Annotated in this window: 216 protein-coding genes and 1 pseudogene (1 of these 217 only partly in view); 84 read left to right on the top strand and 133 right to left on the bottom strand. The window is 42.5% G+C overall.

All coding sequences use genetic code 11. The annotated features are described in order from the left end of the window. Positions 1–146: the 5' end (the start) of a glutamate 5-kinase gene (gene proB, locus AAFF35_RS11135; RefSeq protein ID WP_342332548.1), read on the bottom strand. It extends 889 nt beyond the left edge of the window; the window shows 146 of its 1,035 coding nt (coding positions 1–146); its start codon is at positions 144–146; its stop codon lies beyond the left edge, outside the window. Positions 147–613: 467 nt separating this feature from the next. Next, on the bottom strand, positions 614–1,024 hold the full coding sequence (locus AAFF35_RS11130; protein WP_074612491.1) for an OsmC family protein: 411 nt from the start codon (positions 1,022–1,024) through the stop codon (positions 614–616). Positions 1,025–1,224: 200 nt separating this feature from the next. Between AAFF35_RS11130 and AAFF35_RS11125 the strand changes: the two genes are divergently transcribed. Further along, positions 1,225–1,752 carry a GNAT family N-acetyltransferase gene (locus AAFF35_RS11125; protein ID WP_342332547.1) on the top strand — a complete coding sequence of 176 codons (528 nt, stop codon included), beginning with the start codon at positions 1,225–1,227 and terminating at the stop codon, positions 1,750–1,752. A gap of 57 nt (positions 1,753–1,809) precedes the next feature. Here the strand turns inward: AAFF35_RS11125 and AAFF35_RS11120 are convergent, their stop codons facing one another. From AAFF35_RS11120 to AAFF35_RS11095, 6 genes are all read right to left on the bottom strand, one after another. Continuing rightward, positions 1,810–2,277, bottom strand: a complete 468-nt coding sequence (locus AAFF35_RS11120) for a Rieske 2Fe-2S domain-containing protein (RefSeq protein ID WP_342332546.1) — start codon at positions 2,275–2,277, stop codon at positions 1,810–1,812. A 16-nt stretch (positions 2,278–2,293) separates the two neighbouring features. After that, complete coding sequence (locus AAFF35_RS11115) at positions 2,294–3,232, bottom strand: DUF5777 family beta-barrel protein (RefSeq protein WP_342332545.1); 939 nt, start codon at positions 3,230–3,232, stop codon at positions 2,294–2,296. 8 nt (positions 3,233–3,240) lie between these two features. Beyond that, on the bottom strand, positions 3,241–3,801 hold the full coding sequence (locus tag AAFF35_RS11110) for a YceI family protein (RefSeq protein WP_342332544.1): 561 nt from the start codon (positions 3,799–3,801) through the stop codon (positions 3,241–3,243). Further along, positions 3,785–5,014 carry a hypothetical protein gene (locus tag AAFF35_RS11105; RefSeq protein ID WP_342332543.1) on the bottom strand — a complete coding sequence of 410 codons (1,230 nt, stop codon included), beginning with the start codon at positions 5,012–5,014 and terminating at the stop codon, positions 3,785–3,787. The genes AAFF35_RS11110 and AAFF35_RS11105 overlap by 17 nt, the downstream gene beginning before the upstream one ends. Before the next feature lie 47 nt (positions 5,015–5,061). Further along, positions 5,062–5,592 carry an RNA polymerase sigma factor gene (locus AAFF35_RS11100; protein WP_342332542.1) on the bottom strand — a complete coding sequence of 177 codons (531 nt, stop codon included), beginning with the start codon at positions 5,590–5,592 and terminating at the stop codon, positions 5,062–5,064. A gap of 119 nt (positions 5,593–5,711) precedes the next feature. Then, the gene (locus tag AAFF35_RS11095; RefSeq protein WP_342332540.1) at positions 5,712–8,153 is read right to left on the bottom strand and encodes an AsmA family protein; all 2,442 of its coding nucleotides are present in this window, start codon (positions 8,151–8,153) and stop codon (positions 5,712–5,714) included. Positions 8,154–8,303: 150 nt separating this feature from the next. Here AAFF35_RS11095 and AAFF35_RS11090 point away from each other — a divergent pair, with 150 nt between their 5' ends. Together AAFF35_RS11090 and AAFF35_RS11085 are read left to right on the top strand one after the other, a co-directional pair. Further along, complete coding sequence (locus tag AAFF35_RS11090) at positions 8,304–9,170, top strand: ABC transporter ATP-binding protein (protein WP_342332539.1); 867 nt, start codon at positions 8,304–8,306, stop codon at positions 9,168–9,170. A 10-nt stretch (positions 9,171–9,180) separates the two neighbouring features. Next, complete coding sequence (locus AAFF35_RS11085; RefSeq protein ID WP_342332538.1) at positions 9,181–10,755, top strand: hypothetical protein; 1,575 nt, start codon at positions 9,181–9,183, stop codon at positions 10,753–10,755. A gap of 60 nt (positions 10,756–10,815) precedes the next feature. Here AAFF35_RS11085 and AAFF35_RS11080 read toward each other — a convergent pair whose 3' ends face one another. The 10 genes from AAFF35_RS11080 to AAFF35_RS11035 form a co-directional block, all read right to left on the bottom strand. Next, entirely contained in the window at positions 10,816–11,379 is a 564-nt protein-coding gene (locus tag AAFF35_RS11080; RefSeq protein ID WP_342332537.1) for a hypothetical protein, read from the bottom strand. 99 nt (positions 11,380–11,478) lie between these two features. Continuing rightward, positions 11,479–12,525 carry an NAD(P)-dependent alcohol dehydrogenase gene (locus tag AAFF35_RS11075; RefSeq protein WP_342332536.1) on the bottom strand — a complete coding sequence of 349 codons (1,047 nt, stop codon included), beginning with the start codon at positions 12,523–12,525 and terminating at the stop codon, positions 11,479–11,481. 120 nt (positions 12,526–12,645) lie between these two features. Continuing rightward, positions 12,646–12,999 (bottom strand): hypothetical protein, encoded by a 354-nt coding sequence (locus tag AAFF35_RS11070; RefSeq protein WP_342332535.1) that lies wholly within the window; start codon positions 12,997–12,999, stop codon positions 12,646–12,648. Positions 13,000–13,353: 354 nt separating this feature from the next. Continuing rightward, positions 13,354–13,578, bottom strand: coding sequence for a hypothetical protein (locus AAFF35_RS11065; RefSeq protein ID WP_342332534.1), 225 nt, complete (start codon positions 13,576–13,578; stop codon positions 13,354–13,356). 95 nt (positions 13,579–13,673) lie between these two features. Continuing rightward, on the bottom strand, positions 13,674–14,084 hold the full coding sequence (locus AAFF35_RS11060; protein WP_342332533.1) for a hypothetical protein: 411 nt from the start codon (positions 14,082–14,084) through the stop codon (positions 13,674–13,676). A gap of 15 nt (positions 14,085–14,099) precedes the next feature. Continuing rightward, positions 14,100–14,387 carry a hypothetical protein gene (locus tag AAFF35_RS11055; RefSeq protein WP_342332532.1) on the bottom strand — a complete coding sequence of 96 codons (288 nt, stop codon included), beginning with the start codon at positions 14,385–14,387 and terminating at the stop codon, positions 14,100–14,102. 143 nt (positions 14,388–14,530) lie between these two features. After that, positions 14,531–15,241, bottom strand: coding sequence for a DUF4262 domain-containing protein (locus AAFF35_RS11050; protein ID WP_342332531.1), 711 nt, complete (start codon positions 15,239–15,241; stop codon positions 14,531–14,533). Positions 15,242–15,818: 577 nt separating this feature from the next. After that, positions 15,819–16,154, bottom strand: a complete 336-nt coding sequence (locus AAFF35_RS11045; protein ID WP_342332529.1) for a hypothetical protein — start codon at positions 16,152–16,154, stop codon at positions 15,819–15,821. 17 nt (positions 16,155–16,171) lie between these two features. After that, on the bottom strand, positions 16,172–16,708 hold the full coding sequence (locus tag AAFF35_RS11040; protein WP_342332528.1) for a hypothetical protein: 537 nt from the start codon (positions 16,706–16,708) through the stop codon (positions 16,172–16,174). A gap of 229 nt (positions 16,709–16,937) precedes the next feature. After that, on the bottom strand, positions 16,938–18,443 hold the full coding sequence (locus AAFF35_RS11035; protein ID WP_342332527.1) for a malate:quinone oxidoreductase: 1,506 nt from the start codon (positions 18,441–18,443) through the stop codon (positions 16,938–16,940). Positions 18,444–18,968: 525 nt separating this feature from the next. On the opposite strand from AAFF35_RS11035, the gene AAFF35_RS11030 reads away from it, so the two are divergent. The 4 genes from AAFF35_RS11030 to AAFF35_RS11015 all read left to right on the top strand — a co-directional run bounded on the left by AAFF35_RS11030 (position 18,969) and on the right by AAFF35_RS11015 (position 22,453). Further along, positions 18,969–19,799 carry a DUF6266 family protein gene (locus tag AAFF35_RS11030; protein ID WP_342332526.1) on the top strand — a complete coding sequence of 277 codons (831 nt, stop codon included), beginning with the start codon at positions 18,969–18,971 and terminating at the stop codon, positions 19,797–19,799. Positions 19,800–19,934: 135 nt separating this feature from the next. Next, positions 19,935–20,402, top strand: coding sequence for a DinB family protein (locus tag AAFF35_RS11025; RefSeq protein ID WP_342332525.1), 468 nt, complete (start codon positions 19,935–19,937; stop codon positions 20,400–20,402). A 9-nt stretch (positions 20,403–20,411) separates the two neighbouring features. Next, a complete protein-coding gene (locus AAFF35_RS11020) occupies positions 20,412–21,047 on the top strand; it encodes a peptidoglycan DD-metalloendopeptidase family protein (protein ID WP_342332524.1) in 636 nt (211 codons plus the stop codon). A gap of 32 nt (positions 21,048–21,079) precedes the next feature. Beyond that, the gene (locus AAFF35_RS11015; protein WP_342332522.1) at positions 21,080–22,453 is read left to right on the top strand and encodes an NAD-dependent succinate-semialdehyde dehydrogenase; all 1,374 of its coding nucleotides are present in this window, start codon (positions 21,080–21,082) and stop codon (positions 22,451–22,453) included. A gap of 8 nt (positions 22,454–22,461) precedes the next feature. On the opposite strand, the gene AAFF35_RS11010 is transcribed toward AAFF35_RS11015, so the two are convergent. Together AAFF35_RS11010 and AAFF35_RS11005 are read right to left on the bottom strand one after the other, a co-directional pair. Next, positions 22,462–22,893: a hypothetical protein gene (locus tag AAFF35_RS11010; protein ID WP_342332521.1), complete on the bottom strand. Its 432-nt coding sequence runs from the start codon at positions 22,891–22,893 to the stop codon at positions 22,462–22,464. Between the two features lie 130 nt (positions 22,894–23,023). Continuing rightward, positions 23,024–23,422: a hypothetical protein gene (locus tag AAFF35_RS11005; protein WP_342332520.1), complete on the bottom strand. Its 399-nt coding sequence runs from the start codon at positions 23,420–23,422 to the stop codon at positions 23,024–23,026. Positions 23,423–23,913: 491 nt separating this feature from the next. Between AAFF35_RS11005 and AAFF35_RS11000 the strand changes: the two genes are divergently transcribed. From AAFF35_RS11000 to AAFF35_RS10875, 26 genes are all read left to right on the top strand, one after another. Beyond that, complete coding sequence (locus AAFF35_RS11000; protein WP_342332519.1) at positions 23,914–24,672, top strand: polysaccharide biosynthesis/export family protein; 759 nt, start codon at positions 23,914–23,916, stop codon at positions 24,670–24,672. A gap of 32 nt (positions 24,673–24,704) precedes the next feature. Then, on the top strand, positions 24,705–27,014 hold the full coding sequence (locus AAFF35_RS10995; protein ID WP_342332518.1) for a polysaccharide biosynthesis tyrosine autokinase: 2,310 nt from the start codon (positions 24,705–24,707) through the stop codon (positions 27,012–27,014). 92 nt (positions 27,015–27,106) lie between these two features. Continuing rightward, a complete protein-coding gene (locus AAFF35_RS10990) occupies positions 27,107–27,646 on the top strand; it encodes a UpxY family transcription antiterminator (protein WP_342332517.1) in 540 nt (179 codons plus the stop codon). An 11-nt stretch (positions 27,647–27,657) separates the two neighbouring features. Beyond that, positions 27,658–28,644, top strand: coding sequence for an acyltransferase (locus tag AAFF35_RS10985; RefSeq protein WP_342332515.1), 987 nt, complete (start codon positions 27,658–27,660; stop codon positions 28,642–28,644). Next, the gene (locus AAFF35_RS10980; RefSeq protein ID WP_342332514.1) at positions 28,635–30,077 is read left to right on the top strand and encodes a lipopolysaccharide biosynthesis protein; all 1,443 of its coding nucleotides are present in this window, start codon (positions 28,635–28,637) and stop codon (positions 30,075–30,077) included. Before AAFF35_RS10985 ends, AAFF35_RS10980 begins: the two co-directional genes overlap by 10 nt. Further along, positions 30,074–31,237 carry a DegT/DnrJ/EryC1/StrS family aminotransferase gene (locus AAFF35_RS10975; protein WP_342332513.1) on the top strand — a complete coding sequence of 388 codons (1,164 nt, stop codon included), beginning with the start codon at positions 30,074–30,076 and terminating at the stop codon, positions 31,235–31,237. Before AAFF35_RS10980 ends, AAFF35_RS10975 begins: the two co-directional genes overlap by 4 nt. 11 nt (positions 31,238–31,248) lie before the next feature. Next, positions 31,249–32,106 carry a glycosyltransferase gene (locus AAFF35_RS10970; protein WP_342332512.1) on the top strand — a complete coding sequence of 286 codons (858 nt, stop codon included), beginning with the start codon at positions 31,249–31,251 and terminating at the stop codon, positions 32,104–32,106. Then, positions 32,100–33,212, top strand: coding sequence for a glycosyltransferase family 4 protein (locus AAFF35_RS10965; protein WP_342332511.1), 1,113 nt, complete (start codon positions 32,100–32,102; stop codon positions 33,210–33,212). Before AAFF35_RS10970 ends, AAFF35_RS10965 begins: the two co-directional genes overlap by 7 nt. A gap of 20 nt (positions 33,213–33,232) precedes the next feature. Then, positions 33,233–34,471: a DegT/DnrJ/EryC1/StrS family aminotransferase gene (locus AAFF35_RS10960; RefSeq protein ID WP_342332510.1), complete on the top strand. Its 1,239-nt coding sequence runs from the start codon at positions 33,233–33,235 to the stop codon at positions 34,469–34,471. Between the two features lie 11 nt (positions 34,472–34,482). Then, positions 34,483–35,085, top strand: coding sequence for a sugar transferase (locus tag AAFF35_RS10955; protein WP_342332509.1), 603 nt, complete (start codon positions 34,483–34,485; stop codon positions 35,083–35,085). Between the two features lie 30 nt (positions 35,086–35,115). Further along, positions 35,116–36,198, top strand: coding sequence for a glycosyltransferase (locus AAFF35_RS10950; protein ID WP_342332508.1), 1,083 nt, complete (start codon positions 35,116–35,118; stop codon positions 36,196–36,198). Between the two features lie 6 nt (positions 36,199–36,204). Then, on the top strand, positions 36,205–37,464 hold the full coding sequence (locus AAFF35_RS10945; protein ID WP_342332507.1) for a hypothetical protein: 1,260 nt from the start codon (positions 36,205–36,207) through the stop codon (positions 37,462–37,464). A 3-nt stretch (positions 37,465–37,467) separates the two neighbouring features. After that, positions 37,468–38,643 (top strand): glycosyltransferase family 4 protein, encoded by a 1,176-nt coding sequence (locus tag AAFF35_RS10940; protein ID WP_342332506.1) that lies wholly within the window; start codon positions 37,468–37,470, stop codon positions 38,641–38,643. Beyond that, positions 38,630–39,697: a glycosyltransferase gene (locus AAFF35_RS10935; RefSeq protein WP_342332505.1), complete on the top strand. Its 1,068-nt coding sequence runs from the start codon at positions 38,630–38,632 to the stop codon at positions 39,695–39,697. Before AAFF35_RS10940 ends, AAFF35_RS10935 begins: the two co-directional genes overlap by 14 nt. 21 nt (positions 39,698–39,718) lie before the next feature. Continuing rightward, positions 39,719–41,575: an asparagine synthase (glutamine-hydrolyzing) gene (gene asnB, locus AAFF35_RS10930; RefSeq protein ID WP_342332504.1), complete on the top strand. Its 1,857-nt coding sequence runs from the start codon at positions 39,719–39,721 to the stop codon at positions 41,573–41,575. Beyond that, positions 41,572–42,627, top strand: a complete 1,056-nt coding sequence (locus tag AAFF35_RS10925) for an NAD-dependent epimerase/dehydratase family protein (protein ID WP_342332503.1) — start codon at positions 41,572–41,574, stop codon at positions 42,625–42,627. The genes asnB and AAFF35_RS10925 overlap by 4 nt, the downstream gene beginning before the upstream one ends. Positions 42,628–42,633: 6 nt before the next feature. Beyond that, a complete protein-coding gene (locus AAFF35_RS10920; RefSeq protein WP_342332502.1) occupies positions 42,634–43,599 on the top strand; it encodes a hypothetical protein in 966 nt (321 codons plus the stop codon). Next, positions 43,584–44,732 carry a glycosyltransferase family 4 protein gene (locus AAFF35_RS10915; protein ID WP_342332501.1) on the top strand — a complete coding sequence of 383 codons (1,149 nt, stop codon included), beginning with the start codon at positions 43,584–43,586 and terminating at the stop codon, positions 44,730–44,732. Before AAFF35_RS10920 ends, AAFF35_RS10915 begins: the two co-directional genes overlap by 16 nt. A 26-nt stretch (positions 44,733–44,758) precedes the next feature. Further along, a complete protein-coding gene (locus AAFF35_RS10910; RefSeq protein ID WP_342332499.1) occupies positions 44,759–45,787 on the top strand; it encodes a GNAT family N-acetyltransferase in 1,029 nt (342 codons plus the stop codon). An 18-nt stretch (positions 45,788–45,805) separates the two neighbouring features. Further along, positions 45,806–46,609 carry a phytanoyl-CoA dioxygenase family protein gene (locus tag AAFF35_RS10905; protein ID WP_342332498.1) on the top strand — a complete coding sequence of 268 codons (804 nt, stop codon included), beginning with the start codon at positions 45,806–45,808 and terminating at the stop codon, positions 46,607–46,609. Further along, positions 46,606–47,568 (top strand): hypothetical protein, encoded by a 963-nt coding sequence (locus tag AAFF35_RS10900; RefSeq protein ID WP_342332497.1) that lies wholly within the window; start codon positions 46,606–46,608, stop codon positions 47,566–47,568. The genes AAFF35_RS10905 and AAFF35_RS10900 overlap by 4 nt, the downstream gene beginning before the upstream one ends. Then, the gene (locus AAFF35_RS10895; RefSeq protein WP_342332496.1) at positions 47,565–48,065 is read left to right on the top strand and encodes a GNAT family N-acetyltransferase; all 501 of its coding nucleotides are present in this window, start codon (positions 47,565–47,567) and stop codon (positions 48,063–48,065) included. The genes AAFF35_RS10900 and AAFF35_RS10895 overlap by 4 nt, the downstream gene beginning before the upstream one ends. A gap of 11 nt (positions 48,066–48,076) precedes the next feature. Beyond that, positions 48,077–49,114, top strand: a complete 1,038-nt coding sequence (locus AAFF35_RS10890) for a GNAT family N-acetyltransferase (protein WP_342332495.1) — start codon at positions 48,077–48,079, stop codon at positions 49,112–49,114. Between the two features lie 11 nt (positions 49,115–49,125). Then, positions 49,126–50,166 carry a GNAT family N-acetyltransferase gene (locus AAFF35_RS10885; RefSeq protein WP_342332494.1) on the top strand — a complete coding sequence of 347 codons (1,041 nt, stop codon included), beginning with the start codon at positions 49,126–49,128 and terminating at the stop codon, positions 50,164–50,166. A 4-nt stretch (positions 50,167–50,170) separates the two neighbouring features. Next, positions 50,171–52,078, top strand: coding sequence for a nucleoside-diphosphate sugar epimerase/dehydratase (locus AAFF35_RS10880; protein WP_342332493.1), 1,908 nt, complete (start codon positions 50,171–50,173; stop codon positions 52,076–52,078). Between the two features lie 131 nt (positions 52,079–52,209). After that, positions 52,210–52,641 carry a hypothetical protein gene (locus AAFF35_RS10875; protein ID WP_342332492.1) on the top strand — a complete coding sequence of 144 codons (432 nt, stop codon included), beginning with the start codon at positions 52,210–52,212 and terminating at the stop codon, positions 52,639–52,641. 26 nt (positions 52,642–52,667) lie between these two features. On the opposite strand, the gene AAFF35_RS10870 is transcribed toward AAFF35_RS10875, so the two are convergent. The 6 genes from AAFF35_RS10870 to AAFF35_RS10845 form a co-directional block, all read right to left on the bottom strand. Continuing rightward, the gene (locus tag AAFF35_RS10870) at positions 52,668–53,666 is read right to left on the bottom strand and encodes a type IX secretion system membrane protein PorP/SprF (protein WP_342332491.1); all 999 of its coding nucleotides are present in this window, start codon (positions 53,664–53,666) and stop codon (positions 52,668–52,670) included. A 5-nt stretch (positions 53,667–53,671) separates the two neighbouring features. Next, positions 53,672–70,009 carry a gliding motility-associated C-terminal domain-containing protein gene (locus tag AAFF35_RS10865; protein ID WP_342332490.1) on the bottom strand — a complete coding sequence of 5,446 codons (16,338 nt, stop codon included), beginning with the start codon at positions 70,007–70,009 and terminating at the stop codon, positions 53,672–53,674. A 741-nt stretch (positions 70,010–70,750) separates the two neighbouring features. Then, entirely contained in the window at positions 70,751–70,957 is a 207-nt protein-coding gene (locus tag AAFF35_RS10860) for a hypothetical protein (protein ID WP_342332489.1), read from the bottom strand. A gap of 122 nt (positions 70,958–71,079) precedes the next feature. Then, complete coding sequence (locus tag AAFF35_RS10855) at positions 71,080–71,916, bottom strand: siderophore-interacting protein (protein WP_342332488.1); 837 nt, start codon at positions 71,914–71,916, stop codon at positions 71,080–71,082. A 248-nt stretch (positions 71,917–72,164) separates the two neighbouring features. Then, complete coding sequence (locus AAFF35_RS10850; protein ID WP_342332487.1) at positions 72,165–72,923, bottom strand: phosphatase PAP2 family protein; 759 nt, start codon at positions 72,921–72,923, stop codon at positions 72,165–72,167. 89 nt (positions 72,924–73,012) lie between these two features. Next, complete coding sequence (locus AAFF35_RS10845; protein WP_342332485.1) at positions 73,013–73,699, bottom strand: phosphatase PAP2 family protein; 687 nt, start codon at positions 73,697–73,699, stop codon at positions 73,013–73,015. 350 nt (positions 73,700–74,049) lie between these two features. Here AAFF35_RS10845 and AAFF35_RS10840 point away from each other — a divergent pair, with 350 nt between their 5' ends. Then, positions 74,050–74,898, top strand: a complete 849-nt coding sequence (locus AAFF35_RS10840; protein ID WP_342332484.1) for a mechanosensitive ion channel domain-containing protein — start codon at positions 74,050–74,052, stop codon at positions 74,896–74,898. 72 nt (positions 74,899–74,970) lie between these two features. Here AAFF35_RS10840 and AAFF35_RS10835 read toward each other — a convergent pair whose 3' ends face one another. Both AAFF35_RS10835 and AAFF35_RS10830 read right to left on the bottom strand, forming a co-directional pair. Beyond that, a complete protein-coding gene (locus AAFF35_RS10835) occupies positions 74,971–77,349 on the bottom strand; it encodes an outer membrane beta-barrel protein (protein ID WP_342332483.1) in 2,379 nt (792 codons plus the stop codon). A gap of 134 nt (positions 77,350–77,483) precedes the next feature. Continuing rightward, the gene (locus AAFF35_RS10830) at positions 77,484–77,816 is read right to left on the bottom strand and encodes a DUF6249 domain-containing protein (protein ID WP_342332482.1); all 333 of its coding nucleotides are present in this window, start codon (positions 77,814–77,816) and stop codon (positions 77,484–77,486) included. Between the two features lie 82 nt (positions 77,817–77,898). Here AAFF35_RS10830 and AAFF35_RS10825 point away from each other — a divergent pair, with 82 nt between their 5' ends. Beyond that, complete coding sequence (locus AAFF35_RS10825) at positions 77,899–78,498, top strand: sigma-70 family RNA polymerase sigma factor (protein ID WP_342332481.1); 600 nt, start codon at positions 77,899–77,901, stop codon at positions 78,496–78,498. Between the two features lie 18 nt (positions 78,499–78,516). Continuing rightward, positions 78,517–79,023, top strand: a complete 507-nt coding sequence (locus tag AAFF35_RS10820) for a hypothetical protein (RefSeq protein WP_342332480.1) — start codon at positions 78,517–78,519, stop codon at positions 79,021–79,023. On the opposite strand, the gene AAFF35_RS10815 is transcribed toward AAFF35_RS10820, so the two are convergent. Further along, on the bottom strand, positions 78,956–79,852 hold the full coding sequence (locus AAFF35_RS10815; protein ID WP_342332479.1) for an AraC family transcriptional regulator: 897 nt from the start codon (positions 79,850–79,852) through the stop codon (positions 78,956–78,958). The two genes, AAFF35_RS10820 and AAFF35_RS10815, sit on opposite strands and share 68 nt — an antisense overlap. 90 nt (positions 79,853–79,942) lie before the next feature. Here AAFF35_RS10815 and AAFF35_RS10810 point away from each other — a divergent pair, with 90 nt between their 5' ends. After that, positions 79,943–80,878 (top strand): NADP-dependent oxidoreductase, encoded by a 936-nt coding sequence (locus tag AAFF35_RS10810; RefSeq protein ID WP_342332478.1) that lies wholly within the window; start codon positions 79,943–79,945, stop codon positions 80,876–80,878. A gap of 73 nt (positions 80,879–80,951) precedes the next feature. Here AAFF35_RS10810 and fabF read toward each other — a convergent pair whose 3' ends face one another. From fabF to AAFF35_RS10790, 4 genes are all read right to left on the bottom strand, one after another. Then, complete coding sequence (fabF, locus tag AAFF35_RS10805) at positions 80,952–82,202, bottom strand: beta-ketoacyl-ACP synthase II (RefSeq protein ID WP_342332477.1); 1,251 nt, start codon at positions 82,200–82,202, stop codon at positions 80,952–80,954. A 57-nt stretch (positions 82,203–82,259) separates the two neighbouring features. Beyond that, entirely contained in the window at positions 82,260–82,694 is a 435-nt protein-coding gene (locus AAFF35_RS10800) for a PaaI family thioesterase (protein ID WP_342332476.1), read from the bottom strand. Between the two features lie 8 nt (positions 82,695–82,702). Then, on the bottom strand, positions 82,703–83,314 hold the full coding sequence (locus AAFF35_RS10795; protein ID WP_342332475.1) for a TetR/AcrR family transcriptional regulator: 612 nt from the start codon (positions 83,312–83,314) through the stop codon (positions 82,703–82,705). Positions 83,315–83,377: 63 nt separating this feature from the next. Next, positions 83,378–83,812 carry a hypothetical protein gene (locus AAFF35_RS10790; protein WP_342332474.1) on the bottom strand — a complete coding sequence of 145 codons (435 nt, stop codon included), beginning with the start codon at positions 83,810–83,812 and terminating at the stop codon, positions 83,378–83,380. 66 nt (positions 83,813–83,878) lie between these two features. Here AAFF35_RS10790 and AAFF35_RS10785 point away from each other — a divergent pair, with 66 nt between their 5' ends. From AAFF35_RS10785 to AAFF35_RS10775, 3 genes are all read left to right on the top strand, one after another. Beyond that, on the top strand, positions 83,879–84,772 hold the full coding sequence (locus AAFF35_RS10785; protein ID WP_342332473.1) for a DUF4198 domain-containing protein: 894 nt from the start codon (positions 83,879–83,881) through the stop codon (positions 84,770–84,772). Positions 84,773–84,877: 105 nt separating this feature from the next. Next, positions 84,878–87,157 carry a GAF domain-containing protein gene (locus tag AAFF35_RS10780; RefSeq protein WP_342332472.1) on the top strand — a complete coding sequence of 760 codons (2,280 nt, stop codon included), beginning with the start codon at positions 84,878–84,880 and terminating at the stop codon, positions 87,155–87,157. Between the two features lie 56 nt (positions 87,158–87,213). Next, a complete protein-coding gene (locus AAFF35_RS10775; RefSeq protein WP_342332471.1) occupies positions 87,214–87,834 on the top strand; it encodes an HAD family phosphatase in 621 nt (206 codons plus the stop codon). Between the two features lie 6 nt (positions 87,835–87,840). On the opposite strand, the gene AAFF35_RS10770 is transcribed toward AAFF35_RS10775, so the two are convergent. Further along, complete coding sequence (locus AAFF35_RS10770; RefSeq protein WP_342332470.1) at positions 87,841–88,599, bottom strand: ankyrin repeat domain-containing protein; 759 nt, start codon at positions 88,597–88,599, stop codon at positions 87,841–87,843. 104 nt (positions 88,600–88,703) lie between these two features. Between AAFF35_RS10770 and AAFF35_RS10765 the strand changes: the two genes are divergently transcribed. Both AAFF35_RS10765 and AAFF35_RS10760 read left to right on the top strand, forming a co-directional pair. Then, on the top strand, positions 88,704–89,183 hold the full coding sequence (locus tag AAFF35_RS10765; RefSeq protein ID WP_342332469.1) for a MarR family transcriptional regulator: 480 nt from the start codon (positions 88,704–88,706) through the stop codon (positions 89,181–89,183). Then, positions 89,183–89,893, top strand: a complete 711-nt coding sequence (locus AAFF35_RS10760; RefSeq protein ID WP_342332468.1) for a GNAT family N-acetyltransferase — start codon at positions 89,183–89,185, stop codon at positions 89,891–89,893. The genes AAFF35_RS10765 and AAFF35_RS10760 overlap by 1 nt, the downstream gene beginning before the upstream one ends. A gap of 95 nt (positions 89,894–89,988) precedes the next feature. On the opposite strand, the gene AAFF35_RS10755 is transcribed toward AAFF35_RS10760, so the two are convergent. The 7 genes from AAFF35_RS10755 to AAFF35_RS10725 all read right to left on the bottom strand — a co-directional run bounded on the left by AAFF35_RS10755 (position 89,989) and on the right by AAFF35_RS10725 (position 98,511). Next, the gene (locus AAFF35_RS10755) at positions 89,989–90,351 is read right to left on the bottom strand and encodes a DHCW motif cupin fold protein (protein WP_342332467.1); all 363 of its coding nucleotides are present in this window, start codon (positions 90,349–90,351) and stop codon (positions 89,989–89,991) included. A gap of 2 nt (positions 90,352–90,353) precedes the next feature. Continuing rightward, positions 90,354–91,139, bottom strand: coding sequence for a GNAT family N-acetyltransferase (locus tag AAFF35_RS10750; protein WP_342332466.1), 786 nt, complete (start codon positions 91,137–91,139; stop codon positions 90,354–90,356). Positions 91,140–91,161: 22 nt separating this feature from the next. After that, positions 91,162–92,160, bottom strand: coding sequence for a phosphotransferase (locus AAFF35_RS10745; RefSeq protein WP_342332465.1), 999 nt, complete (start codon positions 92,158–92,160; stop codon positions 91,162–91,164). A 104-nt stretch (positions 92,161–92,264) separates the two neighbouring features. Next, positions 92,265–95,333, bottom strand: a complete 3,069-nt coding sequence (locus AAFF35_RS10740; protein WP_342332464.1) for an efflux RND transporter permease subunit — start codon at positions 95,331–95,333, stop codon at positions 92,265–92,267. Then, the gene (locus tag AAFF35_RS10735; protein ID WP_342332463.1) at positions 95,330–96,403 is read right to left on the bottom strand and encodes an efflux RND transporter periplasmic adaptor subunit; all 1,074 of its coding nucleotides are present in this window, start codon (positions 96,401–96,403) and stop codon (positions 95,330–95,332) included. The genes AAFF35_RS10740 and AAFF35_RS10735 overlap by 4 nt, the downstream gene beginning before the upstream one ends. Before the next feature lie 11 nt (positions 96,404–96,414). Further along, entirely contained in the window at positions 96,415–97,788 is a 1,374-nt protein-coding gene (locus AAFF35_RS10730; RefSeq protein ID WP_342332462.1) for a TolC family protein, read from the bottom strand. A gap of 111 nt (positions 97,789–97,899) precedes the next feature. Next, on the bottom strand, positions 97,900–98,511 hold the full coding sequence (locus AAFF35_RS10725) for a TetR/AcrR family transcriptional regulator (RefSeq protein ID WP_342332461.1): 612 nt from the start codon (positions 98,509–98,511) through the stop codon (positions 97,900–97,902). 161 nt (positions 98,512–98,672) lie between these two features. Between AAFF35_RS10725 and AAFF35_RS10720 the strand changes: the two genes are divergently transcribed. The 5 genes from AAFF35_RS10720 (at position 98,673) to AAFF35_RS10700 (ending at position 101,922) form a co-directional block, all read left to right on the top strand. Further along, positions 98,673–99,119, top strand: coding sequence for a hypothetical protein (locus AAFF35_RS10720; protein WP_342332460.1), 447 nt, complete (start codon positions 98,673–98,675; stop codon positions 99,117–99,119). 149 nt (positions 99,120–99,268) lie between these two features. After that, entirely contained in the window at positions 99,269–99,832 is a 564-nt protein-coding gene (locus AAFF35_RS10715; RefSeq protein ID WP_342332459.1) for a hypothetical protein, read from the top strand. After that, positions 99,829–100,497 carry a hypothetical protein gene (locus tag AAFF35_RS10710; RefSeq protein WP_342332458.1) on the top strand — a complete coding sequence of 223 codons (669 nt, stop codon included), beginning with the start codon at positions 99,829–99,831 and terminating at the stop codon, positions 100,495–100,497. The genes AAFF35_RS10715 and AAFF35_RS10710 overlap by 4 nt, the downstream gene beginning before the upstream one ends. Next, positions 100,455–101,240 (top strand): sensor histidine kinase, encoded by a 786-nt coding sequence (locus tag AAFF35_RS10705; RefSeq protein ID WP_342332456.1) that lies wholly within the window; start codon positions 100,455–100,457, stop codon positions 101,238–101,240. Before AAFF35_RS10710 ends, AAFF35_RS10705 begins: the two co-directional genes overlap by 43 nt. Before the next feature lie 19 nt (positions 101,241–101,259). After that, positions 101,260–101,922, top strand: coding sequence for a response regulator transcription factor (locus tag AAFF35_RS10700; RefSeq protein WP_342332455.1), 663 nt, complete (start codon positions 101,260–101,262; stop codon positions 101,920–101,922). Positions 101,923–101,932: 10 nt separating this feature from the next. Here AAFF35_RS10700 and AAFF35_RS10695 read toward each other — a convergent pair whose 3' ends face one another. The 17 genes from AAFF35_RS10695 to AAFF35_RS10615 all read right to left on the bottom strand — a co-directional run bounded on the left by AAFF35_RS10695 (position 101,933) and on the right by AAFF35_RS10615 (position 118,691). Next, positions 101,933–102,817 carry a heparin lyase I family protein gene (locus AAFF35_RS10695; RefSeq protein ID WP_342332454.1) on the bottom strand — a complete coding sequence of 295 codons (885 nt, stop codon included), beginning with the start codon at positions 102,815–102,817 and terminating at the stop codon, positions 101,933–101,935. A 462-nt stretch (positions 102,818–103,279) separates the two neighbouring features. Continuing rightward, entirely contained in the window at positions 103,280–103,675 is a 396-nt protein-coding gene (locus AAFF35_RS10690; protein ID WP_342332453.1) for a hypothetical protein, read from the bottom strand. Positions 103,676–103,795: 120 nt separating this feature from the next. After that, positions 103,796–104,368: a DUF4833 domain-containing protein gene (locus AAFF35_RS10685; RefSeq protein ID WP_342332452.1), complete on the bottom strand. Its 573-nt coding sequence runs from the start codon at positions 104,366–104,368 to the stop codon at positions 103,796–103,798. A gap of 77 nt (positions 104,369–104,445) precedes the next feature. Beyond that, on the bottom strand, positions 104,446–105,564 hold the full coding sequence (locus AAFF35_RS10680; protein WP_342332451.1) for an ABC transporter permease: 1,119 nt from the start codon (positions 105,562–105,564) through the stop codon (positions 104,446–104,448). After that, a complete protein-coding gene (locus AAFF35_RS10675; RefSeq protein WP_342332450.1) occupies positions 105,561–106,667 on the bottom strand; it encodes an ABC transporter permease in 1,107 nt (368 codons plus the stop codon). Before AAFF35_RS10675 ends, AAFF35_RS10680 begins: the two co-directional genes overlap by 4 nt. A 12-nt stretch (positions 106,668–106,679) precedes the next feature. Further along, positions 106,680–107,420, bottom strand: a complete 741-nt coding sequence (locus AAFF35_RS10670; RefSeq protein WP_342332449.1) for an ABC transporter ATP-binding protein — start codon at positions 107,418–107,420, stop codon at positions 106,680–106,682. 4 nt (positions 107,421–107,424) lie between these two features. After that, positions 107,425–108,345, bottom strand: coding sequence for an ABC transporter ATP-binding protein (locus AAFF35_RS10665; protein ID WP_342332448.1), 921 nt, complete (start codon positions 108,343–108,345; stop codon positions 107,425–107,427). Positions 108,346–108,353: 8 nt separating this feature from the next. Continuing rightward, on the bottom strand, positions 108,354–109,244 hold the full coding sequence (locus AAFF35_RS10660) for an HlyD family efflux transporter periplasmic adaptor subunit (protein ID WP_342332447.1): 891 nt from the start codon (positions 109,242–109,244) through the stop codon (positions 108,354–108,356). 18 nt (positions 109,245–109,262) lie between these two features. Further along, positions 109,263–110,525, bottom strand: coding sequence for a TolC family protein (locus AAFF35_RS10655; protein ID WP_342332445.1), 1,263 nt, complete (start codon positions 110,523–110,525; stop codon positions 109,263–109,265). Positions 110,526–110,580: 55 nt separating this feature from the next. Further along, entirely contained in the window at positions 110,581–111,201 is a 621-nt protein-coding gene (locus tag AAFF35_RS10650) for a TetR/AcrR family transcriptional regulator (RefSeq protein ID WP_342332444.1), read from the bottom strand. A 160-nt stretch (positions 111,202–111,361) separates the two neighbouring features. Continuing rightward, positions 111,362–112,093 (bottom strand): hypothetical protein, encoded by a 732-nt coding sequence (locus AAFF35_RS10645; RefSeq protein ID WP_342332442.1) that lies wholly within the window; start codon positions 112,091–112,093, stop codon positions 111,362–111,364. Next, positions 112,080–112,760 (bottom strand): hypothetical protein, encoded by a 681-nt coding sequence (locus AAFF35_RS10640; protein ID WP_342332441.1) that lies wholly within the window; start codon positions 112,758–112,760, stop codon positions 112,080–112,082. Before AAFF35_RS10640 ends, AAFF35_RS10645 begins: the two co-directional genes overlap by 14 nt. A gap of 200 nt (positions 112,761–112,960) precedes the next feature. Next, the gene (locus tag AAFF35_RS10635) at positions 112,961–115,528 is read right to left on the bottom strand and encodes a DUF5686 family protein (RefSeq protein WP_342332440.1); all 2,568 of its coding nucleotides are present in this window, start codon (positions 115,526–115,528) and stop codon (positions 112,961–112,963) included. Positions 115,529–115,814: 286 nt separating this feature from the next. Continuing rightward, positions 115,815–117,068 carry a peptidoglycan DD-metalloendopeptidase family protein gene (locus tag AAFF35_RS10630; RefSeq protein WP_342332439.1) on the bottom strand — a complete coding sequence of 418 codons (1,254 nt, stop codon included), beginning with the start codon at positions 117,066–117,068 and terminating at the stop codon, positions 115,815–115,817. A 266-nt stretch (positions 117,069–117,334) separates the two neighbouring features. Continuing rightward, positions 117,335–117,520 (bottom strand): sigma factor, encoded by a 186-nt coding sequence (locus tag AAFF35_RS10625; RefSeq protein WP_342332438.1) that lies wholly within the window; start codon positions 117,518–117,520, stop codon positions 117,335–117,337. A 93-nt stretch (positions 117,521–117,613) separates the two neighbouring features. Continuing rightward, positions 117,614–118,090: an SRPBCC family protein gene (locus tag AAFF35_RS10620; RefSeq protein ID WP_342332436.1), complete on the bottom strand. Its 477-nt coding sequence runs from the start codon at positions 118,088–118,090 to the stop codon at positions 117,614–117,616. Then, a complete protein-coding gene (locus AAFF35_RS10615) occupies positions 118,083–118,691 on the bottom strand; it encodes a GNAT family N-acetyltransferase (protein WP_342332435.1) in 609 nt (202 codons plus the stop codon). The genes AAFF35_RS10620 and AAFF35_RS10615 overlap by 8 nt, the downstream gene beginning before the upstream one ends. 96 nt (positions 118,692–118,787) lie before the next feature. Between AAFF35_RS10615 and metN the strand changes: the two genes are divergently transcribed. Genes metN through metQ form a run of 3 tightly spaced genes read left to right on the top strand, consistent with a single transcriptional unit; the run spans position 118,788 to position 121,312 of the window. Further along, entirely contained in the window at positions 118,788–119,819 is a 1,032-nt protein-coding gene (gene metN / locus AAFF35_RS10610; protein ID WP_342332434.1) for a methionine ABC transporter ATP-binding protein MetN, read from the top strand. Continuing rightward, the gene (locus AAFF35_RS10605; RefSeq protein WP_074610130.1) at positions 119,812–120,465 is read left to right on the top strand and encodes a methionine ABC transporter permease MetI; all 654 of its coding nucleotides are present in this window, start codon (positions 119,812–119,814) and stop codon (positions 120,463–120,465) included. Before metN ends, AAFF35_RS10605 begins: the two co-directional genes overlap by 8 nt. A gap of 25 nt (positions 120,466–120,490) precedes the next feature. Continuing rightward, positions 120,491–121,312 (top strand): methionine ABC transporter substrate-binding lipoprotein MetQ, encoded by an 822-nt coding sequence (gene metQ, locus AAFF35_RS10600; RefSeq protein ID WP_342332433.1) that lies wholly within the window; start codon positions 120,491–120,493, stop codon positions 121,310–121,312. A gap of 100 nt (positions 121,313–121,412) precedes the next feature. On the opposite strand, the gene AAFF35_RS10595 is transcribed toward metQ, so the two are convergent. Further along, positions 121,413–121,958 carry an SMI1/KNR4 family protein gene (locus tag AAFF35_RS10595; protein WP_342332432.1) on the bottom strand — a complete coding sequence of 182 codons (546 nt, stop codon included), beginning with the start codon at positions 121,956–121,958 and terminating at the stop codon, positions 121,413–121,415. 315 nt (positions 121,959–122,273) lie between these two features. Here AAFF35_RS10595 and AAFF35_RS10590 point away from each other — a divergent pair, with 315 nt between their 5' ends. Next, positions 122,274–123,161 (top strand): alkaline phosphatase, encoded by an 888-nt coding sequence (locus AAFF35_RS10590; RefSeq protein ID WP_342332431.1) that lies wholly within the window; start codon positions 122,274–122,276, stop codon positions 123,159–123,161. A 34-nt stretch (positions 123,162–123,195) separates the two neighbouring features. On the opposite strand, the gene AAFF35_RS10585 is transcribed toward AAFF35_RS10590, so the two are convergent. Beyond that, complete coding sequence (locus AAFF35_RS10585; RefSeq protein ID WP_342332430.1) at positions 123,196–123,588, bottom strand: DoxX family membrane protein; 393 nt, start codon at positions 123,586–123,588, stop codon at positions 123,196–123,198. A 97-nt stretch (positions 123,589–123,685) separates the two neighbouring features. Between AAFF35_RS10585 and AAFF35_RS10580 the strand changes: the two genes are divergently transcribed. Then, positions 123,686–124,537, top strand: coding sequence for an AraC family transcriptional regulator (locus AAFF35_RS10580; RefSeq protein WP_342332429.1), 852 nt, complete (start codon positions 123,686–123,688; stop codon positions 124,535–124,537). A gap of 13 nt (positions 124,538–124,550) precedes the next feature. On the opposite strand, the gene AAFF35_RS10575 is transcribed toward AAFF35_RS10580, so the two are convergent. The 8 genes from AAFF35_RS10575 to AAFF35_RS10540 form a co-directional block, all read right to left on the bottom strand. After that, positions 124,551–125,315: a metallophosphoesterase family protein gene (locus AAFF35_RS10575; protein ID WP_342332428.1), complete on the bottom strand. Its 765-nt coding sequence runs from the start codon at positions 125,313–125,315 to the stop codon at positions 124,551–124,553. Next, complete coding sequence (locus AAFF35_RS10570; protein ID WP_342332427.1) at positions 125,312–125,950, bottom strand: PAS domain S-box protein; 639 nt, start codon at positions 125,948–125,950, stop codon at positions 125,312–125,314. The genes AAFF35_RS10575 and AAFF35_RS10570 overlap by 4 nt, the downstream gene beginning before the upstream one ends. A gap of 142 nt (positions 125,951–126,092) precedes the next feature. Continuing rightward, on the bottom strand, positions 126,093–126,971 hold the full coding sequence (locus tag AAFF35_RS10565; protein WP_342332426.1) for a universal stress protein: 879 nt from the start codon (positions 126,969–126,971) through the stop codon (positions 126,093–126,095). Between the two features lie 168 nt (positions 126,972–127,139). After that, a complete protein-coding gene (gene nrdF, locus AAFF35_RS10560) occupies positions 127,140–128,123 on the bottom strand; it encodes a class 1b ribonucleoside-diphosphate reductase subunit beta (protein WP_342332425.1) in 984 nt (327 codons plus the stop codon). Between the two features lie 36 nt (positions 128,124–128,159). Further along, a complete protein-coding gene (nrdE, locus tag AAFF35_RS10555; RefSeq protein WP_342332424.1) occupies positions 128,160–130,250 on the bottom strand; it encodes a class 1b ribonucleoside-diphosphate reductase subunit alpha in 2,091 nt (696 codons plus the stop codon). A gap of 4 nt (positions 130,251–130,254) precedes the next feature. After that, positions 130,255–130,617, bottom strand: coding sequence for a class Ib ribonucleoside-diphosphate reductase assembly flavoprotein NrdI (gene nrdI / locus AAFF35_RS10550; RefSeq protein ID WP_342332423.1), 363 nt, complete (start codon positions 130,615–130,617; stop codon positions 130,255–130,257). Positions 130,618–130,639: 22 nt separating this feature from the next. Further along, positions 130,640–130,882, bottom strand: coding sequence for a thioredoxin family protein (locus AAFF35_RS10545; protein WP_342332422.1), 243 nt, complete (start codon positions 130,880–130,882; stop codon positions 130,640–130,642). A 262-nt stretch (positions 130,883–131,144) separates the two neighbouring features. Continuing rightward, positions 131,145–131,411, bottom strand: coding sequence for a hypothetical protein (locus AAFF35_RS10540; protein ID WP_342332421.1), 267 nt, complete (start codon positions 131,409–131,411; stop codon positions 131,145–131,147). 94 nt (positions 131,412–131,505) lie between these two features. On the opposite strand from AAFF35_RS10540, the gene AAFF35_RS10535 reads away from it, so the two are divergent. Further along, positions 131,506–132,129, top strand: a complete 624-nt coding sequence (locus tag AAFF35_RS10535) for a GyrI-like domain-containing protein (RefSeq protein WP_342332420.1) — start codon at positions 131,506–131,508, stop codon at positions 132,127–132,129. A gap of 16 nt (positions 132,130–132,145) precedes the next feature. Here AAFF35_RS10535 and AAFF35_RS10530 read toward each other — a convergent pair whose 3' ends face one another. Further along, a complete protein-coding gene (locus AAFF35_RS10530) occupies positions 132,146–133,228 on the bottom strand; it encodes an ionic transporter y4hA (RefSeq protein WP_342332419.1) in 1,083 nt (360 codons plus the stop codon). Between the two features lie 156 nt (positions 133,229–133,384). Between AAFF35_RS10530 and AAFF35_RS10525 the strand changes: the two genes are divergently transcribed. Next, a complete protein-coding gene (locus AAFF35_RS10525; protein ID WP_342332418.1) occupies positions 133,385–133,816 on the top strand; it encodes a hypothetical protein in 432 nt (143 codons plus the stop codon). 333 nt (positions 133,817–134,149) lie between these two features. Continuing rightward, complete coding sequence (locus AAFF35_RS10520; protein WP_342332417.1) at positions 134,150–136,135, top strand: ATP-binding protein; 1,986 nt, start codon at positions 134,150–134,152, stop codon at positions 136,133–136,135. Positions 136,136–136,167: 32 nt separating this feature from the next. On the opposite strand, the gene AAFF35_RS10515 is transcribed toward AAFF35_RS10520, so the two are convergent. The 7 genes from AAFF35_RS10515 to AAFF35_RS10485 form a co-directional block, all read right to left on the bottom strand. Beyond that, entirely contained in the window at positions 136,168–136,698 is a 531-nt protein-coding gene (locus tag AAFF35_RS10515) for an OmpA family protein (protein ID WP_342332416.1), read from the bottom strand. A 330-nt stretch (positions 136,699–137,028) separates the two neighbouring features. Further along, positions 137,029–138,309, bottom strand: a complete 1,281-nt coding sequence (locus tag AAFF35_RS10510) for a metallophosphoesterase family protein (RefSeq protein ID WP_342332414.1) — start codon at positions 138,307–138,309, stop codon at positions 137,029–137,031. Between the two features lie 30 nt (positions 138,310–138,339). Next, positions 138,340–139,830, bottom strand: coding sequence for a SusD/RagB family nutrient-binding outer membrane lipoprotein (locus AAFF35_RS10505; RefSeq protein WP_342332413.1), 1,491 nt, complete (start codon positions 139,828–139,830; stop codon positions 138,340–138,342). Between the two features lie 8 nt (positions 139,831–139,838). Further along, the gene (locus AAFF35_RS10500) at positions 139,839–143,288 is read right to left on the bottom strand and encodes a SusC/RagA family TonB-linked outer membrane protein (RefSeq protein WP_342332412.1); all 3,450 of its coding nucleotides are present in this window, start codon (positions 143,286–143,288) and stop codon (positions 139,839–139,841) included. 96 nt (positions 143,289–143,384) lie between these two features. Then, on the bottom strand, positions 143,385–144,392 hold the full coding sequence (locus AAFF35_RS10495) for a FecR domain-containing protein (RefSeq protein ID WP_342332411.1): 1,008 nt from the start codon (positions 144,390–144,392) through the stop codon (positions 143,385–143,387). A gap of 80 nt (positions 144,393–144,472) precedes the next feature. Beyond that, complete coding sequence (locus tag AAFF35_RS10490; protein WP_342332410.1) at positions 144,473–145,024, bottom strand: sigma-70 family RNA polymerase sigma factor; 552 nt, start codon at positions 145,022–145,024, stop codon at positions 144,473–144,475. Positions 145,025–145,122: 98 nt separating this feature from the next. Further along, complete coding sequence (locus AAFF35_RS10485) at positions 145,123–145,434, bottom strand: hypothetical protein (RefSeq protein WP_342332409.1); 312 nt, start codon at positions 145,432–145,434, stop codon at positions 145,123–145,125. Positions 145,435–145,738: 304 nt separating this feature from the next. On the opposite strand from AAFF35_RS10485, the gene AAFF35_RS10480 reads away from it, so the two are divergent. Then, complete coding sequence (locus tag AAFF35_RS10480) at positions 145,739–146,521, top strand: M48 family metalloprotease (RefSeq protein ID WP_342332408.1); 783 nt, start codon at positions 145,739–145,741, stop codon at positions 146,519–146,521. 70 nt (positions 146,522–146,591) lie between these two features. Here AAFF35_RS10480 and AAFF35_RS10475 read toward each other — a convergent pair whose 3' ends face one another. After that, on the bottom strand, positions 146,592–147,209 hold the full coding sequence (locus AAFF35_RS10475; RefSeq protein ID WP_342332407.1) for a phosphatase PAP2 family protein: 618 nt from the start codon (positions 147,207–147,209) through the stop codon (positions 146,592–146,594). 54 nt (positions 147,210–147,263) lie between these two features. On the opposite strand from AAFF35_RS10475, the gene AAFF35_RS10470 reads away from it, so the two are divergent. Further along, positions 147,264–148,448: a DegT/DnrJ/EryC1/StrS family aminotransferase gene (locus AAFF35_RS10470; RefSeq protein WP_342332406.1), complete on the top strand. Its 1,185-nt coding sequence runs from the start codon at positions 147,264–147,266 to the stop codon at positions 148,446–148,448. 6 nt (positions 148,449–148,454) lie between these two features. Here the strand turns inward: AAFF35_RS10470 and AAFF35_RS10465 are convergent, their stop codons facing one another. Beyond that, positions 148,455–149,162 carry a DUF2490 domain-containing protein gene (locus tag AAFF35_RS10465; protein ID WP_342332405.1) on the bottom strand — a complete coding sequence of 236 codons (708 nt, stop codon included), beginning with the start codon at positions 149,160–149,162 and terminating at the stop codon, positions 148,455–148,457. Between the two features lie 141 nt (positions 149,163–149,303). Here AAFF35_RS10465 and AAFF35_RS10460 point away from each other — a divergent pair, with 141 nt between their 5' ends. Beyond that, positions 149,304–149,558 (top strand): hypothetical protein, encoded by a 255-nt coding sequence (locus tag AAFF35_RS10460; protein WP_342332404.1) that lies wholly within the window; start codon positions 149,304–149,306, stop codon positions 149,556–149,558. Between the two features lie 54 nt (positions 149,559–149,612). On the opposite strand, the gene AAFF35_RS10455 is transcribed toward AAFF35_RS10460, so the two are convergent. Together AAFF35_RS10455 and AAFF35_RS10450 are read right to left on the bottom strand one after the other, a co-directional pair. Beyond that, positions 149,613–150,719, bottom strand: coding sequence for an NADH:flavin oxidoreductase (locus tag AAFF35_RS10455; RefSeq protein WP_342332403.1), 1,107 nt, complete (start codon positions 150,717–150,719; stop codon positions 149,613–149,615). 11 nt (positions 150,720–150,730) lie between these two features. Next, a complete protein-coding gene (locus AAFF35_RS10450) occupies positions 150,731–151,033 on the bottom strand; it encodes a metalloregulator ArsR/SmtB family transcription factor (RefSeq protein WP_342332402.1) in 303 nt (100 codons plus the stop codon). A gap of 161 nt (positions 151,034–151,194) precedes the next feature. Between AAFF35_RS10450 and AAFF35_RS10445 the strand changes: the two genes are divergently transcribed. After that, complete coding sequence (locus AAFF35_RS10445; protein ID WP_342332401.1) at positions 151,195–152,874, top strand: M28 family metallopeptidase; 1,680 nt, start codon at positions 151,195–151,197, stop codon at positions 152,872–152,874. 78 nt (positions 152,875–152,952) lie between these two features. Next, on the top strand, positions 152,953–154,233 hold the full coding sequence (locus AAFF35_RS10440; protein ID WP_342332400.1) for a hypothetical protein: 1,281 nt from the start codon (positions 152,953–152,955) through the stop codon (positions 154,231–154,233). A gap of 125 nt (positions 154,234–154,358) precedes the next feature. Here AAFF35_RS10440 and AAFF35_RS10435 read toward each other — a convergent pair whose 3' ends face one another. Then, positions 154,359–155,009 carry an HD domain-containing protein gene (locus AAFF35_RS10435; protein WP_342332399.1) on the bottom strand — a complete coding sequence of 217 codons (651 nt, stop codon included), beginning with the start codon at positions 155,007–155,009 and terminating at the stop codon, positions 154,359–154,361. Positions 155,010–155,075: 66 nt separating this feature from the next. Beyond that, a complete protein-coding gene (locus AAFF35_RS10430; RefSeq protein ID WP_342332398.1) occupies positions 155,076–155,945 on the bottom strand; it encodes a helix-turn-helix transcriptional regulator in 870 nt (289 codons plus the stop codon). 162 nt (positions 155,946–156,107) lie between these two features. On the opposite strand from AAFF35_RS10430, the gene AAFF35_RS10425 reads away from it, so the two are divergent. Continuing rightward, a complete protein-coding gene (locus tag AAFF35_RS10425; RefSeq protein ID WP_342332397.1) occupies positions 156,108–157,745 on the top strand; it encodes a glycosyltransferase family 39 protein in 1,638 nt (545 codons plus the stop codon). A gap of 39 nt (positions 157,746–157,784) precedes the next feature. Here AAFF35_RS10425 and AAFF35_RS10420 read toward each other — a convergent pair whose 3' ends face one another. Next, complete coding sequence (locus AAFF35_RS10420; protein WP_342332396.1) at positions 157,785–158,678, bottom strand: NAD(P)-dependent oxidoreductase; 894 nt, start codon at positions 158,676–158,678, stop codon at positions 157,785–157,787. 181 nt (positions 158,679–158,859) lie between these two features. Here AAFF35_RS10420 and AAFF35_RS10415 point away from each other — a divergent pair. The 10 genes and pseudogenes from AAFF35_RS10415 to AAFF35_RS10370 all read left to right on the top strand — a co-directional run bounded on the left by AAFF35_RS10415 (position 158,860) and on the right by AAFF35_RS10370 (position 170,937). Continuing rightward, a pseudogene (locus AAFF35_RS10415) lies at positions 158,860–159,606 on the top strand (hypothetical protein). 54 nt (positions 159,607–159,660) lie between these two features. Further along, complete coding sequence (locus tag AAFF35_RS10410; protein ID WP_342332395.1) at positions 159,661–160,440, top strand: DUF1080 domain-containing protein; 780 nt, start codon at positions 159,661–159,663, stop codon at positions 160,438–160,440. A 255-nt stretch (positions 160,441–160,695) separates the two neighbouring features. Beyond that, positions 160,696–161,247 carry a sigma-70 family RNA polymerase sigma factor gene (locus AAFF35_RS10405; protein ID WP_342332394.1) on the top strand — a complete coding sequence of 184 codons (552 nt, stop codon included), beginning with the start codon at positions 160,696–160,698 and terminating at the stop codon, positions 161,245–161,247. Next, complete coding sequence (locus AAFF35_RS10400) at positions 161,244–162,425, top strand: hypothetical protein (RefSeq protein ID WP_342332393.1); 1,182 nt, start codon at positions 161,244–161,246, stop codon at positions 162,423–162,425. Before AAFF35_RS10405 ends, AAFF35_RS10400 begins: the two co-directional genes overlap by 4 nt. A 105-nt stretch (positions 162,426–162,530) precedes the next feature. Continuing rightward, on the top strand, positions 162,531–163,226 hold the full coding sequence (locus tag AAFF35_RS10395) for a hypothetical protein (protein WP_342332392.1): 696 nt from the start codon (positions 162,531–162,533) through the stop codon (positions 163,224–163,226). An 89-nt stretch (positions 163,227–163,315) separates the two neighbouring features. After that, positions 163,316–165,679: a TonB-dependent receptor gene (locus AAFF35_RS10390; protein WP_342332391.1), complete on the top strand. Its 2,364-nt coding sequence runs from the start codon at positions 163,316–163,318 to the stop codon at positions 165,677–165,679. A 37-nt stretch (positions 165,680–165,716) separates the two neighbouring features. After that, on the top strand, positions 165,717–166,931 hold the full coding sequence (locus AAFF35_RS10385; protein ID WP_342332390.1) for a hypothetical protein: 1,215 nt from the start codon (positions 165,717–165,719) through the stop codon (positions 166,929–166,931). Positions 166,932–166,997: 66 nt separating this feature from the next. Continuing rightward, entirely contained in the window at positions 166,998–168,149 is a 1,152-nt protein-coding gene (locus AAFF35_RS10380) for a PepSY-associated TM helix domain-containing protein (RefSeq protein ID WP_342332389.1), read from the top strand. Between the two features lie 108 nt (positions 168,150–168,257). Next, positions 168,258–168,563, top strand: a complete 306-nt coding sequence (locus AAFF35_RS10375; protein WP_342332388.1) for a hypothetical protein — start codon at positions 168,258–168,260, stop codon at positions 168,561–168,563. Positions 168,564–168,702: 139 nt separating this feature from the next. Beyond that, positions 168,703–170,937: a DPP IV N-terminal domain-containing protein gene (locus AAFF35_RS10370; RefSeq protein WP_342332387.1), complete on the top strand. Its 2,235-nt coding sequence runs from the start codon at positions 168,703–168,705 to the stop codon at positions 170,935–170,937. A gap of 36 nt (positions 170,938–170,973) precedes the next feature. On the opposite strand, the gene AAFF35_RS10365 is transcribed toward AAFF35_RS10370, so the two are convergent. Both AAFF35_RS10365 and AAFF35_RS10360 read right to left on the bottom strand, forming a co-directional pair. Beyond that, the gene (locus AAFF35_RS10365) at positions 170,974–171,510 is read right to left on the bottom strand and encodes a pyridoxamine 5'-phosphate oxidase family protein (protein WP_342332386.1); all 537 of its coding nucleotides are present in this window, start codon (positions 171,508–171,510) and stop codon (positions 170,974–170,976) included. Positions 171,511–171,707: 197 nt separating this feature from the next. Next, complete coding sequence (locus AAFF35_RS10360) at positions 171,708–171,977, bottom strand: hypothetical protein (protein ID WP_342332385.1); 270 nt, start codon at positions 171,975–171,977, stop codon at positions 171,708–171,710. Positions 171,978–172,026: 49 nt separating this feature from the next. Between AAFF35_RS10360 and AAFF35_RS10355 the strand changes: the two genes are divergently transcribed. Beyond that, entirely contained in the window at positions 172,027–172,536 is a 510-nt protein-coding gene (locus AAFF35_RS10355; protein WP_342332384.1) for a hypothetical protein, read from the top strand. A gap of 71 nt (positions 172,537–172,607) precedes the next feature. Here the strand turns inward: AAFF35_RS10355 and AAFF35_RS10350 are convergent, their stop codons facing one another. Next, positions 172,608–173,000 carry a DUF1801 domain-containing protein gene (locus AAFF35_RS10350; protein ID WP_342332383.1) on the bottom strand — a complete coding sequence of 131 codons (393 nt, stop codon included), beginning with the start codon at positions 172,998–173,000 and terminating at the stop codon, positions 172,608–172,610. Between the two features lie 80 nt (positions 173,001–173,080). Here AAFF35_RS10350 and AAFF35_RS10345 point away from each other — a divergent pair, with 80 nt between their 5' ends. Then, positions 173,081–173,608: a hypothetical protein gene (locus AAFF35_RS10345; protein WP_342332382.1), complete on the top strand. Its 528-nt coding sequence runs from the start codon at positions 173,081–173,083 to the stop codon at positions 173,606–173,608. 120 nt (positions 173,609–173,728) lie between these two features. Beyond that, on the top strand, positions 173,729–174,100 hold the full coding sequence (locus AAFF35_RS10340; protein WP_342332381.1) for a response regulator transcription factor: 372 nt from the start codon (positions 173,729–173,731) through the stop codon (positions 174,098–174,100). A gap of 75 nt (positions 174,101–174,175) precedes the next feature. Here AAFF35_RS10340 and AAFF35_RS10335 read toward each other — a convergent pair whose 3' ends face one another. Both AAFF35_RS10335 and AAFF35_RS10330 read right to left on the bottom strand, forming a co-directional pair. Then, on the bottom strand, positions 174,176–174,550 hold the full coding sequence (locus AAFF35_RS10335) for a hypothetical protein (protein ID WP_342332380.1): 375 nt from the start codon (positions 174,548–174,550) through the stop codon (positions 174,176–174,178). Between the two features lie 108 nt (positions 174,551–174,658). Then, positions 174,659–175,738, bottom strand: a complete 1,080-nt coding sequence (locus AAFF35_RS10330) for a universal stress protein (protein WP_342332379.1) — start codon at positions 175,736–175,738, stop codon at positions 174,659–174,661. Positions 175,739–175,969: 231 nt separating this feature from the next. Here AAFF35_RS10330 and AAFF35_RS10325 point away from each other — a divergent pair, with 231 nt between their 5' ends. Further along, positions 175,970–177,118 (top strand): YncE family protein, encoded by a 1,149-nt coding sequence (locus tag AAFF35_RS10325; protein WP_342332378.1) that lies wholly within the window; start codon positions 175,970–175,972, stop codon positions 177,116–177,118. 30 nt (positions 177,119–177,148) lie between these two features. Here AAFF35_RS10325 and AAFF35_RS10320 read toward each other — a convergent pair whose 3' ends face one another. From AAFF35_RS10320 to AAFF35_RS10285, 8 genes are all read right to left on the bottom strand, one after another. Beyond that, entirely contained in the window at positions 177,149–177,334 is a 186-nt protein-coding gene (locus AAFF35_RS10320) for a hypothetical protein (RefSeq protein ID WP_342332377.1), read from the bottom strand. Positions 177,335–177,432: 98 nt separating this feature from the next. Beyond that, the gene (locus AAFF35_RS10315) at positions 177,433–178,617 is read right to left on the bottom strand and encodes an amylo-alpha-1,6-glucosidase (RefSeq protein ID WP_342332375.1); all 1,185 of its coding nucleotides are present in this window, start codon (positions 178,615–178,617) and stop codon (positions 177,433–177,435) included. Between the two features lies 1 nt (position 178,618). After that, on the bottom strand, positions 178,619–179,761 hold the full coding sequence (locus tag AAFF35_RS10310; protein ID WP_342332374.1) for a glycosyltransferase family 4 protein: 1,143 nt from the start codon (positions 179,759–179,761) through the stop codon (positions 178,619–178,621). Then, a complete protein-coding gene (locus tag AAFF35_RS10305) occupies positions 179,758–180,417 on the bottom strand; it encodes a PIG-L family deacetylase (protein WP_342332373.1) in 660 nt (219 codons plus the stop codon). Before AAFF35_RS10305 ends, AAFF35_RS10310 begins: the two co-directional genes overlap by 4 nt. Further along, complete coding sequence (locus AAFF35_RS10300; RefSeq protein WP_342332372.1) at positions 180,417–180,818, bottom strand: hypothetical protein; 402 nt, start codon at positions 180,816–180,818, stop codon at positions 180,417–180,419. The genes AAFF35_RS10305 and AAFF35_RS10300 overlap by 1 nt, the downstream gene beginning before the upstream one ends. A 31-nt stretch (positions 180,819–180,849) precedes the next feature. After that, the gene (locus AAFF35_RS10295; protein WP_342332371.1) at positions 180,850–181,431 is read right to left on the bottom strand and encodes a DUF4142 domain-containing protein; all 582 of its coding nucleotides are present in this window, start codon (positions 181,429–181,431) and stop codon (positions 180,850–180,852) included. A gap of 12 nt (positions 181,432–181,443) precedes the next feature. Beyond that, a complete protein-coding gene (locus tag AAFF35_RS10290) occupies positions 181,444–182,286 on the bottom strand; it encodes a universal stress protein (protein WP_342332370.1) in 843 nt (280 codons plus the stop codon). Further along, on the bottom strand, positions 182,283–182,951 hold the full coding sequence (locus AAFF35_RS10285) for a sterol desaturase family protein (RefSeq protein ID WP_342332369.1): 669 nt from the start codon (positions 182,949–182,951) through the stop codon (positions 182,283–182,285). The genes AAFF35_RS10290 and AAFF35_RS10285 overlap by 4 nt, the downstream gene beginning before the upstream one ends. Before the next feature lie 192 nt (positions 182,952–183,143). Between AAFF35_RS10285 and AAFF35_RS10280 the strand changes: the two genes are divergently transcribed. Together AAFF35_RS10280 and AAFF35_RS10275 are read left to right on the top strand one after the other, a co-directional pair. Beyond that, positions 183,144–183,584 carry an Hsp20/alpha crystallin family protein gene (locus AAFF35_RS10280; protein WP_342332368.1) on the top strand — a complete coding sequence of 147 codons (441 nt, stop codon included), beginning with the start codon at positions 183,144–183,146 and terminating at the stop codon, positions 183,582–183,584. Positions 183,585–183,794: 210 nt separating this feature from the next. Beyond that, positions 183,795–184,583 (top strand): M57 family metalloprotease, encoded by a 789-nt coding sequence (locus AAFF35_RS10275; protein ID WP_342332367.1) that lies wholly within the window; start codon positions 183,795–183,797, stop codon positions 184,581–184,583. Positions 184,584–184,830: 247 nt separating this feature from the next. Here AAFF35_RS10275 and AAFF35_RS10270 read toward each other — a convergent pair whose 3' ends face one another. From AAFF35_RS10270 to AAFF35_RS10250, 5 genes are read right to left on the bottom strand one after another with little or no spacing between them, the layout of a single operon-like run. Further along, positions 184,831–185,925 carry an ankyrin repeat domain-containing protein gene (locus AAFF35_RS10270; protein ID WP_342332366.1) on the bottom strand — a complete coding sequence of 365 codons (1,095 nt, stop codon included), beginning with the start codon at positions 185,923–185,925 and terminating at the stop codon, positions 184,831–184,833. 18 nt (positions 185,926–185,943) lie between these two features. After that, positions 185,944–190,104, bottom strand: a complete 4,161-nt coding sequence (locus AAFF35_RS10265) for an RHS repeat-associated core domain-containing protein (RefSeq protein ID WP_342332365.1) — start codon at positions 190,102–190,104, stop codon at positions 185,944–185,946. Between the two features lie 24 nt (positions 190,105–190,128). Then, positions 190,129–190,467 carry a hypothetical protein gene (locus AAFF35_RS10260; protein ID WP_342332364.1) on the bottom strand — a complete coding sequence of 113 codons (339 nt, stop codon included), beginning with the start codon at positions 190,465–190,467 and terminating at the stop codon, positions 190,129–190,131. A gap of 1 nt (position 190,468) precedes the next feature. After that, positions 190,469–191,809, bottom strand: a complete 1,341-nt coding sequence (locus AAFF35_RS10255; RefSeq protein WP_342332362.1) for a hypothetical protein — start codon at positions 191,807–191,809, stop codon at positions 190,469–190,471. A gap of 4 nt (positions 191,810–191,813) precedes the next feature. Beyond that, complete coding sequence (locus tag AAFF35_RS10250; protein ID WP_342332361.1) at positions 191,814–193,637, bottom strand: phage baseplate assembly protein V; 1,824 nt, start codon at positions 193,635–193,637, stop codon at positions 191,814–191,816. A gap of 291 nt (positions 193,638–193,928) precedes the next feature. Between AAFF35_RS10250 and AAFF35_RS10245 the strand changes: the two genes are divergently transcribed. Continuing rightward, complete coding sequence (locus AAFF35_RS10245; protein ID WP_342332360.1) at positions 193,929–194,336, top strand: Dabb family protein; 408 nt, start codon at positions 193,929–193,931, stop codon at positions 194,334–194,336. A gap of 222 nt (positions 194,337–194,558) precedes the next feature. Then, positions 194,559–194,909: a helix-turn-helix transcriptional regulator gene (locus tag AAFF35_RS10240; protein ID WP_342332359.1), complete on the top strand. Its 351-nt coding sequence runs from the start codon at positions 194,559–194,561 to the stop codon at positions 194,907–194,909. A gap of 64 nt (positions 194,910–194,973) precedes the next feature. Here the strand turns inward: AAFF35_RS10240 and AAFF35_RS10235 are convergent, their stop codons facing one another. The 15 genes from AAFF35_RS10235 to AAFF35_RS10165 all read right to left on the bottom strand — a co-directional run bounded on the left by AAFF35_RS10235 (position 194,974) and on the right by AAFF35_RS10165 (position 211,150). Then, positions 194,974–195,357, bottom strand: a complete 384-nt coding sequence (locus tag AAFF35_RS10235; protein ID WP_342332358.1) for a DUF2750 domain-containing protein — start codon at positions 195,355–195,357, stop codon at positions 194,974–194,976. A 5-nt stretch (positions 195,358–195,362) separates the two neighbouring features. Further along, positions 195,363–195,662: a polymorphic toxin type 8 domain-containing protein gene (locus AAFF35_RS10230; protein ID WP_342332357.1), complete on the bottom strand. Its 300-nt coding sequence runs from the start codon at positions 195,660–195,662 to the stop codon at positions 195,363–195,365. Next, positions 195,649–195,987, bottom strand: a complete 339-nt coding sequence (locus AAFF35_RS10225) for a hypothetical protein (RefSeq protein WP_342332356.1) — start codon at positions 195,985–195,987, stop codon at positions 195,649–195,651. The genes AAFF35_RS10230 and AAFF35_RS10225 overlap by 14 nt, the downstream gene beginning before the upstream one ends. Before the next feature lie 859 nt (positions 195,988–196,846). Continuing rightward, complete coding sequence (locus tag AAFF35_RS10220) at positions 196,847–197,707, bottom strand: site-specific integrase (protein WP_342332355.1); 861 nt, start codon at positions 197,705–197,707, stop codon at positions 196,847–196,849. 154 nt (positions 197,708–197,861) lie between these two features. Continuing rightward, positions 197,862–198,587 carry a tyrosine-type recombinase/integrase gene (locus AAFF35_RS10215; RefSeq protein ID WP_342332354.1) on the bottom strand — a complete coding sequence of 242 codons (726 nt, stop codon included), beginning with the start codon at positions 198,585–198,587 and terminating at the stop codon, positions 197,862–197,864. Positions 198,588–198,590: 3 nt separating this feature from the next. Beyond that, complete coding sequence (locus AAFF35_RS10210; protein ID WP_342332353.1) at positions 198,591–199,133, bottom strand: hypothetical protein; 543 nt, start codon at positions 199,131–199,133, stop codon at positions 198,591–198,593. 84 nt (positions 199,134–199,217) lie between these two features. After that, a complete protein-coding gene (locus AAFF35_RS10205) occupies positions 199,218–199,676 on the bottom strand; it encodes a hypothetical protein (RefSeq protein WP_342332351.1) in 459 nt (152 codons plus the stop codon). A gap of 172 nt (positions 199,677–199,848) precedes the next feature. After that, positions 199,849–200,274, bottom strand: coding sequence for a hypothetical protein (locus tag AAFF35_RS10200; protein WP_342332350.1), 426 nt, complete (start codon positions 200,272–200,274; stop codon positions 199,849–199,851). A 13-nt stretch (positions 200,275–200,287) separates the two neighbouring features. After that, a complete protein-coding gene (locus AAFF35_RS10195; protein ID WP_342333360.1) occupies positions 200,288–200,995 on the bottom strand; it encodes a hypothetical protein in 708 nt (235 codons plus the stop codon). Between the two features lie 63 nt (positions 200,996–201,058). After that, positions 201,059–201,898 (bottom strand): hypothetical protein, encoded by an 840-nt coding sequence (locus AAFF35_RS10190; RefSeq protein WP_342332349.1) that lies wholly within the window; start codon positions 201,896–201,898, stop codon positions 201,059–201,061. A 1-nt stretch (position 201,899) separates the two neighbouring features. Continuing rightward, entirely contained in the window at positions 201,900–205,346 is a 3,447-nt protein-coding gene (locus AAFF35_RS10185; protein ID WP_342332348.1) for a DUF6443 domain-containing protein, read from the bottom strand. A 147-nt stretch (positions 205,347–205,493) separates the two neighbouring features. Next, complete coding sequence (locus AAFF35_RS10180; RefSeq protein ID WP_342332347.1) at positions 205,494–208,034, bottom strand: hypothetical protein; 2,541 nt, start codon at positions 208,032–208,034, stop codon at positions 205,494–205,496. Between the two features lie 67 nt (positions 208,035–208,101). Then, complete coding sequence (locus tag AAFF35_RS10175; protein WP_342332346.1) at positions 208,102–209,298, bottom strand: hypothetical protein; 1,197 nt, start codon at positions 209,296–209,298, stop codon at positions 208,102–208,104. Between the two features lie 508 nt (positions 209,299–209,806). After that, on the bottom strand, positions 209,807–210,649 hold the full coding sequence (locus AAFF35_RS10170; RefSeq protein WP_342332345.1) for a DUF6266 family protein: 843 nt from the start codon (positions 210,647–210,649) through the stop codon (positions 209,807–209,809). A 285-nt stretch (positions 210,650–210,934) separates the two neighbouring features. Beyond that, complete coding sequence (locus tag AAFF35_RS10165; RefSeq protein WP_342332344.1) at positions 210,935–211,150, bottom strand: hypothetical protein; 216 nt, start codon at positions 211,148–211,150, stop codon at positions 210,935–210,937. Positions 211,151–211,424: 274 nt separating this feature from the next. Between AAFF35_RS10165 and AAFF35_RS10160 the strand changes: the two genes are divergently transcribed. Both AAFF35_RS10160 and AAFF35_RS10155 read left to right on the top strand, forming a co-directional pair. Next, a complete protein-coding gene (locus tag AAFF35_RS10160; RefSeq protein ID WP_342332343.1) occupies positions 211,425–212,888 on the top strand; it encodes a hypothetical protein in 1,464 nt (487 codons plus the stop codon). 544 nt (positions 212,889–213,432) lie between these two features. Beyond that, positions 213,433–214,281, top strand: coding sequence for an HNH endonuclease signature motif containing protein (locus AAFF35_RS10155; RefSeq protein ID WP_342332342.1), 849 nt, complete (start codon positions 213,433–213,435; stop codon positions 214,279–214,281). A 13-nt stretch (positions 214,282–214,294) separates the two neighbouring features. Here the strand turns inward: AAFF35_RS10155 and AAFF35_RS10150 are convergent, their stop codons facing one another. The 6 genes from AAFF35_RS10150 to AAFF35_RS10125 all read right to left on the bottom strand — a co-directional run bounded on the left by AAFF35_RS10150 (position 214,295) and on the right by AAFF35_RS10125 (position 219,890). Then, positions 214,295–215,248, bottom strand: a complete 954-nt coding sequence (locus AAFF35_RS10150) for a YihY/virulence factor BrkB family protein (RefSeq protein ID WP_342332341.1) — start codon at positions 215,246–215,248, stop codon at positions 214,295–214,297. Then, positions 215,235–215,612, bottom strand: coding sequence for a hypothetical protein (locus AAFF35_RS10145; protein WP_342332340.1), 378 nt, complete (start codon positions 215,610–215,612; stop codon positions 215,235–215,237). The genes AAFF35_RS10150 and AAFF35_RS10145 overlap by 14 nt, the downstream gene beginning before the upstream one ends. Before the next feature lie 96 nt (positions 215,613–215,708). After that, positions 215,709–216,899, bottom strand: coding sequence for an ABC transporter permease (locus AAFF35_RS10140; RefSeq protein WP_342332339.1), 1,191 nt, complete (start codon positions 216,897–216,899; stop codon positions 215,709–215,711). A 4-nt stretch (positions 216,900–216,903) separates the two neighbouring features. Next, positions 216,904–217,854, bottom strand: coding sequence for a biotin/lipoyl-binding protein (locus AAFF35_RS10135; RefSeq protein WP_342332338.1), 951 nt, complete (start codon positions 217,852–217,854; stop codon positions 216,904–216,906). Positions 217,855–217,863: 9 nt separating this feature from the next. Beyond that, a complete protein-coding gene (locus AAFF35_RS10130) occupies positions 217,864–219,252 on the bottom strand; it encodes a TolC family protein (RefSeq protein ID WP_342332337.1) in 1,389 nt (462 codons plus the stop codon). Between the two features lie 38 nt (positions 219,253–219,290). Continuing rightward, positions 219,291–219,890, bottom strand: coding sequence for a Crp/Fnr family transcriptional regulator (locus AAFF35_RS10125; RefSeq protein WP_342332336.1), 600 nt, complete (start codon positions 219,888–219,890; stop codon positions 219,291–219,293). Positions 219,891–220,050: 160 nt separating this feature from the next. Between AAFF35_RS10125 and AAFF35_RS10120 the strand changes: the two genes are divergently transcribed. Next, complete coding sequence (locus AAFF35_RS10120; protein ID WP_342332335.1) at positions 220,051–220,296, top strand: hypothetical protein; 246 nt, start codon at positions 220,051–220,053, stop codon at positions 220,294–220,296. A 143-nt stretch (positions 220,297–220,439) separates the two neighbouring features. Continuing rightward, complete coding sequence (locus tag AAFF35_RS10115) at positions 220,440–221,186, top strand: metallophosphoesterase (protein WP_342332334.1); 747 nt, start codon at positions 220,440–220,442, stop codon at positions 221,184–221,186. 21 nt (positions 221,187–221,207) lie between these two features. Here the strand turns inward: AAFF35_RS10115 and AAFF35_RS10110 are convergent, their stop codons facing one another. The 5 genes from AAFF35_RS10110 to AAFF35_RS10090 form a co-directional block, all read right to left on the bottom strand. Beyond that, on the bottom strand, positions 221,208–221,666 hold the full coding sequence (locus AAFF35_RS10110; RefSeq protein ID WP_342332333.1) for an NUDIX domain-containing protein: 459 nt from the start codon (positions 221,664–221,666) through the stop codon (positions 221,208–221,210). Between the two features lie 121 nt (positions 221,667–221,787). Continuing rightward, positions 221,788–222,204 carry a response regulator gene (locus AAFF35_RS10105; RefSeq protein WP_342332332.1) on the bottom strand — a complete coding sequence of 139 codons (417 nt, stop codon included), beginning with the start codon at positions 222,202–222,204 and terminating at the stop codon, positions 221,788–221,790. 221 nt (positions 222,205–222,425) lie between these two features. Beyond that, positions 222,426–223,877: a nicotinate phosphoribosyltransferase gene (locus tag AAFF35_RS10100; RefSeq protein WP_342332331.1), complete on the bottom strand. Its 1,452-nt coding sequence runs from the start codon at positions 223,875–223,877 to the stop codon at positions 222,426–222,428. Between the two features lie 26 nt (positions 223,878–223,903). After that, positions 223,904–224,743 carry a ribose-phosphate diphosphokinase gene (prs, locus tag AAFF35_RS10095; protein WP_342332330.1) on the bottom strand — a complete coding sequence of 280 codons (840 nt, stop codon included), beginning with the start codon at positions 224,741–224,743 and terminating at the stop codon, positions 223,904–223,906. Positions 224,744–224,851: 108 nt separating this feature from the next. After that, entirely contained in the window at positions 224,852–225,559 is a 708-nt protein-coding gene (locus AAFF35_RS10090; protein WP_342332328.1) for an NUDIX domain-containing protein, read from the bottom strand. 142 nt (positions 225,560–225,701) lie between these two features. Here AAFF35_RS10090 and AAFF35_RS10085 point away from each other — a divergent pair, with 142 nt between their 5' ends. Beyond that, a complete protein-coding gene (locus AAFF35_RS10085) occupies positions 225,702–225,884 on the top strand; it encodes a hypothetical protein (RefSeq protein WP_342332327.1) in 183 nt (60 codons plus the stop codon). A 66-nt stretch (positions 225,885–225,950) separates the two neighbouring features. Here AAFF35_RS10085 and AAFF35_RS10080 read toward each other — a convergent pair whose 3' ends face one another. The 6 genes from AAFF35_RS10080 to AAFF35_RS10055 form a co-directional block, all read right to left on the bottom strand. Continuing rightward, the gene (locus AAFF35_RS10080; protein ID WP_342332326.1) at positions 225,951–226,187 is read right to left on the bottom strand and encodes a hypothetical protein; all 237 of its coding nucleotides are present in this window, start codon (positions 226,185–226,187) and stop codon (positions 225,951–225,953) included. A gap of 177 nt (positions 226,188–226,364) precedes the next feature. Then, a complete protein-coding gene (locus AAFF35_RS10075; RefSeq protein ID WP_342332325.1) occupies positions 226,365–227,933 on the bottom strand; it encodes an SPFH domain-containing protein in 1,569 nt (522 codons plus the stop codon). 1 nt (position 227,934) lies between these two features. Beyond that, positions 227,935–228,501, bottom strand: a complete 567-nt coding sequence (locus AAFF35_RS10070; protein WP_342332323.1) for a hypothetical protein — start codon at positions 228,499–228,501, stop codon at positions 227,935–227,937. Positions 228,502–228,558: 57 nt separating this feature from the next. Beyond that, positions 228,559–228,864: a hypothetical protein gene (locus AAFF35_RS10065; protein ID WP_342332322.1), complete on the bottom strand. Its 306-nt coding sequence runs from the start codon at positions 228,862–228,864 to the stop codon at positions 228,559–228,561. Positions 228,865–229,146: 282 nt separating this feature from the next. After that, positions 229,147–229,632 carry a DUF4112 domain-containing protein gene (locus AAFF35_RS10060; RefSeq protein WP_342332321.1) on the bottom strand — a complete coding sequence of 162 codons (486 nt, stop codon included), beginning with the start codon at positions 229,630–229,632 and terminating at the stop codon, positions 229,147–229,149. Positions 229,633–229,780: 148 nt separating this feature from the next. Further along, entirely contained in the window at positions 229,781–230,575 is a 795-nt protein-coding gene (locus AAFF35_RS10055) for an alpha/beta hydrolase (RefSeq protein ID WP_342332320.1), read from the bottom strand. Positions 230,576–230,686 lie beyond the last annotated feature (111 nt).

The raw sequence follows: 230,686 nt of genomic DNA, 5'->3' as shown, positions 1-230,686 counted from the left end.
CCCGAAGAAACCAGAATTAACCGGTAATCTTTGGCCAGCTTTGCCACCTGTGCAGCAACATCGGCAATTACCCCCTCATCAAGCTCCCCTTTTGGAGTCGTAATGGAGGCTGTACCTAATTTCAAAACAAGTATCGGCTTATTCATTGGTTTGTGGTTGAGATTTTTATGGTTGAAAACCCGAAAATAGAAAATTTACCTCGGTTTTCTAGCAATTCATTCAGTTTCAACCAGGTCATTTGGCACAATTCGTTTGCAATGACAAAAAAATGAGAATATAATACCTGAAAAAGAAGCATTACTATTCAAAGGCTGGAATGTTTGCCCTGAAGGGGGGGCAAATCTTCCTATGCCTTTTCACAGAAAGCATCTTTTTCCTGGAAGGCCCCTCATAGTTTTCATAGAGATTGTTTAACTTTTTTGGAGGTTAAAGGTTTAAGTACCAAATACTGCATGGAATCATTCAGCAATATTTGGTCAATAATTTAGATTAAAAAATATCCCTGCTCAGAAAAGACATAGGAATCTTTGCCCCCTTCAGGGCAAAGATTCCAGTCTTTGAAGAGTCAGGGATATTTTTTAAACAGAAGTTTTAATTCATTTTTTGCTGTTGCTTAAACTAAAGCAGCATCCAGGGTAATCTCCATATTGTAAGCTTTACTTACAGGACAGTTTGCCTTTGCACCTGCGGTGATCTCCTGGAATTGATCTTCCGTGATTCCGGGAATACTGGCTTTCAGCACCAGGTGTGAGCTTGTGATCACGCCATTATCTAAAGAGATCGTGGCTTTAGTTTCTAAAGTTCCAGGCGTAAAACCAGCTTCCGTCAGGTCCAGACTTAACTTCATGGTAAAACAACCGGCATGTGCAGCGGCCATTAATTCTTCCGGATTTGTACCTATTCCATCCGCAAAACGGCTGTTAAAAGAGTATTGCGTCTGGTCTAAGACTTTACTATCCGTACTCAGGTGACCTGCACCTTCTTTAATCGTGCCATTCCAAACGGCTGTTGCATTACGTTTCATAATTGTTCTTTTTTAGGGTGGTCTTTCTACTCAAATTTATTATTTTACAGGAATTTACAGGCACAAATACGCCGAAATATCTCTGAAAACCGGAATATCTCTAAAGAAATAAGCAACTGTACTCATAAAATCAATCAGATTTGTACCTGTCCTGCTCCAGATAAATTTACAACTTTTGCCATTAATTCAATTTAAGCAACATGTTAAAAAATATGCAGGTAGTTCCCTCTACTTTAGACGATATAGAAAGGATCTTCGAATTGTACGACGATGCCATTGCCTACCAAAAAACGGTTTTCAATAAACACTGGCAGGGTTTCGAACGTAGCCTGATTGAAAGGGAATTAAATGAACAACGGCAGTGGAAAATCCTCATCGACGGGCAGGTAGCCTGTATTTTCGCAATAGACTTTAATGATCCACTGATCTGGAAAGAGAAAGACGCAGATCCCTCCATTTATCTTCACCGCATTGTGACCAATCCGGAATTCAGAGGGGCAAACTTCGTTAATGAGATCGTTTCCTGGGCGCATATTTTTGCGGCAGAGAAAGGAAAAGAATACATCCGGATGGATACCTGGGGAGACAATCCCAGACTGATCGCTTATTATGAGAAATGTGGGTTCAAGTACCTCGGAAATATCATTCCTGAAGCTTCAAACATACTTCCCAAGCATTATGAGAACATTGAACTCGCGCTTTTTGAAATTCCTGTGAACAAAAAATAACACATAAAGGAAAAAAAAGGAGGAGACCCAGGGTCTCCTCCTTTTTTTTCCGCAGCACTAAGCGATAGTTGCTGTTAGTGTTCCATTATTAACGGCGGTACTGTATATTTTTAAAGTTCGGGTATTGCCGGTCGTATTTTGTGGTCCTTGAAGTACGGCACCATTTGTTGCATATTCTGAAAAATGCAACTGGCATTGAATCTTATTTAAAGCTTGTTTCCAGACCAATGCCCCTTGTTGGTGCGGACAAACCGCCTCAGTGGCTACAAATGAACTGCTGGTATCTCCAGTGGCAATTCTAAAAAACAATACCCCATTTGCGGTTGCCTGATCTCCCACTGCCAGCAGTTGAGAGCCCAGATTAACAGAAGCTGTACTTCCACCGCCCCCACCTCCTCCGGGAGGGTTCGGATTGGGTTCCGGCGTACCGGTGTTGCCTTTTCCACCACATGCCTGAAAACAGGATCCTGTGCATACCAGTGCCAGCCCAAATCCTAATGATTTGATAAATTCGTCGCGTTCCATAATTTTTCGTTTTAGTTTAGTAGATATCTGACCGTTTTTCCGGGTCTTTATTTTTAGATTTAAACAGTGTAAAATTCCTGGAGATCGTAAAGCCAAATCTGACCCCACCCTTGGTCCATGATTTCTTCGTATTGGCAATAAAATTATTCTCCAGTATATATTCGGAATTCATAAAGTTGAGAGAAAATACGTGTCCGCCGGTTTCAATTTCCAGCCCCAGGCCTAAAGGATTGTAGTACGCCTGACTCAGATCTGTAGGTCTTGATAAGCCGTTAACCAAGGTGTAATCGGCCACAAAAGAGAACCTTTTAGTAAGTTTCATTCTTCCGGCAAAACCTACCGAAAACAGGGTTTCCGGATCGCGGGTATCGGATACGTTCTTTCTGACCGTTAGTCCCGGCATCACCTGCAAAGAAAATCTGGAAGAGATCTTCCGGGAGATGATCGATTGAAAAACCCAGGAAAAACGATCGGTATATTTTGAAAATTCACTGTTGCTGAAAGGCTCCCGGGCAATCCAGCCCATCTGCGCAAACAAGGTCAGGTTTATGGGCATCGTCTCATTTACTTTTTGTTGCAGGAGTTTATATTTTCCCGAGAAGTTATACATTTCATCCTGTTTGCTTCTCCCAACACCTACCGTAAAGCGGTCAGACACCCCATAATCCAGGCCGATGAAAAGATCCGAAGCCACATCAAGGCCATATAAAGTATGAGCGCTTCCAAACTTGCCCCCGATATCTCCGAAATGATGGCGAATCCGCAGGTCCAGGTCATGTTTCTTTTCTGTTTCAGAAGAATGAGACAGCACCACATGAGTTGATTTGAAGGTCGCAGCAACGGTTTCACTTTTATCTGCAGTGCTCAAAGTCTTCAACAATGAATCTGCATTTTGAGCATGGGCTGCGCTAGCCATGAGTAAAATGGCGACTGGTAATAGTCTGAACTTATTCATGATTTCTCCTATTTTAACTGATTAAATTTCCCCGATACTTTGATATTTATCTGCTCTGCAATTTTCGTAAACATCAGCTTTGGAATCTTAATCCCATGATCTACACAAGCGACCTTAAACTCCGTGCTGACCTCTGCCTGTCCATTACTGATGCTGATCTTTCCGGGAATCGTCCTCTTTTTATCTACCCCATGAACCGTCAATATTCCCGTCACTGTCACATTGTATACCCCATCTTTATTCCAATCTATCTGCTGATCCAGGACCCCTTTAAATTTCGCATAAGGGTATCGGTCACTTTCCATGTAATTTTCGTTAAAATGCTCCTGCATCAATTTACGGTCGAACTCAAAACTCTTTATAGCGACCTGAAAAGCGATCTCCTTGCGCTCCCTGATGATCACACCAGTACATTTATCCGTCGCTGCCCGGATGTCTTCCAGAGGAGTTGACGAATATAGCGCCAGCCTGATGTTCTTGCTGGCATAGGTCTGTGCCACCGCATTCAGCTGAATGGCGAAAAAGATTCCTGCAAGGAGGAGTCTTTTGAGGTTACTTGTCCAGGTCATAACGTATTTTTAAAGAGATCCCGCTTGATTTCAGGTTCACTCTACCTTCACCAACTCCCGTTAAGGGTATTTTAACAAAGGGTTCAACCCCTATTTTAAACTTCTCGGTCTTAAGCTTTATAAAGTAAGTCGCGGAAAGATCAACGACGCTCAGCAAGTGCTGATTGGCATTGTTTTTCTCTATCAGACGGTTCGAAATCCCCGATGCAGGGGTATATTTGAAGGTATAATCCTCTTTTAACATCAGGTAACTGGACAATCCGAGGTTCAGGTCTACACTTCGCTTTCTGTCCTCCATCACCGTATAAGAGGCAATCACAGGAATTTCCAGCACCGCACAGGAAGCATCAATCCCGGAAATGATTCCCTGAATTTTAGGATTTCTGATCCGGTAAGCATAGCTGTCGGTGGTATAATCTTTAGCACTATATTTCAGTCCGGTTTGAAGTTTGAAATTCTTTGCAATGCCCACACTAAAGGTTAATCCTGCACTAAAACCACCTTTCCCTCCAATCAATGCGGCAGCAGAATTGAATTCAGGTCCTGCACTCAGGGCCAGACTCATGGGCACACGTTTTTTAAAATTCACGTTCTTTTGAGGCAGTACCGTATTTTCTACTCCCGGAGTATTTTGTACTACAGGAGTACTTTCTACACCCGGAGTTCCGGGCTTCCCAAAATCCGGCTTTAGGGAAAGAGATCCCTCCCCAGGCTCCCCTTTCCCATTTGCAAGATTAAAATCCTGTTTTTGCAAATCAGCCAGATGACGATTTGCAGGCTTATTGCCGGCAGCTAACACTTCATTTCCACCAGGCAGCCCTTTCGAAGATATTATTCCCTTATCATTTCCAACACCTGCAACCCGCTCTTCTGTTCCGGAACTGCTCTTTTGATCTTTAAAAGAATCATTTTTTCCACCCGCAGCAGTATCAATTTTGGGCGAATCATGATCAGATCCTTCCACACCTTTTCCTGTTTCTGCCAACTCAGGCTTCGCTTTATTTTCTGTCTTTTTATCAAATGAATAATAACCGATCAACCCGATTAAAAGTAACAACGACAACACCACAGTCCCCTTCCTGAAGAGCACAATACGTTCCCTTCTTTTGAGCTTGCCCTCCATTTTGTCCCATGCTGCTTCCTCAAACTGAGGATCAGCATCAAACACCCTTTTTCTAAAGGCGGCATCAAACTCGTTATCGTCTAATTCCATAATGGTGTTTTAAAACGTTTATATTATATTTTATGCTCAAAATCCGATCAGGTTGTTTTAAGCATCTTTTTCAATTGTTCTCTTGCTTTAAAGAGGTTCGACTTCGACGTTCCTACGGAAATAGAGAGCATAGAAGAAATCTCTTCATGAGAATAACCATCTATCGCAAACAGGTTAAAGACAGTCCTGTAAGCAACGGAAAGCTTTTGTACCAGTATGATCAGTTCTTCATAATGTATGTGACTAAGGATACTTTCCTGATCCTCTAACTCATGTTTTGCATTTAACTCTTCCATTTCCATTCGCCTTATTTGCTTTCTATAATGATCTATTGAGGTGTTGATCATGATGGTACTTAGCCAGGGCTTAAACGGTTTTGTCTTATCATATCGGTGAATATTGATAAATACCCTCAAGAAACCATCATTAACGAGTTCAATAGCTTCATCCTTATCTTTCGCGTAACGAATACACATCCTCATGGCATAGCTGTAATAGCCCTGGTAAAGTCCTTTCTGACTTTTCCGGTCTTTTCGCTTACAGCCATCGATTAATTCCTGAATGATTGATTCGTCCACGTAAAAAATTTAAATCATCTATATCCACAAGTACGCAGGCAACCTGATTTAGGTTGCCTGCATATTGAAATTTAATGAAATATTTTCTGGAATGGGGAGGAAGCTGCAGAAATGCCTTATTACTTCCCCTTATTGCGGTTGCGGTTGAGCTTAATTTTAATCTTTCCGTCTTCGCCATCGGTTGCCAGCAAATGAAGTACGATTCCATTCATCCTGCGCGCCTGAATTTCTCTTTTGTCGGTCAGGTCATCATCCTTTTTAGGGTTTCTAAGTGGCACATCGAGTGCGATGTTCGTGCCCGTTGACATGGAATAGACCCCAGCAACATCCATATTCAGGATGCTGGAATTGATCTGCATCGGGTTAATGGTGATTCTTTGTCCGCGGATATCAAAGTGACCGTTCAGGTTTTCAAAAGTAATGTTGTCAAGGTCACGAAAAGGGAAAGCAAATTTCCCCACGTTTTTAATCGGATCGAATCTCAGTAAAGCTCCTTTTTTGACATCAAATACAACCTTCCCATTCAGGGAGTTCGTCACTAATTTCCCCTGATCGGTAATTGTACCACCGATTTTTGTTTTGGAATAGAGAAATCCTTTCAGGTTCTTTGAAGTCAGGCTTGTCATTCCGAAATTATTAAAAGAATAAAAGAAATTCTTAATGTCTACATTGCTCAGCGTCGTATTGATAGAGAAATGATTTAAGCTGCCTTTCTGAGAGATATTTCCATCTAATTTCAGGGAGCCTCCCCCATGTTTAACACTTATATTTTTCAATCCGATGCCCGCCTCGGAGAGGAAGAGGTCTGCGGTAGCATCAGTAGCTACAAATTTATTATAATATACTTTTGCGACCCTTAAATGCATATCCACCATGCTTTTTTCGAAGAGATCGTTCATATCTTCAGAAAAACTACTGTGTTTAGCATGTCGTTTTGTTTTCTTTGCAGGCTTACGGCTCCCCAGGAAGCCAAGGAATTCGCCAAGGTGCAACTCCGGACTTTTAATCTGCCAGTTCAACAAAATCTTTTCCGGTGCCGTATAGTAGAGGTTTAGAAAATTACGGACACTTCCATCCATCGTGATCACACTTTTACCACTTTGCAAACGGATATTTTTGATAAAAAGATCTGTACTCGTAAAATTCAGGGAGATTGCCGTATTCGTAAAATTGAGCTTCCTGGGCACATAGCTGACATCGGCATTGCGAATGTCAACTACCCCCGTAACAATAGGCTTCGACAACTTAAAATCCACAATATCCGCTTTATAGGCCAGTTTCACATTTGCCGTTCCCTTGGTAAAATGCAGCGTTTCTTCTCCAATCGCCTTATTCAGCTTCGCGATCTCAAATTTCGATTTGAAGACACCCGTAGCGATGGGTTTATCCAGATTATGAATAAACATTGTATCAATAGAAAAAGGCATTTCTGAATAGCTCCCTTTAAACTGGTAAAGTTTGATGGCCGAATTTGCATCTGTAAAACCTTGTCCGTTCAGGTAATTATTGGTAAAGACCCCTCTGAAATTACAGCTGTCGATCACTGCACCAGGGGTGGTCAGCACGTTGTCTTTGACCAGTGCCGTGACATTAATCGCAGGATCACCACCAGGGCCCATATTTCCCGCCAGTGTACAAGTCACATCTATTGGTACTTTCAGGTCGAACATATTCAGCTTAGCGCTGATATTGGGTGCCAGTAAGGCCGCCGCATCCCTCCACAGGATTCCGGGTGCCTTAATATTGATGGAAAAATCAGTATTTTCTTTGGAAGTATCAAATTTAGCACCGATCAGGAAAGGATCTTTTCCGATGTTCAATTGATTTTCTGCCACGTCAATGATTCCGGTATCCTCATTGTAATTGATCTTAAAAGGTCCTTCCAGCATTTTATCCTTGATAAAGCTCCCTCTTCTTGTGTTAAAAGCCAGACTTCGGGCCATAGTCTTTAGCTTCAGCTTTGCTTCCCATCCCGAAAAGGAATAGTCCATCTCTCCGTTCAGCGTTTCTACATCAAACTGAAAAAGTTTGTGCCCTTTTTTATTGTCGACCACAAAACTGACTTGTCTTAAGCTAAATTTTCTGAGCCTCGCATCTGAGCTGCTTTCTGTTTCCGGCTTTTTCTTTTTGTCTTTCTTTCTGAAGATTGCCGTATTGCTATAGCCGTTGCTGTCCGTAAACAGGTAGATCTTCGCATTGCTGATGCCAATCTTTTTGATCTCAATTGTCCCCGTAAGCAGGGCCATGGTATTTACTGCCACATCAAAATCGTTTGCTTCGAGCAAAGTATGCTGGTGTGTTTTCCAAAGACTATCCTTCATGACCACATTTTTGAGACTAATGGAAACTCCGGGAAAACCTTTAAAGAAAGTAGGCTCCATATTTCCGATGGTCAATGTCCCGTTAAGGTTCTTATTCAGCTGTTTGGTAATCGTCTCCAGCAGACTTTTCTTATTGGCATTGACATACAATCCAATAGCAGTGAAAATGAGGAAGACTAAGGCGACAAGGCCTCCGAATATTTTGAGCGTAATTTTAGACCAGCGAGGCATTTTTTCCATGTAGATAGCTAACGTTTTAGGGTAGTAAATTGTTTTTAACCAGGATAAACGCAGAGTAGTATCAATAATACAAAAAATATGCCTTAATTAACCAGCATCCTGTAACCTTATTGTCTCTCCCCATGTCCTACCTCTATAAATACGAAATCCATGATCTTAGAGATTAAAAACCTAACCAAAAAATACAACAAACAAAAAACAGGATTATCCAATTTTTCCATGACCATGGAGAAGGGCGTATTGGGGCTGCTCGGACCAAACGGTGCGGGAAAATCAACCCTGATGAAAATTATTGCGACCATTAGCAAACCAACGCTGGGAACGATATTTCTGAATGGAGAAGACATTGTCAAAAACCCGGATGCCATTCGAAAAATACTGGGCTATCTACCTCAGGACTTCGGTGTTTATCCCAATCTGAATGCCTATGAATTTCTGGAATATATTGCAGCGATGAAAGGTGTCGGAGGACCCGGTCTGCGGAAACGAATCGACATGTTGCTCGATGGCGTGAACCTGACCGCAGATGCAAAACGACCTATAGGTAGCTACTCAGGAGGAATGAAACAGCGGATCGGAATCGCTCAGACCCTGCTCAATGATCCAAAAATATTGATCTTTGATGAGCCTACTGTGGGGCTCGACCCGGAAGAAAGGGTTCGCTTTCGTCAATTGATCTCGGAGATGGCCAGTGATGCCATTATCATTCTTTCCTCACACATTGTCTCCGATATTGAGACGCTTGCCGATGAAGTAGCCATCATGAAAAGCGGCACATTGATTGGCAAAGCCATTCCTTCAGAGATCATCAAAAGAATTGACAAAAGGGTCTTTGAAACGGTCATTGCAAATGCAGACCTCGCTGCCTTTAAAGCAAAACACCTCGTGATCAATACCAGCAGACAAGCGGATAAAACTCAACTGCGTTACATCTCCAGCTTTCAGGAAGTAGAACCGGGCGCCAGAAATGTAAATGCGGGTTTAGAAGATGCCTATTTATTTTTAACTCAAAACTAGCATTAAGGCCTTGAATTATCTATATCCCATCATTAAAGCAGACTACCTGCAACGCAGCCGCAGTTATGCCTTTCTAATTACACTGGCGGTCACCATTTATGCCGCCTGGTCTTTCGTCCCCCCTCCCGAAGCAAATTATACCACCTTGACGATGTTAGGGTATAAAGGCGTTTACAACTCCGCCTGGGTAGGTCATGTGACTGCTTTGATGAGCACACTCATCCTCTCCCTATGTGGCTTTTTTCTCGTGATTGGCGGCATAAAAAAAGACGTCGACACGGAAGTTGGATTGATCATTGCCACCACGCCCATTTCGAATTTTGGCTACCTTCTCAGCAAACTTTTTAGTAACTTTTTGATCCTGTTGACCATTTCAGGTCTGGCCTTTCTGGTCGGAATACTGATGTTTTTTGTCAGAAGTTCGGGTTATCCTTTTCATATCGGCGACTTTATCCTCCCCTACTTATTTATGGTTCTTCCGGCAATGTTTTTAGTCTCCGGACTGGCGATATTGGCAGAGGTATTTCTGGGTCGGAAAAGTATCCTGCAGTACCTGCTCTTCTTCTTTCTTTTCGGGGCTTTGATGAGTAATGTCAATAGCAACAGCAAAAATCTTATGGTGCCGGTTACCGATGCACTTGGGATAAGGACAGTCTTCAACGGTGTGAAAGACAAGGTCAACATCGAGTTTAATGAAAACATTGACAAAGTATCTCTTGGTTATGTCATTCACAAAAACCGAACGTTTAAAACTTTTGTATGGGAAGGTGTTTCCTGGAGCGGACTATTCCTGCTCAGCAGGGCCTTATGGATCAGCCTGATGGTCGGATTGGTCTATTTATCCTCGTTTTTCTTCCACCGTTTTGACTTTAAACAAGCAGTCAAAAAGGAAAAGAAAAAAACCTGGGAAGATTTATTGGAAAAACCAGCAGTACCTTACGCCGGATTTCAAAAATCACTACTCCCTTCGATCACTGCGGCCTACGGCATCATTCCATTCATCAGGACGGAATTACTGCTCATGGTCAGGAAAGATTCCAAATGGCTTTGGGCGCTGAATATCGGTCTTTGGGTGGCAACATTGTTTGTTCCTTTATCCTTTGCCTATTCCTTTCTATTGCCGGTTCTCCTCTTTCTGCAAGTCAGCAGAATATCAGAGCTGGCCACAAAAGAGAAAACAAACCGGGTTCATTATTTCACTTATGCTTCGTATAAGCCATTGCAAAGGATGCTTCCGGCACAGATCATTGCTGCTTTCTGCCTGCTCATTGTATTGGCTTTGCCAGTCATGGCTCGTTTGCTGATGGCCTCAAATCTGATGGCCGTGCTTCAGGTCATGAATGGGGCAATGTTAATCGTATTGCTCAGCGTTTGCCTGGGTATCCTTACGGGAAGCAAAAAGTTATTTGAAATTCTGTTTTTCGCATTGACTTATATGGTTTTTCAGCGCATACCTCAGGCACATTACCTTGGCGCAATGGTTTTTGAAAACTATGGAGGAATGATGGTTATCATTTTTATGATCAACATCTTATTATTGACTGGCAGCTTTGCAGTAAGAAATTACCAGACCAGAAATCTCTAGAAAGGCCAATATTGTATAGTAAAGGCGGATGAAGATTCATCCGCCTTTACTATTTATAAACTAGACAACTATTATCTGCGTATAAAAAACATCGTACAATCTTTTTATTAAATGGCCCGTTGCTTCATCTGTAACAGGTTCCATCACCATACCTTCTTCCTTTTTCCAGAAATGATCATTATAGATAAAATCCTTTAAACCGACCATTACAGGATCATCAAAAAACGACAGAAGTAAGCGATCCTTAGTTTGAATTGAAAAATCCTGAATCAGATTCAGGCAGTTTAAAACCTCTAAAGCTGAGAATTTATCATTCAATAACTCTAAATTAAAGTCGGACAACAGCTTCAGTTCATTGGTATTATAGCACTGATCTAATTCCTCCTCTACTGCCCATTTTTCAAAATTTGCGACATCCAGAAAAGGATGTTCAATATTGCTCAGCTTCTGTTTAACTTCATTCAGCTGCTTAAAGCAAAGCAGTTTATCTCCTTTTACCAGGAGCTTATCCTCTTCCTCATCCAGCATATCAGTTCCCCAAACGGTATACACATTGACCTCATTAAACTGAAGTGCTATGAGGTATTTTCTATATTTTTCAGAGGCGCTAAAATCTTCTATCATTTTTTAACAGTCTATTTCAAACAAAAAAAGAACTGGCCATTGACTTTTATTCCATCACAGAAACAGGTCAATGGCCAGTTAATATACAATCGTTTTTTCTTAATCTATGGAAGCCATATCAATCACGAAGCGATAATGAACATCACCTTTTAAAGTTCTTTCATAAGCTTCATTGATCTGGTCCATCCGGATCATTTCTACATCAGAAGTGATGTTATGTTCGGCACAATAGTCCAGCATTTCCTGAGTTTCTTTGATCCCTCCTACCAATGATCCGACAAGACTTCTACGTCCCATAATCAAATGAAATGCCTGCACATCGGATGGAGTTGGCGGAACGCCAAGCAGGACCATCACGCCGTTGGTACCCAGCAGAGCCAGATATTCATTATAATCATGTTCAGCAGAAACGGTATCTATGATGAAATCGAAGCTATTCGCCAACTCCTTCATTTTTTCTTTATCTGTAGTCAGGGCAAAATGATGTGCCCCTAGTTCCTCTGCATCCTTTGCTTTCCCTGGTGACCGGCTCAACATGGTTACCTCAGCCCCCATCGAAGAAGCAATTTTCACCGCCATATGCCCTAAACCACCCAATCCTACAACCGCCAGTTTATCGCCCTTTTTCACGCCCCAATATTTCAATGGAGAATAAGTTGTAATTCCTGCACACAACAAAGGTGCAACTTTTTCTAAAGGGAGCTTATCCGAGATATTCAGCACAAAACCTTGCGTCACCACAATGTGGGTAGAATAACCACCGTAGGTAATTGTTTTTTTATCCTGTTCCAATGAGTTGTAGGTCTGGGTATGCCCGTTTTCACAGTACTGTTCCTGGTGGTCTTTACAATTGTTGCAATGACCGCAGGAGTCTACAAAGCAGCCTACACCAACAGTATCTCCAACTTTAAACCGCGTCACATTGCCACCAACACGACTTACTTTTCCGACGATTTCATGTCCGGGAACCGTGGGATACATCGTACCTCCCCATTCATTCCTCGCAGTATGAATATCCGAATGGCATACACCACAGTATAAAATTTTGATCTCCACATCGTCGGCACCGGGCTCACGACGGGTTAACTGATAAGGTTCAAGTGGTTTATCTGCCTTCTGAGCGGCATATGCTTTTACTAGGGTCATATTATGTTTTGATTAGTTAGGATAATTATAATACCTAAAATAGGAAAAATGTTTGCGGTATTTTCATTCATTGTTAAGCTCCCCGCCTTTTTATAAATTTCGGTTGCCTAATCATCCTTTCTAAAATTCTTTCTGATGTCCTGAATATAAATTAACAATCAGGGCACGGATTTCCTGCCAATTTTTATCATTCAAAAAGCCCTGGACATTCCATTGATCATTTTCTATTTGATCGATCTTAGACCTTATATTTTTTATTGTAATGAAATCCGCATCAGCAATCATTCCCGCTTTACGCAACTCGGAAACCAAGTCTTCATGTAGAAAGGTATAGTAATCACCTTCTAACTCATCTAAACAGTACTGAACTGTATCCAAATAAGAGACGCCGATCTCCAGAACAGGAACAAGTACCATATTTAAAGTAGCAATAAGCAGCTCATATTTCTCTTTTATATTGAGATCATCTTGCATAATCTTCAGTTATATCTTTAAGTAATCTCATTTTTGCATTATTTATATCCAAGTTTTCCATTTGAATTCTTTTAGATCCACCAATTGAGTTTCTGATTTACAAAACCTTACCTAAGGTTCATATATAAATAAAACGTTTATTTTTTTTCAAGCTTCGCCTGTTATCTATAAAAGTCACAATTTCGAGCGTTCTTTTTCCTGGCTTTACACGATAGACGACAGAAATATGAGGTATGATTACACCGATATAAGTGTATTTTGTTTTATTTGTTTTACGAACAATAAAAGGTTCTTTGCTTAGATCTACATTTTTCTGGAAAGTATCGCCAGCTTTTTTTGACCAAATGATGGTCGTTATTTATAGCCAAATCTTTTTCCAGCCTCTTCATGGCTAAAGACCTCCCCAGCATCAAGTTGCGCTATCCCTTCCGTCACATCACTCTTTTTCGTTTTACTCAATCCGTCAAACCAATCCATATCCCTACTGCTTATTAACGATTTAATATCCTTAATAAGATTGGCATCATCAGAATTGATGATTTGTTGCAATATGCCTAATTTCTCCGCCTGTATATTCATAATAGTAAATTTACTGAATTCTTGTTAAAAATATAAAGTATCATATGGTAGATAGTCACTGTTCTTGATCTATAATTCTTTTTCGCACATCCATTCTATTTCAACAGCGCTATATCGGTTACATGACTTATAGAACCGCTAAAATTGTCCATATGGCCATTGTTTGTCTTGTCAAAAATGCCTTCCAGCAGAACATACTGTTCATCAAAACCAGTTAATTTTTTGAACTCGTCCTTTGAAAGATCAATAGAGATACCATTCTTATACAGCCCATGTTCAAAATCTTCCTTACTCAAGTAAATCACACAGTCCTCAAAGTCAATATTCACAAATCCTTTAACCTGAACTGTTTTTTTATGGTATAGATCCGGCGCTGCAATAAGTCTGACTATGGAGACTTTCTTTTCATCAGGATTATAGATTTCTTGTTTCAATTCTTTTTCCCTGCATTGCGTAAGCAGGACGATGATCGATACACCTAAGTATAATTTAAAAGCTTTTTTCATGATATTTCTGAGCTATTAAAAACCGGGATTTTCAATACTTAAAACTCTGAGAATCTTTGATAGTCTTTCCAGATCATAAGCAATAAGGGTATCTGATTTAACATTGTTCTTTATGGTTTCCCAATCATCCGTTAATTGTCCTATCGAAAAATCTACTGGCTTTTTGCTAAAATCAAACATTTCATCCGAACAGAAATCCCAGTAATAATCTTCTTTCAATTCAACTCCATCACCTCGGTAATCCTTAAGTCTTAAGAGCAAGGTGGTCAATGCTTCTTGTAATTCGTCTACATTTATTTTCATTATTAAAAAACTAAGCTATCATCCATTGTTTGGTATTCCATTTTCCAATCAGGAGATTATAGAACCTTGTACAGTAGTCTACTTCTGACACTTCATAGTCCTCAGCAAAAATACTAAAGCACATGCAACACCAGCGGTGAGATTTACCAATCTTGCCAGCTTGAATATTTATTATCTCGCCATAAACCCTGACCAACAGTCAATTTTGTAATTACTTCTAACGTAGAATCAATTCCCAAGATTGTTCCTAATGGAACTGTCCTAATGTCATTTTCGCTTACATCTGGCCCTGCTCCCGAAAACATTTCCCATACATGTTCCTCCCATCGTGTAAGTTCGATAATGGTTTTGCCTTTTAGTGAGTCTATATCAGTTATTACATAAGAATTCTTAGGTGCATCTAGATCCCAATTTATATCCAGCCATTTCCAGATAGGATCTTTAGGAATCATCGGTTCCGACATTAACAGTGTATCCATTGTTCTATCTTCCGGAATAATTTGATAAGCTATGATTTCGTTTACATTATAGTAGTCATAAACACCTAACATTAGCTTTTTAATCCAAGACGAATCTACCTTGGTTAAATAATAACTATCGTTATTTGGCAAGAAAAATTCAGAATCAACCAGGTGTCCAGATTTCAATTTATTAAATATACCATTGAATACCGATTCGTTTTCCTCTATTGAAATGAATCCTCCTCCTGCAATAATCAATTCAAAACCTAATTTTTCGGTCAATCCAATAGAATAGGAAAAATCGGGATGTTGTCCACCATTAACAAGTGTAAGATGGTAGCCAATTTCATCAATATTTGTTCTGATGATATGTAAAAACTCTTTATTTGTCATTATTAGTTATTTCTTTGTCCTGTGATATATATGGAAGTCTTTACAGACAGGAAGAGTTTTGATTCCTCCATCTATAGGCCTCATTGGATAATGATGTGACCTTGTATCTTTTGGTTTTGTTTATTACCGAGATTTGTGTATTTATTGTTTCATACTGGCACTTATATATCATCCTTTAGTAGGCAATTTCTTTAGACAGAAAAAAACTATAAACAAAGAAATTAAAAAGAAAAATAGCAGATCTAATACCAAATAAAATAAATTAAACCATTTTATGTCTTGGCAATCAATGCACTTCCCCCCAGTATCCTGCATAAAAACAATTGGAAAACCTACTCGAGTAAATCCATCACTCATACCACTAAAATCACTTAAAAATATAGTCAGAACAGCAAATGTGCTCACAAACAGAATTATTATCCACTTTATATTTTTTTCAATAACTGACATCATAAATGGAATCTATTACATTAAAACGACCTAAAACACCATCATAAAACCTCTCCCGTAATCTCACACATCAGGAGAAGATTTAAAATCTCGCTGCCACAGATCGACAGCCATAAAATTTGCTTGCTTAACTAATTAGATATAACGATTTTGGCCTATATTCTGGAAAGTAATTTGCTATATTAACATCATTAAGGAGTACTTTACAAGAAATTTTTGCCTGTGTATTCTCATCATCTGGCATTAAAACAGGATTCTTAAGAACTACTTTTTTGTTTAGAAGTAGTATTGTTAGCTTTTCCATAGTGTACTCAGCTTCAAATTCTTCTTTAGTGGATGCCGTATAGTCCAATATTTTTATCGTTTGTCCGGAAATTTCAACGCCATTTGCTACCACTGTCCAATCAGGCGACAACCTAATCACATCAACATCTACAATCTCAATTACTTTAAATTCAGTCATTTCATTACAAGTTTAAATTATTTAAAATCTACATTATTAACATTTCTATATTTATTTTCTATCTCAATGAAGCACTTAACTTCTACAATTTTGCAAAAAATTTGCCATAATACCATGATTACATAAAATAACAAACCGAAACTTAAGAATAATGAAAGGTGATCAATCCTTATAAAGGCAAGGACTTTTAGGTCTTCTTCATTGATGTAATAATAAACTATTAATAGAACCGTAGACAACAACAATGGCATAAAAATCCTCCTTACTTGTCGTTTTGGACTTAATAAGTTATGATCTCTTTCCATTCCCTTTTTTATCAGATCTAAGTTTTTAATTCTATCCTTAATAAGACCAATTTTTTTATCATTACTGATACCAGGAAGATTACCGGGATTTGTTACCAAGTCTTCTGATTGTTTTAAAAAATCTTCGTTCTTTTTTCTATACACCGTTATTCCTGTTCCAAAAAGGCCTATTAACAATGTCATAGAAGGAGCGATAAAGCTAAAAACAGCAATCAAAAGTTTCCCATAAATGTCTATAGCAGATTCCAATAAAACACAGCTTAAAGTTTACTATCAAAAAAAATAATTAATCAAATATAGATAATAATTTCCCAATAAAACAAACTTATAATTACATTATTAAATATAATATTATCTAAAACTTAAATCAAACAAACGATAAATAGCAGTGACAGCCATTCTAAAAAACTGCACCTACTAAAAAAGGCCTTTGGTTTTACACCAAAGGCCTTCTTTATATATTTAGATCAACTAATCCTTAACCTGCAGCCTGCAAGTTTAAAGTCTCCGTCGTATTTGACCTGATTTCTTTCGTCATTTCTACATTATTGCTTAGCAACTGTCCATAGGAAGGGATCATTTGTTTCAGCTTAGCTTGCCATTCCGGGCTTTTCACTTTGTCGCCGAAGCAACGTTCCATTAAAGTAATCATGATGGATACTGCAGTAGATGCACCTGGAGAAGCGCCCAATAGTGCTGCAATAGATCCATCAGCAGCCGTAACCACTTCTGTTCCAAACTCCAGAATTCCACCATGTTCTTCATCTTTCTTGATCACCTGAACACGCTGACCAGCAGTTTCCAGTTCCCAATCTTCCATTTTAGCGGTTGGCAGATATTCTCTTAAGGCCTCCATCCTATCTTCCGGAGATTGACGCACCTGATTGATCAGGTATTTTGTCAACGGCAGGTTATCCAGTCCGGCAGAAATCATCGGACGGATATTGTTTACTTTAATAGATAGCGGAAGGTCCATCAAAGAACCATGTTTTAAAAATCTGGTAGAGAAACCGGCGTAAGGACCAAAAAGCAAAGCTCTTTTCCCATCGATCATTCTGGTGTCCAAATGTGGAACAGACATCGGTGGCGCGCCTACCGAAGCTTTACCATATACCTTTGCATCATGCTCAGCGATGACATCAGGATTGATACATTTCAGCCATTGTCCGCTTACCGGGAAACCACCAAAACCTTTTCCTTCAGGAATGTCAGACTTCTCCAATAAAGGAAGAGATCCGCCACCCGCTCCGATAAATACAAATTTTGCTTTTACGACTCTTTTATCTCCGGTTGCTTCGTCCTTTACTTTGACTTCCCAAAGTCCGTTTTTCTGTTTTAGCTTTTTAACCTCATGGTGGAAATGCATGTTTACATTTTCCTTTTTCTGCAGGTGGTTAAACATCATTCTCGTTAAAGCACCAAAATTCACATCTGTTCCCAGTGTCATTCTTGTTGCGGCGACCTTTTCGGCAGGATCACGCTGATCCATCACCAATGGCATCCACTCTTTTAACTGCTTAGGATCTTCAGAATAGCTCATCCCCTGAAAAAGAAGGCTCTCCTGAAGCTTCGCATAACGTTCCTTCAAAAATTCCACATTCTTTTCTCCCCACACAAAACTGATATGAGGAATGCTCTTAATAAATGTTTCCGGTGATCCTACAAGGTTATTTTCAACCAGGAAGGACCAAAACTGTTTGGATACTTCAAAAGATTCTGCAATAGCTACTGCCTTTGCGGTTTCTACTGAACCATCAGCCAATTGTGGGGTATAATTTAATTCACAAAAAGCAGAATGTCCTGTTCCTGCATTATTCCAGGCATCAGAACTCTCTGCCGCAGCAACGTCCAGTCTTTCAAAAATTTCTATGGTGATATCCGGCTGCAATTCTTTGAGTAACATCCCTAGTGTTGCGCTCATTATCCCTGCTCCAATCAATACAACATCCGCAGTTTTTTCCGAATTACTATTCTTACGAGTCATTTATTTGAATTTTTGTGCAAAAATACAATACATAATCAAATAATACTTCAAAAAATCAGATATTTCCCTAATTATTCCTCTCTTTTTTGAACAGACCCAAAAAGACGAGATAGATTTAAGGTAAAATTTCATTGCATCTAATTTTATTGCGTATATTGACACCCTTCTTTCCTGCTATCTCGTAATATTCACAAAAAGAATAGAAAAGCACCTTTCTTCCCCCCTTGTTCATCCCTTTGTCATTTTTAATTTAAGCTCCCGCTGAGATGAGCCGGATTTGCGCTCGTACCGTGCTTTCTCTTTTATGGGCATTGACACTGCCTTTACTGGGAGTTGCTAGGGCCTTCACCCGGTTAATTGCCCTATCAAGCCTGTTTCTGCACTTATTCTACTTCTTCTATTGGCTCCAAAGAAAGAAAGCGCTATACGACCACAATAAGATAACATTATAAATAATCTTCGTTTAACCATTGTAACTATATGGAATTTAGTGTAACTTAGGTTAAATCAATTAATCCAATCATTATGGCATTATCACCATACGGACCTCACGGCCCACTAATAGGCAAAGTAGGGAATCTTGTTTCCTATATCTTAAATGGCCAGGCCGTGACGCGGACCATAGGCCACAAACGGACCAGACACAGTAAAGATCAGCTGGCCAATTATCAGTCAATGGCAGTAACCATGAGGCTTTTAAAGAATATGACCACTTTCATCAATTCCAGTTTCGAAATTGAGGCAAGGGGAACGGTTAAAAATCAGCACAACCTGGCCACCTCCTACAACAAAAAACAGGCTTTACAAGGCGAATATCCTAACATCAGTGTAGATTATAGCAAAGTGGTGCTGAGTTATGGTGATCTGGAAATTGCCCAAAACCTGAAAATGGTAAAAACGGATACCGGCCTGCAGATCAGCTGGGACACTCAGGACGGACTGGCACATGACATGGTGATGATTCTGGTTCACCATCCTGTAGATGGGCAGTCCCGTAATTATATCAATGCCTGTCGCAGGGACGCCGGAAGTCATTTTATCCCTTTTGTGGAGGAAGAAAAGCTACATGAACAGATGGAAGTCTATATCTGCTTCAAATCGGCCGATGGAAAACGAATTTCCAATAGCGTATACCTTGGAAACCTGAACGGAGCGCAGGAAACGGAGGAGGAAAAACAAGAAAAAAGAAAATATGATGCTTTAAAAGCCAGATTTGAACAGGTTTCTGCAAACTATTTATGGATGCAGCAGCTGGACCGGGGCCTGCATACGAGTACCAAAGCCTTCCGAACGCTCGAAAAAGAATACGAGGTACTGAAGAATAGACTGGATAGGCTCCCCGGGAAACCGATCTAACACCGACAACAAGAGATGATAAAACTTAAGCAGGAGATTATTTTCCGGAATAGAGGTCTGAAATTAGAAAATAACTATCTTTCAAAATAATTATAGTTGCCATTTTTTTGATTTTAAACCCTATACCCTATCCTCATGCCCAACGAAAGTTTCCCTCAGGTAACTACCCTTAAAAAATTAAGGTTTGCCGTATTAAAGACTGTGGAACATTTGACCACGGAACAGTTAAATAAAATCCCCGATGGTTTCAACAACAACGTCATCTGGAACATTGCACATTTAATTGCCAGTCAGCAGAACCTTTGTTATGTAAAAGCAGGACAGGAAGCCTTGGTGCCCGAATCATTCATTCAAGCTTACAAACCGGGTACAAAGCCGGAAAAAGAAGTCTCAGCGGAAGAAATTGAAGACATAAAAGCCCTCTTGCTCAGCACAACGACACAACTGGAAACCGACCTTAAAGCACATCATTTCGATCACTATAACCCCTGGGTAAACAGTATGGGACTGGAATTAAACAACATCAACGACATCATTAGTTACCTGCCGCTTCATGAAAGCATGCATTTAGGATATATCCTTGCATTGAAGCGTCTTATTTAATCAAAGAATATGAAATTATTACTATTCCCTATGTTACTGCTATGGCTGGCGCCAGATCAGCCCATGACCATTGAACGCGATAAAGATAGATGGAAACCTTATTACATCGCTACTGCGCCCACAGCAGTAGCCAACACCTGGTATCTTCCTTTTGATGTGGCCAACCGCAAAGACTCCAAACAAATTAAAGTGGTCAGCATTTTCGGAGATCATCGCGACAGCTACCTGAAGGGACATGTACATACCGCAATAGACATCAATCCTTTAAAACCCAAAAGCAAACTGGTTACCGTTTATCCAATGGCAAAGGGTATTGTTTGCTCCGTACACCTGGGCGAAAACCAGAGAACGGTAGTCCTGAAGCATAAATTACCCGATGGGAAATTCATATTTACCTCTTACAAGCACCTAAAAGAAGTATATGTGAGCCAGGGACAACAGGTAGATGAAAATGTAAAGATCGCCCGCTTGTTTACCCCTGCGGAGTCAAAGAAATATGGCGGTGATTACCATCATTTACACCTGGAAATCCGGAAAAGCTTTGATGATTATGGATGTGCCAGCTGGTTAACCATGAATAAAAAACAACTGGACCTCCGCTTTTTCAACCCACTGGTTTTTATTAAAGAAAACCTGAAGCCATAATAACTGTTATCTAATGATCAATAACATTTAAAATGAGTATTCATTCCATCAATCCTACCAACGGTAAATTAATCAAGTCCTATAAAGAAGATTCCGAAAAACAAATTTCCGGAAAGATCGAAAAAGCACATCACGCCTGGTTGAAATGGAGGGACACCTCCTTTTCAACCCGTGCAGATTTGTTAAAAAATGCCGCTGCACTCCTGTTAACAAGAAAATTGGAACTCGCCACATTGATGGCTAAAGAAATGGGGAAACCCATTCCTGCCGGAATTGCGGAGATCGAGAAATGCGCAGCAGTATGTGATTATTACGCCGCAAACGGAGCAGCGTTTTTAAAAGACGAAGAGATAAAAACGGAAGCCTCCAAAAGCTATGTCAGCTTCCAGCCCTTGGGTGTGGTACTGGCGGTAATGCCCTGGAATTTCCCTTTCTGGCAGCTTTTCCGCTTTCTGGCCCCGGCATTAATGGCCGGCAATGGCGGATTGCTAAAACACGCCTCCAATGTAACGGGATGTGCACTGGCCATTGAAGAAATCATTAGCGCGGCAGGTTTTCCTAAAGACATCTTCCGGGTTCTGGTCATCAGCAGTAAATTTGTAAAACAAGTGATTGCCCATCCTTTGATAAAAGCCGTTACCCTGACCGGAAGCACGGAAGCGGGCAAACAGGTGGCCCAACAGGCAGGATATTATTTAAAAAAGACGGTCCTGGAATTGGGCGGAAGTGACCCATATCTGGTATTGGCTGATGCCGATCTGGAACAGGCGGCCGAAATCTGTATGCAAAGCAGACTGATCAATAACGGTCAAAGCTGTATTGCTGCAAAAAGATTTATCCTCGTAAAGGAAATTGAAAAAGAGTTTACCCGGATCTTTCTGGAAAAAATGCAATCGAAGGTGACAGGTGATCCTTTTGATGCGCAGACCGACCTCGGCCCGATGGCAAGAGTAGACCTGAGAGATGAACTCCACCAACAGGTAAAGGCTAATATCGAAGCCGGAGCAAAATGTATTCTTGGTGGAGAAATTCCAGCTTTTAAGGGCAAACATGCATACTATACACCTACAATATTGTCGGGAATCAGGAAGGGCATGCCGGGCTATGAAGAAGAAATATTTGGTCCTGTAGCCTTGATTTTCTCTGCAAAAAATGAAGAAGAAGCGATCAGAATTGCTAATGACAGTCCCTTTGGGCTGGGTGCGGCAGTATTCACAGCCAATGTGAAACGCGGAGAAGAAATCGCTGCCAAAAGGTTAAACGCCGGATCCTGTTTCGTAAACTCACTGGTAAAGTCGGATCCAAGATTGCCATTTGGAGGGATCAACCAAAGCGGCTATGGAAGAGAACTCAGCGCATTTGGCATCAGGGAATTTGTAAACATCAAAACGGTTTATGTAAAATAATCCTGCTTTTACGCCCGGTTCCAACGCGGAAGATGTCCGTAGATTCCCATATAGATCTGAAGGATCTTTGACTTAATGGTAGCAGGTAAATCGTGGTTTTTCTCATCAGAAGTCACGTACCAATGGACATGCAGTGCTTCAATATCTTCAATCATCAATTGAACGGGCCAGGAATTCTTACGCTCAATTTCTCCAAACTGATAGCCGTTTAAGAGGTTTTCCCGGAGGTCATCCGCAATATCTCTGGGGTCTTTTATTGCACCTTTTTTTTCCGGTGGACCTGATTTATTAATGTAAACCAACTCCACCCTTCCCTTGCTTAATGCATAAACAAGGTACAGTCCATACTTGTTTTTAGGGACATTACAGACCTCTACCAAACTGTCCGTCGGCTGGAAAAAGAAACTTCCCTGTTTATATTTGCTGAGTTGGTCGAACATAAATTCAAAAGTTTAGAAAAAGGATCAGTTTTTAGTGTAATCCTAATATAAAAATTTTGAGCTCATATTACAAATTAAGATCAATGCAGAAGTTTTACCCGGTTCCTAAAATTTATAGGATGATAATGTTTTAAGCTTTATAAACCAAGCCTTCCGCTTCGATAGCATCCATATCCTGAATCAATTGCCGAAATTCTGCGATCTTTGTATGGATAAGTGGTTTATTCGCCTCGATGACCCTGAAAAGGGTCGTTAATTGCAGGAATGACTTGAAAGTCTGTTCCGAATCACGTGGCTTATCTCTTAACAACAATAAAAATGCACTTTCTATATTTTCATAGAAATTCAGAAAAGCACCGACATCACTCAATTCTTCAAACAATTCGATCAGGCTTAGGTATTCCACATGTAAATCGCCATAATTTTGCTCTTTTTGAGTCGAAATAAACCGGATGCTATTAGAATAAGCCTGTTCCTTCAAAGCATCAATCAATAAACGTCTTTCCTGACTTAATGTGATCGGATTCATAAGCTGTTAGGTTTATAAAAAAATAAATACCACACTAAGCTAAATAGCAATCAGGAGTTAAACAAATTTCCTATAAACAAATTTTTATTCAAAAGATCAAATTACTGTTTAAATAAATGACATGACATCCATTCCATAAAAATATTTTCAATTTAAATGATACGCGCCTCAGTACTGCGTTTTCCCAACCACTTCTAATCACAACTTTACAGGTTCAGTTCATAAAAAGCGGAACGACAAATTTTCCGACAGAAAAAACTGAAAAAACAGAACATTACCTCCCCTGTATAAAATCTTCTTTCTGTAAATCCTCCTGTAAATCGCTGTAAATCGCTTGCACAGCTGCCCTTGAATTCTGTAAAATCCCCTGACCATATTTAACAGTTTAGCGGCAACATGATGACATCAGATTCTTCTGATTTATAAATACATAACTTTAATTCACCTTATAGAAAGGATATTATTTATTAAAGAATAACCGCCGTATCATCATGAAAAAACTACAACGCTCACTGGTCCTATTCGCATTGGCATTATGCGCATGCACACCACAAAGAAACCTGGTTTATTTCAGCAACCTGTCTGAACTTTCCAAAAGTCAAATCCGGACGTATGAATCAGAACTCAAGATTCAGAAGAATGATTTGTTGAGCATCTCTGTGAACAGCTTAAACACAGAATCCAATATATTATTTGCCAGCAGTACCGGAGCAGCAGAGGCCGATGGCAGCAATAAAAGATCAGGCTTCAAAGTAAACAATAGTGGCATGGTGACGCTCCCTGTAGTAGGAAATCTGAAAGTAGAAGGCTTACGCATTGAGGAAGCTCAAAAGCTGATCACCCAGGAGCTGAACAAGTTCGTCAAATCTCCCGTTGTAGATGTACAACTCCTTAATTTCAAGATCACGGTGATTGGGGAAGTCAACAAACCTGCTTCCTTTACTGTTCCCGGCGAACAGATCAATTTGCTCGAAGCTTTGGGAATGGCCGGCGATATGACCGTCTATGGCAAGCGCGAAAACGTACTCGTGATCCGTGAAATCAACGGAGAACGCAATATGGTTCGGTTAAACCTCAACAAACAGGAAGTCTTCCAATCGCCATATTTTCATTTGAAACAGAATGATGTCATTTATGTGGAACCGGACAAATCGAAAGAAAAAGAATTCAGTCCGAATAACCGCGCACTGCCAATTGTCACCGCCTGCATCTCTGCAGTCGCTGTCCTCGTTACCGCGCTCATCAGGTAAACCAGATCTCCAACAACGTAAAAATAATCACCATGACCACCAACCATAGAATGACGGGCCTGTCGGAAGACATGAAGGAATCGGTAATGAAATACCTGAAATACTGGTATGCTTTTCTGATCGCTATTGTAATCAGTATGGCCGCAGCCTTCTTTTACCTGAGTACCGTTACCCCCAAATATAAAATCAGCAGTACCTTATTAATGCAGGACGATAAAAAAGGCGATGGGGAACTCAAAGGAACCGCTTTTAGCGACCTGAACATGTTCCATACCGACAAAAAAGTAGACAATGAAATGGAAGTCCTGCGTTCCAGGGAACTGATTTACAAAGTAATCAAAAGCCTCTCTTTAGAAACCTCCTACTTTCGGAAAGAAGGTTTAAAAGACAAAGAGCTCTACGCAAATACATTGCCCTTCAAGGTAACCGTCATTGCACTCAGTCCACTGGCCTACACCAAGTCATTAACCCTGCAGCCGATCAACCAAAACTCCTTTATGCTCAGCGACAAAGACGAGCATTGGGTGTATGATTATGGAGAAGAAATCAGGAAACCAGGATATGCATTTCTTGTTCAGAAAGGACCTGCGCCCCGCAGGCAAAACAGTTCTGTCCGCATTAAATTCAACAACATGTACACCATGACGGAAGCCTACAGCCAAACCAGGCTCAGCGTACTTCCCATCATAAAAGACGCCAACACCGTGGTGGTGAGCCTTGAGGACCCCGTTCCTCAGCGTGGAATCGACATTCTCAGCACCCTGATCAAAACCTATAACGATGAGAATGTGACCAAGAAAAACATCATTGCCGTCAACACCATCAACTTTATTGACAAACGGCTGGCCTACCTGAGCAGGGATTTATCGAATGTAGAACAGGATGTAGAAAGCTACAAACAGGACAACATGGTGACCGATGTGGGTGCCGATGCGCAGATCAATATGGTTAAATCCGGAGAATACCGTCAAATGCTGTCGACTGCCGAGGTGCAGCTCCGCGTGATCGAATCTCTGGAAAGATACCTCGGACAAAACAACAATCAATTTCAAATGGTGCCCAGTTCCCTCAACATCAATAACATTACCTTAAACGAACTGACCAGCAAATTCAACGCCCTGCAACAGGAACGGAACAGAATGCTGCGCACCTCGAATGCCAATAATCCTTTGGTCCTGAACCTGACTGATCAGCTCATTACCCTGAAATCCAATATCGAGGAAAACCTGCACAACATCAAACAAGGTATTTTGATCGAACGGAACAACCTGCGCGCCATGGCCTCCCAATTCAATAGTAAAATCCATTCTGCACCAGCAGTGGAAAGGGGTTTACTGGAAAGAAGTCGTGAACAAGCGGTAAAGATGAGCCTATACCGGTACCTCCTTCAAAAAAGAGAAGAAACCACACTTTCTCTTTCCGGAACGGTGCCCACCTCACAGGTCATTGATAAACCGGCCTACCATTCCATTCCGGTATCACCCAAAAAGCAATTGATCTACCTCTTTGCCATTATTTTTGGATGTCTCGTCCCGGCAGGCACCATTTATGGGAAACAGCTCCTCAATAATAAGGTAAAAGATCCTAAAGACATTGAACTGTTAACCGGCGTCAGGCTCCTCGGTGTGCTCAGCCATCTCGATAAAAATGAGAACAAAGTGATGGAAAGCAACAGCCGTTCTACTATGTCGGAATTGTTCAGATACATCCGGAGCAACCTTCATTTTATGAACTCAGGCATGCCCAATCAAGTATTACTTGTCACCTCCTGCATGAAATCAGAGGGAAAAACCTTTTTCAGCCTGAACCTCGGCATGACCCTCGCCTCCGTCAACAAGCGGGTGGTGATTCTGGAATTTGATTTACGGAAGCCCGACCTCCTTGAAAAAATGAAAATGAAAAAAGGCATTGGGATCACCGACTACCTCGAGCAGAAAGACCTGGAAATAGAGGACATTATTCAGCAGTCTGAACTCTCCCCTAACCTTTCCGTGATCGATTGTGGTGAAATACCTGAAAATCCTGCAGAGACCATGATGCATCCCAGGATAGGCAAGATGATCGAGGCCCTGAAGGCAAAATTTGACTATGTCATCATCGATACTGCCCCCGTCGGACTCGTCGCAGATGCCTTTAGTCTCGCCCCTTATACCGATGCCAGTATTTACCTCGTCAGGTACAATTATACAGACAAACTTCAGCTGAATATCCTGAGGGATATCTATGATCATAAAAAGTTAAACAACCCTATGGTGGTGCTTAACGATACAAAAAACGAGAACAAACGCAATTATGGCTACGCCGGATACGGTTACGGCTACGGATTACAACTAAACAACTAATACCCAAACGTTACCCCTTCCAGCCCAACAAAACCCACTCATGTGACTGAGGTAGCGAAGCTGTACCCTTTTCTCAACAAAACGCCTTCATTATGAAACAACAATGGTTAGTGATTTATACCCGTCCGAGATGGGAGAAAAAAGTAGACCGTCTTTTGCAAATGCAGGGAATTGAATCCTACTGTCCGGTTAAAAAAGTGATCAGTCAATGGACAGACCGGAAAAAGGCCGTCGAGCTTCCCCTTTTCAGCTCCTATGTGTTTGTCCGCATTGATGAACGCGAAGAATATAAAGTCCGACAGACCTTGGGAGTGCTCAACTTCGTCTACTATATGGCGAAGCCTGCCGTGATCCGTGACCAGGTGATCGAAAAGATCAAGCATTATACCCGACACTGCAGCGATGCAGAAGTGGTCAGTTTACGGGAAATCAGTACCGGCGACAGGATTCGGGTAAAAAACGGTCTTTTTTACAATCAGGAAGGAACCGTCATCAAGGTTCAGGGGAAAAACGTCATCATGGTCTTTGATCACCTGGATTGCGCACTGCTGAGCAATATCCCGGTCAGCGATGTGATCTTAAGCGGTAACGCCTCCGCTCCTCTTGCTGCAAACAGATTTATCCGCCATTAACCTGAATTCCGATGAAACACCTTAGGCTAAGAATCACAGAATTAGACGGATTGAGAGGTATTGCCGCGCTCGCTGTAGTGCTGTATCATTATACCACCCGCTTTGGGCAGAAGTTCGACAGCAACCTCACTACAAGCGTCTGGGAATTTGAATATGGCCGTTATGGCGTAGATCTGTTCTTTATCATCAGTGGTTTTGTCATCTTCATGACGATAGAAAAAGTGAAACATCCCGGAGAATTCATCTACAAACGCTTTATCCGGCTCTATCCCACTTTCTGGTTCTGCATGCTCCTTACGTTTTTCCTCATGAAATACTTTGGTCCCGCGCTGTTGAAGCGGACAACAGAAGAGTTGCTCATCAACATCAGTATGGTTCCTGCCTTATTCGGAACCCGGGCAATTGATGGCGTCTATTGGTCTTTACTGATTGAATTGTGTTTTTACGGCTTTATGCTGTTGTTGCTCCTGCTTCGGCTGATTCCGAAAATAAAACATGTTGGCTTTGTTTTCCTGCTTTTCTACTTTGGAGTTTGCCTCTGGAATAAACACCATCCTGAACTGTATTACGGCAGTTTATTCCTGATGGGGATCAGCTTTTATAAGATCTGGAAGGGCGACAAAAGCTGGTTCTGGCACTTTCAAATCGTCATTTGTGCCCTGCTGAGCTTGTTTTCGCCACAGCGCATTGATTTTATCGTTACCGCGCTGCTTTGTGCCCTGTTTTACCTCTTTGTGTACCGGCAGGCTGGTTTCCTCCGCTTCCGTCCACTGGTCTTTATCGGAGAGATCTCTTATGCGCTGTACCTGATTCACCAGCATATCGGTCATACCATACAATTATGGCTCATCCGGGAAGGAATTACGAATGAGTACCTGCTGTTGCTCTGGCCCATTTTTATCATGATCCTGACCGCCTACCTGATCACCACCTGGTTTGAAAAACCGGTGATTGCCTACCTCAGCAACGTTGGAAAAAAAACGTCTTTATGGAATTAAAGAGAAAGACCATTTCCGGTGTATTCTGGTCGCTGGGACAACAGTTCAGCATTAAGATTGTGGGCTTTGTCATCACCATCCTGCTGGCCAGAATCCTGGCACCTGCAGAATTCGGACTGATTGCCATGCTGTCTGTCTTTATATCAGTAGGCCATGTACTGATGGACAGCGGTTTAACCTCTTCCCTCATCAGGAGCAGGGAGGCAGATCAGAAAGACTATTCGACGGTATTTTTTGTAAACCTCTGCGGAAGTATCCTCATCTATTTCCTCCTGTTCTTGCTGGCGCCCCTGGTGGCGCAGTTTTACCGGCAGGAAGTACTCCGTGCAGTGCTGAGGGTTTATGGACTGATCATTATATTAAACGCCTTTTTCGCGGTTCAGAACACCATTCTGACCAAGGAGATGAACTTCAGGAAGCAAACCAATATCCAGATTCCTTCGGCCATTGCAGGGGGGCTTCTGGGGCTGATCCTGGCAAAGATGGGATATGGCGTATGGAGCCTGGTCTGGATGAACCTTTTTACCGCCATCTGCTCTACGATGATGCATTGGATCACTTCTCCCTGGCGGCCATCATGGCGCATTGACCGGGAGAAGTTAAAGTATCATTTTGGTTTCGGCTATAAAGTGGCCCTTTCCAGCATCATTGACAGCATCCATCAGAACATTTATGTGCTGATTATCGGAAAGTTTTATTCCGTTACCGCATTGGGCTATTACTCCAGGGCGGAGGCCATCAGCCAGCTGCCGATCTCCAACATCTCTTATGCCATCAATAAGGTGACTTATCCCATGTTTTCCGAGATCGCAGAACACAATGGCCAGCTGAAGACCGTCTATAGAAAAATCATGCAGCAAGTGATTTTCTGGAATGCCCCGGCTCTGATTTTCCTGAGCATCATTGCCGAACCTTTGTTTCGCTTTTTGCTCACCGAGAAATGGCTTCCTGCGGTTCCTTACTTTCAGATTCTTTGTATCGCCGGGATCATGTACCCCTTGCATGCCTACAACCTGAACATTCTGAAAGTAAAAGGAAGAAGTGACCTCCTGCTGAAGCTGGAAATCATCAAGAAAACCATCAGCCTCATCGGGATCCTCAGTGTCATCCGCTTTGGGATTTACGGCTTATTATACTTCCAGCTGCTGTTTAACTTTTTAGGGTATTATATCAATTCCCATTACAGCGGCAAACTCATCAATTATCCGACCATGGAACAGGTAGCAGACCTGTTGCCCATCCTCGGAATGGCCGCCATCACTGGATTGTGCTGCTATTTCCTGGATGCTTACCTCGCCGGATCCTTACACCTGAAGGATTGGTCAAGGATGCTTGTAAGCGGTTTTTTTTACGCCCTTACCTACCTCTTTATGAGCAACCTCTTCCGGCTGACTGCAATAACAGATTTCAAACAATTAATCGCTAAAAAATGATTCCGGTAACCAAACCATTTCTTCCAAAGGCAGAAGATTTTAAACGCTATATAGATAGCATCTGGGAACGCCAGTGGCTGACCAACAATGGGCCCCTCCTGAACGAACTGGAGCTGAAACTTCAGGAATATCTGGGCATCAAACACTTGTTATATGTATCCAATGGCACGATTGCCATTCAACTTGCCATCAAAGCACTTGGCATTCAGGGTGAAGTCATCACTACTCCCTTCTCGTATGTCGCCACTACGAGCAGTATCGTCTGGGAAGGTTGTACGCCTGTATATGTAGACATCGATCCGGAAACTTTCAATATCGATCCTGCTAAAATTGAAGCCGCTATTACCCCCGAAACAACGGCCATCCTCGCCACACATGTCTATGGAAACCCATGCGATATCGATGCCATACAAGCCATTGCCGACAAGCATCAGCTGAAAGTGATCTATGATGCCGCCCATTGTTTTGGAACGACCTATAAAAACAAATCTGTATTTGCCTATGGCGACATCAGTACTGTCAGTTTTCATGCCACCAAGCTCTTTCATACCATTGAGGGCGGTGCCGTATTCACCAAAAATGCTAAACTGCTAAAAATCATGGCCGGCATGCGGAATTTCGGTCATAATGGCCCTGAAACCTTCTCCGGACCAGGCATCAATGCTAAAAACTGCGAATTCCGCGCAGCAATGGGGCTTTGCAACCTGAAGCACATTGAAGAGATTCTGGAAACCAGGAGAAAACTCTCCTACCATTATTACAAAAGATTAAAAAACATCAAAGGAAAATTCCCTAAGCTCAATGCAGATATGGACTATAATTTCGCCTATTTCCCTATTCTTTTCGATAGTGAAATACTCATGCAGCAATGCATGAAAAAGCTGGAAGGCGCCAATATCTATTGCCGGAGGTATTTCTACCCTTCTCTCTCCAGTCTGCCTTATGTAAATCAGACCCCGATGCCGGTCTGTGATGATGTTGTGAAACGGATTCTTTGTCTGCCGCTCTACCATACCCTGACCACCGCAGACCTCGACCTCATCTGCAGGTTGATCATGAGGGTGCAGAACTACCAGGAGCCGGTCCTGCTAAAGAGAAAGGAAATCAAGACTAACCCATCCGACAACAACCTTCAACAAATCAATGGTCATACTTTTTAATCCGAACCGAAATGGAACCTCAATCAGAAATTATGGTCAGCATTTGCTGCATCACCTATAATCATGAAAAATACATTGCCCAAACCATAGACAGCTTTTTAATGCAGGATTGCAATTTCAAGTTTGAAATCATTATTGGCGAAGACCATTCTACCGACAATACCAGGAACATCCTGGAATATTACCAGCGCAAGCATCCGGACATCATCCATATGGTGACTTCCGATGGGAATGTTGGCTCTATAAAAAACCAGTTGCGAACCATGAATATGGCCCGTGGAAAATACATCGCCATGTGTGACGGGGATGATTTCTGGACCGATGCCTTCAAGCTGCAAAAGCAGGTAGACTTTTTGGAAAGTCATCCGGAATACATCATCTGTTGTCACTATACCCGGGTGATCAATGATTACGACCAGACGGTCTATATGCACCCGACTCCGGTGAGCATGGAATTCAGCTACGAAGACCTGTTACTCGGCAAAAGGGACGAAACGAGAATCTGCTCCCTGATGGTTCGAAACAGCAAGGAAGTGCGGGAAATCGGATTGAAGAAATGGTATTACCAGACTTACGGTTCCGACACCCTGTTCAAATTACACGCGATCAGTACCGGGAAGAAAATTTACGTCATCCCGCAGGTCATGGCTTGTTACCGCCTCCATACCGGGGGGATCTGGAGCATGATCGATCCTAAAATCAGGAAATCGAGAATGGTCAGCGATTTCAACCTCATGATCCGGAATTTCAAATGCTCTTCCCTTCAAAAAAGAGCATTGCTGAAAATCTACCTGCGTCAATATTTTCTTTTTGACCTCCGCTATTTCAAGTTTAACAAAGCCATCAAAACCATTACCGCGTTATGGTAACCGAATCTCCTGAAAAACTACTTTTCGCCATTAGCTCCCTTCATGGCGGTGGTGCGGAAAGGGTCATTTCCAACCTCGCCAATTACTATGATGCGGCAGGATTTCAGGTGAGCATCGTTTGCCTGAATGCCTCAAAGCCAGCCTATTTTTTATCGGAAGGCATCAAGGTCATCCCGCTGGTCAACACGCCAAGAAGAACCGGTCTTTTCTTTCGGATCTGGTATGCGCTGCTCAGTTTTTTCCGGCTCCGGGCCTTTTTAAAAAAGGAAAGACCCAAATGCGCCATCGCCTTTATGACCTCAGCAAATATCTGGATCGGACTGACCTGCCTGTCTTTAAAAATACCCTATCTCGTTTCCGAGCGCATTACGCCGGACTATACCCTGAACCAATTTAACCCGGTATTGAAATGGCTTTCTTTCGCTGTTTACAAACGGGCAAAGGCGGTTGTGCTTCCTTCAAAGGGTATGATTGAGGGGTTCAGGAAGATCAGTCCCTTTAAGAAGCTTGACAATTTCGAGGTGATCAACAACCCGATAAACGAATTTCCCATCCCGACCAAGGAACCTGTCTATCCGGGCAGGTTTATCCTTGCCGCCGGCAGGTTGAGTCCGCAAAAAGGATTTGACCTGCTCATTGCGGCTTTCAGAAGAGTGGAAGAAAAAAGTGTCCACCTGCTGATTTCCGGTGAAGGGGAACAAAGGGCGATGTTGGAAGAACAAATCAGCTCGCTCGGGTTAAGTCAGCGGGTAAAACTCATTGGCTTCCGGGAAAACATGCAGGATTATTACCGTCAGGCTGAGCTGTTCATCCTCTCTTCCAGGAATGAAGGTTATCCCAATGCCCTGCTGGAGGCCATGAGCATGGGTACCGCCTGTATCGCCACCGATTGCGAATACGGTCCTTCAGACATTCTGGAAAGCGGAAAAAACGGCCTCCTGATCAGAACAGGCAATATCTATCAAATGGCCTCTGCTATAAAAATGGTCCTCGACGACCCGATTCTGCGCGCCAAGATCGCCCTCAATGCCAAACGAATTAACGAAACCAACTCCCTCGCCAACACCTCAGCCAAATGGCTCGAACTGATCCGCAGGGTTTCTTAAAAATCTAAACCTATAAAGCTATGAACATCTCATTCTCACCTCCGTTTATTGACCAAAATGTAATTGATGAAGTGCTGGACACCCTGGAATCAAGATGGATTACCTCAGGTCCCAAAGTGAAAGCTCTGGAAGCAGAAATGATGGAACTGACCGGGTCTAAAGCCACTGTATGTGTAAACTCATGGACTTCAGGGGCCATCATGATGCTAAAATGGTTTGGCATTAAAGAAGGTGATGAAGTCATTATACCCGCCTATTCGTATTGTGCCACTGCCTTATGCGTTTTACATTGCGGTGCAACACCAGTGATGGTAGACATTTCCGACGACCTGACCATTGACCCGGTCGAGATCAGGAAAGCCATCAACCAGAAAACAAAAGCCATCATTACCGTAGATATTGCCGGCTTACCCTGCGATTACCAGGCCATCAATGCCCTTCTCAAAGAAGCGGAGGTTATGGAACAATTTATTCCTGCTACAGAAAAACAACGTGCTTTAGGAAGGATTTTACTCATCGCAGATGCCGCCCATTCCATAGGCGCATGTTATGGCGGTAAATCCGCCGCATTGGCCAGCGACATCACCATCTACTCCTTCCATGCCGTAAAGAACATCACCACCGCTGAAGGCGGCTGTATTTGCCTGAACCTGCCCGAACAGTTTAACCACGAGGCAGAATACGGCTTTTTAAAAGTCTTTGCCCTGAACGGACAAAACAAAGATGCCTACGCGAAATCCAGGGGCGCCAACTGGAAATACGACATCCTTTACCAGGGTTTAAAAATCAATATGCCCGACATATGTGCCGCTATAGGTCTTGCGCAGATCAGGCAATACAAAGACCTGCTCCTGCCTTCCAGGAAGCACATTGCACTGAAGTATTGTCACCATTTCAATGCCTACAGCTGGTTTACCGCCCCTACTTTAAAAGACCATTCCAGGGAATCTTCCTACCATATTTTCCCGCTCAGGATAAAAGGTATTTCTGAAGAACAGCGGGATCAGATTATTGACCAGCTTGTTGCACTCGGAATCGTGGTCAATGTTCATTTCATTCCCATGCCCATGCTGACCTATTTTAAACATACCGGATATAAGATTGAAGACTATCCCAACAGCTATAAACAATATGCCTGCGAGATCTCCCTGCCCATCTATCCGCAGCTGAGCATTGAAGAAGTCGATTACATCATCGAATCTGTGATCAATACCGTACAGCTTCAGCTCAGCATTTCTCCTTTGAAAACAACCGCTTAAACCGATGTATCATGGACCCTAAACGAATTTTCGACCTGCTGCTTTCCTTAGCGGCCCTGCTCCTGCTGAGCCCCCTGTTTATCCTCATCTCCATTTGGGTAAAACTCGATTCCAAAGGCAGTATTTTTTACCGTCAAACCCGTGTGGGAAGGAAAAAGGTTTGCTTTAAGCTCATCAAGTTCAGAACGATGTATGGTGGTGCCGACCGGCAAGGCCTGCTTACTGTTGGCGACCATGACTGCCGCATTACCAGGGCCGGATACTGGCTGAGGAAATATAAGCTAGATGAACTTCCGCAGCTGCTGAACATTCTCAGGGGCGAGATGAGCTTCGTTGGCCCCAGGCCGGAAGTGAGCAAGTACGTAGCCCTGTACAACCCTGTACAGCAAAGGGTCCTCAGCGTAAGGCCGGGAATTACAGACTGGGCCTCCATTGAATACATTGATGAAAGTGAGCTCCTCGCCAGGGCCAGTGATCCTGAGCATTTTTACCGGACGGATATTATTCCGAAGAAACTACAGCAAGGACTGAAATACATTGACCATAAAAGCCTCTGGACCGACCTGCACATCATCTTCATGACCTTGAAATGCATTGTCCTGAAACACCATTAAATCTTCCATCCCCTCCATCTACAGACCATCATGAAGACATTAAAAATCCTGGACTGGCCTTCTCAAAGGTTTTTTTCAGAAACACATCCTTTCCATAAATGGCGACAGGAACTGAGAGAAAGCGGGATACAACTTGAATTCCATACCGACCATACCAGCCCTAAACTCAGGAATGCAGATTTCCTGCTCCTCCATTCCAGATACTTTATGAATGGCTGGCAGGACATCTATAAGCGAACTCCTGAAAATGAATACGAACTGCTCTTATTGTTATCAGAATTAAAGAAAACGGTGGGCAAACTCATCTGGTTTGACACCGCTGATTCCAGTGGTTCCAGCGACTTCCCCATCATCGACTTTGTAGATGTCTTCCTGAAGAAACAAGTGTTAAAAGACAAGCGCTATTACACCGACAAAAACACGCAGAACGACCTCCGGATCTGGTTAAATGACAGAAAGTTAAAAACGGAAATTACCGAATTCAAACCCTGTCCGAAAGACCAGCTGCACAAGGTAAAACTGGGTTGGAATATCGGGTTGAACGACTACCGTTACTTCGGTTACAAGATGTCAAGACTGAGCAATTACCTCAGTTATTACCTCTATCCGACCAGGTTTAGCAAAGTAGAAAAGGAACGGCCTTTTGACCTGACCTTCCGGGGAAGCATCCATCACGGAAAGGACCTTAAAAATGCCATTTCCTATCAGCGGAACAGGGTTCTTGAGCTCTTTGACTCCATGAACCTGAACATCGCCCGCGGCCCTGCCATCTCTAAATTCCGCTACTGGCAGGAGATGAGAAAGGCAAAGCTGAGCATCAGTCCTTTTGGCTGGGGAGAGATCTGCTACCGGGATTTTGAAACCTTTATTGCAGGCGCAATCCTGATCAAACCTTCGATGGAACACCTGGACACCTACCCTCAGTTATTTATTCCGCAGGAGACCTATGTCCCCATTCGCTGGGATATGGAAGACCTGGAAGAAAAGCTGGATTTCGTGATTACCCGGTACCCCTATTATAAACAAATCGCAGAAAACGGACAGGAGCGCTACCGGACTGCGATCAATGATGGCGACGCCTTTATTCATTCCATCCTCCAAATACTCAATTAAGGAAACATGAAATATCTGATCTTTTTATTTGTTGCACTCTACCTCTATTCCGTTTCCTATGGCATTTTCTTAACGGAAATGATCAGGATTCCTGCGCCATTGTTGTTTTGTCTGCCGCTCATCACTTTGTTTAAAGAAGACCGGATCAGCTTCCTTTACGGACGGGAACTGCTGGTTATTCTGCTGGCCACCTTCTTATACGACGTAGTGGGATTGTCAGACCACAAAGTATTCCTCTCCAATCTCATTAACATCAGCATGTGTGCACTTTTCTTTAACTATTTTTCAGGTACAAACAGGACGCGGTTTAAGGTATCCATCTATGTATTTTATGGCCTGCTGCTCTTTTCCGCATTCGTGCTCGTGCTCAATCCTTTCTATCCCGAAAAGATCAATGCGCTCCGGTCATTGCTCATGGGCGAACAGGTGATTCAGAGCCCTTCCGGCATTGCCATTTACCAGTTTAACTTTGGTTATCAGCTGGCGGCACTTGTTCCTTTTCTCTTCATTTACAGCTATGTCTATAAAAAGCATTTGCTGATCAAAGCTGCTATTTTGCTGAGCTGCCTTATTTTTATTTACCTCGGCATGCAGCGTTCCGTATTTATCGGCTTTATATGCGCTTCATTTCTATTTTTATGGGCTTATTACAGATACAAGGCAGTGTTGATTGTGGTGCTTGCGGTCGTTGCAGGGACCATCCTCTACACCTTTGTGCTTAAAGACAATTTCGACAGCTACAACAATATTCTCAGCAAAAACGAGCAAAGCGCTTCGGAGTACGACCGAACCACCCTGACTGCAGAAAACCTGAGGATCTGTGCAGAATACCCCTATGGCTTGATCTTTTACGGAAAAACCTGGGGAGATGTCATTTACCGGAACCAGGTATTTTCTTCGGGAATTACCTCCCATAACGCCTACCTCATGTTCCTCACTTACCTCGGGCCCATCCTCGGGATTGCGCTGCTCATCGCCCTGTATTACAAGGTACTGCGCATCGCCATCAAGGCATTGCGGGAGGTCCGGAAAAAAGAAAATGCAATGATGGTTTGTCTTTGCGGGGCTTTCCTTGCAGTTTCCATCAATTCCCTATCCCATAACTCCTGGCTGCTCAGTGGAAACGGGCCTACCTTTTTCCTCTATTTCGCCATTCTTCACCTCCATTTTTTAAACGGCAAGGAAGGGCCGGTTGTGGAAGAAGAATTTGCAGCAGCACCACAAACCGCATACTCAGGTCGCTACATCGCGCTTCAACACCCATAAAAAATGGCATCAAAAATTAAAGTAATGCACCTGATTGGTTCTTTAACCAAGGGTGGCGCGGAGCGCTTTGTAGTTGACCTCTGTAACGAACTCGCGAAGGATGAGCGATACGAAGTGACCCTGGTCTCTCTTCGCAGCAATGACCTGGAAAAGGGTTTCAGAAAAGAAATCCATGACAAGGTCAGGTATATCTCCTTCGAAAAAGGGCCCGGTATCAATTTCCTCGTCATGTTCCGGCTTACCGCCTGGCTAAACACAGAAAAGCCCGACTTTCTGCACACCCATTTAAACGGGTTCGAATACCTCGCTTTGTATTTTTTAGGGAATTCCAAGACCCGTTTTTTTCATACCCTGCATAACATTTCCCCAAAGGAATGTCCCAGTTACATCGCCAGGATTTTTCGGAAGACTTATTACAAAAAGAACAAAGTACAGGCCATTACGATCTCCGAAGATGTAAAACAGACCTTTCAGGAATGCTATGGTCTTGGCAACGACATTTTAATTCCCAATGGCCGTCCGGATCTCGTTCAGAGCCCTGCCTATAAGGAAGTATTTAAAGAACACCGCTTAGGCTCCGACACTTTCCTGCTCGTCCATGTGGCCAGGATTGCCGCGCAGAAGAACCAGGAATTACTGATCAAAGCCGTTCAGCAGTTCAATACCACCGAAATTAAGAAATGCAGCCTGCTGATCATCGGGGAAGCTAAAAATGAGCAATTGCACCAAAAGCTCCGGCAGATGGCCTCCGGAGATCCTCACATTCGCTTTCTGGGCGGTAAATACAATGTCGTCGACTATTTATCCCTGGCAGATGCTTTTTGTCTGTCCAGCTTTTATGAAGGCATGCCGATTTCCATTATTGAGGCATTTTCTGTCGGCTGTATTCCGGTATGTACCCCTGTTAGCGGCATTAAGAACATGATCAGGCATGGTCATAATGGTTTTCTGAGTAAAGACAATAGCGTAGACAGTTACTCCGACGCCATTAAAGAAGCCTTATATCATCCCTATAAAGAGATGATCCGCTACAAAGGCAAACAGAGCTTCAGGCTGAACTACCACATTTCCATCACCGCCAGAAATTACAGCAAGACCTACCAGCAACATGTCCCTGAACTACAGGCCTTGCATCATTTAACCACCCCTTTTTTAAAGCATCCATATGAACAATCCTAAGAAGCGCGTGCTCTTCCTCAGTCCTTCTTTGAGCAAAGGAGGTGCAGAGACACAAATGCTCAAAATAGCCAAATTCCTGAAGGCCAATGACTATGAAGTGATGATCATTTCCTTAAAGCCGATTAATGAGTTCGATACGGACTTTACAAAAATGGGGATCAGGGTAGAATACCTGAAAAGCTGGTTTGGCCAGCCGGCACGCAACTGGATGCAGCTAAAAAAGTTGATCCGGGATTTCAGGCCTGAACATGTGGTCGCCTTTATGTTCATCGCCATTCTATTTGCAAGGATGTTGAAGCTCAGCCTGGATTTCAAATTGATTTCTTCCATCAGAACCTCGGTGATCAACAGGAAATGGTACCTCCCCTATAAGTTATCCATCGGCATGGACGATGCCCTCGTCTTCAATTCTCAGGCTTCGAAAGACAACTTTGAGCGCTTAAAGCTCGCCAAAAAGGGAGGTCTGGTGATCCACAATGCGATTTCTATTCCTGATTTAAGCAGCATTAGTTGTCGGCCGCGAGCGGTTTTTACCTGGATCTGTGTGGCACATTTCCGATGGAACAAAGACTATGTGACTCTTTTTGAAGCGATTGCCCTGCTTAAACCCGGGGCATTCCGACTGGAGATCATCGGTGAATTAAATGAGGAAACCTGGCCACACCGCATGATCCTTGACCTCGGCATTCAGAACTATGTACGGATTCTGGGTTTCAAGCAAAATGCTTCTGAATACTTAAAAGCCGCCGATGCTTTTGTGCTTTCCTCCCATTATGAGGGCATGCCGAATGCCATTCTGGAAGCGATGGCACATGGAAAACCCGTTGTCGTGACTGCGATCGACTGCAATAAAGAATTCATTGATGCCGCAAAATGCGGGATGCTTTCCGAGCCCTTAAATGCCAGGAGCCTTGCTGATCAAATGAAAAAGATGATGGACATGACCCCTACAGGGCGATATATGCTCGGTCAGAACGGAAAAAAATATATCGAATCACATTTCAGTGAGCAGCAGATTCTAAATCAATGGATGGAGCTGATTGTCAATACATAGCATAAAAACAAACAACAAATTATGTGCGGAATATTTGGAACAATAAATTATGAAATTCCGGTAGATCAGCAAGAGATCTTCCAGGGCTTATGGCACCGCGGCCCTGATGAGCAGGACCTGCAAAGCATCGACAACCTCCACCTGTACCATACCCGTCTGGCCATTCAGGACCTGAGCCCTTTGGGAAAACAGCCCATGGAATACAACGGCTTAATGATCGTGTTCAATGGGGAGATTTACAACCACCTCGAACTGCGGGAGAAATACGGGCTGGAATCGGCCTCCAATTCAGACACCAGAACCATTTTGATGATGTATGAGCTCATGGGCATGAAAATGCTGGAAGAGTTTGACGGCATGTTTGCCTTTGCCCTGTACGACCTTAAAAACCGGATGCTTTACCTCGCCAGAGACCGGGCCGGCAAAAAGCCCCTGTTTATTTACCGGAAAGGAAATACCTGGATGTTTTCTTCGGAGCTCAATATCCTGTCGCAGATTGCCAAACCGGAGATCGATTATGCTGCCCTCTCCGACTACCTCTATCTCGGCTATCATTACCGGAAATCGACCCCCTACCTCCATGTTTCTGAACTCGAAAACGGGCACTATTTAAAGCTTGACCCACAAAAAATGAAAGAACAGGATGTGACCTGGTTTAACATGCAGGAAGGTTATAAACAGGAAAGCAAGCTCAATCATGAAGATTCTATCGCGCAGCTCGATCACTTACTGCAGCTTGCCGTGCACCGCAGGATGGACAGTTCCGACCTCGATGTAGGCTCCTTTTTAAGTGGCGGAATAGATAGTGGCCTCGTCACCGCCATCGCTGCAAAACATGCCAAACGCCTCAACACCTTTACCGTCCGCGTTCCCGGAAGCTATGATGAATCCGGGCTGGCCGCGAAAGTAGCTAAAAGCTATGGCACCAACCATACCGTCGTAGACATTGATTTTTCCAATCTGCAGAACGACATTGAAACCATTTTAAGCGGTCACGGGGAGCCGAATTGCGACAACTCCGCCATCCCGAGTTATTATGTCGCCAAGGCCGCAAAACAACATACCACTGTCGTCCTTAATGGCGATGGGGCCGATGAATTGTTTGGCGGTTACCGCCGTTATGTTCCTTTCCGGCATTTAGACTTTTTTCAGCCCAATAACCTAACCAAAATCAGCGCAAAGATCCTCGCGGGAATCCTGCCGATAGCGAACGAAAAGCAGAGTTATTACACCTATCTGTATCGTTTATTAAAATTTGCCAGCTATACTGATGTCGTCAAGATCTACTGTTCCGCCTCTTCTGATTTATTTGTCGGCTTTGAAGATCAGTTTTTAAGGAGGCCGCTGATGAAAGAGATTTCCTCAGACCTGCTTGCCATCAACAAGCTCCCGCTCAGTGCATTGAACAAGATTTTACTGATGGACTTCCAGTCTATGCTGTTCAGTCGCCTGTTGCCCAAGATGGACACCGCCACCATGGCACATTCCCTGGAAGGAAGGAGTCCATTTTTATCCAAAGAGCTATTGGACTTTGCGCCCGGCTTACCCGATCATTTCAAGATTCACAATGTGACCACTAAATCCATCCTCCGGGATCTGGCTGTAAATTATTTGCCCGAAGAGCTGATCAATCAGCCGAAAAGGGGATTTGAAATCCCCCTTCGCAAATGGGTAGATGAGGAACTCAAAACCGTGATTAACGATTATCTGCTCGCAAAGGACACCCTTTACTCCAGGATCATCAAAAAAAGTTTCATTGAAGATCTGATTGCAAAAAAGATCAGGGTTTCGGACGAAAGAAGGGCAAAAATGCTTTTCTGTGTTTTCGGCCTTGAGGTATGGTATAAGAAACTCATTCAAAAAAACAATGCATTATGAGAGTATTAGTAACCGGAACAGCCGGATTTATCGGATCCTATATGGCCAAAGCCTTATTGGAGCGTGGCGATGAAGTGATCGGGATAGACAACATCAATGATTATTATGAGGTCAGTCTGAAATATGCGCGCCTGGCAGAAATGGGGATTGAGGCTACGGAAATTACCTATGCAAAACCTATAGACAGCGACAAATATGGTCAGTATACCTTTATCAAACTGGACATCTGTGATACGCTCGCCATGCAGACGCTCTTTGAGACCTATGAATTTGAAGCCGTTTGTCACCTTGCCGCACAGGCTGGTGTACGCTACAGTTTAACCAATCCTGATGCCTATATCGATTCCAACATCAAAGGCTTTTTGAATGTGCTGGAATGCTGCCGTTACAACAGGATCAGGCACCTTCTTTATGCCAGTTCTTCCAGTGTCTATGGCTTAAACAAGGAAATGCCCTTCTCTACCGACCAGCAGACCGACCTTCCTGTTTCCTTATACGCTGCTTCTAAAAAAAGTAATGAACTCATGGCACATGCTTACAGTCACCTGTTCCGGATCCCCGCTACCGGCCTTCGGTTTTTTACCGTTTATGGTCCCTGGGGCAGACCAGACATGGCTTTATTTCTTTTCACCAAGGCCATTACGGAAGGAAAAGCCATTCAGGTCTTTAACAATGGACAAATGAAAAGGGATTTCACCTATATCGACGACATTATTTCCCGGATGCTGTTCATTCTTGACCGGCCACAACCAGCGAATAGCCCCGTCCCCCATCGTGTTTTTAACATCGGCAGAGGGGCACCGGTAAGCCTGACTGATTTCATTCAGGAGATTGAGAAAAACCTGAAAATGGTGGCCAAACGGGAATACTTACCCATGCAGGACGGTGATGTGGTAGCCACCTGGGCCGATATTGGCGAACTCGAGGCATTATGTCCTCATCAAGCCTGGGTTTCGGTGGAAGATGGCGTGAGAAACTTTGTGAACTGGTACCAGGAATTCTATCAAAAAGAGCGTGGTCAGGTTGCAGTAGTCCTTCCTTCTAAAAATTAAATCATCATGTATTTTTCCTTTTTACTTCTGTATTATTTCTTTTCTGTTTTCTTTCCTGAACCCAGGGAGCAGGCGCCGGAAATTATTGGTTTTGCGATGGTTAACGGCCGCACTACCGGTGGCAAAAACGGCCCGGTTATCCGGGTTTCGACGCTCGCCGCATTCCGTGCAGCCGCCAGTTCTCCCTTTCCAATGACCATCCGGTACTCCGGAAACATCAAAGGAAAAGGATTCATCAACATTAAATCTGACAAGACAATTATTGGCGAAGGTGGCTCCTCGATGGAAGGTGTAGGCCTGCTTATTTACGGACATCACAATGTGATCATCAGGAATATGACCATCAGAAATGTAGTTTCTTATTCCAACATTGTGATCAAAGAAGGCGCCCATCATGTATGGGTAGACCATTGCACCTTATCTTCCGATCGTAATCATGGCTGGGATTATTACGACGGTCTGCTTGATGTTGGCAACCGGGCAGACTACGTGACCTTATCCTGGAACAAGCTGCACGACAACCATAAGGCGATGCTCATTGGTTTTGGCGATGAGAACACCAACGATGCCGGGCATCTGCGGGTAACCGTTTATAAGAATTATTTCTGCAACAATTCAGAAAGGCAACCCGGTGTGCGTTTCGGGCAGGTGCATGTGATGAACAACTACATCAAAAACAGCAGCGGGTATGGGATTGGGTCGACAATGGATGCGACGGTCCGTACCGACAACAATTACTTTGAAAATGCCGTTCAGCCCATCAAGACAGACTTTAATGCCAAACCGGGTTATATCAGTGGTGGAAACAGCAACGTTTACCGGCATTCAGGGAAGAGTACCATCAGCACCAGCATTTGTTTGTGGAAACCAGAATACCCCTATGCTGCACAGTTACTTCCGGTACAGCAGGTTCCGGAGGCTGTACGCAATGGCGCAGGCGCAAAACCTATTTTATTATGGAACGAAAAATAAAGAAAATACTGCTGGTTTGTGATTCTTCGGATTCACTGCTGGATTTCCGCGGCAAATTAATTGAGGCCTTGCTCCTCAAAAATGAGGTCATCGTATTCAGCCCTAAAATCGTGCGACAAGACATCAGAGAACGATTGCTCGGGATGGGTGTACAACTCAGGGAGAACGATTTAAAACCCAGTCATGTATCCGTATTGTCGGATTTACACTACCTCCGTGCCTTGTACCGGGTGATTAAAGAGATTCAGCCGGATGTCTTTTTTCCTTATGCTTTTAAGCCCGTGATTTACGGGACGTTGGTGGCCAAATTTTGTCGCGTAAAGCGGATCACCCCGATGTTAACCGGTCTGGGTTACAATTTCAGCGATGTGAACCGGAGGAAAGGACTCGTCAGCATGATCACCAGGATGCTTTTAAAATATAGTTTGAGACCAGATCCCGGACTGAGGATCATCTTTCAGAACAAGGACGACCGGAAGAAACTGATCACCAGAGGCATTATTGGCCCCAAACATCAATCCTATGTAGTGAATGGTTCGGGAGTAGACCTTAGTCATTATCACTATACCCCTCCCCGCACTACGCCTTTAAGTTTCCTTATGATCTCCAGGCTGATCAATGCCAAAGGGATCCGCGAATTTTTTGAAGCAGCAAAGCTGATGCGACAGCGTTATCCGGAAATCCGGTTTAAGCTGATTGGCGCTTTTGATCCAAACATTGATGCAATTGGCCCGGACCTGTACGAAAAAATCAGTTCGGGTGAGGTGATTGAATACTATGGCTCCGTGTCTGACGTACGTCCTTTTCTGGCCAATGCTTCTATTGTGGTCCTTCCTTCCTATTACGGAGAGGGCGTACCGAGGAGTTTGCTTGAGGCGATGGCCATGGGAAGGGGAATTATCACCAGTAATTCCGTAGGCTGTAAAGAGACCGTGAACCCAGCTACCAATGCTGTTAACGGATTTTTAGTACCTGTTAAAGATGTTTCTGCCTTGGTTTCCAGCATGGAATACTTCTACAAGCATACCACTGACGTTGTTCAGTTTGGACTGAACGGGAGAAAATTTGCTAAAGAAAAATTTGAAATCAGCCTTATTAATGAACGCATGCTTCATATCCTGCAGGAGGCTTAATTCCTGCTTCTGATAAAAAAACAACTATGACTTATCAGCTCATCACCATCCGACAACGACTGGAATGGACCGCTTATGTTCAGCGTTCCATCCACCATGATTTCCATCATACCTGGTCTTATCACTCCCTCGGGGAAGATACCGATCCTTTTCTTTTTGTATTCGAGGAGCAGGACCTCTTCATCGCCTTGCCCCTCCTCAAAAGAGCAATTGAAGGTACTGACTGGTCTGACCTCACCTCAGTTTACGGCTATACCGGGCCGATTTCCAACCATGATTTCGAGACACTCGACGAGTCACTGATCGATCGGTTCAGGCTGTCTTTTCTGGACTTCATGAAGAATGGCAAATATGTCTGTGTGTTTTCCAGGCTCCAACCCTTCCTCGATCAGCCCCGCTTACTGGAAAAAATAGGCGGACTGCGGGACAACGGGCAAACCGTCTACATCGACCTCAGGATGCCCATTGAAATGCAGCGGTTGAAATACGAAAAGCGGCTTGCCCGAAAAATCAGGCAGCTGAGAAACAAGGATTTCCAGATCAGGGAAACCGACAGCCTTGCCGACATAATAGCTTTCACCGCCATGTACCTGGACAATATGGAAAGAAATGGTGCCTCTTCCAGATACCTGTACGATGAAGCCTATTTTAAGCGGTTGTTAAATACAACCGAGCCTGATTGCCGGCTCATTATGGTTTACGATGGCAATATCCCCATTTGCGGGAACATCATCATGTATACCCGGCATGTCATCAGGAACCATTTATCGGCCACTGCCGCTGCCTATACCCAGCTTTCCCCGAGCAAACTCATCATCGATGAAATCAGCATTATCGCACGCAGCCTGGGGATCAGTTATTACCACCTTGGCGGAGGTTTGAATGGAAAACCGGATTCCTTGTTTCAATTCAAATCGGCTTTCTCTGATCTGATTCTGGAAGACAAGACCTGGTGTTTCATCGCCGATCAGGAGCAATACCAGCAGCTCGTCGATGCCAGGGCGGCTCCAAAAGAAAGCAGCTTTTTCCCACAATACAGAGCGCTAAATTCCTAACACTTAAAACCAAGAACCTTGAAAAACCTATTCAATTACCCTCCGGAAAAGGAGAAAGATTTTGAAACCGCTATGGATAAATATGGCTGGTTAATTTATGAAAATGTGTTAAGTCCTGAATTTGTAGAGGAGATCAACCAATCGCTCAATGATGCTTACCTCGTCCGCCGACAAATTCAGCGGGAGAATGGCATTGACCTCGATATGGCCGGGACGCTCCACCATTTGCTAGAGCCTGGAAATTTCGGATTAAAATTTGTCAGTGAGCGCTATTGCGATCAGCAGATCAGGCAATTCCTCAAGGGCAATTATATCCTGAACGGGATCAATGGCGTGATCAATTTAAAGGATGCCAAGCCCTATGTTCAGAACATCCACCGCGACATCCGGAGCTTTACCGGGGAGCTGAAGCTGATGGTTCAGATGATGGTCCTGCTCGATGATTTCACCGCGCAAAACGGGGCTACCTTTTTCCTTTCCGGCTCTCATAAAACGGATACCAAGCCCAATGAAGTTCGGTTTTTCGGCAAATCAGATCGTGCCATCGCGAAAAAGGGCAGCATCATTTTATTTGACTCCCTGTTATGGCATGCCGCCGGAAAAAACTATACCGACCTTCCCAGACGGGCCCTGACGCTCAGCTATACCGTTCCTTACTTTAAGCAGCAGCTCGATTACCCCCGCTTTCTCGGTTATGATTTCGGAGAAAGCCTGTCCGAAGAACTGCGTCAGGTAATTGGATACAATGCAAGGGTTCCTGCGAATTTATATGAATATTATCAACCCCCACATCGAAGAATGTATAAACAAGGACAAGGATGAGGAAAGAACATAAAACAATTGGTGGATATATCGAACTCCAGCTTCCAGAGGGACAGGAGCACTATCCATCTTTCATTAAGCTAAATACCGGCAGAAATGCTTTTGAATACCTGCTGAGGGTAAAAAAATACACCTTGGTTTACCTGCCCTATTTCACCTGTGAAGTATTGCTTGAACCTTTACGCAGGTTAAGTATCCCCTACCGTTTTTACCGGATCAACCAGCAGCTGGAGCCGCAGATTGATTTTGAACCTGAAGAAAATGCCTGTTTACTCTATACCAATTATTTCGGGATCAAGCAGGACACCGTACGCCGGCTGGCAAAGACAGTAAAAAACCTGATTGTCGACAATGCCCAGGCGTTCTTTTGTCCGCCTGTAGCAGGCGTAGACACCTTCTATTCCTGCAGGAAATTCTTTGGCGTACCCGATGGTGCCTATCTTTATACCGGGAGCAATACCCGTTTATCCCTGGAAAGTGACATCTCCGTGTACCGCTTTTCTCATTTGATCAAAAGCATTGACCTGAGTATAGAAACAGGGTATCATGATTACCTGAAGAACAACGTCATTCTAGGAAATAATTCCATCAAAAAGATGTCTGTGCTGAGCCAAAGGATCTTGTCGGGCATTGACTATGAAGATTGCAGGTCCATCAGAAACGCCAATTTCCAACATTTACATCAAGGTTTAGCCAGTATCAATCAGCTCCCGATCAACCTTAGTGCGATCGATGGCCCGATGGTTTACCCCCTGATGATTGATGAGTCCGGCGCCAGAAAAGCCTTGATTGCTAAAAAGATATTTGTGGCTACTTACTGGCCCAATGTATTGGAATGGGCAAGTGAGGACCTCTTTGAGCATTACCTGACCAGGCACCTCCTTCCCTTACCCATTGACCACCGTTACCGCATCCGGGACATGGACCATATTCTTGAAACCGTCAGATCGCTGTTATGAACTACCAGGTTTACCTCCGGCCCCTGGCCCTTACAGATGCGGAAATTGCCTGTAAATGGCGGAACAATCCAAAAATATGGGGTTATACCAAACATCGCGCTGAGCAGCTCATCAGTCCGGAAATAGAACGGGAATGGATTGCAATGGTAATGGCCAGGCCGAACGAAAGGCGTTTTGCCATTTGCCTGCAACGCTCCGGTCAATACATCGGCAATATCCAGCTGGTAGACATCAGGGATCGCAACGCACATTACCACATCTTTATCGGCGAGGAAAAATTCTGGGGAAAAGGCATTGCATTTTTGGCGACACAGCAAATCCTGAAGTATGCTTTTGACGAGTTAAACCTGCAGACCGTCATGCTCGATGTACACCACAAAAATCTGGCGGCGCTTGCACTGTACAGAAAAACAGGCTTTAAGCAAATCAATTATGGTAGTCGATTTATTGACATGATACTGACCCGTCAGGAATACCAGCGGTTAAACCCGTTATAATCCTTAATGAAATGAAAAAAACACTCACGATCCTGGAAAAAGAAGAATGGAAGAATTATGTCAGAAATTCTTTGCAGCATGATTTTTACCATACCTGGTATTACCATTCCCTGGACAACACCGGCTTGCCCTTGCTCTTTGTATACGAGGAAGGAGAAAATTACATCGCTTTTCCACTGATTCAGAGGGCCATTGCCGCTACTACCTATGGCGATCTGACCTCTGTATACGGATATACCGGCCCGATTTCGAACCAACGTTTTGAATCTCTTGGCCATGCCTTTCTTCAGCGGTTCAGGGAATCCTTTCTGGCTTTCCTGAAAGAGGGGCAGTTTGTCTCCGTATTTTCAAGGCTGCATCCTTTTTTCGACCAGCATTTATCCATTGAAGCCATGGGTGGAATTCATGCCAACGGGAAGACCATTGCGATAGACCTCCGTATTTCGCTGGAAGAACAGCGACAGAAATACCATAAGCGACTTCGGGAGAAGATCCGTCAACTGAAACGAAAAGGCTATACTTTAAGGGAAGGGAATTCTTTGGAAGACATCAGCACTTTCGCTGCCATTTATACAGAAAACATGAAAAGGATTGGTGCTTCAGATTATTACCTCTTTACCCCATCCTATTTTAGCGACCTCCATCATTCCGATGAATTTAACAGCAAACTGCTCTTGATCGAGATTGAGGGGAAGGCGGTTTGCGGCGCTTTTATTGTCTGCACCAACGACATCATCCAGGCTCATCTTCTGGGAACCCTGACCGCCTATCTCCCCGATTCTCCGGCAAAGCTGCTTACCGATGAAATCACCATTATCGGACGGGAGATGGGCGCTAAATATTTCCACCTCGGTGGAGGATTAAACTTCAAACAGGATTCGCTTTTTGAATGGAAAGCAGGTTTCTCCGACCTCATTCTGGATTTCAGCAGCTGGCGTTACATTGCTGATCCGGTCGTTTACGATTCGCTTCTGGAGGAGTTACCACTGGACAAATCCTCAGATATAGACTTCTTTCCCTTATATAGATATCAGGTTCCCGCCCATTAACAACTGACGATATGCAGTATACCCTTATTACCATCCAACAGAAAAAAGAATGGGTAGATTATATTAAAAGATCTGCAGAATACGACTTTTACCATACCTGGCATTACCATGCGCTTGATGAAAGCGGGAGTCCCTTTCTTTTCGTCTACCAGGAGGCGGCAGACTTTATTGCTTTCCCTTTAATCCGACGACGGATCGAAGGTTCTGCACTCTCCGATTTCAGCTCCGTATACGGTTATGCCGGACCTGTCTCCAACCTTAAATTTGAACAGCTCAGTGAAGGTTTCATGGATCGCTTTAAACTCATCTTTCTCTCTTTTCTGGAGCAGGAAGAGCAGGTTTCCGTTTTTTCCAGGCTTCATCCTTTATTCCGGCAATGCTTGCTTCTGGAAAGGTTTGGCGGGCTCCACGACAATGGGAAGACCATTTGTATAGACCTGAGTATCCCTGTGGAGCAGCAACGAAAGAAATACAAAAAGAACATTTATGAATCCATTAAGAAATCATGGAAAGCAGGGCTCCGGGTGGTAGAATCCAAGAAAACAGCCGACATCAGCACTTTCAGGGAGATCTATAAGGAGAATATGCTGCGGATCGGCGCATCAGATTACTATCACTTCAGCCTCCGTTATTTCCTGGATCTTTTGGGCACCGATGAGTTCGATTGCCGCTTAATTTTGGTCTACGACGGCGAGGAAGCCATTAGTGGATCCATTGTGACCTTTACCGGAAACATTGCCCAGTGTCACCTGATGGCTACACGCACCAGATACCTCAACAATTCGCCAGCTAAGTTTCTGATCGATGAAATCAGCCTCATCGGAAGAAGGTGCGGCATGCGTTATTATCACCTTGGCGGTGGCCTGGGTTTTAAAGAAGATTCCCTGTTTAGATGGAAATCCGGTTTCTCAGATTTCCTGTTAAGCTATAAAAGCTGGAGGTTTGTGATCAATCCCCCTCAATATCAGTTGCTGGTAAAAAAAGCCGGGATGGCCCTCCATCCTGAAGTTGATTTCTTTCCCCTTTACCGTTACCCTCTACAAAAATTATAACCTTATGAAACGTATATTCCAGGAAAAAGTCCATTCCAGATGGCTCATTTTATTTATTGACCAGTTTATCCTGAGCTGGGCGCTTTGCATGTCGTTGTTACTCATCCATAGAATTGACTTTGTAGGTCTGCTGGACCTGAGTCACGTCGCCTATATCATTTTGTTTCATTTCATTGCCATCCCGGTTTTTATCCTCATGGAGATCCATACCGGAATCATCCGGTATTCGAATACCAAGGATATGGTGAGAATTTTCCTTGCCGTTCTGCTGAGCAGTATTTTATTTACCGGAGTCAGCAATCTTTTTGTCGTCCCTTATCTTCAGCTGGAGCTGAGCTGGCTTGATACCGTCCTGCTCCTCAACTTCTTTATTTCCTCTTCTTTGCTCATTCTGTTGAGGATTGTGGTAAAAGGGCTCTTTTCCTATTTCAAGGACCTGGAAGATGGAGAACGCGGAGAACAAAAAGAAAAGATCCTGATCTATGGTTCTGATGCGACGGCCATCTTACTGAAACAGGCATTGGAGGCTTTGCAGGAAAACTGTTGTCAGGTGATGGGATTTATTGACGACGATTCAGATAAGGTGAACAAATACATCGAACAAACAAAGGTTTACCATTCGGCAGCCATCGAAACACTGACGCGGAAACATGGGATTCAAAAACTGGTTGTCAGCAGTGACTTGCTCTCTCTGGAGCCTAAAAAGAGAACCATTGAGAAATCCGTAGAGCTCGGTATCAAAGTACTTACTGTCCCTCCTTCCAGTCAATGGCTATATGGCAAACTTCAGTTTAGCCAATTGAAAGACCTCCGCATTGAAGAGCTTTTACAACGGGAGCCCATCCTTCTCCAGCGACAAAACATCTTTAGGGAAGTTCTTGGCAAACGCATTCTCGTTACCGGTGCTGCCGGTTCTATTGGCTCTGAGATTGTCCGCCAGCTGTTGAATTACCAGCCGGAATATGTCGTTTTATGCGACCAGGCGGAGACACCCCTTCATGAATTGCAGCTGGAAGTGGAAGACCTTGCTCTAAGTCATAAGGTAAAGATCTATATGGCCAGCATTCAGAATCCGGACCGGATGCGGTTGCTTTTTGAAAAATACAAACCGCAGATTGTGTTTCATGCAGCGGCATGTAAACATGTTCCTATGATGGAGGACAATCCGGCAGAGGCCATTCTGACCAATGTGGCCGGAACGAAAAATCTCGCCGACATTTCTATTGCCTTCGGTGTGGAGAAATTTGTGATGATCTCTACCGATAAAGCCGTTAAACCGACCAATATCATGGGTGCATCCAAGCGGTTGGCAGAGATCTACATACAATCCTTAAATGAAAAACAGTGTTCTCCAAAGTTTATCACCACACGTTTTGGCAATGTGATGGGATCCAATGGCTCCGTAATCCCCAGATTTAAGACACAAATAGAACGTGGGGGGCCTGTAACGGTGACCCATCCGGAGATCACCCGCTACTTCATGACCATTTCTGAGTCCGTGCAGCTGGTACTTGAGGCAGCAGCAATGGGGAATGGCGGAGAGATTTTCATTTTTGACATGGGAAAACCGATCAAGATTGCAGATTTGGCATTGAAGATGATCAAGCTCGCCGGCCTATCCCCCATCAGGGACATTAAAATTGTTTACAGCGGTTTAAGGCCGGGAGAAAAGCTTCATGAAGAACTGTTACATCAAAAAGAGCAAACCATCCCTACCCACCATCAAAAGATCAAAATCTCCAGAACCATCAGCTACAGTTCTCCCTACGTACAAACCGTCATCGATGAGGTCTTAAAACTTAATCAGCTCAATGACAATTATGCAACGGTGAAAAAGATGAAAGAGATTATTCCTGAATTCAGGAGCAATAATTCTATTTACGAAGACCTGGACCATCTGCTATTTGAATAAAATATTTACTTTATTCTTTTTGAAATTAAGAATTAATTTTCTTATCTTTCCTAAGATTAGTTCCCACTGATCTTAATGTGTAGTGTAATAGTGCTGGTTTCCATATAAACCTGTAAGTAATCTATTATTCTATGATTTTAAACAAAGACGGCTTAATTGAGCGCATCGTAAGGACCAAAATTGGCATCAGTGAACTTTCCCGTTTATTGAATGTAAGCAGAACTTCCATTTACAACTGGTTTGAGCAAGAATACCTCAGCATTGATGTGGTATGTAAAATCGGCCATGCTATAGGTCATGATTTTGCAAATGAATTTCCAGAGGATTTTGCCCGGGCAGGGAATAAGATTATGGCGGATCTGATGGCAGGAAATATTGATCAGCAGCAACATTACAATACCTCTGTACAATATTGGATGAACAAATACATCACTTTGCTCGAGAAACACAATGATCTGTTAATTCAGATCAATCGTCCTACGACTACCGATGGAGGAATTCCCGGAAGCGTGGTATCCGGGATCAAAAATACAGGACAGCATTTCTCGCCATTGACTCATTAATGTTTCGTTTAACATTAGTGTTTCGTTTAAAAGACCCTTGGGCAAATCATGGACCTTGGAACTTTTCCGAAGGCCAGGCCCATCGTCAGCTCATGAGAACCATTTTGGTTGCTGCCTAATTTACTCGTCACATGATCGTAAGAATAACCAATTCTAAACCGATCATTGACGAAAAACTGGAAGATGCCGGAGATAGAATTCTGGTTGCTGAGGGGCAGGCTTGGGAGTTGTTTCTTCCAGAGGTTAAAGCCTGCCCGGTAAGAAGCGCCGATCCATATTTTATCATTAATGATGACCATTGCATTCAGGTCTGCGCTTGTCGGGCCTCTAAAATCTTCTTTAATCAGGATGCTTGGCCTGACCCTCAGGTCTGGAGAAAGGTTGATCAATCCGCCTCCCATGAAGTAAGCATGACGGCTGCGGATGATATTTAGAGAAGAGGACTGATTTCTGTTCAGGTTATCTTTGGGGCCGGAAAATACGTCCAGAGCAGAGAGCCCGAGGTACCAGTAATCGGAATTATAGAACACGCCAAAACGCAGATCAGGGACAATATTGCTCTGGTTTCCTACCGGCACCGCCTGATCCTCTTTGTCGATTGTTGTGAGCAGTTGTCCCTTCAAACTATATTGCGCCACACCTACCCCCAGGCCAAAACTTAAACGTTCTGTATCGTCGCCATTGAGTTGTAAACGGTAAGCATAATTGACCGTTGCAGAGGTGGCAGACTGAACACCGATCTTATCGGTTGTGATCTGAAAGCCCAGGCCCATCTTCCGGTCTCTGGGGTCCAGGATACCATCAATGGAGGCGATCGCTGTTTGTGGCGCCCCTTCTACACCTACCCATTGTGCCCTTAGCCCCAGCTGTACAAACCATTCCTCCTTATATCCTGCATAGCCTGGGTTTACACTCAGACTGTTAAATATATACTGGGAAAACTGAATATTCTGTTGTGCCATTGCGCTCCCGATTAACGTGAAGCAGAGGTAAGCAAGTACCAGGGTATATCTGATCTTCTTCATTTTTTTTATCTTTTAATGAGCACCCAGCTTTTTCGGGACTCTTCGTGACTTCCCTTTTTAAGCTTTAAAACATAGAAATATGTACCTTCATTTAAGCCGGCACCATCCCATTCATCTTTATAATTTTTACTTCTGTAGACTTCATCGCCCCAACGGTTAAATATGGAGATCTCTATAGCATCATAATTTTCTCTTCCTTTAATCTGGAAAGTATCATTCTTACCATCTCCGTTTGGTGTGAAGGTATTTGGAATCTCCAGGTCTGGAGGAACCACATTGATCGTCACCACTGCAATATTGGAGCGAAGTCCGTTTTCATCATTGATCATGTAAGTAAACTTCTCTACTCCCGAGTAGCCTTTATTAGGCTGATAAACGATCCTGCCATCTTTGTTCATTTGCAATACTCCGTTTAAGGGCTGCGTTTTTACATCGATGGTACTTACATCCAGCGGGAACAAGCTTGGACGGTCGTTATTTGCTACCGGCACCATTACCTCTATATCTGCTTTGGTTTTTGCAAAATCATCTACTGCGGCAGGATAGCGTACCACATCTATAATTGTAGGATCATCATTACGCTCATTCGTTCCGGAGATATCCGAAACCCTGCTGCCAGGCCTGTACTCCCCTGTCGCCGTTGCCGTATTGCTTACGATTCCGGCTTTCTTCTCTGCCTCTGTAATGGTGTAATTTGCCTTAACTGTTGTCCAGCCACCAGGTGCAAGTACGGCTGGTGCTGAAATCGCCAGACCAGGGATTTTAGGGTCAATCAGTTCCACATCGCGAAGGGTGACGTTCCCGGTATTTTTGATCAGGAAGGTGTAATCGATCGTTTTGTAATCGTTGTTTAACACACCTGTTTTAACCAGACGGACGACTGGGTTTTGCCGGATCGCCACATCTGCCACATCTGCTGAAGGTATTGGTGCTTCTGCAGACTGAACCATTGCGACGTTTTGTACTTTTCTAATGTTTGCTGAAGGAGCTCCGTTGTTGTCTAAATCTGATTGGGTAAGGGTGTAAGAAGTACGGTAAATCCAGGATTCATCTTTTTCCAGAATCTGATTCCCATTGTCGCCGGTAGGGTTGCTTAGGATACCTCCTGTTAAAGGATCATTGACAACTACCTGATTGTGATTGGCATGTCCGGTATTTTTAACGGTGATGGTGTAGTTGATTTTATCTCCGACAGAGGAAACTGAATTCCTGTCGGCAGTCTTGTTAATTGAAATCCCCAAACATACGGGAACACTGATCTTGATTTTAAAAGGAACACCATCACAACCACCGGTTAATGCTTTTGGAGTTACTGTGTATACGACTTCTTGTGGAGTGGTGCTGGTATTGATCAGGGTGGCATTGATGGAACTTCCAGTACCGTTAACGGCTCCTAATACCGGAGAATTTACGGTCCAGGTAAAAGAAGATGGCACGGCATTGCCTCCTTTTAATGTGTTGTTGATATTGTTCTGCAGCTGATAGTTGAAAGAAGATTGTGTGCAGGATAAAGTGTTTAGCTGATCATCAAATCCTTTCGGAACAGGAGTTACAGTAACGGTTGTTGTCGCAGAAATGGCACTCGAACATCCGGTAGTATTGGTGACTTTCACGGTGTATACGCCTATGGTATTTACATCGTATGTAGGATTGGTTGCATTAGGGATCAGGATGCCGTTTTTGTACCATTGATTTCCAAATGAAGAAGTTGAGGTTAACGTAACACTGCCACCTTCACAGAAAGTAGTGGTATTTGAAGGAGAAATACCTGGAGTTGGCGGGTAAGGGACTTCTGTAACGGTGACAGGTAAAGAGATCGGACTGGTACATCCAGCTGTGCTGGTCACGATTAGGGTGTAGTTACCTGATTCTGTTGCGGTATAGGTTTTGGCAGTAGCGTTGGGAATCAGGATTCCTTCTTTATACCATTGGTTTCCGGTTAAGGAAGAGGAAGTCAGGATGGTGCTTCCACCATCGCAGAAGGAAGTTGGAGTTCCGGCAGTGATGGTAGGAAGAGCAGGGATTGGATTGGCGGTAACAATTACTCCCTCAGAAACAGGACCAACACAGGTTAACAAGGTTACTTGTAATGTATATTTTCCGCTGGATCTCGCTACATATACTTTTCCTTTGCCGGCTTCTCCAGCGATAGCCAGGCCGTCTTTATACCACTGATTACCTTCATTAGCTGAAGAAGTCAGCGTCACACTGCCCCCATTACAGAAAGTGGTTTCCCCGGTTATCGTCACCGAAGGCTTTTCAGGAATCGGGTTCACTATTACTATAGTCTCATCGGATACAGGACCCGAACAGGTTAACAAGGCCACTTTTACTGTGTATTTTCCGCTGGATCTCGCTACATATACTTTTCCTTTGCCGGCTTCCCCAGCGATAGCTACACCGTCTTTATACCACTGATTGCCCTCGCTTGCTGAAGAAGTCAATGTCACACTACCCCCATCACAGAAAGTCGGTTCCCCGGTTATCGTTACAACAGGTTTTACAGGAATAGGGTTAACCACTACAGTTAAGCCATCAGAAACAGGACCCGCACAGGTTAACAAGGTTACCTGTACTGTATATTTTCCACTAACCCGGGCTATGTATACTTTTCCTTTGCCGGCTTCCCCGGCGATAGCTACACCGTCTTTATACCACTGGTTACCCTCACTTGCTGAAGAAGTCAGTGTCACACTGCCTCCATCACAGAAAGTCGGTTCCCCGGTTATCGTTACAACTGGTTTTACAGGAATAGGGTTAACCACTACAGTTACACCATCAGAAGCAGGACCCGCACAGGTTAACGAGGTTATCTGTACTGTATATTTTCCGCTGGATCTCGCTACATATACTTTTCCTTTGCCGGCTTCCCCGGCGATAGCCACGCCATCTTTGTACCACTGGTTGCCCTCGCTTGCTGAAGAAGTCAATGTCACACTACCCCCATCACAGAAAGTCGGTTCCCCGGTTATCGTTACAACTGGTTTTACAGGAATAGGATTAACCACTACAGTTACGCCATCAGAAACAGGACCCACACAGGTTAACGAGGTTATCTGTACTGTATATTTTCCGCTGGATCTCGCTACATATACTTTTCCTTTGCCGGCTTCCCCGGCGATAGCCACGCCATCTTTGTACCACTGGTTGCCCTCGCTTGCTGAAGAAGTCAATGTCACACTACCCCCATCACAGAAAGTCGGTTCCCCGGTTATCGTTACAACTGGTTTTACAGGAATAGGGTTAACCACTACAGTTACGCCATCAGAAACAGGACCCACACAGGTTAACGAGGTTATCTGTACTGTATATTTTCCGCTGGATCTCGCTACATATACTTTTCCTTTGCCGGCTTCCCCGGCGATAGCCACGCCATCTTTGTACCACTGGTTGCCCTCGCTTGCTGAAGAAGTCAATGTCACACTACCCCCATCACAGAAAGTCGGTTCCCCGGTTATCGTTACAACAGGTTTTACAGGAATAGGGTTAACCACTACAGTTACGCCATCAGAAACAGGACCCACACAGGTTAACGAGGTTATCTGTACTGTATATTTTCCACTAACCCTGGCTATGTATACTTTTCCTTTACCGGCTTCCCCGGCGATAGCTACGCCATCTTTATACCACTGGTTACCTTCATCAGCGGAAGAAGTCAGTGTCACACTGCCCCCGTCACAGAAAGTAGTTTCGCCAGTTATCGTTACAACTGGTTTTACAGGAATAGGATTGACTGTTACTATGATCTCATCGGATACAGGACCCGCACAGGTTAACAAGGTTACCTTTACCGTATATTTTCCACTCACCCTGGATATGTATACTTTTCCTTTGCCGGCTTCCCCAGCGATAGCCACGCCATCTTTGTACCACTGATTGCCCTCACTTGCCGAAGAAGTCAATGTCACACTACCTCCATCACAGAAAGTCGGTTCCCCTGTTATCGTTATAACAGGTTTTACAGGAATAGGGTTAACCACTACAGTTACGCCATCAGAAACAGGACCCGCACAGGTTAACAAGGTTACTTGTACTGTATATTTTCCACTAACCCGTGCTACATATACTTTTCCTTTACCCGCTTCCCCAGCGATAGCTACACCATCTTTATACCACTGATTGCCCTCACTTGCCGAAGAAGTCAATGTCACACTCCCCCCATCACAGAAAGTAGTTTCGCCAGTTATCGTTACAACTGGTTTTACAGTAATAGGATTGACTGTGACTATGATCTCATCGGATACAGGACCCGCACAGGTTAACAAGGTTACCTTTACCGTATATTTTCCACTTACCCGGGCTACATATACCTTTCCTTTGCCGGCTTCCCCAGCGATAGCTACACCATCTTTATACCATTGGTTACCATCAGCAGAAGAAGAAGTCAGCGTCACACTGCCTCCATCACAGAAAGTCGGTTCCCCTGTTATCGTTATAACAGGTTTTACAGGAATAGGGTTAACCACTACAGTTACGCCATCAGAAACAGGACCCGCACAGGTTAACAAGGTTACCTGTACTGTATATTTTCCACTTACCCGGGCTACATATACTTTTCCTTTACCCGCTTCCCCGGCGATAGCTACACCATCTTTATACCACTGGTTGCCTTCATCAGCAGAAGAAGTCAGCACAACACTACCCCCATCGCAGAAGATGGTTTCGCCAGTTATCGTTACAACTGGTTTTACAGGAATAGGATTCACCACGACAGTTACGCCATCAGAAACAGGACCCGCACAGGTTAACAAGGTTACCTGTACTGTATATTTTCCACTTACCCGGGCTACATATACTTTTCCTTTACCCGCTTCCCCGGCGATAGCTACACCATCTTTATACCACTGGTTGCCTTCATCAGCAGAAGAAGTCAGCACTACACTCCCTCCATCACAGAAAGTAGTTTCCCCGGTTATCGTCACAACTGGTTTTACAGGAATAGGATTGACTTTTACTATGGTTTCATCGGATACAGGACCTGCACAGGTTAGCAAAGTTACCTTTACCGTATATTTTCCGCTCACCCGGGCGGTATAATTTTTACCCGTTTCCTCAGCCAGAGCCACACCATCTTTATACCACTGGTTACCCTCATCAGCAGAAGAAGTCAACACAACACTCCCCCCATCGCAGAAGATGGTTTCGCCAGTTATCGTTACAACTGGTTTTACAGGAATAGGATTGACTGTGACTATGATCTCATCGGATACAGGCCCCACACAGGTTAACAAGGTTACTTGTACTGTATATTTTCCACTGGACCTAGCTACATATACTTTTCCTTTGCCGGCTTCCCCGGCGATAGCTACACCGTCTTTATACCACTGATTGCCCTCACTTGCCGAAGAAGTCAGTGTCACACTCCCCCCATCACAGAAAGTCGGTTCCCCGGTTATCGTTACAACTGGTTTTACAGGAATAGGATTGACTTTTACTATGGTTTCATCGGATACAGGACCTGCACAGGTTAGCAAAGTTACCTTTACCGTATATTTTCCACTCACCCGGGCGATATAACTTTTACCAGTTTCCTCAGCCAAGGCTACACCATCTTTATACCACTGGTTGCCCTCATCAGCCGAAGAAGTCAGCACTACACTACCCCCATCACAGAAAGTCGTTTCCCCGGTTATCGTCACCGAAGGCTTTTCAGGAATTGGGTTCACTATTACTATAGTCTCATCGGATACAGGACCCGCACAGGTTAACAAGGTCACTTTTACTGTGTATTTTCCGCTGGATCTCGCTACATATACTTTTCCTTTGCCGGCTTCCCCGGCGATAGCTACACCATCTTTATACCACTGGTTACCTTCATTAGCCGAAGAAGTCAGCACTACACTACCCCCATCACAGAAAGTAGTTTCGCCGGTTATCGTTACAACTGGTTTTACAGGAATAGGATTGACTGTGACTATGATCTCATCGGATACAGGACCTGCACAGGTTAACAAGGTTACTTTTACCGTATATTTTCCGCTCATCCGGGCTACATATACTTTTCCGTTGCCGGCTTCCCCGGCGATAGCCAAACCATCTTTATACCACTGGTTGCCCTCACTTGCCGAAGAAGTCAATGTCACACTACCCCCATCACAGAAAGTAGTTTCGCCGGTTATCGTTACCACTGGTTTTACAGGAATAGGATTGACTGTGACTATGATCTCATCGGATACAGGACCCACACAGGTTAATAAGGTTACTTGTACTGTATATTTTCCACTGGACCTAGCTACATATACTTTTCCTTTTCCGGCTTCCCCGGCGATAGCCACGCCATCTTTATACCACTGGTTGCCTTCGTCAGCAGAAGAAGTCAGCACTACACTACCCCCATCGCAGAAGGTAGTTTCCCCGGTTATCGTCACAACTGGTTTTACAGGAATGGGATTGACTTTTACTATGGTCTCATCGGATACAGGACCTGCACAGGTTAACAAGGTTACCTGTACTGTATATTTTCCACTCACCCTGGCCGTATAACTTTTACCCGTTTCCTCAGCCAGGATCACCCCATCTTTATACCACTGGTTACCCTCATCAGCAGAAGAAGTCAGTGTCACACTCCCCCCATCACAGAAAGTCGGTTCCCCGGTTATCGTTACCACTGGTTTTACAGGAATAGGATTGACTGTGACTATGATCTCATCGGATACAGGACCCACACAGGTTAATAAGGTTACTTGTACTGTATATTTTCCACTGGACCTAGCTACATATACTTTTCCTTTTCCGGCTTCCCCGGCGATAGCCACGCCATCTTTATACCACTGGTTGCCTTCGTCAGCAGAAGAAGTCAGCACTACACTACCCCCATCGCAGAAGGTAGTTTCCCCGGTTATCGTCACAACTGGTTTTACAGGAATGGGATTGACTTTTACTATGGCCTCATCGGATACAGGACCTGCACAGGTTAATAAGGTTACCTGTACTGTATATTTTCCACTAACCCTGGCTACGTATACTTTTCCTTTGCCGGCTTCCCCAGCGATAGCTACACCATCTTTATACCACTGGTTACCCTCATCGGCCGAAGAAGTCAGCACGACACTGCCCCCATCACAGAAATTCGTTTCGCCGGTTATCGTTACAACGGGCTTTACCGGAATAGGATTCACCACGACAGTTACCCCATCAGAAACAGGACCTACACAGGTTAACAAGGTTACCTGTACTGTATACTTGCCACTCACCCTGGCTACATATACTTTTCCTTTGCCGGCTTCCCCGGCGATAGCCACACCGTCTTTATACCACTGGTTGCCTTCATCAGCAGAAGAAGTCAGCACAACACTACCCCCATCGCAGAAGATGGTTTCGCCAGTTATCGTTACAACTGGTTTTACCGGAATAGGATTCACCACGACAGTTACCCCATCAGAAACAGGACCTGCACAGGTTAACAAGGTTACTTTTACGGTATATTTCCCACTCACCCGGGCGATATAACTTTTACCAGTCTCCTCAGCCAGGATCACACCATCTTTATACCACTGGTTACCCTCATCAGCCGAAGAAGTCAGTGTCACGCTACCCCCGTCACAAAAAGTCGTTTCGCCGGTTATCGTTACAACCGGTTTTACAGGAATAGGATTAACCACTACAGTTACCCCATCAGAAACAGGACCCACGCAGGTTAACAAAGTTACCTTAACTGTATACTTGCCGCTCACGCGGGCGGTATAACTTTTACCCGTTTCCTCAGCCAGAGCCACACCATCTTTATACCACTGGTTACCCTCATCAGCAGAAGAAGTCAGTATCACACTACCCCCATCACAGAAAGTCGTTTCCCCGGTTATTGTTACAACTGGTTTTACAGGAATGGGATTGACTTTTACTATGGTCTCATCGGATACAGGACCTGCACAGGTTAACAAGGTTACCTGTACTGTATACTTGCCACTCACCCTGGCTGTATAGCTTTTACCCGTTTCCTCAGCCAGGATCACACCATCTTTATACCACTGGTTACCCTCATCAGCAGAAGAAGTCAGCACGACACTGCCCCCATCACAGAAAGTCGTTTCGCCGGTTATTGTTACAACTGGTTTTACAGGAATAGGGTTCACCACGACAGTTACCCCATCAGAAACAGGACCTACACAGGTTAACAAGGTTACCTGTACTGTATATTTTCCACTAACCCTGGCTACGTATACTTTTCCTTTACCGGCTTCCCCGGCGATAGCTACACCATCTTTATACCACTGGTTACCCTCATCGGCCGAAGAAGTCAGCACTACACTACCCCCATCACAGAAAGTCGTTTCTCCGGTTATCGTTACAACTGGTTTTACAGGAATAGGGTTCACCACGACAGTTACCCCATCAGAAACAGGACCTACACAGGTTAACAAAGTTACCTGTACTGTATATTTTCCACTCACCCGGGCGGTATAACTTTTACCCGTTTCCTCAGCCAGGATCACACCATCTTTATACCACTGGTTACCCTCATCAGCAGAAGAAGTCAGTGTCACACTCCCCCCATCGCAGAAGGTAGTTTCCCCGGTTATCGTTACAACTGGTTTTACAGGAATAGGATTCACCACTACAGTTACCCCATCAGAAACAGGACCCACGCAGGTTAACAAAGTTACCTGTACGGTATATTTCCCACTCACCCGGGCGGTATAACTTTTACCCGTTTCCTCAGCCAGGATCACACCATCTTTATACCACTGGTTACCCTCATCAGCCGAAGAAGTCAGCACTACACTACCCCCATCGCAGAAGGTAGTTTCGCCGGTTATCGTTACAACTGGTTTTACAGGAATAGGATTAACCACTACAGTTACCCCATCAGAAACAGGACCCACGCAGGTTAACAAAGTTACCTGTACGGTATATTTCCCACTCACCCGGGCGGTATAACTTTTGCCCGTTTCATCAGCCAGGATCACACCATCTTTATACCACTGGTTACCCTCATCAGCCGAAGAAGTCAGCACTACACTACCCCCATCGCAGAAGGTAGTTTCGCCGGTTATCGTTACAACTGGTTTTACAGGAATAGGATTCACCACGACAGTTACCCCATCAGAAACAGGACCCACGCAGGTTAACAAAGTTACCTGTACTGTATATTTCCCACTCACCCTGGCGATATAACTTTTACCAGTCTCCTCAGCCAGGATCACACCATCTTTATACCACTGGTTACCCTCATCAGCCGAAGAAGTCAGTGTCACACTCCCCCCATCGCAGAAGGTAGTTTCCCCGGTGATCGTTACAACTGGTTTTACAGGAATAGGATTCACCACGACAGTTACCCCATCAGAAACAGGGCCCACGCAGGTCAACAAGGTTACCTGTACTGTATATTTTCCACTCACCCTGGCCGTATAACTTTTACCAGTCTCCTCAGCCAGGATCACACCATCTTTATACCACTGGTTACCCTCATCAGCCGAAGAAGTCAGCACTACACTCCCCCCGTCACAAAAAGTCGTTTCCCCGGTTATCGTTACAACTGGCTTTACCGGAATGGGATTGACTTTTACGATGATCTCATCGGATACAGGACCCGCACAGGTTAGCAAGGTTACCTGTACTGTATATTTTCCACTCACCCTGGCCGTATAACTTCTACCAGTCTCCTCAGCCAGAGCCACACCATCTTTATACCACTGGTTGCCTTCGTCAGCAGAAGAAGTCAGGACTACACTACCCCCATCGCAGAAGGTAGTTTCCCCGGTTATCGTTACAACTGGTTTTACCGGAATAGGATTCACCACTACAGTTACCCCATCAGAAACAGGACCTACACAGGTTAACAAAGTTACCTGTACTGTATACTTGCCACTCACCCTGGCCGTATAACTTTTACCAGTCTCCTCAGCCAGGATCACACCATCTTTATACCACTGGTTGCCTTCGTCAGCAGAAGAAGTCAGGACTACACTACCCCCATCGCAGAAGGTAGTTTCCCCGGTTATCGTTACAACTGGTTTTACAGGAATGGGATTGACTTTTACGATGATCTCATCGGATACAGGACCCGCACAGGTTAGCAAGGTTACCTGTACTGTATATTTTCCACTCACCCTGGCCGTATAACTTTTACCAGTCTCCTCAGCCAGAGCCACACCATCTTTATACCACTGGTTACCCTCATCAGCAGAAGAAGTCAGTATCACACTACCCCCATCACAGAAAGTCGTTTCTCCGGTTATCGTTACAACTGGCTTTACCGGAATAGGGTTTACCACAACAGTTACCCCATCAGAAACAGGACCCACGCAGGTTAACAAGGTTACCTGTACTGTATATTTTCCACTCACCCGGGCGGTATAACTTTTACCAGTCTCCTCAGCCAGGACCACACCATCTTTATACCACTGGTTGCCTTCGTCAGCAGAAGAAGTCAGGACTACACTACCCCCATCGCAGAAGATAGTTTCCCCGGTTATCGTCACAACTGGTTTTACAGGAATAGGATTCACCACGACAGTTACCCCATCAGAAACAGGGCCCACGCAGGTTAACAAAGTTACCTGTACTGTATATTTTCCACTCACCCTGGCCGTATAACTTTTACCAGTCTCCTCAGCCAGGATCACACCATCTTTATACCACTGGTTACCCTCATCAGCCGAAGAAGTCAGCACTACACTACCCCCGTCACAAAAAGTCGTTTCCCCGGTTATCGTTACAACTGGTTTTACAGGAATAGGATTCACCACGACAGTTACCCCATCAGAAACAGGACCCACGCAGGTTAACAAAGTTACCTGTACGGTATATTTCCCACTCACCCTGGCGGTATAACTTTTACCCGTTTCCTCAGCCAGGATCACACCATCTTTATACCACTGGTTGCCTTCGTCAGCAGAAGAAGTCAGTATCACACTACCCCCATCGCAGAAGGTAGTTTCGCCGGTTATCGTTACAACTGGTTTTACCGGAATAGGATTCACCACGACAGTTACCCCATCAGAAACAGGACCTACACAGGTTAACAAAGTTACCTGTACTGTATATTTTCCACTAACCCTGGCCGTATAACTTTTACCAGTCTCCTCAGCCAGGATCACACCATCTTTATACCACTGGTTGCCTTCGTCAGCAGAAGAAGTCAGGATTACACTACCCCCATCACAGAAAGTGGTTTCCCCGGTTATCGTTACAACTGGTTTTACAGGAATAGGGTTAACCACGACAGTTACGCCATCAGAAACAGGACCTACACAGGTTAACAAAGTTACCTGTACTGTATATTTTCCACTCACCCTGGCGGTATAACTTTTACCCGCTTCCTCAGCCAGGATCACACCATCTTTATACCACTGGTTACCCTCATCAGCAGAAGAAGTCAGCACTACACTACCCCCATCACAAAAAGTCGTTTCCCCGGTTATTGTTACAACTGGTTTTACAGGAATGGGATTAACTTTTACTATGGTCTCATCGGATACGGGACCTGCACAGGTTAACAAGGTTACTTTTACGGTATATTTCCCACTCACCCGGGCGGTATAACTTTTACCCGTTTCCTCAGCCAGGATCACACCATCTTTATACCACTGGTTACCCTCATCCGCAGAAGAAGTCAGTATCACACTACCCCCATCACAGAAAGTCGTTTCCCCGGTTATCGTCACAACTGGTTTTACAGGAATAGGATTCACCACGACAGTTACCCCATCAGAAACAGGGCCCACGCAGGTTAACAAAGTTACCTGTACTGTATATTTTCCACTCACCCTGGCCGTATAACTTTTACCAGTCTCCTCAGCCAGGATCACACCATCTTTATACCACTGGTTACCCTCATCAGCCGAAGAAGTCAGCACTACACTACCCCCGTCACAAAAAGTCGTTTCCCCGGTTATCGTTACAACTGGTTTTACAGGAATAGGATTCACCACGACAGTTACCCCATCAGAAACAGGACCCACGCAGGTTAACAAAGTTACCTGTACGGTATATTTCCCACTCACCCTGGCGGTATAACTTTTACCCGTTTCCTCAGCCAGGATCACACCATCTTTATACCACTGGTTGCCTTCGTCAGCAGAAGAAGTCAGTATCACACTACTCCCATCGCAGAAGGTAGTTTCGCCGGTTATCGTTACAACTGGTTTTACAGGAATAGGATTCACCACGACAGTTACCCCATCAGAAACAGGACCTACACAGGTTAACAAAGTTACCTGTACTGTATATTTTCCACTAACCCTGGCGGTATAACTTTTACCCGCTTCCTCAGCCAGGATCACACCATCTTTATACCACTGGTTACCCTCATCAGCAGAAGAAGTCAGCACTACACTACCCCCATCACAAAAAGTCGTTTCCCCGGTTATTGTTACAACTGGTTTTACAGGAATGGGATTAACTTTTACTATGGTCTCATCGGATACAGGACCTGCACAGGTTAACAAGGTTACCTGTACTGTATATTTTCCACTCACCCGGGCGGTATAACTTTTACCAGTCTCCTCAGCCAGGATCACACCATCTTTATACCACTGGTTGCCTTCGTCAGCAGAAGAAGTCAGGACTACACTACCCCCATCGCAGAAAGTAGTTTCCCCGGTTATCGTCACAACTGGTTTTACCGGAATAGGATTCACCACGACAGTTACCCCATCAGAAACAGGGCCCACGCAGGTCAACAAAGTTACCTGTACTGTATATTTTCCACTCACCCTGGCCGTATAACTTTTACCAGTCTCCTCAGCCAGGATCACACCATCTTTATACCACTGGTTACCCTCATCAGCCGAAGAAGTCAGCACTACACTCCCCCCGTCACAAAAAGTCGTTTCCCCGGTTATCGTTACAACTGGCTTTACCGGAATAGGGTTTACCACAACAGTTACGCCATCAGAAACAGGACCTACACAGGTTAACAAAGTTACCTGTACTGTATATTTTCCACTCACTCTGGCCGTATAACTTTTACCAGTCTCCTCAGCCAGGATCACACCATCTTTATACCACTGGTTGCCTTCGTCAGCAGAAGAAGTCAGTATCACACTACCCCCATCGCAGAAAGTCGTTTCCCCGGTGATCGTTACAACTGGTTTTACCGGAATAGGGTTTACCACGACAGTTACCCCATCAGAAACAGGACCCACGCAGGTTAACGAGGTTACCTGTACTGTATATCTTCCACTCACCCGGGCGGTATAACTTTTACCCGTTTCCTCAGCCAGGATCACACCATCTTTATACCACTGGTTACCCTCATCAGCCGAAGAAGTCAGCACTACACTACCCCCATCACAAAAAGTCGTTTCCCCGGTTATCGTTACAACTGGTTTTACAGGAATAGGATTCACAAACACTTCAATTTCTTCTGATATTGCTGAACAGCCGTTCAGATTTTTTACGACAACACTATATCTTCCTGGTTTAGAAGCTGTCAATATCGGTTTGTCTTCTCCAGCCATTGGAACACCTTCCAAATACCATTGGTTACCTGTAGGAAAACTGGATGTCAACTTCACAGATTCTCCATCACAGAAAACGGTGCTTCCTTCGATTGTGATTTCCGGTTGCGGTTGTTCCGGATATACATCTATATCTATTGCATCAGAAGGTAAACTTTCGCAACCCTCGATATTTTTCACAACCAAATGATAACTCCCTTTTTCAGATACCTGATAAGTTTTTTGGGTCGCAGCTGCGATGATAGCGCCATCTTTATACCACTGAAACACCTTTACCGACGCTGGGGGATTATAAGTTAATGTGACAGACGTACCAACACAGAATCCGTTGGACGAAGGAAGCACCACTGGTCTTGCTGGCAGTTTAACTACGGTCAAAGTCGCAAAGGAAGATATTGAACTACACCCGAATGCAGAAGTAACGATAACTCTTAGTTGTTTACCATTAGAGATAAAAGGAACATTATTTAACGTAATTGATGCTGTATTGCTCCCAGTAACCCCTGGAGCATTGGCAGCAAAATCTTGCCATCCCCCTCCCTTATTATCATTAAACTGCCATTTGTAAGTATTATCTGACTCTGCTGAAGTCACAGTGAATACTGCATTTTTATCTTCACAAACAGAAACACCGCTCAGTGGTTGAAGGGCCGGCGGTTGATTTATTTTAATAAGATAGGTTGTTCTTTCTCTTTCATTACCCAAGGTACCCAGCGTAAAAGTGCCAGATACTGTTGGGGTACCCGTAATCTTCAAAACACTATTTCCAGAACTAAAAACAGGATCCAGACCATTAGGTAGCGTTCCAATAATTTCAACTGCTCCACCAGACACCCCTACAAAATCAATTGGAGCAATTGGAACACCGGGACAAAGCTCTTGAACAATAATATTATTATACTTGATGTTATTACAAACCTCCTGTAAAGTTCCATTCTTACATTCCAGGTGAGGATCTGAAGGCGCATTAATCACATTTGGATCTGGATTTAGAATGGGGTGTGTGGCATCCGGATCAGTAATATCGGCTGGACGAAGGATACTTGTCTCCACCGAAAGCGGATAAACTAAAGGCGAGGTTACTGATTTAACAATGATTTTAAACTCAACAACAGCATTGTTTTCCAGATTCAATACCGCGCTAAAGTCGCCCGCTAATTTGAGCATATTATTAACTGCTCCGTCTCCGCTTGCAATTGAAAAACTTCCGTCTGTCACCTCAAATCCGGGAGGCGCTTTAAAAGCAAAAGGAGCACCTGATACAGAACTGGGGCCACTATTTTTCACCCGGACGGTATAAGTAATTTGTTTATTCAGAAGTAAAGTGCTAATATCAGGAACAACACTTTCTATTTTAAGATCTGCCACTTTAATTACAAGATCAACTGGAGTATCCTCCTCACTTCCCTGGATGTAAGCCCAGGTATCCATAGACTTGGTATTTCCGAAGCTATTTAATCCGGTGCCTGAATTACCAGAACCATTGGTATCATAGTAGTTACCCCATTTATGACTACCATTTCTACTGGAAGCCCCATTTACCCCAGTATAAACCGGGTCTGAGGATTCAGCATAACTTCCCGCACCTGTGATATCTGAATCATCCCAGTAAATTCTGTCACTATAGACCGATTCGTCGGTCGACAGGTTAAGTACATCGTAATTGACAGTATTATCTGTGAGCTCAATAATCAATCCCGAAGGATTTACTTCCATATCAATATATGGGAAATGCACTTCCGCAGATAGCAATTTCGTTTTGAGTTTACTGATAAATGTACCCTCTTTTAAAAATGCTCCCTTTCCATCTTTACCATCCCAGAAAACAACATTATTACCCTGAGTGGCAACGCCAATGATGATGCGATCTGCAGGGCCGGCAGGAGTGGAAACCGGTATAGTAATCTTGTATGTTCCAACCGCACTGGACTTAAACTTTATATATGCCCCGTTCATGCCTGCAAGTCCTGCGGTTCCTTCTACTCCAACTATCGACAGGTTGCTGATTTTCGGTAATTCAGCAGGATTTTTCAACCAGGTATCCTGTCCTAAAAACGCTGCTGTAGGCGCTTTAACAGGCAATTCAGGATGGGGCTTATTATAGAATATTTTATGGGTAACATTCGCGCCATCATCGGGCCCTGTCGGATTATGGGTATACGCCAGGATACCTTCATAGCTGGATTCATTTAAACTTTTATAGGTAGGAACAGAATTTACAGCAAATCCATTACTATTGGAAAAAAAGGTAAAACCAACACCATTACTTCCATTTGTCTGAACCCGGTAAGCTCTTCCATCTTTTGTCAAAATATAATGTGTGGCAAAGTAAGCCCGGTTCTTTGAAAATGTAGCATTCAAATGAAGGTTTAAAACATTGGCAAAAAGTCGTCCTTTTAACCATTGGGCAGCTGTACTCGCCCTTACCGAAACATCCCATGCCGCAATTAAATTAACATTTGCATCCGTTAAGTCTGACTGAGACCAGTTAGAATTTGCAAATATGCTAGGGACAGTAGTAACATCATTTCCAGCTCCTCCGGGGGCAATAAATTCAACTTTCCAGACCCCTTCCATAGCTGCAGGCACACTCATTTCAAAAGGAGTATATCCGCTACCACTACCCCCAATTTTAGGGCCATCAAGTTCATCAGTCCGATTTCTGATCCTACCTACACTGCCTCCCACAGTAGAAGTATAAACATTACCAGTTGGTGTGGTAAAACGTATAATTCCCTGCCCATACCCTTGTGCACTTGAACCTGCTGCAATAACTTCGCCAGCCTTTACATAAACGTAATGCGTACCGGGGGTTTTAAAAGGCCAGGATTCAGACGAATTAGCGGTTGTATTACAATACAAAAAGGCTCTGTTTCCAGTGGCAGTTGCCGGATACAAATCCTTACTTCCCTCCGCATATACTGCCGAAAAATTAACCAACAAACAAAATATAAACAGAAAGTGTAATTTCTTAGGTATAGATATAAGAATACGTCGGAGCACTTTTAGCATAACATTGATTATACAGGCCTATTCTCCTTTAAGAGCATCAATGCAATCGGACAGGTCCGGCAAAATGAATGCGTTTTCTCTCAAGATGATCAGCCCCCCAGCAAATTTTCTTAAAGATTAACTGTATTTAGTACCACCAAATTACTTAGAATTTTGGTCATTTCATTAAATAATGATGTAAAAGTGAAAATTTTTAAATAAAAATCAGACCAACAAATCTAAAACCTTCAAAACATGGTTAAAAAGGCACAAAAAAGGGAATAAGATAATAAACCTTAAAACCAGCAAGAATAAAAAATAAATTACATCGGGAATATTAGTAGAATTAATTCCCCACATTGGGGTCATCAATACCTATTAAAATATGAATATATTGTTATGCCAACAACAATAAACACTACAAACAACAAAAAACCGACGGAAGAAAAACATAGCCGATGAGCAGGCAAAGGCTAATCATAAAAAATCAAATGAAAAAATATAATCAAAATAACACGTAAAAACACCTATAAAAACACTTATTAACCTATAATGAAATACAATGTGGATCAAAAATTAAATGAATTTTATTAAATCGTATTAAATGCCACAAAAAAACGCATAAAAACAATTTAAATGACGCTGTAAAATCTAAATGAAAAATTGAGAAGATAAGATTATGGAAATGGACTAGTCATCCGTCCAATAATCAGAAATTTTATCTCTTGAAAGAAAATAACCCAGACATAAACCAAAGGAAAGTGCAGCAATCCAAAAGTAGTGGTCAAAGTTATAATTAACGGGATCGCCGGAAAAGAGCGCAATAAGAAAAGTGGAAAGAAACATACTGCATACAGCAATCATACATCCGGCAATATAAAGTGCTATTTTTTTCATTGGAGAGCAAAATGAGTATATAAAAGCGTACAATGATATAAAACTACCGCATGAAGTATGTATAATATTTTCAGAAGTAATTACACTAAATTTACAAGATATTATTGCAATTACAAATTGTATTACTTTTCCTGATGTTCTGCTCTTCGATCTACTTCAGAACCATCTTCCGATATTCCGGATTTCCAATAAGAGTAAGCATAAAACTCTTCCCTGGTCCAGAAGGCTTCATTGCGAAGATACTGTCTGATGGTTTTCACCGTTTTGAATTCAGCAGCTACATAAGCAAACTTTCGGATCTCCTCTGCCTCAGGCAAATTCGCCTGACGAACGGCATCAGAAAGAAAAGTCCCCTCGCCCGCTATAGGGTTGTGTATCCAGTTCAGCTGAACCCTGGATTTTGTTTTCAACTCCTGTTCATCAGCTTTGCTTTCTACTTCGATATACGCAATCCCCTCTGCATCTTCAGGCAGGTCTTCCAGAATTGCACCCAATACAGGAATCGCGGTAGCATCCCCTGCCAACAGATACCAATCCGCCTTAGGATACAATTCTGTTTCTTTTGCCCTCATGGTTACGCCCAGCGCCGCCCCCGGCCCCGCATGCATTGCCCAGGCAGAAGCAGGCCCATTATCACCATGAGCCACAAAGTCAATGATCATTTCATTTTTCTCCAGATCTATTCCCCGATGGGTATACGTCCGGATTGCCGGACGAACTTCAACAGGTGGCATATCCCATTTTTCTGCTTCAAAATTCCAGTTCGGATAGTGCAGTTCATTCAAACCAGCAGGTGGTATGTAAATTTTATTGTTCACACCGACTGTAGTTATACCGAACTTATAAACATCATCTCCTGTAAGTGTGATTCGAATATAATGCGGAGTAATGTACTCCCTTCTTTTTAGGTAAAGCGTTGCTGTAACAAATTGTGCAGCTCTATTTTCTTTCTGTTCCATAATGGTAAGTAATAATTAATTTACTAAATCAACACTACAAAACTCCGATTATTTAGAACGATTACAAACAACACACAGTAATATTATATGGAATGACCTTAAGATTACATTTCTTCAAAATTGTGACGAAGATCATTTTTTGGACTTTATCATAAATCTATATTTGAATTTAATTTATTCTTACTCGATGGATGTCGACGACGAAGGGGTTGTTCCGGGAAGTTCAACCCCTTACTATTTTTGTATTTCTAAAATGTGCCATGAAAGGAAAGTCCGATTGCTTTGTCCTGATAGAGCGGCGCCATACTGTAATTTACTTTCATTTCTTTACCCAATACCATTTTCTTTAGGCGCGGATACAGATAGTAGGCCACTTTGGTCGATAAAATTCCTATCCCAGCTCCGGCAACCACATCACTAAACCAATGTTTGTTATTGTACATTCTCAAAACTCCGGTAGCGGTGGCGACAGTATACCCTGCATAACCATACCATGGAGAAACATCCTTGTACTCCTGGTTTAAAAACGTTGCTGCTGCAAAAGCATTTGCCGTATGCCCTGAAGGAAATGAATTGTATCCATTCCCATTGGGCCTCAACCGATGCGAACTGCTCTTTAAAATGGATACCGTTCCACCCATGATGGCTGAAGACAATACATAAATTCCGGTAGCATCTGCCAGGCTATGTTTACCTTTGATTCCGGCAAGATTTAAGGCATAAACAGCCAATGCGGGCGCAAACTGCGAATAATCATCTACATGTGCTGCAAACAATGGGTGATCCTCCTGAAGCTCATTTTTAGTCGTCTTATCCAGATCTCGGATCGCATTGTTCCCTAAAGACACTACCCCATAGCCGATAAATATGGCAGGAACAATCAAGGACTTAATTTTTAACGTGTTTTCTGTGGTTTTCTTTAAGGCTAGAGAATCAGGTTGCTGAACCTGCGCATATAGGAATCCCGGAAGGCAACATGTGATCAACAGGTAGCGGAGCTTTTTCATATCTTGGAATTACAACCTAAAGCTATTGCCTAAATATGTAGAAATTCTGTAGCGAAAATGAAGGAATCCTGAAGAAGCCATTTTGTAGTCTAAAATCTTCCCGAGAAAGAAAAGCCCATAGCCCTGTCCTGGTAAGCGGGCATCAGATTGAAATTGGTTTGCTTTCTGCCCATGATCAATCTTTTCAATTGAGGATACACGAGATAGCCAAGTTTTGCAGACAAGATTCCAACCCCCGCACCGGCAACGACATCACTTACCCAATGTTTGTTGTTGTAAAGCCTGAAAATACCCGTCGTCGTTGCCACTGCATATCCTGCATAACCAATCCATGGTGATACGTCTTTATATTCCTGTTTCAGGAATTCTGCTGAGGCGAAGGAAGTTGCAGTATGCCCGGAAGGAAAAGAGTCGTAACTGCTGCCATCAGGACGAAGCCGGTGTGATTGTTTTTTTGCGATAGACACAACGCCAGTCATGATTCCCATCGTAACGACATAATTCCCCGTCGCATCAAGTAAACTATGCCTACCTTTTACGCCAGCCAGGTTTAACCCATAAACAGCCAATGCAGGTACGTAACGCATAAAATCATCTGCACTTTTGGAGAATAGCGGATGGTCTTCCTGAAGTTCATCCCGTGTAGTACGGTCCAGATCCCGGATAAAATTATCCCCCTTGGCCATTAGTCCGTATCCGATAAACACGGTTGGAATAATAAAGGGTGCAATGCGAAAAGTATTTTTCTTTGCCAGGGAATCTGCCTGCTGTGCCATAGTCAATAAAGGGAAACACAGGATTAGTAAAAGGGCACATTTCAATCTCACCATCATTAATAAATTCTAAATCAAAACTATACCCCAATTTTGTAGGAAATCTGAAGTTATTCTTTGCTGTTGACAATCAAACATTCGGTTGACAATCATACTGAAGGCTCAAAATGCAATAAAATTCTGAGAACTACAAAAATGCTATAGAATTGCGGTTTAATCAGGCATCAACATTAAACGCTTCTGAATAAAAATGTATACCTGGCGGAACAATTGTTTTAAGAAAAAACCGTCAGAGGCTACAGAAATGGCATTATAAATGTATTATCCCCGTTAAAACTGAAAAATAACACCATATGACTAATTTAGAAACCGGTATAGAACGCTTACTGAACAGATTAATTGACAGCCTCCCCTCTTTTATCAGTGCCATTCTTGTTCTGGTAATAGGCATCTGGCTCATCAAATTCCTGCTGCGTGTTTTAACGAACCGCTTAAACAAAGGCAAAATTGACAGCTCGCTTACCAACTTCCTGCTTAGCATTTTAAAGGCCATCCTTTACATCCTTTTATTGCTTACCGTAACCTCGACACTTGGGATTCCGAACACATCTTTTGTGGCCGTTCTTGGTGCTGCCGGTCTGGCGATTGGCCTGGCACTACAAGGCAGTCTTTCCAATTTTGCAGGTGGCGTATTGATCCTGCTTTTTAAACCTTTTAAGATCGGCCATTTTATTTCTTCCAGCAATGGCGTAGAAGGAACTGTCCAAAAGATTGATATCTTATATACCACCCTGAAAGCAAAAAATGGAACCACTTTGTATGCTCCAAACGGGCCTTTAGCAAATGCGGTCATCAATAATGTTTCCGATAATGAGAACAGAATGGCGGAATATGTAATCGGCATATCCTACAATTCGGACATCGATGTGGCTAGGAATGTGATTTTAAAAACCCTGGCTGCTGACCCCCTTGTACTCAAAGAACCTGCACCAGTGGTACTCGTTAGCGCTTTGGCTGACAATGCAGTAAACTTAACCACCCGTGCCTGGTCTGCAAATGGAGATTTCTGGCCAACTTATCATAGAAACTATCAATTGATCAAACAGGAACTGGATAAAAACAACATTGGCATTCCTTATCCGCAGCGTGAGATCCATGTGATTTCAGAGGCTCCGGTGCCACCAGCGCTTGGCGCAGAATAATCATTTAAAGAGCCGCAAATTGCGGCTCTTTTCAGTTAAACAGCATCTTACCCGATTTTGAGTCAATCATGATCAGTTTGACAAATCATTGTTCCTGATCCCACGCTTATTTTTCTTCAATCCGCCTTTTAAGCCGCCAAAGTTATAGTTCAAATTGACGCTGAACGACCTGAAATAACTTTGGGAATGATCGGTCTGGTAAAATTGAGGACCTTCAGTCAGCGTTTTATTCGTTCTGAATTTTGTAAAGGGGTTATTGATTCCTGCGCCGAAAGACAATTTATCTTTGATCAGCGTTTTGCTGAGGCTAAAAGAAGAACTCAGCACCCCGTTCGTTGTCCCCTGAAAACCTGTTGGATTTCGGCTTTCCAGAAATAGATTCGCACTGGTACGCCAGCCACCTTCAAAATTATAACCAGAGGATAAGTTAAAAGACCAGGTAAACAGCTCGGTCTCCATTTTCTGCTCCATGGCCTCACCACTCATCCAGAAATAGATTGCACGTCCATTCAGGCTCAAGTCCAGGCGACTGGTTAAAGGATAGCGGAGATAGATAAAGCTGCTGAGTCCGGTAAGTTTTCCAGAATTATTATACGTCTTTCTTGTAACGTTGCTGACCGGATCAAAAGTGCTCACTGGCAGATCTGCCTCATTTAAAAAGGAGTAATCCATTCCGGCGTTAAAGGTTAGCTTTTTAGAACTGTTGTACCCAAGAGATATCGAGTTGACCACTACAGGACGTAAATCCGGATTTCCCGTTGTTTCAAAGTCAGGGTTTATGCGGTTTACAAAAGGATTGAGCCGGTTTATTCCCGGTCTTTTCATTCTTTGGGAAAATCCTGCATTTATACTATTCCCATCTTTTAGCGTCTTATTGATCATGATCGTTGGAAATACATTGGTATAATTTTGCTTTACATTAGCGGTATTGCTGAGGAAATCAGCATCAATCAAGGTATGCTCCAAACGAAGGCCGGCCTGAAAGTTCCAGCTTTTCCAATTCAACTGGTAAGAATTATAGGCCGATAAAACTTGTTGTCTGTAGGTTAAATGATCGCTGTTTTGTGGATCATCATCTACCTTAAAATCCGCATTGTTATTTCGAAAGATTCCTTTCGCTCCCATTTCTATCGTCAGGTTTTTATGAGGATAAACATAGTCCAGCTGTATCGTATTTTCTTTGGTATAATCGTTTTGTTCCTGCCTGTAATCCCGGCTCGGGTAATTCAGCACATTGGAGATCGATGCTGCAGTGGAAGGCTCATTTTTATTATTTTGATAACTATAAGAGAGGGTCAGCATCCGGTTCTTGTCCGCTTTGAAGCCCAGTTGATAGTCTGCCGAGAAGTCCAGTCCGCCGCTACGGGTTCTTGTTCGTTCTGCAAGGTCATATCCTTGCAGGGTTACCCCTGCTTCCATTAGCTGTGAATTTAAAAAGCTATTATTTTCAGACCAGTTTCCATTGGTATTAAACCTTGCTGAAACCAGGTTCAGGGTATCTATTTCGTAACTCAATTCTGTTCCTACATACCCTGTTCTTCCCTCCGGTTTGCGACTTCGCTGCTGGAATAAATCTGTTGGATTTGCGCCATAGGTTTGTCTGAATGCTGAACCCCTCAATTCCGGGCTATGGCTTAAATTCCCTCCTGTGAGGGCCGACATCCCCCATTTATCCTTTTTGAAAGTAAATGAGCTTCCGGCACCGGTGCTTGCATCGGGCAAACGCGTATTTAAGTTAAGGGTTCCGTTCCATTCATTATTTAATTTTTTGGTGGTGATGATATTAATGATCCCGGCCAGTCCTTCCGCATCGTATTTTGAAGGGGGAGTCGTCATTACTTCGATGCTTTGGACCGTTGACGCCGGGATACTTTTTAAAATGGATTTCAGATCTCTGGCAAACATGCCGGATGGCTTTCCGTTTAGAAAGACCCTAAAATCAGGGCTTCCTTTTAGCAACAGGTTTTGATCGCCATCCAATGAAACATAAGGGATTTTGCGCATCATATCCAGCAGCTGGTTATTTTTGCTATCAGGATCTGCCTGCATATCGTAAATGATTTTTCCTGCTTTCTGCTTGATGATGGGCCTATCGGCGATAATGGAAACTTCCTTTAACCCATTTTCCTTTGGTTGAAGGTACAGCGTATCCCGTTCTTTTGCGGGCAATTGTAAAACCTCATAGCCAAGTGCAGACAAAGTCAGGTGATACTGTTCCGGCTTAAGGTCTGTAAAGAGAAATGATCCATTATTCAAGGTCAGCATGGTTTTTAAGGTTATTCCATCTGCTGTTTTCAGGCGGACAGTCACATAGCTTAAAGGTAATTTCGTTGCCTGATCGGCTACAACACCTGAGATCCTGCTGTGGTTTTCTCTTGTTTGTCCACTTGCATAAGCAGCCAGGAACAGCAGGTGACAGATTAATATTCGGGTTACATTTTTTATAGACATGGTATCTGGATTATACGTTTTCAATATTTAAGGGCATAGCTCCGCCTAAGCGTTATTTTTGTAGCGCTCAAAAGCTAATTAACAGTAATGAAAAATGAGTTTGGGAGCCGCCGGAATGCGGCCCATGACAGGTGTTAGGAGATTTTTCGGGTAATGATGTGATTGAGAATCAAGCTGATTCCTCCGAACAGGAAGATCATTGATAAAAAGCTGGTTGATTTGGCCATTCCGTAATCGCTGAGCACAGAACCCATGATCATTCCTATGGCAACACCTACAGAAAGCATCCCATATTTCAGGGTCAGAAAGTTTGAATTTTTGATAGAATTAAAAGGGGAAACCTCTATCCCTCTATCCAGCATCGACATTCGTTCCCGGTGCCTGGTCATTAAATACACATATATAATTCCAAAAATCGCTGCGAAAGCGCCTATAGACACGATAATATCTCTTACTGTTTCATCCATGATCGTAGTTTTAAATTGTTGATATATGCCATAGGAGCGAAATAACGGGTTGTTGGTTACAAAAAATATTAAATAAAAATATATGATATTATTTGTAACCAAGTTAGCAATATGTTGCTCTTATGAGAGAATGGACCATACAGAAGATCAGATTTATGTTGACAGGGTAAAGAACGGTGATACCGCTTCCTATTCGTTTCTTCTGAATAAGTACAAGAACATGGCCTATACCATTGCGCTCAAAATTACCGGAAATGCGGAAGAGGCTGAAGATGCTGTGCAGGAAGGCTTTATTAAAGCCTATCAGGCCATCCATAGTTTCAAAGGAAGCTCCAAGTTCTCTACCTGGTTATATACGATCGTTTATAGAACGGCCATTCTGATGATCAAAGACAAAAGAATAAAGACATTCTCTATTGATGATGAGCACCATCCCCATGACGCGACTGATGGATCCGTTCCTCAGCTGGATCAGTTACACTCGGATGAGCAGGCAAAATATGTAAGACAGGCCATTGAGAAACTTCCGAAAACAGAGGCATTACTGGTTACCTTGTATTACATTAATGAAAGTACCATTAAAGAAGTTTGTGAGATCACTGGATTGTCGATTCCCAATGTGAAAATCCAATTGTTCAGGGCCAGAAAAAGACTGGAACGTGAATTAAAGTTTCTATTATAATCAGAAAGGGTTTAAAAAATGGCAGCAAAGAAAAAAGAAAGATTGAAAATGCTACTTCAGAAAGTGGAACCAGATGCACCTGCAGCGGATTTCATGGAGCAGGTCATGAAAGAAATTTCTACAGATGCGGGTATGGAAATCCCAGTCAACATTGCCCTGCAGGGTTTATTGAAGCAGCATGGAATGGCCAGCTTATCTACTGATTTTACGGAACAGGTGATGGATAGAATTGAGGCATTACCGGTAAAAAAACAAGATCAGCCCATCATTAGCAAAAGAGCAGGATTTGCCATTGCAGCTTCTTTTCTCTTATTTTCATTACTGTTGTTCTTATTTACAGGAAACACTACTACACCGGCTACAAGTCCGGACGTTTATCATTTGATCGGTCAGTTTAGTAAAGTAACACAGCAACTTCAGGTCAATGGCAGTCCTTCTCTTTACCTGATGGTTGTTCTTATGCTTGGTATTCTTTTAGGCCTGGATTATTATCTGAAATATTTTCAGCAACAGCAGAAAGCTTAGCCTTTTTCCGGTATTCTTTTGGACTGTCGCCTTTTTGTTTCCTGAAATATTTATTCAGGTGACTTTCATCGGTAAAGCCAAACTCGTAAGCGATTTCGTTGATTCTTTTATCACTGAACTGCAGGCGATGTTCGATCAGTTTAATTTTGTAATTGGTGATGTATTGCTGCATCGTTTCATCCGCATGTTTTTTAAAATACCTGCCGAGGTAAGCAGTTGAAATGCCGAAGTTACTGCTGATCCTTTCTGCCTTTAACTTATCCGGCTCATAGATATTGGTCTGGATATACTGTAAAATGTCCATTGCTTTCTCTTCATTCCTTAGGTTGACCTGCTCTGGTAAGTACTTCGCAATGTTCCGGGCAACCACAATGATTAAAGTATTGATCAATTGTTGGATGAGCTCTTTGTCGTACAGGTCTTTATGAAGGAATTCCTGTTCTATTGCCCTGACCATCGCGCTCACCAGGACTTTGTCTGTTTTGTTTTTAAGGATACAGCCTGGCCGGTGATTGGCATTGTTCAGGATGTATTCCAATCGTTTCACATTTTCCGCCAGGAGGCTATTGTTCCTGATATAGATGTCATTGAAACGGAGGAAGAAAAATTCTGTAGTCGTCTCGACGTCTAAAGAATGAGCATCCTCCGGAGTGATTAAAAACAGTTGTCCCGGATGGTAAGAAAAATTATTCTTATTGATATTTTGTAATCCTGTACCGGAAATGACATAAATCAATTCAAAGAAGCTGTGCTGGTGGTCATGCTTAAGACATTCCCCGATTTTTTTAAAAGTAATCGAAAAGGGTTCATGTAAGTTTTCCTTGATCATGTGACAAAAATACCAAATTATAGAAAACATATACCATTTTAACAGGACAAATACGGTATAACTTTGTGTTATCATAAAAAAGAGCATAAAATGAAAGCAACCCTATTAAAAGAAGCAGGAGCAACAGATCAGTTGGAAATCTCACAAATATCGATCCCTGTGATTCAGGCAGACGAAGTTTTAGTGGAGGTAAAAGTGATTGGCATCAACCCTATCGACATCAAAACCAGAAAAGGAAAAGGCCGTTATGAAATACTAAAAGTAGAAAACCCGATCATCCTGGGCTGGGACATTTCCGGCATCGTAAAGGAATCAAAATCTGATTTATTTAAAGTGGGTGATGAAGTTTTCGGAATGGTTAACTTTCCCGGCCATGGAAAAGCTTATGCAGAATATGTGGCTGTTCCGGCTAGACATTTATCGCTGAAACCAGCAAACATTACACATCAGGAAGCCGCAGGAGTTCCCCTTGCCGCACTTACGGCCTGGCAGGCCATTGTAAAAGCCGGAGTTAAAAAAGGCGACAGAGTCCTGATCCACGCAGCTGCAGGTGGTGTAGGTCATTTTGCCGTACAGATGGCCAAACATCTGGGGGCTTATGTAGTCGGCACTTCCTCTGAGAAAAACAAAGATTTCGTATTGTCAATGGGTGCAGATGAGCATATTGACTATACCGCCAATCCATTTGAAACGCAGGTGAAAAATATAGACTTTGTCTTGGATACCATGGGTGGAGATTATATTGACCGTTCTTTGGAAATCATGAATTCCGGAGGAACGCTCATCAGTATTCCCAGTGCATTAAATACCGGTGTGGAGGAAAAATCTAAAGCCAAAGGAGTAAATGGCTACGCCACATTTGTTCAATCCAGTGGAGAAGATATGAAAACTATTGCCGGACTACTGGAAAAAGGAAGCCTTAAATCACACATCTCCGAGAGTTATACATTTGACCAGATGGCTGCTGCACATCATCAGATAGAAAGCGGAAGGACCGTTGGTAAGATCGTGGTTACGTTGCCTTAATCCAGAATTTCAATAACAAAAAAGGGTCTGTATCGTACGATACAGACCCTTTTTTGTTATTATTAAAATATGCTTATGCTTCGTATTTTTTAAAGATCGAAGTAGCGGTATGACCACCAAAACCAAAGGTATTGTTCATCACATAATTCACTTTTTTAGCGATTGATTTACCTAAGACGATGTTTAATCCTTCAGGAATAGCTTCATCCAGGGTAACGGTATTTGTGGTACCCGGAATCATATCGTGTTTTGCAGAAAGAATACTGATCACACTTTCCAGCGCGCCTGCAGCACCCAATAAATGGCCTGTCATAGATTTTGTTCCGCTAATTGCCACTGGTGAATCTTTAAAGACCGCTTTAATTCCTTTAAGCTCGCTTAAATCACCAAGACCAGTTGAAGTTGCATGTGCATTGATATAGTCAATTTGTTCCGGTTGAATTCCAGCATCGGCCAATGCCTTTTTCATTCCCTGGATTGCACCTAATCCTTCCGGATGGGTACCGGTTAAATGGTAAGCATCAGCAGCCATTCCACCCCCAACCATTTCACCATAGATGGTTGCTCCTCTTTTTATGGCATGTTCGTATTCTTCCAAAATTAAGGCAGCAGCACCTTCAGCGATGACAAAACCATCACGGTCTTTATCGAAAGGACGTGAAGCGTGTTCTGCATCATCGTTATTTTTTGACAAGGCCTGAGCAGCATTGAATCCGCCCACTGAAGAATCAGTAATCGCAGCTTCAGAACCACCGGCAATCATCACGTTTGCTTTGCCCAATCTGATCGTATCAAAAGCACTGATAATTGCAGTATTGGAAGAAGCGCAGGCAGAAACCGTACAGTAGTTAGGTCCATGCAGCTGGTTGCGGATCGAGATCACACCTGCCGCGATATCTACAATCATTTTAGGAATAAAATAAGGATTGAATCTAGGGGTACCATCACCCAGGTGGTATTCTTTCAATTGTTGCTCAAAAGTACCTATTCCTCCGTTTCCGGTTGCCCAGATTACGCCTACTTCATAACGGTCTTCTTCCGCCATGGTGGAGAAATCAAGGCCCGAATCTTTGATGGCCTGGTCACTTGCTGCAATAGCAAACTGGGTAAAAACGTCATATTTCCTGACTTCTTTTTTCTCCAGGTAATCTTCTGCATTAAAGTCTTTGACTTCACAGGCAAAATGAGTTTTAAATTTGGTAGAATCAAATTTGGTGATTGGTCCTACTCCACTTTTACCTGCAAGGATATTCTTCCACAATTCATCTACAGAATTTCCTAATGGACTAATAACTCCCATTCCGGTTACGACTACTCTTTTCATCCTATTTTATTTGTTTTATATAATATTGTTGTGGGCAAAACTGCCCTTTATATCAATTTATTTTCTTTTCTCAGTGCGCAAAAGGTTACTATACCCCCTGGCGATAATTCTGGTACGTCCTTCATTCCAAACTTCGCACTGTACATTGGCAATTTGGTTTCCTTTTTTGATCATGGTGGTTTCCGCAATGATGAGATCCCCCTCTTTCGCAGAAGCAAAATAATCAATTGCCAGGTTTACCGTTACATAATAACAGGGCTCATCATAACCAAATAAAGTTGCGCCAATCGCATCGTCAATGATGGCAGCGGTCATCCCTCCATGAAGAATTCCCATCGGATTGGTCATCTCGTTCCTGATGGTATATTTCAAAATCAACTTTCCTTTTTCTACTAATAAGATCACCGGCTTCAGCCAATTGAATAATGGAGAAGGTGAAGTGGTCATTTCATTGCCGATGTTCTGTGTAAAAAATTCTGAGGGTGTAAGCATATCAGTTGTTAAGATTCATTTGGATTGGAAATTCGTTCGATCAGTTCCCCGATCACCGAAACAATACCATCCATCAGGCTATTGTTATGGGTTACTTTAGACATCATCATTCCGCCTTCAATGAGTGCAATAATCGTTGTTGCCGTCTCATTACTATTGGTATCCGGCTTAAATACATGGGTAGCCATCCCGTTTTCTATCAATGTGGCCAGGCTGCTCATCCAGCTCATAATTCCTGCTGCTGCTTTTTCTCTCAACACCTCACTGGTATCATCCGCCTCCACACCGGTATTCATCAATGGACACCCTCCTTCCGGAAATGGGGTCTGATCAAAGCTATGATAAACCTGAGCATGGGCAAGCAATTTCTCCTTATACCCATCAAACTGGCTTACTTTTGCCTGGATCAACTGCTGCACCTGTGATAAGTTGTAATCAAAGGCGGCAATTGCTACGGCTTCTTTGTTTTCAAAATTACCGTAAATACTTCCTTTGCTGAGTTTGGTCGCCTCGATAAGATCAGACAATGCCGTACCTGCATATCCCTGTTTATTGAAGATTCCTGAGGTAGATTCTACAATATACTGACGGGTACTTTCTGATTTTGCTACAAATTCCACGGCACAAATATACCGATCGGTATTTGAAAAACAAATTAAATGACTCCATCCCGGCAGAAAAGGTTAATAAACCGAGTCGCTCTTCTCGAAATGAGGGTTGTCCGTCTCTGTTACCACCGGATTTAGTTCTTTATCTATAGCAGTATATTGAGCCAATGCCTGAGGGTGCAAAGCCAGAATCCCGTTTACCTGATCTTCTTTTCCAAGCGCAAGAAGTTCGTTCAGCATTTTGACGTCCTCCACATTCAGCGTATTGTTTTCAAACTTAGCGGTCCAATGGTTGATAAAATTAGATACCGTTTTGGTTTCCATTTCAGTTGTAATCGGGCTAAGGCTTTTTTTCAACTCATCAGCCTCGTAACGTTTTAAGTTGTACGATGGATCAAAAGCTTTGAAAAAAGGCATGTTATACCTCGATATTTTTCTAAAGGAAAGGAAGAGATAAGGCAGGATGACAATAGCAATCAGGATTAAAGCGCCAATGGTGAGGTTGTTCATAGAATATAAATCGTCTTATGGCGGCAAAAGTAATAGAAAAATGAAGAATAAGAAATTGTATTCCCGATGTCATTTATTAAAATCAGGAAAAAACAGATTACATTTCCATTTAGTTTTGTGGATATGAGGTGTACTTATCCATTGTTAATCGTCCTGTTTTTCTTATCTGGTTTCCAGGCACATTCCCAGATCCGGCTCATCGTTTTAGACCAGTACAACTTAAAAAAAGGAGATACACTACAGGCCAGCTTATCCAGCCATGTCCACCTGGAATCGGAGTCCGCTCCCCGTTCCACCACTACCCTATCCACGGAGATCCAGCTGTTTCAGAAATCAAAGAAAATAAACTTAAATCCATTTATTTCTGCAGACCATACTTTATTAAAGTATAAACCTGAGTTAACAGGGGCTGCATTGCTGGAGATTTCACAGCGGAGTTTTGGCGAATATTCCAGGGAAGAGTACCTGACTAACCTTAAAGAACAAGGATTAGTTCCCATTGCCCAACAACTGGAGTCTATTCTCAATGGAAAAGACCGGGTAAAGGATACCGCCATATTTTACACCAAATCGCTCATTACCGTAGATAAAAACAAACCATTTTCAAAAGAGCCCATCACTAATGATCATGAAATTACCCTGAAGAGCAATCCGGCCGGAGCTACTTATGGCGATCAGCTCAGTGCATTGCTTACCATTCGTGGCAAGCCTTTATCCAATGCCCCGGTGGTGTTGTATGTGAAAGCAAAATCCGGAAACATCATCAGTGAACTGCTCAGTTCAGATGCCGATGGAATGCTCAATATAAAACTGGATATCGAAGGTGTTTATTTTCTACAGCACCTGTTTATCGCCAATGTCAGCACCAATAATGAAGTCAGCAGTTTATGGACTACCTTTAGTTTTGAATTCCTGAATACCGTGCATAAACGCGACACTTATTCGGAGTTTGGATTTTAAGATTCCTTTTTTGATTCGGATGAATGCTGTAATGAGATCATCATCATAACCGATAAAAAACAATTACATTCTAATAAAAATTAGGTTATTTTTGATAAAAAAAACATGACGCTGCTTTCCATTCAGGATACCCCATTTGTTGTAAAATTGAGTTTCGACAAATATATTGAGGCCATGGAACAGGATCCCTCTGAAAGTCAGCAGGCCTTGTTGGAAGAAGTCGCCCTACATCCGGAACTGCGGACAGGGATTACAGAATTGGCAGGGATTGAGCCTCATTTGGAGCTGATGTCCCGTTTACTGGCAGATTTTTTCCCGAAGGGTCTGACTCATAATGAAATCAAAGCACTCAGCATCCCCTATACAAATACGATTTTTAACCATACAGAACGGTTTAAAGCAATTTTAACAGCGGCCGGAGACTCCTTTAAAATGGACATCAGGGGCTTTGGTGAGCATCAGTTTTATGTCCTCAGCTGCTGTCTGATTTTAAATCAATACTACGGAACGCAACTGGATTTCGGTAAGCCCCTGTTTTATGATATCCCTATGCAAAATGGTGTTGCCAAGCATTACAGGATCATGTACAATGGGGATTATTTAGAAATAGAACCTAATCCACATGCTTCCAAACTTAGTCCGGAGGAGATCGACCTCCTGATCAATAACTTCGATGACCTGGAACTATGGAAAGAAAAGTTCCCACCTAAAAGCTGGACGCTTAAAGGTTTTGCCCTGATGACCTTGTTTGATGCCACTACTGAAAATGCGGTATCGATCTTTAAAGAGAAGTTATTGAAACTGAATGCGAATGATTTTCAGACCAGCATTGAGTCTATCTTTCAATCGATATACCGGACTGCCGACTTACAGGTAGGGATTACCCTCTACCATCCGGAAGAGCATACTTTTGGGATCACCACACTTGGACAACCCATCAAAAGCTTTATTCTGCCGGATGTTCAGCAAAGAGCGGATCAGGAAGTACTATGTGCTGATTCTTATCGCCGGCTGGTGGAGGAAAAACGGAGCTATGTAGTTTCAGATGTCCCGGGATTTCAGGCACATGATCCGGAGAATGTTTTATTGAACCGTTTTTTGGCACAGGATGGTAAGAGCTTTATCCTGGCACCAATTGTTAGGAACGACGTCTTGTTAGGTGTTCTTGAAGTGGTTTCCCCAAGGCCTAAAGACTTTAACAGCATCAATGTAAATAAATTAGATGAGGTCATTCCTTTTTTAACGGACACCATTGAACGGCTCATTTCAGAACTCCGGGATCGCGTTCAGGTCGTCATTCAGGAAAAGTTTACCACCATTCATTCCAGTGTTTACTGGAAATTCCGTGCAGAAGCACAGCGATTAATTTACAACAGGCAATTGGGTTTAGGTTCAGGAACTACCGAAATTATTTTTCCTGAAGTTTATCCCTTATATGGGCAGATCGACATTAAAGGCTCCTCAGAGGCAAGAAACCAAAGCATTCAGCAAGATTTCAGTACTCAGCTTCACCGGATATTCCCTATTCTGGAGCAGATGAAGGATGTTTTTGAAAACATTGATCAGGAAAAGAAAATGGTCAGGGGATATTTGAATGCACTTTCTTTACCGCTTCAGGCAAGTACAGAACAGCAAATCAGCAATTATATTGAAACCAGAATTCATCCTCTTTTTCATGCAGTAAAGGATCCGGTTACCGGTGCTTTGATTGAAAATTATTTCAAATGTACCGACGAGAAAACAGGAAGTTTTCACATCAGCAGAAGACGGTATGAAAATACGGTTGCGATCATCAATGATGAAGTGGCGAAAATTCTGGATCAGGAACAGCTTCATGCACAGAAAATCTTCCCTCATTATTATGAACGTTTTAAGACAGATGGCGTAGAGCACAACCTGTATATCGGCGCATCCATCTCTCCCAAACGGCACTTTGACTTTACAAAACTTCATGAACTGCGTCTTTGGCAACTGCGGACTTTAGTGAAAATGGAAATTGCCCATCATCGCTTAAAACCACATTTACCTTACCCTTTAGCGGTCACGACACTCCTGCTCAGCTATCACTCGGCGATCACCATTCGCTTTAGAATGGATGAAAAAAGATTTGATGTAGATGGCAGTTACAATGCCAGATTTGAAATTGCCAAGAAACGAATAGATAAAGCCAACATTAAAAATACCACGGAAAGGATTACAGAGGCTGATAAGGTCACGATCGTCTATACCAATGCTACGGAATATGAAGAATACCTTAGCCACATACAGACCTTAAGAACGGAAAATCTGTTGGCGGCAGAAACAGAACATTTAGAAGTGGAGGATCTTGTAGGCCTTTCCGGTTTGAAGGCCCTCAGAATGAAAATTATACACACAACGTCATAAATTAAAATTTCCGCTTTCGGAAAGCAGATAAATAAGCTGAATCGTTACCTTTAATCATGATGAAACCTACCACAATAAAAGCGTTGCTTCTCGATATAGGTGGTGTATTGCTCACCAATGGCTGGGATAGTGCTTCCCGGAAACTGGCAGCAGAACACTTTTCTCTTGACTTAAAGGAATTGAATGATCGTCACCGCATCATTTTTGAGGCTTATGAATCGGGAAAAATGACGCTCGATGAATACCTGAACCTCCTGATATTTTGTAAGGAACGTGATTTTAGCATTGCCGAATTTAAGAACTTCATGTACGGGCAATCGCAGCCCTATCCGGAAATGATTGCACTGATCAAACAGTTAAAACAAAAATATGGATTGCAGATCATTGCTGTGAACAACGAAGGCCGGGAATTAAATGAATACAGGGTGAACCAATTTGACCTGAAAAGTATTTTTGATATCTTCTCTTCTTCCTGTTTTGTGCGCACCCGCAAACCCGATAGAGATTTTTATACCCTCGCCCTTGACCTGGCACAAGTAAAAAAAGAAGAAGTCATTTATCTGGACGACAGGCCGGTTTTCATACAGGCAGCACAGCTGTTGGGCATTCCCGGAATTCAGCACAACAATGTTGAAATGACCACATTGGCTTTTGCCGAATACGGATTAAACGTATAATACGGTTTAATGTTTCAGGTATTTGCAGGGAACATTTTGAGGCTGATAATCGATGCTATAGGCTGCTTTAAGTAATCTCGTAACGATTTCTGATTGAATGCGCTCATTTCTATGCATTTGAGGCAATAAACCCATCATCGCATAACTGATCGGGTTGACCGCAGGGATTAGTGTTTCCCAATCATAACCTTTCCCCCAGATCAGTCCGGGAAGCGTTATTTTAAGGTCTGCTCCCTGGGCAATCAAGTAATCCAATAACGCTGCCGATTGATGGCCATTTTGATTTACCGTATGAAAAAGAGGTGTTTGTCCGCCGAAACCGTTTTCATCAATACCTGCTTTTACATCGACATCCATTCCATATTTTATTAAGACTTCCGCAGCTGCGGCTTGGTTAAATTCAGCACAAATGTGCAATAAAGAGGCTTCATACAGAGGGGTATAGGCACAGCGAAGGTTGTATTTTCTATGGATTAGCCGCGGATCGGTTTTCAACTCCTGTTCAAGAGCCGTTGCATCGTCCAGCAATACGGCTAAAAACACTTTGTCGTCCAATTGGAGTCCATAATCTACAAATACTTTCACGATGGATTTAAATGCAGGACTTCTCGTGTATTCACTTGTCAATTCATAGATCAAAGGTTCCTTATTAAAAGAGGAATTGGGATCAAGCCCATTGGCAAAAGCTGCACTGATTCCTGCAACATCATGGACTTCAATGAGGTTGGCAAATTCGTTTAAAAAACCCGGTTTTAACATTGTCATTTATCTGTTAATTTACGATAATTCCTCCGGAATTACACTTTTAATTTTGAGGTTTCCCATCAGGCCATTACATTTGGTAAATATTTACGTAAATACTTACCTATATGAAACAAAACATCATCAATGAACTGGGAGCTTTAGCTATTGGAAGCCGTATGAGAAGGCTTCACGATGCTTTATCCAGAGATGCATCTAAAATATATGAGGAGTATGAATTACAATTTGACATCAAATACTTTCCTATTTTCTACCTGATCAGCAGGAGGAAACAGATCGGGATTATGGACATTGCAGAAGAATTGAGCCTCACCCATCCTGCCATTATTCACCTCGCAAAAGAGTTAGAGAAAAAAGGATATATTGAATCCATTGCCGCTCCTGAAGATCAGCGGAAACGGATGCTCCGCCTCTCGGCAAAAGGTAAAAAAAGCCTTCCTTCTTTTGAAAAGGTTTGGGAAAAAATCGGCGAGTTGAACCAGCAGCTTTTTGAGCAACAACACCAATTGCTTCAAACGCTTGATGCCATAGAGCAAACCCTAGACGAAAAATCATATTACAGAAGATTTCAAGACACCTTAAAATAATGAATACAAATGAATATCAGGTGCAAGATCAGGTAACACTGCTTGACCGCCCCATCTGGAATGCTTTAAACAGTAAACATTCCGGTTTCGCCCTTGGCAACGAATACGCAAAAAGATACCCTGCCCATATCCTACCTTTTATAGGTCTTGACCTGGATTCGGAGCAACCACTGGAACAGCTGAAAGCATGGATGAAGCCCGATGAAATTGTTTATGCGATTGGTGATCTTCCGAAGATTCCTGATTCCTGGCAGTTGTTAAATCAGCTGGATTGTGTGCAAATGTTTTGTCCTGAGCTGAGCGTTACGACCTTAGATGAGTCTGTAGAGATCATTACCCTAAAAGAAGAAGACCGGGCAGAAATGTTCGAGCTCATTACCAGCGTACAGCCGGGATATTTTGCCAAAGACACTCCCCTTCTTGGGCATTATAACGGTATCCGTGTGAAGGGAAAACTGGTCTCTATGTCGGGCGAAAGGTTGGGTCTGGATGCTTTCACAGAACTGAGTGCGGTATGTACCCATCCGGATTTTACCGGTAAAGGCCTGGCCTATCAGTTGGTTTTAAAGACCTGCCTGGACATGTTTCAGCGTGGCACAAAACCTTTTTTACACGTGCTAAACAGCAATACCAGGGCCATCAACTTATATGAAAGGCTAGGCTTTGTAAAAAGGAAAGACATTGCCTTTAACCAACTTAAATCATTATAAATCTTAAAAACTCCCCCCTTTTTACAGATCATGATTGTTTTTTCTTCCTAAGCCGGAGCAGGGAAATCACCTGCTTCTGCTTAGGAGAAGAATCATCACCTGCCAGATTTTGGCGCTAAGAAGGAACCGTCTACAATAAACAGTTTCACTCCATTTTCAGAAATTGAACGATGGGAACTCAACTCATCTGAAACCTGATAAGACATTCCTTTCGACAATTTATGCTGCGTTCCATCAGAAAGCTCGCTGATCATTTCTCCTTCGATACAATAGATGATATGTCCTTTCGTACACCAATGATCCGCTTTATAGTCTTTTGAATACGCTACTACCCTGATCCGCAGATCTCCATAGCTGATCGTTTTCCAATAAGCCGTTCCGGTTTCTCCCTGATGTTCGGTGGCTGGTATGTTTTCCCAATCTGTGTTTTGAAAAGGGATATTTCCTGAGTTTATCATATTTATGGTTTAAGGGGAATGTGATAAGTAATCATGTCTTTTACAGCGGCAAAGCCCAGCTTTACGTAGACGTACTCCCCTGCTTTTGAAGCATGTAAAACACAAAGTTTTTTTTCGTCATTGACGCATTTCTTAAGCAAGTGCAAAGTAAGCTTTTTGGCCAATCCTTTCCCTCTTGATTCAGGTAAGGTTCCGATCATATGTAAACCTGCATGGCCTTGTTCATCATAGAAGATCAGGCCACATGCTGCAGCCTGGTTTTCATGATGGGCAATAAAGAGACGGACCTTATCCTTCCTGTTGATCAATGAGGCAACTACTTCAGGACCTACACGGTAATTAAATGACTGAGCAGCAATGGAGGCAAATAAACCTGCTTTCTCCTCGTCTTGTACCTCTTCAAAATGAATTGCTGATGGGGCGTCCTCGTCAAAAACAGTGGCAGACAGGTCGATCATCATTCCCAATTGTTTCATACGCGGTGTAAATCCTGCAGCAGACAATGGTTCCTGATAACGTTCCGCGAGGGATTCCGTAAAGGTGATCATATTGGGCAATTCGCCGGCCTGGATCTGAACGGCTAGTTTTTCAAATACCGAAGGTTCCGGATCCTGCTCCATGCCGAGGTTGAATATTCTTTTCGGCCAGTCTGAGTCCTCAACCAGGATTGCTTTAAAATCAGTTGTCGTTAAAAGTGTGTCAGATTGGAGGCCTACAAAGTTCCAAAACTCAAACATATTATTGATCACAATCCACTCTGCCGGATCTATATTTTCTTTTGCGCTCATAAAGCTTAGTATCTTTTTTAAATTATTTGACAATATACCAATCCATCCATTTTTTAAGCCATCCCACCCTTTCTTTAATAAATTTAGGGCCGAAGAAGAAATTGGACCAGTCTTCAAAATGATCATAATGGAATTTGAAGTAAAAGATCCACCAGGCGAATCCGAAATAGGGAATTGCGTTGACTTCAGCCGATGATAATGGCCTGACTTTACGGTAACTTGCAAGGAAAACCTGGAATGCACGATCTGCCTCTTCCTGGGTCAGTCGATTAAAGAGCACCTGCAGAAAATAATGCACATAGAAAGAAGCCAGGTCATTTACCAAATGTCCTTTTCCTGCAAAATCAAAATCGAAGAAGGTGATGTTTCCATCTTCCTGAAAATGAAAATTCTTAGGTAAGAAATCGTAATGGCAATATCCATACCCGAACGAAGCAAGGTCCATTTGTTCCATTTTCTTAAAAACCAGGTTTACTACTTCCCCGAGGTCAGCATATTCCTTATCTAATCCTTTAAATGCGGGTTTGATCGTTTTCATGGGTAGGGTCAACATGGTATTCAGGTTAAACTCCCCTCTGGGATGGCTCAGCTCCAGATTGGCCGTAATCTGATGTATTTTTGCCATTTCGGTTCCAACACGTTCCAGTTGCCCGTCCGTCATGTCCGCAACCACCTCACCATCAGCATAAGAAAACAAAACCCCATAACGGGTTCCTTCTGCGGCATTAAAAGCCTGGATTTCTTCTCCTTCCAGATCCTTAAGCGGATGAGATACGCTCGCCCCCCTTTCCCGCAGAACATTCAGCAGTTCCAGTTCTCCTTTGATTTCATCCGGTTTGCGATGTGCATCCCGGTAAATTTTAAAGATATACCTGGAAGTTTCGTTCTCCAGAATATAGGTATCACTCACATTGTGAATGAGCAGGCGACAGCTCATTTCATGGAATCCATATTTTTGTTCTATTACATCTTTTAAAGCCTTGGCGGAGAGCAGAGAGTACTGCGTGGGGAAGATATTCATACCCCGCAATTTATGTAAAATCCTGAATGAGCACAACAAAAAACTCCGGTTGTACCTGTAAAAAACAAGGTAAAACCGGAGTTATCAAGGCATAAAACCGAAGTTTAAGCTTTCTTTTCTTCTTCTTCCTTTCCGGTTATTGCAGGAGGCATCAGCTGATAAATAATTGGCGTAACAATTCTGGACAACAGCGTCGAGCTGATCAATCCGCCAATCAATACAATGGCCAATGGTGCAACCAAAGGATTGGTCGATATGGCAATTGGGATGAGCCCTCCAATGGCGGTAAGCGAGGTCAGTACAATTGGCAAAAATCTCACTTCACCTGCTTCCCGGATGGCTTCCTGCAAACCTTTTCCCTGTTGCCTCAGCTGATTGGTAAAATCCACCAGCAAAATGGTATTCTTGACCTCAATCCCCGCCAGGGCAATTAAACCTATAATCGCCACAAAAGACAGCGAATTACCGGTGAGCCATAAGGCTACTGCAGCCCCAACCACCCCTAAAGGAATTACAGACAATACAATCAGCGTACTTTTAAAGGTTTTAAACAACAGGATCAACACGGCAATAAACAAAAAGACGGTGACCAATATGATGCTCATAAAACCACCAAAGGAATTGTTCCTCGATTCGACCTCACCTCCCATTTCATAGCTATAGCCAGCAGGGAGTTTCAGTTTATTCATTTTCAGGACCACTTCGTCGATGACCCGATTCACCAGAAATCCATCCTGTACATGTGCCTGCACCGATACCACGCGTTTCTTCTCCTGGTGGTTAATAACAGCTGGTGAAGCATCCAGTTTCAGCGTTGCAATCTGGTTCATGGGAATCGCATTGCCCTGTACACTGTTGACATACAGGTTTCTGAAAGCATCCATTCCCGGCCGGCCTTCCTTGGTCCTGGTGAGCAATACGCCATAACCATTTTTATTGTCGTTGTTATAGAACGTTCCCATGCTCAAACCTGTCACCGCCAGTCTGGCCGTTTGGTCTATATTTAAGGTAGGGACACCTAACAATTGGGCTTTTTCCTTATTCAGCACTACCCTGATGTCGCTTTTGAGCAGCGCTACCGGATTATTGATATACATACTTCCGGGAACTTCATGTAACAGCTTTTCGACCTTGATGGACAAAGTGCGCAAAGAATCCAGGTTATCACCAAACAACCTGATTTCCACCGGTGCAATCACCGGTGGTCCCTGCTGGAAATTCTTCACCTCGATCTTCGCACCGGGATAATGTGCCCAATGAAGTTGTAATTTCTGAATCAGCGCCAGTTTTTTATCCGGTGAAGTATCGTCGTCCAACTGTACAAACAGCTGCGCAAAATCGCTTCTGTCGTTTTCAGGAATTTCATTGTAATAAATACGTGGATTTCCCTTTCCTATATTCGAAGAGAAATACCTGACCTCTGGTTGTTGTTTCAATTCTTTTTCAATCGCACGGGTAATGCTGTCTGTATAAGAAAGGTTAGATTGGTTAGGCGTAGTAATGTTCAACAAGAACTGCGGCTTCTCTGAAGCAGGGAACAAACTAAAACCGATCACCTTAAACAACACGATAGAACCCGCAAACAAGGCTACCGCAATCGCCATTGTAAACAAAGGTCTTCGAAGTGCTTTCTCCAATAACAGGGCATAACTTCCATGAATCAGCTTTTTCAAACCACGCATCAGGAAGTTCCCTTCCGGATTTCCCAGGTGGTTTTGCAAGAGACGGCTCGATAAGAAAGGGATAATCGTTAAAGAAACCAGCATGGAAGCCATGACACAAAAGATCACTGCCAATGGTAAAGACCGGATAAAATCTCCGGAGCCTTCCGGTAAAAATACCAGCGGCATAAAAGCAATAACCAGGGTAATTGTACAACCTACTACGGCCAGTCCGATTTGTTTTGTGGCCTTTAAAGTGGCCTCCATCCGGCTATGCCCTTCCAGCATCCAGCGTTCAATATTTTCCACCACCACAATACTATCGTCCACCAGTAACCCCAGGGCCACGACCAATCCGACAATACTCAGCTGATTCAGGTTAAAACCAAAAAGCTGGAGCAACACAATCCCTATGGCCAGAGAAAGTGGAATGGAGATCATCACGATCACTGCAGGTCTGATCCCTAAAGGAAGCAGGGTGACCGCAACCAGCATGATCGCGATCATAAAATCAAAGCCTAAGCCCGAAAGGCGTCTGTTTACATTGTTAGCCTGATCAAAATTCTGAACCAGATCAATGTTAGCGGGTAAGGTCTTTTTGAAGTTTTCCAGTACCGGAAGGTAGAGTTTTTGTGTTTTACTAATGTTTTCCCCTTCTTTCTGCGCTGCAGTCACAAATAAACAACGGTGGCCGTTTAACCGGGTAATGTGTTTTTCTTCTTCATAACCATAGTATACCTTAGCAATATTTTTCAGGATGATGTTTTTTCCCGCCGCAGCATAAACAACGGTGTTCTGAACGGCATCCAGCGTCCTATATTCATTAGTCACGACATTGAAGGTCTGGTGGGCAGCATCAATACTTCCTCCCGGAATACTGGCCATTTCGCTATGCAGACTATTGGTGATGGCGCTCAGTGGCAGGTTCATTTGTGCCATCTTTTCAAGATCCAGCTCTATACGGACCTGTTGTCTGGGCAGGCCGAAAATGGATACCTTTTTTAATGCGCTCACCTTTTCCAGTTCATCCTGGAGCTTTTCTGCAAAATACTGCATCCGGTTCCTTGGTGCATTTTCTGAAACCAGCGCTACCTGCAGGACATTTACATCTGAAGGCTGCTGCTTTTGGACTTCTATGCTATAGATGTCTGCAGGCAATTCCGGCCTTTTGCTGTTCACTTCCCTTACAATTTCCTGGTATTTCGCTTCTACATTGCTGCTATATTTATATTCGACCCTTAACACAGCTACTCCGTTGGAAATACTCGTACGAATCCTTTTGATGTCGTCCAAACCAGAAATTGTCTTTTCCAATGGGGTAACTACCCTATCTTCAATGTCTCTCGGACTGGTTCCGGGATATACAATAATGACAGAGAAAAAAGGCGCATGCATTTCCGGATCTTCTGAGCGGGGCATACTGAACATGGTCGTGACGCCCAACACGATGATCATGAGAAAGATCACCAGGGTAAACTGGCTATTCTTTACTGCGTAATCTGATATTTTCATTTTTTCTCCTTTAATGGTGAATGGATGGTGATTGCACTCTGATCTGTCAGGTAAGCTGATCCGGAAACAATTAAACCTTTTGCTTCCTGTAAACCATCACTGATGGTAACTGTATGGTCTTCAATTCCGGCAATGGTTACTTTCACTTTCTTCGCTGTTTTATCATCATTGGTAATAAAAACATAACCCGTATTGCCATCTCCATCCAACAAAGCTTCATAAGGTATTTTCCAAACCCCTTTGTGCTCCGTTTTTCCGGAAGGGCTGATGATTGCTTTTCCGAACATTCCTGAGGCAATTTGTGGCTTCTTACCTGTTAAGGTGATGTGGGCAGTGAAGGTCCCTGTGGCAGGATCGACACCTTCTGATTTACGGCTGAGGAAACCTTCCATAAATTGTCCAGGCAATGCGGCCGTTTCCACCTTTGCCGGATCGTTCAATTTCAACAATGCCCATTCCTGATCACTGATGCCTACCTTCAACAACCATTTTCCCGATTGGGCACCATTCGTTTGTAATACCGCAGTTCCGGGAGAAACCTGCTGCCCCGCATCAGCCAGCTTTTTCAGGATATATCCATCCTGCGAAGCATGGATTTCAGAATACCTTCTGTTAAAAGCAACGAGATTTACCTGTTGTTCGGCGAGCTGAAGGGCTGTTTTGCTATTCTGCAATTGCTCCAATGTGGCTACGCTATCGGCATATAGGTTTTTAGTACGCTGATAATCACGTCTCGCTTTTTCCTGATTCAGCTGAACCTGTTGTACCTGTGCATTGATCTCCGTCAGGTTTAAGGTAGCCAGTAACTGACCTTTCCTCACCGCATCTCCTTCTTTAACGAGCACACGGTTGATGATCCCCCCCGTTTTGAAGGACAACATCACTTCATCGTCGGTGGTAAACTCCCCGGATACGGTAACCGGGGCATTGCTATGTTCCTGGTTCAGCAGCATCACCTGAACCGGAATGTTGTCTTTGACGGTTGTTTTCTCTTCAACCGGTTTTGAGCTATTGCAGGCATAATAAAGTGGCGTGCACAACAATAGGGCTGCATAATGAATGGCTTTCATGTATAGGAGTTTTAATGAGGGTTATGGATTGGATAACTCGCCTGGTCGCGTTCCAGTTGCGCAAGGGTAATCTGTAAATCTGCCTGGGTCTCCGCCATGCGCAATCGCGCGTTGGTGAGCTGGTCCTGAGCATCTATTAATTCGAGGTACAACAACTGACCTGCATGATAGGCTTTAAGCTGGTCCTTATAGTATTTTGTGGCCAATGTTAAGCCCGCAATCGCACTGTTACATGCGGCTTTGGCCGAATTGTAATTGTTATAGGTTTGAAGAAGCTGTAACCGGAGTGACTGTTCTGTTTCGTCTAATCTTGCTTGTGTGACTTTGAGTCCGGATTGTGCCTGTGCCGCACGGAATTTATTTTTGCCACCGGTAAAGATGTCCCACTGCAGGTTTACTCCCCAAAGGTAATATCTGGTTTTATCATTGATCTTGAAATCTGTTCCCTGAGAGCCCAGATCCAGAAAAGTGCTGAGCTTAGGAATGATATTGGAACGTTGCAATTTATAGTCAAGGGTATTTGCCGCTTTCAATGCCTGCAATTGTTTGAGCTCTTCCCGGCCGGAAATACCGGTTAGTGTATCTGGCTCCGCAATGACTGTCGCCATAGCAATTGTATTGATGGAATCTTTTAACGGCCGATTGAGCAGGAAGTTAAAGTAAGCCTTTGCATTTCCTACATTCCGCTGCGCATTGATCAGTGCGGCATTGGTCTTTTGCTGTTCTGTTTGTGCGCGAAGCAATGCTGTTCCGTTTCTGACGCCATTTTTAAGGAGACTGGTATTGACACGGATATTTTCTGCAATGAGTAAAAGCGCACTCTGATAGGCCTCCACACCCTGTAATGCCTGGTAATAATGGTAGTAAGCCGTTTTGATGTCTTTGACTAAAGTTCTTTTATACACATTCACCGCCGCCTGCTGACTACTGATGAGTTGTTGTTTGATCTCTTTATTGTAGCGGATTTCGGCATTGATCAGGGAAAGAGAAGTTCTCAGTTTCACATCATAAAAATTATCAGGGTTGAGTAAGAACGACTGATTCGGAAGCTGAGGGTATTTATTGGAAGCCGTTAATTCATTCAGTGCCGCATACACCGGATTAACCAGGTCTCCTACCGGTACATCAATGGTACGTCCCCCGTCTGCTTTTGTATAACTGCCCAGCATACTTACTGTTGGCATATACATGGCTTTCGCTTCTTTCAAAGCAAACATTGCTTTTTCCAGATCGAATTGTTGTTGTTTTAAACCCTGGTTTTGAGCAAAGGCAAAACTGATGTAATCGTCCAGCTGCCGGTTTCCCTCCTGAGCTGCCGCAGGCCTCCATAACGCCAACACACAGGCAATGAAGACAATGGATGGTTTAATAAATGATGTGTACATAGTGAACAGTGTTTAGTGTTGGTGCAAAAAATTTAGATTCTTAGATCAGGTTTAATTAGTTGTAAATGATGTATACATAATAAACAGTGTTTAGTGATTGGGCAAAAAAACCTAAACCACTATAGAGTCCAGATATTCTTCTACCGCTTTAAATAATACGGATTTAATTGATTCTTCCTCAATTGCCATAACTTTTAATCTGCAACGGAGGTTAAGTGATACCAGTCCATGCATCATAGACCAAACCTGCAAACCGGCTTGCATAGGGTCTTTGAAAATTAACAGCCCATTTTTCATGCATTCTTCCAGACAATCAGCCAAACAGTTAAAGGTCGCCACCCCATTGTCTTTATGGAGTTCTTCATCTACGTTCATTGGCGCACGAATGATAAACATCAGGTCGTACAATTCAGGATTCTCCAGTGCGAAAGAGACATAGGCCTTACCCAATTGTTCCAGCCTCTCTATGGGATTTTTGCTTATTGCTTTTGTCCTGAAGGTTTCCAGTAATTGCAAAAAAGCCTGAGCTTGTACTTCATACAACAATTCATCTTTGTCTTTATAATATAAATAAATGGTTCCTGGGCTATATTCGATGGAATCTGCAATATTGCGGATGGAAGTTTTTGCATAACCATCCTCCAGGAACATTTTCATGGCCGCTGTGGTGATCATTTTCTTCATCTCCCCTTTTTCACGTTCTTTTCTTTCTGAGATTCCCATGGCTTTATATTAACACCGCAAATATACTGAATGGTGTTCAGTAAATCCAAATAAATTCTGCAAAAGATGTTTTGGGTTGAGGACTAAAAGGGACAAAAGCACCGTTAAAAAAAGTGGTTTTCAGCTTATTATTCCTAAAAGTTTTGAATGAGCTTTAACCTATGGAATTACAAGCTTTGAAAACATCAAAAGTCAACTTAAAATTCTCGGGATTCATTTCCAGCAATACCAGCGTAAAAATCGATTTCGATATTTTACCAGGATCCAGGGTTCCGGGATACTTTGCTGCGATCTGGCAGGGTGCTTTAATTCAATCCTTCCATGCGGCAATCCAGATTCATCAGATTAACAGTCATCAGCCATCCGGCACTTTAAAGTTCAATAGTTTACAATTAGGTAGACAAGATTATATCATTGGGTTCGGGTTCAGTTCAAATAGGAAAATCTCCATTTGCAGGACGCTTTACATTCCGTCTAATCCACGCCCATTTCAAACATTAAGTGATTTTATAACCTTCAATCCGAAAGACCAGTTCCTGACCGATCAAGGCATGAACCTCTTCATGATGGGAAATTTCAACCCTCAATCCATGTCCTGTTTACATTAAAAAAATGCGCTCCCACATATCTCAGCTACTTTAAAAAGGCTTCTCCCCCCGGCCTTTTTAAATGTAGCATTCCCTCATGGAATTTGAAAATTAATTTCCTTAAACCTAATTAATAATGCTAAATTTAAATAAACCCTAAATTCATCTCTATGACGCTTAAAACAACCCTTATTGGGCTAGCCATCATGGCTGGCATGATCAGTGCATGTCAGCACAAACCTGTTGACACTGCTCAGGAAAAAATTTCAACCCCTTCAGACGACTCCCTAAGCATACAGGTAGCCAAAGAATATGTGGCTAATTATGCAAAAAGGGCCGGAACCGTAATCTCAGATGGAAAAGAAGTACCGGATACCCGCGCAGTATGGTTTGATATTGAACGGCTTAAAAGTCTGATCAAAAAGATTGAGACAGAAGGCGGGGATGGAATCCGGTTCTACTTTGCGACCTACGACAGCAGTTACAATGCGAAAAGCAACACCCATGTGCCGATTAAAGAATACTGGAACCACAACACGCTGATTATGGTTTCTACGAAAGATAGCCTGGGTTATCACCGGGATTATTATAATGATAAGATCAATAGTAAAGCTGCCAATGGCATGATTCTCTCCACAACACCAGAGAATCGTGGAGAGATGTGCCCTCCTCCTGCAAACTGTCAGGATATCGGTGCCACACTAATTTCTGATACGATTCCCGCAAAAAAATGACACGCTATTTTACCGTCAACACGACCATAGAATTTTTCTGCCTCCTTATTGCATGCCTTTGTCTCTATAAAGACCGGGATCCAATATGGAGGCTCTGTATCCTTTATCTGCTCTTTACCTGTGCGACAGAAGTTTCGGCCATTCACATCAGAAAAGTTTTAAATCAGTCTAACCTGCCGCTGTATAATGTCTTTTTGTTGATAGAATGCAGCTTTATTAGTACTTTTTTCTATTTTTTGTATAAGAAATATGTTAATAAAACCAAATGGCTGATGGTCTGGCTCAGTATTTTCATCCTCTTGTTTTTTGGAGAACTGATGAGCAATCATTTCTTAAACTTCACCTTTAAAACCGCTTCTGTATTGTCGTTGGTTTTTGTATTGGCCAGTTTATATTTTTATTATCTCATTCTGAAAGATGAAAAATTTGAGCGGCTAAATAATTACGCTCCCTTTTGGTGGGTCAATGGAACACTGATCTTCTATTTCGGAAGTACTTCGACAAATATTTTCTTCGATTACCTGATTCAGGATCAGATTTCCGTCTTCGCTCATTCGATCAGGTATATTATTTTCAATATACTTAATGTATTGCTATATTGCTGTTGGTCTTACGCTTTCTTATGCAAATATCTTCAAAGGAAGTCTTCTTCCTCATTAGTCTGATCACCATTATATTCCTGATTGCCCCGCTGTTTCTGATCGCGTACGTGAGTCTTTATAACCGCCGTAAAAAGAAACATAATGAAGAAACGGAATCTTTAAAAAGATCATTTGAAAATGAGCTCCTCAAATCTCAGATGGAAGTTCAGGAACAAACGCTAAAGACAATCGCCTACGACCTTCATGACAATATCGGACAGTTGCTTGGCTTGACCATCATCACACTAAGTTCTATCAATATTAACGATCCCGAGAAGGCGATGGAGAAAATTGCGGCGGCAGAGGACCTGGCCAAAAGATCGGTAAAGGAAGTCAGGGCACTCTCCAGATTATTAGATGGAGAAGAACTCATCAGCAGGGGCTTAATTGGTGCAATTGCATTTGAACTGGACTGGGTGGAGAAATCTCAGCTTTACAAGATCAGTTATCACAGTACAGTGAAAACATTGCCCGCAAAGGCCGATAAAGAAACGATTATCTTTCGCTTATTTCAGGAAACCCTCCATAATATTATCCGGCATGCAAAAGCATTGGAAATAATTATTAACTTGGAATTTATAAATGACCTGTTAATTTTATCAATAGCTGATGACGGAATTGGATTTAACTTTACTGAAATCAAGAAACTGCATAAAGGCATGGGCCTGCAGAATATACAAAAAAGAGTAGCTATGATTGGCGGAACAGTATCTTTTGATACTGCGCCTGGAACCGGGACTAAAATCACCATCACAATTCCCTACTAATAGCCTTTTTTTAATACCCATGGATTATAAAAGCATCCCAATAGCCATCATTGATGACCATACCTTATTTCGCCAGGGCCTCATTAGCCTGTTGTCAGAATTTCCCGAAGTGAACATTGTTTTTGATGCGGCCAACGGAGCAGAGATGAGGGAAAAAATAGACCTTCATCCTCTTCCGGAAGTCATATTGATGGACATCAGCATGCCTGTATTGGATGGTTATGAAGCAACTTTATGGCTAAAACAACAATACCCGGACATCAAAGTCCTGGCTTTAAGCATGTTTGAAGAGGATAAACCAATTATAAAAATGCTTAAAAGCGGAGCAGGTGGTTACCTGCTCAAAGAATCTAAGACCAGCGATCTGGTCAATGCCGTTAAAATCATCAATCAACAAGGCTATTATTTAAATGACCTTGTTTCGGGGAAACTCCTGAGAAGCATTCAGAACGAGCACCTTTCCAACCCGTTATCCACTCAGCTAAGTGCTAACGAGATGAAATTCCTCCAGCTCTGCTGCTCCGAGCTCACCTATAAAGAAATCGCTGATCAGATGTACCTAAGCCCACATACCATCGACAATTACAGACAGGAGCTGTTTCAAAAATTCGAGGTAAAATCCAGAACCGGTCTGGTCTTATTCGCCATAAAACAGGAGCTCATTGATTTATCACAGTGTTAGGGATGCATCGTTACTGACACACCGCCGCTCCTTCAGCAATACAGAAATCGGCAAAACGAACTTCCTCGTCCCTTAACCGTACCGCATTATTTAAGCTGCGATATATCCCCCATTTTGGCCGGCAAAACGAAGCTCCTGTACGCCATAAATCCATATTCGTATTGTTATAAGCCAGCAACACTGTACCATCGCTTATTTTTTTAACAGAAATATCATATTTACCATTGCTTCCAAAGGTAATTTTCTCCACGACCTCCACCCAGTTTCCCAGGAACAGCGACAGATTGGCAAGCTTCACCTTTGTGGTCGTTCCTGAAGAATTTACATGGATCAACTCTATCTTATCGGTATTATTGGCACCATAACGTGCAGAAAGGGTAATCAGAGGAATTGAATCATCCCCATCTACTGCTTTAATCTGGTGCAGATGGGTAAAACTCGAAGAAGCCTGAAAACCGGCATCCAGTTTAAATTTCCAGCGATAAGTTACCGTCTCCCCATTGGTTGCTTTAAGATGGTCCGGAGAAGCACCATAAGTTTTTATTTCTGTACGCTGGCGGTCAAAATTCTGACAACGGTCGTTATCCGGGCTAACATGTGCCGAGAAAACGAACACATTCGTGTTTAAGTTACTGTCAAATACTTCGGTTATGTGGTCCTGAGCATGAACACAGTCCGGGACTTCACAAGCATTCCCTCCCAAAACACTATTGATCAGGCTATACGTTCCACCCGGACCATCAGCCTTTAGGCTTACTCCCGGCACCAGCACCTCAGTATGCAGTTCAGATTTTTTAAGGGGCAGCTCATTTAATCCGACATTACCCGTAATTCCTTTTTCGCAAGCGCTAAATGCCAATCCGGCAAATAGGGCAATCAAACACTTTTTATTCATATAATGATTTTATTTGGTTAGTTTGTATAAATTTTGCAATTTTATTTTAAAACCACAACACTTAAACGTAATTCGTTTTTCTCAATGGTTTATCCGGTCATAAAAAAATGAATAAAAATGAACATCAATAAAAGTCATTTGTTCAGTTGTTTTTGACTAATTTAACCTTGCGTTTAAAATAAAAAGGTTTTTTAGAGAAATCAGGAATATTATACCGGGGGGTTTAATAGTGATGCCTTGCAGGACCATACCTGCAGGGCGTTTTTTTTGAGTTCAACTCCATTCCAAATGACATTACAACAGTATTGTCATTCGACTACCACAGTTAACCGGAATACACCAAATACATATCAAAAATATATCAGGAACGTCTTTTCAATCGAAAAGACGTTCCTGATACGTTCCAGGTATGTCCGTGGGACGTTCCAGTTAACTGTGGTAGTCGAAGGAGGAACGAAGGAGTTAGCTTCTTTTACTCCGCGTTCTTATTTCCAAAATCGACGGCTTTTTATCACTGAAGTCCCAAAATGCAGGTTTCTTATTTGGTTTTAAGAGCAGATAAGCTCCCAATCCGATCAGGACCAACGCACTGGTAAATCTGGAAAGGTCGAAAAAGGCAATGTCCTTTAACGTATAAACTCCACCGATGATCACCAATACCAGCCAACCGGAAACCTTAAAGTCTTTGCGGTAACCGATCAGTAAACCAATCCCAAGCATTACGGTATGCCAGGAAAGGATCCAATGTGGAATGTTAAGACCAAGATTATCGAGCATTATGAGCAGTCCAAGAGCGGTGACAATAACACCTGCAATGATATGACGATTGAATTTGTTGTTTTTAGCTAAGGTTTCCATGACTTTTTTTTCTTCAAAACTAGCGCGTATATCAAGGCAAAGCAATCCCTGAGGGGCCATACGGCCGAATAGCGTCGGTAAATGGAATAAAAATATCGGTAGAAAACTCAGGCGTTTCGCTTAGACTTTAATTCTCTCTATGATCTTGGTATTATTGGACGTATTTGTTCCTGTCAGTTCCACATACTTCACGTTTGGCAACCAGAATGAACCGCCTTCAATCCTTAAAAAGATCTTATCCAGTTCAATTTTCTTGTTATTCACCGTCACATAGACATGAAACTTATGGTCATCTTTTGATTCCATCAGGTACATTGGAATCTTTTTATGAGAAACAAAACGAAGTTCAAACTGATCCTTACCAATTTCCTTAGCCTGAATCCCATAAGCGAATTTTCTTTGAATGTAGCTCAGGTCTTTCTTCTCTCCTTTTTCGCCATAACGCAGCCAATACACGAGAATAGGTTCTTTCCTGTTCACCTCTCCGTTTGCTTCTACATTAAGTTCGCAAATGATGGTATTCGTATTGGGATCTCTTTGCAGGTAAAATAATTGGTTTTTTATACCTTTTGGTGTGGGAAATTTCAAGGGAGAAGGATCACTCTTATCAGCAGTCTGAGCAACAGCAGAAGAGAATGAACCGAATAACATCAACATCACCACCAGTCTGCCGATTACGCTAATATGTTTCATAAAAGTGATTATTAAGATATCATGCAAAGCTAAATATTTCGAAAATCAACTTATCCAGTTGATTGTCAAAAAACGTGCTAACTCGTCTTTTTATAATTGATGATGGCATAAGTATTTAGCAAGACAGCAAATAAAGCAATAATCCCAAACTGAGGCCATACGTCTTTCCAACTACTCCCCTTAAGAATCACCATTCTCATCACCTCAATGAGGTAACTGACCGGATTAAAGCTGGACACCAGCTTCGCCCAGTCCGGCATGCTGTCTATGGAAGTAAACAAGCCACCCATCAAAATAAAGACCATCATGAAAAAGAACATGATAAACATCGCCTGTTGCTGCGTATCACAAAAAGTGGAGATGAGCAGTCCAAAACCCAGGATCGCCAGGAGATAAACCGCTAAAAAACCATATAACACAAAAAGACTTCCTACCGGGATGATGCCATAGACCAGCCAGGCCACCAGTAGTCCCAGACTAAAGACGATGTTTCCGAGGACCCAGAAAGGAATGAGTTTTCCAAGGATAAAATGATGTTTTTTGATGGGTGTTACATTGATTTGTTCGATCGTCCCAAACTCTTTCTCTTTCACGATGTTCAAAGCAGAAAGAAAACCACCAATCATCGTCACCAGAATGGCCAGGATTCCCGGAACCATATAAAACCGGTATTCCATCAGCGGATTATACCAGTTGGAAGCAGTAATTTCGATGACTGGTCCCGGATTGAAGCGCGCTGTGGGCAGCAGCCCTATCCGAATTTCGTCGTTAAAGTCTTTGATAATGCTCGTCAGGTAAGCTCCCCCCAGATTTGCCTTCACCCCATTGATCGCATTTACCGCGATAAACAATTGCTGTTGGTCTTCACGGATGAGCTTGCGTTCAAAGCCCTCAGGGATCTCCAAAATTAAATCTGACCGATCTGACTCAATCTTCTTCAATTCTTCCTTAAACGAAGCCCCATAGCCTCTGAGCTTAAAATATCCGGAGGCAGTGACCTTGGCAATCAGTTTCTGAGCATAACTGGAATGATCATGGTCCACTACAGAGAGGTTGATGTTCTTCACTTCATAATTTGCCGCCAGGGGAAGGATCAGCAATTGCATGACCGGCATCACCCCGATCAGGAGCAAAATCGCGCGGTTGCGGAAAATCTGTCTGAATTCTTTTTGAAGCAGGAATCTAATCGTTCTCATGACAGTCGGATTTTAAAACTTTTTAAACTGATCAAGCCCAAAACAACAGTAATGCCTGCCAGGATTAATGTTTCTTTCCAGATGGCTTCAAAGCCAAGCCCTTTGATCATGATTGATTTCACGATGAGGTAAAACCATTTCGCCGGAACGATATTTGAAAACAATTGTAAAGGGAGCGGCATATTTTCAATGGGAAACATAAAACCGCTAAACAGCACCGTAGGCAACAACATGCCCATCAGAGAGATCAGCATGGCCACCTGTTGAGAGTCGGTTTTCACAGAAATGAAAATCCCTACTGTAAGGCAGGTAATGATAAATAGGATACTTTCCCCGAAGAGCAACAGGACGCTTCCGTTCACCGGAAGCTCCAGCACAAATACGCTCAACAAAAGAATGGAAGCCACATTCACCAAAGAAAGGATCAGATAAGGGACCGCTTTGGAAATGATCACCAGGATCGGCTTAAATGGAGAAACCAGCAATACTTCCATCGTTCCTGTCTCTTTTTCCTTCACAATAGAGATGGCCGTCATCATCACGCAGACCAGCATCAGGACCAGAGCCATTACCCCCGGAACGAAATTCGGCGCCCCTTTGAGTTGAGGATTGTACAGCATCCTGACCTCCGGAACAATCCGGTACGGCAGCACCAGGTTTTTGCTCAGCGCATTTTGATAGTCCATGACAATTGCAGAGAGGTAATTGGTCAGCATATTTGCCGTATTGGGATCGGAAGCATCAGCAATGACCTGGACCTGTGCTTTATGCTCATGCAGCAGTGATGCATGGAAGCCCGCCGGAAAGACAATGGCCATTTTGATTTTCCCCTGTCTGAAGGCTGCTTCCATTTGCTGCCGGTTCATCACCGCTCTTTCCACCTCAAAATACCTGCTCGCTTCGATTTTGGTGATGATTTCCTGTGAAGCAGGATCTTTTGCCTGGTCAAAGACGATGAGCTTGGAATTCTTCACCTCATTGGTCAGCGCAAAACCAAAGATCAGGATCTGCGCCACCGGCATCCCGAATAAAATGAGCAACGTTTTTCTGTCCCTCATCACATGGAAAAATTCCTTCCTTACAAAATTTACAAACTGTTTCATGATCTTAGGGTTTTAATCGCTTCGTTTGGCTCCTCTGGCCAGCTGGTAAAAAACTTCGTCCATTGTGCCTGCCTTAAATTGGGTTTTGAGCTTTGAAGGGCTATCCAGCGCAGCAATCCTTCCGTCGACCATGATAGACACCCGGTCGCAATATTCTGCTTCGTCCATATAATGCGTCGTCACAAAAATGGTAATCCCTTTCGCTGAAGCCTCGTAGATCAGGTCCCAGAACTGTCGTCGGGTAACAGGGTCCACCCCTCCGGTAGGCTCGTCAAGAAACACAATCTTTGGCTGATGTAATACCGCAACGGAGAAAGAAAGCTTTTGCTTCCATCCCAGGGGCAATCCGGCCACCAGTTTCTTTGCTTCCTTTTTCAGGCCCAGCTGTTCAATTAATGCCTCACTTTTCTCCCTGATCTCTTTATTAGTCAAACCGTAAATGCCAGCAAAAAAGCTAAGGTTCTCCAATACCGTCAGGTCTTCGTATAAAGAGAACTTCTGACTCATATAGCCAATGTTTCTTTTGATCTGCTCTGTTTGCTTATACACCTCGAAACCTGCAACTTCCGCCTTTCCGGAAGAAGGAATGGAAAGCCCGCAGAGCATCCGCATGGCTGTTGTTTTCCCTGCACCATTGGCACCCAGAAAGCCAAATATCTCTCCTTTTTGCACCTCAAAGCTAATTTCATTCACCGCGATGAAGTCGCCGAAGCGCTTACTGAGCCGATCTGTTTTGATGACGATTTCCTTCATTTCATTAGGGTTTCAATAGTTTGATAAAACAATCCTCGATACTGGCCGTTGCAGGCTTCATTTCTATCTCTGATAAACCTTCTTTCCTGAGGTAAGCTTCCAGCGGGTCGGCTTCAAAAGCATTTTTGAAAGAAACATGAGCATATTCCCCAAAAGCATAACAATCCAGCACCTCAGGATATTTCCTGAGTGATTTCAGGAGCAGGTACATTTGATTTGCCTTTATCGCATAAAGTTGCTCAGGATAGTTCTTTATCATGTTTTCCGGTGTATCAACAGACAAGATTTCGCCATGCTGAATGAGCGCAATCCGGTCGCAGAGCGATGCTTCGTCCATGTAAGGCGTAGATACGATGATGCTGATCCCCTGCATTTTCAACTTTCTGAGCATATCCCAGAATTCCTTTCTCGATACCGGATCTACTCCTGTGGTCGGTTCATCTAAAAACAAGACCTTTGGTTTATGGATCAACGCGCAACATAGGGCCAGCTTTTGTTTCATTCCACCGGAAAGCTTTCCAGCCCTACGGGCTTTAAAAGGCTCAATCTGAACATAGATGTCTTTAATCAGCTCGTAATTTTCTACCACCGTAGTATCAAAAACCGTCGCAAAAAAGTTCAGGTTCTCTTCCACCGTAAGGTCCGGATAGAGGGAGAACTTTCCCGGCATATAGCCTACGATCTTCCGGATCTCCCGATAATCTTTTCTGACTTCAAAGCCTTCCACCCAGGCCTCGCCCTGCTCTGCCAGCAACAGCGTGGTCAGGATTCTGAAAACACTCGTCTTACCTGCCCCATCTGGTCCGATCAATCCGAACAACTCCCCTTTATTGACATGAAAGGAAACCTCATCTACTGCTACCTGCTTTTCTTTGCCGTAGGTTTTAGTGATTTTACGAAGCTCAATGGCATATAAACTTTCCATAACCTTGCTTATAAACTGACCTCCGCATACATCCCTATTTTCAGATAACCATCGTTCTTCAGCTTAATCTTCGCTGCATAAACCAGGTTCGCCCGTTCTTCTTTAGTCTGGATGGTTTTGGGGGTAAATTCGGCTTTGGCACTGATCCATTCGATGACCCCTTCATAGGTTTTATACTGGCCCTCAGCCGCATCAACCAACACTTTAACTTTCTGTCCTAATTTTATCGACGACAACTGGTTAGAAGTAAAGTAAGCCCGCAAAATTATCGTAGAAAGGTCAGCTATTTTATACAAAGGTTTTCCGACAGCAGCCATTTCACCGGCCTCCACATATTTGGTCAGCACTGTTCCGTTTACCTGGTTAATCAGGTTACTTTTCGAGAGCTGATCATTCAATTGTTCGACCTGGGCGGTTAGTGGCATGGCTTCTTTATTAAGGCCGCTGGAGATAATGCCCAGACTGGATTCCTGCGCGGCAATTTGCTTCCTGATGATGGCGACCTGTGCATGGGCATCGTCAAGTTGTTTCGGAGTAGCCGCATCGGCCTTTACCAGATTGCTCAGCCTTTCCTGCTCGTGCAGCGCCTGTTTTAATTGCTCCCGGTAAGCAGCCAGCTGTGCCGGAATGTCGGGCTTCTTTCCCAATACCGCATTGATCTGTGCCTGCAATTGCTTTTTCTTCAGGTAAAGCTGGACACTGTCGATATGCCCAAGCGTATCCCCTGCTTTCAACAGCTGACCTTCTTCTAAATTCAGGTTATTAATCCGCCCTGCAGCTTCCGCGGAAACGATCGTTTCCAGTCCTTCAAAAGTCCCTGATGCGTCAGAAACGGTCTTTTTTCCATTACAGGAAGCCAATAGAAGGAAACCTGCCGATACTAATAAAAATGTTTTCATGACTGTCTGTTTAGAAATTTAATTTCCTGTAGTTGTTTTTTGACTGTATTGGGCAAGGAGCAGTTGAACCTCATGAAGGATCTTGTTTTGCCTCGCCTGATCTTCGGCATTGACCTCTCTCAGGTAGTCGTTGCTATTGATGACGCCGTTCGTCAGCTGCGCATAAAAGGTATTCTTTGTCCTTGTCCTCAGTTCAATAATTTCATCGTCGGCAGACAGCAGTTCTTCCAATTTACTGAGCTCTGCATTCTGCTGTTTCAGGGTAAACCCCGTATTCAAAAGAAAGGTTTCCTTTTGCAGATCTATGTTTTTACGGTTGAGTTCCAGGATCGCCTTCTCTCCTTTTCTGGTATAGAGACCAGCTAAAGACCAACTTAATCTAAGACCACCTATAGCAAAGGTTTCCAAATCATTATTTAACATATTTAGCGCAGGTCTGCCGAGGCCACCCTGAAAGAATAAGTTGAACCTGGGCATGTTTTTAGCGCGGATAATTTTTTCCTGAACATCCATGCTCCTGCGTTGTAAATCGTATAGCTGCAATTCCGGCCGGAGTATTGTCAGGGCCTTAACAACAGGCTCCGGTTTAATAAAATCTGTCCGCTCATCCAGTTCCCTGCCGATGAACAGAGCAAGCATATCTGCATACCCTTTCAGCGTAAACTTCAGCTCCGTGCCGCGCTGTTTTACTTTGAGCAACTCTGCCTGCAGGATGTCCAGACTGCTCTTTAAAGCGATCCCGTTTTGAATGGCAGCAGCCGTTTTACTGATGCCCAGCTGGATGTCTTTTTTCAGCAGTTCATTCTGCTGGATCTGTTCCTTCAGCACCAGGATCCCAAAGAACACCTGATTGATCCGTTCTTTCAGCTTGTACAGCTCCACTTCTACCTTTTGAGTTTCTATCCCGGAACTGGATTTCAGGGATTCCTGCTGCTGTCTGATCATGCCACCATCAAAGAGCAATTGCGTGGCTTCTCCGTATAGCTTATACTGGTCTTTACTCAGCTGAGGGATGTTCATTCCGGGGATATGAATCGGGATGGTGGTGACCTCCGATTGGTAGGTCGCCTGCCCGTTGATGTTCAGCTGAGGAAGGTATCCCTTCGCCGCATTTCCAAGGGACCAGGCCTCCGTTTTAGCGATCAGTTCCAGCTGTTTTAGCAGCGGATAATGCTGTCTTGCCAAACTATAGCTCTCCTCAATGGAAAGAGAGGCTTGCTCTTGAGCACCTACACTACTACACAAGATAAATAGACATAAAGTACTGAATATATGCTTCATAATCTTAATTTATTAATTTGTTTTAATCATTTGATTAACGTTATATCAAAAAATTTTATATGCTTTTCAGCATCGCATCAATCCAGATCGGGATCATCTTTTTGCGCTCATCCATCAGCGCATCAAACTCTGTTTTACTCTTCTCTCCAATGATCCTTAAGAGTGGACTTGCTACAAAAGGGAAGACCGTAAGCCCGAAGATATTCATTAAAAAATGTACCGGATCGACCTTCTTTTTAGTGGTCGCTTCAAGCTGTTTGTAGAAGTTAGATTGCACCAAAATCTCCTTCGCTCCCATGTTCGCTTCCAGCCTTGCCGGGTTCGCTCTGATCTCACTTAATATAAATAATGGAAGGTCAGTATTGACTTTCAGCAAGTCAATATAATGGCTTGCCAACTGGCTTGTTTTTTCTGTCAATGAACTGTTCACATCATTCAGAATGTCTCTCACTCCCAATAGAAATTTCTGAAGACTTTCCATCATTACCAGATCAAACAGCTTCTCTTTGCTCCTGAAATAGTAGTTGAGTAAAGCCAGGTTAATTCCTGCTTCCTCCGCAATGTCTCTGGTCCGTGTAGCCGCAAATCCTTTCTGTGTAAAGACTTTTGCCGCCGCCTCTTTAATCTTCTCTTCGGTAGAGCTATCTGCTGTTTCCAGCTTTTCCATTTTTGCCATATGATGATTTCCGCTTTATATAATGATACAAAGATATATAATTATTTATTTGATTTAATCAAATGATTAAAATTTACAATATTACAGAATATGCATTCAAAGAAAAGGCCATTAGAGATGATCTAATGGCCTTTTGAAGCAATGACTTGCGAATTGGATTTTACTGATTGGTGGGATCCATATAGAGGCCAGAATAAGCTATTCCATCTTTTTGAACCCGATATTCGTCAGATCCATAGATTATCGTTTTGTTATACAAGCCATATATCAGTACCCTGTAGCTGATATCTGCCGGGATTTTTATCGAAACGAACCCTTCATGGTTTGTAACGCCCTTAATGGTTGCGCCATCTAACAACTCCTTTAAGTTATTAGGCCTGACAATGAGTGGATTATAAGGAATAAGGGCTATCCCCATACTACGTATGGGTGTAATATAGTCAAGACTAGATTTCAGCGTCACTCTGAGCACTCCTGAAAAGTCAGATATTTTAGTTATTTTTTTCTTCTCTTTACCAGCAACCACCTGTACAAATTCACTGATATTATAAAGCACATTATTCAACTTAGGTGAATCAGGGACTACGAGGTAATTAGCGGGCGCTAACATCGGAAAAACGGCCACTCCATCCTTGTCAGTTCTCACACTATCTAACAAGGAAGAGGGATCAAAGTAAGTATCGCTCGAATGAGACCGTATTTTATAAACACCAACCCTGATACCTGGCAAACCAGCACCGGAATCATCCACCAATCTATAGCTCATTTTCCCTGAACTTTCCCCCTCAACCAGCCTCACATTTGTGACTTTTTCACAAGAGATAGCCACAGTAGCAAAGACCAGCAACAACATCAGCTTATATTTCCTCATCAATTGACTAGTAATAGACATACAAAGGCATATTAACGGTCGCATTATTTTCTATGGTATAGTTATTTACCGTACCCATAGAGGCATTTGTAATGGTATTGTATAAGAAAATAGTATAGTACTTATTAGAAGGAACCTTAAATGAAACCTGTCCAAGATCATTGCTAACACCTTTAAAATCAGCAACATTAAAATAGAGGGTTGCTGATGGACCATAGCTGAACTTGTTTGATGGAATCATGAGTATCCCAACATTTTTTAGTGGAAAATTACTGTTGCCGGAGTTTTTAACTGCAAAATTATAGGTTCCGGAATAATCTGAAACTTTCACTTCTTTATCTTTTGTTTTTCCCGTAATCACCTGTATAAACTCTTTAGGGACATATTTCACCTTATTTACCATTGGAGAGTCAGGAACAACCATATAAGTTTTTGGATTAAGGTCTCCAAAATCTACAAGGCCATTTTGGTCAGTATAGCGGGTATCTAACAGGATAGTACCGTTTCCAAAATCATTAATGTAATCGAATAAGGAGACTTTTACATTTGGCAAGCCTTTGCCGGCATCATCCAGCATTTTATAAGTCAGTTTTCCGCTTGTAGAAAGCGTAAGGTCAACATTTGAAGTCTTCTTACAAGAAGTAGCAACAGCCAGCAACAGCATTAAAAGAGTAAAATTTAGTTTCATTTTTATATAAAATTTTCGAATAAGTCGCAAAATTACTATAAAATTTAATTATAAATCAAACAAACGCATCAATAAACAGCAATACAAATCATGATTATAAATATTAAAGATGAAGACAAACAAAAAAAGCTGATAATAAATCACCAGCTTTTTTTGTTTCATGTGCTTATTTCTAAGGAGCAAGCAATGCTTCTTCCCGCTTAAAAATCAAATTTAACCCTTGCCCGAATGCCCCAGCCCGATACTTCAGGATTATTCAGGTAACTGAATCTTTTCACCGCATCTACCCTGAGCACTTTAAAGATGTTTCCTACCCCAACACTACCTTCCATATAAGGATCTCTATTCAGAGAATTGGTAACCGGCACTCCGTTTTCATTACGGACAAATTGCATGATCCCACTGTTTAATGCCGGATCATTTTCGCGACGTAAACCACCATACAATACTTTAAACGAGGCCACCTCTCTCAATTTCAGCTTTTTAAGTAAAGGGATTTTATTAAAAAAGAATCCATTAAAGTTCTGATCGATATTGACACTTGCGTAATGATCACTTACAAATTCCATGAAGTTCATCAGGTTGTAAGAATTAAGCTGGTAGGCATAGGTCTGGTTTGCACGGTGGATCGCCAACAGCGGAAAAGGAACTTTCCCTGCGATGTAAGCACCTTCTACCGTTACATCTGCATAACCAAGTTGTGAAAGGTAAAAACGCTTGTCCACACTTGCCATGAAATTGTGATAATTGTATTCCCCTCCCAATACGCCTTTTATGCCAGCGGTATAGCGAAAATTAAAGACCGGAAAGCGATCTATAATTGGTACCCTATAAATTTTCCCCTGATAAAACTTCTCATGTGGTGCATAACGCAAGCCTAAGCTGATCTCAGAAGTACTGATCTGATTGGTCCGGCCAATGATGCCATTGTCAGGGAAATTACTGAAATACAAGGATCCTGCAGGCGTCTGCTGCCATTTCCTCAGTCCCAGTGTATAAGAAAAATGATTTTCAAACTCATGTACATAATCGAGCCTGTAGAAATCATTATAAAGCATCATGTTGTTCTCTCCTCTTTTGAAGGAAAGCAGGAAATTATCCTCCTGTACAAACTGCAACTCCTGCCCTGGAATCTTGGTATCTCTTTGAAAGCTTGCCCTGAGGTAATTTTGCGGAAAAGCATAGATCGATTTGTTGTTCAGAGAATAAGTTCCACTTAAGAAATATTTCCATTTATCGTCCTTAAATCCATAAGCAGCATAGGTTTCAAAATAATAACGCTTGCTTAATGAAGGCGTCGTCCTTCCTCCCAGGCGAAGGCGAAAGCCTTCTACCCCATTGAAACTGTAAAAAGTATTGACAGGTCCCATTTCAAAGGGACCAAAATCTTTATAACCCGCAAAGAATAAGGTGACGACATCCATTGTCCTTTTAAAAGAAGGAATAGACTGAAGTGTATCGAGGTTGCCATATACTTTCATATTGCCTGAACTCAGGGGTTCAGGGCGGTTATTTGCCCAGAACTGCTCAGACCGCTTGTCTGCATCAGGGACGACCACCAATTGTCCGGCTCCTCTATACGTCGTGTCCGGACGCGGGTTATTGACCTTATAATCTTTAAAGGTAACTGTTCTTTCTCCCGTAAACCCACTTCCGGCTTTCTTACTCAGGCCGAAATCAACAATCAGGTTGCTTTTACTCAGGTGATAACGGTCGTCAGGATTTTTCTCAAAATCCAGTTTAGCCTCCAATGCGCGGACAAAATTCAGGTTAATGTTCTTATTTACCGTAAGAAAGGCATTCTGAACCGCATAGTTTCCATCCAAGGTAATGTAAAGCTTCCCCTCAAACAGGAGATCGCTGTTATTCCTCGGCGTAAAAGCAAGTTCTACCAGCTGTGGATTGTGGTTTTTAATGGTATCCGTAATGAAGAATTTATAGAAGCTGGGCGCGCCGTCTGAAATAGGACTGAGCAACTGGTTGCTCACCACAGATATATTGTTATCATAGATATCAATATCCTGATACATCCTATCGAAATAAGTGCTTAGGCCCTGATTGTCAATAAAACGCTCATCAAAATTCACTCTTTTATCGGCAATAACGATTGTTTTGGTCTTTTCAGGGTTCTTTTTAAAGTAGTTGTTGCTCAGTTTTTCCTGTTGAAATACAGGAAGCACATTCTTTCCCCCTATTTTTGTAGAATCCTGTTCCTGAAACAGGAACTGGTAATTGCGGAACATGCGTTTGTTTCGAAACTTATCAGAAAGGTTGCTCAAAGAGAACATCATCCGTTCGTATTTCTGATATTCCACAAAGTCGTAATGCTCCATTCTGTTTTTTGCCTTATTGGCAATCACTTTCCTGATCAGCTCTACTGCCGGGTTTTCTTTATTCCGGTAACGGGGCTTTTTTCCAGCGGTAATCACCACTTCATTCATCAGCATTGCTTCCGGCTGCAACTGTACATTCAGTACCTGAGCCGTCCCCACTTTGATGACCTTAGTTATCGGCTTATACCCTACATAGCTGAATTTCAAGGTACTATAATCTCCGCTAAGGCTGATATTGAATTTCCCATCCGCATCGGTTCTTCCCCCAAGGGTACTTCCCGTAATCGAATAGGAGACGTAAGGCAGGGTTTCTTTAGTACTTGCATCGGTCACCGTACCGCTAACCCTGGTTTGCTGTGCATAAACACTAACCGTACCGGCCAGTGTGAAGAATAATGCAAGGATGCTGATCGACTTGTTAAAGTGTTGTCTCATAAACGATCCTTATTTCCCAAACAAATGAGAAGATCCAGAAACAAAAGCAGTCCTTCCCTCGTTTGGAGAAGGGTTATTGCGGGTTAGGGTAACAGTGCAAACTGTTACTGACTGTTGATATGCTATGTACACGATTCCGGTTAACTTAGTTAATACTGAATAGATTAAGTTGTAGAGCGTGGCCAAAGATAAAGCTAACATCTGACTTCCTATACAGTTTTGGTCAGTATGAAGGTCAATGTTAGATGTTATGACATCTAAATGAAAATTCTAAGAAATATCCGGGTTATTTTGCGATCCAGGCCTCTGGGTTGAGTTTGTTCTGACCACGCATAATTTCGAAATGGAGTACCGGTCCATCTTCTTTCGAAGCAACCACACCTAAACTCTGTTTCGTTTCGACCTTGTCGCCTTTAGCCACACTTACCGTTTTCAGGTTTTGATAGATCGTAAAATATTCTCCATGTTGAACCGCAACGATGTAAGTACCATACAATTCACGGACAAACAGCACTTTCCCTTCAAATACCGCTTTCACAGAAGCGCCATTTTCGGTCAGGATATTGATTCCATCGTTATTATAAGTGGCACGACCTTCGGTATGTGACCCAAAACGCTCCAGAATAGAATATTGACCAACAGGCCATGGCAAACGCCCCCTGTTGTTTTCAAAGCCCGCAGAAAGCTTCGCTGCTTCAGGTGAAGCAGTCAGGTAGCTGCTGTTGTTTTTTTCTTTGGCAACAGGGACAGGGCGACCTTCCGCAACTGCTTTTTGGGCAGCAAGCCGTTCTTCTTCTTCGGCTTTTTTCCTCGCAAGTTCTATCTCTTTCTGAATGGCATTCCTGATTGCGCGGTCAATATCCGCCTGCTTTCTTTTCCTTGCCGCAAGGTCTTGTTTGAATTGCTTTTCCTGCTTACTGATCTGGTTTAACATCACCGATTGCTCAGATTTGTTTTTACTCAGCTTGACCTTTTCCTGCTCCTGCTCAGACAACAGACTGCTCTTCGCTTTTAAATTCTTATCCAGTACACCGATTTTATATTCTATGTTCTTTTGTGTACCCTGAAGATAATCTGCCTGTTTCTTTCGGTATTGACCAAATTGCTGCAGGTATTTAATTCTTTTATAGGCTTGATTGAATCCTTCGGAACCAAACACAAACATCATTTTATCATAGGAATTCCTGTTTCGCTGTGCAAAGCGGATCATCCCTGCATATTCCTTTTTAAGCTGTCCCAGCTGTCCTTTCAGGGAACGTACCTCATTGCTGTTTTCATGAATCTGATTGTCCAGATTTTTCACTTCAGAATTGATGATCGAAATTTTATTCTGCATCAGCCTGATCTTTGCATTTACCGTGCGGATCTGGCCCATTGTTAGCCTTTTACTACTGGAAGTCTCATTCAGATTTTTCTGCAGCAATTCAATTTCCCGCTGTATCGCTTCCTTATTCCTTTTCAACTCTGCACTGGTTTGCGCAAAAACAAGCGTTGTAAATGAGGTAAATATGATGACTAAGAATAGTTTTTGAAGCTTCATTATCTAAATAAGTATCTGAATAAAATCGTCCTTTGTGGACGTTAAATTTATCATTGCGATTCTAAAACTATTGAAAACAAGGCTTAAATGCAAATTGTGAAGCAAATGAATCCAAAATATCACATTTTAAACTTCCGATTCCATCGCTTTAAGATGAGCGTTCAGTTTGTCGATATACTTCCCAAAAGCAAACTTATTCATTTTTTCTGCGAGATAAATTAACGGGATCCCAAGGAGCAACAATACCGGAAGCGTATAGGACGAGGTCAGGGATTCCAGGTAGAAAAACGGGATTCCTCTTTGAAGTTTTGAAATGACTTCCAGGACTGGAAAACAATCTCCTGATATAAGTCCTTTCTATCTTCCGCATCATCCACATACAGATTAATGATCTTATAAATGATCCCCCGGTTATCATTTATATTTTTTAAGAATTCTTTTTGTTGTATCATAGAATCACATTAACATTTCCCAATTAGTCATGGAAGACCCGAAAGGATTACAGGAAATGAAAAAAATTAGTTAAGCCACACTGTTTCTGAGAATTACTGACCCAGCAATTCAGCTCCCCGGCCATTTTCAGCATAAGCTTTAATCACCAGATTTCTTTTAAACAACAACCGTTTCATATATGCTTTGAGAAACAAATGATCGGCCATCTGTCCAAAAATCCAGCATGGTGATACATAAGTAAAAACATCTGTCATCACTGTTTGCTGCCCATTAAATTTAAAGATATGTTCGTGTTTAAATGATTTAAACGCACCTTTCCGCATTTCATCCACAAAGAAATCGGGCGCGCTGAGCGCTGTTATTTCAGAGGTCAGCTGTTGAACCAGACCAAAATGACGTGCCTGCCAGGTGACCTGCTCTCCCATCAGGATTAATCCGAAAAACCTTCCTCCTACTACCTTTTCTTCTGTATCTGCCGTCGAGATCTGGTGCAGATCTATACTCCTTGATAAGTCGAACACCAGGTTAATGTCTGCGTTGATATAAGTTTCCAGCCGGATTTCAGGCATTTACTTTACAATAGATTTCACTGTCTAAAAATTGACCATTATAATAAAAGTCCTGCTTAAAATGGGCTTCTTTTACATATCCACTTTTGAGCAGCACACGTGCAGAAGCCTGATTTTCGGGATCGATTACCGCACAAATCGAATGCAAACCAACAGCATTGAACCCAAAATCAGTCACTAAAGACAATGCTTCTCCTGCAATTCCCTGTCCCCAGAAATCCGGATCCAGCAAATAGCCAATCTCTGCCCTGAAATTGGCCGCATCAATTTTCCAATATCCGATATGGCCAACATAGCATTCCGGCTTTTCTTTTAAAGTGATGACCCAACCCAGACTTTCGTGTTTCAGAAAATTCTCCTGAATTTCATTGATCAGCGCCTCAATATCCGCTATAGATTTCGGTTTAGGCCTCGGGATGTATTTCATTACGGCATCACTACTTCTTATTTTAAATAATGCCGCTGCATCATCCAGCGTTTGTTCGCGCAATAAAAGTCTTTCTGATTCCAGAACCGGTAGCTTGTCGAAGTGAAATTTTAGGATATCCTCTTGCATTTTAGTGTGGTCAATTACGGCTCCAATATAGAAGTTTTCTTTCATTTCATTATCCAGGGATTTTATTCTATACTTGTGCCATAGAATTAATAGCGTTTCAATGCCCTGAAACGCTATCTTTGTAAAAAAAACTTCCGGGCAATGATTGAATTAAGAAATATAACGAAGAAGTTTTATCAGAAAACAAAAGCGATCACTGCCCTGTCGGATGTCTCCTTAACTGTACCTGAAGGCAAGATTTTCGGTGTTATTGGTGCTTCCGGAGCGGGAAAAAGTACCCTGATCCGCTGTGTAAACCTGCTCGAAAAACCGACCTCCGGCGAGGTGATCGTAGACGGACAAAACCTGATAAACCTTTCGTCAAAAGAACTGGCAAAAGCAAGAAGACACATCGGAATGATCTTCCAGCATTTCAACCTGCTCTCTTCCAGAACTGTTTTTGAGAACGTAGCCTTTTCTTTGGAACTGGACCATACGCCAAAACAGGAGATCCAAAAAAGGGTTTCAGATTTACTCTCTTTAGTTGGTCTGGATGAAAAACACCATGATTATCCCGTCAACTTATCGGGCGGTCAGAAACAACGCGTGGCCATTGCCAGAACCCTGGCCAGCAACCCCAAAGTATTGCTCTGCGATGAAGCCACAAGTGCCTTGGATCCTGCCACGACCAAATCAATTCTGGCCTTATTAAAAGACATCAATAAAAGACTAAACATCACCATTTTACTGATTACCCATGAAATGGATGTGGTAAAAGACATCTGTGATGAGGTTGCCGTCATTAGTGAAGGTCAGCTGATTGAACAGGGTGCTGTGAGTGAAATATTTTCACATCCCAAAACCGCATTGGCAAAGGAATTCATTGCTTCCTCTTTAAACCTGGAAATCCCGGTTGATTATAAAGAACGATTGGTTGCAGCACCGGCAGCAGATAAACGCCCGCTCCTGAAGCTGGAATTTACAGGTCAGTCGGTAGACGACCCTGTATTGTCGGAAGTAGCAAGACTCTTTCAGATCGACAGTAATGTGATCAGTGCAAGAATGGATTACGCCGGAGGTGTTAAATTTGGGGTAATGCTCATTGAAGTATTCGGAACACAGGAAAACAGTCTTCGGGCTATTGAATTTTATAAAAACAAAAATATTAAAGTAGAAGTCTTAGGTTATGTCTGATTCAATGATTTTACTCCTTGCCAAAGGAGCCTGGGAAACCATCGTCATGACCTTTGTTTCCGGCTTTTTTGGTTTCTTAATAGGATTGCCAACTGGCGTATTGCTCTACCTGACCAGGAAAGGCCAGGTTTTGGAGCATAGGACACTAAACAACGTCATTTCGGTGATCGTTAACATCTTTCGTTCCATTCCATTTATCATCCTGATCGTTTGGATGATCCCTTTTACCAGAGCATTGGTAGGTACCTCTATTGGTGTGGAAGCAGCCATCGTTCCCTTAAGTATTGGCGCGGCCCCTTTTATTGCCCGCTTAATAGAGAATAGCCTGATAGAAGTTCCGGGCGGATTGGTAGAAGCTGCAAGGGCAATGGGCGCAACCCCTTTCCAGATTGTATATAAGGTATTGTTACCTGAAGCACTTCCTTCCATCATCAACAGCGCATCAGTTACCCTGATCACCCTTGTCGGTTATTCGGCAATGGGCGGTGCAGTTGGTGCAGGCGGACTGGGCCAGATTGGTTATCAATATGGATATGTCGGCTATGATGTATTCGTGATGAATACCGTATTGATCCTATTGATCATGCTGGTCTTTTTAATCCAGTTTCTCGGAGATTTCATCGCCAAAAAAGTAGACCACAGATAAGCATCACCTCAAATATTTTAATCACATGAATACAAAAATCAAATTCCTCGCCACATTAGCCCTTCTTAGCAGTTCAGCATTGTTATTCAGCTGTGGAGGCGGAGCAAAAAAGGATGATCCTAACCACATTAAGGTAGGTGTAGAATCAGGACCGGAATATAGCCTTGCTGAGGCCGCAAAAAAAGTAGCAAAAGAAAAATACGGATTGGAAGTCGAGCTCGTTCAGTTTAACGATTATGTGATGCCGAATGAAGCCCTTCATCAGAAAGATATTGATGCAAACGTTTTTCAAAATAAGCCTTATCTTGATGTTCAGACCAAACAACGCGGTTATAAATTTGCCATCGTTGGAAATACCTTTGTTTATCCGTTAGCAGGGTATTCTAAAAAGATCAAGTCACTGACTGAACTTAAAGACGAAAGCACCATCATCATTCCCAACGATGCCACCAATGGTGGAAGATCATTGTTGCTGTTGCAGAAATTCGGTCTTTTAAAACTTAAAGACGGAGTTGGTTTGCTGCCTACTGTAAATGACATCACGGACAATCCTAAAAAGCTTAAAATACTGGAACTGGAAGCTCCGCAATTGCCAAGGGCATTGGACGATCAGAATGTAACCATCGCCATCATCAACAATACTTTTGCAGCTCCGGTGGGACTGAGTCCTGAAAAAGACGGTTTATTCGTAGAAGATAAAGACTCTCCATATGTAAATGCAATTGTGGCAAGAGAAGACAACAAAACCGCAGAAAAAGTATTGAAATTTGTCAAAGCTTATCAATCAGCAGAAGTAGAACAAGCCGCACAGAAGGCCTTTAAAGGCGGAGCGATCAAGGGCTGGTAATTGCTGGATACCTTCAAAAAAAAGGCGTTGAATCTAGGTTCAACGCCTTTTTTTTTGAAATATCTTTTTTCTTTAGCGTTCTTATTTAGCCTGACTGGTATTAGACCTCAAAATTTTTCGGATACCCCTCAATCTCATCTGCCTCAAAAAACTCATCATATGCCGTTGTGGGAGTAGCTTCATAATAACGGGTTATAGCTTTCAAAAATTCCTTAAGAGAGGGAGCAATTACATCTCTGTCGGCCTCCGCATGCCAGAACGTGATCAACTGACCGGCATTTCCGGTAAACAAACCCTCCAGATCATAACAAATATAATCCCCTCCTCCGTTGTGAAAAAGAGGAATCCAATTTTTATTCCACCAGTTTTCGATTTCAAAATCATATCCGATCATACTGGTCAATTCAGCAGCGATTTCCAATGCTTCCTGTAAAGAAAGAAAGGTCGAATTATTCACAAAGGAATCAAAAGAACCTGCAGATTGCCCGTTCTTCCAGGAATACAGGATTTTTAGATCCTCCGGTAAAGTCAGCTGGTATTTCTGCTCCAGCGCCTGTATTTCCGAGCCTTGAAGCGGGGGAAGAAGCTCTTGATAAAACTCAGGTCTTAGCCCCGACAGTTGCTGGTCTAAAATATTAATTTCCATTTTAAATCTCTTAACGTTTAGATGCCAGGCAAAACTATGGCGATCATACCAATCACCGGCATTCTTCAAAAATAGCAATTACCATCAGATCCTCTTTAACAGGTCTTTGTAATCCCGAAAAAAAAGCTTGCTTTCTCCGTACCGCAGTGATGAAAATAAATCACAATGTTTAATAAAACTAAACATCATAACACATATATTTAACATTTCAAAAAAACAAAGCCACATCGTGTAGATTTGAGGTCTTCATGAAAAGGTCTTTTACTCGTTGAAAATGAATAGAAATCAAGTATAAAACCACAAATAACAACACAAATGAAAAAATCAATTATTTCTTTTTGCCTGCTTTGCATCAGCCTAAGTTTACAGGCACAGGTCAAGAATGTTAAACACGTCGTACTGATTGGCTGTGATGGTTTCGGGGCCTATGCTGTTCCTGACGCTAAAATGCCACATCTGAAAAAGCTGATGGAGACTGGTGCATCCAGTCTGAAGGCAAGATCTGTCCTCCCCTCTTCAAGTGCCGTAAACTGGGCTTCTATGCTAATGGGTGCCGGACCAACCGAACATGGTTATACCGAATGGGGAAGTAAAACTCCGGAAATTCCTTCTGTAACCACCACAAAATACGGCTTGTTTCCTTCTATTTTCAGCGTGATCAGAGATCAGCAGCCAAATGCTAAAACCGCAGTAATTTACAGCTGGCCGGGAATTGGCCCTTTAGTAGAGAAGGATGCCATTAGCATTGTGGTGCCAGGCGAAGACAAAGATGATTTCTGTGCAGATACTGCTGCCGCAATCATTAAAAGAGACAAACCATATTTCACATTCTTACACCTGGATGAGCCAGACCATACCGGTCATGAGATTGGTCACCGGACTCCTGCTTATTATGAGCAGTTGCAAAAGGTAGACGCAAGGATAGGAAAAATTGTGCAGGCGGTAAAAGACGCAGGCATTGAAAAAGAAACGATCATCATTGTATCTGCCGATCATGGTGGTACGGGAAAAGGTCATGGAGGCAAATCACTGGATGAGGTGCAGATCCCATGGGTCATCAATGGACCTGGCATTAAGAAAAATCACCAGATCAAAGATGTCATCATCACTTATGACACAGCAGCTACCATTGCCTGGATTCTCGGACTAAAAACACCACAGAGCTGGCGCGGAAAGGCTGTCGCAGATAGCTTCAGCAAATAAAATTTCAGTAAAAGGAGCAAAATTGCTCCTTTTTTCATTTCCGGAAATACTGATCCAAAGACCAATTGTTATCAGCAACAAACTGAATCAGCAATGCAAAAAAAGCAAGGTGAATTAACTGTGATGGAATCGCCTCCCAATTTTCTACCATTGCTGTTCCCAAAATCAGGATCAGCATGATCCAAGCTCCGGCAAGCAAGGCGGATTTGGTAAATAAGCCAAGCAATAATAACAATCCAACTGTAAATTCAGCAATTGGCAAGGCATAACTAAACGGAAGCACCAATACTTTGGGCAGCATTGATTTTTCGAAGCTCCCCAGCATCCAATGGCTAAAGGCAGCAAGCTTAGGGAGCCTCACCAGGCCATGTCCAAACATGCTCGCAGCAACGCCCAATCTCAGTAATAAAAAAGTGGTAGTATTCATTTCTCTGTCTTTTTGAATAAATTTGATACCACAAAATTGAAGAGAATAAACAAATAACCATTGTACAATCATTGGATTGATTTGTAAGTTTACAGGAATGGAAATAAAGAATCTATATCAGCCATTTGAACTGGAATACCTGGAATTGACCAGCTATTCGGCCAGGGAACATAAAAACACCTTTTTTGAAATGGTCTTCATCCTTGATGGAAAGGGAATCCAAAGCATCAACAGTCATAAATTACCTTATAGTGCCAATAAGTTATTCTTAATATTTCCTCAGGATGTGCATGGCTTTGAAATTCATTCCCCTACCCGTTTCTTTATGATCCGTTTTAATGAAAGCTATTTAAAAGGTCTGAGCAAAGAATGGGTCCAAAAGCTTGAATTTCTGTTTCATAGTCACAATCATTTGCCGGGTTGTATTTTAAACAACATTTCCGATAAGCCCTTAATCAGGGCAATGGCAGAGGCATTAATCAGGGAACAACAGGATCCCCGGCCACATGAGGGGGAAGTGATCAAACAACTCATCAACACCATCATCACTATTGCCGCGAGAAACCTGAGCATGGATACCCATGCCTCTGTAAAGGGAGCAGCAACAAATTATCCGATTCAGCTGCTGAATTACATTCATCAGCATATTTATCTTCCGGAACAGCTAAGGGCGACAAAGATGGCGGCTCATTTTAGCATCTCTCCCAGCTATATCAGCGAATACTTTAAAAGCAAAACAGGAGAAAGCCTGCAACAATACATTTCGGAATACCGGCTAAAGCTGATCGAAACCCGTCTCCGTTTCACTGACATGCAGATCAATGACATCGTCTTTGAATTCGGCTTTACAGATGCCAGCCACCTAAACAGGGTATTCAAAAAGCATAAGGGAATGAATCCTTCCGAGTACAAAAAAATGAACCATTACAGTTTTACCAGAAAAAGCTAAATCCTTGTAGATTTTAAACCTTCTGCTCCTGCTGTTCCAAAAAGTCAGCATAAAAATCAGGCACATCGCTGTTCCTGATCCCCTCGATAGTTTCCCCAATTGGGTAGGATACTTTGCGAATCACAGGAATGACCGCTTCCAAACCGCTTCCTTCCAGGAGATCTGGGATGTTTAGCTGCAGATAACATGCCTTACGATCGGTTTCTTTAGACCTGCCTACGGATCCGGCATTGATCACCAACTTATTTTTAAAAACTCCATCTCCTGGTAAGTACCGGATAAAAGAAAGATGGGTATGTCCTGAAACCATCAGGTCCGCGCCCTGGTCATCCAGCATTTTCGTCAATGCTGCTTCATCGTGCTGTTCATAGATATATTCCTCATTGCTTTCCGCACTTCCATGAACGAGCAAAATAGAAACAGTTCCAAAAGACAGCCTGATCGTTGCCGGCAAACCTGCCAGAAATTCTTTGTTGGCTATACTGAGGGTTGATTTGGTATGGTTAATCGTATTTAATCTCGCCTCCTGTTCCACCTTGCTGTGTTTACTCAAGGAAAACACAGGATGGTCAAAGGCGATGCGCTCATCGTGATTTCCCATCAGGGTTGGAATTGCCCTGCTCCGGATCAATTCAACGACTTCATTATTCCAGGGCGCACCATCGGTTAAATCGCCCAGGCAATAAATTGCATCTGCGTGAAACAAATCAATATCATCCAATACCGCTTTCAGGGCCGGCAAATTTCCATGAATATCACTAATAACCGCTATTCTCATTGTTCATTCCTAATCTTATGTACAAATCCGGCAAGTTCCCTCGTATAATTATCGAGCAGAACTGCTGAACGCCTAATTCCGCTTATGGTCATTCTCAGGTCTTCTTCGGAATCGATGTGATGCTCAAACAAATCTGACAAACCCAGGATCTGAACCACCGGTTGCCTCACTTCATGAGAGATCTTGTAAAGCATCTCTTCCATCGCTTTTATTTGCTCCTCACGGCCTCTTTCTTCCTTCGCTTTACGCTCAGAGATCAATGTTCTTAACGAAAGGTATTGAACAGGCTTCCCCTGCAGGTCCTTGATGGGAACGATTACACTGTCCACCCAATAGAAGGATCCATCTTTAGCCCGGTTCTTGATCTCGCCGTGCCAGACCTTTCCCTCACGAATCGTCTTCCACATATTTTTCAGGAATTCTTTAGGGTGGTAACCGGAATTGATGACCCGGTGATTTTCTCCAATCAGCTCCTCAGCACTAAACTTCGACACCTCACAGAATTTCCTGTTCACATGAATAATTTCGCCTTTGATATCTGTAATAGAGGAAATTATACTGGTATCGACTGCCTGCTGATAAGCGATTAAAAGCGGTAGTAATTTCTCCTCTGAGCTCCACCCTGTATACTCCATGCCCGTCGTAAATATGCCCATAAGCATGCAAAGCTACATTTTATGGTCGTTTTAGGCGACAAAAACTTAGATTACTACAAGATTGCTACAGAATTCAAGCTTATCTTTCCTGAAAGAATTCAGTTTTTGATTTCTTAACCGTTTAAAGGAAAATCGGACTTTCAGAAGGAAATATAAGCAGGGGGAGCTTCAGGTGGCCGGCCATTTTTTTGGTCCGGCTACCTTCAAATATGCGCTGCATGAAATGATGTCTGCGGTGAACCATAGCCAGTAAATCTATAGCTACATGTTGGGTAAGCCAGTTTAAGCCTTCATCCACTCCCATGTCTTTCACATGGCGATAGTAAATTTTCGGATAGTTGACCTTACAGGTCACCTCATTCAGAAAAGCATCGATCTTATCCTGATGAACATCGGAATCAAAACCAGCCGGGCTCACGTGAACAATTAGAATTTCGGCATTAAAGAGCCGCGCAAAAAGACTAAGGGAATGGATTAATTCAATATCTCCCCCGCTGAGGTCGGTGGCAAATGCGATCTTTTTTATCCCCTGAAATTCCGCTCCGGGTGGGACCAATAGAATTGGGAAGTCCGCATGATCCATCAGTTCCCTGCTGCTGCTCCCTAAGAAGAAACGGCTTAATGCCCCTGCTCCGGAAGTGCCCATGACCACCATATTTGCCTTTTCCTTGTTCAATTGCTGTTTTACAACCTCCGTTAGCGTTCCAATTTCCGCGGTATAATGAACCGGGGGTTGCTCAATCGCATCAGGAACTACCGAACTGTTTTTTGTTTCCAGCTCGACTGACAACTTTCGTAATTCCTCCTTTCCTTCCTTTTGCAGACTTGAATAATCCATTAAAGGCCAGGCCACCTGTTGTCCCATGGAGGCTTCTACAGGCAGGGTAACTGCATAACACAACTTCAAACTTGCTTTTATACTTTTTCCAAGCTGAAAAGCATAATGAGCAGCATTATTCGCTGCAGGAGAAAAATCGGTCGGGATCAGCATCGTTTTCATCACCATATGTTTTAATAATAAAACATAAAGATCCGCATTAATGCAACATAAAGGAATGATCTTCATCACTTTAAATCCTGACCACAGGCATATTGAACACAAAAAAATCCCGTTTCTACGCCAAAAAACAGGCGTAAAAACGGGATCGTGATGCGCAATTGATCCGCCTTAAAACACGGGATCCGCTTCTACCTGAAAATCTTCATCCCTCAGGTAAACGACTTCCATACTTTTTTCGTAGTTCGTCGATTTTTTGGAGAAGAAATCATGTTGTGTAGTGTCTACATTTAAGCCATTTAAGACAATAGAATTCACCGCCTTTACTTCAAATAACTCTTCAAAACCTAAGTTCATCATGGCCTTATTTGCATTGTAACGCACATATTCTTTTACATCCGCAGTAAGCCCTACTTCAGTATATAACTCATCTGTATACTTTAATTCATTTTCATAAAGTTCCATCAGTAGTTTCACGAGTTCTTCCTTGCTTTTCTCCGGGTTTGGAAGCTTTTTGTAAACATCCTGAGCAAGTAAGCCGACAAAAACGCCGTGAATAGATTCATCAGCTACGATTTTTTTGATGATGTCTGCACTGGCCACCATTTGTCCTTGTCCGGCTAACCATAAAGGCATGAAGAAACCGCTATAAAACAGGAAGGACTCTAACAATACAGAGGCCGCCAATCCCATAAACAGCGTTTCATCACTCACTTTATTGGCATCGAGATTTCTGTAGAACTTATCTATCGTTGCAGCCTTAAACTGTAACAGTTTATTGCTTTCCACCCATTCAAACAATTCATTGATCTCTGCGGTGCTGTTTACTGTAGTAAAGATCGTAGAATAGGACTTGGCATGGATTGCTTCCATCATACACATAAAGGACAACACTGCCTTATTTTGCAGGCCATCGATATGGTCCAGCAACTTCGGCATTCCGGTATGACTTTGCAGCGTATCCAGCAAGGTTAAGCCACCTAATGCTCTTTTGTAGGCCTGTTGAATTTCAGGCGTTAAAGACTTCCAGCTATCGATGTCTTTAGAAGGAATATATTCGGTATCCACCCAAAACTGACGAAGGTTCTGCTCCCAAAACATGCCGGCATAATCATTCTCAGGGGTGTTCCAGTTTACTGCTTTATATTGATTCATCTATAAATTTAATAAGGTAATTGATCTTCCTGAGGACTAAACCGAGCAGGATACACATTCATCAATGGAAGCTTTCCGCGTCCGGGTATAGTATAAGGATTTAAGTCCCATTTTATGCGCATAGATATAATACTTCGCAATATCACGCGTACTGTCCTTGGTATTGGTATGTAAAATGGTAGAAATCCCCTGATCTACGTGTTTCTGAATCACAGAGATCAGTCTCAATACATTCTTCTGATCCATATCGTAGGCGGATTTATAGAAGAAATAATTGTCGTTATCCAGGTAAGGCATCGGATAATAAGTCGTACTGTCTCCATATTCTCTCACCTCGATCACATCTACCACCGGCATCACAGAGGCGGTTGCATTCATAATGTAAGAAGTAGACTGGTTAGGTGCAATTGCAAGTCTGTAGGCATGATACAAACCATGTGTTTTCACTTCGTTCATCAATGCCGTCCAGTCTGCCACGGTAGGAATCTCCATTCCTTCAAATAAGGCAGCGATTTTATCATTCACCGGAGCAATATCTTTGCTCAGGTATTGTGCAAAGTAGTTTCCATTTGCATATTCTGATTCGGCAAAACCGACAAAGGTTTCTTTTCGCTCCCGGGCAATCTCCATGGAACTCTGAATAGAGTAGAAATTGACCATCATAAAGAAGACATTACAGAAATCCAGTGCTTCTTTGCTTTCATACATGATGAAATTCTTGGTCAGGAAACCATGTAGGTTCATGGCACCAAGCCCCACACTATGCAATTCTTTATTTGCTTTCTGTACAGAAGGCACCATTGCAATATTGGTGATATCAGAAACGATGGTTAAGGAGCGCATGGCAGTAGAAACCGCTTCTTTCACCCTTTTATTCTCCATTACCGTAGCGATGTTGAGTGAACCCAGGTTACAGGAAATTCCATAACGGATCTGATCTTCTTTTCCATAGATCTCAATGTCAGAAACCTCGGATACCTGCATGATCTCTGTACAAAGGTTGGAAAACTTAATGTTTCCAATCTCTTTTAGCGCATGACCTTTATTCGCATTGCCTTTAAAGAACAGATAAGGATAACCACTCTCTTTTTGGGTTTGCGCAATTTTCACCATCAGGTGACGGGCATTGATTTTCTTTTTCTTCACTAAAGAATTGGTCAGGAGTTCTTCGTACATCTCGTCCATATCCAACTCATCCAGGTATTTGCCATACTGCTTATATACGGTATGTGGGTAAAACAAATAACAAGCTTCATCCTTTTCGGCAAGTTCCATAAACTTATCCGGAACGATCACGCCAATAGAAAGGGATTTGATCCTTACTTTTTCATCTACGTTGATCTTTTTGCAGTCCAGAAACTCTTCAATATCGGTATGAAAGACATTCAGGTAAACCGCTCCGGCTCCCGGACGTTGTCCCAGCTGATTGGCATAAGAGAAGGTATCTTCCAGAATTTTCATGATCGGCAATACTCCTCCTGCACGTCCTTCCACATCTTTAATGGACTCTCCTCTTGCGCGGACTTTGGAAATGTTAAAAGAAACACCACCGCCGATAGAAGAAAGTTTCATCGCTGAATCTATTGCATAGCCAATTCCGTTAAGGTTATCGCCGATTTCATCAAGGAAACAGGAAACCAGTTCTCCGGAACGCTTTTTACCGGAGTTCAGGAAAGTAGGTGTGGCAGGCTGGTACTCCTGATTAATCAGCATTTCTGCGTACTGTTTGGCCTGAGCGACATCCCCACGACCGAGGAACAGGGATACTGCCACCACACGGTCTTCATAACGTTCCAGGAATTTCTCTCCGCTATCGTCTCTTAAAGCATAGCTCTGGAAGAACTTAAAGGCACTCATGAAAGATTGGAACCTGAATTTCTTCGCGTAAACCAGGTCATACACTTCTTCCATCTGCTCAAAACTATACCACTGATAGAAATCTATGTAGTATTCCTGTTCAATCAGGTAATCGATTTTCTCTTTTAACGTATAAAAGAAAACCGTGTTTTTGTTTACGTAGTCCAGGAAATAAGAACGAACCGCTTCTTTATCTTTGTGGAGGCTGAATTCGTCGTCCTTTTTAACCATGATCTCATTGTTCAACAAGATCCATTTTTTAGTTACCATATCTTTAGCCTTCTATATTTTCTATAAATTTTTGAATGTCATCTCCGGTACCGGAAAGCTCAAACTGCAGGAGCACCGGCAGTTTAAAAAGTGTAGAGATTTTTTTTGCTGCCAAGGCATAATTGGGACCCCAGTTTTTATTTCCGCTGGAAGAAATTGATTTAATGGAGCTGCTGTTTTCTTCCAGAAAGCGCATCGTCGAAACAGGTACTTCCCCAAATCCGGTCGTATAGGTAATCAGGTGTCCTTCCTCCATAGGTAAAGAGACCTGATCAATCTTTTGAATCTTCCAATCGCGGTGCAGCTTTAGGCGGTTCACAAAACGCTCCACATTGCCAGTCTTGCTATCGTAATAAATCCAGGTCATGAGGCAGCCAATAAAATCAACTTTAAACTGCTGTCAATGCAGACAACTCTTCCGGCTTAAAACCAATCACTCTGGAAAGCTCCTGCTCCTGTTCCAACAGGATTACCGTAGGCACCGAACGCACCCTGAATTGCATCGCCAGTTCCGGCTGATTAAAAGGATTGATGGTTTCATAAACCACCCCTTTTCTGTCCAGATATTCAGAGACCATATTACATGGGCTGCAGTCGTCTTTTTCGAATTTGATTATTCTTTTAGTATTCATTTCTTAGGAATTAATGTTATTTCAGGCCTCTTGAGGAGGTTTTATCGGAGTTCAAAAATGCAAAATAATGTTTAGACAGATTCTAAACATTATCAACACCGGTGGAAAACTGTGGATAATTTATGACAGATTCTTTACTGAAAAAACAGTGGAAATAAGTACACTTAGTACAGTGTGTTTTGTAAGCGATTAGTATAAAGAATATTGAGAAAAAAAGCAGCAACATCAGGCGAATCCGAAGCGTTGACCGCGGTGGTTTTTCTTAGTCTATTTCTTCCAGATAGATCTCGTGGACTAAAAATTTTATCTTTTCCATTTTCTCCAAAAGGTCTTTCACATCTTCAGAATGAATGTGGTGAATGAGGTCTCCGGTTTCCGGCATTTCAGAATTAGGAATCAATTCGAAAGCCTCGATAGCCCCCCTCAGATTCAGGTTGACAAGCTTGATGTAATTCACGCCATTGGCGATCCAGTCTTTAAGAATAATGGCATCAAACTCTACATATCCTGCGATGGTTTCCTTTTTCATGGGGTAAATCTACACATTATATCAGTTTTTTTGAGCAGACTGCCATAGGGTTGTCAGTTTGCCCGGATAGCTTAGCACAGCAAAACAACGAAAAATGGAAAAATTAGATTTAACAAAAGCGTATAAAGCCTATTATACCGCGACCAATCAGCCAGAGCTGATCAACATTCCCGCAGCATCTTTTTTATCGATCGAAGGGATTGGAGATCCTTCCGGTCAGCAATATGCGGATAAGTTACAGGCACTGTATTCCGTAGCTTACGCGATTAAGTTTGCCTTTAAAGCACTAGGTAAAGATTTCACCGTAGCAAAGCTGGAAGGCCTTTGGAGTTTTGACGAAAGTAAATATCCGCAATTGAGCATGGCAGAAGCCTCAGTTAAAGTCCCCAGAGCAGAATGGCGCTACAGAACGATGATCCGGATGCCGGAATTTGTGACTGCTACGCAGGTGGACATTGCGATCCGGCAAGTGCTGGATAAAAAACAAATATCACTCGTTAAAGAAATAACATTCTTCCAAATGACAGAAGGAAAATCGGTACAGATGCTCCATACTGGTCCTTTTGCCAATGAACCGGAAACATTGCAAAAAATGATGGAGTTCATACAACTACATAAATTGGAGAGAAATGGGCTCCATCATGAAATTTACCTTTCTGATTTTCGAAAAACAGCGCCCGAAAAGTTGAGAACCATTTTAAGGGAGCCGGTTAAGTAAGCAATTTATGACCGCATCAGGGCGCAATAATCGTAAACAGGTAAACTGCAAAAATGACCAGCAGCACAACTCCCTGCAGGATATTTGTTCGCCCTGTTGCAAGTGAAAGCATGATGGTAAACTGAGAAAGCAGCAACAACACCGTTGATTTCATGTCAATTCCCAGCGTGATCGTCATTCCGGTAACCATGGAAACGATCGCGACCGCAGGAATAGTCAGGCCAATACTGGCCAGCGCCGAGCCCAATGCCAGGTTAAGACTCGTCTGTAAACGGTTTTTCCTGGCGGCCCTGTACGCAGCAAGCCCCTCCGGCAACAATACGACTGCCGCGATGATCACTCCTACCAAAGATTTTGGAGCTCCGGCGTTCAATACTGCATTTTCTATATCTGGCGCCAGTGCTTTTGCAAGTAAGACCACGATCCCCAGACAAACCAATAGCAATAAAGTACTCAACAGGGCCACTTTTTTACCTGGTGGATCCGCATGGACATCCTCGTCTCCATCTGCTTCCGGAGGAAGAAAGAAATCGCGGTGCCTCACCGCCTGTACCAACACAAAAGTTCCATATAAGACCAGAGATATAATGGCCACAAAACCTAACTGAATGGGGCTATATTCAGGCCCTTGTCTGCTGGTGGTATAATTAGGCAGAATTAAGGTCAAAACCATAATCGCGGTTAGCGTAACTAAAGCCGCACTCACTCCTTGTAAACTAAAAACCTGTTCTTTAAATCTTGCACCTCCAACCAACAGACACATTCCGATAATCCCTGTCAGGATGATCATCACCGCTGCCAGTACCGTATCACGGGCAAGGGCGGCAGTTTCGGGGCCGCCAGTCAGCATCAGCGAGACAATCAATGCGACTTCAATCACAGTAATTGCCAGTGCCAGTAAAAGCGTTCCATAAGGCTCGCCTACCTGATGCGCCACGACTTCCGCATGGTGAACAGCCGCCAAGACACCTCCAATCAGTGCTGCGGCAAGAATTATAGCATAAAGATTACCCAGATCGAGGGACATACCAAAATAGGCAACCCAGGCTAAAATGGGTGCAGCAATGGTCCAGAGTGGAAGAGGTAGCTTTTGTTTCATCGAAGAATATATCAATTTAGAACGGTTAAACCTAGTTTTAGTTTTAATTAATCCCAAAAAGGGGGTATTTATACCTGTTTATTCATTCGGGTATTTCCGCGCGCAACCAGATAAGCCAGGTCCTGTAACTTAGTACTATAGAAACGCTCATTTAAAATGGTATCAAAATCAATTCATACTGCAGCAGGCAGCTTAAATTTCCGGATCATCAGTGAGGGCTTATTTCAACCCATACTTCAGCTCAGTCTGACAAAAAGCAGCGCTGGCTCCCTTTCCGGAACCGCAAATCTGATTATAAAGGAATTGGGCAGAGAGTCAAATCTTTGTTTCAAAATCCATGGAAATTATAAAACCCTCCCGAATTCTCCAGGAATATTGATCAGCCTTAAAGGAGATACCTTTGCAGATAAAGACAATGATGACCTGTTCAGTCTTGAAATGGAAATGAACACAGAATGGACGACAGGTATTGCCAGTTATCAGTATCAGGCAAAACCTGCAAAAATAATCAGAAATGCAACCGTATCCAGTGTACTCTTTATCAGGACGGTCTTCAAAGCGCAGGATTATTCTTTCTCTTTCTATTAACACTCTCGGATACATTAGTACTTATAATTTATAACTACCTGGCTTCCCCCCGACAGGTAGTTTTTTTGTTGACATTTTTCAGGTAAAGCTGTAGCAGAAAAAGTTTGAAAACCTTGTGGTATGATCCGGCGAAATATCTGGAATGGAACATGCTGTAAAAAACTCATTTCAGTACCGCAAAAGATTGGAAACTGCTTCAGATAAACCCCGGATAGAACAGGGATAGAACAGTTAAAAGGCGGATAAGCAACGGCTAAAAACCGAGGGAAAAACAAGGGATATTACCAGCTGGTATCACCTTGTTTATTTAAGTTTTCTTTCAGATCTTAGTATATGCAGCTATCTCCAGAGACCCCTCCTCAAACACTTCATCAGAGCTATTTTGATGGTGGCGGTGAAATGGGAGCCCTTACCCGTTCCTACGACTGGTCTAAAACCGTGTTGGGTCCTCCGGAACATTGGTCTCAGAGCTTGCTGACCACCATTGGCATTATGCTAAAATCCCGCTTTCCCATGTTTTTATGGTGGGGAACAGAACTGATCCAGTTTTATAACGATGCTTATCGACCGAGTCTGGGCAATGAGGGCAAACATCCAAAAGCACTAGGCCAGCCTGGAGAAGAATGCTGGCCGGAGATCTGGCCGGTCATTAAACCCTTAATCGATCAGGTCCTTTCCGGTGGAGCAGCTACCTGGAGTGAAGATCAGCTCATCCCTATTTACCGCAACAACCGTTTGGAGGATGTTTACTGGACCTTTAGTTACAGTAAAGTTGATGATGGCCCGGGTAGACCCGGTGGCGTCCTGGTGATCTGTTCGGAGACCACCGAAAAAGTGAATACTTTACAAAAAATGGAAAAGACCGTCACTGAACTTGCAGAGAGTGAATCCAGATTGAGGTATATGCTGGCCGATGCACCGGTAGCCATCGCCCTATTTTCAGGCAAAGAACTCCTCATTGAAGCGGCCAATAAAAAGATTCTGGAAGTTTGGGGTAAGACAGAAGAAGTAATTGGAAAACCACTTCATATCGCGATCCCGGAGTTAAAAGACCAGCCCTTTCTCCAGATCATGAACACTGTATTTACCACAGGAAAACCATTTTATGGAAATGAAGTCAAAGCCTTTCTCGAGCAAAACCATAAACTGGAAGAGATCTATTCTAATTTTGTATATCAACCCTTAAAAAATGCGGATGGAGAAACGAACGGGATTGTGCTCGTGGCCAATATCATCACAGAACAGGTCATTGCGAGAAAAAAAGTAGAACAGGCAGAAGAAATGCTGCGCTTATCCATCGAAGCAGCCAATGTGGGCACCTGGTATATGGATGTAAACACCAGGAATTTTATTCCTTCTTCAAGGATGAAGGAGTTGTATGGATATTATCCTCATGAGGAAGTTTCTTATGATGCGGTGATCAATCAGATTCCCGAAGAATATAGAAACAAGGTCAGGCTTGCGGTAGAACAGGCCATTGCAAGCGGAGAAAGCTATAGCATTGAGCATCCTGTTATCGGATATCATGACCAGACCCTAAGGTGGGTCAGGGCCCTGGGGAAACTCTACCCGCGGACTGCCGGGCATGTCGCCCATTTTTCAGGTCTGACACTCGACATCACCGAGCAAAAGCAGGATGAAATGCGCAAGAATGATTTTATAGGTATGGTTAGTCATGAGCTAAAAACACCGCTGACTTCCCTCAACGGTTACCTGCAGCTCCTGATCGCAAAAACGAAGAAAATGGAAGATGCTTTTACCTCTACTTCTTTGGAAAAAGCGCATGTACAGGTAAAAAAGATGAGTACTATGATCAACGGTTTCCTGAATATCTCCCGCCTGGAATCAGGAAAGATCCACCTGGACATGGAGGTTTTCGATCTGGATCAGTTGATCAGGGAAATTATGGAGGAGACAAAACCTACTTTACAACACCATACCCTAACTTTATCCCCATGTCTTCCGGTCAGTATTTATGCAGACCGTGAAAAGATCGGATCTGTCATTTCGAATTTATTGAGCAATGCCATCAAGTATTCGCCCAAAGGCAAAAAAATAGAAGTCCACTGCCAGCCACATGAAGGTATTGTGGAGGTAAGCGTAAAAGACGAAGGAATGGGAATCAAGCCTCAGGCCATTGAGAAGCTGTTTGAACGTTTCTACAGGGTAGAGACCAAACACACACAAAACATTTCAGGCTTTGGAATCGGCCTGTATCTTTGTGCCGAAATTTTGCTGCATCATGGCGGCAAAATATGGGTGGAGAGTGAAATCGGTGTAGGCTCAACTTTTTACTTTAGTCTTCCGCTGGCCCCTTAGTCCACTCTCCTGCCCTTATTATTTTAATGCAATTATGGATTTACTTTAAATTCTACACGACGGTTTAAAGTTTTTCCTTCTTCTGTGGTGTTCGGCGTAACCGGTTTTGTTGCTCCATAGCCTTTGATCAATAGGTTACCACCATTAATACCGGCATTTACCAGGTAAGATTTTACAGAGTTTGCTCTATCCACAGATAAAGACATGTTGTGTTCCGGAGTACCTTCCGCAGAAGAATGACCATTTAAAGTCAACTTTACTCCTGGTTCCTTTTTCATTTCTCTTACCACCTGATCCAGAATTTCAAAAGAAGCTGTTTTCAGGACGTCAGAGTTAAACTCAAACTGGACATTGCTGAAGTTAAAGTTTGCTTTTTCTTCCGGAGCTGGAGTAGCTTTCTCTTCTACAGGAGCTTTTTCAGGTTGTTTTTCTTCAACGGGAGGAGCTTTTGTCTCTACCGGAGGTGTAGGCTTTGCGACTAATTTTTTCGTTTTACAAGCCTGCATCGAAAGGGTCAATAGCCCTATCGCAACGATCAGTGTACGGGTTCTTAGAATTTTCATTTATGTTTTTGTGTTTGTTAAAAATAGAAATTTTTATCAGATGATTAAACATTAAAACGGATTAGTTACGAAAATAGTGCGAGCCGCAATAAAAGGGATTCAATGTGGAGCGGCTAAATTCCTGGAGCGACCTCAGAGAATTCCTGTCGAAATGCCAAAATGGAGATAGCCATATTTATCTCTGTAATAGATATTATAGGGAGTCTGCGCCAATACCCGAGTTTCAGGACAGATTTTACGGGAAAAACATATTCTAAAGGTTTTTCTATTTTTATTAAAAAGCTTCTTTTCATTGGGTTATCCCTTTGAAAAGAAGCCTTTTAATTAAAGCTACCGCTTTACGGCTTCCGGATTCAGCTCTGTAAACACAGCGGCTTCCGTTCTGCTTTTTTTCTTCAGGGAGAAAGCATCAAACAATGCTCCTGAAGTTTTGTAGGCTTCAAAATTCAGCTCTTCTCCATTTACACGGATGATCTGAAACAGTTGTGTATTTTCCAGGGAAACATTCATCCATTTCGCACCATCTACCTTATACATTTTCGGGCCTGCTACAGAAACCAGGTAAACCGGTCCGCCGGCCTCTCTTCCTGAAAGTCCACGCGGCAGGTTTTGTCCACGGCTATAGGTATGGTCATGCCCCTGAAGCACCAAGTCAACATGATAGCGGTCAAATAACGGTTTAAACCGCTCTCTGAATTCTTTGTTGTCTCTGCTCTTCGCGGTAGAAAAAATCGGATGGTGGAAAGTGATCACCGTCCATAGGTTAGAATTCTCCTTTAATACCTTCTCCAGCCATTCATACTGAACCTTCGCTGAAGACTCATCAAGGATGATCATTTGCGAATCCAGTGAAATCACCCTCATGCCCTGATAGTCTATATAATAAACAGATTCCTTCAAGCCTTCAGGTCCATTATCCGGCAAGGTATACTGTGCGCCCCAATGCGGATCCAGCGTCAGCACCTTTTTTTCATCCCTAAAATATTCGTGGTTCCCCGGGGAAGGAAGACTTGGAATCATACCATTGATAAATCCACCTCCATAATGCCACTCTCCCCATTCCTTATCATTATTGGAACGATTAATCAGGTCTCCGGTATGAATGATAAAACGGGCGTCCGGTTGATGGGAAAAGGCCTTACGGATTACTCTTGACCATTTCGACTTGATGTCATTCTGGGCATCTCCAAGATAGATGAAAGAAAAAGGTGCCGCTTTGTCCGCAGCTGTGGTAAACTGAAACCATTCGCTCCAGGACTCCCCTGAACCTACCCGGTAAGCATACACCGTATTGGGTTTCAAATTCCGGAAAGTCAGCTGATGATAATTTGCCGTGATATAAGCCCCGCCTCTTAAAGGACGTGTTGCAGCATCATAACTGGCAACTTCATTTTCCAATGCCGGACTGGCATCTTCTGCTTTAATTTGCGCTTTCGCTGCAGTCACCGTAGTATCTGTTCTCCAGGTTACGGTTTGACTATTTGAAGGGTTTGCAGTCCAGGTCAGGATCACACGGTCAGGATATGGAAGTGGTGCATAATCCTGTGCTGTAGCCTGAAAAACTACACCCATTAATAATAGGAAGAATAGCTGTATTTTATGTTGTACCATTTGTATAGTATGAAATTTGAAAGAATGAATTTATTTTAAATACCACATCAGGGTGTATTCCTGATCTGCGCCAAATACCCCAACGGCTTTTTGGTAATTTACGTTGTTCTTTGCGCTCTCTGAATCGGGAAAGACATAGCGTTTAGGAATGCCTCTTCCGGCAGCCAAAGGCCCAGTCACAAATGCAGGAAATCCGGTCCGGCGTTGATCAAACCAGCCCTCAGCCCCCTTAAACAACATGGCCAGCCATTTTTGGGTCATCAGCTGATCCAATGTGCCGTTGTATTTAACGATGTCCTGATCGTAATACCCCTCTGCAACTGCCTTCGCTTCCACACCATATGTTCCCATAGATTCTTTAATCCCTTTATAATACATCGACGAGGCAGATTCACCAGGAACAGTGATTTTGCCTTGTTGCATAGCCTCTGCCAGGATAAAACACAACTCGGTATAAGTAATAAGGCTTGCTTTTAAGGCTGGGTTACCCGCCCCGCCGTTTTTCCTGAAGAAAGAAGCAGAAAAAACGGACTGGTGATCCTCTCCTCCATTATAGGCAGAAGGGGCATCAATCGCATGTGGAACGCCTACATATTTATTAACATCAACAGTAGATCCGACCGTGCTCTTTACCGGCTCAATCCAAACCTCCAGACGTGGATCCTTACGGGCAATAAGGCGGTCTACCAACTCTTTACTTGCTTTGGTTTTCAGGTAATCAAAATCTATCATTGCCAGAGGACCTCCCGGCCAGCTATAGGCAGCAAGGTTCCCGAGATACGCGATTTCGGCATTATCGGCAGCACTTTCAAACACCGGAAAACCAGCTTTGTCGTTCAGGATCTGCTGCATTTCAGTAAATGCAGGCGCATAGGCCTTGGAAATGCGCAGCAACATTCTCAACCGCAGCGTATTGGCAAATTTCCTCCATTGTAAAGCTTTTCCTTTGTACAAGACATCGCCTTTGGCATTGATGTCGGAAGTAGCACCCTTCAACAACTCATTGGCTTCAGCCAGCTCCTTTAACAGGTCAGGATAGATATTTTCCTGACGGTCGTATTCCGGATAAATGATGTTCTCTTCCTTAGACTTCAATGCCTGAGTATAGGGAATATCGCCATAAAGGTCACTGAGATAGGCAAAATTAAAAGCCTTCATAATTTTCCCTATGGCAATATATTGTTTTTCATTTCTTGAGGCCGCCGTTTCCATAAAAGTTTTATTCACTGCCAGGCGCTGATAAATATCATCCCAACCCACCGGCCCCCAGGCAAAAAGGTCATAACCGGTATTGCGTACCAGAGAAAGGTAACGCCCTGCAGATGCCGGACGTCTTGAAACCGCATTTTCCTGATAAGCATAGGCGGTAGAGAGTAAAACATCTGACATTAAAAACTCGGTATTCGTCATTTCCGGAGAATTCGGATTGGTATTGATCTCTTTAAAATCTTTGGTACAGGAGCTGAATATCATCAGCCATACCAACAGTACCGGGATCGGGTTATAGTTAAATTTCATCATTCTTGATATTAAAAATTACCGGTTAATTTAAGTCCATAAGAACGTGTTCCGGGTAAAGTCCAATGGCCTACCCCCTGTTTAAATCCGTCGCTGATGCTCATGGTCGTTTCCGGATCATAGCCCAAACCGTTCTTCGTCCAGGTATACAGGTTTCTGCCAATGAGGGAAACCGACAGGTTGCTCAGCGGAAGTTTCTTCAGCAGCTTATTGTTAAATGTATAGGTCAGTGAAGCTTCACGCAGCTTTATAAAAGTGGCAGAATAGGTTAAGCGCTCATAGTACTTATTATAGGTATTGTCATAATAATCCGAAGCGGCAATCACTACATTATTCTCTTTATAACTTCCATCCCCATTGGCAATATATCCGGGAATGATCATCCCGTCATTTCTTTTGATGCCCTGAGAATCGGTCCAGGCAAGACCACCTGTCTGTGCATCTCTACCAGTGATGGTATTGTCTGTCAACCCTGCGGTAAGCAAACTTTTCACCACATAAGAATAAAAATCACCTCCTTTTCGCCAGTCGACCAGCACATTAAGACTGAGGTTCTTATAGGTAAATGTATTGTTCAATCCTACGGTAAAATCAGGATTGTAATTCCCCACCTTTACATATTCCGCCGTGTTTCTGATGTAATGTCCGTTTTTATCAAGCAATGCGGCTCCGGCATGGGGGCCCTCTTTAATTTTAGTATAACTAGGCGTATAAAAATCTCCGATCTTTGTTCCTTCTTTAATCAGGTAACGAATGTTATCGCCATCGGCGCTTCCCATAGAATACTCAGGAAGTCCGTCCATCAGCGCAATGACCTTGTTCTCATTTTTGCTGAAGTTGGCATTGATTTCCCATTTCAGCGCTCCATTGAGTGGAGTCGCATTTAACCCGATTTCCCATCCGCTATTCTGAATGTTACCGGCATTGATTAACCGGTTCGCAGCACCTGAAGTAATCGTTGTCGGGATATTAATGATCTGGTTTCTCTTATTCGTTTTATACCAGGTCAGCTCAATTCCAATGCGGTTGGAGAAAAAACGCAGGTCTGTTCCAAACTCATAAGAGGTGGCAATTTCTGGTTTCAGAAAGTTATTCTTCAGGTTGAACTCTATTGTTGCCCTTTTTACATCTCCCCAATCCTGATTAAAAGGAATGGTATTGTACAATTGGTAAGGATCCGTATCACTACCTACCTGTGCCCAGTTGGCGCGCAGCTTGGCATAAGAAAGCACGTCCGACTTCAATTTAAAAACATCGGTCAGGATGGCACTCAGTGAAACGGAAGGATAAAAATAGGAATTGTTCTTTTCCGGCAGCGTACTCGACCAGTCGTTCCGGCCGCTGACATCCATAAAGATCATATCTCTGAAGGAAAGTTGCCCCAATCCATAAACACTATTGATCCTTTTGCGGGAATTGTACTGGGAATTGCCGATCGTTCCTGCCTGAGCATTGCTAATGTTGTATACACCGGGGATGCTTAGACTTTCCGTTCTTTGTGCCGTACTTCGACCGCTCTGGTTCATCTGATTCGCTCCTGCGGAAAGCCCGAGAAACCAGTCGGAATTGATGTTTTTCTTATAACTCAGGAGCACATCCGTATTCTGTTCTTTAAAATAACTGTTGTCTACCGTATACGCACCGAACTTAAAACGCTTGGAACTGAAGGGCCTTTTATTTTCATGCATTTCATTATAAGTATCCAGACTCGTCCTCACCATCAGGCTTAACTCTTTGCTGAGGTCAACCGAAAGTTGCAGGTTTCCGGTCAGACGGTCCCTGTCGTACGCATTCAGGTGTTCATAGGCCACGAAATATGGGTTATCAGAATCATCTACAGAAAACTGTTCCGTACCCGTCCTTCCAGGTTTCCAATAATTCTCCAGATCCTTAAGGTTGATATTTGCAGGCATGGAATAGATGAGCTGCGTCACGCTCTCCCGATAGGCCGCAGGGCGATTGTCGCTCTTATTTTTCACATAACCGATATTGGTGCTGATCTTTACCTTTGGGTGTAAAACATAGGTGGCAGCAAGATTCAGGTTATTGCGACTCAGGTCTGTATTGGGAACAATTCCCTTATTCTCCATATTGGTAAAGGATAACCTGTAATTCCCATTGTCGTTTTTCCCGGTAATAGCGATATTATTGGTATAAGTGGAGCCTGTTCTGAAAAAATCTCTTGCATTGTCCTTATGGGATACCCAATCTGTAGGTATAGGTTTCCCTGCTGCATCCAATGGACTGTTCCATTGCAGGTGTTTTGTACCTACATCTAAACGCGGTCCCCAGGAGGCCATCGAAACATCCGGATCATCGGTATATTCCCCTCCTCCAAACTGACTTTGAAAATGCGGGAATAACCAGGCCTGGTCGTACATGGCATTGGAATTTACGCTGATTCCCAATCCTTTTTTCTGACTGGAACCACTTTTAGTGGTGATGAGTACTACCCCACTTCCCGCACGACTTCCATATAATGCTGCCGCGCTTGCTCCTTTTAAAACGGTAACACTTTCAATGTCGTCAGGACTCAAATCGGCCACCGGACTTCCATAATCTACAGAAGACCTTCCGGTAGTGGAGGGTGTCCGGAGGGAACGTGCCACAGGAACTCCATCTACGACGAACAGCGGCTGGTTGTCGGTGGCAATGGAAGATTGCCCTCTAATGGTAATCAAAGCAGTAGATCCTGGATCGGAGCCCGTACTCACTACATTTACCCCGGCAATTTTTCCCGCCAGGGAATTGATCACATTGACTTCCTTAACCGTATTTACATCGGATCCTTTTACTACTGCAATGGAATAACCCAAAGCTTTTTCTGAACGCTTGATTCCCAAGGCGGTAACCACCACCTCTGCCAGTCCTGTCTCATCAGGAAGCAGGCTGATGTTGATGACATTGCCTTCGGCGATCGCCTGTTCCTTAGGCTGATAACCCATCATTTTAAAAATCAAGGTGCCGCTTTTATCAGAGACATCCAGGCTATAGTGCCCAGTCAGGTCAGTGACCGTTCCATTGTTACTGTTCTTTTCCAGGACACTAACTCCAGGCATAGCCAGCCCTTTTTCGTCAGTGACCTTACCAGTGATGCGAACTGCTTTTTTGATGATCACCTGTTTGTTCAGCGAAACATAGGTGAGCTGTAAGGGTTTGAACACCCTGTTTAGCAAGGCACTTAACAATTCGTTATCAGCTTTCAGCTGATTGACCTCTTTGTTTAAAAAAGGCGCGGCATTGGTATACACAAAAGTGATTTCTGATTTCTTTTCTACAGCTTTCAGAAATTCAGCTAAGGTACCCTGTTTAAAATTCAGACTGATCCGGTCTGTCAGGATCTGTGCCTTTAGGGGTGTTGCCTGACCTGCGACCAGCATCAGGGAAACAATTGCGTAAACGAGAACAAAAAAACGCATTACTTTAAAAATTAATTGATTAGTCACTGCTGACTTTTTCATAAATTTGTTTGTTTTAATCATTGTGGGTTAAAATAAATTTTAAGATTACCGGCCACAGATGCGTCAACATCTGTGGCCTTCTTTTTACCATTTTGTCTAGCTACATTTACCTCCTTTTATAAAAACTGTTTGTCCTTTGATGGTATATTGAATGCCAAGGGTGATTTCTAAAGTGGCCATCACTTCTGCTAAGCTGATGTTTCCGAACCTTGCGGTCAGCTTGCAGCCTTTGAAAGGGTGACTGGTACGAATGTTTACCTTATATTTCCGCTCCATGATTTCGAAGACAGACTCCAGTGGCAACTGGTTGAAAATCATCCGGCCATCTATCCAGGCATTCGCCTCCTCCGCCTCGGTAATACGCTCCGTTGACAGCTGGTTTTGCAATTGGGAATAAATCGCTTTCTGATTTGGAAGCAGGTAAACCAATGCGGCACCCTTCCCTGTTCCTGCTCTGGAAACGGCTACTTTACCCGTCATCACGGTCACCTCTGCCTTTCTTTCCGGCCAGGCATTGACGTTAAAACTTGTTCCGAGAACTGTGGTTCGGATCTGTTGACTTTGAACGATAAAAGGCTGACGGGGATTGGACCTGACCTTAAAGAAAGCCTCTCCGTTCAAGCGTACCGTCCTTGTGGAAGATGCATTCATATGTCTTGGAAAACTCAGGCTACTGCCCGAATTGAGCCAGATTTCAGAACTGTCCGGCAATACGATGGCCAGGATCTTTCCTGCTTCCGCTTTTTTCGTGATCCAAACCGTACTTTCCTTTTGTACCACAGGGGTAATGCTCCGGTACTGATAAAATGCGAGGAACATGGCCATTCCGGCAACAACGGCGGCGACGGCCATCCAGGGAAAGAGTTTCTTTTTTACCGCAGTCTGACGAAGTTCGGAGATGGCCGCGTTAATTTCTTTAAAGCTTTCTTTCCATTCTTCATCCTCCGGCATTTCGGCAGTCGCCAGCCAAATCCATCGGGCCTGATCCAGCTGCTGCTGGTGAAGTGGGTCTTTCGCAAGCCATTCTTTAACCCTCGTTGCAGTGGGTTCCTGCCTTTCATCCGATAAATGTGCTATAATTAATTTCCAGGTTTCCTGATCCATGCCTATGCTTTATATCAACAAGACAAGATAAAGCAGCCTGACTACGGGCCGCAGGAGGTTAAGTTTCCGTTAACAAATCGTTACCTGAATTCCGCTTCGTGTTTCATGATCCGTTCCTTCAGGAACTGGAAGCCTTTACTGAGGTGATCTTCTACCGTTCTGACAGAGATATCCAGCAATACGCCGATTTCTTTATAACTCAATCCATCAATCCGGTACATATAAAAGATGAGCCTTCTTCTTTCCGGCATCTGATCGATCAATTGATAAAGCATTTTGTTTCTGTCTTTTTCCTGATAATGTTGTGCAGGATCTGGATTTTGATCTGCAAGCTCAGGAACGACTTCATCATCAAGGTCTAAAAATGGAGATTTGAGGCGCTTATGGTAATTCAGACTTGCATTTTTTACCGCACGAAACAGGTAGGGCTTTTCATCAATGATCAGCAAACGTTTCTTCCAGATGGCAATAAAAACATCGTTTAACAGCAACTGTGCCTCTTCTACATCACTAACGAGATAGATCGCATACCTTTTTAAGGTGGGATACATCCGCCGGTAAAGCTCCTCAAATGTTTTCAGATCAAGATCATGAGCATGATCTTCAGAAACGGCTGTGATTTTGGACCCCATAAATATGGGTCAAAACTAGAGATGAAACATGATGGCCACATTAAGGAAGTGTTAAATTCTTACCTGTAGCCATACAGTCCATAACCATGGAACAATTGCTATTGCCTGTTGAAGGAATTCAATGTAGCAGTTTTCCAACGGATATACCCCAGCTTATCGCACTGAGCGGCAACTTCAATGATCGCATGTTCCGGAACATCGTTCACAATCTTCCATCGGATGGTGTACTTGCTGTTGTAACTGAGGTAAATCACCACATCTTCAAAGAGTGGCTCCATATGGTCTAAATCTTTTAAGTGTTCTTCCTGAAGTTCCTTCGCCAAACGGCTCAGTCTTTCGTTCATCACTTTAGCTAAAGGCGCTGCCGGTTTAACATCCGGTTCTATAATTGGGACTACGGTTATGGTCATATCGCTGGTTCAATCTGGGATCGTATTTACAATTAACGGCAAATCATAAATCATGCCTATAATTTAAAATACTACAAATATTAGCAAACATAACTAATCTAAACAACTTAAAGAAGTCCTGCTAAAATTTTTCGGATCTATTTATTTTCCCGGGCATCAACCGGTCTTCCGACAAAACCAGGGAAACATTTTTTTATCTATTTTGATAAAATTAAATAAACATAGGAGAATATATCGGATAATTTATTTCAAAACAAATTAAAGGATTGATATTTGCGCTAATAAATAATTAAAAACAAAACCTATGATGAAGAAAACAATCCTTACCAGCCTGGTCTTAGCTGCCACGCTAGGTACTGCATCTGCGCAATTTAAGTTAAACAGCAAAGCAATTGGCGCAGTTGGAAAAGGAGTTAAAGCAGCTACTTTTGGTGATGCAGAAGCAGCGAAACTGGCTAAAGAGGCCGTTGACTGGATGGATGAACACAATACTGTGGCTGGCCCGAAGGATCCTTACACCATCAGACTGAACAAGATTTTCGATAAACACAAAAATGAGGACGGACTAAGCCTGAATTACAAAGTATATAAAGTAGTTGACATCAATGCTTTTGCCTGTGCGGATGGAAGTGTACGTGTATTTTCGGCCTTGATGGATAAAATGACCGATCAGGAATTATTGGCCATCATTGGCCACGAAATAGGTCATGTTAAGAATCACGACAGTCGTGATGCCATGCGTGCAGCCTATAAGCGTGCTGCAATTTCTGATGCTGCCTCTTCTCAATCAGGAGCGGTAAACACCTTAACTCAAAGTCAGCTTGGCGATATGGCAAATGCCATTCTGGAATCCAGCTACAGCCGTAAACAGGAATCAGAAGCAGATAATTTTGGCTATGACTTTCTTAAAAAACACAATTATGATGTGATGGCAATGGCCAGTGCATTCAAAAAGCTACAAGCTTTAGGCAGTGGTGATAAAAAAAGCACCATGCAGAAGATGATGAGCTCACATCCGGATAGTGGTGCCCGTGCAGAAGAAGTAGAGAAAAAAGCTAAAAAAGATGGCTTGACAAAAGGAGAATAAATACGAACTCTATAAAACGAAAAGAGCAGCACCTGATTGGATGCTGCTCTTTTTTATGCCCTGTACCGCGTTATTTATTAGGTCGTATAAATCCCATAGAAAATGCGCTCCCCGTTCCTAGCAATGCACCTGCAGCCACATCTGTAGGATAATGCACGCCCAAATACAAGCGGGAGAAACTGACCGATCCTGCCCATAAATAGGCCGGAGCGATCACATACCACTTAGGATAAGCATGAGATAAGGCAGTAGCGGTAGTAAAAGCTGTGGAAGTATGGCCTGATGGAAAAGAGTAATGAGAAGGCTGATAAACGGCATTGATCTTCACCATTCCGTTAAATGGTCTTGGCCGTTTAATGACCTTTTTGAGGAAAAGAGTAGCGAGTACGTTCACTGCAGAAGCACTGGCTACATATAGCGCATTCTGTCGCATTTCCTTATCATTCGCAATCACACCGCCCGCCAATAGTGCTACCGGAACACCCACATTCACCACATCATTGTGCTTGGACAAGAACATAAAGAAACCGGTTCGCTGTTCGGTTCTGTGTTCAGAAAGGTTAATCAGAATTTTATCATCCAAACGCTGCATTGCGTTCTGTCCAAAAACAGAAGCAGGCAAGGCAAACGATAAACTCAACTGAAATAGTAATATATACTTAATAAATACGATTCTTCTGGTGCTCATGCCGTAAATTTACGTTTTATTTTATTTAAACCTATCTTGCATCAAAACTAGAAAATGATTCCGAGAGGTAAATTAGACATTCCATTTTCCGATATTTTTGCAGGCATCGGGTACTGTATTTCGGGTTACTTTTTTTCAAAACATGCGCAGCGCAGTACGATAACGGGAACGAATCAACTGATGACCTTATCGGTCAGAACAGGCCTCGACCTGACACTCAGCGCTTTAAATTTTCCTCCCGGAACTGAAATTCTGGTCAGCGACATCAACATTCCGGATATGTTTAATATCCTTGCGGCTCATCAACTCCGCGCCATTCCCCTCCCGGTCAACAAATATACCCTCGGGATTGATGCCGAACAGGTAGCGGCGGCAATTAGTCCTGCCACCAAAGCAATCCTGATCGCGCACCTCTTCGGTGGAATCAGCCCCCTGAATGAGATCGCGGAAATTGCGAAGAAAAACCAGCTGATCCTCATCGAAGATTGTGCACAGGCTTTCCAGGGAGAAGGTTACCATGGGCATCCGGATTCGGCGGTTCTGATGTTTAGCTTTGGAATGATCAAAACCAATACCGCCATCAGCGGGGCGATCCTGCAGCTCAATGATCCGGAGCTCTATGCAAAAGTAGATGCCCTGAACGAACAATTGCCAAAACAGCGCATCAACCCTTATTTAAAAAAACTTTTCAAGGCGATGTTCATCAGCTTACTGGGTAATAGAAGGTGGTATACTCTTTTTTACAACACCATGATGGCCAGAGGAAAGGATTTTGATCAGGTACTCTCCTCTTTTACCAGGGGATTTCCCGGAAATGATCCCTTAAAGAAAATAAGGTATAGACCATCTGAGCCAAATAAACGCCTCCTGGAACGCAGGTTAAATGCTTTTAAAGTGGCACATGTCCATTTAAGGAAAAAGCTCTTCAGGGAGGTCATGACCGGGCTTCCAGCCGATGTACAGATCGGTTACTTAAACCAGAAGAACACCAATTGGGTGATTCCTATTCAATGTCAGCATCCGGAAGAAATGATCAGGCACCTCCGTGCAAATGGTTACGATGCCAGCTCAAAAGCATCCAGCCTCGTCAGGCTTTCGAATTTAACAGCAGCAGCTGCTGCCGCTGAGAAAACCGATGCGCTTTCCTTAACACAGCTGGTGTATCTCCCGATGGACACTTCCATGAGCCTCCCGGAACGCATGCAGTTGAGCGCCTTAATCAAAGAAAAACTTCCGTAATTGCGATTAAAATCTGGTATACAAGGCCAGCTGAACTGCATGGTTCATCGAATTCTGACTTAATCCCTTTACGGTCTGATTTAAATAACCTGCTTCAATATCCATCTTTTTGCTGAAGCGGTAACCCGCTGCAAGGTAGGCCCTGTTCTGGTCGAACACATGACCATTCAGCTTTCCCTTATTTTGTACATTAAAGAAAAGTTCATTCTGCAAGGCTGCAAAAGGCCCTTTATCAAAATTCTGCTTTCCTTTTCCCAGAGGAAGGATCGTTCTAAAAAAGTACCGGAAGCGCTGTGCAAATAAATCCTGTCCCCCGTTTTGTTCCATAAACCGTTGTTCCAAACGGAACCTATGGCTGATATTTACCGTACTGATTTTATGCTTATAGATGTACTGCTGCCAGATCCGGTGTTCTGTAAGGCGCAGGTCTTTCCTGCCTACCTGGTCAATAAAGGTTTCGTTTAGTAAATAACCGAGGGTAACATCACTCTTATCATTGATAAAATAAGTAAGTCCGGGTCTGAACATGAAATTTCTCAATTGAGAAAACTGATCTGAAGACCTCAGTTGTACATCAAGATGAGTTCCCCATTTTTTATTGATTTTGGTATTATTTAAAAGAAACAACCAGCCCGTACTTTGGTGTTGAATCTGGGCAATGGCCAACTGACTTAAACTGCACAGGATAGCCAGCAAAAAAAGGGAAATACGCATGATCTGTTAATTTATTCGTGTGTTTGCCCAAAATAATAACATTATTTTAAAGATTTAAATTCCTGACAAAAGTTCAACATTGTTATTTACGGGAAAGAAAAGGAATATTGCCAGTTATTATACCTATTTTGGTAAAAAAACATGGGTGTAAAAAAGCATTTATTAGATGCTCAGGCGAAGCTGCCAGGGGGTACAATTGTGAAAGGGCCGGTAACGACTTCTGATGATAAAACGTATCATTTTAAAAGTCAGGCGGGTGGTGCAGACTTTTACCTTTATCTCATGAGGGATGACAATGGCTGGTATGAATCCGGTGGGAATGAGGCCGAACATCCACAGGAGGTTGTAGATCAGATCGGGACACAGATTGATGAATTTCTAAGTAAAAACGGATAAAATAAAAAAGGGCCGGTATTTCTGTACCAGCCCTTTTACTTTAAGAAATATTGTCTAATCTAAAACCAACTGGCTCAGTGCGGCTTTAGTAAAGCCTTTTAATTCGCTGCTGCGGTCTTCTCTGATTTTCTTTACCCAGTTTGGATCTGCAAGTAACGGCCTTCCTACGGCTACCAGGTCAAAATCTCCCCTATCCATACGGCGCATCAGTTCTTCCAATGAACTTGGCTCAGAACTTTCTCCTGCAAAAGCACCCAAAAATTCACCGTCCAGTCCCACAGAACCTACTGTGATCGTTGCTTTTCCGGTTACTTTTTTGGCCCATCCGGCAAAGTTTAAATCAGAACCTTCAAATTCAGGCTCCCAGAAACGACGTTGTGAAGCATGGAAAATATCCACCCCTGCATCAGCCAATGGGTTTAACCAGGCTTCCAGTTCCTCCGGAGTTTTCGCCATTTGATAGGTATAATCTGCAGGTTTCCATTGTGATAGACGAAGGATGACTGCAAAATCTTCCCCTACCTGTCTGCGCACTTCTTTGACCACTTCGATCGCAAAACGACTGCGCTCCGGCAAAGTTTTACCTCCGTAACCGTCTGTGCGTAAATTGGTTCCTTCCCAAAAGAACTGGTCGATCAGGTAACCATGGGCACCGTGAATCTCAACAGTATCAAAACCTAAACGTTTGGCATCTGCTGCGGCACGGCCATACGCCAAAATCGCTTCAGTGATGTCATTTTCGGTCATGGTATTGCCATTGTTAAAACCAGGTCTGTTCAGTCCGGACGGACCTTCAAAAGGTGCAGATGGTAGCCATCCTGAATGGTGGTTGTCCATGATTCCCATATGCCAGATCTGAGGACCCATTTCTCCCCCTGCGGCATGAACACCCTTAATCACATTCTGCCAGCCATCTAATGCAGCTGTTCCATGAAAATGAGGAATGTTGGCATCATTGGAAGAGGCAATCCTATCGATTACGGTTCCTTCAGAAAGAATCAGCCCAACTTCCCCTTCCGCTCTTTTCTGATAATAGGTAGCTACATCCAGGGTTGGGATTCCATTTGGAGAGAATGACCGCGTCATCGGAGCCATTACAATTCTGTTTTTTATATTTAATGATTTCAGACTAAAGGGTCTGAATAAACTGTCAGTATTCATATATTATTTATTTAAATATCGGATTGGATAATTTTACTCAACTCCTCAAAGGCAACGTCATTACGCTTATAATAGGTCCATTGCCCTACCCTGGTAGAACTGACCAAACCTGCGCGCTGAAGAATAGATAAGTACTCAGAAACGGTAGATTGGGTCAATCCTGCTTTTCTTTGGATCTCCCCCACACAAACACCAAGTTCAAAGCCCGATACATGCGCCTGCTCCGGAAAGCTGGCCTCAGGGTCTTTCAACCATTGGAGAATCTCCAGTCTGGTCTTATTGGAAAGTGCTTTAAATATTTCTAGTTGTTTCATGACACAAAGATATATCGACTTTTTCCGATATTCCAATTTATCAGAAAGAGATGACATCCCGATGATAATATCGGATATTCCCGATATACCAATAAACTTCTGAGGGGATTGTCTTATATTAGCCCACAGAACCCATTTTAGAAATTTAATTCAGCTATAAAATGTCCCATCCCCTAACACATACCCGATATTTTCTTTCTGCGATCGCGCTGATGTCCATCAGTCTCTGTGCCCATGCGCAGCATAAAACTCCGAAATCATTAGCTCCCGATTCCGGAGCCATAAAAAGCATCAACGAACAAAGTTTCGCACAGCACATCCGCGTTTTAGCTTCCGACGAGTTTAAAGGCCGCAAGCCTTTTACGATCGGGGAAACCAAAACCATCAATTACCTGAAAACGGAGTTTGAAAAATTAGGGCTAAAGCCGGGGAACGGTAAAAGCTTTTTCCAGGAAGTACCAATGGTGGACATTAAATCCAGCCCTGAAGCGCAGCTCATCATCAAAGGAAAAAATGGATCGGTTACCGCCGATTACCTGACAGGCTTTGTAGCAGGAACGAAACATGTAGCAGCAGAAGTCGGCATTACAAATTCTCCATTGGTATTTGCAGGTTATGGAATCGTAGCACCAGAATACCACTGGAATGATTATGCCGGCCTGGATGTCAAAGGAAAAACGGTAGTCGTGATGATCAATGATCCGGGGCTTTCCGATCCCGGCCTGTTCAAAGGAAAAAACATGACCTATTACGGTCGCTGGACGTATAAATTTGAGGAGGCTGCCAGACAGGGAGCCACAGGAATCCTGATCATTCATGATGATATCCCGGCAGGATATCCCTGGTCTGTGGTAAGAAGCGGTTGGAACAAATCAAAATTACAACTGGAAGCAGCAGACCAGAATAAATCGAGGGCAACAGTAGAAGGCTGGATCAGTCTTGACATTGCCAAACAGCTTTTCGCATTGGCAGGTAAGGATGAAAGCCTGTTTAAAGAAGCCCTGAAGCCTGGTTTTAAACCAGTGGACTTAGGCCTGACCACTTCCCTGAAAATCAAAACCACGGTCAAAAGATCGGTCTCCAATAATGTTCTGGCCCTGATTCCCGGAACAAAAAGAGCAGATGAAGCATTGATCTACTCTGCACACTGGGATCATTTTGGCGTTGGTGAGGTCATCAAAGGCGATTCTGTTTACCATGGCGCAGTAGACAATGCCACAGGAGTAGCGGCATTGCTGGAACTGGCCAGCGCATTCAAAAATGCAAAAGTAAAACCGGAGAGATCCGTATTGTTTATTTCCTTTACCGGAGAGGAACAAGGCTTGCTCGGCTCCGAATACTATGCAAAATATCCGGTGTTCCCTGCTCAGAAATCAGTTGCCGACATCAACATGGACATGATGGGCCTTGCCGGAAAAACCAAAGACATTGTGGTTTATGGATACGGACAGTCTGAACTGGAAGACTATGCCGCTTCATCCGCCAAAAAACAAGGCCGGATTATCGTTGCCGATCCGGTTCCTTCTTCCGGGTTATATTACCGTTCTGACCATTTCAATTTCGCAAAAGTTGGCATTCCTTCCCTCTTCACAGGTTCCGGGGTAGACAATGTAACGCATGGTAAAGAATGGGGCATGAAACAAGCTGAGGATTATATCAAAACAAGATACCACTCCCCGCAAGACAATTTTGAGGAGAAAACATGGGACATGAGCGGCATGGTAGAAGATGTCCGGTTGTTATTCGACATGGGCTTCCGCTTAAGCACAGAAAAAGGCTTTCCGAAATGGAAAACAGGCTCAGAGTTTAAAGCCATCAGAGAGAAAAATAAATCGAAATAAAATGTAATTTATTTTATCATAAAGAACATTATTGTATTTAGATTAGTGTAAATAAACCACCCTATAATCTAAATTAATATGATTCGAAAATTTGATTTCAAAATGCTGGGAATTATCCTCTCGACTGGTATTCTCTTGTCTTCCTGTTCTAAGGATAAGATCAAAAAAGAAAGTAATGAGGTATTAAATGCTTCAAAAAGCAGCATTGTGTCGGTACAACGCAATGCTGCCGGAGAACAAATCATTACCCGGCGCATCAATGCAAGTCCTCAGGGTTTTTTCCAGGACATGAGCAGTTCAGGAAACTATGCCTATAGCAATGATCCTTCCTATGTGATCGGCTCCTATAACTTGCCCGGTCCTCAATACCACCTTTACAGGTGTAGATTTGATCATGCTGACATTCCTAATGATAAAATCACCAATGTAAAATTAAACCTCACCATCCAGCCCAGCATTTACAGCAGCAGCAATCCTTCCTATGTGCAAGTGCAGATTCCTTACGCTTCCTGCAATAATTCTGTGCCATGGGGAACACCAACCCAGGCCCAATATGCGGCTTTAAAAAGCTGTATCGAGAATGCCTATCTCGTGACCACCTATAGCGTAGCCACCGGTGCATTACAGGCATTCTATCAAAGAGATTTCAATACCGCGACCAGTCCGAGTCTGGCCACATTGTTACAAAGCCCGACCAGCTTTACTTTTGGCATGTTTTCTCTCCTGAGCAGCAATGCCGTAAGAATCGCTTCGGTTACCGTAGATGTAACTTATACGGCTACCGTCAATACAGGAACATTTGCCGATATGGCGGGAATGGATTTCGAACCATCAACGGGCAAAGCTTATTTCTGGGACCGCTCGGGAAAAGTAACCAGTTCCAATACACGCACAACAGTGGAAGGCCAGGTACAGACCTATACCCTACCTTCAGGTAAAAGCTATACCAACGTAGTGGATATGGCGATCGCGACAACAGGCAAAGCTTATGTATGGTATAAGGACGGAACCATGTCTGTCGGCAACAGCATCAGCAACTTAGGAAATTTTGTGGCCCCGAAACCATACGCATTACCCTCCGGAAAAAGTCCTGCCGACATTGCAGGAATAGGAATTTCAGCAAGCAATGGCCGCTGTTATGCTTTTTACAAAAACGGGACTTATTCTGAAGGCAATTCAACGAACCTAGGAGCATATGCGGGTCCTCAAAGCTATTCGCTTCCCCCGGGAAAAACATATGCTGATATTCTGGCCATAGGCGATGGATCAGCTGGCAGCCTTAACTTTACGGCCTGGTATACTGACAATACCGTATCAGCAGGGCCCCCAACAAATCTGGGCGCGCAAATCATCAACTAAACAATCCTCAACCAAACGCTTAAATTTCCACAGCATAAAAAAGCTGATCAAAAATGATCAGCTTTTTTGTAAGGAATTACCACCTGCCGCCTGCCTGATTTCAGTCCTCCCCGCAGCGCGCTACTTTATTCAGACCATGGAGAATGTAGAATACAATTGCAAAAGTTTTTATGCTGAAAATCAGGAATCATATAACCACATACATCCGCCTTGATATTGCCGAAAGTAGTTTCCGTTTTATGTTTAAAACCATCAAAGAAGGTAGGAATGATCTTTTCTTTGAAATTATTTCTTGGAAACGCAGTCACAATCGCTTCCCTGTTTTCGGCACTCAGGTGTTCATACCCCTCTCCCATCACATCCAGTCCGACACCGGAATACAGCAAAGCAACTTCAGATTCTTTATGCTCTGCGATGCCAATGGTGGTATGAAGGGCAATCGTATCCCATACCAATTGCTGTGATGCAGCAGGTAAGCCATGGCTCTTCAGAAAGTCCCTTGCTGCATTGGCCCCATCTACCTCAAAACGTTTGTCGGCACTGCTGTAATGAGGAACCAGACCCAGGTCATGAAATACCGAGCTGACATATAGCAATTCCGCATCATAGTTGATTTGATTTCGTTTCCCATTTAGCGAAGCGAACAGAAAGACCCTGAGGGAATGGTTATAAATGAATTCTGTTCCATGTGTCAGCAGCAGTTCTGTAGCCTGACTGGCAATACTGGAATCGGGAATAGAGATTCCCGCAATGGATTTAATTTTGTTTACAGACATGATGAATTGATTTGTAAGACAAAATTAAGTCGGTAGCAGACCTGATGGAATGCTAAAAACCGTCAATCACATGCCAATTTTAACGAATTTTAACCGATAATCGTTCGGTGAACTTCCAGCATGCTTTTTGAAGAAATGGCTGAACTGATCCGGGCTGCTGAAATTCAATTCGTAAGCAATGTCCTTCACCGGTCTGGAGGAAAACTGAAGGTAACGCCTCGCTTCCGCAATCAATTGTCCGTTAATGATCTCCTTAGGCCCCATCCGACTGCAACGTCTGCATACCTCACCCAGCTTTCGGGTAGAGATCCCCAGTTCTTTTGCAAACGCCGCCACCTCATGCGTACTTTTATATTTTTCAGATACTGAGCCCATAAACTGCCGGTACAATTGCTTTTCATGACTGTCATATGCCCTGACCAGGGCTGCATTCAAATTCGCAATCTTAATCATGATCACCTTCAGATATGCAGCAAGCGCATCCAGCTTATTGATATAAGCTGCGCCAATATACTCGGCATAGAGGATCGCAAATAAGGTAACAAGCTCCTTATTTTCTCCGCCTGGCAATGGCAAATGTTGATTCGCCGCTGCATTGTTAAACAATACTGATTTGCAATTATTCGCACTTGCAGGGCTTCTCTCCCAAAAACAATCTCCGAAACTGAGCTCATAGCCGTTAACGACGCTGCCTGGCAAAAAAGCAAACAACTGGCCTTTGGAAAGCAGGAACAATTCATGACCAGCGATGGGATAAGTATGATCGTCTATCTGAATACTCCCTTTTCCTTCCAGAATTAAAAAAATCCGATGGTAGCTAATGCTGCAAAGTGCAGTTTCAGGAACGCTATACTCGTTCATAAATCCGACGGAAAAAGAATCTTTCAGCTCCTGATCTGGAATTATGGGTAGAAATGTATGGTCAGCTGTGTTCATTATTTAACAAAGTTACGGATTATCCCGACTGAAAACGCAGCCACCTAAACACCTGTCCCATCATCCATAACAATCATTTAATACAGTTTTAAAACTGAGGTATTCTTCGAAAACTAACTTGCTATTAATTGATAAACACCGGCGCGACTTCAATCGTTTAAAATGAAAATAGCAGAAAACAAACTGTATTTAATCCTGATTATACTCGTTATTATCGCCAGCTCGACTGCCCTTTTTGGTGATTTAATGGAACCAGATGGTGCATTGTATGCCGCGATTGCCAAAACCATGGTCCTAAAAAACGATTGGATCAATCTGTATCTGCATGATGCCGATTGGCTGGATAAACCACACCTGACTTTCTGGCTCGCAGCAGCATCTTATAAGGTATTCGGCATTTCCGCCTTTGCCTACAAGCTTCCTTCATTTCTTGCCGGCTTACTGGGTTGCTGGTACCTATACCTTTTTACAAAAGCAATTTATGATCAGAAAACCGCATTGATCAGCGTACTGATCTTTAGCACCGCACTCCACCTGATTATCTCCAGTTTTGATGTGAGGGCAGAAACGTACATCACAGCCTTTGTCATCGCCAGCATTTACCACTATTACAAGGCGCATCAGGAATCCTTCTGGCATATTGTTGCCGGTTCATTTTTTGCCGCTTGCGCGATCATGATCAAAGGCATCTTTGTGTTGATCCCTGTTTTCACCGGCTTCCTCATTTACTGGGCGGTCAGCAAACAATATCAGGAAATCTGGAAACCAAAATGGTGGATCGCCTTAGTCCTCATTTTAATATTTATCAGTCCGGAGCTCTATGCTTTATATGTACAATTTGACCTGCATCCTGAAAAAATAGTATTCGGACAGCAGGGGGTTTCCGGACTCCGGTTTTTCTTTTGGGACAGTCAGTTTGGACGTTTTTTCAACAATGGCCCGATCAAAGGAAAGGGAGATGTTTCTTTCTTTCTCCATACCACCTTATGGGCATTTCTGCCCTGGTCGGTCCTGTTTTACACCGCCATTGCTCAACTGGTAAAAAAGAAAAACAGGGATAAGATTCCTATGGAAGGCATTATCATCTGGGCTAGTGCTTTGGTTTCCTTTCTCATTTTTTCCCTTTCCAAGTTCCAGCTGCCACATTATATCCTGCTTATTTTCCCACAGTTTTCAATCCTTACGGCAGCTTACCTTTGCCGCCTCGAGTCAAAAGGAATCGCCGTATTTTTCAAAATTCAGAATGTCCTTTTCCTCGTCATTACGGTGCTCCTTTCTTCCGTTGCACTGCTATTTCATGTTCCTTCTCCATTTCTCTGCATCGGGAGCTTACTGTTCCTTCTGATCCTCGCCTTTGTATTGTTTAAAGGCACCTCTGTACAGACCATCATGGCAAGAAGCACTTTCCTTTCCATTTCTCTGATGGGATTTCTTTATCTATTCTTTTATCCTGCCCTTCTGGAATACCAGGCAGGGATGAAGGCAGGGAAATGGCTGCAGGAACAACATCCCGGAACACAGGCAAAGGTTCTGATCTCTTCCTCTGATGCTTTTGATTTTTATGCACCCGGAGAGGTCGGGTACTTCAATAGCTATGAAGCACTGGAAAAAGAAAAAAGTGATAAAAGCATGGTTGTCTATGTTCCGGAAGCAGAATTTTCTGTCCTGAAGACAATTTACCATGCTCAAATTCTGAAAAGCTTTGACCATTTTCACATCACTAAGCTAAAACCAAAATTCCTCAACTATCAGACCCGTAGTCAGGTTCTAGAACGGTTTTACCTCGTTAAAATCCACTAATATGTGCTGTTGTAAGTACAGCAAATGGTCAGCAGGAGGCTAATAAGCCAATAAGTTTTCCAATACCTTTTCAGACAACCTGATTTTTGCTTCAGCGGTAAAACCTGCAAATTTATCCGAGCTGATGACGCGATCCATTTTAGCGATTTCGCTATCAAAAGGAGCCATTCCATCGGCATCAAAAATCGCATAAGAAGATTTGTCGTCCGACAACCATTTACTGAATGCAGCCTTATCAAAAGTTAATCCTAATGAAGTGTTGATCAGGATCGAATTCTTTTTCTTATCACTAAACTCGGTTTCTCCGAGAAGGACCGTATTTTTAGGAAGATGGGTAGTCACCACATCACAGGTAGCGAGCAGTTCCTGCAAAGGCAGGTAAGTGATTCCTTGTTGCTCCGCCTCAGCTTTTCTGCTCCTGTTATAGTAAAACACCTTCATTCCAAACTGCCCGGCCATGGTGGCTACCATTCCACCCAAAGTTCCCATACCAATGATTCCGATACTTTTACCTTTCAATTCAGCAGCATCAGCTTTCCATTGATATTGTCCTAAACCCTGAAATAAATACACCAATTGAGCGAAGATAAATTCTGCAGCACCTTCATCTCCATAATCCCTCACGCCTTTCACTGTGATGCCTAATTCCCTCGCTGCTGCGATGTCTACATTTGCTGATTTCTCGTCGTACAAGCTACAGCAAAGTCCAATAAATTTTAAAGACGGACAAGCCTGTAGAATTTCCGCAGAAATACTGGTCTTCCAGCTTAGCAGAATGCAATCACTATCTCCAATTCTTTGGATAATCTCCGCTTTGGAGCCTGGGGTATCGTTAAATATAACCAATGGGGATTTCGACAATTCTGATATTTTCTGTACGATTGGTTCTTTAATTCCACAATCGTCTATCATGGTGATCTGCGTAAATTTCATTCGCCAAATATAGCGGATTAATGCTCCTGCATTCCCCGAAAAGGGCAATTTGACAAACCAGAAACAACTTGGTTTAATTTTTGATAAATTCAGAAATCCAAATAAATTTTACCAGGGATTAGGGCTAAAATGGTTGGCCCTTCAACCTAAAAATAACATCATCTTATAGAAACCGGGACCTATGAAGAAAAGAGAAAAATTGGCCTTGATCCGCGCGCATTACCCCAATGCCATTACCACCATCGACAATATCAACCGACTGATAGACTTTGTGGAAGAACACCTTGACCTGGAACCTTCCCAGATTATGATGGCCGACAGCATTTGCAGTGATGATGTCAACAGCATTCAATACCCGGTTAGGGCAAGCGAATTCCTGGGGCCTTTTAAAATGGGTGGCCTGGATGGTTTCCCCTTTACCGGACTCACCGGAATGGGTGCTTTTGCAAGTCATGTTCCGGATGAAGGGGCTGTTCTCGTCTACTACGGTCCGCATATTGGCATTTCAAAGGAAGGCCTTATCGGAGAGATTCACCGATAAGGACAACATAAAAGTACGGATTGCTGTGGTGCCGCAAAAGGCGCTTTAAATAAGCTGATGAATGATGCCATCATTCCCGGCAACCTGAACGATATGGATTACCAGATGAACACCATAGAGCAAATCCTGTTAAAAGAAAAGACAAGAATCATCGCAGCAGTACATCCTTTAAAAGAAGCAACAGAAGTGATATATGAAGCCATCGATGAAAGAATCAATGACCTGGTCAATCAGACCAAATACACCTGCAAATACGTCATTCTACTGGGCACAATTCACATCAACAGCGACACCGACATCGGCTCTTTTACCTCTGCTAAACGCTTTGAGCTAATCAACCTTGCAACAAATGAGCGACAAAACCTAATGGAAGTGTTTTTGAAATAAAACCCTGATCAATAATTGTATATTAGCCTTAAATATTAAGCTAACCTATCAACTATGAACTTAAATAGCGCAATACTAACTACAACTTTACTCCTTGGAACCGCGGGCTTTGCCAGTGCACAGGAAAATGCAAAACATGAAGACACAGAGTTTTATACACCGGTACCCGTAGTCGTTACCCCTGCAAAAACAACAGGCAACGCGCCATCAGATGCCATCATTCTTTTTGACGGTAAAAATCTGGACCAATGGGTGATGACCGACGACAGGTCGCAACCTGCAAAATGGAAAGTTGCCAAAGGAGAAATGACGGTCGACAAAAAAACAGGGAATATTGAGACTAAACAGTCTTTTAACAATTACCAACTCCATCTGGAATGGAAAGTTCCGGCAAACATTACCGGCGAAGGACAGGGACGTGGCAATAGCGGACTCTTCCTGGCTTCCATCGGAAAAGGAGATCTTGGCTATGAATTACAAATCCTGGATGCTTACAACAATAAAACCTATACCAACGGTATGGCCGGCAGTATCTATAAACAAACCACTCCGTTGTTTAATCCATCCAGAAAACCAGGAGAATGGCAAACCTATGATGTGATCTGGACTGCTCCCCTGTTCAATACGGATGGCTCTTTAAAAAGCCCGGCTAAAGTGACGGTAATTTACAATGGTGTAGTGGTACAGAATAATTTTGAATTGAAAGGACCAACGCAATATGTGGGTTTACCTTCCTATAAACAAGCACATGGTGCTTCGCCTATTAAATTGCAAAGTCATGGCGATAAAAGTGAACCATTAAGTTTTCGCAACATCTGGATCAGAGAACTTTAAAATATATCAGGATGATAAAAAAGGCAGGCTCGTTTGAGCCTGCCTTTTTTTATGACTTCTCCGCAGTAAAACCATAAGTTCTCTTTGCGCTTTCTATTTGCCCCTCTTCCGTTGTTTCGGGAAAGAGAAAATAACGGGGAGCAATGATAATTTATAGGTTAAGTGCTCCGGAAAGATAAGGATCGCAATGGTATTTTTTTATTTTGAATAAATCTAAATAACACTACCTTTGGGACGAATTATAGACACAGGGGATTGTTAAACATTACAGATATAAATACCGAGAAAGCATCCTTTGCAATTACTGAGGAGACTTTTGCGCTTGTCTACAAAACCCATTGGAAAAAACTGTATTACCTCTGCTACCAAAAACTCCAGGATCAGGACCTCTCAAAAGACATGGTTCACGACCTGTTCAGGTCGATTTGGGAACGAAGGGAAACACTGGTCATTTCTGATTCTATTGAAAAATACCTGGTCAGGTCCATAAAATTTAAAATATCTACCTATTTTCGGGAGAAAATTCAGCAGGAAAGAAATCTTGAAGAGTCGATGCGCTATTGTAAGGATACCGATTTAGTGACTGAAAAACATGTGGCATTCAATTTCCTCACCAAAGAAATCGCTTCATTGGTAGAGAAATTACCCGAACGCTGCAAACTGGTTTACAGGCTAAGCAGAGAAAATGGGATGAACAATCGTCAGATTGCCTCCTCCCTGCTCCTCTCAGAAAAAACGGTAGAAAATCAACTGACAAAAGCACTTTCGTTCATCCGACAGCACCTCGCTGCCTATAAAAACGAATGAAAATAAAACGCCTTGCCTTCCTTTTTATCAGCATTTGCTTTATGGCCTGCCAGCCTAAGCACTCCGGAAGCACCAATTCCGGGGAAGCCCACAAATACGTCTTGCTGATTAACGGAGAAAAAGGTTCCAGAGAACAAGACAGGATGATCTGGTTGAATTCCCTTGATTCCCCTGAAGTTATCAATACCAGTCAGGGCACCGATATTTCTAATACTTTAGGGACCTACGTTATCATCAGAGATAGTTTCCTGATTAGCCTGGATAAAAAAACACAAACACTGAGTAAATACAATTATACAGCCGATCAGTTGGTTCCGGCAGGAGAACTACAGGTAAAAGGTTTTGATTTCATCTCCAATACGGTAGACCTGGGGGCAAATCAATTGTACATCAGCGGTCAGGGCGACAAAGACATGCACCTCATCATTGATCCTCAGCAGATGAAGCTGTTAAAAAAGGAACCCTGGAATTTCCCGGTAGCTAAAGATCAGTTTCGCTTTGAGACGTCTGTAAGTCTTCATCAGGACAAATTATATATTGGCTATAGCTCATTCGGAAAAGAATTTGACCATTGCAGTGATACCTCCTACCTCGCGGTCTTAGATTATCCGGCACTAAATCATCTCAAAATCACTAAAGATACCCGCACCGCATTCCCGGGAACCGGGGTCAATGGCCTGTTCGATTCTTTTATTGATGAGCATGAGGATCAATACCTGCTCAGCTCCCCTGTCTTTTACCATGGCAATCATCCTAAAGCGCCAACTGCTTTTTATAAGATCGCTAAAGGAGCAAATACATTTGACCAGGAATACTTTTTCAACCTCTCCTCATTAACTAAAGGGATGCATTTATTGGGCATCACCGCTGCAGGAAATGGACAGGTGGTCCTGGTAACTACCCCAATTCCGGCCACCGGTAAAACCGATTATTACATCGCCGATGTCTACAAAAAAACATTAAAGCTTTTACTAAAAGATCAGCAGTACCCTAATTTTATATGGGGAACGAGCGGGTTTTTCGATGGCAGCAAAGCCTATTTTGTGGTCAATGAAAAAGACAACCAGGCACAGGTCTATAGCTATGATGCTAAAAAAGAAGTGTTAAAAAAGGGAATCCTGATTAAAGGATCGGTCTCTTCAAAGTCCTCTTACCTGTTATTTGCACCTAAGATTTAGAACCAAACCAGGTTCCCCCATCTTACAAATCAGGCTCCCTACACCTTATTTAAAAAAAATCTAAATAAGGCGTAGGGGTAAATTCGTTTTCAATCTACTCTGTATATGATGGACGATAAGAATATCACAGCAGGGCTTTTAGAAAAGTATCATTCGGGTTTATGTAACGCCGAAGAAATACTTGCCGTTGAATCCTGGATGGAGGATGGAGAAGAAGAAATTGCTGAGGCCAGCCACTCCCTTTCCGAAGAACAGGAAATCGAAGCTTCCATATGGTCTGCCATCCACAGTTCTACGATCGCTAAAAAACAGCGGAAACCAGGTAAAAAGTTGAACATTTACCATTACGGCATTGCCGCCAGTATTTTCATTGCTTTTTCCGCGGTATTTCTTTACCATCAATTCTCTTTGCCAGGCAGGGAGAAAACATTTGTCAACCTCCATAACTTCGGAACCGATGGCATGGAGAAAAACATCGGTGGACTGATCCTGACTGCATTGCCAAAAAGCAATGTCCATGCCGTATTGAATACCGGCGTATACTCAGGAGACATCAGCTTCTGTGATGTTGTGCTCCTGAGAAATGAATCGAAGAAAGATATAGAACTCAAATTTGTGAGTGCATGTACTTCACAAGTACTGAAACCGAGAAGTTATACGCTTAAAAAAGGAATCACTTATGTTGCCTTGAAGGCAGACTGGAAATCACCGGAAATTATTGTCGTCGACCAGCGTTACCTGGAAGACCTTTTACCTTTAAATGTTGCCATGAGAATAAACAAGAAAATACAATCCATATAATACAGGTTTAACAAAAATGAACCGCACTGCTGGTAACAGTACGGTTCGGCCCGGAAACCGGGTGATCTAACGTTTGATAATTAAAATCAATGCAAATTAACAAAATTCTGCTGACGGGGCTCCTATGCGCCTTCCATTTCTTTACACTCGCCCAAAATGCAGCTCCATTGCGCATCAGAGGCAAAATTCAATCCACTGAAAATCAAGCCATAGAAGGCGCTTCAGTTCGCATCCGTACATTAAAATCCGGAACAGTCAGTGCTGCCGATGGCAGTTATCAGCTGTCAGTCAGCAAAACAGGCCAATACCTTATCGAAGCTTCCGCAGTCGGTTACCTGACCAGAAAACAAACTATCGAGATCAAAAACCTGGCGGAAGAGCAAAACTTTGACCTGATTTTGCAGAACGATGATCAGCAGATGCAAACGGTAAACGTGGTTGGAAAGACAGAGAAAAGAAAATTAGCGGAATCAGGATTCAATGTCAATGCCATAGAAACCAAAGCTTTGGCCAACTCTACTGCCGACCTGAATCAGGTGCTCAGCAGAAGTACCGGGATCCGGGTCAGAGAAAGCGGAGGCCTGGGCTCCGACTTCAATTTCTCTATCAACGGACTCTCGGGAAAACAAGTGAAGTTTTTCATTGATGGCATTCCTATGGAAAGTTTTGGCAATTCTATGTCGCTCAATAACATTCCGGTCAACCTGGCCCAGAGAATAGAAATTTATAAGGGTGTAGTACCTGTAGAACTGGGTGCAGATGCCTTAGGTGGTGCGGTCAATATCGTGACCAACCAGCAGGTGAAACAATACCTGGACATGAGTTACAGCTATGGTTCTTTCAATAGCCACAGGGCTTCTTTAAGCGGTCGTTATACCGATGCTAAAACAGGTTTCACGATCAATGCCAATGGTTTTTACAACTATGCGGACAATAACTATACGATGAAAGAGATCGAGGTTTATGACTATGCACAATCAAAATATGTAGAGAAAAACTTCAAACGCTTTAACGATGGATTTCGTTCCGGAATGGGGCAGCTGGAATTGGGATACAGAGATAAAAGCTGGGCAGATGTCTTGCTCCTTGGCATGCTCTACTCCTCTTCTTTTAAGGAAATCCAAACCGGTGCTACTCAGGAGAAAGTATTTGGGAAGGTTCATACTTATGGAGATTTCGCCATGCCAAGTCTAAAATACAAAAAGAATGACCTCTTCGTTAAAGGATTAAGCGCAAGCCTCTTTGCCACCTATGCAAAAGAGAAAAGCACCACGGTAGATACGGCAATATCAAGATACGACTGGACAGGAAATGTGATCGGTTATGATAAAAATTTCGGGGAACGGGATCAGCTCTCGATCTGGAAATACACCAATAACTTCGCCATCCTCCGCGCAAATATCGCCTATGTACTGGATGCAAATAACTCCTTCAGCCTCAACTATGCGCTCAGCGCAGGGCGCAGAAAAGCAATAGAAACATTGAAATCAGATCAGTCGGCCAATACGCTGGATGTTCCGAATAAACTGAACAAAGGTGTTTTAGGCCTTTCCTGGCAGAATCAGCTGTTCAATGAAAGACTCAGCACTTCCGTGTTTGCCAAGCAATATCGCCTGCATACCTATATCCGCGAAGCAAAATATTATAACGGAACAGGCTATGTAAAAGAAGAAGCAGAGAAAACGAAGAGCTATTATGGTTACGGAGTCGCTACCCGGTTCAAAATCACCGAAGAAACCGGGCTGAAAGCTTCTTATGAGCATGCCTTTCGTTTACCGGAAGTGGAAGAACTTTTTGGGGATGGCAATACCATACTTGCCACGCCAGGACTAAACCCGGAAGAGAGTGATAATATTAACCTCGGAATTTATGCTTCCAAACAAATCAACGACCATCATTTTGCCATAGAGGGATCTGCATTTTACCGGAAGGCGAAAAACTTCATCCAGCTTGAAGTCAGCAATATTTTCGCCAAATACAGAAATATCGGAAATACCCAGATCACCGGTTTGGATGGAGAAATCAGGTACAATTACAAAGACCTGCTTTCCTTCACGGTAAATGCGAGTTATATGAATGCGGTTAAAAAAGATCCGGCTGCGGCAACTAAAGAGGAAAGAATTCCAAACCAACCCTGGCTTTTCGGAAATGCAGATATTGGAATTGGAAAAAATGACCTGTTGGGTAAAGGCAGCAGGATTCAGCTGAACTGGTTTACACAGTATACCCATTGGTTTTACTTATACTGGCCAGACCGTGCCATTGCAGAAAGCAAGTCCAGAATTCCCGGACAAACCGTTCACAATGCCACCCTTACCTATTCTGTAAAAGAAGGAAAGTATAATTTCTCCCTGGAATCCAGAAACATCTTCGATACGATGGCCTACGATAATTTCCGTCTTCAAAAACCAGGAAGGGCCTTCTTCCTGAAGTTCAGATACTTTATCAAATAATAGAAAAATTAAAGAACAAACATAAAACAAGATCAAAATGAAAACGTCCAATAAAACAATGCGTGTACTTGCCCTTCTTGCGGTTACTGCAACATTGTCCTTCAGCGCCTGTAAAAAAAGTTCAAACCCGGAAGAACCAACTATTGATGTGCCAGCTGATGCCAATAAATTTGCCATTGTTGGTGGTATCAATAATCCAGCTTCATTGGTCCTGATGACCTCCGGTAATCTGAGTACAGGATCTGTAACCAGTATCGGACAAGGCACAGAAATCTCAGGATGGAGCCGTCTGTTCAAAAATGGTTTTTATTATAACCTTGCCAATAACAAATTCACTAAAAACAAACTGGAAAACCAACTCCCGAAAGAAGTAGGCTCCATGCCGGTTACCGGAAATGTGATGAACAGCTTCTGGTTAAACGACAATATCCTGCTGATCAGCGGAACCAGCTCCACCACTCCTGATGCGATCATGACTTATACGATCATCAATGTAGACAACATGACCATCCAGAAAACAGGTACATTTGGAAAACAGGCTTTACAACCAACAGATAAGGCTATTTATATCAGCTCCTGCTTTTTAAAAGGTGATAAAATGTATGTGACTTATGCCGTATTCAATTCAGATTGGGCGGCAACAGATGTTGCTTACCTCGCTTCTGCACCTTATCCTGCATTAGACAATGTGACCATCAGCACCGATACCCGCTCTACTTATCCGGGTTCTTTTGCTCCGATCACTCCGAACGCAGTAAACTACAACAATGATGTGTATATGATCACCAATACCGGCGATAGATGGGGAATAAATCCGAACAAGCCAAGTGCGATTTTCAGGCTAAAAAATGGGGAAACGGCATTCGACAAAGACTATTTCTTTGACCTGTCTGCCATTAGCGATGGGAACCGTGAGTATTATGGCCTTTGGGATTTAGGAAACGGAAAAGCCATCACCCGTATGGGTAGAAAAGACCTGTTGCTGGAATTTGAAGATTATACCAGTAAAGATGTTTTTGAGTATTACCTGATTGATGTGGTCAGCAAAACCAGAAAGAAACTGGACCTTCCTTTAGATCGTGGTGTACTGGTATCTCCGGTTTTTGTGGAAGCTGGAAAAGCGTATATCGCCATCTCTTCTGCTACTGCTGGTAAGTTCATCTGGACGTATGACATCGCTTCAGGAGGCCTGAGTAAAGGTCTTGAGGTGAAAGGTGTGGACTACATCAGTACCCTATCCAGACTTAAATAAATTCTTTTTTTTACAAGGTCGAAGCAGGAAAACCTGCTTCGACCTTTTTTATTGCTGTTACCTTTCATGTTTAGAAAAATCAACAACTGGCTGCACCTCTGGATGGGCCTGATTTCCGGAGTGATCATGTTTATCGTATGCCTGACCGCATGCCTTTTTGCGTTTAATGAAGAGATTCAGGACCTCATCTACCCTCCTGTACAAGTGAGCCATCAGGCAAAACCTGTCATTCCTCCTTCCAGAATCAGCACCATTGTAGCGGAACATTTCCCGGGAGAACCGGTTACGATGGTGACGTATAAGAAAGGCAGAGCGATTACTGTCATTGCGAAAAAATGGGACGATAATCCAATGTTTCTATTTCTTGACCCCTATAGCGGGAAAGTCCTGGAGCAACGGATCATGCTCAATAACACGACAAAGTTTTTCTATTTTATTGAAGAGGGGCACCGGACCTTATGGCTGCCCTGGGAAACCGGAAGGCTTGTTGTCAATTACGGAACCCTGGTGTTTGTCTTCCTGCTCCTAACGGGCCTCATCTGGTGGTACCCCAAGAAATGGAACAAGTCTACCAGAGACAAAAGCTTTAAAATCAAATGGAGCGCCAAATGGAAAAGGGTCAATATAGACCTTCACAATGTATTGGGTTTTTATTCCCTGATCTTATTGCTGATTCTTTCCTTAACAGGCATGATCTACGGACTTAAATGGTTCAGTAAAGGATTGTACTGGAGCACTTCCGGCGGGGCTTCACTCCCAGCCTGGAAAGCAACCCTGTCTGACACGACCAAAGTAAATTCCACGCTGCGCTTTGAACAGGCAATGGACCAGAGCCTGGACCTGACGATGACACGTTTTCCGAACGCAGAAGGCTATACTTACCGGACGCCAGACACCACAAACCACAGTTCAAGTATAGAGATTAATGTGATTGCGAGCCTGGGAAAAACCTATGCCGATCAAGCAGTATATTTCGACAGGCATACCGGCAAAGAGATTACAAAAGAAGCCTATTATGCGGCAAGCTTTAAAGAGGCCCCTTTTGGAACTAAACTAAGGCGGCTCAACTACGACATCCACCTGGGCCAGGTCTTGGGACTTCCCGGAAAGATCATTGCTTTTATTGTTAGCCTCATTGGAGCCAGTCTGCCGGTTACCGGATTCATCATCTGGTACAACAGAAAATTCGGGAAAAAGGGTAAAAAGAAACCCCGCTAAAAAACTTATTTATCGGCAAGTGTTGCATAACTTTAAGTTTTAACGTTCTATAGGATATGAAACCATCACTTATGATCGCTTCATCACCTTAAAGAAAAATATATACCAATGAAAAAACTATTAATCCTTCTTGCCGTTGGCTTTACTTTTGCCAGCTGCAGCACCACAAAACCTTCAGGAGATAAAAGCATGATTGAACTCAGCGGAAAAATCCAAAAACCAGGAATGACCACTTACCAATATGGCAGCCATACTATTCAGTCGGGCGATAAAACCTATGCACTGAAAAGCACAGCTGTGAATCTGGATACTTTTGAAGATAAAGAAGTAGTCCTTAAAGGGACAAAAGTACCAGGTTATCCGGTAGAAAATGGTCCTGAGCTGATCGAAGTAAAAGAAGTAAAAATCAAATAAGAAACAATAGGGTATCGGGTTTTTATTGCCCGATACCCTATTTCCTCCCCTCCCTAAATTTTATTTTATAAGATAATTTGTAAATTATAACATAAAACTATATTTTTAGTTATACGTTATTAAATTCAATATTATTCTTATGAGATCAAAGTATCCGTTATTAGTTGCACTTTTTATCCTCATTCAGATTACCCTGGTCAGCGCGCAGGGAAAATTAGGCGATTACCAAAATGCAGAGGCATTAAATGGCCTGATGCAAAAGAAAGTATACAACGTCGCGGCCAGTGTGCAGTGGCTGTCTATTGCGAAAAAATATTTTTATACCAGGAGAACTGCCCAGGGACTTGAATTTATAGTCCTCCACCCCAAAGGCTATCGTAAATCTCCCGCATTAGACCGGGAGAAATTTGCAAAGGCCCTGTCCGACTGGTCCAAAGAGAAAATCGATGCCAATGAATTGCCCATTTTATTACCGGTGATGAGCAGCGATGGCAAAGTGCTCAGGTTTAACTATAAAAAAGAGTCCTTAAATTGTGATCTGAACGCTTATACCCTTAGCAAAGTTCCTGCTCCTCCGGCAAATAATACTCCCCAGGGAAAAACGATCTCTCCTGATGGGAAATGGATTGGATATATTAAAGATTTCAATGTGTATATCAGTTCCGCAGCGGATTCGGCCAGGGCTTATCAAATGAGCAGCGATGGTTCCAGTGCCCATCATTATTCCCCACACCTCTTCTGGTCGCCTGATTCAAAAAAAATCGCCGCTTATAAGGTAAAAGGCCCAAAACACCGTTTAACTTACCTCATAGAATCTTCACCAACAACTCAGCTCCAGCCCAGGCTTCACAGCAGGGAATATCCAAAACCCGGAGATAGCGTGAATCAATATACACCATCCTTATTTCTCGTTGAAGGGAAACAACAGGTTCCGGTAGACAATTCCCTCATTCCTGATCAATACCACCTCACCGAACCTGTTTGGCGTAAGGATAGCCGTGCTTTCAGTTACGAATACAACAAAAGAGGGCATCAGCTATACTCCGTAATGGAAGTCGGCCTGACCGGAAATACCAGGGAAGTGATTCGGGAAGTAAGTAACACTTTTGTCAATTACAGTCGTAAGAAATACCGCTTTGACCTCAACGATGGCAAAGAAATCATCTGGGCATCTGAAGTAGATGGATGGAATCACCTTTACCTCTTCCATGCCAATGGCAAACTGAAAAATCAGATTACAAAAGGCGAATGGGTGGTCAGAAGGGTCATCAATGTCAATGAAAAAGAACGCAGCATCATTTTCGAAGGCAGTGGAATGGAAACAGGCCAGGATCCTTATTTTATACAATATTATAAGGTCAACCTGGATGGAACAGGATTACAAAAGCTGACCTGGGAGAATGGAAATCATGCCGCTACGTTCAACGAAAATTATTCGAATTTTATAGATGTTTATTCGAGAGCTGACCAGCCTGCAATTACTGTCCTGAGAGATGGAAAAACGGGAAAAGTACTTCAGGAACTGGAAAAAGCTGACATTACTCCTTTATTGAATACGGGCTGGAAACTACCCGAAGTTTTCAGTGCCAAAGGCCGCGACGGCGAGACCGACATCTGGGGAAAGATCATCCGCCCCCGCAACTTCGATCCGACGAAAAAATATCCGGTCATAGAATACATTTATGCCGGACCTCATGATTCTTTTGTCCCGAAAAATTTCATTGCTGACAGTCCCCTTGGTTTACATGAACTGGCGGAGCTGGGCTTTATCGTCGTGCAATGCGATGGGATGGGCACCTCAAACCGCTCTAAAGCTTTCCATGATGTCTGCTGGAAAAATCTAAAAGATGCCGGTCTGCCGGACCGCATTGCATTTATTAAAGCTGCCGGCAAAAAGTATCCTTATATGAACCTGGATAAAGTAGGAATTTATGGCAGTTCGGCCGGAGGACAAAGTTCTTTAGCTGCCCTCCTGTATCATCCTGATTTTTATAAGGTAGCGGTTTCCTCTTCCGGCTGCCACGACAACAGGATAGACAAAATGTGGTGGAATGAGCAATGGATGGGTTATCCGATTGGCCCCCAATATGCAGCATCCTCGAATGTAGAACACGCAGCACTGCTTCAGGGAAAGCTACTGTTGATCCTCGGCGAAATGGACGACAATGTCGACCCCTCTTCCACCATGCAGGTGATCAATAAACTCATTAAAGCAAATAAAAATTTTGATTTTCTAATGGTTCCCGGAATGGGGCACGCTCTTGGCGGAGATTATGGAGAACATAAACGCAGGGATTTCTTTGTGAAACATTTATTGGGTATTGAACCTCCGGAATGGAACTGGACGTCTTCGATTACTGTTCCTAAACTCTAACCGAGGCTGTCTTCCTCCCATTCCGGGAGGGTTATGCTACAATTTCAACTTACCTTCTATGGAATCATCCAATGTTTGGCCCGTTACCATACCCAAGAGCATCTTTACACCGGCAAGAAGATTGCCGTGTTTATTGTCCCAATAGTATCCCTCGGCGGGCTGAACTTTGATCAAAGAAATCCTCGGATCATCTTCACCTTCAGTGAACCAGGTTTTCATTACCGGACTCCACAGTTCTTTAATTTTTGACTTGTCGCCGGAAAGTGTTGCTGTTCCGCTGAGGTATAGAAAATCCGAATGTTTAGACCCTTGAAAATAAAGCTTCACCTGGGGATCAAGCGCAATTTCCTGGTTGGTATGGCTATCGCTGGCACTCACGATCCATAGATTTCCTGCTTCATCCACCTGCTGAACGCTCATCGGCCTTACTCCTTCTGACGGGCCGGTAGCAGGCGCTGTGCAGAAAAAGCAAACGTCTGATTGACTGATCAATTCTTTAACTTTTTCTATAGCGTATTTTCCAGTCAGGTTTTCCTGATTCTCTTCCGGCTGATTCTCGTTAATGCTGTTCATAAGATATATTTTTAGGATTTTGACTGGTATATCAACAAGTCAAAGCCTTAAAATGTTCTGTATAGCTCCTTAACAGGCTTTGATTCCATTACTGGCATTGATTTTAAGATATTCCTTCACTGCTTCCATTTATTAAAACCTTCCAGACTTTTAAGCCCGTATGGATAAAGACCTTGCAGGCACCGGCAAAGATGGCTTCAAAATTTAAAGGATAAAACAAGTTCTGTACAAGTGTGATTGACCATGTTCATCGCATTAATTCGGTTTAACAAGAGGTTCTTTCTTCTGAAGCCGACTTTTTTCTTTGCCCTGTGCTGAGGTATTCTCAGCCCGTGCTGAGCAACATGATCAGCGCGATAAATAAAATCGGGGAGAACAAATCCTGAAGTGCGGAGGTCCTTACTAACGCTGGTCTGCGATAAACTGCTGTATATCGACTCACCTGCCCTTTCCGTCGTTGTTTTCATTTTTGATGTTTCGGCTCAGTTATCTTTATGGATATCAAAAAAACAGCCCATGAAAACATTTCTTTGTATTTCCCTTATTGCCATTGGTTGGAGCACAACAATTTCGGCGCAACAAATTGATCCTCAAAGCCGAAAAGAGCTGGAAAAGATAGTAGAAGATTTCAGAAGCAGCATTATAGAAAAAGACAGTGTTAAATTTTACCGGTTATTTCATGAAGCTCCTGTGGTTTGGATAGGTGTAGATAAAGAGAAAAGCCATCAACATTTCCTGAGTAAAAATAAAAACCTGAAGAACAATTTCTTCAAAGACAGTCCTGCAGGTTTTATCAGAGGAATTGTTTCAGAACCGGGAGAAGAAGAGGAAAAGTTTTATAATGTAAAAATCGAGGGTGATGAGCGCATTGCTGCCATCACCTTTGATTATAGCTATTGGAGCAATAAAAAGAAACAAAACTGGGGCAAGGAAAGCTGGGCTTTAATCAGAGCAAATGGACAGTGGAAAATTACAAGCGTTCTGTTTTCCGTGGAAATGGAAAATATCGCTCCGGAACCGGACTGAGTTAGAGAAAACGCGTGTCCGCTTTATTTCAGCAACTGCGTTAACTCTTTCTCTAGGAGCTTATTTTCCGATCAGGATGTTGATTTATTCCCTGCTTTTTCGAGGTTCATCTGCACAAGATACCTTACCATCTTTCGGATCAATTCCAAAGGGATCGGGCGGTTCAAAGGGAACTGAACCGTTCCTTTGCTTGTTTTATACGGCTCAAAGTCGGCTTTAAATTCTTCCACCGTAGTTGGGGCAGGATACAATCCAATGTGTTTTTTAAAAGCCGCAAAATACACCAGGCTCCTTTTGTTAAGACGGAATGCCGGAATTGCATAACTGATCGTTTCTTCCGCATCCGGAACCACTTCTTTGATGGTATTCCTGATCTGTTCCAACATTTCCTGAACCTCTGTCGAAAAACCGGCAATATACTCCGTGATACTTGCCGTATGCTTATTGCTTTTTGTATTTTCCATCACTTAAAGCTAAAATAAAAAGTATCCGTTTTTTTATTTAAATTTAGTAAAACGTTCTATTTTATCATTAAAAAAAAGACATGGTTCTTAACCTGAAACTGATCAGCGTAATTTATGCCACTTTAGCACTAAACGTTCAATCTTTCAACCCAAAAGAATGGCCTGCTGATGTTACTCCGCATGTAATGGAGCATATACAAAAGCCGGTTCCTTCTGCCGGACTAAAAACAGGCTTGAAAGACTTCCTCAAAGAGAGCCATACCTTTAACCCGAAGCTGACCTATAAGCGCGGTAAACAAGTCAGGCAAATGGATTATTATTGGGCCAACTGGAAGCATAAATACATGGTTCAGCTATTTGCTAAAGGAGATGTACTCCATACCATCAATTGGTCTGTTATTGGTGGCATTGAAAAGCTATCTGCTAAACAGGAAATCCTGCCTATTGATGAAATCATCAGGATTACAGTCGGCAAAAAAGCGGCTGAATGGTTCAAAGTGGAATTACACAAACGCTATTCTGCCACAGAAAAATCGGCCGAAGCAATCTATAAAGAAGGTGATAGCAGCATAAAGCTGGTGTATAGTATCCACCTGCCATTCGGATAAGTCTTCGGTTGCTATTGCCCTATGACAAATGATGATTTTTTCTGCGTGAATTCCGGTTCAACAAAACAATCTCTATTATTTTACCGTTATAACCCTGTAATTAAAGGGAATTGGAAGATTATGAAAAACAAAATTTATATTGTTGAAGACGATGTTGACATTAGCTTTATACTTGATTATTATTTAAGAGAAGAAGGATTTAATGTATCTGTATTTGGAACGGTAAAGGAATTCAAGAAAGCAATAAAATCATCCGTTCCGGATTTATTTCTTTTAGATGTCATGCTACCTGACGGAGATGGGATCGCAGTTTGCAACCAGGTTAAATCTGATCCCCAAACCTCCTTGCTTCCGGTCATTATGATGTCCGCTCATATTACCGATAAATATAACATCGGCTGTCCGGCAGAAGAATTTATTCCCAAACCATTCGACCTGGAGAAACTCCTGAAACGAATCAATTATCACCTGCACATTTCCGGGCCACATTAATACCCGCATAAAGAATATATAAAAAAGGGCTTGTCGATCGACAAGCCCTTTTATTATTATGATAATTAAACAGAATTACCTTTTGCAATCAGCGGTCCAGGTGGCACCGTCTCTAATGACCAACATTTTTAACGTGCTGGCATCAATCGTGATTCCGGTAAGACCAGAGCCAATACTCGTATAAGAGTTATCGCCCTTTTTTTCGAATTTCACCCCTGTGATGTCCGGAATGTTACTTCCAAAATAGAAGTTGTAAGTCTCTCCTACTTTACTCACCGTAATTTTTCCATCTGAACTGACAATGTTTGTCTCGCCTTTCTTATAAGAGACATCACCTTTGTAGGTACCTACAAAAAAGTCTTTCGTCGCCGGATCTGTGTCTTTCTTACAGGATACCATGATCGTCATCGCGATCATCAGCATACTGAAAATTTGAATTGTCTTTTTCATAGTGTAGTTTTTAAATGTAAAATGTAACACACCTATTACAAAGACTGTACCAGTAACATAAAAACCCGTTCAATTAGCTGGAAACGAGGTTTACATTTATAAGCTTTCTTAAATGTCTTCCCGGAACAACAACAATGGAAGCCGACTGTGATATGCCAGTTTCTTAGTCAGGCTCCGGTGAAAAATGCTTTCGAAGAAGCCATAAACCTTTGGAACAGTAATGACCAGGTCGACCTCCTGCTGCGTTGCAAACTCCATAATTCCGCTGGCGATGTCCTCCTGCCTGGTAGCATGGTATTCCGGTTTTTGCTGATCCCACAATCCGGGCAGGTCAACCAACTCTTCCATCAACCCGGGATCGAGATCCCCTCCGTTAGGAGCTACATTTAACACCAATAACTTCGCCTTTATTGTATGGACAAAAGTTTTGATGGCCAGCAGCGGGGTAGTTTTGGAAACTTGCTGAAGGTCGCAGGCAAAAACCACCTTTTTTATGGTTTTAAAATTAGTCGCCGGAGGTACAATTAAAACCGGAGCGATGCTTTCTTCCACTAAACGAATGGCATTACTTCCGATCAGGACTTTTTCAAGCCGGTTTTCCCCCGTGGTGCCTGTAATGACCAGGCCAATATCCTGTTGCTGAACAAGTGTATTTACAGCAGTGACCAATGACCTTCCATCGCTCCTCATCTCTATCTCCGTCCGCCCGGCAACTACATTCAACAATGCATTCTTTAGCTCCACCATTTTTTCCGGCCCTCCCTCTGGAGAATCAATAAATCCGGAACTAACCATTCCGGATAAATTGGGAGGCGTCATTAAGGACGCATAGGAATGGTATAAAATCATTTTGGTGGTTTGCAGCTGATGGGTCAATCTCGCCGCATAGTCTGCCGCATTCAAAGAAGTTTCAGAAAAATCAGTGAGTATCAACATCGTTTTCACGCCATACACCTCATCCATCCGGGCATCTATTGCCTGCTCCAGCGATTCAAAATCAAGGTCAGAAAGGTTGCGTGAACCCCGCTGGACGACCGTCCACTGTCCCTTAACGGAACGTTTCAGCCTGATGGGCTCAGGTTCTCTGGTAATCATTTCTACTTTAAACTGCTGGTGGTGATCAAAAGCGGTAACAATTGCAGCCAGGTCCAGACTTCCTGCCTTAAATTTCACAGAAAATGTTTCCATAATATCTCCTCCATCCCTATTGGTCTTTATATAAACAAGCCGCGCAAATAAAGAGTTTCTGACAAATGGAATTTTGCTAAACCAATTCTTCAGACAAGTGTTTTATAACACCGGCTTCTTCCGGCACTGCAACAGGTTGCAAAATTCCGCTTCTGAAGGCGGTAATAACCAAACAGCTTACACAGGGCGAGATCAGCTGGATCATAATGTCATGAAAAAGAATAAGATGCTTTGAAAAACCTTTTGTATCTCAGCGGAATTTTATGGATGACCGGACTTGGTTTCCAACCGTCATCAGACACCATCAGGGTAGAAAAAACGTATTCAGAATTAGTTTTTGAAGAAACAAGAACCCTACCTTCTTCATCAGGCGTGAAATCAGTATTGTTCAATCCCGAAGGAACAAAATTATACGCACTTAACCTGGAAGGTGGCAGCATTTATGAATTTAGTCAATCAGAAAAAAAGATCAGCAGGGAGATTTTGTTTCAACGAACCAAGACCAGTGGACTGGATTACGCGACAGGTCATTCCATTGCTTCTTTTGCCGAAAAACCCGTTGAAGCCTGCTTCCTCAATAAGACTTTATGGGTTTCTTTACACAATGCCGGAGGCATCATTCCCATCTTTCCCGATACACTGGCTTTAAACAAAGACAACCTGAAGATCGCTTACACAAAAGCCGTGGTAATTGACCTGGAAAAACAACGCAGGGACACCATCGGACTTCCGCTGATTAAAACCGGAAAAACGCCAAAAGTGATTGCAGCAACTGCAGACCGAAGTCACCTGCTGGTGAGTAACTGGAGTGCTAAAACCATTGCAATATTAAAATTGAATGATACGCTTGCTCCCTATGGAAGAAAGATAGCCAGTTTAAAAATGCCCGCCACCCCCAGAGGGATTGCAACCGACAGTAAAAGTGACAGATCCTACGTTGCGATCATGGGGAGCAATAAAATCATGGTCATTCATAACCGCAGCTGGAAAGTGGAAAGAACATTTGTCGTGCCTTTAAACCCGAGGCATATTTTAACGGCTACTTCCGACCGCTTATTTGTCTCTTTCAATGCGGGGTCTCAAATCGCCTGTATAAATGCAAAAACAGGAAAAGTCCTGTTTAAGGCAAAAACCGGGTTACAACCCAGAACAATTGCACTTTCCGAAAATCAGCAGTTTCTTTTTGTCACCTGCTATAAAGGGAACACCCTCGAGGTGTTTAAGATCAATCCTGATCATTTCCAAAAGATCTATACCCTCAGGTGTACAGGTAAACCCGTCGGACTGGCGATTCATGAAAATGACAAACAACTGGAAGCCTGGGTGGGGAATTATATGGGCGGGAACCTGAAAATATTTACTTTTAAAAAAGTCCGTTAAAATTGATTTTTTGATTTCCGGTCCTGCTTATTATTTTTTAGGGCTACTTTGGTTCTCTGATCTTTCCGGATGCAAAATCTTGTCACACTCTTTTATGGTTGCCTTCAGCTTTTCATTGATTTCAGCAGATTTCTTTTTGAGTTCTGCGGCCTGCTCAAACAAACTTTTGTTGATCTCCGCATTTTCATTTTTTAACCTTTCTTTAATTTCAGACATACGATCTGGATTTAGACGTAAAACACTGAACTTCTTATACTAAGCTAATGAATTTTAACAAATTCACAAAGCCCTATCACAAATCAGGTATTTATTGGTTATCCCTTGAACTTTCTCATTTCCCCGAAAAAAGGTGTTTTTTTATCTTTCACACATCGCGCTGCATAGAGGTACATCGCTGCGCTCCAGCTTTGCCAATCCTGTCCGGCAGGTTGCCCATCTTTAGCCAATAACCATTCATTGAAACCGAATTCCAGGTTTTTCGTTTTATCAGCAGATCTTTTAATCATCCGGGTCAGTTCCATCAGTTGTGCTTCCGCTAACCGAAAGGCACCTACCGCCACCAGGGCTGCAATATGAAATCCGCAGACAAAAGGCCAGATCCCTCCGTTATGGTAGGTTCCCGGAAGGTTAAAATGCTCATAACGGGGAAGCCAATCCGGATCGTCAGGTTTAATAAAAGGAAAGAAGTTCGGAGCAAGTTCAGGACCAAGCAATCCAGCTCTCCTCATTGCCGCACATTCCCCTTCCAGCCACCTCATCATCTTCCTTCCTCTTGACAATTTAGCCATCCCAAATAAAACCGCCATACTGTTCCCCAAAAGATCAAAACGTTCGCTGCTATACACTTTATAAGACCATAGCGCATAATAGGGTTTGTGCTTTAAGGCCAGGCCTTCATGAACATAATGGTGCTGTACTTTCTGGCGGATGCTAAACCTGTTCATTTCCCGCAGGATTTCTTCCGCTTTTTTATGCTCATTAAAAATGCGGTACACCGCATACATCAAAGTGTTGACAAACAAACCATATCCCGGCACCCACTGTTCATCCCTCCAGTCACTCGTTGGCTGCTGGGCAATCAGACCTCCATCTGTAGGCCGCTGATATTCCATCCAGGTCAATGCCAGCAGAACTGCAGGTTCCAAAAACCCGGGCTCATCCGAGCATTGTCTGAAAATTCCGGTCGCCAGTAAAAATAAAGGTGTGGTATCACTTGCGCCCCTGTCTTCTTTATCATGAACCAGCGAAGAAATATGGCCATGAGGACTTTGGTTTTTTGCCAGTGATTCCAGTACGTTCCGGACACTTGCGAGCAGCGATCTGTCTCCGCTCAGCACAATTCCCAAAACCGAAATCAACAGATCCCGGGTATACGGCTCCGGATATCCCCATCCTGCCGTTCGGGGAAGCCCATCATATGGACCGATCGAGTTGTAGCGCAAAACCTCAACAGCGGCCTCTTCTGCCCTTCTAACCAATTGCCAGTCTAACTCATCCATTTCAATAAATCCCTAGTTTTTCGTTTACAATTTCTATAAAGCGTTTCGCTACAACCCGGTAATCAAAATTTGCTGTGACATGTTTTCTTGCCGCTTTCCCCATGGTTACCCTCAGATTTTCATCAGTCATCAGTTCCTGTAAGTACCTGGAAATGTCCTGAACATTCGCCCGGTAATCAACGGTTCTGGGATGATCAAAAATCACTTTACATTCTTGTTGAAGATCACATTCATCCGGAATAACCACTTCATTCGTCACAATTTTTGTAGCAACATTTGCCAGCAATGCCGTCTCCCCATGAATCAACGTATCCAACATTCCCATTGCATTAATTCCAATGACCGGTTTTTCGCAAGCTCCTGCTTCTACCTGGATCATTCCAAAGCCTTCCAGCCTAGACGGTGCGGCATAAATATCACAGGCTGCGAGCAGATAAGGCATAAAATTTCTGGAATTAATCCCTGTTGAATAAAAAACCTTACTACTGATCCCCAATTCGTTTGCCAGTTTCAGATCTGCAATATTCTGGATCTGCGTTCTTTGCTGTGGCCAGACCTTACACACATATTTCCAATCGGGCACCACATTGTCAATCCGGGCGAGCGCATGCATTACTTCCTGGGCCCCTTTTGAAGTGGCATCTCCACCGGCAGTCAGGATCATCAACTGATCCGGATGGATCCCAAATGACTCCCTCAGGACCCGGACTTTCTCTTCCTGTTGACCTTTGGGATTAAAAGCATCTGTATCACAGCCTACCGGAAGTACTTCAATAATTTCGGCGCGGATCCCATCACGAACATACATTTCCTTTACCCATTGGGAGGTCACCAATATCAGTGGCAATTCATTCAGGGCCTGCTGATGGTTTGCAATGTAACCATCGGCTACCAGCCAGGGCAACGGTAATATCCCAAACTGACCGGGATGAAGAACCAATTGCGGTGTGTATCCCCAATAGCCAACCCCGACCGCGAGATCCGGTTTAAACCATCGGTAATACCATTCCTTTTCCTGCGAAGATCGAAAATGAACGGCTTGCGTTTCTACTCCTGCTTCCATTAAACCTCTGTACAACAAATCTCCCTGAGTGGAGAGTCCACCTGGCGAAGACGGATAATCAAACAACACCAAGACCTTCATTTCCAAACCCTTTCTCTATCCGACGTCAGTTGTCTGAACGCTTCTTCCGCACTTGTAAATTGCTGGAAAGCTTCGCATTTTGGTGTTGTTCGGGCCTCCCAGCTTTCCGGATCAAAACCATAGATACCGGTAATGATATTGTACTTTTTCTGCCAGGTCGCTGCGCTGAGTTCATGGTATAAATCTGCCGAAATTTTTGCCCTTGGATAATAGCCTCTGTTGCCGTCTTCATAGGCGAATGTCCAAAGTTCATTCGCCCGTAATTTCCCGGACTTCCAAAGTTTAATGACAACCCTTCCAATTTCCTCATGGCGGCGATGTCTGGTATACTCGCCATCGGGTGCATGGGTAAGTATCAGGTCAAATGTTTTATGTGGCAACATGCTTAAGATCTTTTGCCGGATCATTTTTTCCGACAATGGCCGTTGCTCAGGGCCGTCGTCCAGATCATTCATTTTTCCCTCCGCATTAAAAAAAGCCAAGGCCTTTCTGAACTTCTCCGCACGGTCCTGATCTCCCATTCTACATAAGCTGGCAATAAAAACCTGCCAGGAAGATTCCTCCAATAGGGTTCCTCCGGCCCATAGTGTTTCATCATCAGGATGAGCGACAATTACGGCCACCATCTTATCTTTACTTTCCACCTCCTCCATCATCACAAGATCTTTATGGCCACGCCTGCAATTGCCACCAACACCAATACCGAAAGCAATATCCAGAAAAAGACGCCGACCATTGCCCCGATCACCACCTTCTCCTCTCTTTCTTCCGGAGTTTCAACAACTTCTTTCCGTTTTCGGCTTGCTGAGTGGGGAGTTACTGCAGCCAAAACCAATGCCAGTATAATCGCTGCTACCAAACCCGGCACCCAATAGTATCCCCATGCAGAAGGCCCCCTCGGTGCTGCCCATTCTCCTGCACCAAGGGCAATGAAAAACAGTAAGATAAAGAAAACCCAAAATCCGCTCCAGGGCCCCGTATTTCTAAAAGCCAGATTGAAAAAAGCCGTTAAAATCGTTGCAAAAAGCAATGCAAATAAAATTCCAATAAATTCCATATTCCGATAGGTTAAAATCAAACAATTCACATTATCTGTACCGCTTACTGAAATGAACGGCCTGCAATCCACGCTTTTCCAGTACTGGTAAAAACCTGCGGGCAAAATTGCTGACCATTGTATCCGGACTATTGACTGCTCCTTTAAAGAGTTCTATGTTTTTCCGGTAATCTTCCAGTACCATTTTCAGGTAAAGCTTGTCAAAGTATTCTTTTTCCATTCTGTTCATTTCCCGGAGCCGGACTTGTTCTTTGACCGGTAAAACATCAGGCAATTTAAGACCCTTTGCAGCTGCGATGGCATTTAATGGCATCTTAACCGTGGTGAGTTCCTCTTCGGCTCCTTTCCCGAAATTACGTACCCGAAGACTTCCCCCCTTTTCCCTGGCCAGCCTTCCCCATTCCGTTTCCAATTTTATCATTAGTACAGCCTTCTCCAGAAACATGGCCGTTTGGATGCCATCTCCTATTGCCGCCGAACCCGGCGAATTGATGCGTGTATGATCAACCGCAGTTGTCGTATCTCCCGCAGCCCCGGTCCGATCTGCAGGCTGGCAACATTGCAGAATAACAGCGGCCAACAACATCATGGCCAATAAGGTGTTCTTTTTCATGTCGCTAAGATTTTATGTTTTGATCAGTAATAAGGGAATGTGCGTATGATAAGCCATTTTCCTGGTCAGGCTCCGGTGAAACAGGCTTTCAAAAAATCCATGTTCCTTCGGAACAGCGATGATCAGGTCTACCTGATGTTCTTCCGCAAATCTGGTAATGCCCCTCGCCACATCCCCCTCCTCACTGTAATGGTAACTTGCCTCTTCTCCAAACCGGCTTCTCAGGCTCGCTTCCTCGGCTTTTGTTTCCGGGTTAAACCGATGCTCCTCATATTTATCTACATTTAAGACCAATAGTTTTGCTTTAATCGCCTGAATAAAGTTATTAATCGTCTGATCAGGGATCGTGTCGGCTACCTTCTTTAGCTCCGCGGCAAAGACGACCTTTGAGATCCCTGTGAAGATGGCCTCTTCGGGAACGATCAATAAGGGAATGTGACAGATCCTGGCAATCCTGATCGTATTGCTGCCGATTAAGGTTTGTTCCAGCCTGCTTTTCCCCTTTATACCCATTACGACCAAACCAATAGATTCTGTCTTGCCGAGTTCATTTACAGCAAGATCCAGTGGCCGCTCATCAATCCGTATATTTACATTGGTTTGGCCATTGGTTAACAATTCCAGTTTGCTTTTCATGCCCCTCAACCGCTCCTCATTCTTTTTCCATTCATGCTCTTGTCTGATCGCATTTTGCAATGGAACATCAATTGTTGAAGGAATATAATCAGAATAGTATAAAAGAATGTTTGGAACATTCAACTCGCGACTTAAGGCAGCGGCATACATCGCGGCATTTAAAGCGACATCAGAAAAATCTGTCAGTATCAACATGTTTTGATTTGAGAAATTCATCATATCTTCTCCTCTTTTTTAGGGTTTTCATTGTTAAACTGTTCTTTTGATGGGGATGTGCGAAAAAAAACATCCCAAAAGGCAGAGCTGACACCAAATGCCTTATCCGGATATTTGTAATGATGCAGGTGATGGTGTCTCCACAGTGCTTTTAAATATTTAGGAGGGGCGTAAGCATGAATGGCAAAATGCATAGAAACATAAATCAGATAGCCCAAAATAAAGCCAGAGAAAAAGATCACTCCATATCCCGGTTCTCCGGTTAACACCACTGAAATCAGAGCGAAAAAAGACAGGTATAGAATGGCAATCAATATGCTGGGTATAGGGGGCATAAATAGTCTGGATTTATCCCTTGGATATTCATGGTGGTTTTCGTGAAAAATATAGACCAAACGTTTACCTATTTCAGTTTTCGCTTCGAAATGAAACAGGAAACGGTGGGTCAGGTATTCGACCAATGTCCAGAAAACCATCGCAGTCAGCATTAAAATCAAAATGGTTTCCGGTGGATAATGCCATTCGAAATACCCGTAAAAAACCAGGAAGGTGACCAGCGGAATGTACATCGTATAAATAACAAATGGCCTGGTCTTGGTTAACCGCTCCAAAAATGGACTTTTAAAAATCTTTGCTTGTCCTTTATTATTAATCGTCTTATAATTCATATCTCTATTTATTAGATAAAAACCATGATTTCAAAGAGAACGGGCATAGATGCCTCGAAAAATAAAATGTAATAACACGCGAATTTTACAAATGTTTTTTTTTCTGATTTTTTTAAACCTCTGTTTTCCAGGATTGTTTTTTATATAGTTAGAATGGACTAACGTCTTAACAATTAAATGGAGGATTGAAAAATGACCTTAGTAAAATTTAATGAAAGAAGAAACGGAGATGTATTGAGCCCAGGGTTCAATGACATTTTTGAATCATTTTTTAATGATTCTTTTATTTCTGATCGCATGACTTCCAGAATTCCTGCAGTCAATATCAGCGAAACCGATGGATATTACCACATTGAACTTGGTGCTCCGGGATTAAAAAAAGAGGATTTTAAAATTGATCTGGACAAAAATATGCTGACGATCGCCGTGGAAAAGAAATCAGAGCAAACAGAAGCGAATAAAAAGTATAACCGAAGGGAATATAGCTACAGTTCTTTTGTCAGGTCTTTTGCCCTTCCTGACTCCGCAGATGACGGCAATATCGAAGCAGAATATACCGATGGTGTGCTTAAAATCAATGTCGCCAAGAAAGAAGAGGCCAGAATGGCCAGCCGTCAAATCGAAATCAAATAACGGTTAGACTCTCCTGTTTCCGCATGGATCATGTGGAGACAGGAATTTACCTATACGCAGCTCAGAATTTGTGTCTTTTGTCTCAAAAAAGGGAATACCCGGTTTTAGTGGATTAAACGAAGTATTTTTCTAAGATTAATTCTTAATAATGATGATTTTTTTGTTTAAATTACAATAATCAAATTAATCATTCTTAACTAAAATCATCCCATGAACAAAAAACACTACCTCAGCAAGGTAGGCCTGTTAGGTTGTATCTTGCTACTCTCGTCCATCATTTCTTCCTGTAAAAAAGAAACGCCCGCTGCACAACAGCCAAAAGCAGAAGATGAGAATGCCTCGTCTATTGCCTACTTTATTAAAAAAGGCTACAAAGCAGAAGACATCGTTGTTAAAGACGGTAAATTTATCATTCAAACAGATATCGTCATCAGCCGCGAAGATGTTGAAGCGAGGATCAAAAACGAAGGCGCTTCAGGCAGCCCTCAGACAGAACATTGGAGATCCAATTACATCATTGCCGACCCTTATCACAAGAATGTCAGACTCTATATTGAGCCAACGGTAACCGCTCAATGGAAGACTGCCGTTCAGGGTGCCATTGCGAACTGGAACAATATGCCTGGTCAGGGTACCACCATAGAGCTTGGAATGTCGATAACTACTTCAACTACGGCCTACGATACCCGGGTATTTATGGGTTATGAGAATGCCAATTGGATTGCGCGTGCTTATCTTCCTGCATCAAGTGGTAAGCCGGGCGTAAGTATAGAGATCAACAGTAAGTACAATACCATGAGTGCCAGTCAGAAACTTTTTGCCATCACACATGAACTGGGTCATACGATTGGTTTTATGCACACCAATCAAACTTCTGGTGTATTTATTCCTGGAACCCCTTCAGTGGATGCCAATTCAGTAATGAACTCCTTTGTATTGCCATGGGCAGGATTTACTGCCGGAGATGCACTGGCGACAAGCGTGTTATATCCGAATTGATGATCATAGCTGCTTTCTTATTTTAAAAACAAAGCGTCCATCGATATTTTATCGGTGGGCGCTTTGTTAGAAGAAGAAAGCTGTTGTTTAATTTCATCTATCTCGGGCATTTCATACTGCTATGTTTCTCGTTAAATCACTAACTGCCAATCACTAAACTCACAATCATAACTGAGCCCTAAATTACCACAGAATAGGTTTGACTATTCATCTGTTGCTGTTCAAGTCTATTTCATATATAGAAATCTCAATCTTCATTTCCAAGTTCAAGTGTTAATTTTTTCCAACCAGCTAGTCTTGCTTTTTCAATTGGCTCTTTAGTAAAACCTGATTTTGTTTTTCGAACAGGCAAAAGGGTATATAGCGTTACAATTTCATCATTTTCAGAAGCGGCCAAATTTTGATCTGCATCTTTTCCTCCTGGCCATTTTAGATCAACCACACAAAATGCGGCGATCCCCTCCGGCCAGCTCAGATCTTTGAAACGATCGTCCTCTGCCAGAATATAATCGCCTTCCGAGATCTTCATTCCTTCTTTCACCGATTGCGTAATTTTCGACAACAACTGTATTGGAAATTGATTTTCAGCTGTTTGAACATAAAAATTCCAATACCCCTCCAAAACGATGAACAGTTCGATCATCGGTTTATGAAAATCAAACAAACCAAAAGTAAATAAGACCCTGTTCTTTTTATTATTAGCAGGCACCAACTTTTGCACCACAGGCTTATCCTTAGCGAAGGAAGCAACATCTACGGGTAATATCTTTCCCAACCTCAAAGTTACATGACTTAAAATACCACTTCCTGGAATTTCATTCTCAACCCACTCCGGCAAGATGTAATGACTTTTTGCTTTATGTAATTTTAGATAATCAGCAATTTTTGGATCCTTTAGTGAAATTGCAAGATCTAATGGAAGCATTCCATTCCTGATATGCATTCTATTAACGTTAGCTCCATGGCTCACTAACAGTTTCACCATTTCAAAATGACCAAACGTAATTGCGCTCATCAAAGGTGATAAAAGACAGCTCTCTACGCCATCTACATAAGCACCGTTCTCCAATAACCAACTTGCAATTTCAATATTATTTTCCGTACCAGCGACATTTAACGGTGTCTCATGGCCCTTTAAAGAAATGTTTACATCTAAACCTTGTTTTACGAAAAATTTAAAAACTTTAAGATCTCCATACCTTGCACAATAATGTAGCGGTGTTTCAAGAACACCAAAATATTCGACAGTTAATAAATTCGGTTGCTCATCCAGAATTAATTTGATTTTATCCAGATCGCCATTTTTAATAGCGACATTAATATCGTTTGATTTGTAATTCATAATTAGTATCTAATTCTTTTAAAAGAAGTCTCCTTGGTTCATCGCTTTAGCTAAGTCACTCATTGTTTCCGCTACATTGTCACTAGTTGAAAGCTGCTCCCAAACATGCTTCGCAGCCTTTTTAGTATGGGCTCCGTCCCCATTTGCTGCTCTTGTAAAATTTCTAATATCATCATTTAACCCTATCCCTGCATCACTAATAATTTTCTGAGAATCAAGTATATAATTTCTATGTGTATCATCCCAGTTAGATGGAGCATTTTCTCTCACAACATGATGATCATGTGGCCTATCGATAAACTCATCGCTGTACATCTCTCTGAGTTTTCTTTTATCCTCAGCGCTCAATAAACACTTCTCCAATCCAAAGACATCTAGCCAATTTGAAGGATCATGAACATAAGCATAAAAGTTAAGCTCACCGGATGCTAATCCAATAGGATCCTGACTAATATACATCCCTTCGTCTGGACTGTAATATCGAAAACGGTTATAAGATAATCCGGTTTCAATATCCAATGTTTGTCCTTGAAACATGTAGTTACAAAAGCCAGCCTCACCCTTTTGCATCTTTGGCTTCCCATAGCTATCTATTTCCCTTTGCCAAATTAAGTCTCCCTCGTCATTATAGCCTTGTATCGGTGTACCCAAATGATCTGCAACAATACTATATTTTTTACCCCCCTTTATCTTTGCTACGGGGCTAAAATCAGTATTGTTAAACACCCAGGTAATCATCTCATCCACCGTACTTTCCCTTGTATCAAACTCTTTCCATTCGTGCAACGGTTTATTTCCGTCCCAAACAAATCTAGTAATTGTTTTTTTATATTTTTTCCATAGCCTACGACCTAATGCATCATAAGCGAAACTGACTTCAACATTATCTGGTCGTACCACTTTTTCAAGCATACCACTCTCGTTCCAATGATACCTCCAGGTATTACCGTTAACTTCTCTTTTTTCTATTAACTTACCTTCATCATCATATTGGTACTTACAGGACTTACTTCCTTTCAAACGTCCACCTTTGTCGTATATACGATCGTCCCTTTGTTTACTCTCAAAAAGATTACCTACCGCATCAGGCATGCGAAATTCTGCCGTTCCATCTCCGTAAGTAACTTCAGCAAGATTCCCATGGACATCATGCCTGAATAATTTTGCCCCTGTAGTTGAATCATTAACTCCAACAAGTTGCTCCCCATCCCATGTATATTTTCTTTGGTAAACGGAACGTTTATCTTTTTTGATACTTTGCTGAATAAGGTTGCCAGTTTGATCGTAGTCAAAATATTCATGTACACCTCCGGTTGAGTCTCTTTGTAAGACCTGCCCTTCTTGGTTACGCCTGAATGTTGCCTGCCAGCCATTAGCCTCTATACTTTCCAGCATGCTCATAGCCTCATCATAATTCATCTGAACATTGGCACCTAAACTACTCGTCAGATCTGTGCGCTGTCCTAATAGGTTATAAATACTGCTAATCCAATGATCATTACAGCTCTCTTGTACCACCCGCCCCATCAAATCCCTCACTAATTCTATCTCTGCATGTTGGTTTGTAGCGTTAACTAGTTTACCCATATTATCATAGCCATAGTTTTCGCAACTGCCATCTGTACGATGCAGAAGAGTTATTAATTTTCCGGCACTATTATATTCGTAGGCATCTACATGACCATTTGGACGTTGTAATTGCACAACTTGTCCCGAAGAATTACGTGTATAATGCTTTTTAAGACCATCAAATCCTATTTCAACAACCACATTTCCTTCGCTATCCAACTCTAAGGTGTATCGCTCATCATGCTCATTAATTACTGAATTAAGCTGACCTTCTTTATCATAAACAAAGTTAATACTTACTCCTGCTTCGCTCCTTCTGATCACATTTCCAAAGAAATTACGCTCTAAATTAACCTTATAATATTTATCTTTTATTTCAATTATGTTACCCCTACTATCATAAACCAGATGTTGTAAGTTACCATCCAGATTCACTTCAGTCACCTTGCCTAAAAGATTATATTTCCGATATTGTGTATTACCTAAAGGGTCCTTTATCTCAATACATCGACCTAATGCATCATAATAAAATGTTACTCTCCGTCGATTCGGTAATTCTCCCAAGGCAAGATTATATTCCCTGTCATACCTGAATTGTGTTACTTGACCTAAAGCATTTATAATATTTTGGACAAGACCGTCATTATTATATATATAACTTATTGATGCCCCCAATGGATTCGTACGCTTCAATAAGTTACCCATATCATCGTACTCATAACTCCATACACCTCCATTAGGAAGTGTCGTCTCCAGAGGTTTATTCTGTGTACTATATTTTATTGCCAACTCCCCCTGTCCAGGCAGATTAATAGAAATCAGATTCCCTTTATCATCATACGCATATGTCGTCGCTACTCCCACCTCATTACTCTCCGCAATCAGGTTAAAACAATCATCATAAGTAAACAGCTGCTCACCACCTAAGCTATTCACAATCTTGGTTACAATTCCTCCCTGATGATAATAATCTTTACTATGCCCCAAGCTATTTGTCGCAATCGTATGTCCCTCCAGATAAACAAAAGTATAACTGAAAAGACCATCAGGTCCAAGCGCAGCTGTACACCTTCCCACCTTATCATATTCAAAAGTAAAGACCGTTCCATCATTAAACCTGCGCGCAATAATGTACCTGTCTTTCCAGGCGAAACGATTCAAATATCCTTCCGCATTATACAAGCCATTTAAATTACCTTCTTTGGTATAAGTATAGCGAACCGCATCAAAGCTACTCCCGCTATTTCCCAATGCAGGATTTGGCAATTTCAATGCGCTGATCAACCCTTCCTCATTGCTTTCTACCGTAATCAACCTGTCCGCGCTATCCTTAATCTGGGTCAGTTGTCCCTTATGATTGTAAGTAAAACGGATCGCAAAACCATTGCGGTTCACAATGCTCCTCAGATTACCATGTCCATTGCTTCCCTGTAATGGCCCATTAAAGTAATAATACAAGCCATCCTTATGACTCACAAAATACTCTCCTTTCTCATCCCGGTGCAGTTCATATTTCTCCATCGGATTATAGAAACTGGTCCCTGGCTGAAGAACCGGAAACACCACTGGCCTCCCGGCAGTATCATTCATGATCACCATAGCATCTTCACCATCCACCATTAGTGTGATGTCGTAACTATGGTAAATATTCTTACCTAACGGCCCATCATAATTGCTATCGCTGTAATAATTTGCTTCCCACACAAAAGGAATTGGCCCTGGCAACGTAAATCCGTCTAAATAACTCGCCATGTGTCCACTTGCAGCATCCACTGGTTCACCAAGATACTTACAGACATAAGGTTGTACCGCAGCCCTATATTTCTTAAAACCTGGAAACTTAGCTTCTATCTTGGCCATCAGTTTGGTCAGCAGTTTACCTAACATTTTAACCGCAAACTTTAACCCATGCATCAGCCCCATCAACATCAGACTATTGATCAGATCGGCCAGCTTTAATTCTTGTTCGACTTTCGGTCCGCCCACAATCACCGGTTTACCCAATGGCAACACCACCATGACTGCCGTTAAGAAATTCAGGTAAAATCCCCCTGTAGGATTATTCAGCAAGATCTTTCCTACATCCTGACAAGAATATGCCCTGCATAGAAATGTACTTTGATACATTCCCTGGGTAATTACCGTATTGCTCCCGTGCGAAAGCTGCCCTTCATGCGGATGAAAAAACTTTGGCAATAGAAACAAAGGGTGAGGAATCACCGAATGCAAAAGATTCAATGCTTTCACCGCTTTTCCCAAACCTTTCAATTTCCCCATCAATGGAGGCACCGAAGGCATTCCCCATAAGGCACTTTGTGCGGCACCCCGGTAGCAATCGTTAATTAGTACCGTCCCGCCCAAAGGAACATCCTTGGCAATTGTAAATCCATCATCCGTATACACCGGCATCGCCGGAACCGTAAAATGGATATAATCCATTGGATCGAAAACCAATGCCGCAAAAGGTGTGATTGGACAAGGCGTGATTGGCCATGGTACTTTCAGCACATGAAAATCAAGACCCAGGACGATGTCAAAATGCTTTGCTGCCGGTTTTGGATCTACGGGTGCAGCCGGTACGATGGGATCATTTACTATCTTAAATGCCATAATTGTAAGTTTTGGTTTGGGGGATTATGGTCTTTTAGTCGTCACTTCACTGCCATTTGGATCATTCGGATCGTAGTACACAGTTACCGTATCTTTTTCCTTCAGGCTGCCCCCCAGCTCGCAATTAAAGCGGATAATTTTCTCTCCTTTGGCATCTGTAATCGTGATGTTATATCTTGCCTGTTTTGCTCCATAACGGGTTACACGTTCCGGCAATTTCTGATCTATTACTGCCTTTGCAGCAACATAGTTTTTGTATTTTTCTTTCTCCGCATTGTCTTTCTGTAAATAGCTACAACCGGTGTAAGTCAGAGATATGATGATGAAGATGGCTGCAAGCCACATGATTCCGTTATTATTCATCTTATTTAGTTTTATTGAGTTGGTCATATTGATCGGTCAGGTTATTTTTCCAGTTGTTTCCCCACAACTGATTCAGTATCGGCGTATAGGTATTCAGCATTTCCTGATCAGCAACGCTGAGCATGTCTTTTGCATAAAACATAGCCATTGTATTCTCTTTTAGTGCGTCATCACCTTCGTTACTTAACAACTGCCATCCCTCGCTAAAGCAAGTTCTGGCCTCCGTTTTAGTAGCGTATTTTCGCAGACTGTTCCCCAGCATCTGATGGATTCCGGCTAACATCATCGGGTTTGCGCCAGCTCTGTCGAGTTCCAGGCTTTTCCTGTAAACCGCAGCAGCCTGTTCAAACTCCTTACTCATGAAATACAAGTTGCCTTTGGCAATGTAATACTGGTATTGCGTCTGGTCATGTTGCTCCTTCTCTTTTTCTGCAGCCTTAGCAGTGATCGCAATTGCTTTATCAATTGCCTGATGGGCTTCTTTTGCCTTTTGCACTGAGGCGTAAAAAGTATGCTCAAAAAAATGAACTAGTGCTATCTGAGGCTGCCATTCATATTTTTTAGCCAACTTCAGACAGACATTTCCATAATAACGAACATCTTCTTCATCACTATAGCCAATCGCCTCATTCATCTTGATCAGCGCCTGCTGAAAGCTCACCATATCTTTTTCTTCTTCTGTCCCTTTTTTCGCCTTCGTCTCTTCCAGAATCTGATTCATTGCACCTGCGATGTCCAGATCAGGCTGGAGATATTTAAATTCTTCTTCCTTCTTTTTGGAAAGGCCTTTAAAATACATGGAGTCCCTCGATTCATACAACATGATCCGGACACTATCCGAAATCCCTGCATTCATCAACAGTTCTATCCAGTTACTAAAAGCCTTCACATCCGTCAGCGCACTTGGAAATAGCGCCAGAACCAGCTTTTCAGGACGCCCAGTCACTTTTAATGCTTTAGCCAGCTTATTGATGTTCTCCGCAAATAACGTCGCTTCAGTCCCCTGTTCTGTGATCGATTGCGCCTCCCATTCTATCTTTCCGGTCACCTCTGTGAGCGATGGGTCTTTATTCCATTCCCTAAAATAATTCTGCAGGTCAGTTGTGATCCGATCTCCATATAACTGCAGCTCTGGTTCAAAGGGTTGCGACAAGCACAACACCGTATCCTGCAGTGTTTTTTCTAAGGAAGTCTGGTACATCACAAACCCTTTTATTGTTTTAAACTCAACTGAAGAAGCGCCAACCCAGGCAAACACACTTACTTTAGGGTTCTTGGTCAGCGATTCGGTCCACATTTCAGAAAGCATCATCACCCGCTGCATGATCGCGTTATTCTCCATGCGTCTAGTTGATGTTTACTTTTGCGCCCTGAACGATTGTTTCGCCTTTGGCCTGAATCATCACAGGACCTTCAGAACTGGCTTCAAGGCTCTTGCCCCCAACCATACTGAGCTTTGTTTTTGCGCCAATAGTAACATTTTCAGGATCCAAAGAAAACCCGGATCCGGAGAAAGATTTCTCATCCCCAGAACCAGAGCCCATAGAGACCAGTTCCGAACCTAAAGCCACTATGTTTTTAGATTTGATAGCAATGTTACCCTCTTTATCTAAAGTGATTGCACTTGCCGCACTTTCCCCTTCTCCACAGGAAATGGTGATGCTGATTTTACTGTGCATTGAAATATTACCTGCGCCATCCAGTATGATCAGGTTGTCATCTTTATCTTTTATTGTCATCCCACCACCATCATCCAGCTGAACGGTATGTCCGCTTTTGGAGGTCAGGCTTTTCGTGTTATTGCTGCTGCTGCCACCGCTTCCCGTTTTACCATGGAATACACTTCCCATCACCAGGGGACGGGCAATATTACCTTCTTCAAAAGCAACCAATACCTGGTCACCTACTTCCGGTATAAACACAAAACCCCTGTTCTTACTCACCTTTTCACTCCCACCGGCATCAGGGGTTACGACCCTCAGCCATTCCGTTTGATCGTTCGTCTGACATTGCCATTTGAACTTCACTTTAATCCGTCCCTGGCCTTGTGGATCATTGTTGTCTACCACATCGGCCAATTGCATATCCGGATTTGGACGATCGTAATTCCTGAAAGCAACGCGTTCTGTCGTCGATACTATCCCTTCAAAAGAGTTGTTATAATGACCACGTTCATCTATAATATGGTGTACGGAAGTAATTAGAAATTTCCCCAGACTCTGGGCCGAAAAATCCAGGCCTTGTTTCAAACTCATACTTACTTCAGCAATGCTGCCAATCCCTACTTCCGGATTGTCGCCATTGGCATTTATTTTTAGCAGTCCGCTGATGTTTGCCTTTTCCTCGTTATCTACCAGGGATTTAATATCACTGCCATTGTCTACCCGGATTAGTGAAGGTTGATTAAAAGTCTTGCTGTACATCGAATTGGAAGCATTGATCGCATGAACCAAATCAGGTCTACCATTGGCCTGCCCGGTGCTTTCGCTCTCGAGCATCTGATCTTGTTTCGGATTATAGGCAAAGCGCTTGTTTTTGATCGGTGCAACTTCCATCGCATATTGTAAGCTCTGGACATCTCTTCCGTAAAACAAAGCCACTTCCTTCTGTTCGTCCGGTTTTCCAAAGTTGAGGTTCTCCCCATCATAGAAAAACCATTCATGATATTCTCCGCTCAATCTGTTTAAAAAATCGAAATCACTCTCTCTATATTGAATGACATAATCAATGGAACTACTTCTGGAAGCATTTGCTACAATCCTCAGGTCATTGGCAGGCGTATCTTTGGTGGCCAGTTTAACGATCGAATTCAGGTCTTTATCCAGGTAAGAACCTAAATCCGGACCTCTGTCTATTAAAATAGTCGGACTATATCCACTAACGATCAAAATTCCATGATAACCATTACTCTGTGCCAGCTCTACTTTCGTCACCATCCCTGAAAACTTCTGCATTTTAGCAGGATCGTATCCAAATGATGCAGTAAGGGTTTGTCCGACGAAGTCGCGGCTGGAGTCCAGACTGATCAATCCGGGAGCACCCAGCTGATCGTGTTTAAATCTAAGTTCAAAGTAATGATGCGCATTAAAGCGCTGTTGAAGGGTAAATGAACTAAAATGCAGTATACGTTTATCACCTATACTGATTTCCTTGGTTAAGTCGTTTTCCATAATGATCGTTAATTACTGTAGTACAGCATTTTGCTCCAATACAGTTGTAGTTCCCCAACCCAACAATCATTCCAATTACCAACAAAAATGATAAATAATTATAATTTTAATCAAAAATATACACATAATGTACGTAAAATGCCGTACTAAGCATATTTTAGAAAAAATAATTTTCTGATTTATACGTGAATAACGGATGAGTTAAAATTCAAATCCAATTATTTTAGATGGAAAAACAGACAATGTGATAATTACCTTGGACAGACAGGTTCTTTTTTCTATTTTGTGTTTATGAAAAAGCCCAACCGGAGAAAATTTCTTGGAACAGCTGCAGCCATTGCAGTTGGAACTGCAGCATCGGCGATGCCACTATCAGGTAACAACAAAATATATCCAATAGTACATCATGTATTCTTCTGGTTAAAAAATCCGGATTCCCAGGCTGACCGTGATCAATTGATTAAAGGCATAAAGACCTTATCAAAAATAGAAACCATTAAAGATATTCATGTAGGAATAGTGGCCGGCACAGAAAAACGTGACGTCATAGACAGCAGTTGGAGCGTATCTGAATTGTTATTCTTTAAGGATCTTGAGGGACAGGCGATTTACCAGACCCATCCGATACACCTTGAATTTATAAAAAACTGCAGCCATCTGTGGAGCAAGGTATTGGTTTACGACATTATTGAGGCTTAATTCGTATTTAAGTATTTTTCCTTACCTATTTACGATCATATTCTCCTTCTTTTATATTAAAAGTAATCTCATGAAACCGCTTGTCTGAAGCGACTTTTATACTGTCAAAAAGTTTTCTAAAATCTGCTGTTGGAAGAACAGCAGATCTTTCGATCTCGATTTTTTCCAGCTCGTCAAAAATTAAGGTGTGATCATCATATCTCAAAAAAACATCTGTACATATTGAAAGACCCCGCATCCGCAGTACTTCTTTCTTTATCAGATTTAAGGGATCAGAGAGGCTGGTCACAAAGCGACCTGGCTACCAAAAGCTGCATTTCAAGGGTAATGATAGGTAAATACGAACGTGAAGAGGCTGTGCCTTCTATTGAGGTGGCTAAAAAGATCGCACAAGCCTTTGAAGTTACGCTGGATTATCTGGGAGGAGAAAGTACCAATGCTTCCTTTGACAAAAGAACAGTTAAGCGGATGCAACAGATAGAAGGGCTTTCTGATGATGACAAGTCTCATCTGATAGCCATTATTGATGCCTTTATCCGTGATGCCAATACCAGAAAAGAATATAACCAGTAAACAACAAAGCCTAACTGTAAAAAGTTAGGCTTTGATTCTTCATTTTACTTAAATGAGTTCTACATTAATCATATTGTTCTAACTCCTCTTCGAGATCTCTCCAAAGTTCGCTCCAATTGACTATAAATCCAGTTTTATTGGCCACCGAAAAAACGTTGATTAGAAACCCATTCTTAGCAACAAGAGCTCCTATCTTATCCTTAAATTCATCCAAACTAAACTCAACAACATCATAGTTTCCCCATTCTAGAACAGCACATTCTTTTGCAAATTCAGCCGCACTCCAAATTGAAATCAATTTGTTGTTTTTAACTTCTGCAATTGCTATTTCATTTTCAAAAGATAGGGTATAAACCATCTCCTCATCGGCTACCTTTTTTATAAAATAACCATATCTTTTGAATGCATCAAGTTTAGAGACATTTAAGATTTCTTCATTTGTTATCATAGGTTCTAATTTGGTCTTTCCTTATTCTTTTTACCATTATTATCATACTTATGCTGCAGTCTATGCAAATCTTGATCTTGGAGATCGGAATGCTCATAGCCATATCCTTTTGCAGCTTCCTTCCCCCGTTTGTGAGCCAGCACTTTTCCAGGTGGATTTCTTATATTTTTTCTCTTTCCTCGATCTATTTGAGTCTGCTCTTGATTAATCCATCCTCTATTTGCAGAACTTTCTTTGTCATCTTTTACTGCATCCTTAAGCCTTTGCTGCCTCCCCGATCTTCCAGGATTCTCAGCTTTTTTCAACAGCTGGTTCTGGTTCCTCAGCAACTGATTCGGGCGCTTTTTCAGTTTTGATACCTACTAATATGGGTTTAGCCAGACTCGTGGCATCAGAAGATGAATCTTCGTAATTCCTACCTTTAGTATACTGTTTAATCCCATTTGTTACAGTATACGTTATTCCTCCAGCTAACACTGCAGCAGCTACGTACCTTAAAGCGTGATATGCTATTATCGGACAAACAGGGCAATTTCCATCAGGATCGGTAAGATTTACAGGATTATTCCATCCGTAAGCATAAGGAGATTTATCAATTTGATTTGGATGATCAGCTAACTGATCCACCACATTCCACCTTCCAATTACCGGATCATAGAACCTTGCCCCGTAATCGTACAGGCTACCGCATTTTTTTAGCCGTTTCTGAAGTTTACCAGTTGCACTTTTTCAGTGCTATAAAGAACGTTCCTCTACCAAAGATATAGATTTGATTTTCATCCACCAACCTTGTTTTTTGGCCGTTTTTGTTGTTTGTTTTTTGCAGGGAGCGGTACTATAAAAGGCAGTGCTTGTTCGTTAGATCATCTGTAACAGCAAAGGTAGCCTCGAAAGAAAAGCAGTAAAGGGACTTTCGCGGCATAAACGCTCTTATCCTGCCCGCAATGCCATTTATTCCACGTTCCCTTGACAGCTTTCCTTTCTTTGGCTCGGGGTGGCTTAACAGATGAACGACCTGAACCCTTGACGATTGGGGCCCAGTAAAGGGCATCATGCAATCCCTCACAGGGATGGAAAGGTCTTTGGTATGCGGGGAGGATAAGAGCGGATCTTTCTATCCCTGTGAGGTTGGGCGGGTGCAGTGCCCCCGTTTTCAAAGGGATTCCGTTGTTCCCCCGACCAGTCTTGCACTGCCCCAATCAGCCATTAACAATACCATGCTGCCGCAGGCTTTGCCGCTGACCGACCGGAGGAAGACGGCAGAGCGCAGGCCAGCCGGGGGCGTGCGGCTATTTAACATAATAGCCCATTATAACGGCAGCTTTGGTCGCAGAAAGGCCTCGTGGGGCTGTTTTATAATGTGTATTATGTTATATAGCTTGGGGCCGGTCTTCCCGGCAGAAGGGATCAGCCGGGCGGAAGGGCAGCAAAGCACAGAGGGAAGCTGTAAGCTGGCTGGGTTTTGATGCACTGAAGATGGTGAAGGGGATTATTTCAATGGATGATGCTTGTTTAAAGCTTCTTTAAGGTCTTCAAGGTTGGTGGTCTGATAACGTTCTGTACTGCTTACATATTTATGGCCTGCCATATACTGAACCGTTCTCAGGTCTTTTTCCTTTAACCATTCAGTGATTACACTCTGGCGGATCTGCATCGCATTCTGATATTTTGGATTGAGCTTTCTAAGTGCATAATTTAGATGTAGTAAACTGTTTTTTAGACTTTCGGTATCATTCCTTCCGGTAAACAGCCTTTCAGAACTACTTTGTAGTTTAGGCCTGACCAGCAACAGGTATTCCTGTAAGTCCAGGATCTGACCAGGCTGAAGGGCAAGGATCCTGCCATTGTTTTTACCTGTTTGTGGTATTTGTATCTTACCCTCTCTTAGTTTTAGGTGCTCAGGTCTCAGAGTTTCCAGTTCCAACCTACTCAGCCCCTGAAAGACTAACAGACCGAGCATAACCTTGTTCCGGTGAGTACGTTCATCTTTGATCTCGTATTGCTCATGCAACTCTTCCAGTTCTGATCTTTCCAGCAGATCATGAGGAATGGCTCTGAGTGTTCCTTTCAGCCGGACTCCCGCTACTGGATTACAGGCCGCCTGATCTTTGGTTTTAAGGAAAGAGAAGTAATATTGTACCGATAGCAGGTTCCTGTTGATATAAGCTGTACTTCCTCCATCGGATTTCAGCCGATCAGTATAGTCCAGGATCTCAGCATAACTAACCTGATTTAACGTGAGGCTCTCTTTGCTTAGCCAGGCAAGGAAGTAATCAGCATAGTTCCAGTGCTGAATGACTGTTGATGACTTCATACCCTGATCTTTCAGGTAGGCTTCAAAGTCCTTCATTAGTGATATGGGTATAGATTTGTGTACTTTCCAGACTGCTGTGACCTAAGAACCGCTGGATCTGTTCCAGCTTCATTCCTGATTGCAACAGATGAGTAGCGATGCTATGCCGGAGGGTATGTGCCCCAATCTGCTTTTTGATCCTGGCTTTGCCTTATAACTTCCTGATCCGTTCAAATACGGTAACCAGCCTACTGCCCTGAATACTCAGCAGCAGGGCATCTTCCCCTTTTCCGCTGAGCAGGTAAGGCCGGGAGTAAGTCAGGTAGTTTTCCAGATCTGTTTTATTGCTGCCGGTAAGGGGAACCAGGTGCTGTTTATAACCTTTCCTTACATACACCAGTTCCTTTTCCAGCTGAATATCGTCTACGTTCAGGCTCAGCCCTTCATTTTTTCTCAGTCCACATCCATAATAAAGTGCCAGCATTGCCTTATCCCGCAATCCCAGTTTATCTTCTCCGGTTGCTTCATACAGCCTGCCAATCTCTTCAGGGCTCAGGATACATTTGATATTGCTGCTTTTACCTTTGATCTGTACTTTCACCTCAAAGCTTTCCTGATTACTCTCTGAAAGGTAACGGCTGAACTTACGGATCACCTGCAGGTGTTTACGCAAGTAGTTTTTACTTAAAGTCCCTTCCTTCTTCTGGTTTGGACGTTCGGATAGCTCCTGCAGGTAATCTTTCAGGTCGTTTTCCTGCACTGCAGATATGCCGCTACAGCCTTTTGTTTCAAGAAAGATCAGGAAGCTGGCTAGCATTTTGGGCATGTCCCTTGGGCTGCTCGGCTCAAAGTTCAGTACCCGGAGCCAGCGGCTAAACCCGGCCTGCAGCCTGATATAGAGCGGGTTTTTCAGTTTTATATTTTGCCTGCCTTGCATTTTTTACTTCGCTTGGGTTACTGTATCTTTCTTGCTGATCTTCTGACTGTTATGTAACCCATCAGGACTTTGGGTTACTACTGAGTTACGGGTTACTGAACGGATATCCTGAAGGATGTTTGTAATAAGGGTTTTGGCATCTGTACTAAGCACTTCCAGATCGTTCCAGCTCTGTACTTTATATTCAAAGCCTTTATAGCGGTTGCCACGGATGATTTTGATGTAGCCCATCCGCTCCAGCTCATACAGGTAACGGCCGATACTGCTCGGGCTGATCCGCAAGGCAGAGCGGATTTCCTTGCTGTAAAAGCTCTCGGTATCCTGTTCTTTTAACCAGGCTTTCAGTTTTTCAAAGAAGCCCCGGCAGGTATCATTCAGCTCATCACTCTTTTTTAAGATTGTAGCTTCCAGTAGCGTAAAGGCAGCTTCAATATCTTCTATGGTACTTTCAATATACTGCTCCCCGGTATCTGTATCGGTTTTCAGTTCCCGCTGGTATTGGTGGTAATAGGTAATGGTTTCGGTAAACAGCAGCAGCAAAAGCATTGTCCTTCTTGGCTTAAAGACTGCTTCAGGCAATTGCAGATAGACGGCATGGGGATTTTTAACGGTAACGGGCTGTAGGGCCCGCTACACATTTTTGAGCTGTGTCCGGATCCGCTGTTCAGCGCCCTGATCAACTTGCCCGGCGCTGAGTCTACGCTGATAGTCCATGATCTTTTTATCCTGCTCAATGCTGTTATCCATATACAGCAGGATACAGCGGTTGGCATTATCCTCATACAGCTGTTCTCTGGTGGTGCAGGCACTCACACAAACAGGCCCTTCTACACCACTTATCTCTAGAAGAACAAGTTCTCCCTTTTCAACTAACTTCAATAGTTCTATGTGAATTTCATCCAAATTATAGGTTATTCTATTCCACTTCGCATTAGTGTTGATAAATTGATACACCTCCCAGTTAGAAAACTTAATAGGAAAGCCATTTTCAGGCAAGAAGTCAAATTCACAAACAACGTCCTCTTTTTCTAATCTATATCCTGCACCATGATAGACAAAACTATAATCGCCAATGGTCCTATTGCCCACATGTATAAAATCGGATTCAATTTTATTTTGGGATTTCCATTAATAAATAGGCCTATTCAGGATTTCACCTACCGAACCCCCTGCCCCTATAAATGAGTTGTCTGGCTAATTTGAGCCGATAAGGCAAAATCTATCACAAATGGAATTTACATGGAAAACAAACGAGTTTTTGTTAATAGTAAACAACTTTATTTTCTTTATAGCACTCATTAATTTTACTAAGCAATTTAAGAAGAACAGGAGTGTCCATACTGCTACCCAATGGCCTTAGATATAATAAAAGATCATGCATATCCTTATCCAAATCCTCTGTTTCCAACAACTTAATGCCATTTGGATTGCATAACGCAATGTAAATCCTTCCATGGCTTGAATTTGCACCAAAGAGGTAAATAGCATATCCGGCTTTTGAAGACCGGCTCTTATAAATCAAAGTCTCGTGAAAATAATCTTTATAAGTATTCCAATTATCCTCTGATTTTGAAAGTTGCTGATGTTCAACAAGAAATTCAACCATCTTTTTTTTTCTAGCTAATTCTGTCTGAATAGGAAGATTCCAATAAAAAAACACAAGTGCTATTGATAAAACTATTTTCATAATAATTAAAATTTTAAAGAAAAAGCATCGTAGCTGTTTTCAAAGCCTGTTTTACAACGGAATTTCTAAGAGATTGAGTTTCAACAGCCTCTGGTTTACTTTCCACATCCGCCTTTCCGTTCTTAAAATGCTTTTGATACTGTTTATTGACATTGCTCTTGTCAGTTGCATGGACAAGTTCATGGGAAGCGACCGCTGAAATTGCTGCATCAAGATCACCTGCCTTATAAACTTCAGTATACAAAGCCATCTGTTCAGATACCTGACCTGTTTTTCTATCAACTAATGAACTACCTTGGTTAATCGCATTTTCATTCGCCTTTAAATTGCCTTCAAAAATTACTACCATAGCGCTTTTGGGAGCCCCATCAGAATTCCAGTTAGTTAGGGTTAAACCGGCCATAGTTGGGTTCGTTCCAGGATCAATTTTTAACGTCACCCCATAGCTAGTATTATTCGCCTGATCTAACAACGCTTTATTTCCATTAGCGACTAATGCATTTCCAATCCTTCTGGTATCGGCTGAAGCATTTTTACTCCATTTTACACTCCCACTTGCAGTAATTGCATAGTTAACTCTTTTACCATCTGTTCCTTTTATCCACTCAGGCATCATCCCGTCTGGATCAACAAATCTTATCGGATTATTGAATGCATAGTTATAAGGTGAGTGTCGTCTCATCTTCTCTGCCATTGGATCTACAACATTCCACCTTCCAATTACCGGATCATAGAACCTAGCCCCATAATCATACTGTCTTAATACTTTAGGGGGCCTTAGTGGTTAATATTTTCGCAATATGTTGCAAAAAGTACTATCAACTAATTTCCATGCGGGTAAAGACCCTGTACTATCCACAATAAACTTTAAATCTAATTTTATTTTCTTTCTTTCTTTACCATCTTCTCTTCCACGACCTGTTTCCAATCCCTCACAATAGATTAATGCATCCCCTGTAAAACGTAAATCTAATAAGCCGTCATTGTTAACATCCTTGTTTTCGAAATTTAAAGTAAACGGATTATAACTAACACAATCAGTGCTATTGTTTTCAACTGGAATCCCATTTTCACAAAATATATCAGAGTTGGTATTTAAAACAAGTTTAAAAGTATCATTGTTAAAAGCATAAATTTGATAATAACCTTTTGATTTTATCTTAAATAATCCAGATAAATACCCCTGCTCTTCATCTGCGCGTAATCTTACAATATTGTAATTGTCCATAAAGAAAAGACTTGCTTCGCCTCTATCTTCATTAAATACAATATAAAATGTTTTATATAAAGTCTCTGGTAAAGATGCGGAAAATTGACCTATAAACATTCTTGAATTCCCATAGTTTTTTAATGCCAATGAACCTCGCGCGTAAACAGTATCTATTTCATCGCTGTTTACGCTATCAAGATCTTTGGAAAAACGAGAAGCTATCCAGTTTTTTAATTCATTAAATCCAATGTCCCTTTTTTTAAGCAACTTTATCTCATTATTATTGAGTTTATAAGGCACAACTACTTCTGGGTATTTAGATGACAACTCCAGACTGTCCTTTTTATTACCCCTACTGCAACTCGTACAAAGAAACAATATAACAACTGATATAAATATTAATGTTTTACTCATCTTAATAGTTTGATTGATTTGCGGGCGTGATTGAATTGTACTTTCTCTTAACTTGTTGATCATAATTTTCTACACCTCCTCCATTGTATCTTTTTATTGCGTCCCACCAATTCCCTCCATTTCCGGTACGCCAATTCATGGTGCCTTTTTTATCTGATCCCATTCCTTTCATGAATAACCAGTTTAAACCTGCGCCAACACTTTTATCAGGTGTCATTGTTTCTCCTTTGGTCAAGCCTATTCTACTTTTTACATCTGTCCAATCCCCTTTCACATTGACCTGCATTATATCGGTTTTACCTGTCCCCGTAGCTCCGTCAAGATTCCCCGAATTACTTTCTTGAATTGCCATTGCTTTAACAGTATTCACATCTAATTTCCCTGGTAAATCAGAACCTATTTCATGATTATCTGAAGGAGTTGGCAAGTCAGATTTTCCAGCTAAATCTTTATTAAACAAAAAAGTATTTGCTGCTATTGCATAATCATTTTTTTGGAATTTAGGATCTTCGTATCCTTTTACTACTCCTGGCATAGGTGCCTGAGCATAACTGTAAAAAGATTGTCCTTTTTCTCCATATTTTGAATTAAGCCCTGTTGCAACCAAAGTTCTAAACTCTGTATTTGACTGCCTACGCCCAATTTCTTTACCATTCATGTCAAACCAAACAATATCTTGTGGCCCCATTCCGTCAGGATCAATAAAACGTATCGGATTATTGAAACCATAATTATATGGCGAATGTCTTCTCATTTGCTCAGCAAGCGGATCCACCACATTCCACCTACCTATCACCGGATCATAGAATCTTGCTCCATAATCGTACATCTTCTCCTGATCCTGCTTCTCTTTTCCGTTGTACTGGTACTTATTCTCCGTACCTGAAAGTGTACCCTGCATATCCAGTCCAAAAGGATAATAATTCGTCTCCTGAATCTTTCTTGCAATACCTGCATTGATATCAAAGTACAATCTGCCATTTCCCAAATGGTCTTCCAAGGTATATTCGTAACTGTAACTTATTGCACTATTCCTCACTACCCTACCTTCAGCAGTCTGAAGGTATTTCAATACCCCATTCTCATATTGGATACCACCAATATACTCATTCGAAATTCCGGTACCAACTGTTTTACGCAATTTTACACCTGCTGCATCATAAGTATAGTTAATCACATTCCCACCTGCAGTCATTGTTGCCGGAAGGTTCAGCAGATTATAAGAGATGGTCGCAATATTGTTTCCTGTATTTAACGTGTTCGTTCTGGAAGTCATATTACCATTGACATCATACCCATAGGCAGTCGTCCCTTCAAGCTGATGGAGTGCATAAACGGCCTGACTGCTATCCACCACTGAAGTCAACCTGTTTCCACTGTAATTATACTTCAGCTGATCAGTCAAAATATTGGCATTGTAACGTTGCATCCCCTGGATATTGCCCATCACATCATACATGATTGACTTTTCGTGGTTATTATCACTGCTCAATCCCGATTTCAGTCTGTTCAACCCGTCATAGCGATAATTATAAAACTTCCCTGTTCCCCATTCCTGACGGCTGATATTCCCGTTATATTGGGAGGTTACCCCTGTTATCACATCCTCATATTTTAGGTTCTGGCTGAACAGTGGAGCACTCTGACTTTTCAGCCAGCCTCGTGAATTGTACGCATAGGTAACTGTCTGGGCAAAAGCGGGTGTCAACAGATTAATACTGTGCAGGTTTTTGCTCATCAGCTGGCCCACTTCATTGTAGTTATTTCTACTCAGCAAGATCTCTGCATTCGCCGTGGCAGCATTATCCCCGGTTTTCTGGTAAGTATCTTTTAGCCTGCCCACCTGATCATAAGTAAACCGGTTCGCTACATAAAGCTGTTCTGCCCCGTTTACATAATGCCTTCGTATATTGGTTAAGACCTCTCCGGGAAAACTGTAGGTCGTACTTACATCATCATAATTGCCCACTACAAGCGTTCCACCCTTGTAGTGCTGCTGGATACTCCTCACAATCTGGGCTTTGTTATCGTAATAGTTTACTTTCCACAGCATATGAGTAGTTCCAAGCACATTCGTCAGGCTGACAGTTGGAAGGCCTTTGATCATACTGCTATAAACGGAGGAAACATTATAGGGTGCAACCGCTGGGAGGCCTGGAACAGCATAATTATCGTAAAAATTATAGGTAAGAGCCGTTGAAACACCACTTTGAGGCCAGCTTCGGACGGTATAACCATTGCCTGTAGCTACCCGAAGCTCCCAAAATAGCGTCTGATTTTCCAGGACGATCTGCAAAGCATCCCGATAAGGCGTGTTTGCTGTACTTGAGGGATGTGTATAAATTCCGGTCAATACAACCCTTCCAAGTCCGTCATATTTGGTTATCGTCCATTCCTGAGGAGCCTTCGCCCTTTGCAGGGCATCCTGGTTTCCCACCACCTGGTCCAGTTTATTGTACAATAAATATTCCCAACCTTTTCCGGGAAGCTTCTTTTCAGTCAGCCTTTTTTTATCATCATAATGATAAGCATAGATGAACTGGTTAAACGGAACATCCGTAACCGCTTCAGTAAATGCGTTTACAGTTACCGCTGGCGGAACAACATAACGTAGGTTTCCAAAATCATCATACACATAATAGGTAGAGAGCGAAACTGCTTCCGTTTCCCATATTCTTTTCAATACCACACGGCCATCAAAATCCTTGAACTCTTCTACAGTTCCGGTTTTCCCACTGACCCAATTTTCGTCTTTACTGATGGTTTTATAGAGTTTCCCTGGCAAATAAACGCCAGTTCCACTGGCACCGCTTGCGGCAACCACCCATAGTTTCACTTCATTGGCAATATTCGCCGAGTAATTGACTACGGCAGTTCTTCCTCCGGTAGCCGTCCGCGTTGCAGCAGGCTGCCATACTGCACCTGGCGCACCTTGTTCCAGTACCCGGTTTAAAGGGGAAGCTTCAAACACTGTTTTTGAAAATGCGCTATTATTGGGAATTATCGTTACTCCGGGTGCCGCCCAGCCTGCCGGGTTGGTCGGATCAGTATAGAATGCATTCTGGTCTGTTATTGCTGAGGCCTTATAGCTGCCATTACTGCTTGCTACGGTTCCTGAATAAGGCAGATATTTCTTTTCTTCCCGCCCAAATGCATCATATGCAACCGGAGTAATCAGATCTCTTAACAGCGGACTGGCCTTCCACTGCACCGTTTGTAAAGGCCTTCCGAGGCCATCAAAGTATTGGATCGTACGGTTCACCTGTCCGACAGGTAATCCGGTCAGCTGACTTTCCAGGGTTTTTCCTGGCACCCTTACCTGACTTTCCATCACGTAATTCTGGTTAATGCTGGGAACCTGACTTAGTGCAGGTTCCAGCGACAATAAAGCGATACAGCTTAACAGGAGTTTAATATATGGTATCTGAAATCTAAAATTCTTCTTCATCCTAAAGGGCGCCTAACGTTTATAATTATATTGGTAACACTTAGTATTTACTGATTCTTATCTTTGCCACTTTTTTTTAAAGCGACAATTCTATATTTTCTTTAAAAAAAGAAGCCACTATATTTAGCGGATCGAATTCTTAACAGATCAATTTCTAGGTTGTGACATCCTTGCAAATTCGGAATACAATTCTAAATTTATAAATGTAGAATTTGTAAGATCAACATTATTAGAACTATATGTTGTTGATCCATTATTATCTAAAACTATACTGCTATTTAAGAAGTTACCAACCAAAGACACCCACCCACTAACTGGCATTGTAAACTCGAATGTATAAATCCCTTTCGGAATTTTTTGACCTGCCTGAAGTGCGGCGGTATTAAAGTCGTACAATACCGTACCAGAGCCATTCTTAATTTTCAATCCGTTAATCCGTCCCCCAGAGGTAGTAAAATTAGAATAAGTCAGAGGTATAAGAACAACCGTTCCGACCGGACAATCAGTCTGTTGTCCAGCATAATTGTAGCAGAGATGCTTAATAATATTCCCATCCTCATCCTTGACAATTGCTAATCGCTGAAAATTATCGTATTCATAATATTCGGTGTTTCCCCTGATATCAGTACTGCTGGATAAATTCTCAATGCTGTTATAGGTCATTGTTTTCATCTGGGCATCTACGGGATAAAGCCTCAATTCATCGATCGACCAAGATCCACTATTGCTGATAGAAACCGAAGTTACACCTGAAACTTCGTGTAAATACAATGACCATCCTTTAACAGTTTTCACTTTAATCGGGTACCCAGCCAAGGTTCCTGTAATCGTATACGATGTAGCATTATTAGTCCAGTAAGAGACCATATATGTTGCATTGGAACGTAGCCCTGATTTCGTTATAGCGCCACTAACCGGCTGGTAGCTATACTGACCTGTTGGGGTAAAAGAACCTGTTGTTGTACCCACTCCGGCATAACTCCAGCCTCCTTTACTAAACGGTTCGAAACTGGTATAAGCCACATCAGTTCGAATTGAATTATTCACTTCAGCAATAGGTCGTGAGCCACGATCATTCCATATGTAGGAAATATGCGGTCCATTTTCCTCTGATAGATCAATAGGATTACCAGCTCTATCATAATCAAAAAAGCGCAATTTATTATTTAAACTACCGGTACCTACTTTAAATTTGACAAGCTCAGGCTTAATCACCGTTTTATCGCTAAACCAATCTTTAAAGTCTGTTTTTATATAAGAAACTGGACTAACTGTTGCACCGACAGTTTTCACTACTGTTTGCTCAACTACCGGATTTAGCATATTCTTTAAAACCATGTCCGTATATGGAGCAACAGCATAATTTTCCGGATAGGTCAAAGAGGTCACGTTATTAGAACCGTCACTGCTACTACTTGTAATCTTTATTTTCTTAGTATAGTCTGTGTTGTAGGTAAAGCTCTCTAAACCTGTTACCGGATTTAGTCCGGCCTCATCATAGGTCTTTGTCGTTGTGTTTTTTAAATAAACGACACCACTATTATAGGTATAACCGCCGATAGAATACCCGGAAAGTTTATCCGTAGTAGATGGCATTGTCGCGTCACCGGCACCATTATAATCCCAGCTACGTTTGACAGTATGATTGGTAATGTTTGCCAGTTGCCAATTGATCTCGTATTCGTTTAAGATGTCCTTAACCGGTATAAACTTTGAAGCATTTTTTCTAAAATAATAAGTCGCTTTTTCAATGCCGTTCAGATCGGGAGACTCACTAACCGGATTATTGAATGACGGTATATTTAAAAAATTTATTATTCCGGTATTGCCGCTTACCGCATAAAATTCATGCATGATACCTCCATTGAGGAAGTCCTTATCGTTGCTTTCTAAAACGTATTTATAGGCTACCGGAGATCCACTAAAGTTAGGATAGGACCTTGATGATGCATTGATTCCAATTGCAGATGGACAAGTGATAAGTGAGTTCCCCATTCCTACTCCCGCACAAAATCCCCCCAGTGCCACACCAGATTCAATATTTGGCCGGCCAATGTCACCGATTCCGGAAGACACATCAGGTTTATCCATGGATGCATATTTAAAGTATCGGAAAGTTGACTTTTGACTTTCGGGGTCAAATGATCTAATATTCGATACACGAATGCCACAGCCAGGTTTATTTACATTAAATGTTGTTTCAACCGGATCATATTTAAAAAACACAAATGCATGTGGCGTCCTTCCATAGACTGTTATTCTGAACTGGTATTTTATTCCCGCAGTTAAGACTGCAACAATTGGCGTAACACCATAATTAAAAAAATCTCTCTTTAGCCATAGCATTTGATCATTTGTAACATCCCAGAGTTGTATTTCTGCAAGTTGTCTGTTACTTGGTGGATTATAGTCAGGATCAGAAGGAGATGGTGCTCCAGGGCTAAGCCCAACTGTAAACTGTCCAGATACGGTTTGAGTTTGGGTTGGGGTAAAATCACTGGTTACAGTTGCTGGGGTATTTCTACCGGTCCCTGTTCCAAGCAAATTAAAGTGTGTCCAAACTATTTCGGTCACACTGGTGCTAATGGTGTGAGGCTCATAAAAATATTCTTCACTTCCACCCGTTGGATAGGTAACCTTCTGCAATGCACCAACAGTTGAAAATGAAGGATTTCTGTCTGCCCCCAACGCTCCATTAACATATTGTTCGTAATTTGGAATCTTAGGAAAGAAATTCGTGCTATTACCTGCGTTATTAAAGTAACCAAAATAATCCTGAGAGAGAGGTTTGATCAGGAACAGCTGTTGGATTGTTATATTCGAATAGATGCGTTAACCTTCCCACTGTCCCCCCCTCGCTTTCCTGTGTATACATCTTTGTAAGAAAGAACTTCTTATTCACTTCCGTTGAACTGTGCGTGACATCTAAATATTCAAATACATACATTTTTTGATCGTTAGCTGAGATGCTTGTTAATCTGACATCACCACTTAAATCTGGCCTTTCTTCGTAGGTGAAGTTTACATTTTGATTATTTGAGGTTTGTATGGAGGTGAGATAAAAGCTACCATATGAAATTTTATTATAAGTAACCTGCCCCATCACAGGGTTACAAACTCCGCATGGGCTCCCGGTAGCATTTTGCGGAGTTTGAAGTGTGACAAATTGTGAGGGACCTAAATTTGCTTCGAAACTAACACCACTATAATTAAAGGAAACCTCCTGTCCTTCGGGAGTTTGTATTTTAGTTAAAAACCATGTGGTTGCCTGCACATTAAACTTCGGTGACATGCCATTTAACACCACACTAGTGGTTCTTTCTATAATATCATTTTGACCAAAAAAATATTTAATGCCATCCTCATCAGTTACCGTAAAAGTTGAAATTTCACTAAGTAAACCACCAGTTCTTTCAATTTTAATTTTCGAATGGTCGATTAATCGTGGATTTCCAGTTTTATCAAAGAAGAATTTCCCGGACAATCCTGCTACGTTAATCGAATAAATATCATATTCTGTATCATACCCGTATTTAAGTGCTGTTTTAAGATAAAGGAGATAATCAGTATCACTAATCGGTGCATCAAAATTAGGTGGCGATAGAAAGCTGCTTTTTTCATCTGGCTCATCATGAACAGTCCGGCTAATGCTGCCGCCAGCCAGAACATTCCAACCTAAACCTGCACGGCCCGGAATATCGTTAACTTTGATACCATTGTTTGAATAATTCAAACTAATATTTGTCTTGATATTTCCAGTCTGCAAAGTATATAACGGAACCTGGACATTTGAAGCTCCGGTAAACATTTGTGTTGATGCCTGCATAAATCTTGAAAGTTCTGCCACTTCAGGTGAAGGAGGAACTAATATTGGAAGCTTCGTTGTTGGCATTACTTGGGCCCCACAATAGATTGAGAATGATGTGAGCAAACAGGCAAAAAGAAATTTCATAATTATGTTAGGTGAGGAATAATTTATATCAAAGAATATGATCGTGAGAGGAACTAAAAAGATAACATTACCTTAGACTAGGTATTCTTTTTAATCAATACAATTGGACAAAAATGAGGTTGGTATGGACTGCAGGTAATCTCCTGTATTTGGAAAACGGGCAATACAGGTCATTATTGACAAGTTCACCATTGAGCGCTAATTCTAAAATCATATGATTGGGAGTGTTTCAAAACCATTTGGCCTTGCATCTACAAGATATAAAAAAAATAATCAACTCCGCAAACAAAACCAAAAACCAACTACCTAAAGAATCGATAAAAGTTAATTGATACAAAAAAAATAAAAAAAATTTCCTACTAAAAGCACGGAACATGGATACGACCGTTGGTTATAATCCAGGGACTTGAACCTTTGTGATTTTAAAAAAAAAGCCCATACCTCTCCCAAGGAATGTAATAACGAACTCATTTCCTTTAGAATAACTCTTCCATTAACCACATATTCATCAACTGGGTTTCCCGGGAAGATTATCCAGCTTGCTCTTTAATGCCAGATACTCTGTTTCCAGATTCCGGAAAGCCTTGGTTACGACAATTGCATTGCCACTAAGCCCAATATGTGCTAAATAACTGGCTGCAACCTGATCAAACCTCGTTTTCAAGTCCTCATACTTTTTCTTTTGATGTCGCTCTTCTGCTGTTTCTGCTTCACCATTCAGATTTCCAAAATATACACTATTGGAAATCGCCTTGCCATCAGCAGATTTAAAACACATATAAACCTCTATAGGCTGCTCATAAAGCGCTCCCGACAACGCGATGAAGTATTTACCATTTTCTCTTTTTGCGGCATTCAGGTAGCTCGAAGCCTGTTCAAGGCCTGGATAACAGAGTAAAACCATAGCGATATCGTCCCCGTGATTTCCAGTCTCCAGGGGACTAGGATCCCAGCTAAGTTCCAATCCGGCCTCTGTTTTGATCAACTTCGTGTCTCTGGGTGCGGATAAGCTTCCCTGACTAACCATTGCTTTGCTGTAATCTATTTTAAGGTTCGGATACTCCCCTTTCAACGCAAACTTCTTATTGTAAGAGGTCGCCAGGTTATGAGGATTTTTGACCGTACCCCTCGCCTCCAGCTCAAAGCCTGCGTTAATAAACTTCAGGACGCCTTCGGGTCTTGAAAAGCCCATTGTCACCGCCATAGCCTGACAATTGACCAATTGTTTCTGACTTGACTTAGTCCTTCTGCCCACCATACGTGTAACAGGCTGCCCCTTTAACATGTAATGGACCAGTTTTCCGATTTTTCCATTCGGATGGCCATATGGGCCATATTTAGATATTGCCATAACCAAAGTGTTAATTAATTTAATTTAAGATACGAATTAATTATAACAATACTGTATTTCAGCTATAAATCCGGTTTATTTCCACTGAAGCCCTGCTTCCAATGCGGCTACCTTTATATGTGCCTAAATAAAGAAGCAACAGTCCTTGAATTTGCCTTTGGAGCGGCTTAAGGCCTGATAAGGCCCTATAAACCCCTAACAGATGGTTAAGTATAACTCTAGTATACGTAACCACAAATCGACAGCATCTTCCAAAGAACATTTTCTTAACCCCAACAAACAACACTAGCACAAAAAGCTCCCATCCTTGGAAGTGATCACTACAGCTTTAGTATTTTTAATTTTTAAGGAAGCATCGGGAAGGGCATATCTTTTTTCGTCAAGAATCTTCCCCCTGATCAAAGGGATTTTTAGCAGTTTCGGCTTTGTGGGCTCTTGTGCTTTCAGCGTAAAATTCAGGCACAGCACAGCCATTGTGATAGTTAGAATCGTTTTTTGCATCTAGTTAAAAAGGTTTATGATGATTTTGCTTCTTTACACAATTGCATTCTGAGATAAGACTATTTCATCCGATGTACCTGTCGAAACTAAATACTATTGAGATCAAAATGGCAAAAATCAAACGTGGAACGATACACCCTTTTGAATGTATTTTACATTACGATTTAATTAACAAATAGTCTGAGAATTGACATATAAATATTTACAGAGATAATCAAAGAAAATCTGAAAAACATATTCTATAAATTACCGTCATATTATAACATAATTGAATATGAAGAAAACAAACATTTTTATTAAATTTCTTTGCATTGCGATGATCAGCACATTTGCAATTTCCTGTAAGAAGGAGAAAGAACAAATTCCAGGCTCCAAAACGGCAGCAAAGAGCGCAAATGAACTCAGCGTGGCAAATGATGCCAGTGTTCCACAGGTTACGATCATTCCTTTGCAACGTGGTGAAAGTGCACAAATGAAGGAAAAGAACAGCTTTTTTCAGTGTCCGACCAATACTGTCATGACCGGACGCTGGCATGCCGGAGATGAAAACGGACAAACAAAATATCAATACGCCAGCCTTCAGGCAATTGATAACACAGGGCAACCAATAGAGGCAACGATTACTGTAGAAGATGGAATCTGGAGCAATTGGTTCAAAGAATCATCCGGTGCAGGATTTACGGCTTCGGCAGGAAGAGTAATCATCGGCAGAGAACATCAGGGTGACGAAAACGGAAATACGCGTTACTTAACAGGAGTAGTTAAATTTAACGGAAAGCCTACACAGATCACAAATGTGGTTAACGCCGGCCCTTTTAAAGAATCCAGCGGCATTTTCTATACCACAAATCCTCAACAAGTCATCATTAGCCGGATTCACCAAAAAGATGAAAACGGAAACACTACCTATCAGGCAGGTACGATCGTTTTCAATTATCAGAATCCAAATGCAAATTCCTTTCGGGTAGTAGTTAGATTACACCCAACGGAGGAGTACTTCCCAATGAATCCTCTCGATTTTATAAAAAAATCCAGGTTCAGACACATGGTAGGTCTGGGATCTGACGGTGGTTACGACAAAACTTTGCCCGGATGGCGCAACAGTAATAATGACCATACCCCTCAGTTTTATGATATTCCTGTATCAACCATAAACAGTTATGCCTTACAGGATGGAAAGAACAGACGCCCGAGAGACGATAATAAAGGAGACTTCAATGTTTTTTTAGAGCCTGATGATAATTTAACAGGTGATTCCAATCCGAACAATAATGTAGCATCCTATGTCTATGAATTGAATGACGGAAGGAAGCAATTCTGGTTATTCTACGGCTATAATTACTGGAACTTTGCAGGAATCAGCCAGTCGCATCAGGGAGATTGGGAAAGTGTTACCTTACAGGTGATCGACAACAACATTACCGGCGCTTGGTTAAGTGCTCATGGAAATGACACTTACTATCCCAGAAGCGAGTTGATTGTCGAAAATACAGGAAATGTTCAGACGCTTTATGTTTACAGCGCAAGAGGCTCTCACGCACATTACAGCAGCCCAGGCGACTATCATATTTTAAACAAAGACCATGCTGCTGATGGTGGATACCAATGGGTTGTAAGTGATAAAACAGAAAATTTAGAATCTCAGCCCTGGAGAGACTACGCCGGAGCGTGGGGAGAAGTTGGAGAACAGGTTTCAACGACTGGCCCATTAGGTCCATGGTACAAAAGAATCAAATAGACCTGATACCAATAGTGCTGTGGCAACAACTGATATCGGAAAACCACAACCACACTTTAAAAAGATCACCGGTTTCTTAAGTTAAGAGGCCGCTGATCTTTTTAACTCCCCAGCATTATACAATTGAGTAGAATGTTTCAATTTAAAGGCTTTGACGACGAAAATCAGACGTCACCTAATCTAAAGTCAAATAAAATCGATAAGTCTTTTAATAACCTTGTTAGGCTGTAGAAAAAAATCTAGAGAGAGTGATTTAAGGTAGCAATAAAATGCACATTACTTTTGCACAACTAATGGTTATTATACGATGTCAGAGAGAGTATGCAAAACCCACTTGCATAGCCAATCAATTGAAAAACATAGTATAAGTCTTGGATTCAAATCAAGATTTAACTCTGAAAAGGCGTCTTAATTACCAACGCTATAATTCATTTCTTTAGTTACAAAATAAAAAATATCGATATTAGAGATCAATATCTTGGTTTCTTTTACATATCTTTAGATTACAGATAACAAATCCGAATCATAATCGACCACTTGTAGAATGTTTACTTTTAAAATTGATAATGAATATTTCAGAGAAAGTTTACTTGATTACGTGGGAAGCAAACAAGGTCAATCAGGAATTCTTTGGGGGCCAAAAGAATCGCAATGTGTAATTATAACTTCTGGAGGTAAACACGGAAAAAAGGCAGGTTATCAAGACAAGAAAAACCCAGACGGTACCTGGTGTTATATTGGACAGGGATCAAAAGGAGATCAAAATCCATACAACTACGCCAACGGATTATTAACAAATGGTAATAGAAATGTATTGTTGTTTAGTACAAGAGAGCCAACGACGCTTGAAGCAAAAGCTAGAGGTAACAATAAAAAGAATTACAAGTTTGAAGGTATATTTGATGTTATTTCTTGGGATCTAAAAACAGCCACAGAAGGAGATCGCGTAGGTGATAAGTTGGTGGTTTTTCATCTAATACCATCAAACAATATATTCAATAATTTTGAGATAGAAGCATCAAAACAGTTAGAGAAAAGAGTAACACTAGCTGATTTAGAGGAACGGATTGGAAATAAAAGGAGTTCACCAAATAAAACAAGATTAACAGTCCAAGAGTATAGAGAAAGGAGTTCCCTAATAAAAACCTATGCCCTATTAAGAGCGAATGGAGTCTGCGAATTTTGCAATAAACCGGGACCATTTATAACTGAATTCGGCATTCCGTTTCTAGAAGTTCACCATATTTTCAGATTAGCAGATGACGGTCCAGATTCACCAGAAAATGTTGCAGCCCTATGTCCAAACTGTCATCGAGAAGCACATTTTGGAAAAAACAAGACTCTACTTAGAGATGCACTCCACAGTAAAATTGTGAGAGCGCTCATGCATTAAGGATCACTTGTCCTTATAACGTTTCTTTATCATTTTCCTGAATCGAAGCTTTACCGGTTTCTATTTCCACCTCTTTTGTGGTCACTGCATATTTGGAGGGATAAATTTCTGATCCATACACCACAGCATAAGCCTTCGTAAATTCAGCACCAAAATACAAGATAATGGAAGAGTAATAAGTCCAGAGCAACAAAACCACCAGTGATCCCGTAGCACCATACGTGCTGCCGATATTGCTCTTTCCGATATAAAAGGATATCGCGAATTTTCCGATCATAAAAAGCAAAGCAGTAACCACTGATCCAAGGATTACATCCTTCCATTTGATGATGGCATCTGGAAGGACTTTAAAAACCACCGCAAAAATCAACGATACGACAACCAGGGTCAAGAGCTGATTTAAGACATAAAAAACAATGACGGAAACTTCTGCAAAGTTAGCCTGAAGACGGGCATTAAACGCGTCTAATACTGCTGTTATGGCCAATGACACCAATAGGAGAAAACCCAGACTGATGATCACCGAAAAAGAAAGCACACGGTTCTGCAGGATCTTTAGCCAGTCGTTCTTTGGCTTCGGTTTCAATCCCCAGATCATATTGATAGAATCCTGAATATCGCCAAAGACAGTGGTCGCGCCAATGAGCAAAGTGATGATTCCAATGATGAAAGCTACGTTTCCCTTATCGCCTATCGCTGCCTTTTTTACCAGGTCCTGTAATTGTAGTGCCGTATCCTTGCCCAGAAACTCATTCAGCTGAGCGTAAACTTCACCCTGTGCAGCTTCCTGCCCTAAAAAGATCCCGCAAAGGGAAATGATCACCACCAGTAAAGGCGCCATAGAGAACACGGTATAATAAGCCAATGAGCCACTCAGCTTGAAAACCTTATGCTCAATCACTCCATTAACAGATCTCTTTAGGATATCCCATATCCCCTTTAATGTGATTTTCTTAGCAGTCTTCATCCGGATCCTCCTCATCACAATGCTTGTCAAAGTAGCGCTTGATGAAAAGATTGACGATCCTATTCTCTAAATTATCTTTTGTCCATAAGATCAGGAACGCGATAAAAGTCAGCAGCAAAGCCACAAAACCAAAACCTTTGGTAAAGCTTTGCAGCAATTCAGAAAGATAGAATGCCAGGGTAAAACAAGCGCCCAAAAATGCCATTAATATAAAAACGATCAGACTAAGGGTACTGATCACATCGCCCATAAGTTTCGATACTTTTTCTACCGCCAGTAGCTGGAGAGATTGCAGCCGGATATAAGCGTAATCCTTGACAAGATTCCATAAGGCATTTAAATCTGTAGGCTGTTCTGGCTGCATAAAACAAAGTATTTGTCTTTAAAACCCAATCAACAGAAGAATAGTTTTAGTAAAAGCGAATTTCGATGTTAGTTTAAGATCAGCAGCTTGCCGGTTTTATTGATCAGTGCTAACGTTCTCCCCTTTCCCGGCATTCTTTTTCATCTGGTAAATCTTGATCCGGACTGTGATTAAAGCCAATACCCCGTACACCAATATCAGTATACATAAATGCTGGATGGAAGGCATTACATCTGCCAGCGATCCTTGTTGAAAGAGCATCACTTTGTGGGCATTCAGGAATGGCGTGAGTGGCAATATTGAGGATAACCATTGTACACCGATCGGCATGGCTTCCAGTGGCCAGGAATAGCCTCCAATAATAAACGCAGGGGTAGCCAACAGCATCAGTACCTGAGTAGCCTTTAAAGCACTCGGCAGTAGTGCGCTAATAAACACCCCCAGAAAAGTGGTTGCCGCAATGAATAGCCCTGTGGTAACCGCATAGTTCATTAAAGGGCTTGGGATCGGAGCCCTGAAGATATGATGAAAAATATAGTAGATACCCAGTATAAAAACACTCATAATCCAGAAAGGAATCACCTTGATCAAAATCGCAGAAAAGGCATTTCCTGCACGGCCTAAAAATTCGGTTTCCAGGGTTTTATTCTCGTATTCCCTGGCAAAGCTTACGGCAAGTCCCAATAGCAAGACCTGCTGCAGCACAACAGCCAACACGCCCGGCCACATGTAAGTAAAGTAGTTACCCGTTTCATTATACAAGCGGATATAATTCACTTTAAAAGGTTCGTATTGCGTGGCTGCCTGCTCCGCACCCATTCCTTTTTTCTTTAATCCCTGCATGTTAATCCCGGCACTGAATGTGCCAAGCGTTGTCTGCACTCCTTGCGAAGCCATGTTTGCTGTTAGCAGGTTAGTGGTATTGATATAAGTATTGATTTCCGGATAGCGTTTTTGCAGGACTGATGCCTCAAATCTTTCGGGAATCACAACCGTAACTACCGCTTTCATTTGACGCATCGTTTCAGTCGTCCCATTATTGGTATTTTTAACACGGACTACCTGAAGCTTTTCATTTTCGCCAAGCATGTCAATTAGCTGGTTGCTGAGCGGCGTATTGTCCAGATCTACCACGATGATCGGCAGATGCTCTACTTTTCCTTTTTGATAAACAAAGCCGAAAAGCAAAGCATAAATAATCGGTGCCAGCAGAAATACAGATCGCAATGTGCTATCAGCAAAGAACAACCCAAATTCCCTTTTTATCAATGCAAAGAAGTTTTTCATATCATTACAGAATAATGGTCGCGTTGACTAATAATTTCTCTGCAGCTTGCTGATCATCCGGAATGATTTTCACCTCATAAACCCCTTCTTCCACATCATAGTTCGGATAAGCAGCAGTAATGTCTGCATAACGGGTCAGCTGTTTAACCGTCTGTATTTTACCTTTAAACTTTTCCTTATTATAAAGCACGGTAACTTCGATTGCGGCTCCTTTTTTGTAAGCAGCGATTTTACTTTCCGGAATGGTAAACCTGAAATAAGTTGTTTGAGGCAGATAACCATTAAACAAGGGATAGCCTGCCGTAGCCAGTTCTCCTACCCGGAGACTGATGGTCTCTACCTGCATATCGTTGGTCGCAATGATGTACCTTTCAGACAAGGCAACCTGCACCTCCTGTAATACACCTAATGCTTGTTCCGCCTGCCCCTGAGTAGCCGTTTGCGTTTCAGGACGTACTCCTTTTTCGGCTTCATTATATTCTGCATTTACTGCCGTCAGCTGCGCTTTGGCCCCATTATATTTAGCAGTAGCTTCGTCAAATGCCTGCGGGGTCATCATGCTATCGGCAAACATTGCTTTCGCCCTGCTGAAAGATTTCTCCGCAAATTTAAACTGCTCGGTGATTCCGGATTTCTTGGCCCGGAGTTGTTTCAACTGATTCGCTGTCGCCCCGTTTTTTGCCATATCGCGTTGCGCTCCGGCAGCCTTTACCGCTCCTTTTGCCTGGGATAATTTCGCATTGACCTCAGGTACATCCAGCATGGCCAAAGTGTCCCCTTCGTTTACAAAATCACCTTCTTTCACATAAATCTTTAACACACGCCCGGTTACCTTTGGCGCAAAGGCCAGGGTTTCGCGTTTAATCTTACCTTCTGTACTTTTTTCGGGCTTCGAACAGGCAGATACTGCCAGGATGAGTACAAATAATACGCTTTTGAATGAAGTGTTCATCATATGTTTCATTTATTGAATGGTAGAACGGTTTAGGCTACCGGTAGCTTTTAATAATTCTATGGCATTGCGGCGCTGGTTAAAAACGGCTTGAAGGTAATCAAGCGCAGCACCCTGGTAATCGCTTTCTGCACCGATCAAATCCGCTGCTTTGATCAATCCGGTTTTGAATTCCTTGCCTGCCTGTGTCAAGGCATTTTCTGCCATCTTCATTTGTTTTTGTTTGAGCACCAATTCTGAATTAGAATTATTGTAATCCGTTTGTGTCTTGATCAGGTTTAGTTTCAGCTTTTCCTCCGCTTCGGCTTTTTCATTTTCGGCTTTTTTCACCTCTATTCTCGCTTGCTGAACTTCTCTTTTACCTTTATTTCCATCAAAAATATCCCATTTAAAACCGACGCCAACGGTAAAGTTTGGTGCAACCTCTATCTTGTTCGTATGACTGCTAAACCTGCCAATTACGGGAAGATCATGTTTTCCTTTCATGTCCACATCGAACAGGTTTAGATAACCCAATGATGCCGCAGCCTGTACTTTCGGTTTCCACCAGGTTTGTGCCGCTTTCAGCTTAAAACCCTGCGCTTCTATGGCAGCGGAAAGGGCCGAAAATTCCGGTCTGTTTTCTATGGTATTTTGAGAACTTAGGGTCTGAATCGGAGAAAGGTCATTTTCTATCAACCCTAATCTTTCCAGGCTAATTCCCGTAAGCATTTCCAGTTGATGTAATAAAAGATTTCTTTTTCCTTCGTACTCCTGTATTTTAGAAGCAAGTGTAGCCTGTGCCACCTCCACTTTCTGATGTTCATATTTGGTAATCAACCCATAATTCAAAGCTTTATCAGCCGTTTTCTTATTGATGTCATAACGTTCCCGGCTTTTATCCAGCAGGAGTTTCACCTGCCTGAGCAAGGCGAGCTGATCGTAGGCTTTGGAAATTTCGGTAATGATCTGCTGGCGGTCCTTCTCCAGTAAAGCGGTCTGTGCCTTTGTTTTCGCATCTACTGCACTTTTAAGTGCGGATACTTTCCCTCCGGCATACAAGACACTGCTCAGACTGAGGTCTGCTTTAAAAAGATTCGCGCTGGAGGTGAACCCGGAATTGATTTCCGGAATACTGATCAGGTCGAATAAAGACGTCCCTGGTAATCCTAAATTAACGCCATTGGCAAGAAATGCATATTTACCGGATACTTCTGCATTAGGCAGGTATACTTCTGATAATTTCTTACGATCGATTTTAGAAAATTCTATATCCAGCCGCTTATTGGCAAGCATATGGTCCTTATTCACTGCACTATCAATCAGCTCCGTTAATCCCGGAGGACCAGATTGCTGTGCATGCAGAATTAAAGGAGAAGATCCGATAAAGAGTACAAAAATGTGTTTTAAAAAAGCTTTCATTACACAAGGATTTTATGAAGGGGCAAAGGTCTGGTTAATTAAGCAATTCTCTTTTGATCTGGATCAAAAGCGAGCTTTTTTCTGTTTCTAATTCTACTCAGTGTTTCCTGCGTAATGCCAAGATAGGACGCGACCGTTCCAAGAGGCGCTCTTCCGATGATGCTCGGTTGTGTCTCCATCAGAGTGTCATACCTTTCCTCCGCACTAAGAAACTGAAGCGCAACAATCCGCTCACCAGCCTTTAACAGGAAGCTTTGCAGGGTTTTATTTTCCAGGCGCTGCATTTCGGGAAAATCGATGAGCAGCTGATTCAGAGCGGTAAAAGAAATAGAATTGATTAATCCGTCTTCCAGCATTTCCATATGATATTTGGAAGCCGATTGGGTAAAAAAGCTCTCAGGAATGGTTACAAAATCTCCTTCGGTATAATACCCATAGGTGATGTCTTTACCTGCAGCATTGTGGTAAAAGATTCGGATCAGGCCTTTCTCTATAAAGAATAATTCTCTGGCGATCTTTCCGGTTTGATGTAGACTTTCTGTTCTGAAAACCTTTCGTTTTACAAACTTCTCCCGGATCGCCCCTTCCATTTCTTTGGAGACAGGGATCACTTTTTCGATTTCTGTTAGTAAGAGCATGCTTTAGACAAGTAGGTGAATATTGCAAAATAATCAATTTTATGCGCTAAAAGGAGAGAAATACTAGTTTTTTGCTAAGAACAAATAAGACAATCCGTTACAATTAGATTTTCTATCTTTTTTATTTTATATTGTATCTTCATAATAATCAAACGCTTTTATGGAAAAATTCAAAGAAAATCAGAAAAATCTGCTAACAAGAGCGGAAGCAAAGAAAATTTTAGGCGGTCAGGTAAACCCTAATGATCCAGCCGGTTGTCCGGAAGGAACGCATGAATATACCTGCCGTTGGGGAACGAACTGGAGAACGTATTGCGTAGCGAACGGCCTTGCCGATCCTAGCTGTGATGATCCTTATCCAGGATGGACACCAGAACCTGGAGTAGGTTTTCCAGGTCCGGCATAATTAAATCGACTACTTTGAATCTAAGAAGGGGCTTTTAGCTCAATTCGTAGCCCCTTCTTAATGGTAACTTTACCAATCACTGATCTACCCGCCCGCGTTCCATCGATAAAAAATCTATCTTTAACGGTAATACGCACACCATAATGAAGATACAGATTATAAGCGACCTCCATCAGGAGTTTGGCATTTCAGAATTAAACTTTGAAAATGCCGACCTGGTCATTTTAGCGGGAGATACCAACCTTGGTACAAAGGGAATTGAGTGGGTTAAAAAATACATTCCGAACAAACCTGTGCTTTATATTCTCGGAAATCATGAATATTACAAAGGGAGTTATCCAAAGACACTTCATAAGATCATCGAGGCCTCGGGAAACTCAAATGTAACCGTTCTTGAAAATAACCGTGTGGAGTTCGATGGAATCAGGTTTCATGGTGCCACACTATGGACCGATTTTTCTTTATTCGGAAGTCCGGTGGAATACGGAATTATCTGTCAAACGCAGATGAACGACTATAAACTCATCCGCCGGGATCCTGGTTATTCTAAACTGAGAAGTATAGACACCTTTAAAATGCATCAGATTTCCAAAGCATGGTTAGCGGAAAGTCTGGAAGAATCAAGAGGCTATAAAAATGTGGTCATCACTCACCATGCACCAAGTCTGAAATCCTCACCTGAATTATATAAAAATGATCCGGTGACTGCTGCCTATGCATCAAATCTTGAAGCATTAATTTCGAAATACAATCCTTTGTATTGGATACATGGCCACATTCACACGCCATGCAGGTATAAAATCGACCAGACAGAAGTGATCTGCAATCCACATGGGTATCTTAATGAAAAACACAATGGCTATGACAGGGAGCTCATCATCGAAATATAAGTTCAGCAACGTTAAGCTTTCCTAGGTTAGAGATGCATTCAATTCCAGCAAGAACGCAAATTGTTTCTCGTTGATGTACTGCTTTGCTTCTGCAAGACTGAACCAGCCTGCTTTATCTACTTCTTCAAAGGCAACGGTTTTACCGGAATTGGGTGGCCATTCCAGATCAAAGGTATTACAGTGGATTCTTTTATGATCCAGATCACCGGCAACAGCCCAACACCAGACCTGCTTGCCTCCTTTTTGTACAATCGGTTGAAGTTCAATAAATTTTCCTTCCGGCCGATAGCCGGTTTCCTCCTCAAACTCTCTGACGGCAGCATCTAATGGCAATTCATCCGAGGAGAACTCCCCTTTTGGGACGGTCCAATATCCCAGGTCTTTGTTCCGGAAGAAAGGTCCGCCAGGATGGACAAGAAAGAATTCCAGTCCTTTAACCGTATTTCTATACAATAAAATACCTGCGCTTTGTTTTGCCATTATTTTGCTGGTTTACCCATTATTCAACAAGGGAGCAGAGAAAAAGTTTTCACTTCAAACCACCAGCTACGCACCTGCTGGTGGTTTGAAGGAGTTGAAAGTTTACCGGAAATTACGGATTCTAAAAGAGGAAAACACGTGTTTTTCCGTAGCGATTTTTGCGCCTGTAACGCAACACATGCTTCTCAAGCTGGTTCAACAGATTATTTAAATCAAAAGGTTTGGCTATAAAAACATCACACATAAAATCTTTAACAGGCAAAAGCGTTTGTGGAAATGCAGAATAAATAATTACCGGAATGTTGCAGGTTGATTTATTTTGTTTAACACATGCACACAGCTCTTCACCATTCATCACGGGAAGCAGGTAATCCAGCAAGATCACTTCCGGCCGAAAATCATGCACAACCTTCAGAATTTCGTCTGTATAAGGTAAAAACAGACAATGGTAATGATGTTGTTCAAGAACATCTTTAAGTAACTCGGAAAGCGCGGGATCATCTTCAACAATAAGGATTCTTTTGAAAGATTCTTTCATACAAGGGGAGGTATGAGATAAAACTAGGCTTTTCAATTTTCCTCAGCATACCGTCTTTATACGGGTTATTTAAGAATAAGTTACCTGTTTACCCTGAAATATTCCTCCCGGTTTCAGTTCTCCTTTACCACCAGCATTATTTGTTTAACAACTCCAGGGTGATGGGCTACAGGAGAAAGCAAGGGTATGCCCGGAACGACATACCCTTAATCCAGCTAACTTTAAAGTTGAGCTACAGCTACTTCTTCCTGTACTTTGATCAGTGTTCTGATCTCTTCCAGACTGGTTTCTTTGATCAGCTTTCCATCACGATAGACCACCTGAAGTAAAGATTCTACTTCTTCAGCAGGGCTACACTGATCTTTGGTCAGATAGGTATCTCCTTCTTTCCTCAGGCAAAGCATTCCTTTCAGTGATTTCTTTTTATGATCCGTGATTGGATCTTTTTCAATCTCTCTTGGCTCACCATTCACTTCCACATAAGTAGCTTTGATGGCAAAACCTAAGGTATCGCGACTGTGGTTTCTTAAGATTCCACCTACTCCAATTACCAGGTTACTGGCTGCATATCCCATGTTTTTCAGGCGTTCCAAAGTCCTCAGGTATCTTTCGATATACATGCCATCACCATAGATCAGGCCTACTTTCGGGTTTAATATTTTATATCCTTTGCTGTTCAGCGTAGAGCCGAATTTCTCATCCAACAAACGGATGGCACCTTTCCATTCATTGCTTCCTTCTTCCGCTTCAGGGTTTCCGCAGATGATGTATTCCGGATTTCCGCTATCTGGCCTGAAGACCACTTTTCCATCTCTTTTCAGGATTTCCTCTTTTAAGGTTTCCGCGAAATCTGTCAGCACTTTGTACACATCAAAAGTATCAGATACGATAGATACGATTCCTGTAGGATACAGCTCCAGCATATGACGGAAAGCGCCGATCTCATCCTCTCTTCCGAAAGAACACATCACACTGTGCTCACTTGCAGGAACAGAAAGCAGGATTGGGGCACCCTGAATATCGGCATTGTAGTATTCTACCGCACAAGGCAAGGCAGGTACGTTATCACTCCCCAGGAAAGACAGCAAATGTGCTACTCCACTGATCGCTGCTCCTTCTTCTGAGGCATCCCCGCGATAACCAAAATCATGAACCTGGAAAGCTTTGGCCGCTTCCATTTCAATCTCATCTGTTTCGCTGAAATAACGGGTAACGATTTTACGATACTCATGACTGCAAGTCGCTACAGTGATCGTGTACCAAAGTTTCAGTAACAAGCTTTCCATAAATCCAACTACCCAGTAGAAATCAGGATGGGTATTAGTGATCGTCATCAGCACGTTTCTTACCGGCATGATCGTTCCTTCTTCTACCGCCTTAATTTCTACCGGCAAATAGCCCAGCTGACAAAGCGCTCTGATTTTACTTTCTATTTCCGGAGAATTGTTGCCCAGGATAAGTTTACGGTAAGTCAGGAACTCCTCTCCCATTTCCGGAGTGATCGGTTCAGATAAATACTGTTTGATATAATATTGAAGTCCGAAGAAAACAGTTTCGTCGAAGTTTTTATCGCTGCGTGCGGTGAGGTAAGAATATACTTTATTGCAACCTGGAGCATATTGTTCCATGTGGCCCATTTTGTAAACGTCGGTTTGAAGAAGGATATTTTTCATAATAATAGATTTTAAGTTAGGGGGGATTACAATTCGATCAGGTCGGCCAGCGGAATTCTGCTGATCAGATCTGAGCTGTCGTTTTTAATAGAATCGGTGGTATAGATATGGTCAACCCAGTCTACCAGTTCTGTTTCTCCATGAGACATGATGCCATGAGAAACAATGAGGCTGACCTTTCCGGCGTTGCGTTTTTTAAGTTCTTTCGCCACACCTACAAAGGTGGCACCGCCATCGCAGATATCGTCAATAATGAAGCAGTCTTTGCCACCCAGGTCATCCTGATCAACAGTGATCTGTTTGATCTTTCCATTGCTCACATCTCTTACCTTGTTGCAAAGGATGATGTCATTGTGATACGCTAAGGCTTCGGCCAGTTTATAGATCTTTTTAAGGGCACCCGCATCCGGAGAAACCAACAGGTAATCCGTATGGCTGCTCAGTACTTGTTTCGCCAGGCTATAGTTGCTGATCAGTTCGCAGTTGTCCAGTAAAGCCAGGGATACCTCAGAATGCACATCAAAAACATACACTTTTTCAAAGTTGCAGCTGTTGATCAGGTTGCACATCACTTTGATAGATAATGGCTCTCCTCCTACCATCACCCTATCCTGACGGGCATAGGGAAGATAAGGAATAAATGCGCTGATGTTTTTGCTGCCGTTTCTGCGCAATGCATCTACAGCCAATAACAACTTCATCACCTCGTTGGAATCGTTCAGTCTGGCAGAAACCAATACTTCTTCTGCACGATCTTGTAATTTGATGTGTACTTCACCTCCGCTAAATAAAAAGCTTTTGCTTTCTATCTCTTCCAGGGAAGAATCGAAGGGCTTGAATCCGGTTGATAAATTTAATACTTTCATATCTATTTGCGTTACAATGACACAAATTAAAGTCTTTATTCTTTCTTAAGCAAATTAATTTGTGTTTATTTTACACAAATTAATTTTAAAACCCATAATCAACTGATACTAAAGGAGTTTATTAAGATCGAAACCATTCACTTTAAGCTGTTTATATTTTTCATAATCGAAGGAATACAGATTCCCCGGTCGGCCGGCCCCTATTGATGGTGCCTTTTCATCCAGTTCAATAACCAGGCCTAAAGACATCACTTTACGTTTAAAATTTCTTCGGTCGATGTTACGGCCTAATAATTTCATATAAAGCTGCTCCAGGTCAGAGAAGACAAATCTGGTATCAAGGAGTTCAAAACCGATAGGTTCATAAGTAATCTTTGCCCTTAAACGGGCGATGGCTTTCGCTACGAGCTCCTGATGGTCGAAAGCCAGTGCAGGAAGGTCGTAAATATTGAACCAGGCTGCTTCAGAAGCATCCGTGGAGGCGAACAAGCTGAAATCGGCAGATTTAACCAGTCCGAAGTAAGCCACTGAAATGATGCGGGTTCTGGGATCCCGATCGGGTTTACCAAAGGTGAAGAGTTGTTCCAGGTAATTGATAGAGACTCCTGCTTCCTCCTGAAGCTCCCTTTCTACCGCCGCTTCCAGGCTCTCCTCATTGTGTACAAATCCACCGGGTAACGCCCATTGCCCAACGAAAGGTTCAATCTTTCTTTTAATCAGGAGCACGGAAATTCCGTTTTCCTGATTGTAGCCAAAAACAATAGCATCAACGCTAACTTTTATATCTTGTTTAATGGCAGGTGTAGTTTTATTCATTTATAGAGATAGCTTGCTACAAAGTAATAACATTAATCGGGGAATCGGAAAAGAAGAAGAAAACAGCTAAAATTAGGTTTTTGAATAAAACCTAATTTCAGCAGGATTGTTATAATCATAAGACGGATTAAAAATAACGATTATGAGCAAGCGCATTAATGATAAATTCGGATCAGTTTTGGATTCTAAACTTGGACGCAGGGATTATTATTTTCATCCAGACGAGGATTTCAGAGAAGATAAAGAATGGGCCAAGAGAAAATCTGCTACACTGACCAAGAAAGATGATTTTAACAAAAAATCACCTGATGAAGTTTCTATATAAGGAAAAGAGATAAAATTCCTGCATAAAAATACCGGTAATAGTTAATTACCGGTATTTTAAATTTGCCTACATGGGTTGATGTTTTCTTAGCATGGTATCTATTGGCTTCCGGTTTAAAGTGTCTTTTTTAGGCTTATTCTTTTTGTTTGTCATTTTCTTTTTATGCATTCCTGGCTTTTTAGGATGATGTCTTTTAGTCGTGTCCTGGGGTTTTCGGGTGGTATCTTGTCTGGGAAGATCAATTGCAAATGCTGACCAGCAAAATGCAGTCAACACGAATAGTGTGATGAATAAATTTTTCATGGCTTAAACTTTAAATTAAATTGAACAGGTGCATAACATCTGCCCAAAATAAATGGTTTCGATATTCCTAAAAACCCGTACAAACCGAAAATGCAATACGTATTTTCCATCTTACCAAAAAGACCGCCTTCATTATTTATGAGGCGGTCTTTTTATTTAATAAAGGCACTATCTGTGCTAGACAATGGTCTGATCGCCGGTAGCTGAACTTGCCGGAGGAACAATCACTACCGGAGGCACCACAATCGGCGCCTCAGGATCGTTAGCTCCTTTCAAGTAATTAGGCAGGTTTAAACCAGCCATATTAAACAAGTCATTTAACGGCGGAACAGTTTTCATCATACCTGAAACAAAGTTTGCAGTAGATGAATTTCCGTTTTCAGCATTTCCGCTTCCGGAATCCCAAACGGTAATCTTATCAATTTTAATGTTTTTAACGGCTTCAACCTGTGTTCTTACCAGCTCAGGTAATTTCTCTAACAACAACAGCTGGAAGGCCTGTGTAGGGTCTCCGCCAGCAGCAGCAACCACTTGCTTGTAACCTTCTGCCTGTTTGGTCAGGATTTCATACAATCCTTTTGCTTCGGCTTCCATTTTTGCATAAATCGCATCCGCCTCACCTTTCGCATTTTCTCTGATCGTTTCCGCATCTGCCTGTGCCTGAATAATGGTTTTCTGTTTCGCAATTTCCGCAGGGATCACAATGTTCGCAATCTGTGTGGAGCGTTCGCGTTCAGAACGGGCAAGCTCTGCTTTTTGCTCGGCCAGATAAGCCGCCTCTAATGCTTGTGCCTGTTGCACCTTTTCCGCAGAAACAGCAATTTTTAAAGATTCTGCTTCTTTCTCACGACGTAACGCATCGGAGTTCGCGATGTTTATTTTCGCCTGATTCTCTCCCTGAACGGCAAGGGAATTGGCTTCCGACATTTTAATACGACTATCTCTATCGGCCTCAGCTTTACCAATTTTTTCATCCTTAGCAGCAGCAGCAATACTGATTTCTCTATCTTTTTGAGTAATCGCAATCTTCACATCACGCTCACGTTGTGTTTCTGCAATCTGAACATCTTTTTCACGATCGGCGATTGCTTTACCTGTTTCCCCGATTTTAGTTTGCTCAGCAACACTGATCAAGGCTTCGTTAATGGCTTTTGCTGCAGCTTCTTTACCTAAAGCTTCAATATATCCGGATTCATCTTTAATGTCCGTTACGTTCACGTTGATCAGTTTAAGACCGATCTTTTTAAGCTCTGCATCTACGTTTTTAGAAATGTTATCTAAAAACTTATCACGGTCGGAATTGATTTCTTCAATCGTCATGGTCGCTACCACCAAACGCAGCTGACCGAAAAGAATATCTTTAGCCAATTCCTGAATATCGCTTGGTGCCATTCCTAATAAACGTTCTGCGGCATTGTTCATGCTATCGCTTTCTGTCGAAATTGCAATGGTAAAGCGACAAGGAACATCCACCCTAATGTTCTGGCGACTTAAAGCATTCATCAGGTTTGCTTCAATAGAGATCGGTTTAAGGTCCAGATAAGCGAAATCCTGAATCACAGGCCATACAAAAGCACCACCACCATGAATACATTTTGCGGAGGTTCCCCCGGTTTTTCCGTAGATCACTAAAATCTTGTCAGACGGACATCTTTTGTAGCGGGCAATTAAGGCGGAGATGGTGACGAAAAGGACGACAACCAATACGAAAATAATGGTTAAAGGGGATTGAAAGATGTTTTCCATGTTAAATTTTAGCTACTAATACCAGGTTTTGAGTTTGTATGTTAATGATCATAACGGTTGATCCGCTTTCGATTAATTCTCCGTCTGTAATCGCGTCAAGTTCTCTGAATGAGCCGTTGATACTGATTTGGACTTTGCCTGTGCCCTTCCTTTCGGCAGGGATCCGAAGGTATACGGTGCAGGTCTTTTTTAGGGTGCTTTCTATTTTAAAACTATTGTCTTCGCCAAGCTTTTGGATTTGTTTAATGATGACAAAAAACAGAAGGACGAATCCTACCCCAACGGCCACACCTAAAGCAATCAATAAGGTTCTGTTCTCTATGAGCTGATAAAAAGAAATACCGGTCCAGCTTAATCCCAACAGAAAATTGATCAGGTTCCGGAAAGAAAACAATTGAAAAGGCTCATCCGGATGATCCAGACTACCATCAAAATCTACATCTATCCCATCCGCACCATCAAAGCCCATAAAGGTCATGACACTTTGCACAGCAAAAATTAAACTTACGGGAATTGCAATGAACCAAAAGGTTCTGAGGAGGGGTTCTAAAGCGTTGAAATAATCCATTTTTGTAAAAATAGCATTTTTTTACAAAAATGGAAATTTAAGATTCTTCGAAATTATCTATTTTATAATTTTATTCATCGTTACCAATAAAGGCCTTTTAGCGGTATCGTTATCGTCAAAATGCATCAAAACATCACTTTTAACCTTACTGTTCAAAAACTTTGTCGGCCTTACAATGGCAAATCTCAACTTAGGATGGTGTTCTTTCCGGTCAAAGCCGACAAACTTTATTGTATCTCCGGTTATTGAATAGGTCCCTTTTATTTTATTGTCTTTGAGTTTAAGAATACTATTGCAATTTGCAGCGCCTTCGGCATTGGCTACGAATACATCTTTACCCTCAAATTTTTCAAAGTCTACCAATCAAAACGGGCGCCAGACTGTTACACCAAGAGCAAACAGCATAAATGTGATGAGATATAGCCTACTCCTGTTGTTAAACTTTTCTTTAAAAGCCTTCTCAACCTGAAATAAGAAACTCATAACAAGAATGATAAAGACCAGGAATAGTACAAACACAGAAACCATCTCCATAATAGGAAATCTATCGGTTGTAAATAAATCTTCCAGGTAATATCTGGACTGAACCAGCAAAAAGAAAATTACGGTAATAATGAGCAGCGCCTTATTCTTCATAGGTCTGAACTAAAACAAACTGATGATCCAGGCTGCAATATACCATAGGATAACCAGAAGTATAATAAAGATGATAAAAAGTGCTGCTAAGGCCAGAAGAATGGTGCTTTTCCCACTTCCCTGGTGCTTTCCTTCCTGGTAATACTCCTCCATGAGCTTCATATTCCTGGTATTCGACTTAAAGAAGAAATCCCAGATCTGGCCGATTCCGGGAATCGCGCCGATAGTCGCGTCAAGAAAGATATTGAGACACATCAAAACAACAATCTTACTGGTTAATCCTTTACTGGACATCGCCAGGACTAATCCCCCAGAGATGATGAATCCTGCAAAATCTCCTGCAAAAGGAATGAGATTCAGGATGGGATCAAGGCCGAAGCGAAACTTCGTTCCCGGAAGCCGAAACTGCTCGTCCATGAGGTAAGAAAGTTTCCTTACCGTCCTGATGGTCGGGGTATTGGGAATTTCATTTTGATGATGAGCGGTCTTCGACATTTAAGATAAACGGAATGTGAAGCTAAATGTTTTACAAAAGGGAATTTAGGGGCTTCTTTTTAAAACCAGCATGATTTATTAATAGATCATGCTGGTGCTTATTTCAAAAAATCTAAATAAGGTTTATAGAAAATCTAATTTTGCGCAGTTATGCCCTGATGGCATTGATCGTGTCGTTTAAGGCTTCATTGAATGCTTCCGGATGTTCGATCATTGGATAATGGCAGGTTCCTGCGATCTCTCTGAACTCGAAACCATGAGCGGCATTTTTTTGCAAGGCCTCTATATTAGTAGGGTAATAGCTGACGTTAATCAGGTAAATCTTCAGCTTTAAATGAGGAAGCAAATCCTTCTCCACCTCATCCATCTTAAAAAACTCCGGCATGGTCGCCTGGCCCATTGGCTCATAAGTATTCCTGTAATCCGCCACTATTCTATCGGTAATCGAGACCGGAGTATCGGCGCTAACCAATTCCATCCTTGCATATTGTTCATTGGTTCCTGCAAAGTCTTTTTTCAGACTCTCGATGATCCCTCCCACCTGATCCTGAAATTCCGGAGCCAAAGGGGTTGCTACGTTTTTAAAATTATCGACAACGACAAACCCAATAATCGGATCCGGGAATTTTGTTGCTGCAATCAGGTTAAGATCAGCGCCAAGAGAATGACCGATCAGGATCACCTTTTCCAGCTGATGGTATTTGATTAAGGCAACGATATCATCCGCCAGGCCTTCAATTGACCAATCAGTTCGTGACCTACCTGATTTACCATGACCCGCAAGGTCTAAAGTAACCACGGTATAATCCCGTTTGAAAAAGTCAACCTGCGCTGCCCAGTAACTTTGGTCAATGTAAGCACCATGAACAAATAACAAGGTAATTTCCCCTTTACCATCAATATGGTGATTAATCGTAGTTCCGTTGTTTTCGAATTCTCTCATCTTAGTATATTTTAGCGATACCAATTTAAGCTTTTATCATTTAGTATTCTATTTTTTAGATTTCTTAACCCTGAATCTATGATACAAAGACAACGAAATTTAAAATAAAAG

Origin of the sequence: Pedobacter sp. FW305-3-2-15-E-R2A2, from assembly GCF_038446955.1 — a bacterium.
GTDB lineage: Bacteria > Bacteroidota > Bacteroidia > Sphingobacteriales > Sphingobacteriaceae > Pedobacter.
This window is presented reverse-complemented; position numbering and strand designations above follow the sequence as displayed.

Excerpts from the sequence above, each read along its gene's own strand:
- AAFF35_RS10580 (WP_342332429.1), top strand. The coding sequence starts at position 123,686 with ATGGAAATAAAGAATCTATATCAGCCATTTGAACTGGAATACCTGGAA.
- AAFF35_RS10965 (WP_342332511.1), top strand. The coding sequence starts at position 32,100 with ATGGTAACCGAATCTCCTGAAAAACTACTTTTCGCCATTAGCTCCCTT.
- AAFF35_RS10060 (WP_342332321.1), bottom strand. The coding sequence starts at position 229,632 with ATGTCGAAGACCGCTCATCATCAAAATGAAATTCCCAATACCCCGACC.
- AAFF35_RS10775 (WP_342332471.1), top strand. The coding sequence starts at position 87,214 with ATGATGAAACCTACCACAATAAAAGCGTTGCTTCTCGATATAGGTGGT.
- AAFF35_RS11090 (WP_342332539.1), top strand. The coding sequence starts at position 8,304 with ATGATCTTAGAGATTAAAAACCTAACCAAAAAATACAACAAACAAAAA.
- AAFF35_RS10885 (WP_342332494.1), top strand. The coding sequence starts at position 49,126 with ATGCAGTATACCCTTATTACCATCCAACAGAAAAAAGAATGGGTAGAT.
- AAFF35_RS10135 (WP_342332338.1), bottom strand. The coding sequence starts at position 217,854 with ATGATGAACACTTCATTCAAAAGCGTATTATTTGTACTCATCCTGGCA.
- AAFF35_RS10665 (WP_342332448.1), bottom strand. The coding sequence starts at position 108,345 with ATGGAAAGTTTATATGCCATTGAGCTTCGTAAAATCACTAAAACCTAC.
- AAFF35_RS10145 (WP_342332340.1), bottom strand. The coding sequence starts at position 215,612 with ATGCAGCCAGAACAGCCTACAGATTTAAATGCCTTATGGAATCTTGTC.
- AAFF35_RS10800 (WP_342332476.1), bottom strand. The coding sequence starts at position 82,694 with ATGCTTACACCCTCAGAATTTTTTACACAGAACATCGGCAATGAAATG.
- AAFF35_RS10705 (WP_342332456.1), top strand. The coding sequence starts at position 100,455 with ATGCAAATATCTTCAAAGGAAGTCTTCTTCCTCATTAGTCTGATCACC.
- AAFF35_RS11070 (WP_342332535.1), bottom strand. The coding sequence starts at position 12,999 with ATGCAAGATGATCTCAATATAAAAGAGAAATATGAGCTGCTTATTGCT.
- AAFF35_RS10435 (WP_342332399.1), bottom strand. The coding sequence starts at position 155,009 with ATGTCTGTAAACAAAATTAAATCCATTGCGGGAATCTCTATTCCCGAT.
- AAFF35_RS10335 (WP_342332380.1), bottom strand. The coding sequence starts at position 174,550 with ATGAAAAAGACAATTCAAATTTTCAGTATGCTGATGATCGCGATGACG.
- AAFF35_RS10730 (WP_342332462.1), bottom strand. The coding sequence starts at position 97,788 with ATGTACACATCATTTATTAAACCATCCATTGTCTTCATTGCCTGTGTG.
- AAFF35_RS10490 (WP_342332410.1), bottom strand. The coding sequence starts at position 145,024 with ATGGGGTCCAAAATCACAGCCGTTTCTGAAGATCATGCTCATGATCTT.
- metQ (WP_342332433.1), top strand. The coding sequence starts at position 120,491 with ATGAATACAAAAATCAAATTCCTCGCCACATTAGCCCTTCTTAGCAGT.
- AAFF35_RS10920 (WP_342332502.1), top strand. The coding sequence starts at position 42,634 with ATGTATTTTTCCTTTTTACTTCTGTATTATTTCTTTTCTGTTTTCTTT.
- AAFF35_RS11045 (WP_342332529.1), bottom strand. The coding sequence starts at position 16,154 with ATGACTGAATTTAAAGTAATTGAGATTGTAGATGTTGATGTGATTAGG.
- AAFF35_RS11105 (WP_342332543.1), bottom strand. The coding sequence starts at position 5,014 with ATGGAATTAGACGATAACGAGTTTGATGCCGCCTTTAGAAAAAGGGTG.
- AAFF35_RS10140 (WP_342332339.1), bottom strand. The coding sequence starts at position 216,899 with ATGAAAAACTTCTTTGCATTGATAAAAAGGGAATTTGGGTTGTTCTTT.
- AAFF35_RS10130 (WP_342332337.1), bottom strand. The coding sequence starts at position 219,252 with ATGAAAGCTTTTTTAAAACACATTTTTGTACTCTTTATCGGATCTTCT.
- AAFF35_RS10505 (WP_342332413.1), bottom strand. The coding sequence starts at position 139,830 with ATGATGAAATTTAACTATAACCCGATCCCGGTACTGTTGGTATGGCTG.
- AAFF35_RS10310 (WP_342332374.1), bottom strand. The coding sequence starts at position 179,761 with ATGAAGGTCTTGGTGTTGTTTGATTATCCGTCTTCGCCAGGTGGACTC.
- AAFF35_RS10950 (WP_342332508.1), top strand. The coding sequence starts at position 35,116 with ATGAAGACATTAAAAATCCTGGACTGGCCTTCTCAAAGGTTTTTTTCA.
- AAFF35_RS10270 (WP_342332366.1), bottom strand. The coding sequence starts at position 185,925 with ATGAATTACAAATCAAACGATATTAATGTCGCTATTAAAAATGGCGAT.
- AAFF35_RS10235 (WP_342332358.1), bottom strand. The coding sequence starts at position 195,357 with ATGATAACAAATGAAGAAATCTTAAATGTCTCTAAACTTGATGCATTC.
- AAFF35_RS10475 (WP_342332407.1), bottom strand. The coding sequence starts at position 147,209 with ATGAGCACCAGAAGAATCGTATTTATTAAGTATATATTACTATTTCAG.
- AAFF35_RS10120 (WP_342332335.1), top strand. The coding sequence starts at position 220,051 with ATGGAAAAATTCAAAGAAAATCAGAAAAATCTGCTAACAAGAGCGGAA.
- AAFF35_RS10470 (WP_342332406.1), top strand. The coding sequence starts at position 147,264 with ATGATTCCGAGAGGTAAATTAGACATTCCATTTTCCGATATTTTTGCA.
- AAFF35_RS10200 (WP_342332350.1), bottom strand. The coding sequence starts at position 200,274 with ATGAAAATAGTTTTATCAATAGCACTTGTGTTTTTTTATTGGAATCTT.
- AAFF35_RS10760 (WP_342332468.1), top strand. The coding sequence starts at position 89,183 with ATGAATACAAATGAATATCAGGTGCAAGATCAGGTAACACTGCTTGAC.
- AAFF35_RS10355 (WP_342332384.1), top strand. The coding sequence starts at position 172,027 with ATGAAAACATTTCTTTGTATTTCCCTTATTGCCATTGGTTGGAGCACA.
- AAFF35_RS11095 (WP_342332540.1), bottom strand. The coding sequence starts at position 8,153 with ATGGAAAAAATGCCTCGCTGGTCTAAAATTACGCTCAAAATATTCGGA.
- AAFF35_RS10785 (WP_342332473.1), top strand. The coding sequence starts at position 83,879 with ATGTCATTTATTAAAATCAGGAAAAAACAGATTACATTTCCATTTAGT.
- AAFF35_RS10170 (WP_342332345.1), bottom strand. The coding sequence starts at position 210,649 with ATGGCAATATCTAAATATGGCCCATATGGCCATCCGAATGGAAAAATC.
- AAFF35_RS11020 (WP_342332524.1), top strand. The coding sequence starts at position 20,412 with ATGAAATTATTACTATTCCCTATGTTACTGCTATGGCTGGCGCCAGAT.
- AAFF35_RS10320 (WP_342332377.1), bottom strand. The coding sequence starts at position 177,334 with ATGTCTGAAATTAAAGAAAGGTTAAAAAATGAAAATGCGGAGATCAAC.
- AAFF35_RS10870 (WP_342332491.1), bottom strand. The coding sequence starts at position 53,666 with ATGAAGAAGATCAGATATACCCTGGTACTTGCTTACCTCTGCTTCACG.
- AAFF35_RS10190 (WP_342332349.1), bottom strand. The coding sequence starts at position 201,898 with ATGAGTAAAACATTAATATTTATATCAGTTGTTATATTGTTTCTTTGT.
- AAFF35_RS11030 (WP_342332526.1), top strand. The coding sequence starts at position 18,969 with ATGGCATTATCACCATACGGACCTCACGGCCCACTAATAGGCAAAGTA.
- AAFF35_RS10410 (WP_342332395.1), top strand. The coding sequence starts at position 159,661 with ATGAACTTAAATAGCGCAATACTAACTACAACTTTACTCCTTGGAACC.
- AAFF35_RS10545 (WP_342332422.1), bottom strand. The coding sequence starts at position 130,882 with ATGAATACTAAAAGAATAATCAAATTCGAAAAAGACGACTGCAGCCCA.
- AAFF35_RS10745 (WP_342332465.1), bottom strand. The coding sequence starts at position 92,160 with ATGAATATCTTCCCCACGCAGTACTCTCTGCTCTCCGCCAAGGCTTTA.
- AAFF35_RS11005 (WP_342332520.1), bottom strand. The coding sequence starts at position 23,422 with ATGAATCCGATCACATTAAGTCAGGAAAGACGTTTATTGATTGATGCT.
- AAFF35_RS10510 (WP_342332414.1), bottom strand. The coding sequence starts at position 138,309 with ATGGTACAACATAAAATACAGCTATTCTTCCTATTATTAATGGGTGTA.
- AAFF35_RS10565 (WP_342332426.1), bottom strand. The coding sequence starts at position 126,971 with ATGAAAACGATGCTGATCCCGACCGATTTTTCTCCTGCAGCGAATAAT.
- AAFF35_RS10830 (WP_342332482.1), bottom strand. The coding sequence starts at position 77,816 with ATGGATGAAACAGTAAGAGATATTATCGTGTCTATAGGCGCTTTCGCA.
- AAFF35_RS10970 (WP_342332512.1), top strand. The coding sequence starts at position 31,249 with ATGGAACCTCAATCAGAAATTATGGTCAGCATTTGCTGCATCACCTAT.
- AAFF35_RS10425 (WP_342332397.1), top strand. The coding sequence starts at position 156,108 with ATGAAAATAGCAGAAAACAAACTGTATTTAATCCTGATTATACTCGTT.
- AAFF35_RS10485 (WP_342332409.1), bottom strand. The coding sequence starts at position 145,434 with ATGACCATAACCGTAGTCCCAATTATAGAACCGGATGTTAAACCGGCA.
- AAFF35_RS10300 (WP_342332372.1), bottom strand. The coding sequence starts at position 180,818 with ATGGAATTTATTGGAATTTTATTTGCATTGCTTTTTGCAACGATTTTA.
- AAFF35_RS10700 (WP_342332455.1), top strand. The coding sequence starts at position 101,260 with ATGGATTATAAAAGCATCCCAATAGCCATCATTGATGACCATACCTTA.
- AAFF35_RS10940 (WP_342332506.1), top strand. The coding sequence starts at position 37,468 with ATGGCATCAAAAATTAAAGTAATGCACCTGATTGGTTCTTTAACCAAG.
- AAFF35_RS10595 (WP_342332432.1), bottom strand. The coding sequence starts at position 121,958 with ATGGAAATTAATATTTTAGACCAGCAACTGTCGGGGCTAAGACCTGAG.
- AAFF35_RS10945 (WP_342332507.1), top strand. The coding sequence starts at position 36,205 with ATGAAATATCTGATCTTTTTATTTGTTGCACTCTACCTCTATTCCGTT.
- AAFF35_RS10305 (WP_342332373.1), bottom strand. The coding sequence starts at position 180,417 with ATGATGGAGGAGGTGGAAAGTAAAGATAAGATGGTGGCCGTAATTGTC.
- AAFF35_RS10220 (WP_342332355.1), bottom strand. The coding sequence starts at position 197,707 with ATGAAGGACTTTGAAGCCTACCTGAAAGATCAGGGTATGAAGTCATCA.
- AAFF35_RS10675 (WP_342332450.1), bottom strand. The coding sequence starts at position 106,667 with ATGAAACAGTTTGTAAATTTTGTAAGGAAGGAATTTTTCCATGTGATG.
- nrdE (WP_342332424.1), bottom strand. The coding sequence starts at position 130,250 with ATGGTAACTAAAAAATGGATCTTGTTGAACAATGAGATCATGGTTAAA.
- AAFF35_RS10500 (WP_342332412.1), bottom strand. The coding sequence starts at position 143,288 with ATGAAAAAGTCAGCAGTGACTAATCAATTAATTTTTAAAGTAATGCGT.
- AAFF35_RS10860 (WP_342332489.1), bottom strand. The coding sequence starts at position 70,957 with ATGAAAAAAATAGCACTTTATATTGCCGGATGTATGATTGCTGTATGC.
- AAFF35_RS10935 (WP_342332505.1), top strand. The coding sequence starts at position 38,630 with ATGAACAATCCTAAGAAGCGCGTGCTCTTCCTCAGTCCTTCTTTGAGC.
- AAFF35_RS11130 (WP_074612491.1), bottom strand. The coding sequence starts at position 1,024 with ATGAAACGTAATGCAACAGCCGTTTGGAATGGCACGATTAAAGAAGGT.
- AAFF35_RS10390 (WP_342332391.1), top strand. The coding sequence starts at position 163,316 with ATGCAAATTAACAAAATTCTGCTGACGGGGCTCCTATGCGCCTTCCAT.
- AAFF35_RS10285 (WP_342332369.1), bottom strand. The coding sequence starts at position 182,951 with ATGAATTATAAGACGATTAATAATAAAGGACAAGCAAAGATTTTTAAA.
- AAFF35_RS10890 (WP_342332495.1), top strand. The coding sequence starts at position 48,077 with ATGAAAAAAACACTCACGATCCTGGAAAAAGAAGAATGGAAGAATTAT.
- AAFF35_RS10620 (WP_342332436.1), bottom strand. The coding sequence starts at position 118,090 with ATGCCTGAAATCCGGCTGGAAACTTATATCAACGCAGACATTAACCTG.
- AAFF35_RS10430 (WP_342332398.1), bottom strand. The coding sequence starts at position 155,945 with ATGAACACAGCTGACCATACATTTCTACCCATAATTCCAGATCAGGAG.
- AAFF35_RS10750 (WP_342332466.1), bottom strand. The coding sequence starts at position 91,139 with ATGAGCGCAAAAGAAAATATAGATCCGGCAGAGTGGATTGTGATCAAT.
- AAFF35_RS10975 (WP_342332513.1), top strand. The coding sequence starts at position 30,074 with ATGATTCCGGTAACCAAACCATTTCTTCCAAAGGCAGAAGATTTTAAA.
- AAFF35_RS11035 (WP_342332527.1), bottom strand. The coding sequence starts at position 18,443 with ATGACTCGTAAGAATAGTAATTCGGAAAAAACTGCGGATGTTGTATTG.
- AAFF35_RS10575 (WP_342332428.1), bottom strand. The coding sequence starts at position 125,315 with ATGAGAATAGCGGTTATTAGTGATATTCATGGAAATTTGCCGGCCCTG.
- AAFF35_RS10245 (WP_342332360.1), top strand. The coding sequence starts at position 193,929 with ATGAAAAAGCCCAACCGGAGAAAATTTCTTGGAACAGCTGCAGCCATT.
- AAFF35_RS10370 (WP_342332387.1), top strand. The coding sequence starts at position 168,703 with ATGAGATCAAAGTATCCGTTATTAGTTGCACTTTTTATCCTCATTCAG.
- AAFF35_RS10165 (WP_342332344.1), bottom strand. The coding sequence starts at position 211,150 with ATGCAAAAAACGATTCTAACTATCACAATGGCTGTGCTGTGCCTGAAT.
- AAFF35_RS10990 (WP_342332517.1), top strand. The coding sequence starts at position 27,107 with ATGAAACAACAATGGTTAGTGATTTATACCCGTCCGAGATGGGAGAAA.
- AAFF35_RS10080 (WP_342332326.1), bottom strand. The coding sequence starts at position 226,187 with ATGAAAAATTTATTCATCACACTATTCGTGTTGACTGCATTTTGCTGG.
- AAFF35_RS10695 (WP_342332454.1), bottom strand. The coding sequence starts at position 102,817 with ATGAATAAAAAGTGTTTGATTGCCCTATTTGCCGGATTGGCATTTAGC.
- AAFF35_RS10925 (WP_342332503.1), top strand. The coding sequence starts at position 41,572 with ATGAGAGTATTAGTAACCGGAACAGCCGGATTTATCGGATCCTATATG.
- AAFF35_RS11115 (WP_342332545.1), bottom strand. The coding sequence starts at position 3,232 with ATGAATAAGTTCAGACTATTACCAGTCGCCATTTTACTCATGGCTAGC.
- AAFF35_RS10715 (WP_342332459.1), top strand. The coding sequence starts at position 99,269 with ATGACGCTTAAAACAACCCTTATTGGGCTAGCCATCATGGCTGGCATG.
- fabF (WP_342332477.1), bottom strand. The coding sequence starts at position 82,202 with ATGAAAAGAGTAGTCGTAACCGGAATGGGAGTTATTAGTCCATTAGGA.
- AAFF35_RS10455 (WP_342332403.1), bottom strand. The coding sequence starts at position 150,719 with ATGAATACTGACAGTTTATTCAGACCCTTTAGTCTGAAATCATTAAAT.
- AAFF35_RS10915 (WP_342332501.1), top strand. The coding sequence starts at position 43,584 with ATGGAACGAAAAATAAAGAAAATACTGCTGGTTTGTGATTCTTCGGAT.
- AAFF35_RS11065 (WP_342332534.1), bottom strand. The coding sequence starts at position 13,578 with ATGAATATACAGGCGGAGAAATTAGGCATATTGCAACAAATCATCAAT.
- AAFF35_RS10590 (WP_342332431.1), top strand. The coding sequence starts at position 122,274 with ATGAAAAAATCAATTATTTCTTTTTGCCTGCTTTGCATCAGCCTAAGT.
- AAFF35_RS10640 (WP_342332441.1), bottom strand. The coding sequence starts at position 112,760 with ATGAAACTAAATTTTACTCTTTTAATGCTGTTGCTGGCTGTTGCTACT.
- AAFF35_RS10400 (WP_342332393.1), top strand. The coding sequence starts at position 161,244 with ATGAAAATAAAACGCCTTGCCTTCCTTTTTATCAGCATTTGCTTTATG.
- AAFF35_RS10450 (WP_342332402.1), bottom strand. The coding sequence starts at position 151,033 with ATGAAACAACTAGAAATATTTAAAGCACTTTCCAATAAGACCAGACTG.
- prs (WP_342332330.1), bottom strand. The coding sequence starts at position 224,743 with ATGAAAGTATTAAATTTATCAACCGGATTCAAGCCCTTCGATTCTTCC.
- AAFF35_RS10780 (WP_342332472.1), top strand. The coding sequence starts at position 84,878 with ATGACGCTGCTTTCCATTCAGGATACCCCATTTGTTGTAAAATTGAGT.
- AAFF35_RS10495 (WP_342332411.1), bottom strand. The coding sequence starts at position 144,392 with ATGGATCAGGAAACCTGGAAATTAATTATAGCACATTTATCGGATGAA.
- AAFF35_RS10605 (WP_074610130.1), top strand. The coding sequence starts at position 119,812 with ATGTCTGATTCAATGATTTTACTCCTTGCCAAAGGAGCCTGGGAAACC.
- AAFF35_RS10075 (WP_342332325.1), bottom strand. The coding sequence starts at position 227,933 with ATGGAAAACATCTTTCAATCCCCTTTAACCATTATTTTCGTATTGGTT.
- AAFF35_RS10635 (WP_342332440.1), bottom strand. The coding sequence starts at position 115,528 with ATGAGACAACACTTTAACAAGTCGATCAGCATCCTTGCATTATTCTTC.
- AAFF35_RS10685 (WP_342332452.1), bottom strand. The coding sequence starts at position 104,368 with ATGAAACATATTAGCGTAATCGGCAGACTGGTGGTGATGTTGATGTTA.
- AAFF35_RS10960 (WP_342332510.1), top strand. The coding sequence starts at position 33,233 with ATGAACATCTCATTCTCACCTCCGTTTATTGACCAAAATGTAATTGAT.
- AAFF35_RS10910 (WP_342332499.1), top strand. The coding sequence starts at position 44,759 with ATGACTTATCAGCTCATCACCATCCGACAACGACTGGAATGGACCGCT.
- AAFF35_RS10995 (WP_342332518.1), top strand. The coding sequence starts at position 24,705 with ATGACCACCAACCATAGAATGACGGGCCTGTCGGAAGACATGAAGGAA.
- AAFF35_RS10385 (WP_342332390.1), top strand. The coding sequence starts at position 165,717 with ATGAAAACGTCCAATAAAACAATGCGTGTACTTGCCCTTCTTGCGGTT.
- AAFF35_RS10480 (WP_342332408.1), top strand. The coding sequence starts at position 145,739 with ATGATGAAGAAAACAATCCTTACCAGCCTGGTCTTAGCTGCCACGCTA.
- AAFF35_RS10855 (WP_342332488.1), bottom strand. The coding sequence starts at position 71,916 with ATGGAACAGAAAGAAAATAGAGCTGCACAATTTGTTACAGCAACGCTT.
- AAFF35_RS10160 (WP_342332343.1), top strand. The coding sequence starts at position 211,425 with ATGAAGAAAACAAACATTTTTATTAAATTTCTTTGCATTGCGATGATC.
- AAFF35_RS10875 (WP_342332492.1), top strand. The coding sequence starts at position 52,210 with ATGATTTTAAACAAAGACGGCTTAATTGAGCGCATCGTAAGGACCAAA.
- AAFF35_RS11120 (WP_342332546.1), bottom strand. The coding sequence starts at position 2,277 with ATGGAACGCGACGAATTTATCAAATCATTAGGATTTGGGCTGGCACTG.
- AAFF35_RS10250 (WP_342332361.1), bottom strand. The coding sequence starts at position 193,637 with ATGGAAAACGACTTAACCAAGGAAATCAGTATAGGTGATAAACGTATA.
- AAFF35_RS11110 (WP_342332544.1), bottom strand. The coding sequence starts at position 3,801 with ATGACCTGGACAAGTAACCTCAAAAGACTCCTCCTTGCAGGAATCTTT.
- AAFF35_RS10710 (WP_342332458.1), top strand. The coding sequence starts at position 99,829 with ATGACACGCTATTTTACCGTCAACACGACCATAGAATTTTTCTGCCTC.
- AAFF35_RS10655 (WP_342332445.1), bottom strand. The coding sequence starts at position 110,525 with ATGAAGCATATATTCAGTACTTTATGTCTATTTATCTTGTGTAGTAGT.
- AAFF35_RS10645 (WP_342332442.1), bottom strand. The coding sequence starts at position 112,093 with ATGTCTATTACTAGTCAATTGATGAGGAAATATAAGCTGATGTTGTTG.
- AAFF35_RS10585 (WP_342332430.1), bottom strand. The coding sequence starts at position 123,588 with ATGAATACTACCACTTTTTTATTACTGAGATTGGGCGTTGCTGCGAGC.
- AAFF35_RS10765 (WP_342332469.1), top strand. The coding sequence starts at position 88,704 with ATGAAACAAAACATCATCAATGAACTGGGAGCTTTAGCTATTGGAAGC.
- AAFF35_RS10275 (WP_342332367.1), top strand. The coding sequence starts at position 183,795 with ATGAACAAAAAACACTACCTCAGCAAGGTAGGCCTGTTAGGTTGTATC.
- AAFF35_RS10105 (WP_342332332.1), bottom strand. The coding sequence starts at position 222,204 with ATGAAAGAATCTTTCAAAAGAATCCTTATTGTTGAAGATGATCCCGCG.
- AAFF35_RS10720 (WP_342332460.1), top strand. The coding sequence starts at position 98,673 with ATGGAATTACAAGCTTTGAAAACATCAAAAGTCAACTTAAAATTCTCG.
- AAFF35_RS10070 (WP_342332323.1), bottom strand. The coding sequence starts at position 228,501 with ATGGATTATTTCAACGCTTTAGAACCCCTCCTCAGAACCTTTTGGTTC.
- AAFF35_RS10465 (WP_342332405.1), bottom strand. The coding sequence starts at position 149,162 with ATGCGTATTTCCCTTTTTTTGCTGGCTATCCTGTGCAGTTTAAGTCAG.
- AAFF35_RS10840 (WP_342332484.1), top strand. The coding sequence starts at position 74,050 with ATGACTAATTTAGAAACCGGTATAGAACGCTTACTGAACAGATTAATT.
- AAFF35_RS10895 (WP_342332496.1), top strand. The coding sequence starts at position 47,565 with ATGAACTACCAGGTTTACCTCCGGCCCCTGGCCCTTACAGATGCGGAA.
- AAFF35_RS10515 (WP_342332416.1), bottom strand. The coding sequence starts at position 136,698 with ATGAAAATTCTAAGAACCCGTACACTGATCGTTGCGATAGGGCTATTG.
- AAFF35_RS10395 (WP_342332392.1), top strand. The coding sequence starts at position 162,531 with ATGATGGACGATAAGAATATCACAGCAGGGCTTTTAGAAAAGTATCAT.
- AAFF35_RS11015 (WP_342332522.1), top strand. The coding sequence starts at position 21,080 with ATGAGTATTCATTCCATCAATCCTACCAACGGTAAATTAATCAAGTCC.
- AAFF35_RS10630 (WP_342332439.1), bottom strand. The coding sequence starts at position 117,068 with ATGAAGCTTCAAAAACTATTCTTAGTCATCATATTTACCTCATTTACA.
- AAFF35_RS10210 (WP_342332353.1), bottom strand. The coding sequence starts at position 199,133 with ATGCTTTTGCTGCTGCTGTTTACCGAAACCATTACCTATTACCACCAA.
- AAFF35_RS11050 (WP_342332531.1), bottom strand. The coding sequence starts at position 15,241 with ATGACAAATAAAGAGTTTTTACATATCATCAGAACAAATATTGATGAA.
- AAFF35_RS10955 (WP_342332509.1), top strand. The coding sequence starts at position 34,483 with ATGGACCCTAAACGAATTTTCGACCTGCTGCTTTCCTTAGCGGCCCTG.
- AAFF35_RS10085 (WP_342332327.1), top strand. The coding sequence starts at position 225,702 with ATGAGCAAGCGCATTAATGATAAATTCGGATCAGTTTTGGATTCTAAA.
- AAFF35_RS10815 (WP_342332479.1), bottom strand. The coding sequence starts at position 79,852 with ATGATCAAGGAAAACTTACATGAACCCTTTTCGATTACTTTTAAAAAA.
- AAFF35_RS10330 (WP_342332379.1), bottom strand. The coding sequence starts at position 175,738 with ATGGAAACATTTTCTGTGAAATTTAAGGCAGGAAGTCTGGACCTGGCT.
- AAFF35_RS10155 (WP_342332342.1), top strand. The coding sequence starts at position 213,433 with ATGTTTACTTTTAAAATTGATAATGAATATTTCAGAGAAAGTTTACTT.
- AAFF35_RS10280 (WP_342332368.1), top strand. The coding sequence starts at position 183,144 with ATGACCTTAGTAAAATTTAATGAAAGAAGAAACGGAGATGTATTGAGC.
- AAFF35_RS10150 (WP_342332341.1), bottom strand. The coding sequence starts at position 215,248 with ATGAAGACTGCTAAGAAAATCACATTAAAGGGGATATGGGATATCCTA.
- AAFF35_RS10790 (WP_342332474.1), bottom strand. The coding sequence starts at position 83,812 with ATGAACAACCTCACCATTGGCGCTTTAATCCTGATTGCTATTGTCATC.
- AAFF35_RS10660 (WP_342332447.1), bottom strand. The coding sequence starts at position 109,244 with ATGAAAACATTTTTATTAGTATCGGCAGGTTTCCTTCTATTGGCTTCC.
- AAFF35_RS10820 (WP_342332480.1), top strand. The coding sequence starts at position 78,517 with ATGGCAGCAAAGAAAAAAGAAAGATTGAAAATGCTACTTCAGAAAGTG.
- AAFF35_RS10535 (WP_342332420.1), top strand. The coding sequence starts at position 131,506 with ATGGAAAAATTAGATTTAACAAAAGCGTATAAAGCCTATTATACCGCG.
- AAFF35_RS10090 (WP_342332328.1), bottom strand. The coding sequence starts at position 225,559 with ATGAATAAAACTACACCTGCCATTAAACAAGATATAAAAGTTAGCGTT.
- AAFF35_RS10350 (WP_342332383.1), bottom strand. The coding sequence starts at position 173,000 with ATGGAAAATACAAAAAGCAATAAGCATACGGCAAGTATCACGGAGTAT.
- AAFF35_RS10380 (WP_342332389.1), top strand. The coding sequence starts at position 166,998 with ATGTTTAGAAAAATCAACAACTGGCTGCACCTCTGGATGGGCCTGATT.
- AAFF35_RS10365 (WP_342332386.1), bottom strand. The coding sequence starts at position 171,510 with ATGAACAGCATTAACGAGAATCAGCCGGAAGAGAATCAGGAAAACCTG.
- AAFF35_RS10900 (WP_342332497.1), top strand. The coding sequence starts at position 46,606 with ATGAGGAAAGAACATAAAACAATTGGTGGATATATCGAACTCCAGCTT.
- AAFF35_RS10725 (WP_342332461.1), bottom strand. The coding sequence starts at position 98,511 with ATGGGAATCTCAGAAAGAAAAGAACGTGAAAAAGGGGAGATGAAGAAA.
- AAFF35_RS11025 (WP_342332525.1), top strand. The coding sequence starts at position 19,935 with ATGCCCAACGAAAGTTTCCCTCAGGTAACTACCCTTAAAAAATTAAGG.
- AAFF35_RS10835 (WP_342332483.1), bottom strand. The coding sequence starts at position 77,349 with ATGTCTATAAAAAATGTAACCCGAATATTAATCTGTCACCTGCTGTTC.
- AAFF35_RS10175 (WP_342332346.1), bottom strand. The coding sequence starts at position 209,298 with ATGAAATTTCTTTTTGCCTGTTTGCTCACATCATTCTCAATCTATTGT.
- AAFF35_RS10440 (WP_342332400.1), top strand. The coding sequence starts at position 152,953 with ATGATTCGAAAATTTGATTTCAAAATGCTGGGAATTATCCTCTCGACT.
- AAFF35_RS10525 (WP_342332418.1), top strand. The coding sequence starts at position 133,385 with ATGGTATCAAAATCAATTCATACTGCAGCAGGCAGCTTAAATTTCCGG.
- AAFF35_RS10100 (WP_342332331.1), bottom strand. The coding sequence starts at position 223,877 with ATGAAAAATATCCTTCTTCAAACCGACGTTTACAAAATGGGCCACATG.
- AAFF35_RS10770 (WP_342332470.1), bottom strand. The coding sequence starts at position 88,599 with ATGACAATGTTAAAACCGGGTTTTTTAAACGAATTTGCCAACCTCATT.
- AAFF35_RS10420 (WP_342332396.1), bottom strand. The coding sequence starts at position 158,678 with ATGAAATTTACGCAGATCACCATGATAGACGATTGTGGAATTAAAGAA.
- metN (WP_342332434.1), top strand. The coding sequence starts at position 118,788 with ATGATTGAATTAAGAAATATAACGAAGAAGTTTTATCAGAAAACAAAA.
- AAFF35_RS10690 (WP_342332453.1), bottom strand. The coding sequence starts at position 103,675 with ATGGAAACCTTAGCTAAAAACAACAAATTCAATCGTCATATCATTGCA.
- AAFF35_RS11075 (WP_342332536.1), bottom strand. The coding sequence starts at position 12,525 with ATGACCCTAGTAAAAGCATATGCCGCTCAGAAGGCAGATAAACCACTT.
- AAFF35_RS10735 (WP_342332463.1), bottom strand. The coding sequence starts at position 96,403 with ATGAAAGCCATTCATTATGCAGCCCTATTGTTGTGCACGCCACTTTAT.
- AAFF35_RS10185 (WP_342332348.1), bottom strand. The coding sequence starts at position 205,346 with ATGAAGAAGAATTTTAGATTTCAGATACCATATATTAAACTCCTGTTA.
- AAFF35_RS10845 (WP_342332485.1), bottom strand. The coding sequence starts at position 73,699 with ATGGCACAGCAGGCAGATTCCCTGGCAAAGAAAAATACTTTTCGCATT.
- AAFF35_RS10670 (WP_342332449.1), bottom strand. The coding sequence starts at position 107,420 with ATGAAGGAAATCGTCATCAAAACAGATCGGCTCAGTAAGCGCTTCGGC.
- AAFF35_RS10880 (WP_342332493.1), top strand. The coding sequence starts at position 50,171 with ATGAAACGTATATTCCAGGAAAAAGTCCATTCCAGATGGCTCATTTTA.
- AAFF35_RS11055 (WP_342332532.1), bottom strand. The coding sequence starts at position 14,387 with ATGAAAATAAATGTAGACGAATTACAAGAAGCATTGACCACCTTGCTC.
- AAFF35_RS10265 (WP_342332365.1), bottom strand. The coding sequence starts at position 190,104 with ATGGCATTTAAGATAGTAAATGATCCCATCGTACCGGCTGCACCCGTA.
- AAFF35_RS10740 (WP_342332464.1), bottom strand. The coding sequence starts at position 95,333 with ATGAAAATATCAGATTACGCAGTAAAGAATAGCCAGTTTACCCTGGTG.
- AAFF35_RS10290 (WP_342332370.1), bottom strand. The coding sequence starts at position 182,286 with ATGATGAATTTCTCAAATCAAAACATGTTGATACTGACAGATTTTTCT.
- AAFF35_RS10295 (WP_342332371.1), bottom strand. The coding sequence starts at position 181,431 with ATGAAAAAGAACACCTTATTGGCCATGATGTTGTTGGCCGCTGTTATT.
- AAFF35_RS10985 (WP_342332515.1), top strand. The coding sequence starts at position 27,658 with ATGAAACACCTTAGGCTAAGAATCACAGAATTAGACGGATTGAGAGGT.
- AAFF35_RS11060 (WP_342332533.1), bottom strand. The coding sequence starts at position 14,084 with ATGAAAAAAGCTTTTAAATTATACTTAGGTGTATCGATCATCGTCCTG.
- AAFF35_RS10115 (WP_342332334.1), top strand. The coding sequence starts at position 220,440 with ATGAAGATACAGATTATAAGCGACCTCCATCAGGAGTTTGGCATTTCA.
- AAFF35_RS11010 (WP_342332521.1), bottom strand. The coding sequence starts at position 22,893 with ATGTTCGACCAACTCAGCAAATATAAACAGGGAAGTTTCTTTTTCCAG.
- AAFF35_RS10530 (WP_342332419.1), bottom strand. The coding sequence starts at position 133,228 with ATGAAACAAAAGCTACCTCTTCCACTCTGGACCATTGCTGCACCCATT.
- AAFF35_RS10315 (WP_342332375.1), bottom strand. The coding sequence starts at position 178,617 with ATGGATGAGTTAGACTGGCAATTGGTTAGAAGGGCAGAAGAGGCCGCT.
- AAFF35_RS10825 (WP_342332481.1), top strand. The coding sequence starts at position 77,899 with ATGATATTATTTGTAACCAAGTTAGCAATATGTTGCTCTTATGAGAGA.
- AAFF35_RS10755 (WP_342332467.1), bottom strand. The coding sequence starts at position 90,351 with ATGATAAACTCAGGAAATATCCCTTTTCAAAACACAGATTGGGAAAAC.
- AAFF35_RS10850 (WP_342332487.1), bottom strand. The coding sequence starts at position 72,923 with ATGAAAAAGCTCCGCTACCTGTTGATCACATGTTGCCTTCCGGGATTC.
- AAFF35_RS10345 (WP_342332382.1), top strand. The coding sequence starts at position 173,081 with ATGGTTCTTAACCTGAAACTGATCAGCGTAATTTATGCCACTTTAGCA.
- AAFF35_RS11000 (WP_342332519.1), top strand. The coding sequence starts at position 23,914 with ATGAAAAAACTACAACGCTCACTGGTCCTATTCGCATTGGCATTATGC.
- AAFF35_RS10445 (WP_342332401.1), top strand. The coding sequence starts at position 151,195 with ATGTCCCATCCCCTAACACATACCCGATATTTTCTTTCTGCGATCGCG.
- AAFF35_RS10360 (WP_342332385.1), bottom strand. The coding sequence starts at position 171,977 with ATGAAAACAACGACGGAAAGGGCAGGTGAGTCGATATACAGCAGTTTA.
- AAFF35_RS10625 (WP_342332438.1), bottom strand. The coding sequence starts at position 117,520 with ATGATACAACAAAAAGAATTCTTAAAAAATATAAATGATAACCGGGGG.
- AAFF35_RS10255 (WP_342332362.1), bottom strand. The coding sequence starts at position 191,809 with ATGGAGAATAACGCGATCATGCAGCGGGTGATGATGCTTTCTGAAATG.
- AAFF35_RS10215 (WP_342332354.1), bottom strand. The coding sequence starts at position 198,587 with ATGCAAGGCAGGCAAAATATAAAACTGAAAAACCCGCTCTATATCAGG.
- AAFF35_RS10520 (WP_342332417.1), top strand. The coding sequence starts at position 134,150 with ATGCAGCTATCTCCAGAGACCCCTCCTCAAACACTTCATCAGAGCTAT.
- AAFF35_RS10460 (WP_342332404.1), top strand. The coding sequence starts at position 149,304 with ATGGGTGTAAAAAAGCATTTATTAGATGCTCAGGCGAAGCTGCCAGGG.
- AAFF35_RS10810 (WP_342332478.1), top strand. The coding sequence starts at position 79,943 with ATGAAAGCAACCCTATTAAAAGAAGCAGGAGCAACAGATCAGTTGGAA.
- AAFF35_RS10055 (WP_342332320.1), bottom strand. The coding sequence starts at position 230,575 with ATGAGAGAATTCGAAAACAACGGAACTACGATTAATCACCATATTGAT.
- AAFF35_RS11125 (WP_342332547.1), top strand. The coding sequence starts at position 1,225 with ATGTTAAAAAATATGCAGGTAGTTCCCTCTACTTTAGACGATATAGAA.
- AAFF35_RS11080 (WP_342332537.1), bottom strand. The coding sequence starts at position 11,379 with ATGATAGAAGATTTTAGCGCCTCTGAAAAATATAGAAAATACCTCATA.
- AAFF35_RS10540 (WP_342332421.1), bottom strand. The coding sequence starts at position 131,411 with ATGAAAAAGGAAACCATCGCAGGATATGTAGAGTTTGATGCCATTATT.
- nrdF (WP_342332425.1), bottom strand. The coding sequence starts at position 128,123 with ATGAATCAATATAAAGCAGTAAACTGGAACACCCCTGAGAATGATTAT.
- AAFF35_RS10110 (WP_342332333.1), bottom strand. The coding sequence starts at position 221,666 with ATGGCAAAACAAAGCGCAGGTATTTTATTGTATAGAAATACGGTTAAA.
- AAFF35_RS10340 (WP_342332381.1), top strand. The coding sequence starts at position 173,729 with ATGAAAAACAAAATTTATATTGTTGAAGACGATGTTGACATTAGCTTT.
- AAFF35_RS10125 (WP_342332336.1), bottom strand. The coding sequence starts at position 219,890 with ATGCTCTTACTAACAGAAATCGAAAAAGTGATCCCTGTCTCCAAAGAA.
- AAFF35_RS10375 (WP_342332388.1), top strand. The coding sequence starts at position 168,258 with ATGAAAAAACTATTAATCCTTCTTGCCGTTGGCTTTACTTTTGCCAGC.
- nrdI (WP_342332423.1), bottom strand. The coding sequence starts at position 130,617 with ATGACCTGGATTTATTACGATAGCAAGACTGGCAATGTGGAGCGTTTT.
- AAFF35_RS10650 (WP_342332444.1), bottom strand. The coding sequence starts at position 111,201 with ATGGCAAAAATGGAAAAGCTGGAAACAGCAGATAGCTCTACCGAAGAG.
- AAFF35_RS10615 (WP_342332435.1), bottom strand. The coding sequence starts at position 118,691 with ATGAAAGAAAACTTCTATATTGGAGCCGTAATTGACCACACTAAAATG.
- AAFF35_RS10260 (WP_342332364.1), bottom strand. The coding sequence starts at position 190,467 with ATGAATAATAACGGAATCATGTGGCTTGCAGCCATCTTCATCATCATA.
- AAFF35_RS10980 (WP_342332514.1), top strand. The coding sequence starts at position 28,635 with ATGGAATTAAAGAGAAAGACCATTTCCGGTGTATTCTGGTCGCTGGGA.
- asnB (WP_342332504.1), top strand. The coding sequence starts at position 39,719 with ATGTGCGGAATATTTGGAACAATAAATTATGAAATTCCGGTAGATCAG.
- AAFF35_RS10680 (WP_342332451.1), bottom strand. The coding sequence starts at position 105,564 with ATGAGAACGATTAGATTCCTGCTTCAAAAAGAATTCAGACAGATTTTC.
- AAFF35_RS10570 (WP_342332427.1), bottom strand. The coding sequence starts at position 125,950 with ATGGAGTATACAGGGTGGAGCTCAGAGGAGAAATTACTACCGCTTTTA.